The sequence below is a fragment of the Herbaspirillum sp. NPDC087042 genome (assembly GCF_044745245.1).
Classification (GTDB): Bacteria; Pseudomonadota; Gammaproteobacteria; order Burkholderiales; family Burkholderiaceae_D; genus Herbaspirillum.
Genome location: NZ_JBIUZW010000007.1, coordinates 56,197 through 262,995 on the forward strand (window position 1 = coordinate 56,197; position 206,799 = coordinate 262,995).

A 206,799-nucleotide genomic window follows, 5' to 3' on the forward strand; every position below is an offset into this window, starting at 1 on the left:
CACGGCATCGATGCCGAGATCGCCGATGGCGAATTCATCGTCATGGTCGGTCCGTCCGGCTGCGGCAAGTCCACCCTGCTGCGCATGGTGGCCGGCCTGGAAGAGATCAGCAGCGGCCAGATCGTCATCGGTGAGCGCGTGGTCAACGACCTCGAACCCAAGGAGCGCGACATCGCCATGGTGTTCCAGAACTATGCGCTGTATCCGCACATGACGGTGTACCAGAACATGGCCTATGGCCTGAAGATCCAGGGCCTGTCCAAGGCCGAGATCGACGAGCGCGTGCAGCGCGCCGCCGTCATCCTGGAACTGGGCGCATTGCTGGAGCGCACCCCGCGCCAGCTCTCCGGTGGCCAGCGCCAGCGTGTGGCCATGGGCCGCGCCATCGTGCGCAAGCCCGCCGTGTTCCTCTTCGATGAACCGCTCTCCAACCTGGACGCCAAGCTGCGCGTGCAGATGCGCCTGGAGATCCAGAAGCTGCACGCCAGCCTGCGGACCACCAGCCTCTACGTCACGCACGACCAGGTCGAGGCGATGACGCTGGGCCAGCGCATGATCGTCATGAATCGTGGCGTGGCCGAGCAGATCGGCACGCCGGCGGAAGTCTATGCCCGCCCGGCCACCACCTTCGTGGCCAGCTTCATCGGTTCGCCGCCGATGAACCTGCTGCAAGGCAAGCTCTCTGCCGATGGTGCCAGCTTCGAGGCCAGCAAGGGTGACCAGGCCGAAGCCGTGCGCCTGCCCCAGGCGGTGGCCGGTGCGGCAGGCCAGGAACGCATCCTGGGCGTGCGGCCGGAGCACCTGCTGCCCATCCTGGATGGTTCGGCGGCCCAGCTGGCGCTGGAGGTGGAGCTGGTGGAAGCGCTGGGCGCGGAACTGCTGGTGCATGCCCGCTGCGGTGGCCAGTCGCTGGTGCTGCGTTGCCCGGCCAATGTGCCGGTCACGACCGGCCAGCGTATCGGCGCCTCCTTCGGCGCGGCTGACGTGCACTGGTTCGATGTGCAGAGTACGCGTCGTATTGCTTGAGCGCGCGACTGTTAGTCGGTATCCCGTAAAAAATTAGGCCTCGCATTGCGAGGCCTAATTTATTTTGCATGGTGCAATCGGTTTTGCTCAGCCTGATACGGTCTCGACATCGGTCAACATCTCCACCCCATTGAGCTTGCACGCCATCACCGCCTTGTGCACGGCATCAATGGCGGCCTGGCGGGTGAAGCTCTTGCGCCAGGCGATCACCACGCGGCGCGACGGGGCCGGGGCGACGAAGGGGACGTAGCGCACCATGCCGTCACGGGTGTCGGCGTCGGGGATGGAGGCACGTGGCAGGACGGTCACGCCGATGCCGGAGGAGACCATATGACGGATCGTCTCCAGCGAGGAACCCTCGAAGGTGCGGGCAATGCCGTCGCCATTGGTGGAAAAGCGCGACATCTCCGGACAGACTTCCAGCACCTGGTCGCGGAAGCAGTGGCCATTGCCCAGCAGGAGCATGGTTTCGCTCTTCAACTCGCGTGCATCGATTTCCTTGCGGTCGGCCCACTTGTGATGGCGCGGCAGGGCCACCATGAATTGCTCGTCGTAGAGCGGCAGGACATTCAAGCCGTGTTCAGGGAAGGGCAGGGCCATGATGGCGGCATCGAGCTCGCCCTGGCGCAGCAGCTCGATGAGCCGGGTGGTGAAATTCTCCTGCAGGATCAGCGGCATCTGCGGCACCCGCTCTATCATGGTCTTGACCAGCGAGGGCAGCAGGTAGGGGCCGATGGTATAGATGATGCCCAGGCGCAAGGGGCCCGAGAGCGGGTCCTTGTTCTGGTTGGCGATCTCCTTGATGGCCGCGGTCTGTTCCAGCACACGCTCGGCCTGGGCCACGATCTGCGCGCCCAGCGGGGTGACCGACACCTCGGTGCCGCCACGCTCGAAGATGACCACGCCCAGCTCGTCTTCCAGCTTCTTGATGGCCACCGACAGCGTGGGCTGTGCGACGAAACAGGCTTCTGCTGCATGGCCGAAGTGTTTTTCCCGCGCGACGGCCACTATGTATTTGAGTTCTGTAAGTGTCATGCTGTGTATGCCCAATCCATTTCCGGGACTATAGCCTATTTTTGCCAGGCCGGTTCTGCCCCCGGTTCAAGGCGCCACGGAGCCATTTGGCGCAGGATGGAACAGGCATCGTCGTGCGGCGCCGGCGACGTTATCGTCCTGTCACGTCTTGGTCACAATGGGCAGGTATGTTGTCACGCACTTTTCCGGCGAAGAGCTGTGCCGCGTTCGCCGCTTTATCTTGTAGACGAGGAAATGATGGATAAGGAAGAACTGATCAAGCGTGTCCACCGCGAACTGGCCGACAGCTACGACGAAGAGATGGAACTGGAGCTGGAAGACCGTACCGTGGACCCGGTCACCGGCGAGATCGCCAGCGCCCACAGCGACGAGGAGAAGGAATATCGCCGCCTGTATTTCCGCGAGCTGTTCCGTCTCCAGGGCGAACTGGTCAAGCTGCAGGACTGGGTGGTGAAGACCGGCCACAAGGTGGTGATCGTATTCGAAGGCCGCGATGCGGCCGGCAAGGGGGGCGTCATCAAGCGCATCACCCAGCGTCTCAATCCGCGTGTGGCACGGGTCGCCGCGCTGCCGGCACCCAACGACCGCGAACGCACGCAATGGTATTTCCAGCGCTACGTGTCGCACCTGCCGGCGGCCGGCGAGATGGTGCTGTTCGACCGCAGCTGGTACAACCGTGCCGGCGTGGAGCGCGTCATGGGCTTCTGCAGCGACGAGCAGTACGAGGAATTCTTCCGCTCCGTGCCCGAGTTCGAACGCATGTTGACGCGTGCCGGCATCCAGGTCATCAAGTACTGGTTCTCCATCACCGATGAAGAGCAGCACCTGCGCTTCCTCTCGCGCATCCACGATCCGCTCAAGCAATGGAAGCTCAGTCCCATGGACCTGGAGTCGCGCCGTCGCTGGGAGGAATACACCAAGGCCAAGGAAGTGATGCTGGAACGCACCCACATTCCCGAAGCGCCGTGGTGGGTAGTGCAGGCGGTGGACAAGAAGAAGGCCCGCCTGAACTGCATCCAGCACCTGCTGCAGCAGATGCCCTATGCCGAAGTGCCGCATCCGCCGGTGATCCTGCCCGAGCGCGAACGCCACGAAGACTACGAGCGCCATCCGGTGCCGGATACGATGATCGTGCCCGAGTTCTATTGATCGTCCTGCGGGACGTTGGTGAGCCCAGATGGAAAAATGACCGGAGTGTAACTCCGGCCATTGTCGTTGCAGCACCTGCTATGGATGGCAGGTTCAGTCGAAGTACTTGGTGATGACTTCGCCGAAGGCCTGTTCAGCCGACAGACCGTTGAGCATGAGCTTGCTGATCTCGTCGGAGTGCTGGTTGATCTCTTCGGGCAGCATGTGGCGATTGGCCTTGAAGTAGGCATACTTCTCGCTGTCGACGGCCTCGCGGGCGCGTGCGGCTGCGGTGGTCGGGCGGGCGCTGCCGCTGGTGCTGCGGGCCGATGCCGCACGCGCCGCACGCGGGGTGCTGCGGGTGCCGCTGCCGCCGGTGGCGACGATGCGCTTGATCTGGTCGAGCGTGAAGATCGGTGTCACGTTGCCGGGACCGAATTCGGTTTCCTCGGCGCGGTGCAGGTGATGGTTGCCGTCGAAGGCCATCTTCTTGTCGAAGCTGTTGATGACTTCGTAGTGCGGCTTCTGCACCGAACCGAACATGCTGAAATGGACGCGGTCGCCGTAGGACGTCATCTGGGTGATTACGCCGTTGAGGTATTCGGCCTTGATTGCCTCGACGTTGCCATGCCAGCGTTTGGTTTTGCTTGAACTCAAAATAAATCTTCCAATGATGCAGGCGCGGTCTCTGGTCGATGAACTCTCTCATCGATGCGGCAGTGGGCCGCCAGGCGCGCGCGAATTAAAAACGGGGAATAGAGGCAATATTATCCTCCTCTGTACGTCTTCCTGCATGCCTTGTGCGGAAATTTTCTGCGTCTGGATGAGCTGACTCCCGGGTTTTGGCCTGTTTTGACAAGGAGTTACAGCATTTTTCCGAGAAATTGCTTGAAAAGCCGGCAGGGCGCCGCCATATGATTTCCTTGTGGCAATATTGCGAATCTCCCGCCCCGATCTCCCTCCAAGAGGCTGTTCATGCGCCGTAGTTACTTTGCTGTCGTCGTTTTCCTGGGCCTGCTGGCGGCCCTGCATGCCTGGATAGGCTGGCAACTGCTGCCGGCACTGTCCACCCACGCCGGGGCCATCGCAGCCGGCGCCCTGGTGCTGCTGCTGTCAGTGCTGCTGATGCCGGTGGCCCTGATGGCGCCCTATCTGAAGCGGCGCGGCCTGTCCGAAACCTGGTCGGACCGCCTGGCCTGGGCCGGCATGCTGGCCATGGGGGCGTTTTCCTCGGCCCTGCTGCTCACCCTGTTGCGCGCGCTGGCATTGGCAGCGCTGCCCTGGTTGTCGCTGTCGGCCATCCAGCAGCACGAGATGGTGGCCTCGACGGCCTGGCTGGTGCTGGCCCTGACGGTGGCCGCCACCGTGATCGGCCTGCTCAATGCCCGTCGCACGGCGGCAGTGGTCGATGTCAGCGTCCCCATCAGGGACCTGCCGCCACAGCTGGAAGGCTTTACCATCGTGCAGATCAGCGACATCCATGTCGGCCCCACGATCAAGGCGCCTTACCTGCAAGCCATCGTGGACAAGGTCAATGCCCTGCAACCGGACGTGGTGGCCATCACCGGTGACCTGGTCGATGGCAGCGTGCGCCAGCTGGCCGCGCACACCGCGCCGCTGGCGCAATTGCGCGCGCGTCATGGCGCCTACTTCGTCACCGGCAACCATGAGTACTACTCCAACGCCCACGAATGGATAGACGAGGTGCGCCGCCTGGGCCTGACGGTCCTGATGAACGAGCACGTGGTGCTGCACCACGAGGGCGCCGGCCTGGTCCTGGCCGGGGTCACCGACTACACCGCCCACCAGTTCGACCCCTCTCATCGCAGCGACCCGCACGCGGCCATCGCCAACGCCCCCGAGGAGGGCCCGCGCATTCTGCTGGCACACCAGCCGCGCACGGCCGCGATCGCCGCCGAGGCCGGCTTCGACCTGCAATTGTCGGGGCATACCCATGGCGGCCAGTTCTTCCCCTGGAATTTCTTCGTGCCACTGCAACAGCCCTACGTGGCAGGCCTGAAGCGCCTGCAAAGCCTGTGGGTCTATGTCAGTCGCGGCACCGGTTACTGGGGGCCGCCCAAGCGCCTGCTGGCACCTTCCGAAATCACCCGCCTGCGCCTGACGGCGCGCTAGTCCTGCTGCCCGTCGGCTAGCTCATGCCGGGCCAGTCGCCGCATCGCCTGCGGTGGCTGGCCGAACAGGCGCATGCAGGCGCGCCGCATGCGCTCGGCGTCACCAAAGCCGGTGGCGCGGGCGATGCTCTCCAGGCTGTCGCCTGATTCCTCGATACGCAATCGTGCCGCCTCGGCACGCATCTGCTCAATCGCCCGGGCCGGGGTCTGGCCGGTCTCGGTCGCGAAGGCGCGGTCGAACTGGCGACGGCTCAGGCAAGCCACCTCGGCCAGCGCATCCACCGTCAGCTCCTGGTGCAGGTGATCGCGCGCGTAACTGAGCGCGCGCCGGATGCGCTCGGAGCCACCATCCATTTCCTGCAGGGCCGAGAACTGCGACTGTCCGCCCGGCCGGCGGTGATACACCACCAGTTCGCGCGCCACCGCGCGGGCCAGCTCGACACCGTGGTCGTCTTCCACCAGCGCCAGTGCCAGGTCGATGCCGGCCGAGATTCCCGCCGAGGTCCACACCGACCCATCGCGCGAATAGATGCGGTCGCTATCCACCCTGACCTTGGGATGCATCTTCTGCAGCTTGGCCGCCATGCGCCAGTGGGTGGTGGCCCGTTTGCCATCGAGCACGCCAGCGGCGGCCAGCACGAAGGCCCCGGTACACACACCAGCGATGCGGCGCGAACGGTCGGCGGCGCGCACGATGTAGCGCCGCAACGCGTCCGACACCAGGCCCTCGCGCGGCGCACCGCCGCCGGCGACCACCAGCGTATCGAAGCTGGTGCCGCCGATGGCTTCGGTCTGGATCATGGCGCCGGCCGAACTGCGGATCATCCCGCCCGGTTCCGACAGCAGGCTGAGCCGGTACAGCGCCTTGCCGGAGACCCGGTTGGCGGCATCGAAGGCCGACAGCGGGCCGGTGAAATCGAGCATGCTGCAATCGGCGAAGATCAGGAAGGCGGTATCGCGAGGGGGCATGGCGGGCTCACCAGGATGGCTTGAATTGCCGGAATTATGGCATTCAAGCCATTGTCCTGCACGGCACACTGCACAAGTTCATCATCCCTGGAGCCTGTCATGGAACAACCCGCCGCCGTCGCCGCCATCACCGCCGCTGCCCCCGCCACTTCCCATCCCGGCCAGCGCCACCGCTGGAAAGTGCTTGCCGCCGGCGTGGCGGCCAATGCGGCCTTTTCGGCGGTGTTCTCGGGCATCCCGGTGACCTCGGTGGTCTTGCGCAGCGACTACCAGCTCAGCAACGGCCAGCTCGGCCTGGCGCTGGGTTTGCTGAGCCTGGGCGTGGCGCTGGGCGAGTTGCCCTGGGGCGTGCTGACGGACCGCCTGGGCGACCGCAAGGTCTTGCTGGCCGGTTTGCTGGGCACTAGCGCCGCCCTCTGGTTGCTGATGCTGCGCGCCTTGCCCGGCCACGGCGCGGCCACCTATGTGTGGCTCTGTGCCGGGCTGATGCTGGCGGGATTGCTGGGTGGCAGCGTCAACGGCGCCAGCGGACGCGCCGTGATGGGCTGGTTCGGCGAGGGCGAGCGCGGCCTGGCCATGAGCATTCGCCAGACCGCCGTGCCGCTGGGCGGCGGCGTGGGGGCCTTGCTCCTGCCCACGCTGGCTGCACGCGCCGGCTTCGGTGCGGTGTATGGGGCGCTGATGGCCGGTTGCCTGGCCAGCGTCGGCCTGATCCTGCTCTGGTTGCGCGAGCCACCACCAGCGCCTGCATCGGCTACTCCCACCAGTGCGGCCGCACCGGCCCTGCGCCGCCTACTGGTGTGGCGGCTGGCGCTGGGCATCGGCCTGCTGTGCGCGCCGCAGGTGGCGTTGATCAGCTTCGGCGGCATCTTCCTGCATGAGGTGGGACAAGCCAGCCTCATCCTGATCAGCGCGCTGCTGACCCTGGTGCAGATCGGCGGTGCGGTGGCACGTATCTCCAGCGGTCGCTGGACCGACCGGCGTGGCCAGCGTCGCGGCTACCTGCGCCTGTGCGCCTGGCTCAGCGCCTTGCTGTTTGCCTTGCTGGGTGTGCTCTCCGTGTTCTTCCAGCAGGGCGCGGGCATCGGCCTACCCTGGTTGGCGCTGGCGCTGGTGGTGGCCGGGGTGGTGGTGTCGGCCTGGCATGGTGTGGCCTATACCGAACTGGCCGTGGTGGCCGGATCGGCCCAGGTCGGTACCGCATTGGGCCTGGGCAATAGTTGTGTGTTCCTGGTCTTCTTCCTGACCGCACAGGCGATTCCACCCCTGCTGCAATGGCAGGGCTGGCCAGCGGTCTGGCTGGCTACGGCGCTGGTGGCGCTGGCCGTGGTGCCGCTGTTCCCGGCGGCAGGGGAGGGGAAGCGAGGGCGCTGATACCCAGCCTGATCCTGACGAAATTCCCGAAAACGACCGGTCTTAGACGACCGGTCTAATTTTTCGCTAGAATGGCCGCCATGCGAGAAAACTATGGCGAAAACAAACGGAACATCCTGATGGCCGGTCGCGCAATCATTGCGCAGAAAGGCTTCTCCGCCGTCGGCTTGTCCGAGATCCTGGCGGCGGCCGATATCCCCAAGGGTTCCTTCTATCACTACTTCGGTTCCAAGGAGCAGTACGGTCGCGAGCTCATCGAGCACTACGTGGCCGGCTACCTGGAACTGCTGGAGCGCGTGCTGGGCGATGTGTCCTATGGCGCCAGCGCCCGCGAGCGCCTGCTCAGCTACTGGGGCTACTGGCTGGACAGCCAATGCTGCCAGGAACTGGAGCAGCGCTGCCTGGTGGTCAAGCTCTCGGCCGAGGTGGCCGATCTCTCCGAAGACATGCGCCTTGCCCTGCACCAAGGCACGCAAGCCTTCATCGACCGTATCGCCGCCTGCATCGAGCAGGGCCGTGACGAAGCCTCGCTGCATACCGTGCTCGATCCGCAGGCCACCGCCACCATGCTCTACCAGCAGTGGCTGGGGGCCAGCCTGCTGTCCCGTCTCAGTCGCGACCGCGTCCCGATGGAAGCGGCCATGCTGGTCACGCGGCGCGTGCTGGTCGCACCGCAGTAGTGTCGTTTGCGCTCGCCTCCCTACGAACATCCTGAAAGGAATCCCCATGAGCACCCTTGCCAAGACCAACCGCCGCATCGTCCTTGCCTCCCGTCCCACGGCGGCGCCGACCGCCGAGAATTTCCGCCTGGAGGAAGTCGCCATCCCCGAGTTGCAGGACGGGCAGATGCTCCTGCGCGGTGAATGGCTATCCCTGGATCCCTATATGCGCGGTCGCATGAGCGATGCGCCGTCCTATGCACCACCGGTGGAGATCGATGGCGTCATGACCGCCGGCGTGGTTTCGCGCGTGGTGGCGTCGCGCCATCCCGAATTCAAGGAAGGCGACCGCGTGGTGGCCTACACCGGCTGGCAGGAATACGCGATTTCCGATGGCAGCGGCGCCCACAAGCTGCCGGCCGATTTTGCCCATCCCTCGCATGCGCTGGGCGTGCTGGGCATGCCCGGCTACACCGCCTATGCCGGCCTGATCGACATCGGCCAGCCACGCCCCGGCGAAACCGTGGTGGTGGCCGCCGCCACCGGTGCGGTCGGCTCGCTGGTGGGGCAGATCGCCAAGCTGCGCGGCTGCCACGTGGTCGGCATTGCCGGCGGTGCGCAGAAATGTGAATCGGCCGTCAAGGAACTGGGCTTCGATGCCTGCATCGACCACCGCGCTGCTGATTTCGCCGAGCAACTGCAGGCGGCCTGCCCGCGTGGCATCGACGTGTACTTCGAGAACGTCGGCGGGGCCGTGCTCGATGCCGTCATTCCGCTGCTCAACATCCACGCCCGCGTACCGGTGTGCGGCCTGATCGCCCACTACAACGGCGCCGGCCTGGCCACCGCCAGCGCGGCCATCCTGCGTCGCGTGCTGACCCAGCGCATCCGTGTGCAGGGCTTCATCATCTTCGACTACTACGTCAATCGTCCCGACCTGCATGCCGCCTTCGTGCAAGAGGTCGGTACCTGGCTCAAGGAAGGCAAGTTGCACTACCGCGAAGACGTGGTGCAGGGCCTGGAGAATGCCCCGCAAGCCTTCATGGGCCTGCTGCAAGGCAAGAACTTCGGCAAGCTGGTGGTCAAGCTGGACTAGGAGCACATGGCGATATTTTTCCGATTCCACATTCCGTTCGGCCTGAGTAGCGGCGCAGCCGCGTATCGAAGGTGCGCCGTCAGCAGGTCTTCGATACGGCCCTGACGGGCCTACTCAGTCCGAACGGTGGTTTGATCGCTTGCGCCGCCCTCATCAAGTCAACGTCATCATTTCCGGGGCAACTACCCGGCAACCCGGTGCGGCAGCGATCCTGCCGCGTCCACAAGGATCCATCCATGATTCCGTTTTCCGTCCTCGATCTGTCTCCCATCAACCAGGGCAGCACGGCTGCCCGGGCCTTCAACAACAGCAAGGAACTGGCGCAACTGGCCGAGCGCCTGGGCTACCAGCGCTACTGGCTGGCCGAGCACCACAACATGCCCGGCATCGCCAGTGCCGCCACCGCGCTGGTGATCTCGCATGTGGCCGCGCATACCAGCACGATACGCGTAGGTTCCGGCGGCATCATGCTGCCCAATCATTCGCCGCTGGTCATCGCCGAACAGTTCGGCACGCTGGAGTCGCTCTATCCCGGTCGCATCGATCTTGGCCTGGGCCGCGCGCCCGGTTCCGACCAGCGTACCGCGCGCGCCCTGCGACGCCACATGGGCGGTGACACCGCCGAGAATTTCCCGCAGGATGTGCTGGAGCTGCAGGCCTACTTCGATGAACCCTCCGACTACCAGGCCCTGCGTGCCGTGCCCGGCGCTGGCCTGAAGGTGCCGATCTGGCTCCTGGGCTCCAGCATGTTCAGCGCCCAGCTGGCGGCCGAACTGGGCCTGCCGTTTTCGTTCGCCTCGCACTTCGCACCGGGCTTCATGAAGTCGGCGGTACAGATCTATCGCGAGCGTTTCAAACCATCGGCGAACCTGCAGAAGCCCCATGTGATGCTGGCCCTGAACGTGTTCGCCGCCGATACCCAGCGCGAGGCCGAGCGCCTGTTCACCTCGTTGCAGCAGCAGTTCCTCAACCTGATCCGCGGCACGCCCGGTCAGCTGCGTCCCCCGGTGGACGACATCGGCGCCCTGTGGCAGCCGGGCGAGCAGGCGCATGTGGAGCGTTCGCTGTCCTGCGCCGTGGTGGGTGACCGCGAGACGGTGCAGGAAGGCCTGCAAGCCTTCATCGACGAACATGCGCCGGACGAGCTGATCATCACCGCGCAGATCTTCGACCATGCGGCGCGGCTGCACTCCTTCGAGATCGCGGCCGAGGCGCGCGAGGCCTTGCAGGAGCGCGTCGCCATCTAGCCCGTCATGGCATGACAGGCCCGCAAAAAAAGCGGCAGGGACCCGGTCCTTGCCGCTTTTTTTCTGCCACGCCAACGCGGTGACTATTCCGACTATTCCATCCCCAGCATGCGCGCCAGGCTGTTGCCGCTGTTTGCGCTGACCAGGTGGATATGTTCCTCCAGCGACACCAGGTGAGCGTCCATGGCCGCCACGGCGCCGTTGACATCACCCCGCTCGATCAGGTCCACGATGTGGGTGTGCTCGTCATGCTCGCAAGCCGCATAGCCGGCCGGCTCATGTAGCGCCACGATCAGCGAGCAGCGTGATACCAGCTCGGCCAGGTAGCGCTGCAGTGTCCGATTGCGCGACAACTCGGCCACCCGCATGTGGAAGGACGAGGCCAGCCTGGCCCAGTGCGTCTGCGCATAGCTGTGCATGACGGCATGTTCTTCCTTGAGTTGCCGGCGCAGCCTGGCCAGGTCGGCGCGGGTGGCGTTCTGCACGGCCAGCCGCATGATGGCCCCTTCCAGCGCGCGACGTGCCTCGAAGATCTCGCGCGTCTCTTGCGGCGTGGGCATGGCCACCACCGCACCGCGATTGGGACGCAGCTCGACGATGTGCTCGTGCGCCAGCTTCTGCAAGGCCTTCTGCACCACCGTGCGGCCCACGCCGAACAGTTCGCACAGCGCTGCTTCGGGCAGCTTGGTGCCGGGGGTGAGGCGCTGGCTCATCACGCTGTCGAACACCGTCTGGTAGATGCGGGCGATGATGTCGTCGCCGCTGTCGCCATCGATCTGCAGGGGCGGCAGTTCGGTCAGCGCGTCATGACGCACGCGTGGCCGGCCTGCGCCGCTGCGACGAGGCTGGGCTGATGGCGCGGCAGCAACGGCAGGCGTGGACTTGGCGCTACGCGGAGTGGACTTTGCGGGTTTGCGGGCAGGGGTGTCGCTCATTGTCTTGTCGATGGATGGATCGCGGCGGGTTCAGCGTGCGCCGGCCTGCAGCGCGCGCCAGATCCGGGTCGCCAGGCCGATCAGGGCCAGGTCGCTGCCGGCCGGGCCCAGCAATGATACGCCGATCGGCAGCCCGGCGGGAGTCGTAAAGGGCAGACTCACCTGCGGCAAGCCGGCCAGTCCGGCCACGCAGGTGAGCCGGAACGTGCGTGCGCGTATCTGGTCGATCTCGCCGGCCGATGCCGTGCGCAGCGGCGCCACGCTGGAGGCCGAGGGCATCACTGCCACGCCGTCCGGTCCCAGCAGCGAGCGCACGCGATGGCGTACCAGGTCCTGTTCCCGGCGTGCGGCCTGGGCGGTCTCGGCGCTGGTGTCGCGGGCCATGTCCCAGCGCGCCTGCACCGCCGCACCGAAGCGCGGTTGCGTCGTGCTGATCCAGTCGCCATGGGTCTGCCAGGCATCGTAGGCGGAGGCGCTGATATAGGCCCGGCGCCAGTTTTCCAGTGCGCCTTCCTCGCCCCCCAGGCGCATGTGCTCGCCCGGCATGAGCATGCGCAGCGCATCGTAGACCTGGTGGATGGCCGGGTGGAAGTCCGGGTCGGCCAGTTCCAGGGCGTCGAAGGGCAGCAGCGCGCGACGCAGCTGCACACCACCGGTCTGCGGCAGCAGCACCTGTCCCACGCGTTCGAAGACGGCAGCGTCATGGGCCAGCCAGGTGACGGTATCGAAATCGGGGCACAACGGCGCCATGGCGCTGCAAGGCAGGAGGCCGAAGGTGGTGCGCAGGCCCCAGACGCCGCAATAGCTGGCTGGCACCCGGGTCGAGCCACCGGTGTCGGTGCCCAGCGCGAAGTCGCATAGCCGCGCGGCCACGGCCGCTGCCGAGCCGCTGGAGGATCCGCCCGGCACGCGTCCCGGTGCGGCGCTGTTGACCGGGGTGCCGTAGTGATGGTTGTCGCCGTGGATGCTGTAGGCCAGTTCATCGGTGAGCGTCTTGCCCACCAGGGTGGCACCGGCCTGCAGCAGTTGCGCCACCACCGCATGGTGACGCGTGGGTTGTGCATGGCTGCGCAGCCAGTCGGGATTGCCCGCGCCGGTGGGATGGCCGGCCACGTCGAAGAGGTCCTTGGCGGCGAAGCGCAGGCCGGCCAGCGCACCGGTAGTGGCGCCGGCGATGGTGAAGCGCCCGTGCGGCACGAAGGCGCCCACAGAATCGTCGATGACGGGGGATGTGGTAGATGCGGCAGATGCGAGAGTCAAGCAATTCTCCAGGGATAGGGATGGATGTCAAAAGGGCTGGCGCAGTGCTTCCAGCGTATCCACGTAGTCGCAGATGGCGCCGGGCGTGGTGAACCAGACCTGGCCACGGTCGCGCGCGGCGGCCAGGTGTTGCAGGGCATGGCGCAGGTGGCGCAGGCGATAGGGCTGGCCCACCAGGTAGGGATGCAGGGCCACGCCCATCACCAGCGGCTGTTGCTCTGCCTGCTCCAGCATCTCGTCGAAGTTGTCGACGATCATGCGGGCGAAGTCACGGCCATCCATCTGGCGCGCCACGATCATGGGGATGTCGTTGAGCTCCTGCGGATAGGGGATGGACCACAGCGTCTGGCCGCTGCGGGTGTGCAGGCGCACCGGCTGGTCGTCGTGCGCCCAGTTGAGGGTGTAGCGGTAGCCGCTCTCCTGCAGCAGGTCAGGGGTGACCAGGCTCTCCGAAATCCAGGGCGAGAGCCAGCCAGTGGGCGTGCTGCCGCTCCCGGCGGCGATGCGCTGGCGGCAGTGGCGCAGCAGGGCGGCTTCCTGCGCTTCGGGCAGCGTGCCTTGCTGGTGGGCGTTGGTGTGGCCATGGCCGATCAGCTCGTCACCGCGCGCGGCGAAGGCCGCCACCAGGTCGGGGCAATGATCGTAGAGCGCGGTATTGATCAACACGCCGCTCGGTAAGCCCAGTTGCTCGAACAGGTCCAGGCAGCGCCAGGCGCCGACCCGGTTGCCGTATTCGCGCCAGGCATGGTTGAGCACGTCGGGCTCGGGACACGCCGGCCCCAGCCGCGCGCCCAGTCCCTGGCCGAAGGCGAAGTGCTCGATGTTGAAGCCTAAGTACACCGCCAGCCTGGCGCCGTTGGGCCAGCGGTATTGCGGGCGGCGGTGGATGGCCGAGTAGCCGAAACGCCCGTGCGTGGGCAGGGGGGCGTAGCCGGGTTGGGCGTCATCGCGGCCCAGGGTGGCATCGGGTGGCAGGATCGTCGCTTGCATGCCGTCCCCTTAAAGTTCGGCCAGGCCGGCACGCGCCAGCAGGCGCTCGGCACTGTCGTTCCACACATCCATCTGCACGATCAGGCCGTGGCGGATCACATAGCGGTCCACATAGCGATTGCCCTCGAAGGCCAGGCCATCGGGCCAGACACCATGGAGCGTCCCACGGTTGTAGACGATGGCTTGCTCAACGCTGGCACCGGCCACTACCTCGGTGCCTTCGAAACGCTTCTTGACCCAGCCATAGCGTTCGGCATTGAAGGCCGCGCACTGTGCCGAATCGATCATCTCGCGCCCGCCGGTGAAGCGGATCTTCAGCTCCGGCGAGACGAAGCGCCTGGCCGCCACCGGATCGGGAATCATCAGCACGCGCAGGTATTCGTCCACCAGCGCGGCGGGATCGTAGGGCAGGTCGGTGGCCTGCGCGGTGATTGATGATGGTGCAGCGTGCATCATTTTCTCCATGTCCTGCACAATGATTGTGCGTTATTGATGTCAAGTTGGATAAGTAATCGCTGGCAATAATGATTAATAAATGCTGCGTATATAAGAGCAATATTGTCGGCAAAAATTAAACGGAATTGCTGCGCTTGGCATAGCCCTTGCATAAGTCATGCCGGGCAAAGCATGCCAACCACCTGGAAGGCATTTCACGGGCAGCAGCCGGCGAAATGCGTTCCGCCAACCTGGAGGGAAGTCAAATGATCCGTTTCACTCGCCGTACCCTGATCGCCGTCGCCGCAGCGACCGTTGCCGCCACACTGTCGCCGTTGGCCCTGGCCGCCGATACCATCAAGATCGGCCTGGTCACGGCGCTCTCGGGCCAGTCGGCCCAGGCCGGCGAAGCCCTGACCCGTGGCATGAGCATCGCCATCGACGAGATCAACGCCAAGGGCGGCCTCTTGGGCGGTCGCAAGCTGGAACTGGTGCGTCGCGATGACGAAGGCAATCCGGCCAAGGGCGTGGTGGCTGCGCGCGAACTGATCTTCAAGGAAAAGGTGGCGGTGCTCTTCGGCGGCCTCGATACGCCGGTGTCGATGGCCATCGTGCCCATCGTCAACCAGGAGAAGGTGCCGTTCGTCGGCCCCTGGGCTGCCGGCACCGGTGTGACCAGGAATGGCGCCAATCCCAATTTCGCCTTCCGTGTCTCGGCCGTGGATGAACTGGTGGACAAGGCCATGCTGAACTACGCCCAGAAGACCTTCAAGAGCAGCAAGGCCGGCCTGATCCTGGTCAACAATCCCTGGGGCGAATCCAATGAGAAGGGCATCACCGCGGCACTGGCCGAGAAGGGCCAGAAACCGGTGGGCGTGGAAAAATTCGAGGCCAGCGATGTCGACCTGGTGCCGCAACTGAGCCGCCTCAAGGCCGCTGGCGCCGACACCCTCTACCTGGTGGGCAATGTCGGTCCCTCGGCGCAGGTGGTCAAGTCGCTCGACCGCATGGGCTGGAAGGTACCGGTGGTCTCGCACTGGGGCCCGGCCGGTGGCCGCTTCACCGAGCTGGCCGGACCGAATGCGAAGAACGTCCACTTCGTCCAGACCTTCAGCTTCTTCGGCAAGCTCTCGCCGGTGGGCGAGAAGGTGGTGGCTGAACTCAAGGCCAAGTATCCCGCCATCAAGGGACCGGACGACATCACGCCGGCCGTCGGTGTGGCCAATGCCTACGACGGCATGCAGCTGGCCGCGCTGGCCATCGCCAAGGCTGGTTCCACCCAGGGCGATGCCATCCGCGAGGGCTTCTACAAGATCGATCGCTACGACGGCCTGATCAAGAGCTACGTCAAGCCCTTCAGTCCGAGCGTGCATGACGCCTTGCAGGCCGACGACTACGTCTGGGCGCAGTTCATCGACAACCGCATCCTGCCGGTCGGCCTGACCCAGTAAGACCTCATCCACACAAGAAGTGCGCCGCCCGCCGTGGCGGCGCCAGGAGAACACGATGCTGCTGTTGTCGGCACTGATCAGCGGATTCGGACTGGGTAGCATGTACGGTCTGATGGCGCTGGGTTTCACCATGACGTATGCCGTCTCCGGCACCGTCAATTTCGCGCAGGGCAGCTCCATGATGCTGGGCGCAGTCCTGTGTTTCACCTTCGCCCAGACACTGGGCTGGCCGATGTGGCTGGCGGTGCTGCTGGCGCTGGCCGCCTGCGCGCTCTATGGGGTGCTGGTGGAGGTGCTGGCGGTGCGTCCGTTTGCGCGCCAGGGTTCCAATGCCTGGCTGATGTCCACCGTGGCGCTGGGCATCGTGCTGGACAACCTGGTCCTGCACACCTTCGGCAAGGAGCCGCGCAGCCTGCCGTCGCCGCTGGCGCTGTCGTCGATCGAACTGGGCGGCGTGGGGCTGGGCGTGTATCCGCTGCACCTGCTGATCCCGGCCATCGGCCTGGTCCTGGCGGCGCTGCTGCATACGGTGCTGCGGCACACCCGCTGGGGCAAGGCGCTGCTGGCGGTGGTGCAGAACCGTGATGCGGCGCGACTGATGGGCATCCCGATCACGCGTGCCATTGCCGCCGCCTACGCCATCTCGACCGTGCTGGCGGGTGTGGCCGGCGTGCTCATTGCGCCGCTCTTCAACGTCAACGCCGACATGGGCACGCTGTTTGGCCTGAAGGCCTTCGCCGTGGCCATCCTCGGTGGCATCACCAGCGCCTGGGGCGTGATGATCGCCGGCCTGCTGTTCGGCATGGCCGAGGCGCTGGTCACGGCCACGCTGGGTTCCGGCTATACCCAGATGATCAGCTTCGGGCTGGTGATCGTGGTGCTGGCTCTCCGTCCCAATGGCCTGTTTGGCCGCGCACAGGTGAACAAGGTATGAACCGTCTTCCGCATTCCATTACCCGCACGCTGCACGCTGGCACCGCTCCGGTGGCGGCAGCGCGCAGTCCCCTCAGGCTGGGCCTGGGGACGCCCGCTGCGCTGGGCATGTGCGCACTGGGCCTGATCGCCGTGGCTACCCTGGCCCTGTCGGTGAACAGCTACTACGTCTTCGTGCTGGCCGGCATTGCGCTGATGGCCATCGTCGGCATCGGCCTCAATGTGTTGATCGGCCTGACCGGGCAGGTCTCCTTCGGTCACGTCGGCTTCTATGCCGTGGGCGCCTATACGGTGGCCATCCTCACCACCCGGGCCGGCTTGTCGTTCTGGCTGGCCTGGCCGCTGGCAGCGGTGGTGGCGGGCGCCCTGGGGGTGCTGCTGGCCTTGCCGGCCCTGCGCGTGAAGGGGCCTTACCTGGCCATGATCACCATTGCCTTCAGCTTCATCATCCAGCACGCCATCATCGAATGGCGCGACGTCACCGGCGGCCAGAACGGCATCATGGGCCTGGTGGCGCCCTCGGTGGCCGGTTTGCAGGGCGAGCGTGCCATCGCCATCCTGGCCCTGGCGAGCATGGCCGTGGTGCTGGCCGGCTATTGCTGGCTGGCGCGTGGCAGCTGGGGCGCGGCCATGCGTGCGGTGCGCGACAGCGAGACCGCCGCCGAGTCGATCGGCATCAATCCGCTGGTGGTCAAGACCGTTGCCTTCGCCGTCTCGGCCGCGCTGGCGGGGCTGGCCGGCGGCCTGTTCGCGCCGCTGTCGGGTCTGGTGACGCCGGACACCTTCAGCTTCATGCAATCCATCCTCTTTGTCCTGGTGGTGGTGCTGGGCGGCTCCGGTTCCATCCTGGGGCCGCTGATTGGCGCCGTGATCGTGGGCGCCTTGCCCGAACTGTTGGCCAGCCTGGAAGACTATCGCCTGCTCTTCTTCGGTGCCTTGCTCCTGCTGGTGCTGTGGATTGCGCCCGATGGCGTGACCGGCTTGCTCTCACGAGGGCTGGCGCGTTGGCGCAAGCCGGTGACGGACTTGCCGTCGGGCGTCTCGGAGGACGCCCAAGCGCGCGAAGACGCCTTGCCGCAGCGCGCCCGTCGCAGCCTGTCGGTCGAGGGACTGACGATGGTCTTCGGCGGCGTGCGGGCGGTCAGCGAGCTCGGCTTTGCCGTGCCGGGGGCGGCCGTCACCAGCCTGATCGGCCCCAATGGCGCGGGCAAGACCACGGCGCTGAACATGCTCTCGGGCTTCTATCGCCCCAGCGCCGGTCGTTTCGCCCTGGGCGGGACGGAACTGGCGGGATTGCCGGCCTTTCGCATCGCCCGTCATGGCGTGGCCCGTACCTACCAGACCTCGCAACTGTTCGGCAGCCTGACGGTGGCCGACAACGTGGCGCTGGCCTGTAGCCGGGGCCGCCTGGGAGCGCTGCTGTCGGCGCGCGGTTTCGTCGCGCCCGCCGTGCGCGAGCGCAGCCGTCGTCTGCTGGACTATTGCGGTTATCGCGGCGCGAGCGACATTGCGGCGGCCGACCTGGCCCACGTTGATCGCCGCCTGGTAGAGATCGCGCGGGCGCTGGCCGCCGATCCCGATGTGCTGCTGCTGGATGAACCGGCCGCCGGTCTCTCCCGCGAGGACAAGACCCGGCTGGCGCAACTGTTGACGCGCATCGCCGCCAGCGGCATCAGCGTGGTGGTGGTCGAGCATGACATGGAACTGGTGATGCAGATCTCCAGCCGCATCGTCGTGCTCGATGCCGGTCAGCGACTGGCGATCGGTACGCCCCAGGAAGTGCAGAACGATCCGGCGGTGCGCAAGGCCTATCTGGGTGAAGGGGCAGAGCAGGCGCCGGTGGCCACCCGCACACCGGTGGCGGGCGCGGCCGAATTGCTGGGCGTGGGCGAGCTGGTCACCGGCTACGGTGCCGAACCGGTCCTGCATGGCATCAACCTGCAGGTCAGGCAGGGCGAGATGATTGCGCTGCTGGGGGCCAACGGCGCCGGCAAGTCCACGCTCATGCGTGCCCTCGCCGGGCTGCACCGGCCGGTGCAGGGCGGCATCCATGTCGATGGCGTGAACCTCATGCACCTGCGCGCCGAGCAGATCGTGCGCCAGGGTGTGGTGCTGGTGCCGGAAGGACGACAGGTCTTCCCGGAACTGTCGGTGCTGGACAATATCCGCCTGGGCGCGTTTCTTTATCCACAGGACGTGGAGACGCGCGTGCAAGAGATGCTGGGACGCTTCCCGCGCCTGCGCGAGCGATTGCATCATCGCGCCGGCCTGCTCTCGGGTGGCGAGCAGCAGATGCTGGCCATCGCGCGCGCGCTGATGACGCGACCGCGTGTGCTGTTGCTGGACGAACCCTCGCTGGGCCTGGCGCCAAAGGTGATCGCCGAGCTCTTCGCCGCGCTGGACCAGTTGCGCCGCGAGAACATGACCATCGTGCTGGTGGACCAGATGGCCGCGCTGGCGCTGTCGCTGGCCGACCGTGCCTATGTGATCGAAGGCGGGCGCGTGGTCGCGCAGGGCAGTGCCGCCGAGATCGCCGCCAATGACGCATTGGCCCGGGCCTACCTGGGCGCACACTGAGGAGCCGCACATGGAACCGACCACGCCCTTCGACATCAACCTGCCTGACGTACTGGCCGAAGTTCGCCATGCCTTCGAGCGTTACGAAGTCGCACTGACCACGAATCAGGTGGAGGTGCTGGACGAACTCTTCCTCGACGGACCGCACACGCTGCGTTATGGCGCCACCGAAAACCTGATGGGTTTTGATGCGATCCGCGCCTTCCGTCAGGGACGCTCTCCCAAGAACCTGGAGCGCCGCCTGCACCACACCGTCATCACCAGCTATGGCCGGGACTATGCCGTGGCCAATACCGAGTTCACACGGGAGGGCGAGCCACGCATCGGGCGCCAGAGCCATACCTGGCTGCGCCTGCCGCAAGGCTGGCGCATCGTGGCAGCGCACGTATCGTGGATGGATGATGGTTTTTGATGGTCGCCTGAAAGCGGCTCCATCCGCAGGTATCATCCCAGCACCCATCACAAGACAAAAATCATCAGGAGTCATTCATGTTGTATAGCAAGACCTGCCTGGGCGGAATGGTCAGCGCCCCCCATCACCTGGCCGCGCAAGCCGGCGCCCAGATCCTGCGCGAAGGCGGCAACGCGGTGGAAGCCATGGTGGCTGCCGCCGCCACCATCGCGGTGGTGTACCCGCACATGAACGGCATCGGCGGCGATGGCTTCTGGCTCATCAGCGAGCCGGGCCGCGAACCGGTGGCCATTCGCGCCTGTGGTCCGTCGGCAGCGCTGGCGACACGCGACTTCTATGCCGCGCATGGCCATGGCGCCATCCCCACCCGGGGACCGCATGCGGCATTGACGGTGGCCGGTGCCGTTGGCGGCTGGGCGGCGGCGCTCAGGCACGCACAAGGCTTCGGTCGCGCGTTGCCGCTGCCGGTGTTGCTGGCCGATGCCATCACCCACGCCAGGCGCGGCGTGCCGATCACGCGCTCGCAGCATGAATTGACCCGTGACAAGTGGGACGAACTGAAAGACCAGCCCGGCTTCGCCGCCACCTATGCGGCCCAGGGCATCCCCGCGCAGGGCGCGGTGCTCAAGCAGGCCGCGCTGGCGGCCAGCCTGACGCGCCTGGCCGAGGCCGGGCTGGACGACTTCTATCGCGGCGACCTGGCCGCAACCCTGGCCGCAGGTCTGGAAGCGGCGGGCAGCCCCTTGCGGCGCAGCGACCTGGAAGCCTTCCATGCCCAGCAGGTGCAGCCGCTGATGGTGCAGTTGCGCTCGGGCCGCGTCTACAACCTGCCGCCGCCGACCCAGGGCGTCTCGGCGCTGATGATCCTGGGCCTGTTCGATCGTCTGGGCGTGAGCCAGGGCGAGGGCTTCGATCACATCCACGGCCTGGTGGAAGCCACCAAGCGCGCCTTCATCCTGCGCAACCGCCACGTCACCGATCCGGCCCACATGCGCGTGGAGGCCGCCGACTGGCTGCTGGCCGAGGCGCTGCAGCAGGAGGCTGCCCACATCGACATGCAGCGGGCCGCCCCCTGGCCGCATCCGGCCAAGCCGGGCGACACCATCTGGATGGGCGCGGCCGATGCCCAGGGGCGGGTGGTCAGCTACATCCAGAGCATCTTCTGGGAGTTCGGCAGTGGCGTGGTGCTGCCCGATACCGGCATCGTCTGGCAGAACCGTGGCGCCAGCTTCACCCTCGACGATGGCGCCAACCAGTTGCAACCGGGCAAGCTGCCCTTCCATACCCTCAATCCCTCGCTGGCCCGCCTGGACGACGGCCGTACCCTGGCCTACGGCACCATGGGCGGCGAAGGCCAGCCGCAGACGCAGGCAGCGGTCTTCACCCGCCATGTGCTGTTCGGCCAGAACCTGCAGGCCGCCGTGAGCGCGCCGCGCTGGCTGCTGGGACGGACCTGGGGCGATGTCTCCACCAACCTCAAGCTGGAAGGCCGGATCCCCGAGGCCACCGTCGAGGCCCTGCGCCGTGCCGGCCACGATGTGCAGGTGGTGGACGACTACACCGACATGATGGGTCACGCCGGGGCGGTGTGCGTGCATCCGGATGGTGTCATCGAAGGCGCGACCGATCCGCGTGCCGATGGAGTCTGCGCGACGGTGTAGGCAGGGCGCTGGTCAGGCAGGGACAAAAGAACGGCGGGGGATCCAGAATCACTCGCCGTTCTTTTTTCTCGCAATACGGGAATTATGTTCGGACTCTCTATCAGGACTCTGAACAGATGTGCAACATCGTCGACAATTGTGCGAAGAATTCGTGATTTTCTTTTGCTATGGCAAAAAATATCTCGTGGTTTTTCGGGAAAGTCGATGAAAAACCATAGGTGTTCTGGCAAGATGCCGAGTTACCTACACGGTTCACAGGGGAGCCGTCATGCATCCAGCCGTATTGCTGCACTTTGTCTGAATTGATTAAGAAAAAAAGCCCATCGCCGCCGAATCTGTTGTCCCTGATTACGCTGGGGGTGGTTATTACCGTGCTCATCACGACCGTGTCGGTGCTGATCCTGGTGGATCAGTTCACCCGCGGTTACGCACGTGCCGAGGTCGAGACCCGTCTCAAGCAGCTGGCCTGGCAGATGCAGGATGCGCTGGAGCGCGGCATGGCCGAGCGCGAGATCGACATGCGCCTGCTGGTGGCCCGTCCCTCGGTGCGCGCCGCCAAGGACCTGGACCGGGTGCGCCGCGTACTCAATGAACTGCAGACCAACGTCCCCCATTACGCGTGGATCGGCATGGCGCGTCCCGACGGGACCGTGCTGGTCGCCACCAATGGCTTGCTGGAAGGACAGAGCGTCGCCGAGCGACCCTGGTTCAAGGGCGGGCAGAAGGACGCTTACTCGGCCGACTATCACCCGGCCATCCTGCTGGAAAAGAAGCTGCCGGTGCAGGCCGAGCCCTGGCGCTTCGTCGACATCGCCGCACCGGTGCTGGACATGGAAGGGCGCTATATCGGTGTGATGGGCATGCACCTGTCCTGGGGCTGGGCGCGCGAGATTGCTGCCAAGCTGCTCGATCCGACCGGCAACCGCTACGACGTGGAAGTGCTGATCGTGCGTTCCGATGGCGTCGTGCTGCTGGGCCCCAAGGGTCTGGAAGAGACGGTCATCAATACCGAGAGCTTCCGCGCCTCGCAGAGCGCCGGCACCGGCGGCTCGACGGTGGAGACCTGGCCGGATGGACGGCGCTACATGGCCGGCTATTCGCGCACCGGGCAGGATTCGGGCATGAAGCTCAAGTGGAGCGTCATCGTGCGCCAGCCCGAGACGGTGGCGCTGGAAGCCTTCCGCGACCTGGAGCGCCGCGTCATCCTGGTGGGTGCGCTGACCGGGGCGGTGCTGGTGATCCTGGCCTTCGTCCTGACGCGACGCCTGGTGGCCCCCATCAATGCGCTCTCGGCGGCCCTGGAGCAGCGTGCCTCCGGCCTGCATGAAGTGACGATCCCGCTGGTCAACAGCTATCGCGAAATCCAGCTCCTCTCCGCCACCCTGGTCAGCATGGTCGAGCGCGAGGAGAGTTACCTGCGTGAATTGCGTTCGCTCAACGAAAGCCTGGAGCATCGCGTCGCCGAGCGCACCAGCCGCCTGCACGAGACCGCCACGGCGCTGCAGCAGTCCCTGGACAAGCAGCAGGCCAACCAGATCCAGCTGGAAGAAAGCGCGGCCGAATTGCGCGCCATCCTGGAAAACGCCCAGGATGCCTTCATCGCCGCCGACGAACACGGCCATGTGGTGGAGTGGAACCGCCAGGCCGAGCTGCTGCTGGGCTGGCCGCGCGGCGAGGCCATGGGACGCGACATGGCCGGCCTGATCATCCCGCCCGACATGCGTGCTGCGCACCATCGTGGCATGGAACAGTTCCTCAAGGATGGCACCAGCGTGGTCATCAACAACCGTATCGAGTTGCAGGCCCTGCACCGCGACGGCCACGAACTGCCCGTCGAGATCACCGTCGGCCACGTCAAGCGCCAGAGCGGCCACCTGTTCATCGCCTTCCTGCACGACATCACCGAGCGCCTGGCCTTCCGCGACCAGATGCGCGAGCTGGCCCTGACCGATGTGCTGACCAGCCTGCCCAACCGTCGTGCCTTCAGCGACCGCCTGCCCGAAGGCATGATGCGCGCGCGCCGCGCCCACCAGTTGCTGGCGTTGTTCTTCATGGACATCGATGGCTTCAAGGCCATCAATGACCGCTATGGGCATGAAGCCGGTGACGAATTGCTGGTCGAGTTCGCGCGGCGCCTGCAAGCTTCGGTTCGCGATGTCGATACCGTGGCGCGCCTGGCCGGCGACGAATTCGTGGTGATCCTGGAAAACCTGCACTACCAGTCCGATGCCCTGATGGTGGCCGAGAAGATCCTCCATACCATCCGCGAACCCTTCCAGTTGACGCACTCTACCGTCAACGTCTCCAGCAGTATCGGCGTGGCCGTCTACCTGCCCGACCAGGATGGCGAGATCGGGCCGGAAGAACTGCTCTCCATGGCCGACAAGGCCATGTACGCCGCCAAGCGCCTGGGCAAGAACCGCATCGAGCTGGGCAAGGTCACCGACGCCTGAGACGATTCGTCTCGCGGTGGCGCAGCCGGTGCATCGTTTACGTCCCGCGTTTACGTCTTGTTTACACCCCCTCCCCATAGTTTTATCCAGATTTAACGCCGCGCCCTCTATCGTTTGACCGTCTCCGCATCCGTCCCCGGAGCGGAACGAACAACGTCAACAATGGAGTGGGAAATGTGGCAAACGGACTTTCTCTATATGGGCATGCTGCTCTTGTGCGGCATCGCCATGTGGGCCTTCATCGCCCTGTGCAGCCGCCTGGAGCGGCAGGAAGGCGAAAAGAAATGAACCTCATGTATCTGCTGGGCCTGGTCGTCTCGATCGCCCTGTTGCTGTACCTCGTGTACGCGCTGATCAAGCCGGAGGATTTCTGACATGGACGGCAACAACACTTTCCAGCTCGGCCTGTTCCTGGTCGTGCTGCTGGTGCTCTCGCTCCCGCTGGGCTGGTACATGGCCCGCGTGATGGAGGGCAAGTCGCGCGTGAACCGTTTCTTTGGCGGTATCGAGCGCATCTTCTATCGCCTCTGCGGCATCAGCGGCGAGGCCGAGATGGACTGGAAGCAGTACGCCATCGCGGCACTGCTGTTCAACTTCATCGGCCTGGTCTGTACCTACCTGATCCAGCGCGCCCAGCAATGGCTGCCGCTCAATCCGCAGGGCCTGCCCAACGTCAGCGCCGACTCCTCGTTCAACACTGCCATCAGCTTCGTGGCCAATACCAACTGGCAAGGCTATGTCGGTGAATCGACCATGAGCTACCTGAGCCAGATGGCGGCGCTGGCGGTGCAGAACTTCTTCTCGGCGGCCACCGGCATTGCCATCGCCTTCGCGCTCATCCGCGGCTTCGCTCGCCACAGCAGCAAGGGCATCGGCAACTTCTGGGTCGACATGACGCGCAGCTCGCTCTATGTGCTGCTGCCGCTGTCGGTGATCTTTGCGCTGGTACTGGTGCAGCAGGGCAGCATCCAGAACTTCCGTCCCTACCAGGACGTGAAGACGCTGGAGGTGACCAACTACACCATTCCCAAGCTCGATGCCGCCGGCCAGCCCCTGAAGGATGCCAAGGGCGAACCCATCACCGAAGCCCAGAGCACCGATCGCCAGACCCTGCCGATGGGTCCGGTGGCCTCGCAGGAAGCCATCAAGATGCTGGGTACCAATGGTGGTGGTTTCTTCAACGCCAATTCGGCCCACCCCTATGAGAACCCGACGCCGCTGACCAACTTCCTGCAGATGCTGGCCATCCTGATCATCCCGGCGGCGCTGTGCACCAGCTTCGGCATGCTGGTCGGTGACCGTCGCCAGGGCTGGGCGATCCTGGCCTCGATGACCATCCTCTTCGTGGTGATGGCGGCGACGCTGCTGTACTTCGAGTCGCAACCCAATCCCATGCTGGCCTCGCTGCATGCGTCCGGTCCCGGCATGATGGAAGGCAAGGAAACCCGCTTCGGCATCACCGCCTCGGCACTCTTTGCCACCGTCACCACGGCGGCCTCATGCGGTGCGGTCAATGCCATGCATGACTCGCTCTCGCCCATGGGCGGCCTGGTGCCGATGCTGCAGATGCAGCTGGGCGAGGTGGTCTATGGCGGTGTCGGCGCGGGCCTGTACGGCATGCTGATCTTCGCGGTGCTGGCGGTGTTCATCGCCGGTCTCATGATCGGTCGCACTCCTGAATACCTGGGCAAGAAGATCGGCGTGTTCGACATGAAGATGATGTCCATCGCCATCCTGATGACACCGGCCCTGGTGCTGATCTTCACCGCCATCTCGGTGATGGTCGAGAGCGGCCTGGCCGGCATCGCCAACCCGGGTGCGCATGGCTTCTCGGAAATCCTGTACGCCTTCAGCTCGGCCGCCAACAACAACGGCAGCGCCTTCGCCGGCCTGTCGGCCAATACGCCCTACTACAACATCACCACCGGCATTGCCATGTGGCTGGGTCGCTTCGGCATCATCGTGCCGGTGCTGGCCATGGCCGGTTCGCTGGCGGGCAAGAAGCGCCTGGCCGCTACCTCCGGCACCCTGCCCACGCATGGCCCGCTGTTCGTGGCGCTGCTGATCGGCGCGGTGATTTTGGTGGGTGCCTTGACCTACGTCCCCGCCCTGGCCCTGGGCCCGGTGGTGGAACACCTGCAGATGATGGCGATGTAATTGAATGATGGATTCCATCGCCGCCCGCTGTGGCGCGGCGATGGAGCAACCCGCAATGGAAACCGACATGACTACCCCTTCCAGCAATATCCCGTCAGCTCCCCGCAATGCGGCGGACGACCTGACTCCCCCGGCCGCCCAGACCGCGCGCTGGATGTTCGATCCCAAGATCGTCAAGCCGGCCCTGGCCGACTCCTTCCGCAAGCTCTCGCCGCGCGTGCAGTGGCGCAATCCGGTGATGTTCGTGGTCTATCTCGGCAGTATCCTGACCACGCTGCTGTTCATCCAGGCACTGGTGGGCAAGGGCGAGGCGCCGGCCGGCTTCATCTTCGCGGTGGCCGCGTGGCTGTGGTTCACGGTGCTCTTCGCCAACTTCGCCGAAGCGCTGGCCGAGGGCCGCAGCAAGGCCCAGGCCGCCGCCCTGCGCGGCGTCAAGAAGAGCGTGATGGCCAAGAAGCTGCGTCGCGCCGATCACGTGCGCGGTGATGGCATGAACATCACCGCCAGCCAGTGCGACATGGTCGAGGGCGGCACCTTGCGCAAGGGCGACCTGGTCCTGATCGAAGCCGGCGATACGGTGCCTGCCGACGGTGACGTCATCGAAGGCGTCGCCACCGTGGACGAGAGCGCCATCACCGGCGAATCGGCCCCGGTGATCCGCGAATCGGGTGGTGACTTCTCGGCCGTCACTGGCGGCACCCGCGTGCTGTCGGACTGGATCGTGGTGCGCGTTTCGGTGAACCCCGGCGAAGCCTTCCTGGACCGCATGATCGCCATGGTCGAGGGCGCACGTCGCCAGAAGACCCCCAACGAACTGGCCCTGACGCTGCTGCTGGTGGCCTTGACGCTGGTGTTCCTGCTGGTCACGGTGACGCTGCTGCCGTTCTCGCTGTTCTCGGTCACCGCCGCCGGTGCCGGTGCGCCGGTATCGGTGACGGCCCTGATCGCCCTGCTGGTGTGCCTGATCCCGACCACCATCGGCGGCCTGCTCTCGGCCATCGGCGTGGCCGGCATGAGCCGCATGATGCAGGCCAACGTGATCGCCACCTCCGGCCGTGCGGTCGAGGCCGCCGGTGACGTCGACGTGCTGCTGCTGGACAAGACCGGCACCATCACCCTGGGCAATCGCCAGGCCTCGTCCTTCCTGCCGGCGCCCGGCGTGTCCGAGCGCGAACTGGCCGACGTCGCCCAACTGGCTTCGCTGGCTGATGAAACCCCGGAAGGCCGCAGCATCGTGGTGCTGGCCAAGAACCGCTTCAACCTGCGTGAGCGCGAGATGGCCGGCCTGGGTGCGGAATTCATCCCGTTCTCGGCCCAGACCCGTGTTTCGGGGATCGACCTGGCCAATCGCCGCATCCGCAAGGGCTCGGCCGATGCCATCCGCAAGCTGGTGCGCTCGGCCGACCAGCGCCTGCCGTCCCAGGTGGAGAACGATATCGACGCCATCGCCCGCCGTGGCGGTACGCCCCTGGTGGTCATCGAGTGGCATGCCGAGGCCGCCGTCATCAACAATGGCGCGCCCCTGCGCATCCTGGGCACGGTGGAGTTGAAGGACATCGTCAAGGGCGGCATCAAGGAGCGTTTCGGCGAGCTGCGTCGCATGGGCATCAAGACCATCATGATCACCGGCGACAACCGCCTGACGGCCGCCGCGATCGCCGCCGAAGCCGGTGTCGATGACTTCCTCGCCGAAGCTACGCCCGAGCAGAAGCTGGCCCTGATCCGCCAGCACCAGGCCGAGGGCAAGCTGGTGGCGATGACCGGTGACGGTACCAACGACGCTCCCGCGCTGGCCCAGGCCGATGTGGCCGTGGCCATGAACAGCGGCACCCAGGCCGCCAAGGAAGCCGGCAACATGGTCGACCTGGATTCCAATCCGACCAAGCTGATCGAGATCGTCGAGATCGGCAAGCAGATGCTGATGACGCGCGGCAGCCTCACCACCTTCAGTATCGCCAATGACGTGGCCAAGTACTTTGCCATCATCCCGGCCATGTTCGCGGCCAGCTATCCGCAGCTGGGTGCGCTGGATGTGATGCACCTGGCCAGCCCCAGCTCGGCCATCATGTCGGCGGTGATCTTCAATGCGCTGGTGATCGTGGCACTGATTCCGCTGGCCCTGCGCGGCGTGCGCTATCGCGCACTGGGTGCGGCCGTGCTGCTGCGTCGCAACCTGCTGATCTATGGCCTGGGCGGCCTGCTGGTGCCCTTCGTGGGCATCAAGCTGATCGACATGCTGCTGGCCGCCTTTGGCCTGGTCTGAACTTCTTACGCAAGGATTGCATCATGAAAACCTCGACTTCCAACCCGCTGCGCCCCGCGCTGATGCTGTTCATCCTGCTGGGGGTATTGCTGGGTGGCGTGTATCCGCTGGCCGTGACCGGCCTGGCCCAGAGCTTCTTCCCCAAGCAGGCCAATGGCAGCCTGATCGAACGCAAGGGCGAGCTGGTCGGCTCCGAACTGATCGGCCAGAACTTCACCAGCCCGGCGTATTTCTGGGGCCGTCCGTCGGCCGCCGGCACCTTCCCCAATAACGGCATGGCCTCCGGTGGCAGCAACCTGGGCCCGACCAATCCGGCCCTGAAGAAGGCCGCCGAGGATCGCGCCAAGTCCTTGCAGGACGCCGATCCCGCCAACAAGGGCGCCATTCCCATCGATCTGCTGACGGCCTCGGCCAGTGGTCTGGATCCGCACATCAGCCCCGCCGCCGCCGACTATCAGGCCGCCCGCGTGGCCCGCGAGCGTGGCGTGAGCGTGGACCAGGTCAGGGCCCTGATCCGGGGCAACAGCGAAACCCCGCAGTGGGGCCTGTTCGGCGAGCCGCGCGTCAATGTGCTCAAGCTGAACCTGGCGCTGGATGTGGCCGCGCCTCAGGTCAAGCAGGCCCAGAGCCAGTAGATCTCCGCCTCTCCAGGCCTGGCCGGTGGCACGCTGATCCCGTGCCGCCGGCTTTTTGCCACTACAATGCCTCATCACTGATACCCGTCCCATGAATACCCGCCCCGATCCCGACGACCTGCTGGAACGCGTGATGCGCGATGAAGAGCGCCAGGCGCGTGGCCGCCTGAAGATCTTCTTCGGTTTCTCGGCCGGCGTGGGCAAGACCTTTGCCATGCTGGAGGCGGCCCAGGCGCTGGCTGCGCAGGGCATTGACGTGGTTGCCGGCGTGGTCGAGACCCACGGCCGCGCCGAGACCGAGGCGCAACTGGCCGGCATCGCCCGCCTGCCCATGCGCATGGTGGCCTACCGCAACCGCCAGTTACCCGAGTTCGACCTGGATGCGGCGCTGGAGCGCAAGCCGGGCGTGATCCTGGTGGATGAACTGGCGCATTCCAACGTACCCGGTTCGCGCCACGCCAAGCGCTGGCAGGATATCGACGAGCTGCTGCGCGCCGGCATCGATGTCTATACTACTTTGAACGTGCAGCACATCGAGAGCCTCAACGACGTGGTCGGCCAGATCACCGGCATCCGCGTCTTCGAGACCGTGCCCGACCATGTCTTCGACGAAGCCGATGACGTCAAGCTGGTCGATATCCCGCCCGACGAACTGCTGACCCGCCTGAAGGAAGGCAAGGTCTACCTGCCGCAACAGGCCGAAAAGGCCGGGCGCAACTTCTTCCGCAAGGGCAACCTGATCGCCTTGCGCGAGATCGCCCTGCGCCGCACCGCTGACCGGGTCGATGCCGACATGCGGCAATACCGCGCCGACCGTTCCATCGCCCAGTTGTGGCAGGCGCGCGAGCGCATCGTGGTGGCCGTGGGCAGCGGCGCCGGCGAGGAACGGCTGATCCGCGAAGCGGCACGGCTGGCCGCCAAGCTGCAGGCAGAATGGCTGGCGGTCCACGTGGACCTGCCGCGCGACCGCCAGGCCATGTCCGCGCGCGAGCGTGTGGTGGGCTACCTGAAACTGGCGCAATCGCTGGGTGCGGAAACGGCCAGCATCAGCGGCGAGGACCTGTCTGCCGCGCTGCTGCAATTCGCCCGCAGCCGCAATGCCGGCAAGCTGGTGATTGGCCAGCAGGTGGGCGGCTTGCGACGCCTGTGGCGCTGGCCGCGCGGTACGCTGGCCCAGCGCATCGCCGGTTCCGGCGAAGAGATCGACCTCTACACGGTGGCGCGCAGCCGCTCGGCACGCATCAACGAGGACCGTGCCGCCGATAGCGCCGCCAGCGCTGCCGAAGCCTTGCTCACGCGCCGCCGTCGTACGCGCGGCACGCTGTGGGCGGTGGCCAGCTGTGCCGTTACCACGGGCCTGGCCTTCGTGCTGGATGGCAAGCTGCATCCGGCCAATGTCATCATGCTCTACCTGGTGGGCGTGATGCTGGTGGCCATGCGCTACGGGCGGTCGGCATCGGCGCTGGTGTCGGTGCTGTCGGTGCTGTCCTTCGATTTCTTCTTCGTCGACCCGCGCTTCTCCATCACGGTATCGGACGTACAGTATCTGCTGACCCTGGCGGTGATGCTGGCGGTGTCGCTGTTCATCAGTTCTCTGACCTCGCGCCTGCGCCGCCAGGCCAGCGTGGCCATGCAGCGCGAGGCGCGTGCGGCCAACCTGTACATGCTGGGCAAGGAATTGTCGGCCCTCTTGACGCTGGACCAGATCCTGGAAATCGGCCGCCGTCACCTGGCCGCCGTGTTCGGTGCGCGCATCGCCTTCTTCCTGCCCGACAGCGCCGACCAGTTGCGCCAGGCCGAGCCCGAGCAGGAGGGCAGCGGCGCCCACGTCCTGAGGAGCGTCGATGCCGGGGTGGCCCAGTGGGTCTACGACAACGGCCAGGCCGCCGGCAAGGGCACGGCCACGCTGCCCTCGGCGGCGGCGCTATACCTGCCGCTGACGGCCACCATGCGCACGCGCGGCGTGCTGGCCTTCGCCATCGAGGCGCCCAGCGAAGAGGAGCGGCAACTGGCCGCGGCCCAGCTGGCCCTGCCGGAGAACCGCCAGATGCTGGAGATCTTCTGCTCGCAGATCGCCATGGCCATCGAGCGATTGCACTACGCCGAGGTGGCCCAGGATGCGCTGGTGACGATGGAGTCCGAGCGCCTGCGCAACTCGCTGCTGTCGGCCATCTCGCATGACCTGCGCACGCCGCTGACCTCGCTGGTGGGCAGCGCCGATGTGCTGGCCGCCAATGCCCGGCTGGATGACGATGCCCGTGCCATGGCGCGCACCATCAGCGAACAGTCGCAGAAGATGGTCGGCCTGATGAACAACCTGCTGGACATGGCACGCCTGCAAGCCGGCGTGGTGACCCTGAACCGCCAGTGGAACGCCCTGGAAGAGTTGACCGGATCGGCACTGAGGTTGCTCTCCAAGGCACTGGAAGGGCGCCAGGTCGAGACCCGCATCGCGCCCGACCTGCCGCTGTTGCGGGTCGATGCGGTCCTGCTGGAGCGGGTGCTGGCCAACCTGGTGGAAAACGCCATCAAGTATTCGCCATCCGGCAGTGGCATCGCTATTTCCGCCCATGTCGAGGACAGCGATGGTTCGGCCCAGGTCAAGGTCTGCGTGAGCGACCATGGACGCGGCTTCCCGCCGGCTATGGCGCAGCATGCCTTCGAGAAATTCACGCGTGGCGACAATGAGTCCAGCACGCCGGGCGTGGGCCTGGGGCTGGCGATCTGCCGCGCCATCATCGAGGCGCACCAGGGCAGGATCTGGATTGCGCCGCAGGAAGCCGGGCAGGGCGCCACGGTCTGCTTCACGCTGCCGGTGGAAACACAACCGGCCCTGCCCGAGGAATAAGGAAACATCATGCAAGAACACGCCGGCAACATCGTCTTCATCGAAGACGACCCGCACATTCGCAAGCTGGTCAGGAGCGCGCTGGAACAGGAGGGCTTCATCGTCCACGAAGCCAAGACCGCCCGCGAGGGCGTCACCGAAGCCGGCACCCGCAAGCCGGACCTGATCATCCTCGACCTCGGCCTGCCGGACGGCGATGGCAAGCAGGTCATCACCGAGATCCGCAGCTGGAGCAGCGTGCCCATCGTGATCCTGTCGGCCCGCACGCAGGAGTCCGAGAAGGTCGAGGCGCTCGACGCCGGTGCCGACGACTACCTGGTCAAGCCCTTCGGTATGCCCGAGCTGCTGGCACGCATGCGCGCGCAGTTACGCCGCCATGCGCGGGCCGCCGGGGCCGGGCAATCCAGTGGTCGCTACCGGCTGGGCGAGGTGCTGGTGGACCTGCCGGCGCGCAGCGTCAGCCGCAATGGCCAGTCCGTGCACCTGACCCAGATCGAATACCGCTTGCTGGCGACCCTGCTGCGCGACGCCGGACGCGTCATCACGCACCGGCAATTGCTGGTGGCCGGCTGGGGGCCCTCGCATGCGGAGGATGGACACTACCTGCGCATCTACATGCAAAGGCTGCGCCAGAAGCTGGAGCGCGATGCGGCCCAGCCGGTGCATATCCTCACCGAGATCGGGGTGGGTTACCGGGTTGCCGAGGTCGTGGCGGAGAGTGTGGCTAGCAACGCTTCCTGAGATCGATCAGGGCCAGTCCAGCAGCGGCAGGCTCAGCGCCACCATGGCCACGCAGCCCAGGTTGAGCAGCAGGCGGTGGCGTTTCAGGATGAAGGAGAGCACACCGGCCCCGGCCAGGAACAGCACGAAATTCTGCAGGTACTGTGTGGCGGCGCTGGTCATTGATACGGCGTCGGCTGAGGCGTTGCCGGAGAGCTTCCAGGCGCAGGCCAATGCCGCCAGGACGGCGCAGTTGAAATAGGTATTGAGGGTGGGAAAGCCTTCCTCCAGGTGGTCGGAGATGCTCATGCTGGCGCAACGGTTGTCGCGATAGACTGCCTCCAGCCAGTGGCGTTCGCCGCGCCAGCGATGGAGGGTGGCGCCGTCTTCCTGCTGCTCCTGCGCATGGGGCGCGCCCAGCCGCTTGCTCAGCAATTCAGGCGTGCTGCCCATCCATTCGGCGGTCTGGGCGGCGCGGAAGCGCTGTTCCAGCTGGCGCGCCTTGCGGCGCCGGCCCAGTTGTCGCAGGGCCAGCTGGGCCAGGGCCAGGGAATTGAAGAGATAGATCCATTGCAGGATGGTGGCGTAGTCGGCTTGCATGCGCGGTTCGTGAGGCGATGGGGATGGGCGCATCTTGCCGTCCGCTGCCGCGCTTGTCCAGCATCGCTTGCATGCTCACTGTCGGGAAATGAACCTAAAGATCCCCCCAGATATCGATCTGCCGTCGTATCTCGCCATTGCTGGCGTCGCAGATGAAGAGCACCTCACGCAAGTCCTTGCGCACCACATAGCGGAAATACTGGCGGTCGCTGCGGGCGACGAAATCCTCGCTCTCTATCCTGCCATTGAAGACCTGGGCCACCTGGCGCCGGCAATCGGCGCGATGTTGCAGCGCCTGCCGGGACGGGCCGTAGTCATCCACGGAACGGTACGGCACCACTGCTTGCGTCAGTGGCGCCAGGCTGGCGCAGATCAGGAAGAGCAGCGCCGCCACCAGTACGGTGCGGTAGCGGCGCCGTTGCGCCGTGCGCAGGAACAGATGGCGAGGAGAGAGCGGATGCAGGCGCTCCTGCCCACGTTTCCAGTGAAGTCGGCTACGCATGATGATTGCCCCTCCTTGATGGCCATGTTCCCTGGGCGGGAGCGTCAGAAAGTCTTGTTCAGCGACAGCACCACCTGGCTACGCCCGATGTTCTTGCCGCGGATGGTATAGCCGGCGTCGGACGTATTGCTGCCGGTGTAGGCCAGCCCGAGCACATAGCCGGAGAAGTCGCGGGTGAGGCCCAGCTTCCAGTCGGTATAGGACAGTAGCGACGCGTTCGGACCGGTGTAGTGCTGGCGGCCGAGGTGGGCGATACCGGTGATGCCGGCGAAGAGTTCGTGGGTCAGGCTCAGGTCGGCATAGGTGCTGCCGCTGGTGCCGGCATTGCCGAAGGTATTGCCGGTGCTGTACGAATACTTGAAGGCGATCCACTTGGCATCCAGACCCAGGTAGACCTCGGTGGTGTCGGGCTTGGTCATGCCATCCGGATAGCTGCCCGGATAGGCGTAGTGCAGTACGCCGATATCGCCGTTGAGCCAGTCATTGAAGGTTGGCTTCCAGCCGCCGTAGATGTCCGCTTCCAGGCTGGCCGAGGCAGCCGGGTTGGTGTCGGAGATCCAGCTGATGTTGGAGAGCCAGACACCGGCATAGAGGCCGTTGTCATGGTTGAGATCGAAGCCGCCTTGCAGGGCCGGCTTCTCGTTGGTCTGGGTGGTGCCGCGGAAGACGTACTGGCTGACGATGCCGAGGTTGCCGGTCAGATGCAGGGCGGAGGCGTCGGTGGTGGTGGTGGCAGAGGCCGGGGCTGCTTCCTCGGCCTGGGCCGGGGCCACCACGGCGATGGCCAGCAGGGCGCCGGCGGCGGCCAGCGTGGCCATGCCGGCCAGTTGTGCGTGGCGCAGGCGGCGACGGCCCAGCGGGCCCTGTTGCAGTTCGTCTTGCTGTTCTTGTTGGGTACGGCGGTTCATGCTGGATGCTCCACGGGTTGAGGAGCATCCAGCTTAGGGAAACGGGCGTTTAATCCTGGTAAAACTTTGGGGGAGCGCCGTCAATGGCGCGTAAAAATCCTATGACCAGTCGGGCGGGCGTTTTTCCAGGAAGGCATCGATGCCCTCCATCGCCTCGTCCTCCATGATGTTGCAGGCCATCACCTGTGCCGCCAGGTCGTAGGCCTCGGGCAAGGCCATCTGCAGCTGGCGGTAGAGCATGGCCTTGCCGTGGCGGATCGAGACAGTGGGCTTGCTGCAGATCTCGCGGGCCATGGCCATGACGGCCTCATCCAGTGCCTCGGCCGGGACCACTTGGTTGAGCAGGCCCCAGTCGGCGGCGGTCTGTGCGTCGATGAACTTGCCGGTGACCAGCATTTCGAAGGCGCGCTTGATGGGGATATTGCGCGTGAGCGCCACCGCCGGCGTGGCGCAGAAGAGACCGACATTGATGCCCGAAACCGCAAAGCGCGCATCGGCCGAGGCGATCGCCAGGTCGCAGCTGCCCACCAACTGGCATCCGGCCGCCGTGGCCAGGCCCTGGACCCGGGCAATCACCGGCACCGGCAGCGCCCGCAAGGATTGCATCAGCCTGCTGCAGCGCTGGAACAGCGACTGGTAATACGGTTGCTCGGGGGTGGCACGCATTTCCCTGAGATCGTGGCCGGCACAGAAGGCGCGACCATTGGCCGCCAGGATCACGCAGCGCAGCGTGTCGTCGCGGCCGAGCTCGTCCAGCTGCGCCTGCAAGGCCGCCAGCATGGCTTCGGAGAGGGCATTGAATTGCAGTGGCCGGTTCAGGGTCAGGGTGGTGATGCCCTGCTGGTCGTGTCTTAGCAGGATGTCGCTGTCTGGGGGCATGGCAGGTCTCCGTCCATTCTTGTTATCTGCCAGCGATGGTAGCGCAAGCGGGACAGCCATGCCTGGCGGCCGTTCGTCCTGAGTAGCGGCAACGCCGCGTATCGAAGGCGCACCGACGCAACGCCTTCGATACGGCCCGTTCCGGGCCTACTCAGGTCGAACGGTCAGCGCATGGGCCGTTCGCCTGCCTTGCATGTGGCGCTCAGCCTTGCCGGTAGGGATGGATCTTCTGCCAGTGCTCGGCAATGTCGATGCGGCGGCAGATCCACACCTTGTCATGCGACTGCACGTAGTCGAGGAAGCGCTGCAGGGCGCGGAAGCGGCCCGGGCGGCCCAGCAGGCGGCAGTGCATGCCGATGGAGAGCATCTTGGGGGCTTCCTCGCCTTCTTCGTAGAGTACGTCGAAGCTATCCTTCAGATACTGGTAGAAATGCTCGCTGGTGTTGAAGCCCTGCGGCGTGGCAAAGCGCATGTCGTTGGTGTCCAGCGTGTAGGGCACCACCAGGTGCGGCGCCTTCTTGCCGTCGCTGGTCTGGACGTCGGTCCAGAAGGGCAGGTCGTCGCCGTAGTAGTCGGAGTCATAGGCAAAGCCACCGTGCTCCACCACCAGCTGGCGCGTGTTGGGGGAGTCGCGTCCGGTGTACCAGCCCAGCGGGGCGCTGCCGGTCAGTTCGCGGAAGATCTGTACGGCTTGCTGCATGTGGGCGCGCTCGGTCTCGATATCCATGCTCTGGTAGTGGATCCAGCGCAGGCCGTGGCAGGCGATCTCGTGGCCCAGTTCGATGAAGGCCTGGGTCACGTCCGGCGAGCGCTGCAAGGCCATGGCCACGCCGAAGACGGTCAGCGGCAGGCCACGCTTCTCGAACTCGCGCAGGATGCGCCAGACGCCCGCGCGCGAGCCATATTCGTAGATCGATTCCATCGACATGTGGCGCGCCGGATAGGCCGCCGCACCGACGATTTCGGAGAGGAACTGTTCCGAGGCGGGATCGCCGTGCAGCACGCAGTTCTCACCGCCTTCTTCATAGTTCAGCACGAATTGCAGGGCTACGCGGGCCTGGCCGGGCCAGCGTGCGTGGGGCGGATTGCGGCCGTAGCCGGCCAGGTCGCGAGGGTAGGGTTGTTGCAGGGACATAGCGGGGTCGAGGTTGCTCACAAGGTTGAAACGCAGGGCGCCATGGTGCAGCGCCCTGCCAGGAATCAGAAATCAGGAATCAGGAATCGCTCATCAGGAACAAGGTATCAGGACCGCGCGAAGTCACGCAGCAATCCATGGTAGGCCTTGGGCAGCGGCGGCGCCAGCTCTCCGCGCTTGGCCGTGGCCAGGCCCAGTGCCACCAGCGATTCGGCCAGCTTGACCGCGGCGGTCACGCCATCGATCACGGGCGCGCCGATATCGCGCCCGATGGCCGCGCACAGGTCGGCCATGCCGGCGCAGCCCAGCACGATGGCTTCGGCACCGTCCTCGGCCAGCGCGCGCCGGCATTCGTCGGTGATGCGCGCGCGGGCGTCGGAGGCCGGATTCTCCAGGTCGAGCACGGCGATCTCGCAGGCCCGCACATTGCGGCAGAAGCGCTGCATGCCGTAGCGCTCGGCCAGGTGCCAGGCCATGCCGCTGGTACGTGCCAGCGTGGTGACCACCGAGAACGAGGGCGCAATCAGGCTGGCCATGTGCATGGCGGCTTCGGCAATCCCGATCACCGGTCCGCGCGCCAGTTCGCGGGCGGCCGACAGGCCCGGGTCGCCAAAGCAGGCGATCACATAGGCATCTACCCCCTCACGCTCGCCACGGTCGATTTCCTGCAGCAGGCCGGGGACGGCCAGGGCTTCGTCGTAGTGGCTCTCGATGGAGGCCGGTCCCATCTGCGGGCTCACACCCGTGATCTCGGTGCCGGGGGCCGCAACAGCGCGCGCGCAGGCGGTCATGGCCTCGGTCATCGAGACGGTGGTGTTGGGATTGATCAGCTTGATGCGCATTGCTCGTTCCTTGTTTCCTTGATTGCCTGAATGCCTGATTGCCGGGTCCGTCGTGCTCAGCCCTTGCGTGCAAACATCAGGTAGAACAGCGCACCCAGCGCCGCCCCGATGAACCACGAGAAGTCTGCTGCGCCGCGCAGTTGCGGCAGCATCACGCAGGCCACGCAGACGGCGGCGGCCAGCACCAGTGCCTTGACCGCATCGCGGTTGACGCCGTTGGTGTACCAGTAGCGGCCGTCGGGGCGCATGGTGTAGAGGTCTTCCACCTTGACCTGGCCGCGCTTGATCAGGTAGTAGTCGGCCAGCAGGATGCCATACAGGGGACCGATGAAGCCGCCCAGCACGTCCAGGGTGTAGTGGATCACTTCCGGGTTGCCGAACAGGTTCCAGGGCGTGATGAAGATCGAGGCGGTGGCCGCGATCATGCCGCCGGCGCGCCAGCTGATGCGGCTGGGCGAGAGGTTGGAGAAGTCGAACGCCGCCGAGACGAAGTTGGCCACGATGTTGATGCCGATGGTGGCCGTCAGGAAGGTCAGTGCGCCGATCACCGCGGCGGTGGTGTTGTCGATGCGCGAGACGGTTTCCACCGGGTCGGTGATCAGTTCGCCGAAGACGGCAATGGTGGCCGAGGTGGTCACCACGGTGACGATGGAGAAGGCCAGGAAGTTGACCGGCAAGCCCCAGAAATTGCCGCGCTTCACATCGGCGAAGGTGTGGCAGTAGCGCGAGAAGTCACCGAAGTTGAGCATCGGCCCCGAGAAGTAGGACACCACCAGCGAGATGGCCGTGATCATCACCGACACCGCCGCCCAGCCGCTGTACTTGATCTCGCCCAGGTTCAGGCCGACGTTCTGCCAGCCGGCCTTGAAGATCATCCAGCCGGCCAGGATGAACATGACCACGTAGACGGCGGGACCGGCGAAGTCGATGAACTTCTTGATGGTCTCCATGCCGTTCCAGAACACCAGCGCCTGCAAGACCCACAGCAGCAGGAAGCCGGCCCAGCCCAGCGCCGAGAGCCCGGCGAAGGCGTGCACGTGGACATCGGCATAGGGTTTGAGCTCGGGGAAGAACTTGATGATCACCACCACGAAGGCGGCCGAGGCCAGGTAGGTCTGGATGCCGTACCAAGCCACGGCGATGAGGCCTCGGATCATGGCCGGCACGTTGGCGCCGAGCACGCCGAAGGACAACCGGCTCATCACCGGATAAGGCACGCCATGCGCCTGGCTGGGGCGCGCCACCAGGTTGCACATCAGGTAGACGATGCTGATGCCCACCAGCAACGAGATCAGGACCTGCCAGCTGGTCAGGCCCAGCGCGAACAGGCTGCCGGCGAACACGTAGCCGCCCACGCTGTGGACGTCGGACATCCAGAAGGCAAAGATGTTGTAGGAACCCCAGGTCTGCTGCTTCAGGGGGGCGAGGTCTTCATTGGTCAGGCGCGCGTCGTCGGCGCCGGTGGAATAGCTGCTGGCTGCGGGGGAAGCGTCGATGGTCATGGCCGGTCTCCGTCCTGTGAGGGGTTGGGTGGAACAAAACACGCCCGGCCACAGCCGGGCAGTTCAGCGGACTTCCTGCATGCTCTGCGGCATGTGAGTGGTCGTGCGGATCTTGCGGGAGCCGCGCGACGTGGCCCTGTTTCCAACTTCTGGTACCAATACCTGTTTCCAGTTACCTGGCTTGCATGTCGTGCAAAAGCCAGTGTGCGCGCCGGGCTGCGGGTTACAGTCCCTTGCCGAGCACCGCGCGCAGATCGAATTGATCATCCGCATCCGGCCGTACCCGGTCCTCGCACAAATGCAAGTGATGTGCCATATGCTCCTGGGCGGCTTCGATGTCGCCTTTTTCCAGGGCTTCCAGCACGGTCTCGTGTTCATCGAAGGAGCAGGCGTTGTGGCCCGGCGCCTCCGTTTTTGCGATCATCAGCGTGGTGCGCGAGACCAGCTTGCGCAACGTTTCCACCAGCAGCGCATTGCCCGTCAGCTCGGCCAGCGCCAGGTGGAACTGGGCTGAGAGCCTGATCCAGCGCGGCCGGTCGCCGTTGAGATAGCAGTCGCGCTCTTCTTCCACCATGCGCCGCAGGCCGGCGATCTGGCGCGTGCCGGCCTCCCGGCCCACCTTCTCCAGCACCGCGTGTTCGAGGATGTTGCGCAGCTCGAACATGTCGCGCACCTCGGCATGCGAGGGGCTGGCGATGAAGGCGCCACGATTGGCTTCCAGGTCTACCATGCCCTCCGAGGCCAGGCGCGCCAGTACCTTGCGCACCGTGTGGCGGGCCGTGTCGTAGATCTGGCACAGGGTCTGCTCGGTCAGCTTGGTGCGCGGCGGCAGCCGGTGCTCCATGATGGCGTCGTAGATATCCTGGTACATCCTTTCCTCGACCGCCCCGGTGCTCTCGCGCTCACGCGTGGCGGAGGGGCGTGCGGTTTTGCTGGCTTTGTTCATGATGCTCATGCTCTGGCTATGGATTCCTGTCTGGATGGTCATTGCCGGTCGACAACAAGGCGCATGGATCGTCAACAATCTGAAAATGAATTTGCAACAAAACGGGGCTTATTCTGCACCAAAAAGAATGCCGTGTGTCCCTCTTTGGGTCAGGGATTGCCCCGATTTCGTTGCTGCGACGCAGCGCCGATCAGCCATACGGGCCGGATAGGCCAGCCAGGCGGGTGCTGCATAGCGTAATCTGTCTTCATGAATTGTCGCCAATCCTGTTACCAATCTTTGGCAATAGCGTGTGTGAATGGCCTTTCCTCTCCGCGCGGAATTGCGGACAGGATGGTTGCCAATCGCCTTCGGCGGGTATGCAAGAAACGTGCTTGATCGTGGCGGGCATAAAAAAACGCCCGGCATAGGCCGGGCGTCGGGGGGCTGGCGATGAGGCTGTTGCGGGCGGATCAGTGCGCGGTGGCGTACTGTTCCAGCTCCTGGTGCAGGGTGGCCTTGTCTTCGTCGGACAGGAAACAGGCATCGATGCCATTGCGCGCCAGTTGCAGCACCTGCTCGCGTGACAGGTTCAGGGAGCGTGCCACGGCGTGGTAGTTGGCGTTCATGTAGCCGCCGAAGTAGGCCGGGTCATCGGAATTGACCGTCACGGCCAGGCCGGCGTCGAGCAGGCGCGCCAGGTTGTGCTCGGCCATGTCCTTGACCACGCACAGCTTCAGGTTGGACAGCGGGCACACGGTCAGCGGCGTGCGCTGCTGCGCCAGGCGCTGCATCAGGGCCGGATCTTCCTCGCTGCGCACGCCGTGGTCGATGCGTTCCACATGCAGCACGTCGAGCGCGCCGATGACATAGGCAGCCGGACCTTCCTCGCCGGCATGGGCGACCAGGCGGAAGTCCAGTTCGCGGCAGCGCGCATAGACACGTTCGAACTTCTCGGGCGGGTTGCCGCGCTCGGAGGAGTCCAGGCCGATGCCCAGCCACAGGTCGCTGTACTGCTCGCGCAGCGGCAAGGCCGCCTCCAGGGTGGCGAAGGCGTCTTCCTCGGAGAGGTGGCGCAGGAAGGACATGATCATGACGCTGCCGAAACCATCGCGGCGGCGCGCATCGCGCAGGGCATTGGCGATGCCGGCGAACACGGTGGCCATGGGGATGCCGCGCTCGGTATGGGTCTGCGGATCGAAGAAGATCTCGGTGTGACGCACGTTGTCGGCCTGGGCGCGGGCGATGTAGGCGGCGGTCATGTCGTAGAAGTCCTGCTCGGTACGCAGCACGTTGGCGCCGGCGTAGTACAGGTCGAGGAAGGATTGCAGGTCGCTGAAGTTGTAGGCGGCGCGCAGTTCTTCCACCGAGGCGTAGGGCAACTGGACCTGGTTGCGCTGGGCCAGCGCGAACATCAGTTCGGGCTCCAGCGTCCCTTCAATGTGCAGGTGCAGTTCGGTTTTCGGCATGCCGGCGATGAAACCGTCCAGGGCGGCGCCGCAAGCGGATGGGGAAATGACTGCTGAGTTCATGGAAACGACCCTTCAAAAATGGCAAAAACAGGGAAAAACGGCGGCAGGATGGCGCATCGTGCCAGCATAGCCGCCTCCCGGACCCCGCATTATCACGCAAATCCCATACCCGGCTCCAGCATTGCAGGGCCGGTGCTGAACCTTGGCTGGTTTGTCCTGTCCTCATTAGGGCCTGTGGCCGGCCTGTCCCAAAGGGTGGGAGGAGGGTAAAGATTCGCTGAAATTTCGCCGACCGCTGTCAAGCCATGTTTAAATGCAAAGCTTCTTGGGGGAAATGCATGCGTAAGATGATCAGGGGTTCATTGCAGTGCTTGTTGTCCGTGTCGATGGTGGCGGGCATGACGGCTTGTTCGGTCATGCCCTGGAGCGAGAAGGAGGACCCGACCGTGGTTCCCTACAAGACCATCATGAGCGGGTCGTACCAGGGTTTCCTCAAGAACTGGGATGACCAGCGCCAGCCGGTCTTCTGTGCGCTCATCCGCAGCCGCGACGAATGGGAGCAGTGGATGATGGCGGCCCCGACCCAGGGTGACAAGCGCCCCACCGGTCCGTCGGCCGATCATTTCGAACGCAAGCAATACCTGGTGGTGGCGCGCACGATGTCCGCCCCCGATGCCGCCGAGCGTCCGCATGTCTTCACCCCGCTGTCGGTCCGCCTGCGCGATGGCACGCTGCGACTGAACTACCTCTACCGCGCCCCGGCCTCGGGTGCCTCCTACAGGATCAAGGATTACCTGATGGTGGCCATTCCCAGGGAGCGCTTCACCACCGGGCCGGTGGTGTTCTATGAGAATGATCGCAAGGTGTGCCAGCTGGATCGTTAGTCAGGGCGGCTCGTCTGCTTGGTCATCGCAGATAGGCGTTGCCTGCACAGACGAATGAAAAAAAGGCCGGAGGCGTGTCCACGCTTTCCGGCCTTTTTGTATGACGTGCGAGTTCAAGCCCCCTGCGTCATCCCGATGAACTGCTGCAATTCCGGTGTCTTGGGATTGCCGAACAGTTCTTCCGGCGGGCCGATCTCGTGGACCTTGCCCTGGTGCATGAACACCAGGCGGTTGCAGACCTCGCGGGCGAAGCGCATTTCGTGGGTCACCATCAGCAGCGTCATGCCTTCCTTGGCCAGGCCGCGCATGACGGCCAGCACTTCATTGACCAGTTCCGGATCGAGCGCCGAGGTGATCTCGTCGCACAGCAATGCCTGCGGGTTCATCGACAGCGCGCGGGCAATCGCCACGCGCTGTTGCTGGCCGCCCGAGAGCTGGTCGGGAAAGGCGTCGAACTTGTGACCCAGGCCGACCTTCTCCAGGTTGGCCTTGGCCGTGACCATGGCTTCGGCTTCAGTCACGCCCTTGACGATCATGGGCGCGATCATCACGTTGCGGCCCACCGAGAGGTGCGGGAACAGGTTGAACTGCTGGAAGATCATGCCGACCTTCAGGCGCAGGTTGCGCAGTTCCAGTTCGGTCGCGCCCAGCTTGGCGCCGGCCACGCTGATGTTGCCTTCGTCGATGGTCTCCAGGCCGTTGATGCAGCGCAGGAGGGTGGACTTGCCCGAGCCGCTCTTGCCGATGATGGCGATCACTTCGCCAGGTTCGACGTCCAGGCTGATGCCCTTGAGGACTTCGTTGTCGCCGAAGCGTTTCTTGACGTTATCAATGGCGATGAGCGGCATTGTATTTCCTTTCTAGAGACTGGCTGTACTTGGACAGCGGCCAGCAAAGCACGAAGTAGAAGGCGCCCACGATGGCAAACACCGTGAAGGGGCGGAAGGTGGCGTTGGTGATGACGGTGCCGGCCTTGGACAGTTCGATGAAGCCGATGATGGAGGTCACGGCGGTGGACTTGATGATCTGCACGCCGAAGCCCACGGTCGGTGCAATGGCGATACGGAAAGCCTGCGGCAGCACGATGTAGCGCATCTGCTGGAAGTAACCCATGGCCAGCACCGAGGAGGCTTCCCATTGACCCTTGGGCACGGCCTCGACGCAGCCGCGCCAGATCTCGGCGAGATACGAGGCGCTCCAGCACATCAGCGCCATGCCCGCCGCCAGCCAGGCCGGCACTTCGATGCCGAACAGGGCGATGCCGAAGAAGACCAGGAACAGCTGCATCAGCAGCGGCGTGCCCTGGAACAGCTCGATGTAGAGCCGTGCGATCTGGCGCAGCCAGCCCTGGCGCGAGGTGCGCATGAACAGGATGACCAGGCCCAGCGTGCCGCCGAGCACGAAGGTGACCAGCGACAGGACGATGGTCCAGCGCCAGGCCAGCATCAGGTTGCGGACGATGTCCCAGGTGGTGAAAGAGATCATGCGGTCCTCCGGGCGGTGATGAAGTATTGGCCGATCAGGCGCAGCACCTGGCGCAGCAGGACGGCCAGCACCAGATAGATGAGCGTGGCCACGATATAGGCTTCGAAGGCGCGGAAGTTGCGTCCCTGGATGAAGTTGGCCGCGAACGACAGTTCTTCCACGGCGATCTGCGAGCACACCGCCGACCCCAGCATGACGATGACCACCTGCGAGGACAGCGCTGGCCAGATCTTCTGCAGCGCCGGGCGCAGGATGATGTGGCGGAAGATCTGCATGCGCGACATCGACAGCGATTGCGCTGCCTCGATCTGGCCGCGCGGGATGGCCTGCACGCCGGCGCGGATGATCTCGGTGCTGTAGGCGCCCAGGTTGATCACCATGGCCAGGATGGCAGCCGTGATTTCGCTGATGTGGATCTCCAGCGATGGCAGCCCGAAGAAGATGAAGAACAGCTGCACCAGGAAGGGCGTATTGCGGATGATCTCCACATAGCCGCTGACGATGGGCTTGAGCCAGCCTGGCCCCTGCGAGCGCGCCCAGGCGCCGAAGATGCCCACGGCCACGCCGAGCACGCCGCCGATGGCGATGAGCTCGACGGTCGTCAGCACGCCTTTGACGATGACGTCGCTGTAGTCGAAGGTGGAGAGGAAATCGAATTGATAAGCCATGATGTCGTGTGTGCCCTGCCTTGTACTCCCGGGTTGTCCGCCTGCCCCTGCTGTTGCCGTTGCGATGGTGCGATGTTGCGTTGCTGCGGTCTTGCCTGCTCCGCCTCCCCGGCACCGGGCGGAATCGCGCCGGGGATGCGTTCAAACGTCTTGCCTCGATACGGTGACCGCACCCCGTCTTTTACGGGGATGCGGTGTTATAGCAAATTACAGGCCAGCTGGCAGCGGCAAGCCCAGCCATTTTTGCGAAATGCCGTTCAGGCTGCCATCTTTCTTGGACTCGGCCAGGATCGCGTCGACCTTGTCCTGCAGCTTCTTCTCACCCTTGTTCAGGCCGATGAAGCAGGGCGAATCCTTGATCAGGAACTTGGTTTCCGGCTTCTTGGGCGGGTTCTTGGCGATGATGGCAGCGGCCACCACGTTGCCGGTGGCCACCAGTTGCACCTGGCCCGAGAGGAAGGAGCTGATGGTGCTGTTGTTGTCTTCGTAGCGCTTCACGGTGGCGCTGGCCGGCACGATCTTGGTCAGTTCCAGGTCTTCCACCGAGCCACGGGTCACCGCAATGGTCTTGCCGGCGAGGTCGGCCGCGCCCTTGACGCTCAGGTCAGCCGGGCCGAACACGCCATTGAAGAAGGGCGCATAGGCGGCGGTGAAATCGATGACTTTCTCACGCTCCGGGTTCTTGCCCATGCTGGAGATGACCAGGTCCACCTTCTTGGTGGTCAGGTAGGGAATGCGGTTGGCGCTGGAGACCGGGATCAGCTCCACCTTCACGCCCAGCTTCTTGGCGATCAGGGTGGCCACGTCGATATCCAGGCCTTGCGGCTTGAGGTCGGCATCGACCGAACCAAACGGCGGGAAATCGGCCGGCACCGCCACGCGCAGCGTGCCGTGCTTCTGGATATCGTCCAGGGCGTCGGCGCGGGCAGCCGAAGCGGAGATCATCATGGCGCCGGCCATCAGGCCGAGCAGGAGTTTTGTCAGTTTCATAGCGGTTTCCCTAGGGTTGACGACGTTGATGAGTGGCCCCGTGCTTGCGCCTACAGCGGCCTTTTTCCTGGCTGGCGGACACTGCCGGCATCGTCCACGGCGGTAGGCCGTGATACCGATGCCAGTGCCTGCCGCAGCGGTTCCAACGGATCGCTGCTGCGCACCTGGTTGAGTCCTGACTCCACGTGTTGCAAGTGGGTGTGCATCAGTTGCTCAGCCTGTTCCAGATCGCCGCGTTCCAGCGCCTCGACGATCAGTACATGTTCCGAACACGAATCCTCCGCCTGCTCCGACGACTGGTGCAGCATGGCCGTCAGCGTGGTGCGGGCGGTCAGGTCGCGCAGCGTCTCCGAGAGCAGCGAATTGCCCAGGCATTCGCACAGGCAGACGTGGAAATCCCCCAGCAGGTAGCTGCGGGCACCCACATCGGCACCGGCGATGGCCGCTTCTTCGCGGGCGATGTGCGCGCGCAGCTGGCTGATCGCGCTGGCAGTAACGGGACGTACCCGCGCCTGGCGCAGCAGCCCCAGCTCGATCACCCGGCGTGCCTCGAAGGCTTCGCGGGCCTCGTCGGCGGTGGGCTCGATGACGAACCAGCCACGCCGCGCACTGACCGTGACGATGCCGCGCGCCATCAGCCGCGTCAGCGCCTCGCGCACCTGGGTGCGCGAGACATTGAAGAGATCGGCCAGCTGCTGTTCACCCAGACGCGTTCCCGGGGCCAATTGCTTGGCCAGGATTGCCTCGGTGATGCGCATCGCAATCTGCGACGACGACTTGACGGAAGGATTGGTGCTCATGACCCCTCATCAGCAAGTTGTGTGCCACGCTGATATACAAGATTGGCATACAACATCCGGCGACGATTATTGGCGGCGAGATCCCGCTGTGGCAAGGGTTTTCAAGCGAATGGGAGAGGGCGCAGGCTGATGGCGGCCCGGATGCTGCGCTGCGCTGATACCGGTCGCACCATTGCGGTGGGCATCGTCATGCCTTTCCGGTGCGCCACTGTAGCGCTGTGTCCGCACTTATTTTGTGCAATGCGATGTCGCCGGGCGGTCGATAATGGCGGAACATTAATTCAGCTTATCCAGGTTCAAGATGACTGATTTAATTGTTTAAATTACAATTTTGTGTAAAAGAAACACAAATTCTCATTGAATGAAATTAAAATTTGATACAAATTTTTGACATTCTTCAAGAATAAACGGGGAGCTTGCGTGGGCCGAGGTGGCGCAGAACAACCAGATCAACAAGTCCGGCAAGGGGGGCGCGCCTGGCGTGCAGTCCGTGGCGCGACGGCGGTCATGCTGGCCGCCGTCGCGCTCTTGCTGACTGGCGCGGCGCCGGCCCAGACCGCGTCCGATCCTGCCTTGGCGGGCGCGGCACCGGCACCGGTGTCGGCGGCGTTCTACTACGGCCCCAATCCGCCGCTGGCCGACCTGCAGGCCTTCGACGTGGCGGTGGTGGAGCCGGAGTACGTCAGCAATCCCGCCTCCCGCACCCGCGCAGCGGCCGATGGCGCGCACCAGCTGTTCGCCTATGTCTCGCTGGGCGAGGTGCAGCCCTCGCGTCCCTATTACAAGCAATTGCCTCCCGGCGTGCTCAAGGGCAGCAATGCCGCCTGGGGCAGCCGGGTGATCGACCAGGCTGCACCGGGCTGGCGCGACTTCTTCCTGGACCAGATCGTGGCGCCCCTGTGGGCCCAGGGCTGGCGCGGTTTCTTCCTCGATACGCTGGATTCCTACCAGCTCTTTGCCAAGACCGACGCCGAGCGCGCCGCCCAGACCCAGGCCATGGTCGCCACCCTGCGCGAATTCAAGCGCCGCTATCCGGATGCCAGGCTGATCCTCAATCGCGGCTTCGAGCTCTTGCCCGAGATTGCCCCGCTGACCTATGCGGTGGCCGCCGAATCGCTCTATCGCGGCTATGACGCCGGGCGTCGCAGCTATGGCGCGGTGTCCGACAATGACCGGGCCTGGCTGCAGGGCCAGATGCAGACGGTGCGCCAGCGCTACCAGTTGCCGGTGATCGCCATCGACTACGTCGACCCGGCGCAGCGCGGTGCGCGTGCACTGGCGCGCGAGACGGCGCAGAAGATCGTCGCCGACGGTTTCATCCCCTGGGTGGCCGATGGCGCGCTGATGTCCATTGGCGTGTCCAGCGTCGAACTGGTGCCGCGCAATGTGCTGGTGCTGCTGGACCTGGCCCCGGGCGAGGACTTGCATACCAGCGAAGCGCAGCGCTTCCTGGGCATCCAGTTGAATCACCTCGGCTTGCGCTACGAGTTCCGCGATGTCGGCCGCGAAGGCCTGCCCACCGAACCGCTGGCCGGGCGCTATGCCGGCGTGGTGACCTGGTTCCGCTCCGGCGCCATCCATCAGCAATTGGGGCCGTGGCTGGACAAGCGCATCAAGGAAGGTGTGCCGGTCGCGATCTTCAATGCCTTCGGTTTCCAGATGACCAAGCTCACCGCCGACATGCTGGGCCTGACCAGCTTCGCGGCGCCGACGCCGGACCAGTTGAACGTGGTCCAGGCCGATCCCGTATTGATGGGCTTCGAGACCAAGCCGCGGGTCGACCGCGGCCAGCTGGAGAATGTGCGCCTGGCCGACCCGGCGGCGCCGTCGTTGCTGCGCATGAAGGACAACCGCAACAACCTCTATGACGCCGCCGCCGTTACCCCCTGGGGCGGCTTCGCGCTGGCGCCTTTTGCCACCACCACGGCACCGGTGCTGGATCCGCCGCGCTGGGTGCTGCAACCCATGCTCTTCCTCAAGCAGGCGCTGCGCCTGCCAGACATTCCGGTTCCCGATGTCACCACCGAAGGGGGCCGCCGCATCCAGACCAGCCACCTGGATGGCGATGGCTTCCCCTCCAAGGCTGAATATCCGGGCTCGCCCTTTGCGGTCGAAATCCTGCAACGCGAGATCTGGGACCGCTACCGCTTCCCGGTAACGGTCTCGGTGGTCGAGGGCGAGTTGAGCCCACAGGGTGTCTATCCGCAGTTGTCGGCGCAGACCACGGCGCTGGCGCGCAAGATGTTCATGCTGCCCTACATCGAGCCGGCCAGCCATTCCTTCTCGCACCCCTTCAGCTGGGCCGATGCGATGAACGACACCCACCATGCCGACATCACCCAGATGGATGGCGATGCCTCGCATACCCTGGAGGTGCCCAACTACAAGTTCAACCTGCAGCGCGAGATCAAGGGCTCGATGGACTACATCAACCAGACCCTGCTGCCACCGGGCAAGAAGGCCGAGGTGTTCCTGTGGACCGGCAATTGCGTGCCGCCGCCCGCGGCCATTGCCCAGACCTATCTGGACGGTTACCTCAACATGAATGGCGGTGACACCATGATCACCCGCAGCCGCAATACCTGGACCGACATCGCCGCGCAAGGCATCCGCAAGCAGGGCTGGTACCAGGTGTTCGCGCCCAACCAGGACGAGAACGTCTATACCGGTAACTGGACCGGTCCCTTCTACGGTTTCGAGCGCGCCATCGAAAGCTATGAACTGACCGGCGAGCCGGTGCGCTTCAAGGCCGTCGACATCTACTACCACTTCTATGCCGGCACCAAGCCGGCCTCGGTGGCGGCCCTGCACAAGATTCACCGCTGGGCGCAGGCGCAGCCCTTTACGCGGCTGTACGTGTCGCAGTACATCCGCAAGGTCATCGATTTCGAGAACACCAGTATCGCCCGCACCAGCGATGGCGCCCTGGTCTACCGCACCGGCGCCAACCTGCGCACCTTGCGCATCCCCGAGGGCGCGCCCGACTATGATCTGTCGGTCCCCGGCGTGGCCGGCATCGCACCGGGGCCGGAGGGACGCTACCTGATCACCTCGGCGGCGCAAGTGCGCCTGGCGCCGCGCGCCGCCGAGTCCCGGCCATTGCCGATGCTGCTGGAGGCGGGCGGGCAGGTGAGCGAATTCCGTCGCAGCGTGACCGGCGACAAGGCCGAGCTGCGTTTCACGCTCAGCGCCAATGGCGCATCGACCTTCAGCATCAGCGGTGCGCGCGCCTGTAGCGCCAGCGCCGATGGGGTGGCACTGACCCGAGGCAAAACGCCCAGCATCAGCAGCCAGGCATGGTTCAAGGATTTCTCCGGAAAGTCAGCAGTCCATCAATATGACATCGGCTCCACAAACGCCCAACTCGCGACAACACGGCACCTGGTACTCGTTCAATGCACCTTATGAACGACTGAGGCTGTTCTCGCCCTGGACGATCGCCGGTTTCGCACTGGCGGTCGGGACCGTGTTCGCCCTGGTCTACCCCAAGGTCTCGCTGCAGCAGCGTCTGGAGGTGGCCAATGCCAGCGGTCGCCCTGACCAGTTGACGGTCGAATACCTGAAGGTCTTCCTCAAGGCCCAGCCGGGCAATGCCGCCCTGCGCGCCGAGCTGGTCAGGCAACTGATCGACCTGGGCCAGCTGGCCGAGGGACGCCAGCAACTGGCCCTGCTGCAGATGGGCAATGACCCGGCCGCGCAACTGTCGGCGGCCTGGCTGCAATATCGCATCGGCCAGCAGGAAGCCTTCGCGCGGCCCGAGGGCTCGCCCGAGCGCGCCCGCATGGTGGTGCGCCTGCGCGAGCAGCTGCAGGTGCTGATGACCTATCCGCTCACCTCGCAGCAATGGCTGATGCTGTCGCAGGATGCGCTGGCGCTGGGTGATGTGGAGGCCGCACGCGCGGCATTCACGCGCCTGCTGGCCGACCGCAGCACGGCCGAGATGCCCTATGCGGACGTGGTGCGGCTGGGCCAGCAAAGCCTGGGCATGGGTGACTACCGCAGCAGCGCCGCCTTCTATCTGCTGGCGATGCAGCATGCCGGCTCGCTGGAGTCGCGTCGCGAGAATTTCATCACCGCCTTGCGCACGCTGCAGGCCGGTGGCCTCTACCGCGAAGCGCTGGAAGCGGCCGACGCCAACCTGGGGCCGCTGGCCAATGACAAGCAGACCCTGCTGTTCCTGACCCGGCTGGCGCAGGCGGCCAATCGTCCCGATGCTGCCGAGCGCTACGTGCGGCAATTGCTGCAATTGTCCATGGGACGCGCCATCGCGCCGCTGGCGGCGGCCGGGCAGGGCGGTGCTGGCCCGGTACAGTTCCGACAGATGCGTGACTTCACCCGCTCGCTGCGGCTCACGCAGGCCTTGCTGCATGCACCGCACCAGCTGCAACTGCGCCTGCACGAGGCCATGCGCGAGGGCCGCATCCTGCGCGTGGCCGACGCCGGCCCCGATCTCTCCCAGCCGAGCGCAGCCGACCAGGCCGCCAGCGGCGCGCTGGCGCGCCTGCCTTTCGATGACGAGATCTATACGTTGGCCTACAACGTCTTCCTGGGCAATCGCAATCTGGTCGATGCGCGCCTGCTGGCACAATCGGCGGTGCGACAGAAACCCGACAGCGCCGCCTGGCGCAAGCGCCTGGCCGAAGTGTCGGAGTGGAGCGGGGTCCCCGAACAGGCTACGCCGCAGTGGCTGGCCTATGCCCGCCTCTCCAATGACGAGGCGGCCTGGGACAATGTCTTGCGCATCGCCAGCGGGACCTTCGAACAGGACATCCTGGTAGAGGCCTTGCAGCACAAGATGCAGGTCGAGCCGGGCGATCCCAAATGGGTCAACCAGCTGGTGGCCCAGTACGAGAACATCGGCCAGCCTGAGCGCGCCGCCGCCTTGTTGCAGGCGCGCCTGAACCGGGGCCGGGGGCCGGCGCTGGCCGGCAGCGAGCGCAATGCCGAGATGGATGCGCTGGTCAAACTCTACCTGCGCATGGGCCGCGATGCCGATGCCCTGGCCCTGCTGGAGCAGCAACGCAAGGAGTTCGGACCCTCGGCCAGCAATGCCATGCTGGCCTCCAACCAGCTCTATCTGCAGGGGCGCCTGGAAGAAGCCATGGGCGTGCTGCGCGATGCCGCGCCCACGGTGGCGGTTGGCAATGCCGATTTCTGGCGTACCTATGCCGAGGTGGCGCGCTCTCTCGATCACAGCGGCGAGGCCCGTCTGGGCTACGACAAGTTGCTGGCCGGCGACCAGGCGCTGGAAGGCGACATGAGCAACATGATGGGCGTGATCCAGGAGCGCGAGCCGCGCGCCGCTGCCGAACTGGCCGAGTTCGGCTTCCGTCGCACCGGCGTGGCCAATTTCGCGGTGCAGGCGCTGACCTATCGCCAGCGCATCAACGACCTCGACGGCGCCCAGGCCTTCCTCGACAGCATTACCGCGCAGCAGAATGCGGTGCTGGAAAAGAGTGTCCCCTACCTGACCGTGCGCGCCTCGGTGAAGCAGTTGCGGCGCGATCTTCCGGGCGCGCGTGCCGACATGCTCAAGGCCCTGGCCATCAATCCGCGTGCGGCCGAAGTGCGCGCCGAGATGATCTGGATCCTCATCGCCACCCGCGATGCCGCCACGCTCGATCGCGCCCTCGGCCTGTGGGCCGCCGACGCCGAGACCACGCCACAACTGTGGGGGCCGTTCGCCGCCGCCCACATGGCGCTGAACCGGCAGAACCTGGCCTTGCACTGGTTCCGCAAGTCGGGCTTCCCGCAGAACGACTATCTCTGGCTGATGAGTTATGCCGAGGCCCTGGATGCCACCGGCCAGCCCGACCTGGCCTGGCGCATCCGCCGCCGCGCCTGGGTCGAGTTGCGCGATCCGCAGCAGTTGCGCAATATCCCGCCCAACCAGTTGCGTGAATGGCGCGACCGCCTGGCGGCACTGGCGCCGCTGTTCCTGCCGGCCGATGCCGGCGCGCGCGTCATGCGCGCCCTGCTCGACAGCGACGTGACCAGTCTGGTCCCCCCCGAGAGGGCGGTGTTGCCGGCCGATGGCCCGGCCCTGCTCGCGGACATGCAGGCCGCCGCCGCCAGCGATGGCCGGCAGCACGACCAGGAAGACGCCCTGTCAGCCCGGCTGGCGCAGGGGCCGGAGGCGCTGTTCGCCCGCACTGGCGAGGGCCAGCGTCCGCGCGACGATGCGCGCCTGTCGGCCAGCGTGCGCGAACTGGCGCTGGCCTATGCGATGAACCAGGGCCAGTCCGACCTGGCCCGCGCCTGGCTGGCCACCCGCTTCGCCAGCCAGCTGGACAAGCCGCTCTGGGGCGACCTGGCCATGGCCCTGGCGGTCGACGACCGCCAGGGTTTGAATACGCTGCTGGACAACCTGGCCGACTGGCTGCCCATGTATGACCGGGTGGAAGCGGCACGTGTGGCCGGCCGCATCCCGCTGGCGCAGACCCTGGCCTTCGACCAGTTCGAACGCCTGCCGGCCGACGATGAATTGCATGCGCGCCTGACCAGCCTGGTGACCGACGACCCCGCCAAGTTCTGGGCCGGCTACACCATGAGCCGGGCGTTTCCGCTGGTGACCAAGCTGTATCTGGTGCGCACCGGCTTTTCGCTCACACCGGGCACGCGCCTGGACTTCGGCTATACCGAGCGGCACCAGAGCGTGGATGACCTGACCCAGCTGGGCGCGGTGCCGGGTGTGGACCGCTTGTTCGAATGGACGCTGCGCCGACGCATCGAGAATGGCTTCGTCAGCCTGGGCGTGCAGCATCGCGATGCCATGACCGCCTTCAACGGCCTGCGGCTGGAGTTCTCCCAGCAACTGACCCCCAAGATGACCTTGAGCGGCAATGGCGGCCTGAACCAGAGCGCCACCGAATCGGCGCTCATGCAGGTGGGCGGGCGGCGCAATGGTGGCGAGCTCAACCTGAACCTGTTGCTCAGCCGCACCGAATACCTGCGCCTGGGCGGCGGCCTGCAGCAATACCAGAGCCAGGCCGGTACCTCGCTGGGCCGCGGGCGCACGCTCACTGCCGAAGTGGGTAGCCACCTGCGCGTGGAATATCCCAACCTGACCCTGCGCGCCTTCGTCAACGATGCCAAGTTCAGCGACTACGGCGCCAGCGACGACCAGATCGCGCGCCTGGTGCCGGTGGGGACGGATCCGACGGGATTCCGCTACATGCCGCTGGATACCCGTGTCTGGGGCGTGGCGCTGGGGACCGGCACGGTGGTGGAGAACACCTATAGTCGAGCCTGGCGTCCCTTTGCCGAGTTCGGCATGACCCGCACCTCCGATATCGGCTGGGGGCGCAACCTGCGCGCCGGCCTGTTGGGCAGTGTGGTGGGGCAGGACCAGCTCTCCATCGCCGTCGAGAGCACCAGTGCCACACCCAACACGCCGCAGCGCGGATTTGAAATGAACGTGCTCTACAAATGGTTCTACTGACAATTTGTTGCTTCAGCGGATTGATCTGTTTTATCGATAAGCAAGCCCGTATTGATCTATCAAGAAATTATTGCCCACATTGCACTCAACGGTGACCAAGATGAAAACACTAGCCTTTTCCCGCCTGCTGCGCCTGGGCGCCGCAACCGCCCTGACCCTGGGCCTGGTGGCATGTTCCACCACCGACATCGGCAATGCACCGGCCTTGCCGGCCAATGCGCGCTGGGGCTTGCTGCCCTTCGCCAATCACACCGAGACGCCGCAGGCCGGCCTGCGCGCCGAAGCCATCTCGGAGACCATTCTGCGTGCCAATGGCATCACCGATCTGCGCCGCTACCCGGCCTCGCTGAACAATGAAACCCTGTTCGAGCCGATGGACCGCAAGCAGCTTGACGCCGCCCTGGACTGGGCGCGTGGCGAGAACATCGGCTACGCCCTGTCGGGGACGGTCGATGAATGGCGCTACAAGGTCGGTGTGGATGGCGAGCCGGCCGTGGGCCTGACGCTGCAACTGATCGAAGTCTCCAGCGGCAAGGTGGTGTGGGCGGCGGCCGGCGGCAAGAGTGGCTGGAGCCGCGAAGCCCTCTCGGCCGTGGCCCAGAAGCTCACCCGCACCCTGCTCTCGCCGCTGACCTCGGCGGTGCCGGCCGCGACCGCTGCCGTGGGTGACGGCAACCCGGCCGACAGCGCCGCCAAGCCATAAATGCCGCCCGCAAGGATGAAACCGTGAGCCAGTTCGAACGCAAGCCAGGTCCCGCCACCCCCGACCGGGACAAGCCCCGGCGCGCGGCCGGCACGCCCCGTCCGCTGAAAGCCGTGACCCAGCGCCGCCAGAAATTCTGGTCGCGCCTCTTCACGCGCTTCGATACCGATAGCGGCTCGCCCCGCAAGGCGGCCTTGCGCATCCTTGAAACCGTGCTGCTGGTGGTGCTGGCGCTGGTGTTCTCGCATTGGGTGGCCCCCGACGATCCACTGGGCGTCGCTGCGCAGTTTCCCTGGCTATGGCTGGTGCCGGCGATCCTGGCCATGCGCTACGGCAGCACGCTGGGCGTGGTTGCGGTGGCTACCATGCTGGGCGGCTGGTATGTGCTCACGCATGGGCGGCAGGGCGATGAGGCAGCGGCCATGGTGTCGGCAGCGCAAGCGTTTCCGCAATCGTATTTCCTGGGCGGCCTCATCCTGACCCTGCTGTGCGGCCAGTTTGCCGAGGTCTGGAATGCGCGCAGCCGTCGCCTGCGCGCCATCAATGCCTATCTCGACGAACGCCTGACCATGCTCACCAAGAGCCACTTCCTGCTGCGCCTGTCGCACGAGCGGCTGGAGCAGGACTTGCTGTCCAAGCCGCTGACCCTGCGCGAATCACTGGACCGCATGCGCTCCCTGACGCTCACGCAGATCCTGCTGGACCCGCAGCAGATGCCGGCGCCGGAGGCTTTCCTGCAGATCCTGGCGCAAAGCTGCCAGGTGACGGCAGCCTCGGTCTATACCTGCGATGGCAGCGGTCGTGTCAACCCGCAGGCCGTGGGCAGCATCGGCAAGGTCAGCGAACTGGCGGCCGACGATCCGCTGGTGAAATACTGCCTGGCCCAGCGCAAGCTGGGACATGTGCAGACCGAAAGCCTGAACCAGAACCTGCGCAACCAGAGCCGCTACCTGGTCTGCGCACCCCTGCACAATTTCGACGGTCAGTTGTTCGGCCTGCTGGCGGTGGAACAGCTGCCCTTCGTGGCACTCAATGAAGACACGCTGCAGCTCATGTCGGTGCTCATCGACTACTATGCCGACGGCATCGAGATGGGCGACACCGCCCGCGCCATTCTGCAGCAGCTGCCGACCTGCCCGCCCGAGCTGGCGGTGGACCTGGTGCGCCTGCACCGGCTCAAGCGCGCGACCGATATCGATTCCTCGCTGGTGGCGTTGGTGTTCGGCGACGATGAACTCTCGCGCGACATGTACAACCAGATCCGCCGCCTGAAGCGTGCCGCCGACGTGGTCTGGGCCTACAAGTCGGGCGACCGCAATGTCCTGATGACGCTGCTGCCGCTGGCCGGTGCCGCCGCCGTGGATGGCTACCTGATGCGGGTGGAAGTAGCGTCGCAGGCGCAGTTCGGCAGCCAGTCGCTGGCCAGCTATGCCGCCACCCATACCGCCGCCATCGGCAGCGACGAGCCCACCCGTCTGCTGCCCAACCTGGTAGAACGCTGTGCTGTATAAGTTCTCCTTTGCGGGCCTCGGCTTCGAGGTCGCCTCGATCGCCCTGCTGCTGCACGGTGGCAACGACCTGGCCGTGCTGGGCGGCTACCTGTTGCTGCACATGGCGTCCTCGGCCCTGTTCGCGCTGGCCATCGCCTCGGTGGCGCCAGAGCGCTATCGCCAGCCGCGCACCTGGTTGCTGGTGTACCTGTTCTTCTTCAATTTCTTCATCCCCGTGGGGGGCGCGCTGTGCGCGGTGGTGGCCCTGCTGGTGGCGGTATTCTGGCCCAAGGACCACGCCGAGGATCACTTCGACACCTCGCAGGCACCGGCCTTCGTCACCGCGCGCCGGCGCGAGGGCAGCGGCTTCTCGGGCAACCGTGTGCGTGCCCAGCTGGGCAGCGTGGCCACGCCCCTGGACAAGCGCCTCAACGCCCTGGTGGCGATCCAGAGCACGCCCACGCGCGCCAGCGGCGCCTCGCTGCGCAACCTGCTGGCCGATCCCGCCGATGATGTGCGCCTGCTGGCCTACGGCATCCTCGATGGCAAGGAAAAGAAGATCACCCAGCGCATCGTCGATGCCCGCAACCAGTTGAAGACCACTACTGATGCGCCGACCCTGCTGGTGCTGCACCAGCAGGTGGCCGAGCTCTACCAGGAACTGATCTATCAGAACCTGGTACAGGGCGACCTGTTGCAATACTCCTGCACGCAGATGCGCGAACACGCCCATGCGGCACTGGCCATCGACGAGGCCCAGCCGACCCTGTGGTTCATGCTGGTCAGGCTGGAATTGATGAGCGGCGATATCGCCGCCGCCCGGCTGGCCCAGCAGCGCGCCCAGGATCATGGCTTCTCGCGGGTGCGGCTGCTGCCTTACCTGGCCGAGCTGAGCTACCTGGAGCACGACTACGAACAGGTGCGCAAGCTCTTCATCGAGATGGCCTTTGACGCCAGCGTTTCATCGAACCCGCAATTGCACCGCTTCTGGCGCCACGGTCGACGTACCATCGCCAACCGCCCGGAAGCCTCTCCCGGAGGCCGACCATGAGCCAGCAGACCGATCCCTACCAGCGCCGCGCCACCGACTGCGACGTGATGCTCTTGCTGGAGGGCACCTTCCCCTATGTCAGCGGTGGTGTCTCCAGCTGGGTCAACCAGATCATCCGCGGCTTCCCCGAGCTGCGCTTCGGCCTGTGCTTCATCGGCAGCCGTCGCCAGGACTATGGCCAGCCCAAGTACGCCTTGCCCGACAACGTGGTGCACATCGAGACCCACTACATCCACGAGCACCTGGCGGCCTCCGAAGTGGTGCGCTCGCGCGGCGATGCCCGCGCCTTCGCCCGCATGGATGAACTGCACGACAAGTTCCGCAGCTATGGCCGCAGCGACGCCGCCTCGCATGCCGAGCTGACCGCGCTGCTGGGCGAGCTGATCCCCATGATGGCCGATGGTGGCAAGCTCGACGAGAACGCCTTCCTCTTCAGCAAGCAGGCCTGGGACCATCTTGCCGAGCAATACCGCACTTTCTGTACCGACCCTTCCTTCGTCGACTACTTCTGGACGGTGCGCATCATGCACCTGCCGATCTGGACGCTGGCCCGGGTGGCCCGCAACCTGATACCGGCGCGCTGCTATCACACCATCTCCACCGGTTATGCCGGTTTCCTGGGCAGCCTGATGAAGATGCAGACCGGGCGACCGCTGATCCTCTCCGAGCACGGCATCTATACCAAGGAGCGCAAGATCGACCTGTTCCAGAGCGAGTGGATCCGCGACAACCGCAACGTGTTCGAGAAGGATGCCTCGCAGATCCCGTACTTCCGTGACCTGTGGATACGCTTCTTCGAAGCGCTGGGGCGACTGTGCTACCAGGCCTCCAACCAGATCGTGGCGCTCTATGAAACCAACCGCCTGCGCCAGATCAGCGATGGCGCGCCGGCCGAACGCACCCGCAACGTCCCCAACGGCATCGACCTGCCGCGCCTGTCGCGGCTGCGCGCGCAGCGCAGCGAGGCGATCCCGCCGGTACTCTGCCTGCTGGGCCGGGTGGTGCCGATCAAGGACGTCAAGACCTTCATCCGCGCCATGCGCACGGTGGTGAACCAGTATCCCGAGGCCGAAGCCTGGATCGCCGGCCCCGAGGATGAGGACCAGGCCTATGCCGAGGAATGCCATGCCATCGCCGATGGTCTGGGCCTCTCCGAGAAGGTCAAGTTCCTGGGCTTCCAGAAGATCGACGAAATCCTGCCCAAGGTCGGCCTGGTGGTGCTCTCCAGCATCAGCGAGGCACTGCCGCTGGTGCTGCTGGAAGGCTTTGCCGCCGGCGTGCCGGGGGTGGCCACCGATGTCGGCTCGTGTCGCCAGTTGATCCATGGCCTCTCCGAGGAAGACCAGGCCCTGGGTGCGGCCGGCGAGGTGGTCGGCATTGCCCAGCCGCAGGCGCTGGCCGATGCGGCCCTGAAGCTGCTGACCGACCCGGCACGCTGGCACGCGGCCCAGGCCGCGGGCATTGCCCGTGTGGAGCGCTACTACACCCAGGACATGATGTTCGGCGCCTATCGCGAGTTGTACCAGCAAGCGCTGGCCCAGAGCGAGGCACCGGCCGCCGGTGCGGCGTTGCGTTGCCCGGTGCGGCACTAAGCACCAAGTATTCACGAGGACCAAGATGGCCGGTATCGGTTTTGAACTGCGCAAGATATTGAAGCGCGACAGCCTGCTCTCGCTGATGCAGGCGTATTCCTATGCGGCCCTGATCAGCTCGGGGCCGTGGATCATGTCCATCGTCGGCATCCTGGTCATCGGCGTGCTCAGCTATGCCGTGGTCACGCCGCAGGCGGTGATCGTGCAGTTCCAGGTCAGCATCACCTATGTGATCTCGCTGTCGCTGATCTTCACCGGGGTGTTCCAGCTGGCGCTCACGCGCTTTGCCGCCGACCGGCTGTTCGAGAAGGACAACAACGCCATCCTGCCCAACTTCCATGCGGTCTCGCTGGTGGTGACGGTGGTCGGTGGCGTGCTGGGGTTGCTGGCGGCGGCCTTCCTGTTCCCGCAGCAGAGCGCGCTGTACCGGCTGCTGTTGCTGGCGGCCTTCATCATCATGTGCAACATCTGGATCGCCACCATCTTCCTCTCGGGGATGAAGCAGTACCAGGCCATCTTCTGGATCTACGCGCTGGGCTATACCATCACGGTGGCGGCGGCGCTGCTGTTGCGTCCGCTCGGCCTGGAAGGCTTGATGGGCGGTTTCGTGATCGGCCAGGCGGTGTTGTTGATGGCGATGATGGCGCTGATCCTGCGCAACTTCCCCTCGGATCGCTTCATCTCCTTCGAGTTCTTCGACAAGAAGAAGCTCTATCCCTCGCTGATGGCCATCGGCCTGCTCTACAACACCGCGATCTGGATCGACAAGGCCATGTTCTGGGTCACGCCCGAGACCAGCCAGGCCATCATCGGCCCGCTGCGCGCCTCGGTGATCTATGACCTGCCGGTGTTCCTGGCCTACCTGGCGATCATCCCGGGCATGGCGATCTTCCTGCTGCGCATGGAGACCGATTTCGTCGAGGACTATGATGCCTTCTACGACGCCGTGCGGGGTGGCGCCTCGCTGGAGACCATCGAGAAGCACCGCAACGGTATGGTGGAGACGGTGCGCCTGGGCCTGTTCGAGATCATCAAGATCCAGTCCATCGCCACCCTGCTGGTGATGGTGACCGGCGAAGCCCTGCTGAAATGGCTGGGCATCTCCACCCTGTACCTGCCGCTGCTGTACATCGACGTCATCGCCGCCAGCCTGCAGGTGGTGCTGCTGGGTGTGCTCAACGTCTTCTTCTACCTCGACAAGCGCCGCATCGTGCTGGGACTGTGCAGCAGCTTCGTGGCGCTCAATATCGCCTTGACCTGGCTGTCGATCTCGCTGGGGCCGACCTTCTACGGATTCGGCTTTGCGCTGGCGGTGCTGGTGGTGGTGCTGGCCGGCTGCGTGCAGCTCTCGCGCACGCTGGAGCTGCTGGAGTACGAGACCTTCATGCTGCAGTGAGGGCCGGCCAGACGGCTCCCTACTGCGGCAACTCCTGCGCCTTCCATTTTTTCCACAGGCGGCGCGTGCTTTCCTGCCCCTCGCGGGTCTGCCCGGCCAGGAAGCCGCGGGCATAGGCGATGCTGGGCGCGAGCCGGGTGCGGCCCTGTTGCAGCTGCAGCAGTTGCAACAGCAGGCCATCGGCCACGGCCAGGTCGTTCAGGATGCCCAGGTGATCCTGCAGGCGCGCCAGCGCCTTGAGGTAGGGACGGCTGCTCTTTTCGCCATACAGCGCCTGGAAGAACTCGATGTCATAGCGCATCTTCTTGGCGGCGATGCGGGTGCGATGGCGCGCGCGTTCGTCTTCTTCCAGGTGCGCGCCGCGCTTGGCCAGGCGCTTCTCGTCCCGGCGCAGCATCTGGCGAGCAAAACGGGCCAGCGGCTGGGCCAGCTCGTCCAGCGCCTCCTGGTCGAGACCGACACGCCAGCCGGCATCCAGCAGCCAGCGGCTGAATTGCAGGATCAGCGCGGTATAGCGCGGCGAGGCCACCGCCGTCACCGCCTCGGCATGCATGCTGGCAGCCTTGATGCGCGCGGCCGTGCGCACCGCATCCAGGTCGATGGCACTGATGGCCGCCGGTGGCAGGGTATCCAGGGTTTGCGTGGCCAGCACGTCCCAGTCGCGCGCGGCGCCAATGCATCCGGCGATCCAGTCGAATTCACCGGCCAGTGCGGGCGGCAGGGCAATCACGTCGTCGAACAGCGTCAAGGCCGAACGCAGACGGCGCAGGCCGACGCGCATCTGGTGCAGGCGCTCTATATCGGCGCTGTCCTGGTCGGCGATGTCGTTGGACTGGATCTGCTCCAGGCAATTGCCGGCCACCGCCATGAAGGCCTGGTCCAGCGGCATCTTGCGCGTGAGCAGCAGCGGCCGGGCGCGGCTGGCGCTGGAAGGGGCGGGCGCATCGCCGCGGCGGGCCTGGTGGAACAGCGTATAGCCGCGCTGCGCCTTGCTCTGGATGCCGATGCGCAGCGGCAGGTCCTGCAGCAGTTGCAGGGCGAAGTCGAACAGCGAATGGGCCTCGCCACTCTTGAGTTCGAGCTCGATCTCGCAGACCGATACCTTGAGTGCGCCATGTTCAACCGTGCCCTGGTCCAGCACGCACTCCACCTCGGCACCGTCGTCCAGGGTGAGGTCCCAGACCATGCGCTGGATGCGGGTGCTGAAGATGGGCAGCAGTTGCGCGGCGGTGTCGTCCGACAGCGCCTTCCTGGCCCAGCCTTCGGCATGACCCACCAGCTCGCGCAGCACAGCCAGGTCCGGTGCCTCGCCCTCGACCTGGGACTCCCATTCGTTGCGCTGATGCAGACCACCGGAGACGCCACCACCGGCCTTGAGGGTCTGGATGAATTCGCTGCCGGTGCGGCGCACGCGCAGGCCGGCATCACTGCGCCGAAGCAGCAGCTCGGGCGTATCGAAATAGGTGCCGGTCTGGTCCTTGAGGCGCGGCGCTGCCTGCGCATGGCGCTGGATCAGCGGATGGGCGATGAAGGCCTTGGTATGGGCGGGGGAGAGCAGCAGTTTCAGTTCGGTTTCCATGAGGCGGGCCGGTTCGGTTGGAAGTAGGGAGCGGCGCTGGCAGCCTCGGGGGCCATCAGCGAGGCGGGCGAGGTAGGCGGGGGGGCGTGGCGTTGCGCGATATAGCGTGCCGGCGACTTGCCCAGGGTTTTCTTGAACATGGTGATGAAGGCGCTCACCGAGTCGTAGCCCAGGTCCTGGGAGACGCGTTGCACCGAGCTGCCCGAGGCCAGGCCCTGCAGCGCCACCATCAGATGGATCTGGCGCCGCCAGCGGCCAAAGCTCATGCCGGTCTCGGCTTGCACGAAGCGTGCAAAGCTGCGTTCGCTCATGGCCTGGCGACGCCCCCATTGGGCGACCGTACTGCGGTCGGCCGGATGTTCGGCCAGCTGGCGCGCCACCTCGCGCAGGCGCGAATTCTGCGGCATCGGCAGGTGCAGCGGCAGGGCGTGGCGTTGGCTGTGTTCCAGTTCTTCCACCAGCACCGCCGCCAGGCGCGCGGTACGTTCGTGGGGCGCGTAGTCCGGTGGCAGGTCGGCCAGGTGGCAGATCATCTGGATCAGCAGGGCATTGAGCGCCAGGGTGCAGCAGGTGGCGGGCATGCGTGCCGCCTCGGCGGCGATGAAGAGGAAGCAGACCTGCCCATCAAGCGTGACCCGGTTGCTGTGCGGCACGCCCGGCGGGATCCACACCGCCGATTGTGGCGGCACGATCCACATGCCCTGCGCCGTCTCGCAGGTGACCGCGCCATGCAGGGCCACCACCAGTTGCCCCTTGCGGTGCGTGTGGAAGGGCATCTCGCGCTCCTGCTCGCGGGTATGCACGCGCAGGGCCGTCACGGCGGCCGTGAGGCGGTCCGGGTCGTGCTCGACGAGGCTGGCGTAGAGGGTGGGCATGGTGTAAGCGGCAGGCGAGGGCGATGTTTGGCTGTTTTTAGCAATATCCTGGCATTGTAGCCAAATACGTGCAGCAGGCGTTTGGCTAAGCTGGGCGTTTCTCCATTGCAGGCCATTTCCCATGAGTTCCTCCGACGCCATCGCTTTCCGACCCGTGCGCCATGCCGGCTGGCTGATCGCCGGCATCCTGCTGATCGCCGCCAACCTGCGCGCCCCCATCACCGCCGTGGGGCCGGTGCTGGGCCTGCTGCAAGAGCATTTCTCCCTCAGCAGCAGCGCCGCCGGCCTGATGCTGACCCTGCCGCTGGCCTGCTTCGCCCTGGTCTCGCCGCTGGCCGCCCGCCTGGCCCGTCATGGCGGGCTGGAGCGTGCCCTGCTGCTGGCCCTGTTGCTCATCGCCGCCGGCATTGTGCTGCGCTCCACCGGGTCGGTGGCGGCCTTGCTGGTGGGGACCTGCGTGATCGGTTGCGGCATCGCTGGAGGCAATGTACTGCTGCCCAGCCTGTTGAAACGTGATTTCCCTCAAGACCTGACACGACTGACCGCGATCTACGCCCTCACCATGGGCGGGGCCTCGGCGCTGGGCTCGGTCTGCGCGGTGCCGCTGGCGGGTGCCCTGGGCTGGTCGTGGGCGCTGGCGGCCTTCATCGTGCTGCCGCTGGTGGCGCTGCTGGCCTGGCTGCCGCAGCTGGCGCGCCATACCCTGCCCAATGCCGCACCGGCGGCGGCCGGCACGCTGTGGCGCTCGCCGCTGGCCTGGCAGGTGACGCTGTTCCTTGGCAGCAATTCGCTGGTGTATTACGTGGTCACGGCCTGGTTGCCCGCCATCCTGGCCGCGAACGGCTACAGCGTGGCCGACGCCGGCAACCTGCATGGCCTGATGCAACTGGCCTCGGCCCTGCCGGGACTGCTGCTGATCCCGCTGGCCGGTCGCATCCGCGATCACCGCCCGGTAGCGCTCGCCATGTCGGCCTGCACGGTGCTGAGCCTGGTCGGTCTGGTCGCTTGGCCGCAGGCGGCCATCGTCTGGGTGCCGCTGTTCGGCTTCGGTACGGGCGCGGTGCTGATCCTGGGGCTGGCCTTCGTCGGCACCCGCGTGAGCACGCCCCAGCAGGCCGCCTCGCTGTCGGCGATGGCGCAAAGCGTGGGGTATCTGCTGGCGGCAGCCGGACCGATCGTGATGGGACGCCTGCACGATGCCAGCGGCAGCTGGATGGCCGTGCTGGTGCTGTGCGCGCTGGGCGCCGTGCTCATGGGCGTGCTGGGCTGGCTGGCGGGCAAGCCGGGCAGGGTGGTCCAGGGATAGCTTATGCTTGGTTGTTTGTATGGATTTTGTCTTCTGGACGAACCATACATTGGCTGGTTAGAATCCGGGGGAAGGTAGTAGGGGAGACAACGATACAGCGATGCTGCTTCCAGACTGACAGCGCCGGCGCGACATGCCTGGCGCGCAGGATGGACCAAGGTTTTGACTGTGGTGGTATCCGATAGCGCTCAGGCAACCTGGGCGTTATCGGCTTTTTTGTTTCTCCCGGAAAATGGAGTACTCATCATGACGGACTGGTTTCCCATCGTCTTCTTCACGCTCAAGATGATCGTGATCGGCACAGGCATGTTCTTCGCCATCAAGTGGCATTACGACCAAGGGAAGAAGGGCAAGGTAGTGGAGCGGGGTGTGCTGCTGCGCACGACCGCCAAGGTGCTTGCGGGCTTCCTGCTCGCGCTGCTCGTCGTGGGCGGCGTCACCTTCTTCGTTTGCAGGATGATGGGGCTGGAGTTGAGCTTCTAGAAGGCATCTCACGGCTAGCGATGAGATGAGCATCAATGATTCCGGGCCAAGCTGCTCGCCTTGCGTGGCGAAGGCAGCGTCCTGGTCGTAATGCCGTTCGGTCAAAAAAGAATCGCCGCTCCAGATTATTCTGGAGCGGCGATTTTGTCTAAGTTCTTTTCAATCCATTTGAAACCGTTCGGACTGAGTAGGCCCTTGAGGGCCGTATCGAAGGCGCTCCTGAGCCTGTCGAAGGAGCGCTCCGTCGGCTGCGCCTTCGATACGCGGCTATGCCGCTACTCAGGACGAACGGTCAGCGGTGGCGCAAGCAAAGTCGAAGCAGGCTTCGGTGCTGGCTACAAGCTTAACTGAACGGTATTGGCATCCCGGTCGAGCATTTCCCGTATCCGGATCAGCCTTTGCCGGCCCGCACCCGTCCCACTTTCACGCCCTCCAGCGTGCCACCCTTGTAGGGCACCCGTCCCGACGGCACCACCACTGCGGCCTTCTGCACATGCCCCTCCTGGTCATCGAAGAACATGTGCGCGCCAAAGGCCTGCAGCACTTCGGCCTTGTTGAGACCACCGAGGAAGAAGGCTTCGTCCACGTTGACGTTCCAGGTGCGCAGCGTATGGATCACGCGCTGGTGTGCCGGGCTGTTGCGGGCGGTGACGATGGCGATGCGCACCGGGCACTCCTTGGGCGGAAACTGTTTCTGGATTTCCGACAACGCCAGCAGCAGCTTGGCAAACGGGCCTTCCTTCATGGCTTTCTTGCGATTGCGCTGCTCGTGGCGGGCGAAGGCTTCCAATCCCTTTTCGGCAAAGATGCGCTCGGACTCCGCCGAGAACAGCACGGCATCGCCATCGAAGGCGATGCGGATCTGGTTGTCCGGCGCGCTGTAGTCCAGCGGCGCCTCGTAGAGCTGCGCGGCGGCCACGCCGGCATCGATGGCTTCCTGCACGTCACCGGTATCGCGCGAGAGGAACAGGTCGATCTTGAAGGGTTGCAGGTAGGGCGCGGTCGCGGCCCCGCCGGTGAAGGCGGCGCGGCTGATGTCGAGCTTGTGGGCGGCGATCGCATTGAAGGCGCGCAAGCCGGTGTCGGGGGTGTTGCGCGAGATCACCACCACTTCCACCAGGCGTCGCCCGGGAATGAGTTCGTTCAGCTGCAACAGGGCCTTGACCAGCGGGAAGGCCGTGCCGGGTTGCAGCGCGTCGTTTTCGTGATTGCGCTGGTAGTCGGCATAGGCGTCTACGCCTTGCTCGGTGTAGATGGTGTTTTCCGTCTCCAGGTCGAACAGGGCGCGGGACGAGATTCCGATGACTAGCTTGTCTGAGAGATCGTAGGGCATGCGGCGATTCCGAAGCAGGGAGGTGGCAATGGGGAACAGGCAATAGCCCGATTGTAGAGCCGCACGCGCCGCTGCGCGACCTTCCCGGTGTCGTGGCCAGTTATTCGTAATATTGATGTCTGGAGCGAACTCCCGCATATATCACGATAAGTGTTTCTAATTTCTTCTATTTTCATCCAAACAAGGCTGTTACTCCGCGTAAAGAGAAAAAATCGGATTGCCGGCGCTGGAATAAATTTGTATGATGACCGGATAACCTGACTATAACGACCGCGAGACAGCATGTTTCAGAAGATCCCCGCACAGGCCCTCAGTGACACTGTGGCCAGGCAATTACTGGACAACATCGATGCCGGCGCATTCCCCCGGGGCAGCAAGCTCCCCACGGAGGTGGTGCTGGCGCAGCAGTTCGGTGTCAGTCGCACGGTGGTACGCGAGGCCATTGCGCGCCTGAAGCATGAGGGCGTGGTCGAGCCGCGTCAGGGCAGTGGTGTGTTCGTGACCGAGCAGGCGGGCATCAAGCCTCTGCGTATCGATTACACCGAGGTCAGTTCGCCCGAGGCGGTCTTGCAGATCGTCGAGCTGCGTCGCGCCATCGAGGCCGAGGTGGCGGCGCAGGCGGCCAAGCGCCGCAGCGACGAGGACCTCAAGGCCATCGAGGCGGCGCTGGCGCAGATCGGCGTGGATGTGGCCAGCGGCGGTGATGGCGTGGAGGCTGATGTGGCTTTCCACCGCGCACTGGCGCAGGCCACGCGTAACCCTTACTTCATCAAGACGCTGGAGTTCCTCTCCCAGTATCTGGAAGCGGCCACGGCGGTGACGCGGGGTAATGAAGCGCGTTACGAGGATTTCTCGCGCCAGGTGCGCGAAGAGCATGAAGCCATCGTCGCGGCCATCCGTGCCGGCGACGAAATGGCCGCGCGCAATGCCGCGCAGACGCACATGTTCAATGCGGCACGGCGCCTGAGCCAGGGGCAGTCCTGAGGACGGACCGGCCTTGTGCCTGAAAAGCGGTCAATGATTTAAAAGTTTAAAAGATTTATCTGATTTTGAAATTCGAACGCCGGCACGAGCCGGCGTTGCATCATCAACCCGGCGCAATGTCCTGCCTTCATCCATCGGCAGCGGCGCCATCAACGCGGAGGCAATTATGTCCAGGAATGTAGGTGTGATCGGTTTGGGTGCCATGGGTTATGGCGTGGCCAGCTCGCTGTTGCGTGCCGGCTTCAACGTGCATGCCTGCGATGTGCGCCAGGAAGTGCTGGACAAGTTCGCCGCCGCCGGTGGCGTGGCCTGCGCCAACCCGGCCGAGCTGGCCGGCAAGGTCGATGTGGTCATCACCCTGGTGGTGAACGCGGCCCAGACCGAGACCGTGCTCTTCGGTGAGCAGGGTGCTGTCGCACAGATGAAGCCGGGCAGCGTGGTCATCTCCAGCGCCACCGTGGCGCCGGACTTCGCCATCGCACTGGGTCAGCGCCTGGCAGAGCAGGGCCTGCTGCTGCTGGACGCACCGGTCTCCGGTGGCGCCGCGCGTGCCGCCTCGGGCGAGATGACCATGATGACCTCCGGCCCCGCCGAGGTCTATGCCAAGATCGAAGACGTGCTGGCCGGCATGGCCGGCAAGGTCTACCGCCTGGGCGATGCCCACGGCATCGGTTCCAAGGTCAAGATCATCAACCAGCTGCTGGCCGGCGTGCACATCGCCGCCTCGGCCGAAGCCATGGCCCTGGGCCTGCGCGAAGGTGTCAACCCCGATGCGCTCTACGAGGTCATCACCCACAGCGCCGGTAACTCCTGGATGTTCGAGAACCGCGTGCCGCACATCCTCAACGGCGACTACACCCCGCTGTCGGCCGTGGACATCTTCGTCAAGGACCTGGGCCTGGTGCTCGATACCGCCCGCCGCAGCAAGTTCCCGCTGCCGCTGTCGGCCGCTGCCCACCAGATGTTCATGATGGCCTCCACCGCCGGTCATGGCGGCGAGGATGATTCGGCCGTCATCAAGATCTTCCCCGGCATCGACCTGCCGCCGGCCAAGGCCAAGTAATCCGTAGCGACCGTACGACCGTATCCAAGAGGAGTCCGACATGTCCCAATCCCGTCCCTTGCTCGGCTGCATCGCCGATGACTTTACCGGTGCTACCGACCTGGCCAACATGCTGGTCCGTGGTGGCATGCGCACCGTGCAGACCATCGGCGTGCCCGCCGAGATGCCGGCCGTGGCCGCCGATGCCCTGGTGATCGCGCTGAAGTCGCGCACCGTCCCCGCAGCCGAGGCCATCGAGCAATCGCTGGCCGCGCTGCGCTGGCTGCAACAGCAGGGTTGCACGCAGTTCTTCTTCAAGTACTGCTCGACCTTCGATTCCACCGACGAAGGCAACATCGGTCCCGTCACCGATGCGCTGTTGAAGGAGCTGGGTGAGGACTTCACCATCGCCTGCCCGGCCTTCCCGGAAAACGGTCGCACCATCTATCGCGGCTACCTGTTCGTGGCCGATGCCCTGTTGAACGAATCGGGCATGGAAAACCATCCGCTGACCCCGATGACCGATGCCAACCTGGTGCGCGTGCTGCAACGCCAGACCGAGTCCAAGGTCGGCCTGGTGCGCTACGACACCGTGGCCCGTGGCGCCGCCGCGACCCAGGAGCGTTTTACCGCCCTGCGCGCCGACGGCGTGAAGATGGCCATTGCCGATGCCGTCTCCGACAAGGACCTCTTCACCCTGGGCGAAGCCTGCGCTGAACTGAAGCTGATCACCGGTGGTTCCGGCGTGGCCCTGGGCCTGCCCGAGAACTTCCGTCGTGCCGGCCTGCTGCATGCCGCCGGCGAAGCCGCGCAACTGCCCAAGGTCGATGGCCTCTCCGTGGTGCTGGCCGGTTCCGCCTCCAAGGCGACCAACGCACAGGTGGCCGAGTGGAAGGCCAAGCGTCCCGCCTTCCGTATCGACCCGCTGGCCCTGGCCCGTGGCGAAGACGTGGTCGGCCAGGCGCTGGCCTTTGCCGATGAACGCATCAAGAGCGAGCCGGTACTGATCTACGCCACTGCCACCCCCGACGAAGTCAAGGCGGTGCAGAAGGAACTGGGCGTGGCCAAGGCCGGCCACCTGGTCGAGCAGGCACTGGCCTCGATTGCCGCGGCCTTGAAGCAACGTGGCGTGCGCCAGTTCGTGGTCGCCGGTGGCGAGACCTCCGGCGCGGTGGTGCAGGCGCTGGACGTGCGCGCACTGCGCATCGGCCCGCAGATCGACCCGGGCGTGCCGGCCACCGCCACCCTGGACGAGCAACCGGTTGCCCTGGCGCTGAAGTCGGGCAATTTCGGCAGCGTCGACTTCTTCGAGAAGGCACTGCGTTACCTGGACGGGAAGACCGCATGAGCCAGAACACCAAGGAAAACAAGCTGCGCGAAGAGATCTGCCGTATCGGCGCTTCGCTCTACCAGCGCGGCTACACGGTCGGCTCGGCCGGCAACATCAGCGCGCGTCTGGATGACGGCTGGCTGATCACGCCCACCGACGCCTGCCTGGGCTTCCTCGACCCGGCCGCCATCTCCAAGGTCAATGCGGCCGGCGAATGGGTCTCGGGCGACAAGCCCTCCAAGACGCTGGTGCTGCATCGCGCCGTCTACGACAACAATCCCGAGATGCACGCCGTCGTGCATACCCACTCCACGCACCTGGTCAGCCTGACCATCAACGGTGTGTGGCAGGAGCAGGATGTGCTGCCGCCGATCACGCCGTACTACGTGATGAAGGTCGGCCATATCCCCCTGATCCGCTACGCCCGTCCGGGCGCACCGGAAGTGGCCGAGCAGGTGGCGAAGATCGCCACCCAGGTGCGCGGCGTGCTGCTGGAACGCCTGGGTCCGGTGGTTTGGGAAAGCTCGGTCTCCAAGGCTGCCTTTGCCCTGGAAGAGCTGGAAGAAACCGCCAAGCTGTGGCACCTGGCCGGTGGCCGCGCCAGCGGTCTGGAAGAGCCGGCGCTGCAGGAGTTGCGCGACACCTTCAAGGCACGCTGGTAAGGCCGGAGCTCCGCTCCCACCCCATTGCAACAACGCATGCATGGCGGTCATACGCTGACCGCCATGTCCCTCTTGCGCCCCTGGAAAACCAGGAGCGCGGGGGAACCGCAAGCCGGCGCAAGACCGGTCAATCAATGTCGACGGCAGACGGGTCGCCAAAGCCCTCTGGCCAGTCCGGTTGAATCCACAAATTGCCCGTCCACCGACGGGCGCCAAGCAACCAGTGGCCGTTTTACAAGCGGCCGCGACACTCTTAGGGAGATGTAACATCATGACCACCGCGAGCACTACCGGCGTCGTCCCCGACGCCAAAGAGCAGGCCAAGGACGGCCTGTACAAGAAAGTCTTCTGGCGCATCATGCCGTTCCTGATGCTGTGCTACGTGATCGCCTACCTCGATCGCGTCAACGTCGGCTTTGCCAAGCTGCAGATGTCGCAAGACCTGGGCTTCTCGGAGACCGTGTTCGGCCTGGGTGCCGGCCTGTTCTTCATCGGCTACTTCCTCTTCGAAGTACCCAGCAACATCCTGATGCACAAGGTGGGCGCGCGCATCTGGATCGCCCGCATCATGATTACCTGGGGCCTGCTGTCGGCGGTGTTCATGTTCGTGCAGAACGCCACCCAGTTCTACATCCTGCGCTTCCTGCTGGGCCTGGCCGAGGCTGGCTTCTATCCCGGCATCATCCTGTACCTGACCTACTGGTTCCCCTCGCACCGTCGTGCCAAGGTGATCGCGGTGTTCATGTCGGGCATTCCGGTGGCCGGCATCCTGGGCAACCCGCTGTCGGGCTGGATCATGGATGCCTTCCACAACAATGGCGGCCTGGAAGGCTGGCAGTGGATGTTCCTGATCGAAGCGATCCCGGCCGTGCTGATCGGCCTGGCCACGCTGATGTACCTGGACAACGACGTCAAGAGCGCCAAGTGGCTGTCTGACGACGAGAAGGCGCTGCTGCAAGCCGACATCGACGGCGATGCCAAGGGCAAGGAAAGCAAGCACGGTTTCGGCGCCATCATCAAGGATGGTCGCGTGTGGCTGATGTGCCTGATCTACTTCTCCTTCGTGATGGGCCAGTACGGCCTGACGCTGTGGATGCCGACCCTGGTCAAGGCAACCGGCGTGCAGGGCAATCTGCAGATCGGCCTGCTGTCGGCCATCCCCTTCGGCTGCGCGATCATCGCCATGAATCTGATCGGCCGCAGCGCCGACCGCCTGCGCGAGCGTCGCTGGCACCTGGTGGTGCCGGCCATGATGGGTTGCGTCGGCTTCATCGGTGCGGCGCTGTTTGCCGACAACACCGTGATCTCGATCGCCTCGCTGTCGCTGGCCGCTGCTGGCGTGCTGACCTGCGCACCGCTGTTCTGGTCGCTGCCGACGGCTTTCCTGTCGGGTGCGGCTGCGGCGGTCGGTATTGCGGCGATCAACTCGGTGGGTAACCTGGCTGGTTTCGTGAGCCCCTACCTGATCGGTTATTTCAAGGACCTGACCCACAGCAACTCGACCGGCATGTACATGCTGGCGATCATGCTGGTGGTGGGTTCGATTGCTACCCTGGTGACCAAGCCGGGCGTGGTGAACAAGTAAGGCTAGTCCCCGGTCGACGCCCGCCTGCACGTGGTGGCGGGCGTTGACGTTTTCTGCACCGCCGGTGGTGGCGCTGGACGCGCTACACTGGCACCCTCGTTATCAAGGAGAACCCGATGCTGCGTTTTGCCGCCAACCTGAGCATGATGTATGTGGAACACGATTTCCTGGACCGTTTCGCCGCCGCCGCCAAGGATGGCTTTTCCGGCGTCGAGTTCCTGTTCCCGTATGACTATCAGCCGCAAGAGATCAAGTCGCGCCTGGAGGCCAATGGCCTGACCCAGGCGTTGTTCAATGCGCCTCCGGGGGACTGGGCGGCGGGTGAGCGGGGTATCGCTTCCTTGCCGGGGCGTGAGGATGAGTTCAAGCGCAGTATCGATACGGCGTTGCAGTATGCGTCGGTGATCGGTAACCAGACGCTGCATGTGATGGCGGGTCTGATCAAGCCGGAGCAGGATCGTGCGCGTCATCGTGCGGTCTATCTGGATAACCTGTCTTATGCTGCGCATCAGGCTGAGTCTGCTGGCTTGACGGTGGTGATCGAGCCTATCAATACGCGCAATATCCCTGGCTTCTTCCTCAATCGCCAGGATGAGGCTCAGGCGATCTGTGCTGAGGTGGGGGCGCCTAATCTGAAGGTGCAGTTCGATTGCTATCACTGCCAGATCGTTGAGGGTGATGTCGCTGTCAAGTTGAAGCGCGATATGCCTGGTATCGGTCATATCCAGATTGCTGGTGTGCCGGAGCGGCATGAGCCGGATGTCGGTGAACTCAACTATCCCTATCTGCTCAAGTTGATCGATTCGCTGGGGTATCAGGGGTGGATTGGCTGTGAATACAATCCTGCTGGTGCTACTTCTGCTGGTCTGGGGTGGCTTAAGGCGCTGGCTGCTCAAGGGTTGACTACGCTCAAGAACTAAGTTTTTTTGTACTCTGTTGTTGGATGCCGTCCTGTTTTTATTGGGCGGCATTTTTTTTGGGGGGGTAGTCTGCACGGAATGCTTGTGTACGCTCTAGCTTAATTCTGATCTTTCTCCGGTCGGGACGGAGCGCCGGGGGCGGCCCGGCAGCCGCTCACTTTTCTTGTCTCGCCAAGAAAAGTAAGCAAAAGAAGGCGACCGCTGCTGCCTCCGCCCTCCTTCGGAGGGTCCCCGCGTTGGCACGTACCAAGACGGGGAAAATAGATTCGCTTCGCTCAAACTATTTTCCTGATCCGTCTCGGTACGCGCCAACGCGGCGGGTCAGAAGCGGAAAAGCAACCGGCTCGCCTTCGGCTTTGCCTAGGGCTCGCCTGCGGCATCGGTTTTTCTTCGATCTACCGGTGAAGACGGTTTTTATTCTTTTAAATCATTTCCGTCCGTTCGGACTGAGTAGTCGCGCAGCGACGTATCGAAGGCGAAGAACGCCAAGGCAAAGCCGCAGGCGAGTCGGAGGCTGTGCGATGCCGAAGGCGAGCCGTCCGGGGTCCCCCTTGGGGGCCAGCCGGCGGAGTGGGGTGACAAGTGGATCAGAAAAATAGTTTGAGCGAAGCGAATCTATTTTTCCCACTTGTTACCCCGCTCCGTCGGGAACCCTCCGAAGGAGGGCTGGCTCTTAGGGGGCCGTTTTCTTTGCTTACTTTCTTTGGCGGGCCAAAGAAAGTGAGCGGCTGCCGGGCCGCCCCCGGCGCTCCGTTGCGACCGGAGAAAGATCAGAATTAAGCTAGAGCGCAAACAAGCATTCCGTGCAGACTACCCAAGAGCACCAACAAGCAACAAGAAAAGTATTACTCCCTCAACATACCAAAAGCCAACCGCACCAGTTCATCCTCAAACTGCCTGGTCCCCAGCAAAGGCGATTCCTCCAGGGAAGCACTACGAATCACCCCCATCACCGCCCGAGTCAACACAAACATGGCCGCAGCAGAGGGCGCACGAAAGCCCGGTGCGTCGACCTGAGCCAATGCCACGGCCACATGTTCAGCCCCTTCGCGCATGGCCTGCATGATGTTCTCGTGATGGTCCATACGCCAAGCCAGCCGGATCATGGAGCGCTTGAACAGCCCACCCGCTCCGAAGGCTTCGATGAGGAAGCGGATGCGTTCACGGATGATGAGTTCGGGCGCGACGCCGGCAGCGACGGCCTTCTGCATGGAGGCCTGCATCTCATCCATGACCCGCCGCCGCCCGCGATGGATCATCGCCAGCAGGATGGCTTCCTTGGTGGGGAAATACTGGTACAGCGTCCCGATGGAAAACCCGGCCCGTTCGGCAATCCGGTTGGTAGTCAGCTGGGTCTCTCCATGTTCATCGACTAACTGAGCAGTGGCATCGAAAATGGTCTCGATGGTGCGTTGCGCGCGATCCTGCACCGGCTGCTTGCGCATGGCCTGCGCGGCTTGCGGCGGTTTTTTCCTGTGCGAAAGTGCCATGGCGAAAAACTGAGTCCGAAACGAGTTGAGGGCGATGCATCGAAACTGAATAATGCTCATATTTAGCCGATACATCAATGCCTGTCGAATTCACCATGACCACCCAGCCGCTCACCGATCTGCCCGTCCGCAAACTCAGCATCGACCTCGCCAGCGGATTCGCTCGCCATTGGCACGGTGGCGATGCCTATCGCAGCATGTACTTCAATGCGCTGTCGATGAGCTTCCCGGTCGGCGAGCAGTTCTTCATCGACTCGGTGCGTGCCGGTGTGGCGGTGCTGGAGGACAAGCCGCAACACGCTGCCTTGCGCGCGCTGTGCGTGCAGTTCATCGGGCAGGAGTCCACGCACCGCCACCTGCATGGGCTATACAACCGTCATCTGGAAGGGCAGGGCTTGCGCAATCGCTGGCAGCACTGGGCGCAGCGGCGGGTCGAGCGCTGCCGGCGTATCGGCCTGTCGCCGCTGAACCAGCTGGCCGTGACGGCCGCCTATGAGCATTTCACCGCCGTGCTGGCCGATGCCACGCTGCGCTATCAGTGGATGGACGGTGCCGAGGAAAAACTGCAGCGGATGTGGAACTGGCACGCCGCCGAGGAGATGGAGCACAAGACCATCGCCTTCGATCTCTACCGCGTCCTGGGGGGCGGCAGCCTGCGACGCATCGCGTGGTATGCCTATGTGTTTGCGATCTTCGCCACCGAGAGCACCCGGCAGACCCTGGACAACCTGCGTCGCGATCGCAGTCTGTGGCGGTTGGCGACCTGGGGTTCGGCCTGGCGTTTCTGGTGCGGCGGGAAGGGCATGCTGCGGCGTTGCAGCGGACCGCTGCTGGCTTACCTCAAGCCGGGATTCCATCCCGATGATGACGACAACCGCGCCCTCAGCGCGCAGTGGCTGGCGCGCTACAGCGCCTACTGGACGCGTCTCAAGTAAGCCGCCAGGGCATCACCGCCCAGGGTGAGCTCACACCATGCCCAGCATGGCTTCCAGGTCTTCGTCCTCGCCTTGCGGGGTCGACATGTCGAGCACGGCTTCGATGTGATGCAGGTGTTCCAGCATGGTGGCGACGGCGTCTTCGGTGCGGCCTTCGGCGATGGCGTCGATGATCTCGCCATGCTCGTCGTGGGTGCAGGCCGGTACCGTCGGTGAGTCGTAGAGCACGATGATGAGGCAGGTGAGCGAGGCCAGTTCGCGCATCATCTTGCTCATGACCGGGTTGTCCACCATGTCGGCGATGCGGATATGGAATTCGCCGGAGAGGCGGATGATGGCGCGCCGGTCATTGCTGGCGCGTGCGCGCGCTTCTTCTTCCACATGGGCGCGCAGCTGGGCGATGTGCTCGGGCCGGGTGTTCTCGCACAGATGGCGCAGCAGCGCCGGTTCCACCAGGCGCCGGGCGGCGAAGATGTTGCGCGCTTCTTCCGGTGTCGGGCTAGCCACGAAGGCGCCGCGATTGGGGATGGTGGCGATCAGGCCTTCATGCGCCAGTCGCGCCAGTACCTCGCGCACCCGGGTGCGATTGACGCCAAAGATCCCCGCCAGCTTTTCTTCCACCAGCTTGGTGCCGGGGGTGAGCCGGTGTTCCATGATCGCGCCCAGGATACGTTCGTAGATCGCATCGCCCGCCATGGGGCGGGTGCTGAAAACCTGGCCCGGCAGCGGACTGCTGTCCGGATTGTCTTGCCGGGTCGCTTTCGTCGCTTTCGTCGCGTTCTTGCGGGGGCTTGCTGCGGTGCTGGTGCTCATGTCGTCTCGGCGCTCGCGCGGGTGCGGGTGGTCTCTGTGGGCGTCATGATAACGGAAAATTGTGGAAAATGATTGTCACAAAAGTCTAAATCACTCAACACAAAATTGGTGCATCCTGTCTGCACTTGGCTGGGGCGGATTCCCGCTGCCCCCCAGCAGCAGGAGCGTGTTTGGTGCGGGCTGCTTGGTTTTTCTCCGTGGCAACAAGCTGCTGGCTGAAGCAGAAGCCAGTGCCGGCAAGGCTTGCAGGAGGCTTTTTCATCACCCGGGACAGGGCGTTGCGGTGCTGGCACAGCACTTGCATAAATGGTGGCAATAGATTTTTGAATTGTCACAATTTAACGGTCCGCCATTCACCCCTGGGAGAAAACGATGCAAAAGCCGATGCAAAAGCAAATCCGCAAGTCCCCGTCCGGCCTGTACTTCAAGGCCGCCGCGCTGGCCGCGTTGTTGGCCTGTGGCAGTCTGGCTGCCGGTTCGGCCGCGGCGCAGGCCAAGCCCAAGATCAAGCTGGCCTATGCCAAGTGCGCCCACTGCATGGCCATGTCGATGGTGCCGGCGCTGGCGCAGAACGTGGAAATCGAGGGCATCAATTTCACCGCCGGCAGCGATGCGTTGACGGCGCTGGTGTCCAAGAGCGTCGATATCGCCCAGGTGACTTACCTGGCCTATGTCAGCGGCCTGGACAAGGGCTTCGACCTGGTGGCGGTGTCGGGCCAAGTCAATGGCGGTTCCGAGATGCTGGTGGGCAAGGACAGCAAGCTGGCCTCGGACGACTGGGCCGGCTTGAAGAAGCTGATTGCCGACTACAAGGCCCAGGGCAAGCCCTTCCGCATCGCCGCCTCGCGCGGCAACGCACAGGACCTGCACATGCGCGGCGAACTGGCCGGCCATGGCATCGATCCTTCCAAGGACGTGCAGTTCGTCAATATCCCCAATCCTTCCGATCACGCAGCGGCGCTCTCGCGCGGCGAGGTGGAGCTGATCTGCTCGGTCGAGCCCTTTGCTTCGCAGATCCGCATGACCGGCGTGGGCAAGCATTTCGCCTATCCGTATGACCAGGCGGCGGGGCGTCTGACCAACCTGATCGTGACGCGCTCGGATGTGATCAAGGAGCATCCGGCCGAGGTCAAGGAGACCGTGGCCGCCGTGGTCCGGCTGGTGGATGGCTTGCAGAAGGACAAGCAGGGCTGGATCAACAGCATCGTCAAGGGCACCGGCCTGGACCCGAAGATCGCCACCGAGGCCCTCAGCAATGCCTATCCCGACTATCGCATGTACCGCACCCAGACCAAGGCGATCGCCGTGATGATGAAGGACCTCAGGTACGTCTCCAGCGATGTCTCGTCCCTGGCCGAGAAGAACATGGACTACAGCTTCCTGATGAGTGTCACCGGCAAGCCCAAGACCGAACTCGGTTATTGATCTGCGCATCCGCACATCCGTACCCCCCACGAGGAAGGAATCACCATGAGTGGATTGAAGCACTCCCTGTCGGAAGCGAAGTGGCGCTTTGCCGTGCCGCTGTTGCTGGTCTTGTCCTGGGAGGCGTTCTCCCGTTCGGGGATGATCCCGGCCTCGCTGCTGCCGGCGCCGTCGCGGGTCTTCGCGACCTGGATGGACTGGATCTTCGGCATCAACGAGTCGGCCCAGGACAGCAGCGGCAAATGGATCTATGACGCCATGGCCAGTTGCCTGCGCGTCACCGCCGGTTACCTGATCGCCGCGGTCTCGGGCATCGCCCTGGGCGTGGCCATCGGCTGGTGGCGCTGGGTCGAGCGTGCCATCGAGCCCACCGTGCAGATGCTGCGACCGGTGCCGCCGGTGTCGTGGATCCCGCTGGCCATCATCTGGTTCGGCATCGCCAACAAGCCGGCCATCTTCCTGGTGTTCCTGGGGGCGTTCTTCCCCATCCTGATGAACACCGTGCATGGCGTGAAGACGGCCGACCGCAACCTCCTGCGGGCGGCTGCCATGGCCGGGGCGCGCCAGGGCCAGCTGCTGCGTTTCGTGATCCTGCCGGCGGCCATGCCCAGCATCTTCGCGGGCTTGCGCATCGGCATCGGCAGCGCCTGGATGCTCACCGTCACGGCCGAGATGGTGGCGGTCAAGAGCGGTCTCGGCTATGCGCTGTGGGATTCGTATTACTTCCTGCGCTACGACCTGGTGATCGCCGCCATGATCAGCATCGGCTTGCTGGGCTTCCTGGCTGACTGGATCCTGAAGCAGATCATGAACTCCATGCTGCGCTGGCAGCATGTCTCGACCGTGCAGGGCAAGGGCTGAGCCGGCTCCTGTCCTGGCTGCACGCACCGACCAAGGAAAACACATCATGGCATTCATCGAATTGAACGACATCGTCAAGGTCTTCAAGGACCGCAAGCGTGGCACCGACATGCTGGCCATCGACCACGTCAGCCTGAAGCTGGAGAAGAAGGAATTCCTCTGCCTGCTGGGCCCCTCCGGCTGTGGCAAGTCCACGCTGCTGAACATGATCGCCGGCTTCGAATTTCCCACCACCGGCGAGGTCAAGGTGGCCGGGCGCACCATCACCGGGCCGGGTGCCGACCGCGGCATGGTGTTCCAGCAGGCCAACCTGATGCCCTGGTTGCCGGTGTGGGACAACGTCGCCTTCTCCCTCAAGCTGCAGGGCAAGAGTGCGGCCGAGCGGTGCGCGGCGGCCCAGCCCTTCATCGAGACGGTCAAGCTCAAGGGCTTCGAGAACCACTATCCCAGCGAGCTCTCCGGTGGCATGGCGCAACGGGTGGGGATCGCCCGCGCCTTGCTGCAGAACCCCTCGGTGATCCTGATGGACGAACCCTTCGCCGCCCTCGACGCCCAGACCAAGATGGAGATGCAGGAGGAACTGGTAGCCCTGTGGCAGCGCTACGAGGGCACCATCGTCTTCGTCACCCATAGCGTGGACGAGGCGTTGATCCTGGCTACCAAGGTGGCGGTGATGACCCACCGTCCGGGTCGCATGCGCGAGCTGATCGACATCGACCTGCCGCGTCCGCGCGATACCACCACCCAGGAATTCAACCACGCCAAACGCCACATTCTGGGCCTGATCCGCGAGGAAGCGGCGCTGGCCCATGCCGACGCCGCCCTGCTGGCGGCCTGAAAGGAAACACCATGACCCAACGCACCCTGCTCGGCATGCTCACGCCGTCCTCCAACACCACGCTGGAACCGGTGACCACCGCCATGCTGGCCGATATCCCCGAGGCCAGCGCCCATTTCGGACGCTTTCGCGTCACCGAGATCGCCTTGTCCAACCAGGCGCTGGCGCAGTTCGATGACAGCGAGATCCTGCGCGCAGCCGAACTGCTGGCGCATGCCAAGGTCGGCAGCATCGGCTGGAACGGGACTTCTTCCGGCTGGCTGGGATTCGAGGCCGATGAGCGACTGTGCGCCCGCATCACCGAGGCCACCGGCATCCCGGCCTGCACCTCGGTGTTGGCCTTGAACGAGATCTTCGAGCGCACCGGGGTGAAACGCTTCGGCCTGGTGACGCCTTATCTCGACGACGTGCAGGCCGCCATCATCAGCAACTATGCCGGCGCTGGCTACGAGTGCGTGGCTGAACGCCATCTGCGCAAGCAGGACAATTTTTCCTTCTCCGAAGTGGGGGCCGAGGAGTTGCGCGCCATGGTGCGCGAGGTGGCCCGCGACAAGCCGCAGGCCATCACCATCTTCTGCACCAACCTGCGCGGCGCGCCGCTGGTGGAAGAGCTGGAGCGCGAAGTCGGCATCCCCATCTACGACACCATTTCCACGGTGGTGTGGAAGTCGCTCAAGCAGGCCGGCGCCGATCCCTCGCGCATCCGCCACTGGGGCAGCCTGTTCCGCGACGTGGCGTGATGCCACCCCATATTGGTCACATCGAAAGGAAGACGGATGGATAGCTTTGACCTGGTGATCCGCAACGGTACGGTGGCGACTGCCTCCGACCTGATGCAATGTGACGTCGGCATCAAGGACGGCAAGGTCGCCATGCTGGGCCGCGACCTCCCGCGCGGCCGCGAAGAGATCGATGCCAGTGGCAAGCTGGTGCTGCCCGGTGGCGTCGATGCGCATTGCCACCTGGACCAGCCGATGGAGGAGGGCCTGAAGATGGCCGACGATTTCAGGAGCGGCACGCTCTCGGCCGCCTGCGGCGGCACCACCACGGTGATCCCGTTCGCGGCGCAGGCCAAGGGCGGCTCGCTGCGGGCGGCGGTGGAGGACTATCATCGTCGCGCCGAGGGGCGTGCCGTGATCGACTATGCCTTCCACATGATCGTCAGCGATCCCAGCGAGAAGGTCCTCAAGGAAGAACTGCCGCAGCTGGTGCGGGAGGGCTATACCTCCTTCAAGATCTACATGACCTATGACGATCTCAAGCTCAACGACCGTCAGATCCTCGACCTGCTGGCCCTGGCGCGGCGCGAGGGGGCGTTGGTGATGGTGCATGCGGAAAACGCCGACTGCATCGGCTGGCTGACCGAGCAGCTGGAGGAGGCCGGCTTGACCGCGCCCAAATACCACGCCCATTCGCGCTCGATGCTGGTGGAGCGCGAGGCCACGCATCGCGCCATTGCGCTCTCGGAACTGGTGGATGTGCCCATCCTGATCGTGCATGTCTCTGGCAAGGAAGCCATCGAGCAGATCCGCTGGGCGCATGGTCACGGCCTGCGCATCCACGCCGAGACCTGTCCGCAATACCTGGTGCTGACCGCCGATCACCTGGACGATGGCTACCATGGTGCCAAGTGCGTCTGCAGTCCGCCGCCGCGCGACAAGGCCAACCAGCAATACGTCTGGGATGGCCTGGCCAGCGGCCTGTTCACGGTGTTCTCGTCAGATCATGCACCGTTCCGCTATGAGGATCCGCAGGGCAAGAAACCGGGGGGCAAGGAAGTGCCTTTCCGTTATATCCCCAACGGCACGCCGGGGCTGGAGACGCGCATGCCCATCCTGTTCTCGGAAGGCGTGGTCAAGGGCCGCATCGATCTGAACCGCTTCGTCGCCCTGACCGCGACCGATCCGGCCAAGATGTATGGCCTTTATCCGCGCAAGGGCACCATTGCCATCGGCAGCGATGCCGATATCGCCATCTGGGATCCGCACCGTCAGGTCACTGTCAGCAATGCCATGTTGCATCACGACGTCGATTACACCCCTTACGAGGGCATGCAGCTGACCGGCTGGCCGGTCATGACGATCTCGCGCGGCGAGGTGGTGTGGAACGATGGCAAGGTCACCGATGCCTTCGGCCGGGGCCAGTTCCTGCCCTGTGGCTTGCCGGATCCGGCGCGGCCAAAACAACAGATTCCGTGATGACAACAAAATATAAACAATTTATCGACTATTTATAGGTTACCCTTCAGCAGGACAGTTTGTCGGCCGTAATACAGATGGGGGGAGGGGACATCATGCATTGCTGGACAGCAAATCGCGCTTGCGTGGTCGTGTCATCCCGCCATTTTCCCAATGATGACCACCTCCACCGCCCATGATGAACAATCTCTCGCTGAAGAAAAAACTCTGGCTTCCCCTGGTGTTTTCCTGGATGGCCTTGCTGTTCCTCTCGGTCTGGCATGCCTACCAGACCCGTGACCTGCAGATTGCCGAGCGCCAGCGCGGCCTGGAGGACGTCACCGAGATGGCCTATACCACCGTGGCCGGCTACGCCAAGCTGGAGTCCGAGGGCAAGCTCTCGCACGAGGATGCGCAGAAGGGCGCCATCGCCCGGGTGCGCGACCAGCGCTATACCGGCGACGGCTATGCCACGCTGGTGGGCGCGGATTCGACCATCGTGATGCATCCCATCAACAGCAAGCTCGATGGGCGCAACATGATCGATTTCAAGGATGCCAAGGGCAATCCGCTCTACAAGATGATCGCCGCCGCCGGAGCCTCAGCCCCTGGCCAGGGTTACCTGGAATACTGGTGGCCGCGTCCGGGCAGCGACAAGCCCAGTCCCAAGATGGGCTTCGTCAAGCGCTTCAAGCCCTGGAACTGGGACCTGATCTGTAGCGTGTATTCGGACGACATCGAGGCCGATTTCCGTCGCGCCCTGATCCAGGCCGTGGTGGTGCTGGTGGCCCTGGGCCTGTTGCTGTCGGTGATTGCCGCGCTGGTGTCGCGCAATATCTTCCGCTCCATCGGTGGCGAACCCACCGAGGCTGCCGAGATGGCCCGCAAGATCGCCGCTGGCGACCTGACCGGCAACATCCGCACCGCCGGTGGCGACAACCAGAGCCTGGTGGCGGCGGTGGCCTATACCCGCGACCGCCTGGTCGATACCGTGCACGGCATCCAGAATGCGACCGAGTCGATCAAGACCTCGGTCGATGAAATCGCCAACGGCAACATGGATCTCTCCAACCGCACCGAGCAGCAGGCCGGTTCGCTTGAAGAAACCGCCTCGGCCATGGAGGAGTTGACCTCCACCGTCAAGCAGAACGCCGCCAACGCCCAGCACGCCAACCAGCTCGCCTCCAGTGCCGCCAAGGTAGCCATCCAGGGTGGCGAAGTGGTGGGGCAGGTGGTCGATACGATGGCGTCCATCAATGCCTCTTCGCGCAAGATCGTCGATATCATCAGCGTCATCGATGGCATCGCCTTCCAGACCAATATCCTGGCCCTGAACGCCGCTGTGGAAGCGGCGCGGGCCGGTGAGCAGGGCCGCGGCTTTGCCGTGGTGGCCTCGGAAGTGCGTTCGCTGGCGCAGCGCTCGGCGGCTGCCGCCAAGGAGATCAAGCAACTCATCGATGACTCCGTGGGTAAGGTCGATGCCGGTACCCAGCTGGTGCAGCAGGCCGGCCAGACCATGCAGGAAGTGGTCTCCAGCATCCAGGGCGTGTCCACCGTGGTCAACGAGATCGCCACCGCCAGCCACGAGCAAAGCTCGGGCATCGAGCAGGTCGGCGAGGCCATCGTCCAGATGGATGAGACCACCCAGCAGAATGCCGCCCTGGTGGAGCAGGCCGCCGCCGCTGCCCAGTCGCTGCAGGAACAGGCCGACAAGCTGGTGCGCCTGGTGGGAGTGTTCACGCTGGATCGTACGAGCCGCGCTGTTGCACCACACTAGAGCTTGATGCTGTTTGCACCGGGAAGTGGCGCATGCTGCGCCAAAATGGTTTGATCGAATAAATAATTTGAATAATCAGGTTTTGCAGCAGGAAATGCTGCAAACCATGTTTCCCGGTGTCAAATACGGCAGCACTATTTGCCGTCTCTTCTCTACCATGAAGGCCGTTTGGATGCGCTGCAACATGCATCGGACGGCCTTTTTTCATGGCCGCTTCCGCATCGCTGGCGCTCCGTTGTCTTCCCTGGAGTCAAGATGTCCACCGCCACCGCCGCACCACGTTCCGTTTCCCTTCAGCACCAGCCGATGAGCCGCCTGTTCCTGGTGTGCGTGGTGCTGGCCATCTGCATCTGGGGCGGCAACTGGCCGGTGATGAAGTTCGGCAGCCAGTTCATCCCGCCGCTGTGGTTCGCGGCCAGTCGCTTCCTGTCGGCGGCGATCCTGAGTTTCATCATCGCCGCCGTGCTGGGCAAGCTGCGCCTGCCGACCCGCCAGGAATGGCCGGTGGTGGCTGGCGTGGGGGTCTTGCAGATGGGGCTGTTCACGGCGCTGGTGACGGGCGCCCTGCATTTCGTCATGCCAGGGCGCGCCTCGCTGATTGCCTATGCCACCTCGATCTGGGTGGTGCCGGGCGCGGCGCTGGTGCTGAAGCACAAGCTGAGCAGCCAGCAATCGGCGGCGACCGTGTGCAGCTATGCGGGGATTGCCGTGATCGTGCTGCCGGCGCTGCTGCATGCCGACCTGCACAGCATGATCGGCTACCTGATGCTGGGCGCGGCCTCGCTGTCGTGGGCCATGAACATCCTGCAGATCAAGCTCACGCCGGGCGTGAAGCTGGACTTCGACCTCTTGCCCTGGCAGACGCTGGTGGCGGCCGTGCCGCTGTGCGCGCTGGCCTTGGCCGTCGATGGCGCGCCGGTGTTCCTGCACAATCCGCATGCCTGGGGTGTGATCGCCTATACCGGCCCGCTGGCCACGGCCCTGACTTTCCTGATCGTATTGCAGATGACCCAGCGTCTCTCGCCCGTGACCGTGTCAGTGTGCATGCTGGGCGTGCCGGTGGTGGGCCTGACACTGTCGTCGCTGGTCTTCGGTGAACAGCTCTCGCCGGATCTCTTGCTGGGCATGGGCCTGCTGTGCCTGGGCCTGGTGTTGCCGGCACTGCCGTCGCTGGGCATGCGCCGCCTGGCGACCAAGGGCTGATTGCGCCGGCCCTAGCGGTCGGTCAGGTAGCGCGCGATGCGTTCGCCCAGCAGTTCACGCAAGGCCCGCACCGTCGGTGACAGGCTCATGCGGTGGGTGCAGACCAGATTGAGCGGCGAGGCCTCGCCTTCGTAATCGGGCAGCAGCGCTTCCAGCCGGCCATTGCGCAGGTCGGCCAGCACATCCAGGCGCGACTTGTAGGCGATGCCGCGCCCATCCACCGCCCAGCGGTGCACCATCTCGCCATCGTCGCAGACGCGGTCGCCGCTGACCTGTACCTGCAGCGGTGCGCCATCCTGGAAGAATCCCCATTGCGAATGCAGCATGTCCGAGAGCAGGTAGCGCAGGCAATTGTGCTGGCGCAGGTCGGCCGGCGTGCGTGGCCGACCGTGGCGCGCCAGGTAGTCGGGCGAGGCACACAGCACGCGACGATTGTCGGGCGCCAGCGGCAGCGCCACCAGGCTGGAATCCTCGGGCGGGCTGTAGCGGATCGCCACTTCCACCGGCTGGCGGAACATGTCGGCCACGCGATCGCTGATGCGCACCTGCAGGCTCACCGCCGGATGCTGGGCCTGGAACTCGTCCAGCCACTGGCACATCAGGTTGCGGCCGAAATCAGAGGGTACCGATAGCGACAGGTTGCCGCCGACCACGCGGCGGCCATGGGCCACGGCGTCGCGTCCGGCATTGACTTCGGCCAGGACGTTGCGGGCGTATTGCAGGTAGCGCTCGCCATCGGGCGTGAGGCGCAGGCTGCGGGTGGAGCGGGCCAGCAGGCGCGCGCCCAGTTCGCCTTCCAGGCGCTTCATGGCGGCACTGGCCACGGCCGGGGTCACATCATGCTGGCGGGCGGCAGCCGAGAGGCTGCCGTTGTCGGCGGCGCAGACGAAGATGGCAAGGTCTTCCAGTCGGATCATGGTGGTCGGGAATTCGGGTAGGGGCCTTATTTTACTTTCAAAAATATTTTGAAAATGTTTCTGTCGCCTTCTGCTTTTTTGAAGCCGGAGGATGGCCGATGATGCCCTCCAGAGAGATGGTCCATCTCCCGCAATCCGATCCATTTTTTGAAGGAAATTCCATGAGCCTCCTCCAGTTCGCCCGCAAGCGCCATTCCACCAAGGCCTTCGATCCCAGCCGCAAGATCCCCGCCAACGTCATCGCCGAACTGCGCGAATTGCTGCGCCTGGCACCGTCCTCGGTCAATTCCCAGCCCTGGCATTTCGTGTTGGCCAGTACCGATGCCGGCCGGGCGCGCGTGGGCAAGGCGGCCGAAGCCGGCTATCCCTACAACCTGCCCAAGATCCTCAACGCCTCGCATGTGCTGGTGCTGTGCGCCCGTACCGGGATCAGCGAGCCGCATCTGGAGGCCCTGCTGGAGAAGGAAGAAGCCGATGGCCGCTTCGCCAATCCCGAGGCGCGCGCCGGTCAGCGCGGCTCGCGCCTGATGTACAGCAACCTGCATCGCTATGAATTGAAGGACGCCCAGCACTGGATGGAGAAGCAGGTCTACCTGGCCCTGGGCACGCTGCTGCTGGGCGCGGCCGCGCTGGAAGTGGATGCGGTGCCGATGGAAGGTTTCAATGCCAAGGTGCTGGATGAGGAACTGGGTTTGCGCGAGCAGGGCTTCACCAGCGTAGTGCTGGTCGGCCTGGGCTACCACGGTGCCGACGACTTCAATGCCAGGCTGCCCAAGTCACGCCTGGCGGCCGAGGCGCTCTTCACCGAGCTCTGAGGCGCCGGGTCCCGATGATCTGACTCCCGTTCGGCCTGAGTAGGCCCCTGGGGCCGTATCGAAGGTACGCTCCCTCCGTGCGCCTTCGATACGCGGCTGTGCCGCTACTCAGGACGAACGGCCGGCAGTGTTGCGATGATCGTGGACACAGCTCAAACAGGCGAGCTCAGATTTGCATGTCCAGATTTGCGTGTTTCAGATTTGCGCATTTCAGATTTGCGCATTTCAGATTTGATTGATCAGCGCATTGGCCGCCTGCTGCAAGGCCGGCAGGATGCGCCCCAGCGCCTGCTCCCGCGATTCGCTGGCCATCGGAATGCTCAGGCTCAATGCGCCGATCACCTTGGCGTGCCGGTTCTTGAGCGGCACCGCGATGCCGCGCACGCCGGTCTGCAATTGCTGTTCCACCAGCGCGTAGCCGAGTTGCCGGGCGCGCGCGATCTCTTCATAGAGCTGGCCGGGATCGGTGATGGTGTGCGGGGTGAAGGGCGTCATGGGGCAACTGGCCAGCCATTCCCGCACCTGCGGCTCGGGCAGGGCGCCCAGCATCACGATGCCCGGTGAGGCCAGTTGCGCCGGTACCCGCGCGCCCAGCACGAAGCCGGTAGTCATCACCCGGGTGGCGCCGTTGCGGGCGATGAAGACCAGGTCCCAGCCATCGAGCACGCTGGCATAGACGGCCTCGCCGGTCTGTCCGGTGATCTGTTGCAGGAAGGGCTGCAGGATGCGCGGCAGCGGCGCCGAATCGAAATAGGACCAGCCCACCTTGAGCACGCGCGGCGTCAGCGTGAAGGTCTTGCCCTCGCTGTGCAGGTAGCCCAGGTGTTCCAGCGTCAGCAGGTAACGCCGCGCGGCAGTGCGCGACAGGCCGGTGCGGGCGGCCACCTGGGCCGAGGTCATGCGCTGGTTGTCGTAGTCGAAGGCTTCCAGGATCAGCAGGCCCTTCTCCAGTCCGGCGATCCAGTCGCGCCGCGACAGGCCGCCTTCGTTATTCTCTCCGACCTCGCCGGCCTCCTCGGACGCGGGCAGATTTTCTTCCTGGCTCATCGCCCTCTCCTCATACCCACATCATCAAGGTATTGGCCGTGGTCTGCAGCGCCGGCACGCCCCGCGAGATGGCTTCCTCGCGCGGGCAGGTGGCGATGTTGGAGGTCACGCTCAGGGCGCCGATGACGCGGCCGTTGCGGTTCTTCACCGGGATGGCGATGCCGCGCATGCCCATCTCGAACTGGTTCTCGGTGATGCCATAGCCCTGCTTGCGCATGGTGAGGATTTCCTGGAACAGCGCCGCCTTGTCGGTGACCGCCATGTGGGTGTGCGGGATCAGCGTGACCCGGTCCAGATAGGCCTGTATCTCGGCATCCTCGCGGGTGCCCAGCAGCACGCGGCCGGCGGTGGTGGTGTAGGCCGGCAGGCGGGTGCCGGGCTCGAAGCCGGCATTGACCAGTTGCGCCGCGGTGACCCGCGTCACATAGACGATCTCATCCCCGTCGAGCAGGGAGAAATTGGTCGATTCCTGCAACTGCTGGGTCAGCCGCTGCAGGAAGGGGACCACCGCGCGCGGCACCCGTGCCGACTCCAGGTAGGACTGGCCGAGGTTCAGCAGGCGCGGCATGAGCCAGAACTTCTTGCCGTCGGAGGCCGCCATGCCGGTATGCACCAGCGTGAGCAGGTAGCGTCGCGCGGCGCTGCGGGTCAGGCCCACGCGCTCGGCTACTTCGCTGGCGGTCAGCTGCGGCGAATCGCTGTTGAAGGCGGTGATGACGTCGAATCCCTTCATCAGGCCTTCGATCAGATCACGCTTCTGGATGTCAATTTCTACGGGACTTTGGTCGATCATCGTAAAAAAAACCGATAAATGAGTGATTGGCGAACAATTTGCGCGATTATCGCACGTTTAGTGACGATTTGGTCTTTTTGAGGGATGGGGGCTTGGCTATACTCGCCTCCGAGACAAATCATCGGGATCATGATGAACACCATAGAAAACAATCCTGTCCCCACCAATCCGCTGGGCATCGATGGCATCGAGTTCATCGAATACGCCACCACCGAGCCGCTGGCGCTGGGTGCCGTGCTGGAGCGCATGGGTTTTGAGCAGGTCGGCCGCCATCGTTCGCGCGAGGTGGTGCTGTATACCCAGGGCGAGATGAACGTGATCGTCAATGCCGACGTCGCGGCCCGGGCCGGATTCGACAATGACGTCCAGTCCACCAACCTGAGCGCCATCGCCCTGCGCGTGCGCGACGCCAACGAAGCCTATCGTCGCGTCACCGAGCTGGGCGCCTGGGGCATCCCGACCCGTGCCGGGGCGATGGAGCTGAACATCCCTGGCGTGCATGGCTGCGGTGACTCCATCATCTATTTCGTCGATCGCTATCGCGACTTTTCCATCTACGACGTCGATTTCAAACCGTCCAGCCAGGAGCGCCGCAAGACCACGGCCCTGGCCGGCATGCACTTCTTCGGACTGGTGCAGGCGGTGCGTCCGGATCGCCTGCGCGAGTGGATCGATTTCTACTCGACCCTGATGGGCTTCACCGTGCTGCCGGAAGGCCAGTTCTTCGGCATCCTGCCCAAGGGCAGCCTGCTGGTCAGTCCCTGCCGCCAGTTCTATATCCAGTTGGTGGAGCCGCCCGAAGGCACCGAGGACATCCATTGGGAAGAGGAATTGCTGCGCCTGGGCCTGGGCGCGCCCGATGTGTTGCAGGCGGTACGGCAGTTGCAGGAGCGCGGCGTGGTCTTTGTCGACCGTGCTCCTACCCAGGTCAGCGAGCGCGGTGCGCTCACCCAGCTCTACAAGGGCGGCGTCAGTTTCGAACTGGTGCGCAGCCAGAAAGACAGGAAGTGAAGTCATGAAGGAAATCACAGGAACCACGCGCATCTTCCCGGTCATCGGCTGGCCGGTGGAGCAGGTCAAGGCGCCGACGCTGTTCAACGCCTATTTCAAGCATCACGACCTGGATGCCCGCGTCATCCCGTTTAAGATCGAACCGGAGCGCTACTGCGAAGCGGTGCGCATGTTCATGAAGACCGAGAACGTGGGCGGCATCTTCGTCTCCATCCCGCACAAGCGCATGACGCTGGACGCGGTCGACCAGGCTACCCTGCGCGCCCGCGTGGCCGGTGCCTGCAATGCGGTCTATCGCGATGCCGAGGGCGTCATCCGGGGCGACCTGATCGATGGCGAGGGCTTCATCCGCGCCCTGGCGCGCACGGTCGGCGACACGCCGCTGGTATGGAACCGCACCCGCGCCCTGGTGGTGGGCACCGGTGGCGTGGGCTGCGCCATCGTGGCCTCGCTGGCGGCACAGGGCGTGGCCGAGATCTGTGTCTACGACACCCACCGTGCTGGCGCCGAGGAATTGCTGGCACGCGTGCAGGAGGCCTTCCCGGCGACCCGGGTGCGTTTTGCCCAGCCCGATGCCACTGGCTTCGACCTGCTGGTGAACTGCACGCCGCTGGGCATGCATGTGGGCGACCCCATGCCCTTCGCGCTGGAAGGCATCAGCCCGCAGGCCATCGTCGCCGACTGCGGCATGAAGATCGAGATGAGCCAGTTGCTGGTGCAGGCGCAGGCCAAGGGCTGCCGCATCCAGAAGGGCAAGGAGATGCTCATCGAGCAGGCGCCGCTGTATCTCGAACTGTTCGGCTGGCCGGGCGTGTCGGCTGATGATTTCCGTCACCTGGAGGCCCTGTGAACCTCGACAATTTCGGCATGGACACCATCACCCTGCCGGGTGGGCTGGAGTCCAAGTTGCAGGCTTCGATCGGCGCGGGTTTCTCGCAGATCATGCTGTGGTCCAAGGACCTGGTCGGCTATCCCGGTGGGCTGGACGCCGCCGTGGCGCTGGTGCGTGCCAGCGGCCTGCGCGTGACCGGCATCCAGGTCATGCGCGACTATGAAGGCTTGCAGGGGACCCTGCACGAGTACAAGGTCGACGTCGCCAAGAACCTGCTGCAGATCTGCAAGGCCGTGGGCGCACCGCTCTTGCTGGTGTGTTCCTCGACCTCGCAGCACGCCAGCGGCGACACCGCCCACATCGCCCGCGACCTGGCCAAGCTGGCCAACCTGGCGGTGCCGCTGGGCATCCGCGTGGGCTTCGAGGCGCTCTCCTGGGGCCGTCACATCAACCAGTACATGCAGGCCTGGGAAGTGGTGGAGCTGGCCGATCACGCCAATCTGGGCGTGGTGATCGATTCCTTCCACATCCTCGCCAACCGGGGCGCGCTGGAAGACCTGGATGCCATCCCCGGTCGGCGCATCGCCATGGTGCAGCTGTCGGACTTCATGTGGCGCGAGATCCGCAGCCCCGAGGAAAGGCTGGAGACGGCGCGTCACCTGCGCGTCTTCCCTGGCGAGGGCGAGCATTCGCTGGAGCTCTCGGACATGGTGCGGCGCCTGCATCGCGGTGGCTACCGGGGCGATTACAGCTTCGAGGTGTTCAACGACGACTACCTGCAGATGGCGCCGGCCGTGGTGGCCGAGCGCGCGCGGCGTTCCGCCAAGTGGGTGACCGACCAGGTGCTCAGGCGCGGCCTGCGGGTGCGCGAACCGATGTTTGCCTGACTATGCGGCCGATCACCCACCCACTACAGAACAAGGGTGATGGCTATTGAGGTGAGCCCTCAAATTGCATCAATCAACAACAAGAAAAGCCAGGCAGCACTGGCCACACCAATACAACACTGCGACAACAGAGGAGACGACATGACAGCCTGGCCCCCACCGACCTGAGCCTTGCCCACCGGCCCCACGCCGGACGCCTTTCCCATCTCCGACCCTCGTGCCGCGCCTGCGCCGGCAGGGGAGGCCCTGCGCCCAGTGCCCAGTGCCAGGGATGAGGTGCAGCACTCACCACAACGACAACAGAGAACAGCGAGACATGAAAACCAGATCCCTACGGACACCCGTCGCCCTTGGCCTGCTGCTGGCAGCCTCGGGTTCTGCCCTGGCGCAAAGCGCGGCCAGCAACGTGACCCTCTATGGCACCATCGATCAATACCTGGGCTACATGCGCAGCAGCACCGGGAAGAGCCTGTGGGGCGTCAACGATGGCGCCATCCTGCGCAGCCGTCTCGGCCTGAAGGGCTACGAAGACCTGGGCGGCGGCTATGCGGCCACCTTCACGCTGGAAAACGGCTTTGCCGGTGACACCGGCGGCCTGGCCGACAGCACCCGCCTGTTCGATCGCCAGTCCTGGGTCGGTATCAAGACCCCGGAGGCAGGCGAGTTCCGCATGGGCCGCCAGAACAGCGTGCCTTTCTTCATCGGCGGCGCCATCGACTACACCGAGCGCACCACCTACGGCTCCATCATCAATACCTTCGGCGTGCCGTCGCGCTTCGATAACGACCTGTCGTGGAAATCGCCGCGCTGGGCCGGCTTCCAGTTCGACGTCCACTACGCCATGCCCGAGACGGCCGGCGAAGGCCTGGGCCGTCGCGGCGTCTACCAGTTCGGCCTGGACTACACCAATGGCGCCTATCGCGCCGGCTATGCCGGCCTGATGGCCAAGCCCAATGCCGGTGGCTTGTACGACAATACGGTGCAGTACCACAACGTCTACTTCGATTACGACTATGGTCCGGGCAAGGTCTATCTGGCCTATGTGCGCAGCAACAACAGCACCGCCAATGCCAATGGCAACAACGCGGCCACCATCCTCAACAACGTCAGCAATCCCAACAACTACTTTGCCGGCAACGACCCCAACATCCAGCGTTTCTACAACGTCTACCAGGTCTCGGCCGACTATCGCCTCACGCCGCAGTTGCGCATTGGCGCGCTCTATGGCGTGATGGTCGATACCAGCCACAAGGATGGCGGCGCCCAGGGCGGCAACGTCGGCGCCTACTACGACCTGTCCAAGCGCACCACGCTGTATGGTTTTGCCAACTACATGAAGAACCAGGCCAATGCCGGCTGGCGCTTCAGCGGTTCGGCCGGACCCGGCAGCAACCTGGCCGGGGCGGATATCAATGGCAAGAGCCTGGTCGGCTTGCAGATGGGCATCCTGCATCGATTCTGATGCAGCCTGACCCGCAATCGTCCACTATGGCATCTTCAGACGGAGACACTATGCAACCCAGACATACATCGGCGACCCCGGCGCAGGACGCCGGCGACCACACCCAGCAGAGCAAGAAGGCCGCCGCCAGCGGCTGGATCGGCTCGGCGCTGGAATACTATGACTTCTTCATCTATGCGACGGCGGCTTCGCTGATCTTCCCGCAGCTGTTCTTCCCCAAGGGCGATCCGACCACCGCCATCATCGCCTCGCTGGCCACCTATGGCGTGGGGTATGTGGCGCGCCCCATCGGCGCCTTCGTGCTGGGCCACCTGGGGGATACCCATGGCCGCAAGAACGTGCTGCTGTGGTGCATGTTCATGATGGGCTTCTCTACCATCGGGGTCGGGCTCCTGCCCACCTATGACCAGGTCGGCCTGTGGGCGCCGGCATTGCTGGTGATCATGCGCCTGTTGCAGGGCTTTGCAGTGGCCGGCGAGATCTCGGGGGCCAGTTCCATGATCCTGGAACACGCGCCGTTCGGTCGACGCGGCTTCTTCTCCAGCTTCACGCTGCAGGGCGTGCAGGCCGGGCAGATCCTGGCGGCGGCGGTGTTCCTGCCGCTGGCGCACTACATGCCGGCCGAGCAGTTCAATGTCTGGGGCTGGCGCATTCCCTTCCTGCTCAGCTTCGTGGTCATCATCGCCGGCTGGGTGATCCGCCGTACCGTCGAGGAAACCCCGGTCTTCAAGGCCGCCGACAAGAACGATACGCAGCGCCGTTCGCCGGTGGTCGATGCCTTCCGTGACTGCACGCCCAACATGCTGCGCGTGGTCTGCATGGCGCTCATGAACGTGATCCCGGTGGTGGCCACCATCTTCGGCGCGGCCTATGCGGTGCAGCCGGCCTATGGCATCGGCTTCGCCAAGGACGTCTACCTGTGGATCCCGGTGGTGGGCAATATCGTGGCCGTGCTGATCATCCCCTACGTGGGCAAGCTGTCGGACCGCATCGGCCGTCGTCCGCCCATCATCGTGGGCTCGCTGCTGGCCGGGCTGTTCGCCTTTGCCTACCTGTATGCCATCAGCATCCACCATGTGCCGCTGGCCTTCGTGATGTCGCTGCTGATGTGGGGCGTGGTGTACCAGGGCTATAACGCGGTGTTCCCCAGCTTCTATCCGGAGCTGTTCCCCACCCGCAGCCGCGTGTCGGCCATGGCCATCGCCCAGAACGTCGGTACCGCCATCACGGCCATGCTGCCGGCGCTCTTTACCGCCGTGGCACCGCCGGGTGCCGACCACATCTGGCTGACGGTGGGCAGCATTGCCTTCGCCATCACGGTGGTGGCGGCACTGGCCGCCCTGAGCGCCCGCGAGACGTATCGTATCCCGCTGGAAAAGCTGGGCGAGCCCGATGCCCAGCCGGTCCCCAAGGGTGACTACGAGCGCATGCGCGCCCAGGCCGAGCTGCGGGGCGGGTTTGCCAAGTCCTGATCGCTGTTGCCTGTTACAGGAGAACGCCGCTGCCTACCCGGAGCGGCGTTTTTTTCTTGGGCGGCCGCTCGGGCCCAGGCAGGGAAATCCCTCTCTCCTTGCCGGATTGGCCGTGAAATCGCGCCTCGATAATGGCAGCTCACCGGAGACCGTGATAATCCGGGCAAGACGATGCGTATCGATAGGGAGGGATGATGAACTGGTTCAAGAATCTGAAGATCGCCAGGAAGCTGTTGCTGGCTTTCCTGGCCGTGCTGGTGTTGATGGCCATCCAGGGGGTGTTCTCGATCAGCCAGCTGGCCAAGGTCAAGAACGCGTCCTCGGAAATCTCGCGGGACTGGATGCCGGCGCAGAAGAAGCTGGCCGATATCAAGCTGCTGTTCGTGCGTCTGCGCGGTACCGAGTCGCAACTGGCGATCTATGACGGCGACGTCGCCGCCATGACCGGCCTGATCACGCGCAGCCAGGCCATCCTCACCGGCCTGGACAAGACCATGAAGGACTACGAGGCCAGCCTCGATACCGCCCAGGAGCGCGACACCTATCCCCAGGTGAAGCAGCAGATCGGCGAGTTCCTGGTCGAGCACAAGAAGATCGTGGCGGCCTTCCTGGCCAAGGACAATCCGCAGGGGCGCGACCTGTTCCTGGGTTACTCCAACAAGCTCTATCCCGATATCCTGGCCAACCTGGAAAAGCTCATCAAGGTCAACCAGGATGGCGGTGACGCCGCCACTGCCGGTGCCGATGACACCTTCAGCAAGGGGCGGATCTGGGTGGTCGGCATCCTGGTGGCAGCCCTGGTGATCGGGCTGAGCCTGGCCCTGTATGTGGCACGCATCATCGCCACCCCCTTGCAGGAGGCGGTGGGCATTGCGCGCCGCGTGGCCCAGGGTGACCTGACCGCCGATATCCGCGCGCAAGGCCGCGACGAGACCGGGCAGCTGATGGCCGCGCTGCAGACCATGAACCAGGGCCTGCTGCAGGTGGTGGGCAGCGTGCGCACCGGTACCGACAGCATCGCCACGGCATCCACCGAAATCGCCACCGGCAACCTGGACCTGTCGCATCGCACCGAACAGCAGGCGTCCTCGCTGGAAGAGACGGCCTCGGCCCTGGAAGAGCTGACCTCGACGGTGAAGCAGAATTCCGACAACGCCCGCCAGGCCAACCAGCTGGCGCGTACCGCGTCGGAGGTGGCCGTGCGTGGTGGTGGCGTGGTGGGCGAGGTGGTGCAGACCATGGAGGCGATCAACCAGGCCTCCAATCGCATTGTCGAGATCATCGGGGTCATCGATGGCATTGCCTTCCAGACCAATATCCTGGCCCTGAACGCGGCCGTGGAAGCCGCCCGTGCCGGCGAGCAGGGCCGTGGCTTTGCGGTGGTGGCCTCGGAAGTGCGCAGCCTGGCGCAACGCTCGGCTTCGGCCGCCAAGGAAATCAAGCAGTTGATCGATGATTCCGTCAGCAAGGTCGGCGCCGGCACCAGCCTGGTCCGGCAGGCGGGGACGACGATGTCCGAGGTGGTCGACAGCGTCAAGCGCGTCACCGACGTGGTCAGCGAGATCTCGGCCGCCACCAGCGAGCAGAGCGTGGGGATCGACGAGATCAACCGCGCCGTGACCCAGATGGATGAGGTCACGCAGCAGAACGCCGCCCTGGTGGAACAGGCCGCCGCCGCCGCCCAGGCCATGCAGGAGCAGGCCGCCAGCCTGGCGCAGACGGTCAGCGTATTCAAGCTGCGCTAGAGGAACTACCGGGATCTTTCTTCAGGAGACGATGCAACTTTCCTTATGGTTGGCAACCTTAGTCTTTGAGTGGGCGCACGTAGCATGCAGCGCCAGTTCGTTCGCACAATAAGACCAACGTTACCATTCCATGAGCGACCCCTTGCCGTCTCCTGCGTCCGCCGATATCGCTCCCGGACGAACCCATCGCATCTCCCTGCTGGCGACGGGCATTGCCGGGTTTGACGAGATCCTCGGGGGCGGCTTGCCGGCGGGTAGCCTGTACCTGATCCAGGGCCCGGCAGGCAGTGGCAAGACCACGCCGGCTTCCCAGGTGGCTTTCATGCAGGCCCGCGCTGGCCGACAGGTGATGCTGCTGGTCGTCGATGACGAGGTGGACATCACCGATACCTATGCCATGTTGCTGGAATTGCATGGCTATCGGGTGAGCACGGCCAGTCATGGCGCCGAGGCCCTGGTCAAGATGCAACAGGACTGGCCCGACCTGCTCATCTCGGATTGCATGATGCCGGTGATGAATGGCCTGGAACTGTGCGCCGCCGTGCGTGCCTTGCCGGGTGGGGCCAACTTGCCGGTGATCCTGTGCAGCGGCGCGCCCGAGCGCCACGATCTGTCGCAATCCAGTCACAACCTGTTCCTGCGCAAGCCGGTGTTCTTCGAACGCCTGCTGGAAGAAATCCAGCGCCTCCTTCCTTCCCACGCCTGAGTTTCCCGCCTGTGGCCCTGCACCCGCGCACGGTGCCGATGCCCATGCGATGCGGTCGAGCTTGCCGCCTCACAATATTGTCTTTTTCATCAGGAATTTCCTGATACCGCGATTCTTCGCCACCCCTCACCATCACTCACAACAGATCACCGCTCCGATAGGGGGGCGGGGGTTAGCTGGAGGGGGATACCGTGGGAACGAAGGAGAAGGACAAGACTGTGCTGGTGGTGGAGGACCATGCCGACTCGCGCGAGATGCTTTGCGAGATTCTGGTGCACAGCGGTCTATCGGTAATGGCGGCGGCCGACGGGGTAGAGGCCATCGCATTGATGCAGTCGCACCTGCCGTCGCTGGTGTTGACCGACCTGTCCATGCCGCGCATGGATGGCATGGCGCTGGCGCGCTACATCAAATCCGATGAACGCTATGACCATATTCCGGTGGCCCTGATCAGCGCCAATCTTCCTGCATCCAATGCCCGTATTCCGGAGATATCGGCCTTCCTGCTCAAGCCCTGTTCGGTCGACCATTTACTGACGACAGTAACCAGGCTGTTGCGCTGAAAGCCAATCGCCGTGGAGTTTTTGGGAGGAAGATGTCTGCGAGTTTTTATGATTTTATTTGCAGATATTTTCTGTATAACGTTGTGATTATGGAAAGCATATCCCTGCCTGACGGTGGGCCCGGATACACGTACGACAGTACGCGGGGGGATGCTCCGGCAGTCATAAAAACATTTCGTCCGGAACACTAGAGTGATGAAAGTACTAATCGTTGAAAGCGATATCGACTGGCGTAATACGCTCAGCGCGCATGTGGGGGAATTGGGTTATGAAGTCTCGGTCTGTTCCTCGTTGGGACAGGCGCGCGACATCCTCAAGAGCCGCCAGCCGGATATCCTGATGACCGACGTCGGTTTGCCTGATGGAAGTCTGTTGCCCGAGCTTGCCTCGCTGCGCCAGCACTTCCCGTCCATGGGCATCGTGATCCTGACCTCGGCCACGCGCCTGGAAGACAAGGTGCGCTGCATGAGCGATGGGGCCGACTACTATCTGGTCAAGCCGCTCAAGCTGGAAGAGGTCTCGGCGACGCTCACCGCGTTGGCACGGCGCATGAAGACCGCACCGCACCAGAGCTCGCCCGAATCGGAAAAGTGGACCTTCAACCGCAAGTCGGGACGGCTGGCCAGCCAGGGTGTGGTGGCCCAGCAATTCACCGACAAGGAAAGCACGGCCCTGGCCGCACTGTTGCAGAGTCCGAACTATCCGGTCTCGCATACGCAACTGTTCGATCTGCTGCGCTCGGGCGGCGAGGAATATGATGCCCATCGCATCGACGCGCTGATCTACCGCGTGCGGCAGAAATTGCGCTCCCTGCAGGAAGCCCCCATGCAAATTCGCAACATCTATGGCGAAGGTTTCCTGATGCTGCGCCGCAGTTCGGCCGTCGATATCGTCCTCGAAGCCTGAGGGCCAGCGGCTCGCAAAAGCCGGTAGCGACGATCCGGGGTGGGCCTGACTGAAGGCTGACAGGATTTCTGCTGCTGTCATGGAATGATCTGGCGAAGCTCGCATTGCAATCGATGTTGCAATGCGGGCTTCGTTGCCATTGGCGGCCAGAAAAACCTCTGCGGCGGCCCATGCTGCGGACTTCCCATGCCGCAGCAAATTATGCTGCGCCGCGAAAGTTTTGCCGCTTTCGGTTATCATTAAGGCAGTTTCGACGCTAAATCGTATATCCCTGCCTTACGTTTTCCGCTGAATCTGTCCTGCGCAGACATGCCGTCTGCGACCACCCGACCGAAAAGATGAAGCAGGCCTTGCGGCCCGCTGCGCCATGGTCTTGCCTCTTGTGCAAGTGCTGGCGCGGGGGCCGATGCCGGCTTTGCCGTTAGTGAACCAACATGACCACCTCCGCTGATTTTACCGGGGCTTTGAACGAGTCCCAGCACCGACCACTCACTTCGTCCGACTACAAGACCCTGGCCCTGTCGGCCCTGGGCGGCACGCTGGAGTTCTACGACTTCGTCATCTACGTGTTCTTCGCCGCCGTGGTGGGCAAGCTATTCTTCCCGGCCGACATGCCCGAATGGCTGCGCATGCTGCAGACCTTCGGCATCTTCGCCGCCGGCTACCTGGCGCGTCCGGTGGGTGGCATCATCATCGCCCACTATGGCGACGTGATCGGCCGCAAGCGCATGTTCACGCTGTCGATTTTCCTGATGGCCGTGCCGACCCTGGTGATCGGTCTCTTGCCGACCTATGCCAGCATCGGCGTGGCCGCGCCCATCCTGCTGTTGTTGATGCGCACCCTGCAGGGTGCGGCCATCGGTGGCGAGATGCCGGGTGCCTGGGTGTTCGTGGCCGAGCACGTGCCGGCCAACCGCTACAGCTTCGGCGTCGGTTCGCTCACGGCTGGCATCACCGGCGGCATCCTGCTGGGTTCGCTCATGGGCATCTTCATCAACAGCGTCTTCGATCCGGCCGAGGTGGCGGGTTACGCCTGGCGCATTCCCTTCATCCTGGGCGGCGTGTTCGGCCTGGTGTCGGTGTACCTGCGCCGCTACCTGGAAGAGACGCCGGTGTTCCGCGAGCTGGCTGCGCGCCGCAAGCAATCCAATGAATTGCCCCTGAAGACGGTCCTGCGCGAACACCGCGCCGCCAGCGTGCTGACCGCCGGCATGACCTGGTGCCTGTCGGGCGCGGTGGTGGTGGTGATCCTGATGACGCCGTCCTACCTGCAGACCGTGCATCACCTGCCGGCCAAGCTGGTCATGCAGGCCAACTGCGCCGGCACCCTGATGCTGACCATCGGCTGCCTGGCCATCGGCTGGCTGTGCGATCGCATCGGCACCCGTGCCAGCATGATCATCGGCTGGGGCGGCCTGGGCCTGTCCAGCTTCTGGTTCTACGGCCATCTGCCCGGTTCGCCCGAGTCGCTGGTGTGGGGCTATGCGCTGGTGGGCCTGTTCGTGGGCAGCATCTCGCTCACGCCCATCGTCTCCACCCGCGCCTTCCCGCCGCCGGTGCGTTTCACCGGCCTGTCCTTCGCCTACAACATGGCCTATGCCATCTTCGGCGGCCTCACCCCGGTGCTGATCTCGCTGTGGATCAAGGCTGACCCGCAAGGCCCGGCGCACTATGTGATCGGCCTGTCCATCCTGGGCGTGCTGATGGCCTTCGTGCCGATGAGCAGCAAGGGCTACCAGGCCAGCAAGGCCTGATCCAGGCTACTCCAGACACAGGGCCCGGTGACCGCAAGGTACCGGGCCCTGTGTCTTTCCGGGAGGGCTCGCGTACAATGCCGGCGACCGGCCCTGTGCCACGGACTTTTTCGCCGCCCTCACGACGTCGTCCATGCCATTCTCCCTGCCATCTTCCTGTCGCTTCGTGCTTCCCCTGGTGTTGTTGGCGACCTTGCTGCTGGCCGCCTGCTCGCGCAGGCCGGCGCCGCCCCGGGTATTGGCGCAGGACGTCTATGTCTGGCAGCGCCAGTGGACGCCGGCCCTGCGCGCCGCGCTGTCCACCTCCAACCCCCAGGTGACCCGCTGGCATGTGCTGGCCGCCGAGCTGGGGGCGTCCGGACGCTGGATCGATATCGGCCCCGATGCCGCGTCACTCGCCGCCACCGGCAAGCCGCTCCTGATGACGGTACGCATCAACGGCCAACTGGCGCGCTTTGACGGCGCCGCCATCGAAGCACACCTGCTGGCCCTGCTCGATGCCTGGCGTGCGCAAGGCCTGTCACCGGCGGCGCTGGAAATCGACTATGACTGCGCCACCGCGCGCCTGCCGGAATACACCGCCTTCCTGCTCCGCCTCAAGACACGCATCGCGCCGCTGGCCCTGGCGGTGACGGCCTTGCCGACCTGGCTGGACAGCCCCCGCCTGGACGCCTTGCTGGCCAGCGCAGATGAATCGGTGCTGCAGGTGCATGCCGTGCTCGACCCGCGCCAGGGCCTGTTCGACCCCGTGCGCGCGCGTGAGTGGATGGTGCGCTATGCGGGGCGCACCGCGCACCCCTGGCATGTGGCCTTGCCCGCCTATGGATCGCGGGTGGTGTGGGACGACCAGGGCCGCATCGCCGCCGTCGAAAGCGAGCGCGCCTTGCTCGCCGGGGGCAGCGGCCGCGAACTGATGGCACAGCCGCAGGTGCTGGCGCGTTTCGTCTCGGCGCTGACAAGCTCCCCCGAACCCGGCCTGGCTGGCATCACCTGGTTCCGCCTGCCCACCGGCGACGACCGCCGCGCCTGGAGCCTGGCGACCTGGATGGCGGTGCTGGAGCGGCGGCCGCCGAAACCCGAACTGGCGGCGCGCATGGTGGCCAGTGCCACCGGGCCGCTGCATGAGATCCGCCTCGACAACACCGGTGACGCCGACGCACCACTGCCGCTGCGCATCAGCATCAATGCGCGCGGCGACGCCGGGAACGCCTGCGCCGCCGATGGCATCAATGGCTATGCGCTGGAACACGACCGCCGCGGAAGCTACCTGCGCCTGACCCAGGCAGGCTTGCTGCGCGCCGGTGCCAGCCGGGAAATCGGCTGGTTGCGCTGCGCCGATGGCATCCTGCCCCACGACACCGTTTTACAGATCGGATCCTGATGAACCCTTTTGGCAAGACCACCCGCATCGCCTGGAGCCTGGGCGGCTTCATTGTCATCGGCGCAGCCACGGTAGTGGCTTGCGGCCCGGATTTCCCCCTGCAATTGCTGGATGACCGCGTCGGTACCCTGCACAACACCCCGGCCAATTCCTTTGCCTGGGAAGCCGCCCACCTGGTGAGCGTGAGCGATACCCTGCGCGCCGACGAAGGCAGCGGCTACGATGCCGCAGCCGGCCGCGAGAACGATCCGCGTGCGCTGCCCATGCGCGAGAAGGGCCGGCTGGATGAGGCCGGCGTCGCGGTCCTCAAGGCCATGCGCGCGCAGTCCGACGGCGACGCCGCCTATGCCACCGGGGCGGCCTTGCCAGCGGCCATCCGCCTCTATACCGCGGCCGCTCAGGATTACCGCGCCGCCTTCGGCGAGCAGGGCGAGGCGACTTCGCCGGCACTGCTGGCACGGGCGCAGAAACGTTTCGAGGCGGTGCTGGCGTTGCCGGCGCCGCAGGGCGTTGACCGCTCGGTGTGGGCGGCCTACATGCTGGGACGCCTCTCTGCCGTGCAGGGCGATCGCAAGAAGGCCGATGCCGCCTTCCGGCAGGCCCGCCAGCTGGCGCAGACAGGCGCTGCCGATCCGCTGGGTCTGGCCGTGGACAGCTACGGCGAGCAGGCGCGCCTGTATCTCACGGGGGAGGGGGGAAGCTGCAGCTGGTCCGATTTCAACGAGGGTCGCGACTGCGCCGACAGCATCCCGCCGGCGGACCTCAAACAGGCCATCCACCTCTACGCCGAACAGGCCGCACGCGGCTCGGCCGGCGCGCTGTCGTCGCTGCAGGCCATCGCCGGATGGAGCCTGTCGCGCGATGACACCAGTGCCGCCCTCATCGACGATGCGGTGGCGCAGAAGCTGCTGGTGGCCTACGCACTGGCACGGGTGGGCGACGTGGCGGACGGACCGCAATCTGGCGGCAGCGACTACGATCCCTACGCCTCCACCAGCGGTTCGTCCGGCTATGGGGATGCCGCACGTGGGCATGGCCTCAAGCCCAATGCAGTGCTGGTCAATCTGGTGACGGCCCTGCAGCGGCGCGGACTGGAACACATCGACGGCATCGATCGCGTGGCCGCGCTGGCCTATCGCACCGGGCGCTACGACCTGGCCGAGATACTGGCGGCCCGTCAGGAGTCGGCGCTGGCCTGCTGGGTGCGCGCCAAGCTGGCGCTGCGCCGTGGCGACAACGAGGCGGCGGTACAGGCCTATGCCCGCGCCATCCAGGCTTTCCCGCGCAACGACGCCAGCCTGGAACCGGGCAATGCGGACCTGCTGCAGGGCGAACAGGGCGTGCTCACGCTCTCGCGCGGACAATACGTGGAAGCGCTGGCGCAGTTCCATCGTGCGGCCAGCCAGAGCGCATCGAGAAGCGCCGGTGAGGGCTACTATGTCGGCGCCTTCGGCGACTACTACAACGACCTGGCCTACGTGGCCGAACGGGTGCTGACGGCGGACGAGCTGAAGACCTATGTCGATGCGCATGCACCGGCTTCGCCGATGCCTGGCGAGGCGGCGGTCTCCAAGGCGATGCAGGAGCCGAAGTACGCCCATTATTCGCGCCCGCTGGTGGCGCAGACACTGGCCCCTGCAACGCTGGAGGACAAGCTGCGTGTGTTGCTGGCGCGTCGCCTGGTACGTGATGGGCGGGTGGAGGAGGCGCTGGCCTACTTCCCCGATGAGCGCGACGAGCGTTTCGTGGAGAGTGTCTACGACGACAACGGCCAGCCCGCACCGGTCACCTGGCGTGTGCGCGCCAAGGCGCGCGAATACGGTCAGGCGCTGGAACGTGGCCAGCATGCCTGGCGTGCCGACAGCCGCGCCCGGGGCTGGTATGAGGCCGCCCTGATCGCCCGTCGTCAGGGCATGGAAATCATGGGCTACGAGCAGGGCCCGGACTTCGCTACCTATGGCGGCGGCTATCCGGGTGGCGCCGGTCGCGCCGGCTTCTGGGGCGGGGAGGAAAACCGGCCGCGTCCGGAGACGCCGCAGGCGCGTGCCCAGGCCGACCTGCCAGGCCCGCTGGTGAGCGCAGGCGAGCGCCAGCGCTATGCCGCCAGCGAAGCGCGACCCTACAAGCGTTTCCACTATCGCGACATCGCCGCCGACTACGCGATGAAGGCCGCCGATGCCTTGCCGCCACGTTCGCAAGCCTTTGCCGCCGTGCTGTGCCAGGGTGTCAATTTCGTCTACTACGACCAGGAGCGCGCCAGCCAGCTCTATCGCCGTTACATCAAGGAAGGGGCGGCCGTGCCTTTCTCGGAAGACTTCGGCCAGAACTGCGTGGAGCCTGATTTTGCGGCGGCGGCACGCTTCCCGTATGTGCAGGCGTGGCGTCAGGGCCGCCACTGGGTGGCGCAGCATCGCGCCGCCAGTGCAGGCTTGCTGCTGGCGGTGGTACTGGCGGCGGGGTTTGGCGTTGCGCGCTGGCGTCGTCGCAAGCCCGTGTGAGCTTGCGCGGCGATGAATGAGAAAAGGCGGACCGAGGTCCGCCTTTTTTTGTCATGGAGGTATCGAGAGACTAGTTGACCAGCTCCCGCTTCAACTCCGAGATCAGGGCCGGATTGAGCGAGTCGCCGAATACGAAGGCTGGCCATTGGCCGCGCACCAGTGCCATCTCGCGCTCATCGCTGCACAGCAGGATCACCGGTACCCGGCTGAATCCTTCATGGGCTTTCAGGTAGTGCGCCAGTCGCAGGCCGCTCATGTCGTCCATGGACAATTGCGCCACGACCAGATCGGGGCGGCCATGGGTCATGGTGGCAATGGCGTCGTTGCCACTGCCTACGGTCTGGATGTCGATGTCGTTGATGACTAGCCATTCGGTCAGGGCGCGGCTGACATCGGAACGGGAAGCGGCAATCAGGGCGGTCTTGGTCATGGTATCTGCTCGGACGATGGTGAATCGGCAAGCAAATGATGCCTCTGCACCCAGCACGAGGGTATCGGGGTTTTCCTGATGAGATACGACAGCTGTGCAGCGACCGCCCGGGTCTCAATGCACGAAGCCGCCCTTGATGAAGCGCACCGGCTCTTCGTCCATGGCTGCGATCAACTGGTCCAGGCCGCTGCCGCCCACCTGTGCCACCTGCGCCACCGGGCTGCCCGAGGCCAGCGGCGAGCGGCACAGCATGTCCTGTTGCGACCATTGTCCGCTGCTGTTGCGCGCGCGCAGCCAGCCATCGCGATCGGCCAGCAGCTCGGTGCCGGCCAGCCGCTCTTCGGGGACGCCAGTGAGAATGGCGATGGCACGCAGGGCGGTGGCTTCATGACTGGCGCAGGCGATGGCGCCGACCGCGCCGCTGGCCTGGCCGCCCAGCAGCACCGATTGCAGGCGCGGGTCTTCGCTCGGCAAGGGGGCGGTCCCGCCGATGACCAGGCGGATGCGTTGTCCCTGCCACTGGTCCAGTCGCGTGACGGTCGACGCCCGGCAATCCAGGGCCATGTCGGGCAAGGCCACCGGACGCGGCCAGCTGCCGGTATCGGTGACGCCTACGCCGGCGGCATTGGCCTTGAGATAGTCGAGGAGCGCCCAGCGATCGGCCGGGCTGGTGCTGGCCTCGAAGGCAGGCATGCCACCCTTACCGTGGCGCAGGCTCCAGTAGAGGTCGCCATCGAAGCGTCGCCACAGCAGGCCGCTGGAAAGATTGGGCGGCGCCACCTCCAGTGACAGGCCCAGCGGCGTGTTGCCACGGCCATCGGCGCCATGGCAGGCGATGCATTGCTGGCGATAGAGCTGCTCGCCGCGCACGATGCCGGCCGCCGAGAAGCGCTCGGGAGAGGTGTGGAAGCTGGTGGGCGTGGCCGCCGTGGTGAGCAGTGCCTGGTCCGGCCAGGGGGCCAACAGCACCAGGGCCACGGCCAGCCCCAGCAGCAGCCAGCGGCGGCGCCGCCAGGCGACGGCCAGTGCCAGCAGCAGCAAGGCCGCCACCAGGCAGCCCAGTGCGCTGACCAGGGCGCGCACGACATTGTGGTCGATCAGCAGCACCTCGCCGGACAGGCGCAGCGCAAACGGCCAGGCCGGCTGGCCGTCGATGTCCCGGGCCAGGTGCAGCCAGGACAACAGTCGCAGCAAGCCCAGCTGCGCCCCCTGCATGGCCTGCAGCATCAGGTTGATGCAGGCCTCCCAATCGAACTGCGGGATGGACATCACCAGCTGCCATCCAGCCCCAGGTGACGCAGCGCCTCGTGCCGCAATTGCGCCAGCAGCGGATCGCCACGGTGACGCGGATAAGGCAGGTCGACCCTGATCTCGGCGCGGATGGCCGCCGGCCGCTGACCGAACACGATCACCCGCTGCGCCAGGAAGAGCGCTTCTTCGACATCGTGGGTCACCAGCAGGGCCGAGAACTGGCGTCGCTGCCACAGGGCCACCAGCTCGCTTTGCATGGACAGGCGGGTGAGCGAGTCCAGCTTGCCCAGCGGCTCGTCCAGCACCAGCAGTTGCGGATCGTTGACCAGTGCACGCGCCAGCGCCACGCGCTGGGCCATGCCGCCGGAGAGCTGGTGCGGGAAGGCGTCGGCGAATTCATCCAGTCCCACCAGGGCCAGCGCATCGTCGACGCGATGACGCTGCTGCTTCAACAGGCCGCGCGCCTGCAGCCCCAGGGCGACGTTGTCCCAGACGGTGCGCCAGGGATAGAGCGTCGGATCCTGGAACACCACGATGCGCGAGGGATCGGGGCGGGTAATGGCTTGGCCGTCCTGGGTGATATGACCAGCGGTGGCCGGCTCCAGCCCGGCCACCAGGCGCAGCAGGGTGGACTTGCCGCAACCGCTGGGGCCGAGCAGGGCGACGAATTCACCCGGTGCCACGGTGAGCGAGATATCGTCCAGCACCTGCAGTACGCCCTGGCCACCCTTGCGCTCGAACCAGTGGCTGACCTGCCGGATGTCGATGTGGGCGCCGTTGGCGTTGCCCGTGGCGGCATCGGTGGTGATGTCCGGGGAGTGGGTAGCGCTTACCATTTGACGGTTCCCTTCTGCCACGACAGTGCGTGGTCACGTACCTTGAACAAGAGCGTGATCAATCCCGAGCACAGGATGGCCATGACGATCAGCGCCGCATACATGTTGCTGTAGGCGGCCCAGCCCTGCGACCATTGCAGGTACCAGCCCAGGCCGGCCTTGACGCCCATCATCTCGGCCGTGACCAGCACCGTGAAGGCCGCGCCCAGGGCCATGAACAGGCCCACGAACACCTGCGGCAGCGCCGCCGGGATGGCCACCCGCAACACCAGGAAACGCTCGGAAGCGCCCAGCGTGCGCGCCACGTCGTAGTAACTCTTGTTGACCGCGGCCACGCCCGACCAGGTCAGCACCGCCACCGGGAAGAAGCTGGCCAGCGCGATCAGGAACACCGCTGCGGCATAGCTGGACGGCGCGAAGAAGAAGGCCAGCGGCAGCAGGGCCGAGGCCGGCACCGGTCCCAGGAAACGCAGAATCGGATGGATCCAGTAACCGGCGATGCGCGACCAGCCTATCCATACGCCGACTACGAAACCGACCGCCGCGCCGCTGGCAAATCCATGCGCCAGCAGTCGCAGCGAATGCGCCGTGGACAAGCCCAGGCGCGACCAGTCCTCGCCATAGACTTCGATGAGGCTTTGCGGTGGCGCGAAGAAGGGCGAGGGCAGTACGCCGAGCTTGGCGGTGAGGACTTCCCACAGCGCCAGCAGCAGCGGCAGCGCCACCAGCCACTGTCCGGCCGGACGCAGCAGGCGCACGACGCGTCCGGTGAAGGTGCCGCCCACGGCCAGCAGCGCCAGCAATGCCGCCACGCCCAGCCCGAAGTAGCCGAACTCGTCGGTATAGGCCCAGTCGGAGAAGCCCACCTCCTTGTTCGGCCACCTGAGCACCAGCACGCCCAGTGCCAGCCAGGTGGTCGCGGCAAGCAGGCCGCCAAGCCACAGCGTGGCGGGTTTGCCGGTACGCTGCGCGGCCGGTAGTGGGGGAGATACCGCCTGCCGCGGCAGGCTCTCGATGGTAGTGGTCATGTCATGCTCCCTTCAGGTAGAGGCGCAAAGGTGGGAATGCGGCCCTGCTCAGGCCAGCACGTCTACCGTGACGTGGTTGGCGAAGCGCACCGGGTCGGTACTCTTCTTGAGCACGCCGGCGGTGTGGAAGTCGCGGGCAAAGTATTCGACCTCGTCGCGCAGCACGCTGCCGGTGGGGTGGTTGTGATAGGTGAGGTTGGTCAGCAGGGCGCGTAGGTCTTCGACCGGGATCTTGGGCGAGTACTTGGCATAGAGCTTGGCGGCCTCGTTGGGATTCTCGGCCACGAATTCGGAGGCCTGGATGATGGAGCGCACCACGGCCGCTGCTGCTGGCTTGTTGTTGCGTACGAACTCGCCACGCGCACCGGTGATGCAGCAGATCTTGTCCTTGTATTCGCCGGTGGCATTGTTGCCGATCTCGGCGAAGACGCCCTGGTTGCGCTTCTCGATCAGGTAGAGGTTGGGGTCGCCGTCGGCGATGGCTTGCACCTCGCCCTTCTTGACGGCCACGTCCAGCAGGTCGGCCGGGTAGACGCGCCATTGCACGTCCTTCTCGATATCCACGCCGCGCTTGGCCAGGTGGATGCCAAAGAAATTCTTGGCCGGGCTGTTGATGTCGGAGACGCCGATGACCTTGCCCTTGAGCTGTTTCCAGTCGGAGACGCCGGCTTCCTTCACGCCCAGCATGCGCAGGCAGCCGCCATGGGCCGAGCCGACCACCTTGACGTCGAAGCCCGATTCCAGCGGCTTGAGCCAGCGGTGGATCAGGCCCACGCCGACATCGGCCTTGCCGGTCGCCAGTGCCTCCAGCAACTGGTCGGTGGAGCCGCCCCAGTTGAGCAGCTCGACCTGCAGGCCGTTCTTTTCGAAGAAGCCCTTTTCCTGCGCCACCACCACCGGGGAGAGGCAGAACGCCACCGCGCTCCAGGCGAAGGTGACCTTCTGCGGGCTGCCGGCCGACCAGGCGTTGCCCGCCGTCAGGGCGCCTCCAATACCGGCAACGGCGGCGGCACCGCCGGCGCGCAGGATGTCGCGGCGCGACCAGGAGGAAGATGCTGTGTGCAACGAGCCGGGCTCGGGCAGGAGGAGGTCTTTTTTCATATCGTCATGGCTCCAGGGTGGATGGGAGGGCGGCGCCGCGCGGGGATGAATGCCATCGTGGTGACCGCAAGATCGGCACTATGCGCCCGTCACGCGGGCGATCCAACGAACAAGTTCGCAGTAGGATATGCGGCGCAAAAATTCTATCGATATGCGGATTGCTTCCTTGTCGCCGTGCCGGTGAGGGCGGGAAACTTGCGGACCACACCAGCCTCCGGTGCTGCCGCCGGATGGACCACACAAGGAAGACGCCATGACCACCCTGAACCATTACCTCAGTGAAAAACGCAGCGCCGTCCTGGCGCGTGAAGCCCGCATCGACGCCGGCGAGGCCGGCCCCAATGCACTGGCCGCACGCGTCTCGGCCGAGGGCCGCAGCGGCGTGCGCCGCATCCGCATCCGCGACCACCAGGTCATCAGCGACAGCCCGCCGGATTTCGCCGGCTACAACCTCGGCCCCAGTTCGCCCGAATTGCAGCTGGGGGTGCTGGGCTCGTGTGTGACGCATATCTTCCTGATCCAGGCGGCGCATCGCCAGGTCCCCATCGACTCGCTGGAGGTGGAAGTGAGCGGTCGCATCGATCCACGCGGCGGCCGGCCCGGCCATGAAGACACCCCCTTCTGGCCGCACGACATCGGCTACGTCGTCCATCTCGATTCACCTGCCTCGGACGAACAGGTAAAAGCCTTGTTCGAGGCCGTGGAAGCGACTTGCCCCATCCTCAACCTGCTGAAGAACCCGCAGCAGATCCGTGCCGAATTGCGTCATCGTCAGACTGATACGGCCGCGCACAGCCAGGGTGCAGAAAACCACATCGCCTGAGCACAGCAGGCCGCGCCGGATTTTGCTTTATAGTCTTGGTCTGAGCCGGCGCAGACCGGTCATCCCCTACAGACGAGACAGCCATGCCCCATCCGCACCCATCCGGCAAGCAACTCTGGCGCTTGCGCGATTTCATCACCGGCTTTGCCGCGCTGCTGGAGCAGCGGCCTGACGAACCGGCCATCCTGGCTGACGGCGGCGCCTTGCTGCGCCAGCTGGTGGCGCACGACGACTGGCTGCCCGACGAGTATGCGCAGCCTCATCCCGAGCGTTACCAGCAATTCCTCCTGCATGCTGATTCGGCGCAGCGCTTCTCGGTGGTCAGCTTCGTCTGGGGACCGGGGCAGCGCACGCCCATCCATGACCATACGGTGTGGGGCCTGATCGGCGTGCTGCGCGGCGCCGAGCAGGCCCAATCCTTTGCCTGGCAGCAGGAGCGCCTGCAGCCCGTGGGCCAGCTCGATCTGCTGCAGGCGGGGCAGGTCGAGGCGGTCTCGCCCAACAGCCATACCCTGCATGACGTACACCAGGTCAGCAATGTCTTTGCCGACCGTGTCTCGATCAGCATCCACGTCTATGGCGCCAATATCGGCGCGGTGCGGCGCTCGGTCTACCATCCCGACGGCCGGCGCGTGCCGTTCATTTCCGGTTATTCCAATTCCACCTTGCCCAATCTCTGGGACCTTTCCCTGGAGCAGAAGTCCTCATGAGCCTCGAACAGAATCCTTCCACTGTCTCCTCCATTCCTACCGTCACCTACGCCGAAGTGCGCGCCGCGCTGCTGGCGCGCCAGGAGATCGCCCTGCTGGATGTGCGCGAGGAAGCGCCACACGCCCTGGCCCATCCGCTGTTCGCCGCCAATTTTCCGTATTCGCACCTGGAGCTGAACGCCTACAACCGCCTGCCGCGCCGCGACGTGCGCATCGTCACGCTCGATGATGGCGAGGGCCTGGCGGTGCGCGCCGCCCTGCGCCTGCGCGCACTGGGTTATACCCATGTGGGCGTGCTGGCCGGTGGCGTGCGTGGCTGGCGCGAGGCCGGGGGCGAACTGTTCCAGGACGTCAATGTACCCAGCAAGTCCTTCGGCGAACTGGTCGAGGCCAGGCGGCATACGCCCTCTCTGTCGGCTCAGGAGGTCCAGGCGTTGCTGGAGAGCGATGCCGATGTGGTGGTGGTCGATGCGCGTCGTTTCGATGAATACCAGAACATGAACATCCCCGGCTCCATCAGCGTGCCCGGCGCCGAGCTGGTGCTGCGCCTGCCGGCCATTGCCCCCGATCCGCGCACGCAGGTGATCGTCAACTGCGCCGGCCGCACGCGCAGCATCATCGGCACGCAATCGCTGGTCAACGCCGGCATCGCCAATCCGGTGCATGCACTGCGCAACGGCACCATCGGCTGGACGCTGGCCGGGCAGACGCTGGAACACGGCCAGCAGCGCCGCTTCCCCGAGCAGATCGATGCCGGTCAGCAGCAGCAGGCGCGTCGCCAGGCGCGCGACGTGGCTGACCGCGCCGGCGTCAAACGCATCGCCCTGGCGCACCTGGCCGGGCTGGAACAGCCGGATCGTACGCTCTACCGCTTCGATGTGCGCACCCCCGAGCAATACCGGGCCGGGCACCTGCCGGGCTTCCTCAGCGCCCCGGGCGGCCAGCTGGTGCAGGAGACCGAGATGAATGCCCCGGTGCGCGGGGCGCGCATCGTGCTGGTCGATGACGAGGGCGTGCGGGCCGACATGACGGCCTCCTGGCTGGCGCAGATGGCCTGGGAGGTCTATGTGGTCGATGGCGCCACGACGGCTGACTTCAGCGTCAGCGGCGAGAGCCCGCGCGCGACCCCGGTGGCGGCCGTCACGCCGCAGCAACGCATCAGCCCCCAGCAGCTCAAGACCTGGATCGATGCCGACAACGGCACCGTGGTGATCGACGTGGCCCTGAGCGCCCGCTATGTGGCTGGCCACATCCCCGGCGCCTGGTTCGTGCTGCGTTCGGATATCGCCACCGTGGCGCGCCGCTTCCCGGCGGCATCGCGTTTCGTGCTCAGTTGCGGCAGCGCGCTGCTGGCGCAGTTTGCCGTGCCCGACCTGCAGGCGCTGGTGACCCAGCCGGTGTACCTGCTCGATGGCGGTAATGCCGCATGGCAACAGGTCGGCCTGCCGCTGGAGAGCGGCGAACAGCATCTGCTGTCGCCGCGCATTGACCGCTATCGCCGTCCCTACGAGGGGACCGACAACGCCGCCGAGGCCATGCAGGCCTACCTGGACTGGGAATTCGGCCTGGTGGAGCAGCTGGGGCGGGATGGTACGCATGGCTTTTTCGTGATCTGAAACGCAGGGGACAGGGCCGCCGCCGTCGCTTCTGAGCGACGGTCACATTCTTGTCACAGGAATGAAATATGATCCGCGATTAATCAAAAATCACGACGCGGGCATGCACGGTGGAGAGTCATTTCAGTCTGACCCCGGCAATGGGGAGCACCATGTTCCAACCGACAGCGGGGGCGCTGGCGGTAACGGTACCGGTTGTCCAGTTCGACCAGAACAATGCGGCGGTGCTGGAGATCTTCGGCCAGCACAAGGAGCTGGTGAGCCTGCCGGTGGTGGAGCGGCAGCGCCCGATCGGGCTGATCAGCCGGCATATCTTCATGTCGCAGATGTCCAAGCCCTATCATCGCGAACTCTATGAACGCAAGACCTGCATCGCGTTCATGGACAAGGATCCCCTGATCGTCGAAGCCCACACCCCCATCGAGACCCTGGGCGCGCTGGCCGTGGCCTCGGGCGACAAGACGCTGGCCGATGGCTTCCTGATCGTCGAGCATGGCCAGTTGCTGGGCCTGGGCTCTGGCCTGGCCCTCATGCGCGGCCTGGTGGACCAGCAGGTCGAGAAGAACCGCCAGGTCATGCAGAGCATCGACTACGCCAGCGTGATCCAGCGCGCCATGCTGAGCAACTCGCGCGCGGCCATGACGCAGGCGCTGCCCGATGCCTGCCTGGTCTGGGAACCACGCGACGTGGTCGGTGGCGACTTCTATCATTTCGAACAGCATCCGGGCGGCTGGTTTGCCGCCGTGGCCGATTGCACCGGTCATGGCGTGCCGGGCGCCTTCCTGACCCTGATCGCCTCGTCCTCGCTGAAGCAGGCGCTGGAGCTGCACGGTCCGCACGACCCGGCGCGCCTGATGCAGGACGTCAACCGCAGCATGAAGCGGGTGCTGGGCCAGCATGGCACCTCCGACAAGCCCTCCGAATCGGATGACGGCATGGATGCCTGCTTCTTCTGGTTCGACACCGCCACCCGCACCCTCACCAGTGCCAGCGCCAAGCTGCCGCTGTTCGTGGTGGACAAGGATGCCACCGAGGTCTTGACGGTAGAGGGCAAGCGCGTCGGCCTGGGGTATGTGGATACACCCGAGGACATGCAATGGGACAACCACAGCATGCGCCTGGCGCCGGGCGCCATCGTCTTTGTCTGCACCGATGGCGTGATCGACCAGATCGGCGGACCCAAGCATATCGCCTTCGGCAAGCAGCGCCTGCGCCGCACGCTGCAGGAGCACGCGCAGCTGCCCATGCCGGAACTGGGCCGCACGGTGATGAACATCCACCATCACTACCAGGGCACGCAGCGGCGGCGCGATGACATCAGTTTCTTCGGCGTCCGCCTGGGCGCCCCCAACAGTCACAACGGAACACAGGCATGAACGGTATCCAGCAGGAATGGGCAGAGCTCCACAGTTATGTCGCGCGACGCGATATCGTTTTCTATTACGTCGGCTATTTTTCGCAGACCATCATCGCCGCCATGGCCGAGGCCGTGAAGCTGCGCGCCGAGCATACCGGCGCGGTGGCCCAGACGCGGCGCAAGCTGTTCTCGTCCTTCATCGAGATGGCGCAGAACATCGTCCACTATTCGGCCGACCTGCATGAGAAGGAAGGCCGTATCACCGAGCCGCCGATGCGCCACGGCGCGGTCTTCATCACCCAGACCGAGGGGCATTACTACCTGCATTGCGCCAATCCGGTGGATGCCGAGATGGCCGGCAAGCTGCGTACCAAGCTGGAACACCTGCGTTCGCTGACCAATGAAGAGATCAAGTCCGCCTACAAGGAAATGCTGCGCGCCGAGACACCGGCCGACAGCAAGGGGGCTGGCCTGGGTTTCCTGACGGTGGCGCGCGATGCCAGTGCGCCGCTGGATTTCGAATTTTCTTCTCCCGAGGCGGACGGCGCACAGACCTTCTACCTGAGGGCCACCATCTGAGGCAGCCTTCACCACAGGCTTGCCGGTATCCGGACACCACAACATGGACAATTTATTCATCGCCGCCAGCGCCAGCTCTCCCGAAGTCGACTTTCGCTTCGACGAGCGCCGGCTTTCGCTGAAGGGCGAATCCTATCCCGAGAACGCGGCGCAATTCTGGGGCGAGATCATCGCCACGCTGCGCCGCTTCCTGGCCGAGGACGATGCGGGGACGGCCATCACCGTCAACGTCGCGCTGGCTTACTTCAACAGCTCCAGCACCAAGATGTTGTTCTCGCTCTTCGATACCTTGAACGAGAAGGCCGAGTCGGGCACCGAAGTGGTGCTCAACTGGTACCACGACGAAGAGGATGACACCATCTTCGAATTCGGCCAGGAACTGCAGGAAGACTTTTCCGCACTGGTCTTCCACGATCACGCGGTACAAAGCTGATGGACGAGGTCGATCTCTTCGAGGCCGAGGCGCAGGCGCTGCAGCGGGCCAACGACGTGCTGGCCAGCGCGCAGCCTGACCCGGCCAGCTACCGCTGTGCACTGGAAGAACTGGTGCAGCACTATGGCCAGCTGATGCGCCAGAGCCGCCGCCTGATCTCGCGCAGCGATCGCACCGAGCGCGAGCTGAACCTGTTGAATGCGCGTCTGACGCAACTCAGCGACGAGCTCGACTACAAGGCCCGGCACGACAATCTCACCGGGGCGCTCAATCGTGGTGCCGTCTTCGAACGTGCCCACCAGGTGCTGGAAAAGTCGCCGATGTCGCTGATCGTGCTGGACATCGACTTCTTCAAGCGCATCAACGATGAATTCGGCCATCCGGCAGGGGACGCCGTGATCCGCGAACTGGTCAGCCGCCTGCGTACCGCTCTGGGCGGGATGGGCGTGATCGGTCGGGTCGGCGGTGAGGAATTCACCATTCTCCTGCCAGGCTGGGAGCTGGAACAGGCCGTGGTGCTGGCGGGCAGGATACGCCAGGCCATCGCGGGCGAGCGCTTCCAGTGCCTGCCGGCGCGGCCGGTGACGTCCAGCTTCGGCGTGGCCTGGGCCGCCGCCGGTGGCGACTTCGAAGAAACCTATGCCCGCGCCGACCAGGCGCTGTACCAGGCCAAGCGGGGCGGACGTAATCGGGTCGAGTCCGAGGCCACCGTCACCGGCTGACGGCGACCCGGCACTCCCCCCTCAATAGCGCGTCATCGCCGCCACCAGCGCGGCCAGCGACGCGGCTTGCATCTTGCGCATGACCTGCTGGCGATGCGCCTTCACGGTACGTTCCGAGGTGCCCAGTTCGGCGGCAATCTGCTTGTTCAGGCGACCCTTGACCAGGCCCTCCAGTACCTCGCGTTCGCGCCGGGTCAGGGTTTTCAGGCGCGCATGATGTTGCTGGCGCTGCTGCTGCTGCGGGCCGGATTCGTCGAAGGGCATCAGTGCGCCGCGGAAGGCAGCGATCAGCTGCGCCCTCACCATGGCCTGTTGCGATCCACCGATCCCGGTGGCGGCCATCATGCCGGCGCTGCCGCCGAGCATCTCCGTACCCTCCGTACCGTCTTCGTTGATGACGATGAGCGGCATCCCCGTCTGTCTTTCACCCAGCAGCGAGCGCAGCTGCGGGGCATTCATGCTTTGCATGTGCAGCTCCAGCACCAGTCCGCGTGGTGCGGCCTCGGTATCGGTCTGCAGGAACTGGTCGGCCGAGGCATGGTGGGCGACCTGGAAGCCGGCTGCCTCCAGGAATCTGACCAGGGGGGCGGCGTGGCTGTCGTCACCACCGACGAGATGGGCGAGATGTGCAGTCGTCATGTTTTTCTTCCTTGGCAGACGCGGGGGATCGAAGAGGGGCTAAGGGACTTCGCCGGCACGGCCTGCAAGAAGAGGCGTGCGGGAAGAAAAAACACAGTGTCACTGCGTGTTTGTCATTCGTCGATGGATTGGAAATTTAAGTCTACGAACTTAGAAACTCTTCTAGTTTTGGTTCAAAAAATTTCTAGAAACGAGCGGCTGCGCATTGCGGGCCAGGCATGCAGTCAGCCTGGCCATGGGCAAGCCGGTTTGGGGAATTACGGGTGAGTGCTTGTTGTCGTTGATGCAGGCGAGGTGGCAACCCGACTGGGTGTGGCAGGAACGCCCCCGGAGAGGCTCCGGCGGCGCTGTCAGCATGATGATGCCGCCACAGCCCGATAGACGGGCTCTGGGGACGATTGCGTGGGGAAGGGACAGGCGAGCGGCCTCGCAAAGCGGGCCGCCCGAGATGGCGTGCTAGCGCTGGAGCATCCATTCATGCGCGGGATCATTCCTGAAATGCCAGCTGCGGGTCGGTCCTGCCATCACATTGAGGTAATAGCTCTGGTAACCATGCGGTACCACGACCGGGTGATAACCGCGCGGTACCATCACCACGTCGTGATTTTCCACTGCCATCGATTCATCCAGCGAGCGGTCATCCACGTAGACCCGCTGGAAGGCGAAACCCTGTTCCGGATCGAGCCGGTGGTAGTAGGTCTCTTCCAGGAAGCTTTCCTGCGGCAGGTTGTCGGTGTCATGCTTGTGCGGCGGATAGCTGGAAGAATGCCCGCCGGGCGTCCGTACCTCGACCACCAGCAGGTGATCGGCTGCGGCGCTCTGGGGCAGGATATCGCTGACGTAACGGGTATTGCTTCCCTGGCCGCGCACGGATTGCGCCACATGCGCTGGCGCGATCAGGCGGGGCGGCAATTCGCCATGGCCGGGCGCGCTGCACAGCGCCACTTCGCTCGCGCTATCGGCCGTGATCGACAGGCTCTGGTGATACGGGATATAGACCGAGAAGGCCGGTTTGTCGTCGAACACGCCAAGTCGCCCGCCGATCTCGCGCCACTGGTATGCCCCGACCTGCACGCTGACCACGCCCCCCAGGATCACCAGGCAGTATTCGCGTTCACCGGTCTGCAGTGCCATGGTCTCGCCGCGCGCCAGGCGATGGGCGCTGAAGCCGACATAGCGCCAGCCGGCTGATTGCGGCGTGACCTGGACGATGTCGCGGCCGGTGCGGCTGGATTTGACGAGCAGGCTCATGCGGCCTCCTGCAGCGTATCGTTCTCGATGGCCGCCACCAGATCACGCAGATGGCGATAGCCCATGTCGGCGTAGCGATAGCTGGGGGCGACGGCCGGGTCTTGTTCGGCTTCCACCACCAGCCAGCCGGCATAACCCTGCTGGTACAGCAGTTGCAACAACGCGCCGAAATCGATGGCGCCGTCGCCGGGGACCGTAAAGGCGCCATTGATGACCGCTTGCAGGAAGCTCCAGTCGCGGTTGCGCGCGAGCCTGACCACGGCCGGGCGCACATCCTTGCAATGCACGTGGCAGACACGCGCCAGATGGCGCTGCAATACCGCCAGCGGATCACCGCCGGCAAAGGCGATATGGCCGCTATCGAACAGCAGGCCCACTTCGGGACCGGTGAGGGCCATCAGCTTGTCCACATCGTCCGGGGTTTCCACATAGGCACCCATGTGGTGGTGATAGGCCAGCCGCACGCCGCGCGCCAGCAGATGGCGGGCGAACTGGTTCAGGCGTTCGGCGTATCCCTCCCAGGCGGCTTCGCTGGTAAAGCGCGGGCGCTGATACAGCGGTGCCGCCGCGCCCTGGATGGAACCGGCCACCTCGCCATAGACCATGACCCGGGCGCCGTTGGCCGCCAGCAGCTGGAGGTGCGCCTCCACGGCGGCGATTTCCTCTGCCACGCTGCGCGTGGCCAGCTGGCCGCTGTACCAGCCGGAGACGCATTCCAGCTGGTATTTGCCCAGCACGGCGCGCAAGGCATCGGGCTGGCGCGGGAACTTGTTGCCCAGTTCGAAGCCGCGATAGCCGATCTGCGCGCCCTCGGACAAGGCCTGTTCCAGCGGCGTTTCACCGCCCAGCGAGGGCAGGTCGTCGTTCATCCAGGAAATGGGATTGATGCCGATCTTGACGTTAAAGGGTTTGCCCACGATGTCCTCTTCTGTGGCTGATGTGCGTGAATGTTCGGGTCTTCATAGCGATTGCGCCTGACGCGCCTGCTCATACTGGCTGCGTGCCTGCCGCACTTGCGGACGCGACGATACTTCAGGTACCGCCACCTCCCACCAGCAGCCGCCTTCTGCGGTGGTGCGCGCCGCATCGGTATCGATGCAGATCAGGTAGCTGCGATCGGCGGCGCGGGCGCGTTGCAGGGCGGCTTCGAGGTCGCCGATGGTCTTGACGTTTTCTCCCAGCGCCCCCAGCGCGCGGGCATGCGCGGCGAAGTCGATGGCGGGCGCGCCCGGGCCGGCCTGCAGGCAATCCTCCAGCATGTTGTTGAAGGGCGCGCCGCCACAGGCCTGTTGCAGCCGGTTGATGCAGCCATAGCCGCGATTGTCCAGGACCACGATGATGAGTTTCTTGTCCAGCATCACGGAGGTGGCGATCTCCGAATTCATCATCAGGTAACTGCCGTCACCGACGATGACGATCACCTCGCGCTCCGGCTGCGCCATCTTCACGCCCAGGCCACCGGCCAGCTCATAGCCCATGCAGGAAAAACCGTATTCGACGTGGTAAGCCCCGGGCCGTCCCGCGCGCCAGAGCTTGTGCAGTTCGGCCGGCAAGGTACCGGCGGCACAGACCACGATGTCCTGGCGGGGGGAGTCGGCCAGGGAGCGCTGCACCGCGCCGATGACTTCGCCGTCATAGGGCAGCTGGCTGCCGGTATCGGTGCGGCTGGTGATCTCCGTCACGCGCTCGCGCCAGGCCTGCGCCAGATCCTGCGCCCGCGCCGTCCAGGCTGCCTGGCTGCGCCAGTCTTCCAGCCTGTCCGACAAGGCCTCCAGTCCCAGCCGCGCATCGCACTGCAGGGCGGTGCCGTGAGACTTGAGCGCGTCCATTGCATTGACATTGAGATTGAGCAGGCGCGCCTGGGCGAACAGGGTATGCGAACCGGTGGTGAAATCCTGCAATCGCGTCCCCACTGCGATGACCACATCGGCCTGCTGCGCCATGGCATTGGCGGCCGGCGAGCCGGTCACGCCGATGGCGCCCAGCTGCAAGGCATGCGACCAGGGCAGGGCGCTCTTGCCGGCCTGGGTTTCGGCCACGGGAATGCCATGCCGCTCGGCAAAGTGGCGCAGCGCCTCGCAGGCGTCGCCGTAGAGTACGCCGCCACCGGCGATGAGCAGGGGCTGGCGCGCTTGCCGCAGCAGGGCCACGGCTTGCGCCAGTTCCGTCTCGGCGGGCGGTTGCACGCGCGGCACGATGGTCGGGGGCGAGAAGAAGTCCAGGGGATAGTCGTAGGCCATGGTCTGTACATCCTGCGGCAAGGCCAGCGTCACCGGGCCGCACTGGGCGGCATCGGTGAGCACCTGCACGGCACGGGGCAGGGCACTGAGCAATTGCTCGGGGTAGCAGATGCGGTCGAAAAAGCGCGACAGGGGCCGGAAGGCATCGTTGACCGAGATCCCGGGATCGCGGGCGTCTTCCAGTTGTTGCAGCACCGGATCGGGACGGCGCGAGACGAACACGTCGCCCGGTAGCAGCAGGACCGGCAGCCGGTTGACATGCGCCAGCGCAGCCGCGGTGAGCAGGTTGGTAGCGCCAGGTCCGATCGAGGTGGTCACCGCCATCATGCGCTGGCGCATGTGTGCCTTGGCATAGGCAATGGCGCTGTGGGCCATGGCTTGTTCGTTGTGGGCGCGATAGGTCGGCAGGCTGTCGCGGAACTGGTGCAAGGCTTCGCCCATGCCGGCCACGTTGCCATGGCCGAAGATGGAGAAGACGCCGCCGAACAGCGGCACCTCGCCCTGCGCAGTGCGGATGCGCAGCGCATCCAGGTAGCGTACCAGCGCCTGGGCCATGGTCAGGCGCACCGTGGCGCGCGCGGGTGCCGAAGAGCTCATGTTGCTGCTCATGCAGCCTCCCTGTTGTTGATGGGCTGGACCCGGCTGTCGCGCCAGAGTCCGATCAGTTCTTCGAAGGTCTGTCGCACCTGGGCGATCAGGGTGGCATCGTCGATCTTTCCTTGCAGCCACTGCCGGCTCGATTCGTGGAAGATGGTACGGCCGACCATGAAGCCACGACAGGTCTTGCTATGGCGCGATGCGGCGAAGCCGGCGGCCAGTTCCGTCACCGGCGCGGCCAGTCCCAGCAGCACCACGCCGCGACAATGGGGATCGCGCTCGGCGATGAGGGCGTCGATGCCTTCCCATTGACGCGCCGACATCGATTCCAGCTTCCACCATTCGGGATAGATATCCAGGTTGTAGAGCCGCTTGAGGGCGCGCAAGACCGTATCCTCTTCCTGCGGCAGCGATTTGGGCGGGATGATCTCCAGCAGCAATTCGTGACCGCTGTGCTGCACGGCGTCGTACAGTGCGCGCAGTTGCGCTTCCTGCTCCAGTCTTTTCTCGACCGCCTCATCCGGGTGGAACTGCACCAGGCACTTGACCACCTGCTCCTTGGGCCAGCTCTGCAGATGGGTGCCGATGGAGCGGCCGAAGTCGAATTCCAGGGGATTGGACAAGGGCAGTTCCACCGCCCGTCCCACCCACCAGCCGCGTCCGGTGGCGGCGTTGAGCGCATCCTGGCCGTAGCGGTCGTCGATCAGTACGCCGGTCCTGCCTTGCAGGCCGAGCTTGCTTTCGGTCTGCGCCACCGCTTCCACCAGCAATCGTTTCAGTTGCGGCAGGCGCTCCTGGGTGACGCCGGCTTCGGTCGCCAGGTCGAAGAACTGGTTGCGATGATCGAAGGCAAACACATTGACTTCGTCCCAGTGACGCCGCCGGCTGACCACCCGATGCAGCCGCTGCAGGTGCGCATCGCGATCGGGGCGCTGCAGGCGCTGGGCATGCTGGAGGAAGTAATCCAGTTCCATCGGCCCCGGCATGGCCGGTGCGCAGGCATGGCGCGACACCACCAGTGCGCCGCAGGCATTGGCATAGCGGCAGCACTGCTCGTCGTCTTCCTCGTTGAGCCAGCCCTTGAGGAAACCCGAAATGAAGGCATCGCCCGCACCCAGCACATTGAGTACCTCGACCTGCACCCCGCGATAGTGGAAGCCCTCTTCCAGGCTGGCCGGAATGGCCCCGTGCAGCACCACGCATCCCAGCGGGCCGCGCTTGACCACCAGCGTGGCCGCGCAGAGGGCGCGTACCGAACGCAGTGCCTCCATGATGCTGGTACTGCCACCGGCGATCATGAATTCTTCCTCGGTGCCGACCACCAGGTCGAACTGCGGCAGGATCCCTTGCAGATGGCGCGTCACGCCATCGCTGGCGATGAAACGGGTTTCGCCATCGCCCTTGCCGGTGAGGCCCCACAGCACCGGGCGGTAATCGATGTCGAGCACGGTACGCACCTGGTGGCGGCGGGCATACTCCAGCGCCAGGCTGCTGCTGCGATGTACCTGGGGTGTGGAAAAGTGGGTGCCGGTGATCAGTAGCGCCTTGCTGCTGGCGATGAAGGCTTCATCGATATCTTCCGGCGCCAGCGCCATGTCGGCACAATTGTCGCGGTAGAAGATCAGTGGGAAGCTGTCCTTGTCCTTCAGGCCCAGCATCACCAGTGCGGTCAGGCGCTGGGGATCGACCGTGACATGGCTGACATCGCAGCCCTCGGCGGCCAGCTCGGCCTTGAGGAACTGGCCATTCTGTTCGTCGCCCACGCGCGCCAGCATGGCCGATCTGAGTCCGAGCCGGGCGCAGCCGAAGGCGATGTTGGCCGAGGAGCCGCCCAGGTACTTGGCGAAGCTGCTGACGTCCGAGAGCGGCGCGCCGACCTGCTGGGCATAGAGATCCACGGCCAGGCGGCCAATGCAGATCAGGTCCAGCCGACGGTCGGGAGCGAAGCGTCCCTGAGGGGGAGTGTGAATAGTTTGCATGCGGGGTCCTTGTTAAACCTGTATTCCTTCCAGTTGGCTCATCAGCGTCTGCATTTCGGCGCCGCCGGCCATCATATCCAGCACCTCCTCCTTGGAAATCCTGTCCTTGGTGAAGCTGCCCAGCGACTTGCCCCGGTTGAGCAGGGTGAAGGTGTCGCCGATGGGATAGGCGTGATGCACGTTGTGGGTGATGAAGATCACCGAGATGCCGCGTTCGCGCGCACGGTGGATCAGCTTGAGCACATTGAAGGATTGCTTGACCCCCAGCGCCGCCGTGGGCTCATCGAGGATCAGCACGCGCGCGCCGAAGTGGATGGCGCGCGCAATGGCCAGGCATTGTTTTTCGCCCCCCGACATGGTGCCGATGGGGTGGTGCGGATCGCGCACCATGATGCCCATCTCGGCCAGCTTTTCCTTGGCGGTGCGGGCGGCGTATTCCATGTCCATGATGGACAGGCCGAAGAGCTTGCGGACCGGTTCGCGCCCCATGAAGAAGTTGCGCACCACCGACAGCAGCGGCACCAGCGCCAGGTCCTGGTAGACCGTCGCCACGCCCACATCCAGGGCCTCCTTGGGCGACTGGAAGCGCACCGGCTTGCCGTCCACCAGGTACTGCCCGGCCGAGGGCTGGTGCACGCCCGCCAGCAGCTTGATGAGCGTGGACTTGCCGGCGCCATTGTCGCCCAGCAGGCAATGGACCTCGCCACGGCGCAGGCGCAGGCTGACATTCTGCAATGCGATCACCGGTCCGAAGTACTTGCTGACCTGGTCCAGTTCGAGGATGGCCTCGTCCTTGTGTGGCTGCGTAGTCATCTGGCCTCCGTGATGCGACGGCGTACGAAGTTGTTGAACAGCACCGCGACCAGCAGCATCACGCCGAGGAAGACGCGGAACCAGTCCGAGCTGAGATTGGTATAGGTGATGCCGATCTGCACCACGCCAAAGATGAGCGCACCGAAACAGGCGCCGATCACCGAGCCGTAGCCGCCGGTGAGCAGGGCGCCACCGATGACGGCGGCGATGATGGCTTCGAATTCCTTTTGCATGCCGCGATCGGCGGCGGCCGAACCGAAATCGGCCACCTGCAGCACGGCAAACAGGCAGGCGCAGAAGGCCGTGAAGACGAACAGGCCGATCTTGACCTGGCGCACCGGCACGCCCATGTTCTTGGCCGCCACCGCATCGCCGCCGACGGCGAAGATCCAGTTGCCCAGCCGTGTGCGCGCCAGTACGAAGCTGGCCACCAGTGCCACCAGCGCCCACCACAGGATGACCTTGGGAATGCCCGCCACCAGCGGGGCGCCGCCATTGACGGTGGCGATCCAGCCATGCCGGGCCAGCCAGGAGAACAGGCTCGTGCCGACATTGCCGGTGAAGAGCAGTTGCCCCAGCCAGTCGTGTTCGGCGCGTTCTCCCACGCCGCTGACGATGGTGCGGTTGGCAAACAGGATCGACAGCGCCAGCGTCAGTCCACGCAGGATGAACAGGAAGGCCAGCGTGACGATGAAGGAGGGCAGGCGGGTCTTCATGACCAGATAGCCGTTGAGCCAGCCCAGCAGCATCGAGCCGGCGAAGGCGAACAGCACCGCCAGCCAGAACGGCCAGCCGAAATAGACCGTCGGGATGGCGACCATCATGCCGGCGAAGCCGATCATGGAGCCGATGGAGAGGTCGAATTCGCCACCGATCATCAGCAGGCAGGCCCCCACGGCGATGATGCCCAGATAGGCCGCCACCTGCATCCAGTTGATGACGCCATCCAGGTTGAACATGCCGGAGTCGCCGGCGCTCAGGGCAAAGACGATGAACACCAGGATAGCCCCGGCCAGCGAGGCAAATTCGGGACGACCCAGCAGCCGCGAGACGAGGCTTTCACGGCGCATGCGCTCATCACCATCAGCGTGCGGGCCGTGCAGGCGTCGCCGGGCGAGCAGTTCAGTTGTATTCATTGCAGTTCCATTCGAGGGAAGGTTGCGTCCGCCCGCAGTCTCCGGCCTGCGCGGGCGGGTAGGACTTGGCCGGGCGTGTGCCCGGCCAATAGGCCATCAGCGATACTGGCCGGCGTACTTGAGCACCTTGTCCAGGTTGTCCCGGGTGATGTAGCCCGGGCCGGAGCTGATGTGGCGCGGTCCGTAGATGGGTGCCAGGCCATACTCGGCCAGGCGCGCCTGGAACTTCGGATTGGCCTTGAGCTTGTCCTGCAGCACGGCCATGTCGGTGGTCTTCAGCTGACGCGACAGCGCCAGGATGGCCACCGGGATATAGCCTTGCAGATACGGTTGCTGGTCGATGGCGAATTGCACCGAGCCATCCTTGATGCCATTGGCGATCTCTTCGGACAGGTCGAAGGTGGCGAACCAGATCTTGGACTTGAGCCCCATCTTCTGCAGCGCGCGCAGGCTGGGCACCGCCGAATCCGGACCCAGCGCCAGCACCGCCTGGGTGCCGGGATTGTTGCGCAGGTAGGCGCTGACCTTGCTTTCCACCGCATTGGGATCGATGCCGGTATCCAGCGTGGCCTTCTTGTAGTCCGCCCCGATGGCCTCGGCAAAGCCGCGGCAGCGTTCGAAGGAAGAGGGGTTGGTGGCGTAGTGGTTCACGCACAGGAAGGACTTGATGCCAGCCGCCTTGGCCTTTTGTCCGGCGCCATAGCCGGCGTCGTATTCGGGCTGGCCCACATGCATCAGTGCACCCAGTTGTTCGCTCTGCTGCTGGGTGCCGGAGTTGATGGTGATGACCGGGATGTTCTTGGCCACGACCGTCTCGACGGGTTTCTTGAGCACGCTGAAATCGGCGATGCTCACGACCACGCCGTTATAGTTGCGCGCCGCCGCCTGTTCCACCAGGCGTGCCATGTCGGCCAGGTCGCCGTTGGAGGGGTTGCGATAATCCACGCTGACGTCGAAATCCTCGCCGGCCTGCTTGATGGCGTTCTTGATGGTGTTCCACCAGGAGTCGGAATCGGGGGCGTGACTGATCAGGACAAACTTGTCGTTGGCGGCCAGGCCAGGGGAGGGGGCGGTAGTCAACAGCAGGGCCGTTGCCGAGAGGACGGCAAACAGCCCTTTGCATCCGAATCTTTGCATGATGAATGTCTCCGGTTATTTTTTTACTGTGGGCCGCTTTCTGGTGAGTGCCGGTTTCTTCCGAATGCGTGCAGGAAGTCACTGTGCGGTGAAGCGGTAACTAACAATAGAACAAGCAAAGTCGATGCGCAATAATTTTTTTCAGTTAAATTAAAAATAGAAATTATTTTTCAAATACGTTATCTGGATGCCTATATAATCGAGCCATCGTCCCGCATCGGACTATCAATTCCCTCATGAAAGAAACGCGGTGGATACTCCAACTGTCGACGAACTGATGCTGCAGATTGCGGCGCAATACCACTCCCTGTCCCGGCAATTGAAATTGATTGCCGCCTATGTGGATCAGCACAAGACCAGCCTGATGCTGGAGCGCATCAGCGATATCGCCGAGCAATGCCAGGTGCAGCCTTCGGCCATCGTGCGTTTCGCCAAGCATTTCGGTTTTTCCGGCTTCAGCGAGATGCAGGCGGTGTTTCGCGAGGCCTATACAGCGCAGGCGATCCCGTCGAAGAACTACCAGCGGCGCATCCGCAACCTGATCCAGAGCAAGCCCACACGCGTGACCAGTGCGGCGCTGGCGCACGAGTTCATCCAGGCCAGTCGCGCCGGGCTGGATGAAATGCTGGGTGGTTTCGACGAGGAGCAGTTCGAGGCCGCGGTGAAGCTCTTGCTCAAGGCCGAGAATATCTATGTCATCGGCGTGCGTCGCTCCTTCCCCATCGCCAGTCACCTGGCCTATGCCCTGCAGCACACCAACAAGCGCGTGCACCTGATTTCAGGCAATGGCGGCATGTTCCGCGAAGAGGTGCGCAGCATCGACAAGCAGGACGTGCTCATCGCCATCAGCTTCACCCCGTATGGCCAGGAGACCCAGGCTTGCGTGCGCCTGGCCCATCACCGCCAGGCGCGCACGCTGGTCATCACCGACAGCCAGCTCAGTCCGCTGGCACGTCACGCCTCGGTGCTGCTCAAGGTCAAGGAAAGCAGTGCCTTCTCGTTCCGCTCGCTGACCAATGCGATGTGCCTGTCGCAGGCGTTGTTCATTGCCTTGGCCTATCGGATGGAACTGGATGTGGCAGAAGCGGAACCTATCGATGGCTACGATGACGCCAGCGACTGATCGGCAGCGCTGGCGTCATCTGCGGCAACAGCTATAGCAAGACCGGCTGCTGCTCCAGCAAGGAGCGGCGCATGGCCACGCCGATGCGGGTGGCTTCGGTGGCATCTTCCAGGGTGAGTGCCAGTGGCAGGTCGAGGCGGACGGCGTCGACGAAGTGCCGGGCCTCCGTCACGAAGGCATCGGCAAAGCGCTCGATGAAGCTGGGGGTGCTCTCGCTGCGCACGCCATGCGCATCGGCGATGGTGACGCGGTTGAGACGGGGATTGGCGCCGATGCTGAGTCGCCCGCGCGTACCGGTGACATCGGTCATGGTCTCGTGGCCGTGGGCCATGGTGCGCGAGGCATAGAAGCTGGCCAGGCGACCCTCTTCGAATTCGCAGATAGCCAGTCCATTGTCGACGTCCTGGTACGGTGCCAGGTCATGGTGGATGGCACGCACTCCGCTGGAGATCACCCGCACCGCCCGCACTTCTCCCAATAGCCAGCGGGCCAGATCGATGTCGTGTACCGAGCAATCGAGGAACAGGCCGCCGCTGGTCGGGGCAAAGCGCACGAAGAAGCCATCCGGGTCATAGGCATCGCAGGTCTGCGAATAGACCATGAAGGGCGAGCCGATCAGGCCCTCGTCGATCTTGCGCCGCGCATCCTGGTAGCTGGCATCGAAGCGCCGCACGAAACCTGTCATCACCTTCAGCTGCGGATGGCGTGCCGCCTCGGCCTGTACGCGCAGGCAATCTTCCAGATCCAGTGACAGCGGCTTTTCGCAGAAGACATGCTTGCCGGCGCGCAGCGCCGCGATGATCTGCCCGGCATGTAGCGCGGTGGGCGTGACCAGGAACACGGCTTGCAGGCCCGGATGGGCCAATAGCGCCTCATAGTCCTGGTATTGATGCGCATCGGGGTAGCTCTGGCGCGCCCAGTCGAGTTCAGCGGCGATCGGGCTGCAGACTGCGCATAGCGCCGCACCCGGTACCAGCGTGGCGAGATTGTCGGCATGTCGCCGACCCATGCGGCCCAGGCCGACCACGCCGACCTGCAGCAAGGATGGCGCGCTCATGCCGAGAGGCTGACGATGCGTTTTTCACGCCACGAAGTGGCGGCCGCTTCGGCCAGCTGCAAAGCCTTGACGCCATCCTCGATGGTCGTGCGCACGGCCTGGCCGCTCTGCATGGCCTGGAAGAAATGGGCGATTTCACGCGCGTAGGCAGCGCGGTAGCGCTCCAGGAAAAAATGCTCGGGAAGATCGGCGCTGACCTGGCTGGCGGTGGCCGCCACGACCTCGGTAGGGCGATGATTGCCGGCCTGCAGCATGCCCTTGCTGCCCAGCACCTCGAAGCGCTGGTCATAACCGTAGGCGGCGCGCCGGCTGGTGTTGATCTGGCACAGCCGGCCGCTGCGGGTCGTGATGGTGACGGCGGTGCTGTCGATATCGCCGGCGCTGGCAATGGCAGGATCGGTCAGGCAACTGCCGGTGGCAAAGACGCTGACCGCTTCATCGGCCAGGATCCAGCGGAAGATGTCGAAGTCGTGGATCAGCATGTCCTTGAAGATGCCGCCCGAGCAGGCAAGGTAGGCGAGCGGCGGGGCGCCCGGATCGCGGCTGGTGACCAGCAGCATCTCGGGATCGCCGATCTCGCCGGCGGCCAGGCGCTGGCTGAGCGCCTCGAAGGTGGGATCGAAGCGGCGCTGGAAGCCGATCATGCAGGTCACCCCAGCCGCCCGCACCGCCTTCGCACAGGCTTGTGCGCGTTGCAGGTCGAGGTCGACCGGCTTTTCGCAAAAGATCGCCTTTCCGGCCGCAGCCGCGCGCAGGATCAGGTCGGCATGGGTGTCGGTGCTGGAGGCGATGACGACGGCGCCAATGCGGCCATCATCCAGTATCTGTTCGATGCCGGCGACCTGGGCGTCGTGCTGGCGCGCCAGCTCGGCGGCGCTGTCGGCATGGACGTCGCAGACATACCTGAGTCGCACGCCGGCTTGCGCGGCGATATTTGCTGCATGGATCTTGCCGATGCGTCCGGCACCGAAAATGGCCACTTCGATCATTGATGTCTCCAAGTAAAAATGGGGACGTTTCATGGCGCCCCTTTGTATTTGGAAACTATATTCTCTTTAAGTTTAAATTGGAATATTTATTTCGATTGCCGGCCAAATCACTGCGCAGCACCGGTCATGGAGCGGTCGCGCATTTTTATTCCGATGGAAATACCCGCCGCAAGTCCCCGGCCTCGAACCGGCACAGGTCGCCACAGGCTCAGGTCACCACATCCTGCCGGGCGGTCTCGGTTCCGGCACACACTTGCGCCCGGCCCCTGTTCTTGGCCAGGTAGAGGTTCTGGTCCGCCAGTTCGACCAGGCTGGCCGGGGAGGTGGCCGGGCCGGGATTGTCCACGGTGGCCACGCCGATGCTCAGGGTGACATGTGCGCAGACCTCGGACTTGGCATGCATCAGCTCCAGTCGCATCACCGACTGGCTGATGTCCTGGGCCATCTTCAAGGCTTGCTCCCGTCCGGCCATGGGCAGGATGCAGGCGAATTCCTCGCCGCCGTAGCGCGCCACGCAGTCGTAGCTGCGATTGAAATTGCTGCGGATGGCTTGCGCCACCTGCGCCAGGCAGCGGTCGCCGGCCTGGTGGCCGTAGTGGTCGTTGTATTTCTTGAAATAGTCGATGTCGATCATCAACAGGGAGATGGCCTGCCCCGAACGCTTGCACAATTCCCACTTCTCGGTCAGCTCGCTGTCGAACTTGCGACGGTTGAACAGGCCCGTGAGCGAGTCGGTCACGGCGATGTTGCGGTAGAAGTCCGACTGCAGCTTCAGCGTCAGGTGGGTCAGTACCCGCGCCTTGAGCACCGTGCCGTTGATGGGCTTGCTGATGAAATCGACACCGCCGACGTCGAAGCCCTTGACCTCATCCTCCTCGCTCTTCAGGCCAGTCAGGAAGATCACCGGTATGCCCAGCGTGGCCGTGTTCTGCTTGAGCCGTTCGCAGGTCTCGTAGCCGTTCAGTCCGGGCATGTTGACGTCCATCAGGATCAGGTCCGGCAGGATCCGTTCGCACAGGTCCAGCGCCTGCTGGCCGCTGCCGGCCATGTAGATGTCGTAGTCGCCCTTGAGCATGGCATTGGCCAGGCGGATGTTGATGGGCTGGTCGTCGCACAGCAGGATGCGCGGACGGCTGCCACGTAGCGTGGAAAGTTCTTCCAGGATGCGTTTCACGGTGCTTCTCCAAAATGGCGATCGAGCAGGGCCAGTGCGGCCGGGAAATCCAGTTTCTCGATCAGCTCGATCACTTGCAGGTAGTGCGGCTGTTGCATCAGGTCATGACGCCGGCCGATCACGTCGGCAAGGTCGATGGCCTCGAGGTTGCTTGACGATAACAGTGCCCGCAGGCGTTGCCTATCAGGAAAATCAGAAGTCGGCGCGGGTCTGCCGCTGGAGGCCGGGGGCGATATTTGCCCGGAATGCAAGGCTTGCACCTCCAGTTGTTGCAAGACCAGCACGCAATCGCGCTGGCTCTCGTCCACCTCCTGGCGACACAGGGCGATCAGGGCCTCGGCCTGTTCGGCGCTGCCAAAGCGAGAGCGCTGTTCGATGGCGCCGAAATAGGCCGCCAGGCCACGCGCACCGATGGTGGCGGCCATGCCCTTGATGGCATGGCTGGCCTGTGCCAGTTGTGGCAAGGCGTGTTGCGCCAGGGCCTCACGGTACTGCGCGTAGAGCCGTTCCAGCTCGGCTGCGGAGGCATTGAGCGTGGTGCGGTAGATGTCGCCGGCCTGGCTATAGCGACGCATGATGGTGGCATAGCTGTCCACGCTCTGGCGGTTGCCCGGGGCTTCGGTTGCCGGCGAGGCCGGTGGTGTGACGACGGCCCCCTGTGCAGCACGTTCCGGGTGCAGATGGGAGAGCAGCATGGGGATCAGCGTGCTCACGTCGATGGGCTTGGCGATATGGCCCGCCATGCCGGCGTCGATGCAGCGCCGCTTGTCCTGGGGAGAAGCATTGGCGGTCATGGCCAGGATGGGGATGCCGCGCAGTTCGTGGTGGCGTCGTATGCGGCGACTGGCTTCGATGCCATCGATGTCGGGCATCTGCAAGTCCATCAGGATCAGGTCGAACTGGCGCGCCGGATCGCAGGCCATGGCCACGCCGGTACTGCCATTCTCGGCGCAGCTGACTTCGGCCCCCGAGAGCGCCAGCAATTCGCTGGCGACCTGCCGGTTCACGGCATTGTCTTCGACCAGCAGGATGCGCACCGCCGCCAGCGGATGCGACTGCTCGGGGGGCGGGCCTTCCTTGGCGCTGGCCGGTGACGGGGCGTCGGGGCAGGCCAGTTGCACGGGCGTCTCGTCGTCCACGGGCAAGGCCAGGTCGAACCAGAAACGGCTGCCGCGCCCGGGTTCACTGCTGACCTGCAACTGTGCGCCCATCAGCCCGACCAGGTGCTTGCTGATGGCCAGGCCCAGCCCGGTGCCACCATAGCGGCGGGTGATCGATGCCTCGGCCTGGGTGAAGGCATCGAAGATGTCCGCCAGCCGTTCGGCAGCGATACCGATGCCGGTATCGATGACTTCCACGCGCAGTTGCAGTGTGCTGGCCTTGACCGGTGCCAGGTGCGAGAAGCGCACATCGATGCGGCCCTGATGGGTGAACTTGAGGGCATTGCCGACCAGGTTGACGAGGATCTGCTGCAACCGGTAGGCGTCGCCCACCACACGTTGCGGCAGTCGCGGATCGAGTTCGATGTTCAGGAGGACGCCAGCCTGGGGCGGTGTGCCGGCCAGTATCGCCGAGAGGTCGCGGGTGAAATGTGCCAGGCTGAAGGCTTGCAGGTCCAGTTGCAGCTGTTCCACGTCCATCTTGGAAAAGTCGAGCAGGTCATTGAGCAGGTTCAGCAGCGACTTGGCCGAGAACTCGGCCTTGTCGAGATAGTCGCACTGGCCGGGCAGGGGATGCGTGCGCTGTAGCAGCTGGATCATGCCCAGCACGCCATTCATCGGCGTGCGGATCTCGTGGCTCACGCTGGCCAGGAACAGGCTCTTGGCGGAATTGGCCTGCTCCGCCTTCAGGCGCGCATCGACCAGGTTGTTTTCGAATTCGATGCGCTGGGTGATGTCCAGGTTGATGCCGATCACCCGCACCGGCGTCCCCATGCCATTGCGCTCCACATGCGCGCGCGCCTGCACGTAGCGCAGGCTGCCATCGCGACGCACCACCCGGAAGATGGGTTCGTACTCACCGGTCCCGGCCAGCGCGGCCTGCAGCGAGCTTTCCACATAGCCGACATCATCGGGATGGACGCGGTGGCGCCAGTCTTCGTAGCTGGTCGTATAGCGGCCCTGCTTGTCATCGATGCCATAGATTTCGGCGATCTGGCGATTGAAATGCAGGACATCGCTTTCCTGGTCCCACACCCACACGCCCAGCTTGGCGACGTCGGCGGCCAGCACCAGCTGGTCGCGTGCAGCAGCCAGCTCGGCCTCCTGCTGGCGCTGCAGGCTCATGTCCACGGCAATGTAGAGATAGCCGACATGGCGCTGGCGATGATCCAGCATGGTGGTGCGCTGGCGCGACACGCGTAGCGTGGCGCCGTCCTTGCGGCGGTAGAGCAGGTCGCTGGTGGCGTCGTCCCCGGGCTGCGGCTGGCCCGCCACCGGCCAGCAGAATTGCTGCTCGCAGAGATGGCCGACGGTTTCCTCGGCGCTGTAGCCCAGCATGTTCTCGGCGCCGCTGTTGAACAGGGTGATGAGACCCTGCGGCGAAGTGGCGATGATGGCCACGCCGGTGGCCGAATGCAGCACATTGTTGAGCAGCAGGTTGGCATCCTGCACCTGGTCCAGCAGGAACTGGTTCTGTTGCAGGGCGCCGGACAGCTGGTCGCGGTTGTGGGTGATCTCGGTGACATCGTGGGCCACCACATAAAATCCCAGGACTTCGCCATCCTCGGCCACATCGGGGATGTAGGTCGTCAGCACATGCTTGATGCCGCTGCCGGGATGTTCGAAGCTGCGCTCGAAGGTCTGTTTCTGCCCCGTCAGTACCGCCTCGATATGTGGCAGGGACTTTTCATAGAGATCGCGATCCATCAGGTCACGCATGTGCATGCCGCGGATCTCGCTGGCCGGGCGATGAAATACGCGCTCGTAGGCCGCATTGGCGAAGCGGTTGATCAACTGCTTGTCCCAGTAGCCGACCAGCGAGGGCATCACGTCCAGCACGGTCTGCAACATGGTCTTGGCCTTGTGCAGGGCATGGGTGCGTTGCTGTACGGTCGATTCCAGCTCCTCGTTGATCCTGTGCAGCTCGCGCTCGATGTTCTTTTCGTGGGTGATGTCGCGCAGCATGAAGGCCTTGCCGATCGGCGCCCCCGCACGGTCCCGCAGGGGAAACAGCAACGCCGACGCATAGCGGGTCAGCTGGCCGTGCAGGCTGATGACATGGGCCGCGGGTGGGGCATGCAGTTTTTCCTCGGTGGTGCTGGCGCGTGCATCCAGTTCGCGCAGCGCTCCGTGGGCCGACAGCGGCGTGCCCAGTGCCTGTTCGCGGGAGCGCTGCAGGTAGTCGGCGGCCCCCTTGTTCCAGGAGCTGATCATGCCCTTGGCATCGGTGGTGATGATGGCGTCGGGCGAGCTGTCCACCACGGCCGCCAGCAGCGCCTGCGCTTGCTGCAGTTTCCTTTCGCGGCGCGCAAATGCCTGGTAGGCCAGCGCCACGGCCACGATCAGCAGTGACAGCGTCCCTACCGACAGCAGCACGGCACGGTCGCTGATGAACTGGTGGGTCTGCAGGTATTGGGGCGTGCTTCTGATGTGCAGGCGCCAGGCCCGTCCATACAGTGGCAAGGCGCTGTCCAGGCTGGCGTTGCCCTTGACGGAGGTGAAATTGTCGCTGCGGAAGAGCTCCGTGGAAGCGCCGTCATGGGTGACGTCCTCGATCTGGATCTGCAGCGCGCGCGGATTCCAGCGCTGGCTCAGCTCACGCAGGATGGCCTTGACCGACAGCGGCGAGTAGGCCCATCCGATGATCCTTTCCTGGCGTTGCTCTATCGTGGCCGGGGTGACCGAGCCGGCATAGATGGGCAGCAGGAACAGGTAGGAAGTCGCTCCCGCACTTTCTCCCTGCACCAGCTGGATGGGACTGGTCAGCTCGGCCCGGCCGGTGAGCATGGCGTTGTCGGCCGCGGAGCGGCGATCCTGGGAAGACGCGATGTCGATGCCCAGGGCCTTGCGGTTGGACTCCAGAGGCTCGATCTGTTCAATCACATACAGGTCGCTGGCCGGGGCATTGAATTGCTGGATGCTGGAGAACGGCATGTGTCCCTGTGCCAGCTTCCTTTCGTAGGCCGCGCGTTGTCGCGGCGCGACCCGGCGGATGAAACCAAAGCCATTGGCCCAGGGGAATTCCTGGGACGCATCGCGGCTGTCGGTATAGCGCAGGAAGCGTTCGCGGCTCAGTTCATCGGGGCCGATGGCCAGGATCGCGCCGCGGGTGCCGTGCAGTGCCAGTTCGTAGCGCAGCATCAGTGCGGTGATGTCGTCCCTGATCCAGCGGCTGTCCTGGGCCAGGCCGTCGCGCACTTCCTTGTCGTTGAGGTAGGCGATACCCAGCACGCCGGCCAGCAGCAGGCCGAATGCCAGCAGCAGGAACAGGCAGGTGTTTCGGGTGACTCTGGTCATGTGCACAGGTCTTTCTTTCGCTATGGTTTGCTTGGATTTGCGTGCCCCAGCGCGAACAGGCGCATTGCGCCATTGATTTCACCAGAACGCTGTCCAGCGGGCCATCAGGAAAATCCCGGGCGTGGCTGGCCAGGTCGGCCCGGGGCCATGTTCCATCCCTACCCGGGCTGTCCTGCAGGTACCGCCCGCATCATGCTTCGTGCCATGTCCGCCGCTGCCCGTGCCACCAGCAGGATCGCTGCCGGCATGCTCCTGCGCAGGGGATCTGCCTTCCCGCGTTGGGCGGAGATGCGGGCGTATTCCTTTTCGAGCTTGCAGTAGGCCTTGTCGGCAGCGTCGATGTCAGCGCGCGAAGCCCATGTGCATACCGCCATGTAGCCGCTGCAGACGCCACGTTCCCAGGTAGGCGTGACGTTGGTCCGGACCCAGTAGAAGTCGCCGTTCTTGCAGCGGTTCTTGACCAGGCCGCTCCAGGGCAGGCCACTCCTGAGCGTATTCCACATGTCGCCGAAGACCACTTCAGGCATGTCCGGGTGGCGCACGATGTTTTGCGGTGCGCCCAGCAACTCTTGCTCGGTGAAACCGCTGATGGCGACGAAGGCCGGGTTCACGTAGGTGATGCAGCCCTTGATGTCGGTCTGGCAGACGATCGACGCGTAGGCATCGATTTCACGTTCTTGTTGGGTGATGGGGAGATTCAGACGCATGGCCAGCTCCTGCTGCATTGATTGATGGAATCATTAAACCATGAAATCGTTAAAATCACTAAAAAATAATTAATAAATCGAATAAATAACAAATTTGTGGTGCGATTCCAACTGGATTGTTTTCGCGTCAAGTGGGCGTGGTGTGCTGAGGATGCTTTATTTGTCCTTGATTTGTAAGGGTAATTTATCCGTCTTCGGTGGTTTTTGAGATGATTCTCATGGGCTGCGAGGGGAAGTTTCCGTAAGTTTAAAATGATTAAATTGCGTTATTTGGTTATCTGGGGTCTAATGAAACTCATCCATAGAAGAATGGATTTCGCTGCGATCCCGTCGCAGGGCCATTGGAAGAGGGGGAAACTCCGAGGGAGAGGCGCTTTGAGTCACAAGAACAAGGTAGTGGCCCTGGTGATCGTGGCTACGGTGATGGCGGCTATCGGGCCGGTGCTCGTCATGATGATGCTGTCGCGCCAGGCGGTGCTGCGTGCCGAGCACGAGCGCCTGGCGTTCCATGCCGGGAGCGTGATCGATCGCGCCGAACACACCTTCGCCGAGAGCCGTACGGCGCTCAAGGTCTTGTCTCCCCTGATGCTGCGCCCCTGCTCGCCGGAACACATCGAGCAGATGCGACTGATCATCGTCAGTTCTCGCATCATCGACGAGATGGGCTATTACGAATACGGGCAGCTCCGATGCACTGCCTGGGGACTGGTCCGTCCCGGACAGGCTCCCAGGCAGGCCCGGGCGGAATTCCTTTCCAGCGATGGCGTGGAAGTGGCGCTGGACCAGTCGTCCTTCGTCGCCGATGGTCCGCGCATGATGTCCATGCAATACGGCGCGCACAATGTGCTGGTCCATCCGGATCGGTTCATCGACATCGTTCCTGGTGACGGCGTGCATCTGGTACTGGCGCGTACCCGGGGCCACAGGATTGCAGAGTCTGGTGCGGTGTTGCCGGTGGAGGCGATTGCGCGCGCCAGTGCCAGTGCGCAGGATGTGGACGGCTATCTGGTCGAGACCGTCAGTCGCAATGGCTGGACCGCCCTGGCCATGAGCGACAACACCCGCATCCTGCGGGAGATGGAGCAGCAGCAGCGCTGGTTCCTGCCGGCCGGTGCGCTGGTGGGCCTGGTCATGGTGCTGCTGGTGCTGAAGGTCTCGCAGGCGCGCCTGTCGCCGCTGGCCGAGTTGCAGCTGGCGGTGAAGAAGAAGGAATTCATCGTCCACTACCAACCCATCATGGAGATCGCCAGCGGCCGCTGTATCGGCGCCGAGGCACTGGTGCGCTGGAAGCGTCCCGACGGCAGCGTGGTCCGGCCCGACCTGTTCATTCCCCTGGCCGAGGAAAGCGGCCTGATCCTGCCGCTGACCGACCAGGTGGTCGCCAGGGTGGTCAAGGAGATGCGCGCCTTGCTGTGTGCCGACCGCAACCTGCACATTGCCATCAACGTGGCACCGCAGGACATCAAGACTGGCCGCATCCTGGAGGTGGTCTCGCGCCACCTGGCCGGGTCCGGCATCCGTACCGAGCAGATCTGGATGGAGGCCACCGAGCGGGGATGCATGGATATCACTTCGGCCCGCCTGACACTGGCCCGCGCGCGCGAGATGGGGCATTCGATGGCACTGGACGATTTCGGCACCGGCTACTCCAACCTGCAATACCTGCAGGGCTTGCCCATGGACGCCCTCAAGATCGACAAGTCCTTCGTCAGTACCATCGGCACCGGAGCGGCCACCAGCGCCGTGATCGACCATATCATCGCCATGGCCAAGAGCCTGGAGCTGTATATCGTGGCCGAGGGCGTGGAAACGCCGGAGCAGGCCGCCTATCTCAGCAGCCACGGCGTCGATTTCGCCCAGGGCTGGCTGTTTGCCAAGCCCATGCCGGTGGATGAATTCATCGATTTCTATCGCGTCGCACTGGACTGCCATGGCGATGGCCCGCAGTTCGCCGCCGGCTTCCACTGGTATGTGGAGGCGGCTTCGGCCGTGGGCCTGGACGACTGAGCGGGGCCGCCTGTCAGCCGTTCGCTACCTGGGCTGGCACGGCATGCTGGCGCAGCGCCAGTGCCAGCTCCTGGTCCAGTCCTGACATGTGCCGGATCAGCATGGCCGGGATCATGCCCATGACGATATCGACCAGGGGCGCGTTGCCGTCTTCCAGATAGGGGCGCAGCCGGTGCAGCAGCGCCAGCAATTCGGCATGATCCTTGCGGTGGGCCTTGATGTTGGCGTAGCCGACCAGGTCCATGATCTGTTCTTCCTGGCGAAAGCCATCCTCGATTTCCGCCACCAGTGCCGCATAGGCACTGCCGAAACCTCCCTGCGGGACCAATACCAGAGCGGCAATGCCATCGAACACGCGGCGGTGTTCCTCGTCCATGTCGGTGAGCAGGGACGGGATGCGGGTCGTGAGATCTGCGTCGGCCATGGGCGGCCTCCTTGGGCTGCGGTTCGCCCGCGACGTGGGACGAGCACGGAGCTGTCCATGCTGCCGGAATGAAGGCGGTTGTGGTGCCATCCGGGAGAACGCTCGATTTGATTCTAGGAGCTTGGCCTCGAATAAATTTGAGATAGCTCAAGCCTGGCCGATTTGGTCAGCGTTGCAATGACGAACGCCGCCCGGAAGGGGCGGCGTTCTGGCGGCCGACGGGAGGTCGGCCGGGCGGGCTTGTAAAAAGCGCCGTTCCTGGCTCTGCAGTAGGTGCCGTCAGGGGGGCAGCACCTTGCGCAGCATTGCTGCCAGTTCAGGCGGTGAAAACTTTGCGACATAACCATTGGCGCCCACCGAACGCACATGGTCTTCGTTGGCCGAGCCGGTGAGCGAGGAGTGGATCACTACCGGTAACTGCTTGTATTGCTCCGAGGCCTTGATCTTGCGGGTCAGGGTGAAGCCATCCATCTCCGGCATCTCCAGGTCGGTCAGGACCATGGCGACCTTGTCGGTGAGCGGCTTGCGCTCCTGTTCGGCTGCGCGCGCGAGTTCCTGCAGTTTCTTCCAGGCCTGCAGGCCGTCGGTAGCCATGATGTAGGGCAGGTTCAGGTCTTGGAGACACTTCTCGATCAGGGCACGCGCCATGCGCGAATCATCGGCTGCCAGCACCACGGAACCCGGCTTGAGCTTGAGTTCGCTGGTCCCCGGCGGCGGCGACTGGATTTGTTCCTTCACCGGCGAGACCAGGTTGAGGATGTGTTCCACGTCCAGCACCTGCACCAGCCGACCACCGTCGATGGCGGAGTCGAGGCGGGCGATGCTGGTCACCAGGCTGCCCGGTGAATGCGCTTCGGCGGGCAGCACCTGACTCCAGTCCAGGCGCACGATCTCTTCTACCGATTCCACCGCGAAGGCCTGGGTGTGACGGGCAAACTCGGTGATGAGCAAGATGTTGAGGCCATGCCCGGCCTTGCATCCGGTCACCGCCGACAGATCCACTACCGACATCACCTGGCCACGGATATTGACCATGCCCATCATCGGCGAGCGCATGCCGGCGGCGGCAGTGATCTCCATCATCGGGACGATCTCGCGGATCTTGAACACGTTGATGCCATAGAGCTCGCCCGGTTTGTCGGTGGAGCCATCGGGGGTGCCCAGGCGGAACAGCAGCAGTTCGAACTTGTTGCTGGAGGTCAGGTTGGTCCGTTCGTCGATTTCTTTTTGGAAAGAGTCCATCGCATCCTCTACAGGTCAGAATTGTTCCCAGTCACCTTCGGCAGTACTGCCGGGAGCTGGTTTGGTCGGTGCAGCGGCGGGGCGGGCGATGGCCTTGGTACGTCCCTGCGTTACTGCCGGACGTGCTGGGGTCACATCGCGCGGCACCGGTGCTGCCTGCGTGAACGTCGTGGTCGGGGCCGGAGCCGGCATATGGCTGGCATCCAGGCGGAATACACCTACTGTCTGGCTCAGCCGCGATGCCTGTTCCTGCAGGGACTTGGCGGCAGCGGCGGCCTGTTCGACCAGGGCGGCGTTCTGCTGTGTATTCTCGTCCATGTGCGTCACGGCGTGATTGATTTGCTCGATACCCTGCTGTTGTTCGTGGCTGGCCGCGGTGATCTCGGCGACGATGTCGGAGACGCGCTTGACGCTGGCCACCACCTCGCTCATGGTCTGGCCGGCTTCGTTGACCAGCTTGCTGCCGATGTCGACCTTGTTCACCGAGTCATCGATGAGCGACTTGATCTCGTGGGCTGCCGATGCGCTGCGCTGGGCCAGGCTGCGTACTTCGGAGGCGACCACGGCGAAGCCGCGTCCCTGTTCGCCGGCACGGGCGGCTTCCACGGCGGCGTTCAAGGCCAGGATATTGGTCTGGAAGGCAATGCTGTCGATCACGCCGATGATGTCCACGATCTTGCGCGAGGAGTCATTGATGGCGCCCATCGTATCGACCACCTTGCCCACCACGCTGCCGCCGTTCTGGGCAATTTCAGAGGCCGTGACGGCCAGCTGGTTTGCCTGGCGGGCATTGTCGGCGTTCTGGCGCACGGTGGAAGTCAGTTCTTCCATGGCCGAGGCGGTTTCTTCCAGCGCGCCGGCTTGCTGTTCAGTGCGGGTGGACAGGTCCATGTTGCCGCTGGCGATCTCGGCCGAGGCGGTGGAGATGGTGTCGGTCCCCTGGCGCACTTCCCGCACGATGTTGAGCAGGTTGCCATTCATTTGCTTGAGGGCATCCAGCAATTGTCCGGTTTCGTCACGGGCGGCGCTGGGGATGTCGGCGCTGAGGTCGCCTTCGGCCACCCGGCGGGCGATGGCCACGGCATTGCCCAGGGGCCGCGCCACCAGGCGTGCCAGCCACCACGACAGGCCCATGGACAGGATCACGGAAGCAATGATCAGAGCGATGATGGTGTAGTGGGCCTGGTCATAGACGCGATCGGCATCGTTTTCGGAGACGTGCGCGCCCTTGCTGTTGACCTCGGACAATTCGCCGAGCTGTTCTTGCAGCTTGCGGTAGATCGGTGTGGAGGCGCTGTCCAGCAAGGCGTGGGCGTCATCCTTCTGGCCGGCGATGAACAGGGCCTTGTAGCGTTCGTGGAGCGACTTGTATTCGTTGATGCTGCGCAGAACTTCAGGAAAGAGTTCCTTCTCGCGCGGCTCCGACACCAGGGTGCCGTAGTGTTCGGTTTCCTTGCTCAGGATGGCGATCTGCTGGTCAGCACGGTCGCGGGCGGCGGCTTGTTCCTTCGGATCGGCAGTCAGCATCTGCTGCAGGTCGAAGCTGCGCGAGCGCGCCAGCGACAGGCTCATCCTGGAGAGGGTGCTGATGCTGGGCAGCCAGTTGCGTGCGATATCGGTGGCACTCTTGTTCACGCTGGCCAGCTGCACGGCCGAGAGGCCGCCCAGTGTGACCAGGAACACCAGAACAACGAGGAAGGCCGCGTTGAGTTTCTGGGCAATCTTGAGATTGTAGAACCATGTCATTTTTCAGACTCCTGATAGATGGCGCGATGTCTTCGATGCGCTCAGGAGTCATCATAGGGGGATGAAGCAAATAAATCAAATAAAACAATTTAAGCAGTTGTTTTATTTTCTTAGGGATTTTCCCTATTCACGCTTTTTTCAACCATTTTTCGACGGTACTCATCAGGCCGACCTGGGTGAAGGGTTTGCTGAGGTAATCGTCCATGCCGGCATCCAGGCAGCGCTGGCGATCGCCTTCGATGGCGCTGGCGGTCAGGGCGATGATGGGGATGCGCGGCAGGCCCTGCGCCTGCTCGTGGGTGCGGATTTCGGCAGTGGCCTGGTAGCCGTCCATGATGGGCATCATGCAGTCCATCAGGATCAGGTCGTAGCCGCCACTGCGGGCTGCCTGCACCGCCTGGGCGCCGTTTTCCACTTCCTGCAGGATGCAGCCCTTGCGGGCCAGCAGGATGCGCAGAAGCTGGCGGTTGATTTCGGTATCCTCGGCCACCAGGATGCGGGCGCCGGCCAGCGAGACGGCGGGCGCCTCCGGCGTCGCCACCGGTGTGGATGCCGCCGCGCCGGTAGCGGCCGGGGGGGCCGGCTGCTCCGGTGGCACCGTATCGGGCGCCTCCCGGCAAGGAACATCGAAGCTGAACTTGGTCGACTGCCCGGGGACGCTGCGGCAGGCGATGTGGCCGCCCATCAGTTCCACCAGGTTCTTGCTGATGGCCAGGCCCAGTCCGGTACCGCCGAAACGGCGGGCGATGGAGCTGTCGGCCTGGGTGAAGGGCTGGAACAGCTGATCCAGCGCCTCGGCCGAGATACCGATGCCGCTGTCGCTGATGGCGAAATACAGGCGCCAATGGTGGTCGTCGCTCTCGTCCTCGCGCACCGACATGCTCAGTCGCACATGACCGGCCTGGGTGAACTTGATGGCATTGCTCAGCAGGTTGCCCAGCACCTGCTTCAGGCGGGACGGGTCACCCAGCACCACCAGCGCCTCGTCGCAGTCGATGCGCACGTCGAATTCGACGTCCTTGTGCTGTATCGAGGGGCGGTAGAGTTCGCTGATTTCCCTGACCAGCCGGGCGGGATGGAAGGGCATCGTTTCCAGGTCCAGCTTGCCGGACTCGATCTTGGAGATATCCAGGATGTCGTTGATGATGCGTACCAGCCCCTCGGTGGCGCCATGAATGCTGTTGGCGTAGTGCTGCTGGCGGGTGGAGAGTCCCGACTCGATCAGCAGTTCGGACAGGCCCATGATGCCGTTCATGGGCGTGCGGATCTCATGGCTGACCATGGCCAGGAAGCGCGACTTGGCCTCGTTGGCCTGGTCGGCCGCGTCCTTGAGCTGCATGGCCAGCAGGGCATCCTGCTCGCGCCGCTGGACCTGGCGCAGGGTCAGGGCAAAGCCGCCGATGAGGCCCAGCAGGCTGATGCCGGCCACCGTCATGAGCGGGTACATCGATTCCAGCCAGTCCGAGAAATAGACCTCGTCGGTGACTGCCACCTCCAGGTAGAGCGGCGCACCGCGCACCGGTTGATGGATGCCCAGCCAGTGCGACTGCATGAAGAAATAGGGGGCATTCTCTTCCTTGCCGGCCGGACGCGGTGGGTGCAGTTCAGGCAAGGGCGGGATGTTGTGACGCTCTTTGTTGGGGTCCGACCACACCAGGACCGTGTCATCCTTGCGCGCCAGGAGGATGGAGAAGGGTTTTTCGTGATTGATGCTGCTGAAGAACTTGTCGAAGGAGGCCTGGCGCAGACCCACCACGACGATGGCCAGCAGGTTGCCATGCCTGTCGTTGATGCGGCGGGTCAGGAAGAAGGTCGGCTGGCCATTGGAGCGGGCGTTGATGGTCTTGCCCAGGAAATCCTCGGTCGACGGAGAATGGCGGTGGAAATGGTAGTAATCCCGATCGGACATGTCGATCTCGGGAATGGGGAAGGCACGCGAGATCACGATGACCTTGCCATCGGCGCCGCTGACGCCAACGCCGGCGACAAAGGGCAGGCCGCGTATCTGCTCGCGCAGGAGTTGCGAGAACTGCTCGGTGGCGATGCGCTGTCGCAGTTGCTCCTGGTCCTCTGCCCCTGTTTTTTCGATGTCGGCCTGCATGCTGTCCAGTACCAGATGGGCCGAGGACATCGTCTGGGCCGTGCTTTCGGACAGGGTGGCCGAGAGTACCGAGAGGTCATTGTGCCAGTCGTTCAGGCCGGCCCGGTACAGCAAGGCGCCGGCCGCCAGCACGGTCACCACGAGCAGAGTCAGCAAGAGCGCGCCTATGGTAACGGCGGACTTGCGGATACGTTGCGGCTGCAGCGGGGCAGGGGACGTTGTCGGGCTCATGGATGGTAATGCGGGTCGTGCAACGGCAATACGCTCAGGCCCTTCCGGCGGACTGTGCGACCTGCCGGATCTCTTCCAGCGCCTGTGCGAAAAGCGTTTGCAGCTGCCCCAGGTCAGCGGGGGCGGGCGTCTGTCCCTGGCGGCCCGCCTGTTCGGCATGCAGCAGCAATTGCGTCAGTACCCGGGCATTGAAGAGGGCACTCATGCCCTTGAGCGTGTGGCTCTCGTGGCGCACGGCATCGGCATTGCCGGCCTGGACGGCACGCTCCAGCCGCGTGAAGATATCCGGAGCACTGTCGATGAAGGTGCGAGCCAGCGAGGCGACCGTGCGGGCATCGCCGCCCACGGCATCCAGCAACTGGCTGGGATCGATATGGCGATACGCGTTCTGGTCCTGGCCCGGTTGCACGGCTCCCCCTTGTTTGCTTGGATTCGCGGCCTTTTACTTCGGCTCTTGCAGCGGTAGCGTGAAGCTGAACGTCGAGCCTTGGTGTTGCTTGGACTGTAACACGAGTTTCCCCCCCATGAGCAATACCAGCCGCTGGGCAATGGTCAAACCAAGACCGGCGCCATCCTTGGCGCGTTGCGGGCTGTCATCGACCTGGGCGAATTTTTCAAAGACATGATCGAGTTTCTCTTCGGCAATGCCGATGCCGGTGTCCTGGATGCGGATAGTCAACTCTTTGCTGCCCTCGCGTTCGACCTCGACCATGATGCGGCCCTGATCGGTATAGCGCACCGCATTGCCGATGAGGTTCTCCAACACGCGCTGGACCTTGCGCTCGTCGCACACCACGATCTGCGGTACGTCGTCGCTGATGCGGCAATCCAGTTGCAGGCCCTTGCCATGCGCGGCCGGGTAGTGGCGGGCAATGGACTGGCCGACCAGTTCGCGGATGTTTTCCGGCTCCAGGTGGACGGTCACGCGGCCGTCTTCCAGTTCGGTCACTTCCAGGATGGCATTGACCAGGTTCAGCAGGCGGTTGCCGCTGTCATGGATGGCCGTGGCATAGGGGGCCAGGGGCGATTCGCCCAGCTCTTCGCGCAGCGCGTCGGAATAACCCAGCACGCCATTCAAGGGGGTGCGGAATTCATGCGACATGTTGGAGAGGAAGCGCGACTTGGCCAGGTTGGCCTCCATGGCGGCACGCCGGCTCTTGACCAGCGAGCTGGCCAGCCAGAGCAGGGCGCCGTTGAAGACCAGCACCCCCAGGGTAATCAGGCTGGCCAGGATACAGGTACGGGTGCGCTCGCGATAATAGGGCGCCAGGCGTTCTTCCACGTCCATGCCCACGGTGGCATACAAGGGGTAGTGGGGCAGGTGCTGGAAGGCGTAGATCCGCACGCGACCATCGATGGCGCTGGTGGCCTCGACGATCCCTTGTTCCTCGCGCATGGCATGGGCATGGACCACGCCCTTGCTGACCGATTCGCCCATGGCATCGATGTCGCCGGTGCGGCGTACACGCGCCACGCCATCCTCGCCGACCAGCGTGATGACGCCATGGTGGCCGACATCGATCTGGTGGTAGAGACGGGTGAAGTATTGCGGATCCATCGACACCACCACCACGCCGCCGAAGGAGCCGTCGGGGCGGTTGATGCGGCGGGTCATCTGCAGCGACCATTTCTTGGAGACCCGTCCCAGGACGGGCTTGCTGACGAAGAGCTGGTCCTGGCCATCCTTCATCTGCACCTGGACATGTTCACGGTCCGACAGGTTGACCGGCGCGAAAGGCTGGCTGGAGAGCACCACATCGCCACGGCTGTCGACGATGGTAAAGAGGTTGTAGACATTGCGTGCCACCAGGCCATTCTCGATTTCGGTGGCCAGGTTGAGCGAGTTGCCAAGCTGCCCGTAGCGATAGCGCAGATAGAGGGCGGCCTGGTCGGCCGCTTCGATGGTGCGATAGGCATGTTCCAGGAACAGCCGCGACAGCGACTGGGCATCGCGCCTGGCATCGGCCAGGGTGTTCTCACGACTGGTCTGCAGCTCCTTGTAGACGCCTAGCCACAAGCCGCAGATCAGCAGCAGGGAAAACAGGCTCAGGGCAACGCGCAGGTCGATGCGCGTGAACCGGAGTGGCAAGGGTTGGTTTTTCCGGTCTTCCATGAAACACTCGGGCCTTTCCCAGTCTGTTATCGGCTCTCTCGCTCCCTGCGGGCGCAACACGCCCGCATGTAGCCGCGTAATTCGTCAAAGTTGACCGGTTTGGGGAAGAACACCACGCCGGCCGGAATCCCGCCTCGCTGCGCCATCTCGTCCTTGTCCAGGCTGCTGACGATGGCAATGCTCACATCCTGCAGCTGGGGATCGTTGAGGATGGTCTTGACGACCTCATAGCCATCCATGCCTTCCATCACGATATCGGCCAGCACCACATCGGGTTTGCTGCGCGCGATCTCCAGCAGCGCCTTGTAGCCATTGTCGCAATAGACCAGATCCAGCGGCAGTCCCCAGGATTCCAGGGCCGCCGCATAGAGCTCGCGCTGCAGGCGGTTGTCCTCGATCACCAGGACGGCGGTACGGCCATTGTTGGGCCGCGGCGCCGGACCGCTCCTGCCATGTTCACCCGCTTCGCCCGACGAGCCCGGTGTGGCCTTGTAGGCATGCACGGCCGTCAGCGGAATGCGCCGGTGTCCACCCTTGGTCTTCCAGGCTTCGATGATGCCGGCTTCGACCAGTTGCTGGACGGACGATACCGAGATGCCCAGGATGTGTGCGGCTTCCTGGGTGGTGCAGACCTCGGAGCTGGTTGTCTTTGCGGTTTTCATAAATCCATTATCGGTATTTTACACAAATAAATCAAATTCATTAGATAGAATTTAAATTCAATATAATTGTTTTTTGTTCAAACACAACAGTCATGCCTGATGGAAATCTTCTGCACTTTTATTATGCAGAGATTTTCGTGACTTCGTCAGTTTTTGCGTATTTTGCCTGTTTTTTCATCGAAGCGAGAAAACGATGAAAACTCACGGCCGCGACCGTGCCGCCGGATGGCCACGCTGTCAGAGCTGGTCAAGGCGGGAGCGCAGGTCAGCCGCACGGGTTTGCAGGCGGGCCAGGTCTTGCGCATCCATTTTTCCCAGCTGCTGGTAGACCATGCCCAGGCGGGGATTGTTGCCGAAGGTCGGCTGATTGCGCAGGAAGAAGTCCCAGTACAAGGCGTTGTAGGGGCAGGCGCGTTCACCGGTTTTCTGCTTCGGATCGTAGGCGCAGCCCTGGCAATAGTCGCTCATGCGGCCGATGTAGGCGGCGCTGCTGACATAGGGCTTGGTGGCGATGATGCCGCCATCGGCCCACTGGCTCATGCCCAGGGTATTGGGCAGTTCCACCCATTCGAAGGCATCGATATAGATGCCCAGGTACCAGTGGTGCAGCTCGCGCGGATCGAGTCCGGCCAGCAGGGCGAAGTTGCCGATCACCATCAGGCGCTGGATGTGGTGGGCGTGGGCGCTCTGCAGTGACTGCGTGATGCATTGCTGCAGGCAGCGCATGCGGGTCTGGCCGGTCCAGAACCAGGCCGGCAGCGGCAGCGTGTGCCCAAGCACGTTGCGCTCGTCGTAGCCCGGCATTTGCGACCAGTAGATGCCACGCACATATTCGCGCCAGCCGATGATCTGGCGCACGAATCCTTCCACCGCCGCCAGCGGCGCATCACCGTCTTGCCAGGCCCGCTCGGCACGTCGTACCACTTCCAGCGGGTGCAGCATCTTGAGGTTGAGGGCGAAGGAGAGCAGAGAATGGAACAGGCGCCGGGCCTGGCTACTCATGGCGTCTTCGTAGTCGCCAAACCAGGGCAGGGCGGTGGCGATGAATTGCTCCAGGTGCTGCAGGGCCTCTTCCCGGTCCAGCGGCCAGCGCAGCTGTGCCGCATCGGGTTCGCCGAAGGTGCGTACACCACAGGCCTGCACCATCTCCCACAGTGCGCCGTGGTCATGCGGGGCGCGCCAGTCCTGTGGTTCGGCCGGCTGGCCGGGCCAGCGCTTGCGATTGTCGTGGTCGAAGTTCCATTGCCCGCCGGCCGGCTTGCCTTGTGCGTCCAGCAGGATGTCGAAGCGCTGGCGCATCTGCCGGTAGAAGTGTTCCATCAGCCATTGCTTGCGCTGGCCGAACAGGTCCGGCAGCGCATGGCGGCTGGTCAGGAAATGTTCGCTGTCGCATACGGCTGTCTGCAGTGGATGCGCAGCGGCCCACTGGCTGAGGACCGCATCGACGCGCCATTCGTCGGGCGCCTGCCATTGCACGCACTGCGCCTGGTAGTGCTGCACCAGCGCGCTGAGGTTGTCGGCCAGCGTCTGGCGATTGCTGGGATCGTCCAGCCTGATGTAGCGCACCCGGTGGCCGGCCGCACGCAGCCGGGCGGCAAACTGGCGCATGGCGGCGAAGATGGCCAGTACCTTTTGCGCGTGATGCAGGACATAGTCGGTTTCGCAGCGCACCTCCATGAGCACATAGACCACCTGAGCATCGCAGCTGTCGAACCAGGAGTGCAGCGGGTTCAACTGGTCGCCCAGGATCAGGCGCAGGATGCGGGCAGTGGGATGCATGGGCAGATCTGTTGTGTCAGCGCAGCTCATGTCGACGCCGGGTGCGTCCCAGCATCAGGAAGGCCAGCAGTTTCAATCCGCAAGGCAGGATGGCATAGACCATCGGCAGGGCGCTGGTGGGGCCCTCACCGGGTTGGTAGCCGAGCGCCGCCAGCAGGGACAGGGCGACCCCGGCCAGGGCCAGCGCCAGCTTGCCCAGCATGGTGAAGACACCGAAGGCGGTGCTGATCGCATCGCCTTGCGGCAGCACCCGCGCCAGCAGCACCGGGGGCAGCAGGAGATCCGCACCCAGTGCCGCCCCGGTGACCAGGCATACCGCCAGGAAGGCCAGGCGGTCACCGGGACCCAGCAATGCCGCGCCGATGAAGCCGGCCACGGCCAGCAACATGGCACCGCGCCAGCAGGTCGCAGGGCCAAACCGGCGCGCCAGCGTGCTCCACAGCGGCAGCATCGATGCTGCCGCCGCGAAATAGGCTGCCAGGAACCATCCGGCCAGGTGGCGAGCCTGGAGCTGATCATCGATGAAGAACAGCGCCAGCGTGGCCGGGATCGCCGCCGACAGGGCATTGAGCAGGTAGGGCGGCAGCAGCGCGCGGAAGGCAGGATTGGTCCACAGCCGCTGCAGCGACTGACGCCAGGAGGCAATGGTCGCGGTCGACGGCGCCGGTAGCGGCTGGCGCAGCAGGCATCGCAACGCCAACGCCAGCAGCATCGCAAAGAGCAGGCCATACCACCACAAGCGTGACGACACCCGTGCCGGTTCGCCCGCGAGGATGCCCACCGGCACCACGCTGGCCACGATGACGCCGGCCAGTCCGGCACCCTCGCGCCAGGCCACCGCGCGCATGCCGCCCTCGGGCAGCCTCGCCCCCCAGGATAGGTAGGCAATGCCGAGCAGGCTGTGGCCACCGTAGGCCAGTACCAGCATCACGACCAGCCAGGCCATGGCGGCACCGGGCTGCGATGGCGGATGCCACAGGCCCATGAAGGCCAGCGCCAGCACCACGGCAGCAGCGCTCATCCAGGCCTTCTGGCGTGATGGCGTGCGGTCCAGCAGGTGACCGAAGAGGGGATCCTGCAGCATGTCCAGCAGGCGCGCTGCGAACAGGACCCAGCCCAGCGGCGCCAATGCCACGCCGACCTGGCTGGCATAGTAGGAAGGGATCTGCACGAATAGCGGCAAGGCCGCCATCGCCAGCGGCGCGCCCAGCATGCCATAGGCGGCATCCGGCCAGCGCCTGCGGGCCGGCCGGGGCGTCACGCTCAAGGCGCCTCCCCGAGCAGGCTGCGGCGCAGGCTGTCGTCGCGGCTGGGCTGGCCCAGCCAGATGTTGAAGAAGGCCCGCGCCAGCTCGGTATCGTCGATCTCGGCCAGCATGCGCTCGCGGTCATAGAGGCGCATGCCGCGCTGGGGCAGGTAGACGCCCACCAGCTCGTCGCCATCGGCCACATCGACAAAGGCGCGCAGCAGTTCGGACTTCCAGCGCGCCAGGGTGGGGGCGGGGATGAGGGTGGGGCTCATGCGCTGCATTTCCTCGATGGAGGTGGCGGCGAGCTTCTCACGCGTGACCCTGACCTGGTACTGCAGCTGCAGGGCGAAGGGCTGCCCGGTGTCCAGTGGCCGGCGCGGCGCCCACAGGGTGGCCTGGTAGATGCGAAAGCCCAGCCAGCGCATGGTGCCACTGCCAATCTCCTGGGCCTGGGGCAAGGCGTCGCGCCAGACCTCGGCGGCGCGCGTCGGCAGGCTGGCGGCCAGCGCCAGGCACAGCAGTACGAGATGGGGTCTGGCCCATCGGGCCGGACGCAGACGTGGGGATGGATTGCGCATGGCACATTGCTCCTGTCGCAGAGGCAGATACGATGGATGCTACCGATTGGTAATTGTAATTTACCGATCGGTATTTGTGCGCATCATGCCAGCCGTCTCAACGTGTCCACTTGCGTTCGTAGTCCATTTCCTCGAAGTGCCGCACCAGGAAATCGATGAACACCCTGACCCGCGCCGGCAAGTGCTTGCGGCCCTGGTAGGCGATGTTGATGGTCAGGCGCGGCAGGTCCCAGTCATCCAGCACCGGTACCAGGCGGCCGGCCACGACATCGTCGTAGATGATGTAGTTGGGCTGGATCAGGATGCCCAGGCCTTCCAGGGCGGCGGCGCGGATGATCTGGCCATCGTTGGATTGCATCAGGCTGTGGATGTCCAGCGCCTGTTGATGGCCATCGGGGCCGGTGAAGTGCAGGCGCCTGGGATCGTTGGCGTGGCTGTAGACCAGCAGGTCGTGGTCGGCCAGGTCCTCCAGCCGGGTCGGCACGCCGCGTGCGGCCAGGTAGCCGGGCGCGGCTGCCAGGATGCGTCGGGTCGCCGCCAGGCGGCGCACGGCGATGTTGGAGTCGGGTTCGAACTCGCGGGTGCGGATGGCGATGTCGATACCGCTGTCGAGCAGGTCCACGTAGCGGTTGGCCGCCACCAGGTCCAGCGTGATGTCGGGATAGAGCTTGTGGAAGCGCGGCAGGATGGGGCTGATATGCTTCATGCAGAAAGAGAGCGAGGAGGTCACCCGCAACATGCCGCCAGGCGCGACGCTGTTGGCGTTGACGATTTCCTCGGCTTCCTTCATCTGCGTGAGCGCCGCCTTGCAGTGGCGGTAGAACTCCTCGCCCATCTGGCTTAAGCCCAGGCGGCGCGTACTGCGCTCGACCAGGCGCGCGCCCAGGCGTTCTTCCAGCGCCGCCAGGCAACGGCTGGCAGCGGCATTGGACATGCCCAGCGCCTCGGCCGCGCGCGAGAGGCTGCCCAGCTCGGCGACCTGGACGAAGAGTTCGAATTGGTTCCAGCGATCCACCTGGGACGATCCTCCTGTAGCTAGCTTGTCGGGGATGGAAAACAGTTTTCCGCTTTCCGCATATATCTCTGCAACTATCGGAACTATATTACCGCTCAATGCAAAAATCAGAACGACCACCCGGCATCGCGAGGAGACCATGCTCAACCTGAACGAAGACACCATCACCCAGGCCGTCCTGGCACGCCATGCCGGCATGGCCGACGAACGCCTGCGGCAGATCATGACCAGCCTGGTGCAGCACCTGCACGCCTTCGCCCGCGAGGTCAAGCTGACCGAGGAGGAGTGGTTCGCCGGCATCCGCTTCCTGACCGAGACCGGCCAGATGTGTTCGGACAAGCGCCAGGAATTCATCCTGCTCTCCGACACCCTGGGCCTGTCCACCCTGGTCATGGCGCAGCAGAACCACAAGCCGGTCGGCTGTACCGAGGCCACCGTATTCGGTCCCTTCCATGTGGAGGGCTCACCGCAGCTGCCGCTGGGGGCCGATATCGCCAATGGCGCCCGGGGCGAGCCCTGCTTCGTGCGCGGGACCGTGCGCGGGCTGGATGGCCAGCCGCTGGCGCAGGCCCGGCTGGAGGTCTGGCAGGCCGACGAAGACGGTTTCTACGACGTGCAATATGCCGACCTGGACCATCACCGGGCGCGCGCCACGCTGTTGGCCGATGAGGCCGGGCGCTTCCACTTCCGCAGTATCCTGGCCAACTCCTACCCGATCCCGCATGACGGCCCGGTGGGCAAGATGCTGGAGACGCTGGGACGGCATCCATGGCGGCCGGCGCACCTGCACTTCCGCATCCAGGCCGAGGGATATGAAACGCTGATCACCCATGTCTTCCGCCGTGGCGATCCCTACCTGGCCTCGGATGCCGTCTTCGGCGTGCGCTCCACACTCATCGCCGACTGGTTGCATCATGAGGCGGGGACGGCGCCGGATGGCACGCATTGTGCGCAGCCGTTCTACACCCTGGAGTACGATTTCATCCTCAACCCCAAGCAAGGCTAGGACACCCGCATGCAAGCCTTCACCTACACCAGCACCGCCGCCCGCGTCATCTTCGGTCCGGGCAGCCTGCAACAGCTGGAGCAAGAAACCCGCTTGCTGGGCGCGCAGCGCGCGCTGGTCCTGTGCACGCCGGGACAGCGCGCCAGCGCCGAGCGGGTGGCCGCGTTGCTGGGCCCGCTTTGTGCCGGCATCTTCGACCAGGCCGTCATGCATGTGCCCATCGAAACGGCCCGGCAAGCCCGCGAGGTGGCGCGCCAGCTGGGGGCCGATTGCGCCATCGCCATCGGTGGCGGCTCCACCCTGGGCCTGGGCAAGGCCATTGCGCTGGAGTCCGAACTCCCGATCCTGGCCATCCCCACCACCTATGCCGGCAGCGAGATGACGCCCATCTATGGCATCACCGAGGCCGGCCTGAAGAAGACCGGACGGGATGCACGCGTCCTGCCCCGCACCGTCATCTATGACCCGGAGTTGAGCGCAGGCCTGCCACTGGCGCTGTCGGTGACCAGCGGCATTAATGCCATGGCGCACGCCGCCGAGGGGCTGTATGCGGCCGATGCCAATCCCATCATGTCGATGCTGGCCGAGGAGGGCATACGTGCCCTGGCCGAGGGTTTGCCGCGCATCGTGGCACGCAGCGATGACCCCGATGCGCGCAGTCACTGCCTCTACGGCGCCTGGCTGTGCGGCACCGTGCTGGGCAATGTGGGCATGTCGCTGCATCACAAGCTGTGTCACACGCTGGGGGGCAGCTACAACCTGCCGCATGCCCAGACGCATACGGTGATCCTGCCGCATGCGCTGGCCTACAATGCCGCGGCCGCACCCCAGGCGATGCAGCGCATTGCCCGCGCGCTGGGCGTGGAGGATGCCGCCCAGGGCGTCTACGACCTGGCGGCGCGCCTGCAGGCGCCGCTGTCCCTGCAGGCCCTGGGCATGCCCAGGGAGGCGCTGGAACGCTGTGCCGACATCGCCCTGCAGAATGCCTATGCCAATCCGCGTCCGCTGGAGCGAGCGGCCCTGCTGGCCCTGCTGCAAGATGCCTGGGAAGGCCGCAGGCCGCAGCGTGCAGTCCCATGAACGAACAAGCCTGCGCGAGGCAGGCTTGTCGTGGTGTCGCGGCGTTCACGCCGCACTGCTGGAACCTTAGTCCAGTTCAGGTCGCAGGTCATCCTGGAACTGTGCCACCTGCGCGCCGCGCACCGAGCAACCGATGCGGCTGCCAGGGAAGGCCGCGTCGCGCGAGGGCTCGATGACCAGGGTGCGCTCGCCCAACAGATCGGCCCGGGCGCGATAGTAATCAAAGCGGGTGGTGCGATGCCAGCCACCACGTTCGAAGATTTCCATACGCACGTAGTTGCCGCTGAGTTCACGGCTCATCCGCTTGAAGTTGGGGACCACCGCGCCCAGTGCCTGCGCCAGCTGCTCCGGGCTGGCCGGGCTGTAGAAGCCCCAGCTCATCTTTTGCAGGCCGCCGTTGATTTCCAGGCTTTCATCGTAGTAACCGGAAACGGTCTGGCCATAGGCACGCGCGCCGGCAGCCGCCTTGACGCTGTTGCCGCCTTGCGCGCGGCGGTCGGCGACGGTGATGGCCGCGACCTGCCCCTTCACCGTCACCGGGAAGAGCGCTTGCAGGTCAGGCGAGAATCGCTTGACGGTGACGCTCAGGCTGGCGTCGCATGCCGACAGCGCCTTGAGCACGTTCTCCAGCGGTGCGCGCTGGTCCACGACGGCGGCGTCCTGGACGTTGCCGCGCGCAGCGTTGCGGGCTTCATTGCGCTGCGCGACCTGCTGCGTCTTCAGTTCCAGTTGTTGCTGCTTGAGCTGCAGCCTGGCCATGCGCTCTTCCGGTGTCTTGCAGGCGGTGATGAGCAGTAGCGCGCCGGCGGCGAGCATCCAGTGACGTGGTGTAGACATGTTTTCCCCTTGATGTGCTTGTGCTTGTTTTAGCCCTGCTGGGCAGGGCGATTCTGGCTTAGCTTGACGACAATTTCAACAGATCGGCCAGTTCCAGCTGTTGATGGTGATGCTGTTGCGGTGCGACCGGACTACAGATGCAGAGATGGTACGCATCGCTGTGATGGTGATGAAGATGATGTGTGGTCGTCTCGTCGAGTCCGGCATTGCTGCAGTACTTGTACAAGGCTTCCTTGCCACACCATAGTTGGTAGAAGGCCTGTTCGGGCCATGTCTGGGCGGCCAGCCAGCTTCTTTCTCCGGTGGTGAAGGCCAGCTCGGCCAGGGCGGCGAGATCGCGCTGCGGTGCAGGCACTTCGATATCGACCCCGACCTGGCACAGCTTGCCCAGGGCGCAGGCAATCCAGCCCCGGCTATGCGAAATGCTGGCGGCCGGCAGCTGCACGCCGTCGGCAAGTCGTCCGCCGATGGCAACCAACGGCGATGCGCCGGGACGTTCCGTGACGGCAATGGCGTCCAGCGAGCAGCCGGTGGCGTGCATGAGCGCGTATCGCATCAACAGTCGGCCCAGCAGGAACTCGCGGGCGCGCTGCGGCTTGAGGAAGCGTTGCAGGCGTGCGCGCTCATGGGCCGACAGTACCGTGGAGAACCCGTCCGGCATGGTACTGCCGGCGACGAACGCGCGGCCATCCACGATCCAGGCAAGGGTCGATGGCACGCCGGCTGCCCTTACTGGTCGGCGATCTTGACGATGTCGCCCTTGAGCGCGACGCCGGCCATGGTGGCACCGGCATGGCACTCGAAGTCGGTGGTGCTGGCCAGCTCGTTCTTCTTGTAGTAGCTCACGATGTTGAGCACGGCATTGCCGCCCAGCTCCCTGGCCTTCTTGTGCAATTGCACCAGTGCCGACAGGTACACCCACTTGCAGGCTTCTTCATCGCTCTTGCCGACGGCATTGGTCTTCTGGTTGGCGATATCGGTGGAAATCTTTTCCAGCACGGCCGGATGCGATTGGCCGGCGAAATAGAACTTGACCGAGCCATCCAGGATGCCTTCCTTGTCCTTCATGCCCTTGGCCGAATCCAGCGGCAGCAGGAGTTTGGTGTCGCGTGCCTGGGCCGGCAGCATGGATGCGGACAACAGGGCAGCCAGCGAGAGTGCGAGGGAAATCTTCTTCATTGTTTTCCTTTTCCTTGTTGTGGAGAAGTAGGGCGTGGGCTCGGATCGGGACGATCGGCCTTCAGTTCCAGCGTTTGAAAATGAGCGAGGTGTTGATGCCGCCGAAGGCGAAGTTGTTGGACATGACGTATTCGCAATCGATGGCCCTGCCGGCGCCGGTGAGGTAATCCAGTTCGCCGCACTCGGGATCGGCTTGCTTGAGGTTGATGGTGGGCGAGAACCAGCCGTGGCGCATCATCTCGATGGAGAGCCAGGCTTCCAGCGCGCCGCAGGCACCCAGGGTATGGCCCATGTAGCTCTTGAGCGAGCTGATGGGGGTACGGGTGCCGAACACGCGGGCCGTGGCCTGGGTTTCGGCGATGTCGCCCTGGCGCGTGCCGGTGCCGTGGGCATTGATGTAGCCGATGGCGTCGGCTGGCAAGCCGGCATCCTGCAGTGCCATCTCGATGGCGACCTGCATGGTGGCGGCATTGGGATTGGTGACATGGGAGCCGTCGCTGTTGGTGCCGAAGCCGACCACCTCGGCATGGATGCGGGCGCCGCGCGCCAGGGCGTGGTCCAGGTCTTCCAGGATCAGGCTGCCGGCGCCTTCGCCCAGCACCAGTCCGTCGCGGTCCCGGTCGAACGGGCTGGGGGTGTCCAGTGGCGTGTCGTTGCGCACGCTGGTGGCGTAGAGCGTGTCGAAGACGGCCGCTTCGGTGGCACACAATTCCTCGGAACCGCCGGCCACCATGGCGACCTGGCGTGCGCTGCGGATGGCCTCGAAGGCATAGCCGATGCCCTGGCTGCCGGAGGTGCAGGCGCTGGAGGTGGTGATGATGCGCCCGGTGATGCCGAAGAACACACCCATGTTGACCGGCGCCGTGTGGGCCATCATCTTCAGGTAGGTATTGGCATTGATGTCGCGCGTGTTCTTTTCGGTGAACATCATGGCAAAGTCGGCAATCGCATTGGGCGTGCCGGCCGAGGAGCCATAGGCGATGCCCAGCTGGCCACTCTTGAGCAGGGGATCGTCCAGCAGCCCGGCATCGGCCAGCGCCCATTCGCTGGCGCGGGTGGCCATCAGGGCCACGCGGCCCATGCTGCGGGTGCTCTTGCGGTTGTAGCGTTCGGACAGCGAGAACTCGGCCGCCGGCGCGCCCAGCCGGGTGTGCAGGCCGACATAGTCATCCCAGTCGGGCATACGCTGCACCGCATTGCGCAAGGACTTCAGGTGGGCCAGGGCGCTCTCCCAGTCGCAACCGATCGGGCTGATGCCGGCCATGCCGGTGACCACGACCCGGCGCGGTGTCGTGTGTCGGCTCATGCCAGGCCTCCGTTGACCGAGATGACCTGGCGCGTGATATAGGCAGCGTCATCGGCCATCAGGAAGGCCACGGCAGCGGCCACTTCCTCAGGCTTGCCGGTGCGGCGTGCGGGGATCAGCTTGAGGATCTCTTCCAGCGGAGCGTCCTCGGTCATGTCGGTATCGATCAGGCCGGGGGCCACGCAGTTCACGGTGATGTCGCGCTTGGCCAGTTCCAGTGCCAGCGCCTTGGTCGCGCCGATGACACCGGCCTTGGCGGCGCTGTAGTTGACCTGGCCGCGATTGCCGATCAGGCCAGAGACCGAGGCCAGCGTCACGATGCGGCCCGGTGCGCGTCGGCGCACCATGGGCATGACCAGCGGATTGAGCACATTGTAGAAACCATCCAGGTTGGTGCGCAGCACGCTGTCCCAGTCTTCGCCCGGCATCGCGGGGAAGGCGTTGTCGCGGGTGATGCCGGCATTGCAGACCACGCCGTAGTAGCAGCCATGTGCTTGCACATCGTCCAGCAACACCTGTGCTGCGAGGTCGCGCTGGGCGATGTCGAATTGCAGGATGCGGACCTGGCGTCCCAGCGCCCCGATCTCGCCGGCCACCGCCTCGGCAGCGTCGCGCCGCTGGTGGCAGTGCAGTACGATGTCGTAGCCATCGCGCGCCAGGCGCAGTGCGATGGCGCGTCCTATGCCCCGGCTGGAGCCGGTGACGAAGATGGTCTTTTCCCCCGATGTTGTCATGCCATGCCTTCTTGTAGATAGTGTGATACGTCGTGCGGCTGGAATACCGACACGCTGGCTTGCGCCAATTCTTGTTGTGTTTGCAGGTCGGTGATGGCGCAGTCAAAGGAACCCAGTCCGTTCTCGGCCTGCAGCAGCAGCTTCACCGACACCCCCAGGCGCATGCCGGTGGCGAACTCCGGGAGCGCACAGGCATAGCGGCGCGATCCCAGCAGGAAGCCGATCTTCACTTCCTCTCCACGTTCGCGCGCATGATAGCCCGCCCATGCGGCGATGGCCTGGGCCATGTATTCGATACCCACCCAGGCGCCCACGCCGGTGCCGGAGTGGAACAGGCTGTCCGGTCGTATCTCGACCTCGGCCAGCAATTCTTCCGCAGAGACCTCCAGCACGCGATCGAGCAGGATCATCGGTGCTGCATGCGGCAGCAGGGTGTCGATGGCAGCGATGGCCGGTGTCCGGGTCTGCATTCAGGCTCCCGTGCGCGAGAACACCAGCGCCACGTTGCTGCCGCCAAAGGCAAAGGAATTCGATAGCACATGACGCGGCGCATGGCCCAGCGCCTGCCCCGGGGCAACCGTGTTCAACACCGGCAAGGCCGGATCGGCGGCGCCGTCCCACAGGTGGGGCGGCAGCAGGCCCGTGGCATTGTCATCCTGCATGGCCAGCCAGCACAGCCCGGCCTCGATGGCACTGGCGGCACCCAGGGTATGGCCGGTGAAGGGCTTGGTGGAGCTGACCGGGACCTGATGGCCGAACAGGGTGGCGATCACCTTGGCTTCCATCGCATCGTTCTGCTGGGTGGCCGTGCCGTGCAGGTTGATGTAGTCGATCTGCGCGGGGTCCAGCCCGGCGCGCTGCAGCGCCTTGAGGATGGCCCGTTGCGCGCCCTGGCCCTCGGGATCGGGGGCCGAGACATGGTGGGCATCGGACGACTCCCCCCAGCCGCTCAAGGCGACGCGTGCCGGTTCCCGGCTCATCAGGAACAGCGCGGCACCCTCGCCGATATTGATGCCGTTGCGATGCAGCGACAGCGGATTGCAGCGCTGCGCGCTGACCGATTCGAGCGCGGAGAAGCCGGCGATGGTGAAGTCGCACAAGCTGTCCACACCACCACAGATGACGGCGTCGCATACCCCCATGTTGAGCAGTCGTGCCGCGCTGGCCATGGCCTTGCCGCTGGAGGCGCAGGCCGTGGAGTGGACGTGGGCCGGGCCGCTGATGCCCAGTGTCAGGCGCAGGGCGGTGGCGGGCGAACCCAGCTCCTGCTGTCCATAGTGATAGCCCTCGGGGAAAGCCCCCAGGACGCCGTGTTGCCGGAATGCCTGCTCACCCTCGGCGATGCCGGAGGTACTGGTGCCCAGCACGACGGCCACCCGGTGTGCGCCATAGCGGGCGATGGCGGCATCGGCCTGCTCGCGGATCTGCGCCAGCGCCGCCAGCATCAGGCGGTTGTTGCGGCTGCGTTCGCGCAGCGGCAAATGGCTGTCGTCAGGCAGGGAACACGCTGCCGGGACCGCGCCCAGCGACAGGGCATGGCCCTGGGCATCGGTGCGCGTGGTGTCGGCGAGCACGCCGCTGTGGCCGGCAAACAGGCGCGCGCGGATGGCGTCGTGCGTGTTGCCGAGCGGGCAGATCATGGCGAGGGCGTTGAGGTAGAGGCTCATGCGATGCAGCGGTGTCAGTCGGAGGTCACGACCGATTGTATGGTCAGTTTGTAGCGGTAGCGCAGGTTCTCCAGGATCACCTTGCCACCCCACGCCTTGTGGTCGGGATAGTCGATCACGGCAATGGTTTCATCGCGTAACAGAAGAGTACGTTGTCCATTGCTTTCACGCAACTCCCATCCCTCGGGAAGCGCCTGGCGGATGGCGTCGGCCGGCCAGAGCGTCAGCTGCACATCCTGCAAGACGTCTTCGCCCTGCACCTGGCTGGGCAGCATCGGGTGCCGCCATACCTGCAATTGCCGGCCGTCATAGTGCAGCGACATGACGCGCTGGCCGAAGGCCAGGCCGACCAGGTCCAGGTGGTCGGCATCGATTTCCAGCGCCGTATCGAGTTGGTCGGTACGCCCGGCACGCTCCACCGTCAGGTGTTGCTGCAGGCTGATGCTCTGGCCCAGCGCGGCCGGCGACAGGTGCAATTGCAGGCGCGCCGATGGGCGCATATCGGGTGGCGTGGCAGTGGCGCAGGCGGCCAGCAAAAGCGGCAGCAGCGTGGCGCCGAACCAGGTGCGATAGCTCATGCGGGATCCTTGTCGGCCGCGGCGTGGTGTGCGCCGGGATGCGTGAAGACGGGGGCCAGCAGCCATACCAGCAACATGCCGCACAGCATGGTCAGGCCAAAGGCATGCAGGGGCGGACTGCCACTGAGGGCCAGCAGGCCGAAGGACAGCAGCGCGCTGGTGGCCGACAGGCCCACGGTCAGCCAGGCATGCGGGCGACCGTGCGCGGGCGACTCCAGCAGGAAGATACCGTAGTCCACGCCCAGGCCCAGTACCAGCAGCGCGGCCAGCACATGGAACAGTTGCAGCGGCTGGCCCAGCCAGCCGAACAGGCCCAGCGTGAGCAGGCTGGCCACCAGCGGCGGCGCCAGCGCGCGCCAGGCGCGGCGGCGGTAGCGCAGCGAGAGCAGCGCGAAGATCGCCACATAGGCGCCCAGCAGCGCCCAGCCCATGTATTGGCGGTAATAGCGCAGCACCGAGGAAATCTCGCCGACCTTGTCTACCCACTGCACACCGGGGATATCCCGGGCCAGCGCCGCGAACCTGTCCAGCTGGCGATAGTCATGCAGGCCGCGCAGGGCGACGATGCTGGCATGGTCCGCGCCGATCTGGCCCAGCCAGAGGTGGCGGGAAGACGCGCCCGCAGCAGAGGCGAGGAATGCCTCCGGCGTCAGCGCCCGGGTCTGGTCCAGCATGCGTTGTCCCAGGGCCTGCGCCCACTGCGGACTCTCGTCGATGGCGCGCGCGGTCAGGGCGACGGCGCTGGCCGGCGCGGTGCCAGCCTGTAGCAGCGCCTGGCGCAGCAGGGCCAGGTTGTCTTGCTGGCGGCGCTGCGACGGCACCCAGTTCGACACGGCCTGGGTACCACTGATGAGATGTTCCTGCACCAGGGGCTGCAGCCTGGCGGCCAATGCTTCTTCTTTTTGCAGGACCGCTTCGGCGGATTCGCCGCGCACCAGGTAGAACTGGACGGGGGCGGCCATGTCGAGCAGGCTGCTGATCCGGATCTGGTCTTCCAGCAAGGCCGGCGGGCTCTTTTGCAGGGCGCGCAGGTCATCGCTGACCTGCAGGCGGGTCAGGCCGGTGATGGCCAGTCCGAGCACCGCCACGGCAGCCGGCAGCACCAGGTGCCAGGCATGGCCGCCCAGCAGGTCCGGCCAGTGCGCGATGCCGGCGCCGAAACGCCGGGCCATGCCGGTGGTGCGCAGTGTGTCGGCGCGTACCAGCTGCGGGAACCAGCACGCCACGGTGATCCATGCAAACACCAGTCCCAGCACCGAAAAGACCGCCATCTGCTGCAGCCCCGGGAAAGGCGTGGCGGCCATGCCCAGGTAGCCTGCCGCGGCGGCCAGCAGCATCAGCAGCAGCGAGGGCAGGAGCCGGCGCAGCAGGCGTGGGGAGTCCAGCGTGGCAGGGGCAGCCAGGCGCGCGCAGAGGAAGTAGATGCCGTAGTCCTGGGCGATTCCGATCAGGCTGGCGCCGAACACCAGGGTCAGCAGGTGGATCTGCCCGAACAGCAGCGTGCTCACCGACAAGGCCCCCAGGCAACCGACGGCAATCGAGCTGGCGATATAGAGAATGGGTTTGAGCGAGCGGAAACTGAGCCACATCAACAGCAGGATGCCTGCCAGCGAGCCGGCGCCGATGGCGGCGCTCTCACTGCTGGCCTGTTCGCTGGCAGCGGCCGCATGCAGTACCACGCCGCCGGTCAGCACCTGGCCGGCATGGCCCAGCGCGTCTTGTCGCGCCTGCGCCAGCAGGGGTACGACCTGGCGCTGCGTCTGCATCGAAAAGGCCGGGGATTTCAACTCCAGCAGCAGCAAGACATAGGACACGCCATCGCGCTCCACGAACAGGCGACCATCGCGCGGTCGCACCGGGGTCTCGCGGGCGCGTTCCTGTACCCAGCCGGAGAACAGGCCGAAGGGGTCGTCCTGCCACGAGCCCAGCTTGGGGCCGCCGAAGCTGCCATAGAGGCCGGCCAGTGCCTGCTGGCTCCATTGTTGCGGCGTGGCCGAGGCCAGCTGCGCGCGCTGGGCATCGGTGAGCAGCAGCGCCCGGCTGCCGCCGAAGACATCGAGCCATTGCGCCTGCATCTGCGTGGTGTCGCCTGCCATCGGTGCCAGCCAGGCCGCATGCGGCGCCAGGCTGGCCAGATAGGCGTCGGCGCCTTGACGGGCGCGTTCCCAGTCACGGTCGCCGACCAGCACCACCACTTTCTGCTGGGCGGAATCGACCATATGCGTGAATGCCCGTTGCAGCACGACGTCATTGCGCGCCGAGGGCAGCAGGGCCAGGATGTCGGTATCGGGGCTGGCGCGCTGCACCAGCCAGTGCCAGGCGTTGTGGCCGGCCAGCAGCAGGACCACCAGCAGCCAGGCAGCCGCCAGCCAGCCTTGCAGGGTAGGGCGGCGGCTAGTCAAACAGGGCTCCTTCTTCCGGCGTGAGCGCGGCATCGCCGGTCTTGATGGCGGAGAAGCTGATCTCGGTACGGTCGCCGCCGGCTTCCTTCATGAGTACCTTCTCCACATAGGCCGAGCCATTCAGGCCGATGTCACCGATCGCCTTGGCCAGCGCCGGCTGGCGCGCCTTGAGCGCGACTTGCCAATGACCATCGCGCAGCGTGCCATCCAGTTCGAACAGGCTGTCGAGCTGGCTCAGGTCGCCCGCCAGCAACGAAAACAGGACGTTGTTGATCATCTTGACCACCGGTTCCTGCTGGGCGTCGAGCTTCATGGCCACGCGACCATCCTGCATCTGTACGATGCTGTCGCGGGTGATGCGCAAGGTATTGGGGAAGGGCTGCAGTGTCTGCCACAGGATCCCGCGACCCTTGACGACGCAAAAACGGCCCTGCGATTGCAGCGGCTTCTTGATGCCGTTCAGTTGCTTGGTCTGGTCGAATCGACCGCACATCACGGCCGGCTTGGCCAGCGTCGCCTGGATCTGCGCCACCGGTGCCGCGCCATACGCGGCACTGGAGAGGGTGCAGGCCGCCAGCAGCAACGTGGCAATGAAAGGACGCTTGGAGATCATGGTGCAGGAGGAGTCAGTCCGAGCTTGTGCCACAGTACCGGGGGCGATACAAAGCACATCTCGTGGTTGGACATCTGCACCGCCACCTGGACGGTGGCGGCGCGCGTGAGCCGGGTACCGCTGGCGGCATCGCTGATCAGGTAGTCGATGCAGAGGCGGTTTTCCCATTCGACGATGGCCGCGGCCACCTTGATACGCTGCCCGAAGCGGGCCGGGGCGGCGTAGCGCAGGCGCAGGTCGATCACCGGCCAGCCATAGCCGGACTCCTTCATGGCCGGATAGTTGTAGCCGATCTTGTCGAGCAGGGCGCAGCGCGCGGTCTCCATGTATTCCACATAGCGTCCGTGCCAGACGATCTCCATCGGATCGAGGTCGTAGAACTGGATCTGCAATTCGACCTCGGCGCGCCAGGGCGAGTTGGCCAGCGTGAGCTTGCCCTCGGGCAGCAGCGGCTTATTCATAGAGCGTCCAGGTCTGGTGGCGGATGCCTTGCAGCAGCAGACGCAGGTCGGGCTCCAGCATGCGGTCTTCATCGACCACGGCGATCTGGCGCGTCAGCGCCTCCTGCATGGCGGCCAGGCGGCCACCCGGCAGGTCGGAGAGGGGCGTGTCGCCGGCCTGTTGCCTGCGCGAGCGCAGCCATACGCCCTGGCGCACCGTGATGAGCAGGGCGGCGGCGACCTGCTCGGTCAGCTCCAGCACCCGCAGGCAGTCGCGGGCGGCGATGGTCCCCATGCTGACCTTGTCCTGGTTGTGGCATTCGGTGGAACGCGAGAACACCGAGGCCGGCATGGTCAGCTTGAGGGCTTCGGCCGTCCAGGCAGAGGCGCTGATCTGCAGGGCCTTGAGGCCATGGTTGATGGCCGCACGCGGGCCGCTGGCGCCGGACAGGTTGGCCGGTAGGCCGTTGTTGTAGCGCTGGTCCACCATCAAGGCCATCTGGCGATCGAGCAGGTCGGCGATGTTGGCCACGGCGGTCTTCATGCTGTCCATGGCGAAGGCGATGTGGCCGCCATAGAAATGGCCGCCGTGCAGCACGCGTTCGCCATCGGGATCGATCAGCGGATTGTCGTTGGCGCTGTTGAGTTCGTTTTCGATGAACTGGCGCAGCGATGGCAGCGCGTCGTTGAGTACGCCGATGACATGCGGCGCGCAGCGCACCGAGTAGCGGTCCTGCAGGCGTTTTTCGTTGCGGTGCGGCTGGCCGGCGGGCAGGTCGCTGCGCAACCAGGCGGCAATCTGCTGCTGTCCGGGATGGGGCTTGGCCGAGAACAGGGTGGCGTCGAAGTGGTGGGCATTGCCGTCCAGGGTGAAACTGCTCATGGCGGTGATGCGCGTCGCCAGGCGGCACAGGTAGCGGGCGCGATCGAAGGCCAGGCAGGCCAGGGCGGTCATGACGGCCGTGCCATTCATGATGGCCAGGCCTTCCTTGGGACGCAGGCGCAAGGGCTGCAGGCCGGCCTCGGCCAGGGCCTGGGCGGCGGGCAGCGCCTGGCCATCGCGCCAGACCTCGCGCTCACCGCAGAGGGCGGCGGCCAGGTAGGACAGCGGTGTGAGATCGCCGCTGGCGCCGACCGAGCCTTCGCAGGGAATCAGCGGCAACAGGTCACGTTGCAGCAGGGCGGTGATCTGTTCCAGCAGTCCGACGCTCACCCCGGAGAAGCCCTGGCAGAGCGAGTTCAGGCGCGCGGCCAGGATGGCGCGCGTCTGCTCGGGCGTAAACAGGGCGCCCAGGCCGCAGCCGTGATAGGTGTAGAGGTGGTGCGGCAGCTCGGCCACCAGTTCGCTGGGGACCGTGACGGTGCAGGAGTCGCCATAGCCCGTGGTGACGCCATAGATGGTGCCATCCTCGCGCAGCAGGCGGTCGAGGAAGTCGGCGCCACGGCTGATGCGTGCGCGGAAGGCGGTCTCTTCATTGAGGCCGGCGCTGCGCTTGCGCTGGGCCAGCGCGACCACGTCCTCGATGCTCAGCGGCGCCGCGCCGAAGGTGATGGCAGTGGCTGGAATAGGGGAGTCAGTGTGGGGCATGTTGTTCGTCGATGGCGGAGTCCGCCCAGAAATCATAGAAATTGAACCATTGGAACGGCGCCTGCAGGCAGTGTTCCTCCAGGCGCGCGGCATAGTCGGTCGCCAGCTGGTCCAGGCAAGGTGTACGTTGTTTGCGCGGCAGCGCGATGCGTTCGCGGAACAGCTCGAAGCTCAGCCTCGCGCCATCGCCGGTGCGCTGCGAGAACATCAGGTACACCGGGCATTGCAGCAGCGCTGCCAATACATAGGGGCCGACCGGGAAGGGCGCGATGCGCCCCATGAAAGCCGCCCGCGCCACGCGCGGCTGTGGCGACACCGGCACGCGGTCGCCGGCGATGACCACGAACTCGCCCTGCGCGACCTTGTCGGCCAGCACCATGGCCATGGCCGGGGACATGTCGGTGACCTGCATCAGGTTGAGCTGGCTGCCAGGATCGAGCTGGGCCAGCAGGTTGTTGAAGGCCTGGGCATGGCGGGTATGGACCAGCACGGTCAGCTTGAGCGCCGGATGCTGTCGACCGATCACGCGACACAATTCGAGGTTGCCGAGATGGGTGCAGATGATCAGGCCGCCCTGTCCACGTGCGATGGCCTGGCTGATGTGCTCCTGGCCCGACAGGACGACCTGGCCGGTGGGGAACAGTCCCCCCCAGAGCAGCATCTTGTCCAGCAGGCTTTCGCCGAAGGCGGCGAAATGGCGCATGACCCCGGGCAGGCCGGTGACCAGCCGCAGCGATGGACGATGACTGGCGACCTGTTCCAGATAGTCGCGCGAGGCACGACGGGCGCGGGCATTGGCGGCGATATACCAGCACAGCACCGGATAGAGCATTAGACGGAACGGCAGCCTGCCAAAGAGACGATAGACGCCGAAGAGCAGGCGCATGCCGGCCACGAAACTGACCTCGTTGATCTGCGCCCAGTGGCGCGAGCGCCCAGCCGTGCTCATCGGCTTGCTCCTGCCAGGCGGGCCAGGCGGCGCGCCAGCAACAGCGGCGCGCGCAAGAGCATGCCGGCGAACAGGCGCGCATGCATGCGCGAGATCAGGACGTTGTCCAGCCAGACCCTGAAATGCGAGACGCCATCGGTCGGATAATGTACGCGCGTGGGCAGGTTGTGGACCTGCAGGCCGCGCCAGTAAAGCCGTACCAGGATCTCGGTATCGAAGTCCATGCGGCGACCGATGTGGGCGCTGCGCATGAGCTGCACGGTCGGTGCCAGCGGATAGAGGCGGAATCCGCACATGGAGTCGCTGATGTCCAGCGACAGGGTATTGATCCATACCCACACGTGGGTCAGGTAGCGCGCATAGAGGCGACCCTTGGGGACGCTCTCGTCATAGATGGGCCGGCCGTTGATGACTGCCAGCGGCGCCTCTTGCGAAGCGGCGACAAAGCGTGGGATGTCATCGCAGTCGTGCTGGCCGTCGGCGTCGATCTGCAGGGCATGGCTGTAGCCGCTCGCGGCGGCGTGACGCATCCCGGTCATCACGGCACAGCCCTTGCCCTGGTTGACGGCGTGTACCAGCATGGTGACGCGGTCGGTATGGGCGGCGGCGAGGTCCTGCAGCACGCGCGCGCAGGACGCGCTGCTGCCGTCATCGACCAGCACGCAGGGGAAACCCTGGCGCAGCACCGCCTCGACTACCGCACCGATGGCCTGTTCGTGGTCGTAGACCGGGATCACGACCACGGTCTTGTGCGGGGGCAGGTGGGTCGTCATGGTGGCCCCAGCAGGAAGCGTCCGCTGGCGTGCTGCCCGCCTTCGGAATGAAGGCGGAAGGCCAGCGTGGCCTTGTCGGCATCGTATTGCAGGTCCAGCGTTACCGTCATGCCGGGCGTGATGACGCGCTGGAACTTGAGTGCGCTCACGCCCAGGAAACGTGGCGGCAGCGCGAAATAGCGGCGCCCCAGGGCCAGCGCCCAGTCGGTCTGCACGACGCCGGGCAGGATAGGGGAGCCGGGGAAGTGACCGTTGAAGTAGAGCAGGTCCGGAGGTACCTGCAGGGCCAGTTGCACATGCTGCCCGGAGACCTGCAAGGGGCTCACGACCGGCATGGTCGGGGCCGGCGGCCGGGCCGGCGTGCCAGATGCTGCGGGGCTATCCAGCAGCGCAAGCAGGGCGCTCTGGGTGACCTTGCCTTGCGGGTTCACGGGCATCGTGTCCAGGTAGCGCCAGAGGCGCGGCAGGGCGATGCCTTCGATGGCGCCGGCCAGGAGGGCACGCAGGGCGCCATTGAGCGCCAGCTTGCCTTGACCGCGCAGCAGGTCCCAGCCCACCTGGCTTGGCACCACGAAGGCGGCAATGTACTGGCGTGCCCGCCTGCCCTCGTGGACGAGCACCCGGGCATCGGCCACCAGGGGGCTGGCGACCAGCAGTTCTTCGATGCGTGTGAGGGAGATGCGTTTTTCTTCCAGCTTGACGATGCGGTCGGCCCGTCCGCGCAGCACGAAGCCATCGGCCTCCAGTTCTGCCCGGTCGGCCATGGCAAACCATTGCTGGTCGGGCAAATGTGGCGAACGTACTTCGAGCTGGCCATCCTCGTCCACGCGCAGTGCGATGCCGGGCATGGCCTGCCAGTGCTCGCGGCGTTGCGCCGGATCGGCATCGGGCTGGCGCCAAGCGATGCCACCGGTCTCGGAGCTGCCATAGATTTCCAGCGGACGATGGCCGCACATCTGCGCCACCTGCTGTGCCGAAGGCGCCAGCAAGGGGCCACCGGAGGAGAAGATCGCTCGCAAGTGCCGGGTATCGGAGCGCGTGGCCTGTTCGGGCAAGCGTTTCAGGTGTGCCGGGCTGGACAGCAATACCCAGGGACGCTGCGGCACGATGCGCTGCAGATCCTCGGGGAAGAAGGCGCTCTGTGCATGCACGGCGCGTCCCGAGGAAATCGGCCAGAGCACCTTGAAGAGCAAGCCATAGATATGCTGGTGCGAGACGGTGGCGACGATGTCGGCCATCCCGATGCCGGCGCCGAAGAGCGCATCCAGGGTTGCCACCTCGTTGGCCATCTGCGCCAGCTTCTTGGGGATGGCCTGGGCCTGCCCGGTGCTGCCGGAGGTATAGACCACCAGGCCCGGAAAATCGCCAGACAAGGCGGGCCAGGTGTCGCCGTCGTCTTCTGCCGGCGAATGCGGATCGGCTTGCAGCGCATGCCATGCCGGGTCGAACTGTCCAAGGAAACCCTCGACCTCCGTCTGCAACTGATGGCAGGTCGCGGGCAGGGTATCGCTGGGCAGGTAGACCGTCTTGCCGGCCAGCCAGGCGCCGAACAGGGCCGAGGCAAAATGCAGCGTGTCCTGGTGGAACAGCGCGAATCTCTGACCAGGGATAGACAGGAGCCTGGATTTCCAGCGCAGGATATCGGCGCGGAAGTGTCGTAGCGTGACAGGTACGTCATCGCGCCAGCCGATCACATGGTCGGCCGGGAAATCCTGGAAGGGGAGTTGCAGCAGGTCCAGCGGCGCCGCGCCGCACGGCTCACGCATGATGCCGGCGCCGCACGTGGAGGCGGACCATGTATTCGGCGCCGAACAGCACACCCATCGCGATATAGGAGAGCACGCCGGTGTACAGCGACCAGACTGCCTGCGAGGCCCAGAGTGCCGTTGCCAGTGCGATGCTGCCGTTGAGGGCGAAGAAGACGCACCATACCTGGGTGACGCGGCGGGTATAGGCGATCGCATAGGCGGGCAGAGCCGGATCGGTCAGGCGGGCCATGCGTTCTATCATCGAGGGCGGTTTGACCAGGCTGTAGCCGAACAGCGCCAGCATGCCGGCGCTGATGGCGACCGGATAGAGCTTGAGCGGCAACAGCGCATTCCAGTACAGGGCAGGCATGGCCAGCGCCAGCGCGGCCAGGCCCATCCAGCGCAACTTGCGATCCATGTGCGTGGTCAGCAGGCGCGCAGCGGCGATGGCCACCAGCAGCAGCGCCAGCATGCGCGGCTCTACCCTGCCGTGGGCGAACCAGATCAGCAAGGGGTAGAGCAGGATCAGCAATGCGCCAATGACACTGGGCAGTGCGGGACGTTTCATGCGTTCAGGCGGTCGCGTCCGCGCCGGCATTGAGCAGCGTGGCCAGCACGTCGACCACGTCCTGCACCGTGCGGACGGTACGGAACACATCGGGCTGGATGCGCTTGCCGGTGCTCTGGTTGAGCTTGACCACGATGTCCACGGCATCGATGCTGTCGATGTCCAGGTCCGTGTAGAGGTTGGACTGCGGCGTGATCTTGTCCTTGTCCAGCTCGAACATCTCATGCAGCATATCGACGATCCAGGCGTAGATATCGTCCTTGTTCATGGCGGGGGGCAAAGTGTTCATGATGTGCTTCTCTTTTTTTATTGCAGTGTGATTCCGATAGGTCCGGGCCTTGCGTTTGAGGGGGGACTGCCGTGGCGCTATGAGCGGTGGCTGGCCACCAGTGCGGCCAGGGCCTGCACCGAGGCGAAATGCCGGCGGGTCTCTTCGGAGTTGGCCGAGAGCTTGATGCCATAGCGTTTCTGCAGGCTCACGCCCAGTTCGAGGGCGTCGATCGAGTCCAGCCCCAGGCCGTCGCCAAAGAGCGGCGCGGCACTGTCGATATCGGCCGGGGTGAGGTCTTCCAGCTCGAGCGCATCGATGATGAGTTCCTTGATTTCTTGTTCCAGCGCTTGCATCGCCTAGTGTTCTTTCATGAAGTACTGTTGCAGGTAAGTCGTCAGTTGTCGCGCCGCCAGCGTGGGATTGTCTGCACATTGCGGGACGTCGGCGCCGATACGGATGTCCGGGCCGATATGGAGGCGGTAATGCGCCACCGTGTCAGGGACATCCCACCATTTCCCGCCCTTGCCAAGCGTTGCCGGCGTGCAGGCGATGCGCACCGGCGTGATCGGGCATTCTCCCCTGACGGCGACGTTGGCGGCACCGCGCTTGAAGCTGATGCTGCCATCGCGCGGCGTGCGCGTGCCTTCGGGGAAGATGATCAGGTTGCCGCCGCTACGGATGGACGCGATGCAGTCCTCGATCAGATCCGGGCCCTGCTCGTTGCTGATGTAGCCGGCGGCGCGGATGGGGCCGCGCGTGAATGGATTGCGCCACAGCGCATTCTTGACGATACAGTCGGCATGACGCACGAAGGCCATCAGCAGCACCGTATCGATCAGGGTCGGGTGGTTGGCGAGGATCAGCAGGCCTTGCCGGTCCAGTCGTTCCAGCCCGGTGATGTCATAGCGGATCACGCCCAGCACGCGCATCAGTTCCACGAAGCCCCGGAACGCCAGGCGGATGATGCGGCGAGCCGTCAGCACGCGTCGCCGGGGATCGCGCACGACCAGGTCCAGAACCGGGAAGACCACCAGGCGCAGCACCAGGCCGCCCAGGCCGAATACGGCAAAGGACAGGCCCGTGGCGACCACGCGCCAGTATCGGTTGATGCGCTTGATGAGCTGTTCAGGCATGACGCATCCAGTGCCAGCGGCGGCCATCGGCGTGACGGACCATGGCATTGCATCGGCTGTCGAGGAAGAAGCGCAGCACGGCGGCAGCGCCTGCCGGCTGGTCGACGGCGACGGCAGGCGCCGACGGAGTTGTTTCATCATCCCATTGCAGGGAGAGGCAGGGCCGGGAGGTGTGCTCGTCGGCCGCCTGCATCAGCCACGACCAGCCGCAGGCATGCTCGCGGCAGTCGGAATAGGGCGCATAAAGTTCCGGCAGGGACGCATCGGCCACCACCAGCAATACGTAAGGGGCGCCATCGGCCAGCAGGCCGCAGGCTTCGATGACGGCGTGTTCGACCGTGCTCTGGCCGGCCGAGATGGCCATGCTGTTGCCACGCATGCCCCGGGCAATCGAAAACAGGCCGGCATTGGCATTGTGGACGGACAGGCTGAACGCGGCAGGCGAGAGCGGCGTGGCCGCGGCCAGGGATTGCAGGAGTTCGACCGAGCGTGCGCATTCACCGTGGCGGGACGCGAAGACGGTCGGGATGTCGTCGACAGCCACGTCAGGCGCGTGTTCGCCGGAGATCGCGGCGTAGGCGGTTTCCAGCGCCAGCTTCCCGACCGCGCTGGCGCGTCTGCGCAGCATGGGCGGCATGCTCTTGACGGCCGGTTCACCAGAACCGGTCGCCTCTGCATCGCCGTCGATCCATTGTTGCCAGGCCTGCGGGGACTCGATACCGGGAACCCACGCTGCATGTGAAACAACAGAAAAGCTGACATCCCCAAAAAACATATGGTCGAAAAACTTCCCGGCTTGCCTTGGTAGTGTTATTGACCGGACTCCCCCTTTATCCGGTGGATTTCGCCAGGTGCGAGGGTCCTCTCGGAGAAATTGACAATCTGCTCTTTTTTTAATGTGCAGATCAAGTCCGGTTATGAAATAGTTACATTTTGTAACCGGGGATAATGGTACGACAAAACCTCACGAAACAAACGCGATTTTTCAGGGGAAGTAGCGCCCCATAGGGCTATCGCTGCCGATTTGCCCACCGCTCGTTGTCTCGGTACTACGTTTCAATAGCGATTCTGCACGCCCTTTGAATGATGGAATCCTGACAATGGATTCTTGTTTCGCGAGAACGCGAGCTTATCAGAGGCCGATAATTGACGCAGGAAGCAAAAAAAGGGCGCCGCCGGTATGCGCCTGGCGGGTGACGTATAGTGTCCCCGTTCGATCCCCCAGATCGCGCACCAGACGTTTCAGACAGAAAGCGTTCAGACAACAAGGAGATAGCCATGCCAGGGACCCCCGCCACACCGCGTCATCCCCCCCGATTCGCCACGTCATTGTTCCTGCTCACGCTGCTGGCGGCCTGCAGCACCAGCCCGACCCGGGAGAACGATCCCCCAGTGGGCGCGGCACCGCTCGCCTGCGCCCAGTTGCAGGACATGCGCATCCCGGCCAGTGCCATCGGCCTGCCTACCGGTGGCGCCCGCGTGACGGCTACCGAGGCAGTCGCTGCCAATGGCGAGGGGGCCAAGGCGGTCGGTGCCTACTGCAAGGTGAGCGCCGAGATTGCGCCGGTCGACCCCAAGGCGCCATCGATCCGCTTCCAGCTTGACCTGCCCACGCAATGGAACAGGAAAGCCCTGATGTTTGGCGGTGGCGGCTACGACGGCACCATCCCGGACGTTGCCGCCAATGTGCCGGCCGGCCCGGCCACGCTGCCCGGTCCGCTGGGACGCGGCTACGCCACCTTCGCCAGCGATTCGGGGCACCAGGCCAATGCCACCACCTCGCGCGATGGTTCCTTCGGCGCCAATGACGAGGCCTTGCGCAATTTTTCCGGCGACGCGCTCAAGAAGACCCGCGATGCGGCGCTGGCCATCCTCACCGCCCACTATGCCGCCCGGCCACAGAAGACCTATTTTGCCGGCGGTTCCACCGGTGGCCGCGAAGGCCTGGTCGTGGCCAGCAACTGGCCGGCCGATTTCGATGGCGTGATTTCGCTCTATCCAGCCTGGAACGCGGTGGCGCTGGACCTGCAATTCGGTCGCATGACGCGCGCCATGGCGCAGCCCGGCGCCTATGCCAACCCGGCCAAGCGCAAGCAGCTCTATGACGCCGCCATGGCCGCTTGCGACAAGCTCGATGGCGTCGTCGATGGCGTCATCAGCAATGTCGACGCCTGCAATGCCAGCTTCGATCCCGCCACCGCCATGCTCAACGGCACGGCGCTGCGTTGCCCTGGCGGTGCCGATACCGGCGACAGCTGTCTTTCGGATGCGCAGATCGCCACCTTCAAGGTCTTCAGCTCGCCCCTGGTGTTGCCCTATGTACTGGCCAGCGGCGAGACCAACTATCCCGGCTTCAATACCTGGGGGACCAACTGGGGCACGGGAGGCAGCAATGCCATGCAGGCCGTCATCCTGACCCTGGGGCTGGGTACGGCACAACCCGCCAACCCCATGCCCGGTGTGAGCGCCCAGGCCAGCCCGCCGTATCACAGTACCTTCTGGGACCAGTGGGTGCGCTATTTCGTCACCCGCGATGCCAGCTTCAACCCGCTGGCGCTGGACCCGCAGCAACCGGGCGCCTACCAGGCGCGCATCCTGCAGCTCAATGCGTTGCAGGACACCAACCAGGTGGATCTCTCGGCCTTCCGCGACAGGGGCGGCAAGATCCTCATCGCCCACGGCACCGCCGATGCACTGGTGAGTACCCAGGCCACGCGCCAGTACCTGGGCCGCTTGCGTGCGGCGATGGGGCCCGCCAAGGTGGAGAGCTTCGTGCGCTACTACGAGATCCCCGGATACGGCCACGTCTTCGGCACGGCCTTCAATGCCGCCTGGGACTCGCTCACCACGCTGGAAAACTGGGTCGAACAGCAACAGGCACCGGTGGACCAGGTGGTGGTGGATACGGTCGCCGTACCCGGACGCAGCAGGCCCTTGTGCGTGTATCCCGCCTGGCCGAAATACAAGGGAAGTGGCGAGATCAATGACGCCGGAAATTTTGTCTGTGTGACCCGGTAAGGCTGGGGAAACAGCTTGAGTCCTGCGGTGGCCTGCCTCGGTCACCGCAGGATTTTCATGTTATGCCCGCGCCCGGACAGGGCTCGCGATGCGGATCCGGCAGCGCTGTGAAGTCGCCTGGATATTTAAATATTTCAAAAAAATGACATGTAAATCTTTTGCGTCGGAAAAATTTACATTACCCATTTTTCTAATATTACAGGCATATTACATAAAACCTAAGTTGCAGATTTTAAAAGGTTTTTTGCTGTTTTAAAGTGCGTGGCATATAAGTTGCTCTGGCGGGGTTTTTCCTTAACACCTTGCCGGAGACATTCCTTGAAAACTTTGAGTCATCGCAACCGTTCCTTCCAGAATTCGCCCCTGAATAAAGACGTGCCGAAGCACGTTCGCCTGCACGCCATTGCGGCCGCCGCCGTGCTGATGCTGGCCGCACCGACGGCTTTCGCGGACTCCTTCTTCGTCCCCGGCAACCTGGTGGTCAGCGTTGAAGGCAATGGTGTCGTTGGCGCCACTTCCGGCCCGTATGGCGACAACCAGGCGGCGCCGCTGTCCCTGTTCCAGTACAAGCTCAGTGGCACCTCCGCCGCCAGCTACGTCAACAGCCTGGTACTCCCGCAGAGCAATTCGGGCAGCAACTACGCCGTCTCCAGCGAGTACGGTTCGAGCTCGGAAGGTTCGCTGCAACTGTCCGGCAATGGCAAGTACCTGACCATCATGGGCTACGGCATCAACGCCGCAACCTTCAATGCCAATCCGGGCAAGTACAGCCCCGATTCGACCAACACCGCGCTGGCGCAGTCGGGCAGCGTGCAGGGACAGTCCTACACGGCAGTGCCGCGCGTGGTCGCCCTGATCGATTCGAATGGTTCGGTGAATTCGTCCACCGCCCTCTATGGCGTCTTCAGCGGTAACAATCCGCGCAGCGCCTATACCCCTGACGGCAAGAACATCTATGTATCGGGCCAGGGTACCAAGGGCGACAATACCAGCGGCGTCTTCGTGGCACAGGTGGGCAGCAACACCGCCACCTCGGTGACCGGCAACGATGCCGGCGCCGGCGCCTCCCAGGACACCCGCTTCGTGACTGGCTACAACGGCCAGCTCTACGTGTCGTCCGACAGCAAGAGCGGCGCCACCAATCGTTCCTACATCGGTACGCTGGGCAATGGCATGCCGACCGGCCAGGCCAACAACGGCAATGGTCCTGCGCAATTGGCGGGCTTCGGCAATTCGGGCGGTACCGGCAAGGTGAGCATCACGGCGGCCACGACCAATGGCATCAATGCCCCTGGCCAGCAGATCAACCTCAGCCCGGAGGCCTTCTTCTTCGCCAATGCCACCACGATGTATGTGGCCGACAGCGGAACGTCCAAGCAGACCTCGGCCACCAGCAGCCTCGGCGACGGCGGCCTGCAGAAGTGGAGCCTGGTCAATGGCGCATGGCAGCTTGACTACACGGTTTCGGCCGGTCTGAACCTGGTGAGCAACAAGGCATCGGCCGGCACCACCGGCCTGCTTTCCCTGACCGGCCAGACGGTGATGGTCGACGGCGTGGAGCAGGAACAGATCTTCGCCATCAACTACACCGTCGGCGATCTCGATCCGACCTACCTGTTCGGCCTGACCGATATCCTGGGCGCCACCACCCTCCAGTCCGGCGAAGCCTTCGTCAAGCTGGCGACCGCACCGGCGGATTCCAACTTCAAGGGCGTCTCGTTTGCGCCGACCTCCGATGTGCCGGAGCCGGGTTCGCTGGCGCTGTTCTTTGCCGCCTTCGCAAGCCTGGTGGCGGTGCGTCGCAAGCGTGCTTGAGCTGATACCGCTGTTGCAGTCAAAGACGCCCGGCATGCCGGGCGTCTTTTTTGCGGTCAACGATAGGTCTGCCGCCCGCCTCAATCCGAGTAAAGGCCGAGCAACCACTCCCTGAACGCCCGCAGCGATGGCAGGGTTTCGTTGCGCTCCGGATTGACCAGGTAGTAGCTGCGCTCGCTGAGCATCGGCTCACCCAGCGCCACCACATCGCCACGCTTGATCTCGTCCTCGACCAGTGCCTGCGGCACCAGGCCCACACCTATCCCCGCCATGACTGCCTGGATCAGGTGCGAGGTCAGCTCGAAGCTGGGCCCCATGCGCATGTGGCGATGGTCCAGCGCGTGTTCGGAAAACCACTTGGCCCAGGCTTGCGGATTGCTGGCGATGGTCAGCAGCGGCTGGCTCTTGGCCCATGCGGGATCGATCCGCTTTTTGCGGCCGAGCTGGGCGGCGCCGGCAATGGCCACCAGCCATTCGTTCTGCAGGTGATGCGAGATCACGCCCGGCGGCGGGCCCACATGGACCGTGATGGCCGCATCGATCTCGCCGGCATCGTAGTCGATCTGCCCGATGCGCGAGTGGATATGGACGTTCACACCGGGATGCTCGCCATAGAAAAGATGTAGGCGCGGCAACAGCCATTTGGAGCCAAAGGTCGGCAAGGTCGCCAGCCGCAAGGAGCCGGTGCCCGACTGGTAAGACATGGCCTGCAAGGTGGCGCTGCGTATCCTGCCCAGCGCGGCACTCATCTCCAGCGCATAGCGGCGACCGACATCGGTGAGCCTGACCGCACGTCCTTCGCGCCGAAACAGTGTCACGCCGAGCTGGTCTTCCAGCGTCTGGATCTGCCGGCTGATGGCACTCTGGCTCAGCGCCAGCTCTTCCGCTGCCCGGGTGTAACTCTCGTAACGGGCCGCAGCCTCAAAGACCAGCAGCAGCGACATGGAAGGGGTGAGGCGACGCGGATTCATGAGTTTTATGCATTAAATGACGGCGGAATTTACGTTTGTTTTGCCGCTGAGCCTAGCAGATACTGGGCATGCTAGCCAATTACTCATGTATTCAAGTAAGCAATCCAGGAGTAGGCGGCCTCCATTCCTCTCTTGCTGCCCATGTCGATCGCCATCCTCCATCGCCTGACGCCCTCGGTATCCGGTCTTTACCAGGACTTCCTGACCACATTGCGCGATGCCGGCTTTGCCGGCGAGATCTCGGCGCGGGACGCCGACCGTACTGTCCTGTCCACCGACAATTCCATCTACCAGCGCCTGCCCCAGGCCGTGGTCTGCCCGGCCCACGTCGAGGATGTCATGCTGCTGGGCCGCCTGCTCGGCGAGGCCCGCCATCGCGAGATCAAGGTGGCGCCGCGCGGTGGCGGCACGGGGACCAATGGCCAGTCCTTGACCGATGGCATCGTGGTCGACCTGTCGCGCCATATGAATGCCATCCTGGAAATCAATGTGCAGGAGCGCTGGGTGCGGGTCCAGGCGGGCGTGGTCAAGGACCAGTTGAATGCGGCACTGAAAGCGCACGGACTGTTCTTCGCCCCCGAGTTGTCCACCTCCAATCGCGCCACCGTGGGCGGGATGATCAACACCGATGCCAGCGGACAAGGCAGCTGCACCTATGGCAAGACGCGCGACCACGTCCTCGACCTGGAGATGGTGCTGCTGGGCGGCGAACGCTTCTCCAGCCATTGCCTGTCTGCCGGGGACGTTGGCCCATGGCTGCAGCGCCCCGGCCGCGCCGGCGACCTGTTCAGGACCGCCCATCGCATCAGCCGCGACCAGGCCGCCCTGATCCGGGACAAGTTCCCTCCGCTCAATCGCTGCCTGACCGGCTACGACCTGGCCCATCTGCAGCAGGACGATGGCGGCTTCAATCTCAACAGCGTCCTGTGCGGGTCCGAGGGATCGCTGGGCTTCGTGGTGGAAGCCCGGCTCAATGTGCTGCCTGTGCCGGCGCATAGCACGCTGGTCAACATCAGCTATGCCTCGTTCATGGATGCCCTGCATGATGCGCGCGCGCTGATCCAGAAGCGCCCGCTCTCCATCGAAACGGTGGATTCCAAGGTCTTGCAGCTGGCCATGAAGGATATCGTCTGGAACGATGTCGGCGACTATTTCCCACAGGAGTCGGCCGCGCCGGTGCAGGGCATCAACCTGGTCGAGTTCAGCGGCGACGATGCCGATGCGCTGGAGCGCGAGGTCGCCGCTTTTGTGCAGTACCTGCGCAGCGACCAGACGGTGATCCGGCTGGGCCATACCATCGCCAGTGGCAACGATGCGGTCAAGCGCGTCTATGCCATGCGCAAGCGGGCCGTCGGCTTGCTGGGCAATGTGCAGGGGGAGGCCCGTCCCCAGCCCTTCGTCGAGGATACGGCGGTGCCGCCCGAACGTCTGCCAGACTATATTGCCGAGTTCCGGGCGCTGCTGGATTCCTACGGCCTGCAATACGGCATGTTCGGCCATGTGGATGCGGGCGTGTTGCACGTGCGCCCCGCGCTGGACATGAAAGACCCCGCGCAGGCAGCGCTGGTGCGCCCGATCAGCGATGCCGTGGCAGCGCTGACGCGCAAGCATGGCGGCCTGCTCTGGGGCGAGCACGGCAAGGGCGTGCGAAGCGAATATGCACCGGCCTTCTTCGGCGAACTCTATCCGGCGCTGCAGGAGATCAAGCAATCCTGCGATCCCTACAACCAGCTCAATCCGGGCAAGATCGCCACCTCGCCCGCGACCGGGCAGCCGCTGCTGAAGATCGATGGCGTGCCCACGCGCGGCCAGCACGACCGGCAGATCGACGAGCGCGTCTGGCAGAGCTACGGTGCCGCCATGCACTGCAACGGCAACGGCGCCTGCTACAACTACGATACGGACGATGCGATGTGCCCGTCCTGGAAGGCCACGCGCGATCGTGTGCATTCGCCCAAGGGCCGCTCATCGCTCATGCGTGAATGGCTGCGCCAGCAAGATGTGGCCGGCGGCGATGTCCTGCTAGCGGCGAAGGCTGTGGATAATTCAGAGGAGAGTCTGCTTTCCGAAACACGGAAACTGCGCCGCAGTGAGCACGCAGAAGATTTCTCCCACGAGGTCTACGACGCCATGGCCGGCTGCCTGGCTTGCAAGTCTTGTGCCGGGCAGTGTCCGGTCAAGGTCAATGTGCCGGATTTCCGCTCGCGCTTCCTGCAGCTTTATCACCAGCGCTATCGGCGTCCCTTGCGCGACTACCTGGTCGGCATGCTGGAGCCGATGCTGCCGCTGGTGGCGCGTTTTCCACGGGCCTACAACCAGGTCGTCGGGCAGACATGGCTGCGCAGCCTGATGGCGCGCTGGATCGGCCTGGTCGATAGCCCCGCCCTGGATGGCACCGATCTGGCCGCCGTGCTGGAGCAGTGGGACGTACAGCCAGCGACAGCGCAAAGCCTGTCATCGCTGAGCGGGCAGGAGCGTGAACGCAGCGTCGTGCTGGTGCAGGATGCCTTCACACGCTATTTCGAGACCTCCCTGGTGGCCGACTTTGTGGAGCTGGCGAGCCGGCTCGGGTATCGGGTCTGGCTGGCGCCTTACCTGCCCAATGGCAAGCCATTGCATGTGCATGGTTTCATGGCCAGGTTCGCGAAGGCCGCCATTACCAATGCCCAGTCATTGTCGGCGCTGGCGAAATCGGGTGTTGCCCTGGTTGGCATCGATCCCGCCATGACGCTGGTCTATCGCCAGGAATATCGCAAGGTGGACGCCATCGGCGATGTACCCAGGGTGGCCTTGCCGCAGGAGTGGCTGGAACGGGTGTTGGCCTCGCGGCCCCGGCCTGAGGCTGTGGCGGCGTCCTATCGTCTGATCGCGCATTGCACCGAGAAGACCAATGCGCCCGACAGCACGCGTCAATGGAAACAGGTATTTGCCGGCTTCGGCCTGGCGCTGAAGGTGGAGGAGGCGGGCTGTTGCGGCATGTCGGGGACCTATGGTCATGAAGCCCGCAACCTCGCCACGTCGAAGACCATCTATGCGCAGTCGTGGGAGCGCAAGCTGGAGGCGGGGGGCGATGAATTGCTGGCTACCGGGTATTCCTGTCGTAGCCAGGTCAGGCGATTGTCTGAGCGGGCGCTGCGGCATCCCTTGCAGGTGTTGTTGGAGTGGGTGAGGGGAGGGGGGGCAACGTGGCGACGGGCAATGATGAAAGGATGGATGAGATGAACCAGGCGAAGCGGGAAAACAGTTTCAAGAGCGCGCTGCAGGCCGGCCAGCTCCAGATCGGCCTGTGGCTGGCCCTGGCCAATGCCTACAGCGCGGAGCTTTGCGCTGGCAGCGGTTACGACTGGCTATTGATCGACGGCGAGCATGCGCCCAATGATTTGCGCAGCATCCTGTCGGCCCTGCAGGCCACGGCGCCCTACGGATCCCATCCGGTGGTGCGGATTCCGATCGGCGAAGCCAGCCTCATCAAACAGGTCCTGGAGGTCGGGGCGACGACCCTGCTGGTACCGATGGTGGAATCGGCCGGGCAAGCCGCAGAGCTGGTCAAGGCGATGCGCTATCCACCCGAGGGTGTGCGCGGCGTGGGCAGTGGTATCGCCCGGTCTTCGCGCTGGGGGCGTGATGGTGCCTATCTGCGCGAGGCCAATGAGCGGGTTTGTCTGCTGGTCCAGGTGGAGACGATCAGTGCGCTGGCGCAACTCGATGCCATCTGCGATGTGGAAGGCGTTGACGGTGTCTTCGTCGGGCCAGCCGACCTGGCCGCATCGATGGGGTATCTGGGCCAGCCGGCGCATCCGCACGTCGTGCAGGCGGTGGAGGCCGCCATTGCGCGCATCGTGCAGAAGCGACGCGCGGCTGGCATCCTGTGTACCGATCCCCAGCTGGCCCGGCGCTATATCGCGGCGGGCGCCAGCTTTGTTGCGGTAGGAGTGGATACCTCGTTGCTGGTGCTGGCATCGGACCAGTTGCTCAGGACATTCAGGCAAAGCGATTCCGGGGTCAGCGCCGCCGCGTATTGAGGCCGTCGTGCGTTGTTCAAGCGGGGGGAGTCATGCGAAATATCGATATCGTCTCGCTGCGTATCTTTGTGGCAGCGTGCGACCACAAGAACATCGCCCGTGCGGCGGATCAGGAACATCTGACGGCCTCGGCCGTGAGCAAGCGCATCTCCCAGCTGGAGCATGGGTGTGGCTTGCAACTGCTGCAGCGCAGTCGCCATGGCGTCTCGCCCACTACCGCAGGTTCCGCGCTGGCCGAGCACGCGCGCGAGATCATTTCACAGGTCGAACGCCTCAATGGCGAGATGGCCAGCATCAACAAGAGCATGAAGCACAGCCAGGTGCGTGTGCTGGCGTCGCCTTCTGCCTTGTCAGAATCCCTGCCGGACGATATCGCCGCCTTCCTTTCCCAGGCGTCCCATCGGCAGACCCGGATCCACCTGGAAGAGGCAAACGGCCACAGGATCGTGAACGCCGTCATGGAAGGCAGTGCCGAGATCGGGATCTGCTGGACCGGTGCCAGCGGCCATGGTCTGGAAACCCGCCCGTATCGTCACGATGAACTGGTGCTGGTCACGCACCCGGATCATCCGCTGGCACAGCGGGAGCGTGTTGCATTCGAGGAGACGCTGGTCTACGAGCATGTCGGCCTGCTGCCCTCCGGCGCTGTCCAGATCATGCTGCAGCGACTGGCCGCCCGGCAGGGAAAAACCGTGTCCTACCGCATGACCGTATCCAGCTTCGACGCCGCCCTGAAGATCGTGGCGGCCGGACTTGCCATCGGCATCGTGCCACGGCAGGTATGCCTGTCGGCCCGTTCCGGGGGAGGGCTGCGCATGGTGTCGCTGTCCGATGCGTGGCGTGATCGTGCCTTGTCGCTGTGCTTTCGCTATCACGACGCACTGTCGGCACCCGCCCGCGCGTTGGTCGATTACCTGGCCGGGTGCGAACAGGCACCCGGCGCAGCGCTCAATGATCAGAACCGGTGACGGATCGCCAGGCGGAAATAAGCCTGCTGGTTATCGCTGGAGGGGGCAATCGGACCGTTGATGGCCGCCACCGCCGCCTTACCGGTGGAATCGGTGCCACTGGCACGCTGGACGGCGCCGACCAGATAGATATCGGTACGCTTGGACAAGCTGTAGTCGACCCCCGCCATGAACTGGCGATAGGTCGCCCCTGGTAAACCGCCGGCACCGGCATTGCGCGTGAGGTTGACCCCCGCACCGGTCAGCCAGGCCGGGGAGATGCGATAGGTGTAGTTGCCCTCCAGGCTGTTGAAGACGGCTGTCCCGTGGTAAGCCAGCGGATTGGGGCCGGAGCTGGTGTCGCCCAGTCCGAGGAAGCGGACATTGCTGTAGGACAGTCCCAGTGTGCTGGCCCCCAGGGTGTATTGCAGGGAGCTGGCCAGGACTTGGTAGCTGCTGGCCGAGGCATAGCCGGAATAGACCGGGCCGTTGATGTTGTTGGTCGCAGACGAGGTCGCCGAATCCGAGAAGAACGAGGTATTGGGGTTATGCACGTTCAGGTAGGCGATGCCGCCGCTCAATGCCCCGGCAGTGTAGCTGGCGCCCAGCGAGTAGATCTGGTTGGTACCGCTGCTGCCTGCGGTTTCGCCGAAGCCGTAGAGCCCGGTCACCATCACGCCGGAAAAGTTGCCGCTGTACTTGAGTGCGTTGTTGACGCGATGGGCATTGTTCAGGTTATCGATGTCACCGGGGCGGGCGAAGACGTAGCCGCCCAGCTTGGCAAAGAGCTGATAGACCGCCAGGGTATCGACGACCGAATCGTACTGCCGGCCGAGCGTGAGCGTGCCAAGCTGGCTGTCGCCCAGGCCGACGAATGACTGCCGGCCAAACAGTCGTCCACCTTGGCCCAGACCGCCGGTGCCCACGTCAAAGCCGTTCTCCAGCACGAACAGGGCTTGCTTGCCACCGCCCAGGTCTTCCCTGCCTTGCAAGCCGATGCGGCTGCCGCTGGCCACGCCGCTGGTGAGACTGAGCAATCGGGGACCATTGGCGTTGGTGGTCCAGTTGACACCTTCGTCGAGAATGCCGTAAATAGTGACGCTGCTTTGTGCACAAGCCAGCGCGGGAAGAAATGCGATCGACAGCAATGCAGTACTGGTTTTTTTCATCGAGGGTCTCCTTGGTCTTGGTTCTCGGTTTTATAATCCGCCCGGCATCCAGGCCGGCACGGATGAGCGATGTGTTTACCGGGCCTGAGTCTTATCGAAGACGCATCTCCGCACAAACGCTATTTGGGAAAGTCAGGCATTCCGGATTGGAAAGCTTGATGTGGAAAGGAGCCCGCCTTGTGGCAGATTGATCCAACGTCATTGCGCTTATTTGTTGCCGTGTGCGAAGAGGGCAGCATAGGCCGCGCCGGTGATCGCGAGGGGATGGCGCCATCGGCCATCAGCAAGCGCATCGCCGATATCGAGGCATCCATCGGCACCCCCCTGCTCATGCGCACGCCGCGCGGGGTGACGATGACACCAGCCGGTGAGGTCCTGCTCAAGCAGGGGCGCCTGCTCATGCGTAGCGTGGAGCGGCTGCATTCCGAACTGCAGGCGTTCTCGGGTGGGGTACTAGGCTATGTGAAACTGCTGGCCAATGTGTCTTCCATCGTCGAGTTCCTGCCTGAGGAATTATCGGCCTTCCTGCGCAACAACCCGCAGATCCGCATTGAACTCGAAGAGCGTGTCAGTACCGATATCGTGCGCGGGGTAGCCGATGGCGCCGGTGATATCGGCATCTGTCGTGATTTTGTCGATACCAGTGGCCTGGAGGTATTTCCCTACAAGAGCGATCACCTGGCCGTCGTGGTCAACCAGGGGCATCCCCTGGCCGGTCGTGACCGGGTAGCCCTGATGGATACGCTGTCCTATGACTACATCGGCCTGATCATGAATGGCTCGATAGATCGCCTGGTCAATCGTATTGCGGCTGACCATGGCGGCACCGTGCATTACCGGATGCATGTCTCCAGCTTCGATGCGGCCTATCGTCTCATCAAGGAAGGCCTGGCCATCGCCGTCCTGCCGCAGGAGGCGGTGGAGCGTTATCTGGACATGTACAAGCTGCGCGCCATCCCGCTGGACGAGGCATGGGCGCGTCGCAGTTTTGTGCTGTGCGTCAAGCAGATGCACACTCTTTCTCCCATTGCAAAACGCCTGCTCGACCACCTGTTGCTGCAACAGCAGGCGAGCTGATCTGCCTCTGCACCCAGGCAGTCATCGTCAACGGCGATGACTGCCATCGCGCCTGCCTCGTTGCCCGCGATAGTGCGTCCCCTCATCATTGCGCCATGAAAAAGCTTGCATGATCGGCCCTTCGGGCGGGTCTGCGAACGACAAACATGGACGGCGACATGCCGTATCCGGCCCGCCAGGAAAGTCGCATGGCGAGCCGGCCAAGAGGGAGGCACATGCTGCAGCAGGAAATCCACCAGGCCCTGGCGCGTGAACTGCACGCCGCCGAGAAATCGGGCGTACAGATCGAACACTTTTCCCGGCGCTACCCCGAGCTGGTGATCGATGACAGTTATGCGATCCAGCGTGAATGGCTGACACTGAAGCTGGCCGAGGGCCGCAAGTGCATCGGCCACAAGATCGGCCTGACGTCGCGCGCCATGCAACTGGCATCCCAGATCACCGAGCCGGACTTCGGCATGCTGCTTGACGACATGCTGCTGCCCGACGGCGGGACGCTGCAGTCCGATCGCTTCATCGTGCCGCGCGTGGAGGTCGAGTTCGCCTTCATCCTCAAGCAGCCGCTCTCGGCCATCGAACGCGACATCACCGTCTTCGACGTCCTCAATGCCAGCGACTACGTGGTCCCGGCGCTGGAAATCATCGATGCCCGCATCGAGCAAGTGGATCGCCACACCAACACACCGCGCAAGGTCCTCGACACGATCGCCGACAACGCTGCCAACGCCGCCATCATCCTGGGCGGTCGCCCCGTCAGGCCGAACGAGGTCGATCTGCGCTGGGCCGGCGCGCTGCTCTATCGCAATGGCGTCATCGAGGAATCCGGCCTGGGCGCGGCGGTACTGAATCACCCGGCCAACGGCGTGGTGTGGCTGGCGCGCAAGCTGGCCGGCTTCGGCGAATCGCTGGCCGTCGGTGAGATCGTGCTGGCCGGCTCCTTTACACGTCCCGTGCCTTGCGCCAGAGGCGATGTCTTCCACGCCGACTATGGCCCGCTGGGTGCCATCAGTTTCAACGTCGCCTGAGTTGCCCAGGCCAACACCGATCTTTCTTTCGTGATGGAACCATGACTAGCCATTTGATCAACGTCGCCGGTATCGACGTCTCGCCGCATCACTACATCGGCGGCAGCCGTGTCGCCTCGCCGGAGAGCTTCGAACTGCATTCGCCCATCGACCAGCGCCTGCTCGGGCGTATCTCCGAAGGCTTGCCGGAACACGTGGATGCTGCCGTCAGCGCAGCGGCCAAGGCCTTCCCGGCGTGGGCTGCACTGGGTCCGGCACAGCGCAAGATCTTCCTGGACCGCTTCGCGGCCGAGATCGGCAAGCGCAGCGAGGCTTTCTGCCTGCTGGAGTCCAACGACGCCGGCGTGCTGCTCTCGCGCATGAAGCATGGCGTGGTACCGCGCGCCATGCTCAACATCTCCTGGTTTGCCGACCATGCATTGGGCTTGCAGGACAAGGTCATCGAGACCGAACAGGCAAGCCACTTGGTGCGTCACGATCCGGCTGGTGTGGTGGCCATCATCACCCCGTGGAATTCACCATTGATGCTGGCCACCTGGAAGGTCGGTCCGGCGCTGGCTGCCGGCAATACCGTGGTGGTCAAGCCGCCCGAGTGGGCGCCGCTGACCAGCTCGCTGCTGGCCGATGCCGCTGATGCAGCCGGCTTGCCGCCGGGCGTCTTCAACGTCGTCCAGGGACGCGGCGCCACCACCGGCGCCGGCCTGGTGTCGGACAAGCGCCTGGCCCGCATCTCCTTTACCGGATCGGTACCCACCGCCAAGTGGATCGCCCAGGCCGCCGGCCAGAACCTGGTGCCGTGCAGCCTGGAGCTGGGCGGCAAGTCGCCCTTCATCGTGCTGGAGGATGCCGATCTGGATAACGCCGCCGCCACCGGCGCCCTCATGTATCGCAATGCCGGCCAGGTGTGCCTGGCGGGTACCCGCTTCCTGGTCCACGAAAGGGTGGCCGATGCCTTCGTCGAACGCATGCGCGGCTACGTCGAGAACCTCAATGTGGGCGATCCGCGCGAGGAGGCCACCGAGGTCGGCCCGATCATTCACCCGCGCCAGTTCACCCGGGTCAAGGACTTCGTGCTGCGGGCCATCGCCGATGGCGCCAGGGTCTTGTGGGGCGGCTCCTGGCATCCCTATGGGCCGCAGTACTTCGAGCCGACCATGCTGACCGATGTGCGCCAGGACTCCGAGATCGTGCAGAACGAGGTGTTCGGTCCGGTGCTGACCCTGCAGACCTTCCGCAACGATGAAGAGGCGCTGGAGCTGGCCAACGGCACCGACTATGGCCTGGGTGGCGTCTGCTATGGCGAGGTCGGGCACGCCACCGCGCTGGCAGAGCGCGTGCGCACCGGCTTCATCTGGGTCAACTCCTTTGGCATCCGCGACCTGGCTGCACCGTTTGGCGGCATCAAGCGTTCCGGCATCGGCCGCGAGGGCGGGGAGTGGAGCTTCGAATTCTTTTGCGACGTGAAGGACGTGGTCGTTCCCAAGAAGCCCTTCCGCGCAAGTTTCAGTCAACGATAGGAGAGCAGAAATGGGAAAGATTGTCGGCGCAGCATTGGTGTCCCACCATCCGGGGCTGTTCCAGTCGGACGAGTTCCGCGTCAAGATGGGCAATGGCGAAGACTCCGACCTGGTGCCGGGCTATGAACGCGTGCGCAGGAAGATCGAGGAAGTCGAGGCCGACACCATCATCATCTTCGACTCGCACTGGTTCACCACGGGTTTCCATCTCATCGATGGCGGCGCGCACTTCAAGGGCAGCTATATCTCCGACGAGATGCCCTGGTACCTCTATGGTCAGCAATACGACTATGCCGGCTCGCCGGCACTGGCCGGGCTGATCGAGGCCGTGGCCCAGGAGAACAATGTCTTCAGCAAGGCCATCTACGACAAGGACCTGCCGCGCCACTACGCCACCATCAATGTGGTCAACAAGCTGGTGAAGGGCGAGAAGGTGGTCTCCGTCAGTACCTGCCAGAACTGCCAGCCGCATCACTACATCGAGTCCGGCCGGGTCATCGGCGAGGCCATTGCCCGCAGCGATGCCCGCGTGGTGCTGCTGGGATCGGGGGCGTTGAGCCACAAGTTCAACGAGATCGACTGGGTGCAGAAGAACCCGCGCATCTATCACGAAGAGAACGTCTCCCGCACGGAAAACATCGCCCTGGACAAGGAAGCCATCGCCCTCTTCGAAGAAGGACGTCATGACCTGATCCTGTCGCAATGGGATGCCAAGTTCCGTCCGCTGCCCTGGGAAGGCTTCGGTGGCCATTACCTGCAGCTGGTGGGTGCACTGGGTGCCGAGCAGTGCCGGGCCAAGGGGACGACCTTGTCGGCCTACGAGAACGCGCGCGGCACGGGCAACGTGCATATCTGGTTCGACATCCAGTAAGAACCTTCGACGAGACTGCAGAAAGACGGGTAACGACCATGCAATTTGAATTTCCTATCGAGGGCTTGCCCTCCGTGATGCGCGGTCCGCGCATCGAGCGCCGGCGTGTCCTGGTGGGCGGCAGCGCCTTCTGGGGCCGCATCGTGGAAGGCGGCGAGCATGCCGGCCGGCTGCAACTGGACGATGGCCGCCTGCTGGAGGCTGAGGGGCAGCACTACCTGCCACCGGTCGATCCGAGCAAGATCATCGCCATCCACATCAGCTACAGCTCGCGCAGTGTCGAGACGCGCAACAAGCCGCGTCCGACCGAGACGCCGACCTATTTCACCAAGCCTACCACCTCGCTCAACGGCCACGGTGGCCAGATCCTCAAGCCGGCCGATTGCCAGTACCTGAACTACGAGGGCGAGTACGCGGTGGTGATCTCGCGCACCTGCCGTAATGTCACCCCTGACGAGGCCTGGGACTACATCGAGGGATTCTGCCCGGCACTGGACATGGGCCTGCAGGACTTCCGCGATACCGACCAGGGCAGCATGCTGCGCGTCAAGGGGGCCGACACGCTGTTGCCGATCGGTCCGGGCATCGTGCGCGGCGTCAACCTGTTCGAGCAGACCCTGCGCACCCTGGTCAATGGCCACGTCGTACAGGAAGCGCACATCGGCGAGGAGACGGTATGGGGACCGCACTACGTCATCGCCGACCTGGCGCGCCATATCACGCTGCTGCCGGGCGACGTGATCCTGATGGGCACGCCCTGTCACTCCCGCAGCATCGATGCGGGCGATACCGTGTCCTGCGAGATTACCGGCATCGGCAAGGTCAGCGGCACGGTCGTGGGAATCGCCCAGCCGCGTGCAGCGGCCTTGGGCGTGGGCCACATGCCCACCGATACGCCGGAAGTGCGTCGCGTTGCACTGGGGTTCGACGAGCGTGTGCCGGAGCGCTTCAAGGACAACCTGCAGAAGGCGCGCAAGGAGAAGCACCATGTTTAAGACCTGCATCGTCGGTGCCGGCGCCATCGGTGGCTTCATCGGCACGCGCCTGGCCATGACGGGCCAGACGACGGTCAGCGCGATTGCCATTGGCGAGACGCTGGCGTCGTTGCGCAGCCACGGCTGGCAACTGGAAACGGCTGGCCAGACCATCACGGCGCCCGTCGAGGCCACCGATGACGCTGCTAGCCTGGGCCACCAGGATCTGCTCGTCATTGCCCTGAAGGGGAATGTGCTGCCGCTGGTGGCGCCCAGCCTGGCGCCGCTGATCGGTCCGGATACCGTGGTGATGCCGGCCATGAATGGCGTGCCATGGTGGTTCAATGCCGGTCTGGAAGGCCGGGCCGGCGAGCCGCTGACGGCAGTCGATCCGGGTGGCGTCATCGCCGCGGCCATCCCGGCGGCGCAGGTGCTGGGGTGCGTGGTGCATGCCAGTTGCACCTCGCCCAGAGCGGGCGTGGCGCGCCATGTGATGGGCAATGGCCTCATCGTCGGCGAAGCCTTCGGCGGCGAATCCGCGCGTGCTGCAAAGGTGGTCGGGCTGCTCAAGGCCGCCGGGTTCGACGCCAGCCTGTCGCGCGATATCCGTTACGACGTCTGGTACAAGCTGTGGGGCAACCTGACCATGAATCCGGTCTCGGCCATCACCGGCGCCACCGTCGATCGCATGCTGGCCGATCCGCTGGTGCGCGGCTTCTGCTCGGCGGCCATGCAGGAAGCTGCCCGCATCGGCGAACGCCTGGGCTGCGCGATTAGCCAGGATCCCGAGGAGCGCCACGCCATCACGGCCAAGCTGGGGGCTTTCAAGACTTCGATGTTGCAGGATGCCGAGGGCCATCGTCCACTGGAGATCGACAGCATCGTCGCCGCCGTCCACGAACTGGGCCAGCGCGTCGAGGTGTCCACGCCTAGTATCGCTGCCTTGCTGGGCCTGAGCCGCCTGTTCGGACGCATGCGCGGCTTGTATCCGGAAGACGGGGCGCATTGATGGGCGCGTCCATGTTCAAGAACCATATCGCCGGCCAATGGGTCGATGGCGCCCATGCGGCCGAGAACATCAATCCCTCCGATACGCGTGATGTGATCGGCCTGTATGCGCGTGCCGATGCCAGCCAGGTGCGCCAGGCCATCGAGGCAGCGCATGCCGCGCTGCCCAAAGCCGCGGCCATGCCGGTGCAGCAGCGCGCCGACGCCCTGGAGCAGATCGCGCAGGAAATCCATGCGCGCCGCCTGGAGCTGGCCGACCTGCTGGCACGGGAAGAGGGCAAGACCCTGGGAGAGGCACTGGGCGAGGTGTTGCGCGCGGCACAGTTGTTTCGCTTCTATGCCGGTGAGGTCGTGCGGCAGGCGGGCGAATTGCTGCCCTCGCTGCGACCGGGCATCGCCATCGAAGTCACGCGTGAGCCGGTCGGCGTGGTGGGCGTGATCACGCCGTGGAATTTCCCGATCGCCATTCCCGCCTGGAAGATCGCCCCGGCCCTGGCCTATGGCAATACGGTGGTCTTCAAGCCCGCCGACCTGACACCGGCCTGCGCCTGGGCGCTGGCCGAGATCATCAGCCGCGCCGGCTTTGCCGAGGGCGTCTTCAACCTGGTCATGGGGCGTGGCAGGGAAGTGGGCGATGTACTGGTGAGCGATGCACGGGTAGCCGCCATCACCTTCACCGGCTCCGATACCGTCGGCCGGGGCGTGGCGCGGGCCTGCGTGGAGCGCGCCGGTCCCATGGCCAAGTTCCAGCTGGAGATGGGGGGCAAGAATCCGCTGGTCATCCTGGAGGATGCCGACCTGGAGGTGGCCGTCGAGTGCGCCATCAACGGTGCCTTCTACGCCACCGGCCAGCGCTGCACGGCCTCTTCGCGCATCGTGGTCTGCGACGCCATCCATGACCGCTTCATCGATGCCATGGTGGCACGGATGCAGCAGCTGACCGTGGGCGACGCCCGCGATCCTGCCACCCGCATCGGTCCGGTGGTGGACGAGCGCCAGCTCGCCCGCGACCTGGAATTCATTGCCATTGCGCAGGCCGAAGGAGCGCAGCTGGCCTATGGCGGGCAGCATCGCCGCAGCGTCAATGGCCAGCCGGGGCATTTCCTGGTGCCGGCGCTGTTCACGGGGACCAGCAATGACATGCGTATCAACCGGGAAGAGGTATTCGGTCCGGTGGCCGCAGTGATTCGCGTCAGCGATGCCGAGCACGCCCTGGCGGTCGCCAACGATACCGAGTTCGGCCTGTCGGCGGGTGTGGTGACGACATCGCTGAAGGCTGCCACGCATTTCAAGCGCCATCTGCAGGCCGGCATGGTGATGGTCAATGCCCCCACGGCCGGGGTCGATCCGCACGTTCCCTTTGGCGGACGCAAGGGGTCGAGCTACGGTCCGCGCGAGCAGGGACGTCATGCCGCCGAGTTCTATACCACCCTCAAGACCAGCTATCTGCAGGCGTGATGCCCTGCGCTGTCCAGCAAGGAAACCATGATCTCCAAGTTACCCAGTCATATCGTCATCCGTGAGGTGGGCCTGCGCGACGGCTTGCAAAGCCTGCAGACCATCATGCCCACCGATGCCAAGTGCGCGTGGATACGCGATGCCCACGCCGCCGGCCTGCGCGAGATCGAAGTGGGCTCCTTCGTCCCCCCCAGGCTGCTGCCCCAGATGGCCGATACGGTCGAGGTGGTGGCCTATGCCAAAACGCTCCCCGGCTTGCAGGTGACGGCCCTGGTGCCCAACGTCAAGGGCGCCTTGCGCGCCTTCGAGGCCGGCGTCGATCACATCGTCCTGCCCATTTCGGCCAGCCTCAAGCACAGCCTGGCCAATGTGCGGCGCACCCCGCTGGAGATGATGGACGAGTTGCGCGCCATCCTCGACGAACGCCGCAACGCCGGTGCGACTACACGCGTGGAAGCCGGCATCGGTACCGCCTTCGGCTGCGGATTGCAGGGCGAGGTGGCGCCCGATGAGGTCATCGGCCTGATGGAAACCGCACTGGAAGCCGGTGCCGACTGCGTCAGCCTGGCCGATACCATCGGCTACGCCGACCCGGCACGCGTGCGCAGCCTGTTCGAACGTGCCATCGGCCTGGCCGGTGCGCGCTTCTGGTGTGGCCACTTCCACGATACGCGCGGTCTGGCGCTGGCCAATGTGCTGGCCGCGCTCGAATGCGGCGTGGCGCGCTTTGATGCATCGCTGGCCGGCATCGGTGGCTGTCCCTTTGCGCCCGGCGCCAGCGGCAACGTGGCCACCGAAGACCTGGCCTACATGCTGGCCAGCATGGGCCTGCCTACCGGGATCGATATCGAGGCGCTGTTGCGCTTGCGTGGCGTGGTCGCCAGCCAGTTGCCCGGTGAGAGTCTGCATGGCGTGATCGCCCGCGCCGGACTACCCAGGATCGCGCCTTTTCAGGCAGCGAGCCATTAACCAAGGAAGCTGAATCATGAACCCATCTACGCTGCCGCTGGCCGGCATCCGCGTCATCGAGTTTTCGCACATGGTCATGGGACCGACCTGCGGGATGATCCTGGCCGACCTCGGTGCCGAGGTCATCAAGATCGAACCCGCCGGTGGCGACAAGACGCGCAAGCTGCCCGGTCTGGGCGCCGGTTTCTTCCGCACTTTCAACCGCAACAAGAAGAGCGTGGTACTCGACATCGGTACGCCCGAAGGCCGCGCCTCGGCACTGGCGCTGGTCGACAGCGCCGATGTGCTGATCGAGAATTTCCGTCCCGGCTACATGGAAGCGGCGGGGCTGGGCTATGCCGCCCTGGCCGAGCGTAATCCCGGCCTGATCTACGTATCGCACAAGGGCTTCCTGCCCGGCCCTTACGACCATCGCACCGCGCTGGACGAGGTGGTGCAGATGATGGGCGGACTGGCCTACATGACCGGGCCGCCAGGGCAGCCGCTGCGCGCGGGTTCCTCGGTCAACGACATCATGGGCGGCATGTTCGGTGTCATCGGTGTGCTGGCGGCCTTGCAGGAGCGTCATCGTACCGGCATCGGTCAGGAGATCCAGAGCGCGCTGTTCGAGAACTGCGTGTTCCTCTCGGCCCAGCACATGCAGCAATACGCCATGAGCGGCGAGCCACCGCCGCCATTCCCGGCACGTGTATCGGCCTGGAGCGTGTACGACGTCTTCCCGCTGGCGGGCGACCAGCAGCTCTTCATTGCCGCCGTCAGCGACAAGCAATGGCTGAGCCTGTGCGACGTGCTGGGGGCCTCCGAACTGGCCGCCGACGAATCGCTGCGCACCAATCAGCAGCGCGTGGCGCAGCGTCCGCGCCTGTTGCAGGCGCTGCGCGTCATCCTGGCCAACTTCGATATCGATACGCTGTCGGGCCTGCTGGAAAAGGCCGGGCTGCCCTATGCCCCCATCAACCGTCCCGACCAGTTGTTCGATGACCCGCATCTGCTGGGCAGCGGTGGCCTGGTGCCGATGCAGACCGATAGCGGCGAACAGACCCAGGTGCCGCTGCTGCCGCTGTTGATGGGCGGTCGCCGGCTGGGCGTGCAACGCCCCTTGCCGCGTGTCGGGGAGCATAGCGAAGAGGTGCTGTCCTCACTCATATCGCACTGACAGCAAGCCGCAACGGCCCTGGCGGGCCGTGACGAGAACAAGAAGAAACCAATAGCGCGCCGCTGGCGGCGCGCACAAGAACCGCCTCACCACATCGGAGACTTTTTCATGCAAAACGCCATTCCAAAACAGAGTGCGACCCAGACGGCCGCCGTCGATGAAGATACCTGGCCGCTGTATTCGCGCATCGCCTGGCGCCTCATTCCCATCATCTTCGTGGTCCAGATCTTCGGTTACCTGGATCGTGCCAATGTCGGCTTCGCCAAGCTGCAGATGCAGCACGACCTGTCGCTGAGCAATGCCGCCTATGGCCTGGGGGCTGGCATTTTCTTCGTGGGCTATTTCCTCTTCGAAATTCCCAGCAACCTGCTGTTGCAGCGCATGGGGGCCAAGCTGCTGTTTGCCCGCATCCTGCTGGTGTGGGGGCTGGCCACGGTGCTCATGGCCTTCGTCAAGGACGAGACCCAGTTCTACATCCTGCGCTTCGTCATCGGCGTGGCCGAGGCCGGTTTTGCGCCGGGTACCCAGTTGTACCTGTCGCAGTGGTTCCCGGCGAAATACCGTGGCCGCATCAATAGCGCCTTCCTGATCTCGCTGCCGGTCGGGCTGGCCCTGGGTGGTCCCATCGCCGGCCTGGTCATGGGCAATCTGCACAATGTCGCCGGCCATGCGGGCTGGCAATGGCTCTTCATCATCGAAGGGGCGATCAGCGTGGCCCTGGTGCCGTGGCTGCTGATGTCGCTGCCCAACAAGCTGGCCGATGCCAGCTGGCTGGCGACTGACGAGAAGCGCATCGTCGCCGATGACGTCGCGCAACTGGCGCGCCAGGCCGACACGCACGACTGGCGGGCGACCTTCTCACCGATCATCGTGCTGTTGACGCTGGTGTATTTCCTGACGCTGGCCGGCAACTACGGGGTGGGCTTCTGGCTGCCGCAGATCATCCGCAATTCGGGTATCGAGAGTACGGTCAGTATCGGCTTCCTGTCCTCGATTCCCTACCTCTTCACGATCATTGCCATGCCCTATATCGGCAAGATGTCGGACCGGGCGCGTGACCGTTCGCACTATCTGGTGCTGTGCGCCTTGCTGTCCTGCGTCGGCCTGGTCATCACGGCACTCTGGCTCAAGCAGACCGCCATCGGCCTGTTCGGCATGACGCTGGTGGCAACGGGCGTGCTCAGTTCGATTCCGGTGTTCTGGGCGCTGGTGGCGCGCCGCCTGTCGGGTTCGGCGGCCATCGTCGGCTTTGCGTTCATCAACTCGATCGGCAACCTGGCCGGCTTCGCCAGTCCCTATGGCATCGGCCTCATCACCGACAAGACAGGTACCCAGGTGGCTGGCCTGTACGCGCTGGCGGCGATGTCCTTCTTCGCGGCCTGCCTGTTGCTGTTCTTCGTGCGCGAACGCAAACAATGACAGGAGAGAACGACATGATTGCCATCACTGGTGCAACCGGACAACTGGGCCGGGAAGTGCTGACCCACCTGGCGCGCCTGAAACCGGCGCAGACCCGCATCATCGCCTGCACTCGCCATCCTGCCAGCGCGCAGTTTTCGCCGGGACTGGTGGATGTGGTGCGGCGCGCCGACTTTGCCGATGCCGCCTCGCTGGCGGCGGCGTTTGCCGGCATCGACACTCTGCTGATGATCTCGGTCGAGGGCGAGGACAACGAGCGCATCCGCCTGCACCAGCAGGCCGTGGAAGCGGCACGCTCGGCCGGCGTCGGGCGCATTGTCTATACCAGCTTCTTCGATGTGGATCCGGTCTCGCCCAGCGAGGTGGCGCGCGTGCATCGCACTACCGAGCAGTGCATCGCCGCCTCAGGCGTGGCCTGGACGATGCTGCGCAACGGACCCTATATCGACAACATCGCCCTGCGCATTGCCGAGGCCTCGCAGGGGGATGGCATCTTCCGCATGGCTTCCGGCCAGGCACGCCTGCCTTTCATCGCCCGCAGCGACCTGGCCGAGGCGGCGGCCCATGCACTGGTCGATGCCGCGCCCGGCAATCGTTTCTATCGGCTCAGTGGTGTGGAATTGCTGGACTATGCACAATTGACTGCGCTGATCGGGCAGGTGATCGGCCAGCCCTTGTCCTACCAGGCTATCGAGGATGCGGAGTTTGCCGTGCAGCTGGAGCAGGAAGGATTGTCGCAGTCGCTGGTGCAGCGGCGCCTGGCGTATTCGCGTGCCATGCGCGGCGGCTTCATGACCGCGCTGACCGACGACTTCCAGCGCCTGGTGGGACGGTCACCGCAGGCCATGGCAGACGTGCTGCGGCAGATGCGTCTGCTGTCCTGAGCTTGCCCGTCGAGGTCTTGAGGGGGAGGGGAGGCAAAGCGGCCGCATCAGTGCGGCCGCTTGGTTTTTGTGCGGGAGGATTACTTGACTTCGACCAGGGTGCCGCGACGACGCGAGGACTTGCCATCCGGCAGGAAGATGTTGGTGTAGGCCACGCCATTGCGGAAGTCATCGACGTGCACCACATACTGGCCCGGACGGCGCGACCAGTAGATCATGTAGACGTCATTGCCGATGGGCGTGACATTGATGTCGACGGTGGCGCTGTTCTTGCCATCCGGGGAGGTGAAGACCATCTGGCGCGCGGACTTGAAGTCCAGGCGGAATTGCTGGTCGCCGAAGTCGACGTTGTAGGACTTGCCCGTGGGCGAGAACTCGGCATCGGCGGCCTGGGGGACGGCATGTGGATCGGTGGCCTGGGCATGCACAGTAAGCGAGGCGAGGCTCAGGGCGCTGGCGGCAATCAGCAGAATTTTCTTCATCAAGATCATGGGGGTATCTAAAGGCTATCGAAAGGAATATAAGAGAAAGCAAATTGGATTTATACGCGGCCGGCGCGGTTGGCGAAAGAAGGCACCTTCAGGAAACCAGGTATCGTCGGGGATACCACCCTCATCATGAGCACACCACTTTACGAGTACGACATCTATGACAGCCGCTGCCCCACGCGGGATCTGCTGGCGCGCCTGGCCGACAAATGGGTGCTGCTGGTGCTGGACAGGCTGGACAACGGGCCGACCAGGTTCAATACCTTGCGGCGGGACATCATGGGCATCACCCAGAAGATGCTGACGCAGACCCTGAGGAAGCTGGAGCGCGATGGCCTGGTGGAGCGTACGGTATTCGAGGGCAAGCCGGTGACGGTGGAGTACAAGCTTACACCGCTAGCCACCACCCTGATCGAGACGGTGACCGTGCTGGCGCATTGGGCGGAGTCGAATATGGATGCGGTGGCGGCGGCGCAGGAGGCGTTTGATCGGGGGGGGAGGGGGGCTTAGTGGGGGTGGAGCCTGGGTGTCACAAAAAACGAAATGGCCCCATCGGGGCCAATCTTCTTGTTTGGTTGATGTGGCGGGAATCTCCCGGGATTGCGCTTGCAAGCGCAATCCGCTCGCCGGGCGCGACGCATGCGTCGCGAAACCCCCGGCTCGCCCCGCGTCCGTACCGGACGCGGGATCGATTTCGAGGCGTCAAAAAACAAAAGGAAATGGCCCCGAGTGGGGCCATTTCCTTTTGTTTGGTGGAAGCGGCGGGAATCGAACCCGCGTCCGCAAGCACTCTACAGACAGTTCTACATACTTAGTGCTGTCATTTGATTTAACCCGGCCGACGCGGACGCACACGCTGCGGATAGGCTAGTCACCTTTGATTTAACCTCGGTCCAAGTGACCCGTTCCAAGGCGATTCTCTGTAAATGACTCCACCGCTGTTGCCAGCCCACCCCAGAGACGAGATGGTGTGGAGCTAACCGCGATTAAGCGGCCAGTGCGTACGAGTTATCGTTAGCAGTTATTTACGTTCTGACTGTATTTACGAGGTGATCAGTCCTCGGTATGCCCTGCTCTGCTTCGCAACCCACGTCGAAACCAAGTCGCCCCCAGAAAAGAGTGGTCCAGTATAACACCAAAGCGGCTATGCGTTGCGTTTGCTCGCCAGCCCCCCGGTCTGTACGCCCTCAAGGCGTCTGCATGTCCATCACTGCGTCGCGCTTGTCCAGCAAGTGCTGGCGCAGGACGGCGGCCAGGGCCTTGCCGTCGCGTGCTTCCAGCGCCTTGACCATCTCGTCGTGGTCGTGCGCGGCGCTGTCCCATTTCTCGGGCTTGAAGTTGGACTTGAAGCGCAGGGCTTGCAGGCGCCGGTTCATGCTCAGGTAGGTCTCGTGCAGTACCGAGTTGCGCGCGGCCAGGTTGATCCGGTCGTGGATCTCCTGGTTGCGGCTGTAGTAGCCGGGCAGGTCGCCTTGTGCCTTGCAGGCCAGCATGGCGTAGTGCAGCGCCTTGATCTCGGCGACCTCGACCGCCGTGACGCGCTGGCAGGCCAGCTCGCCAGCCAGGGCTTCCAGCCCGCTCATGAACTCGAAAGTCTCGCGGATCTCGGTCTCGCTCATCTTGTACACCGAGGCGCCGCGATTGGGCGAGATCTCGATCAGGCCTTCCACCGCCAGTACCTTCAGCGCCTCCCGTAGCGGGGTGCGCGAAATCCCCATGGTTTCGCAGAGTTCGCGTTCGTTCAGTTTGGTCCCGGGGGGCAATACCGCTTCAACAATCAGGTTGCGCAGGTGCTCGACCACCGTGTCATGCAGTCGCTGGCGCTCCAGCCGGGGTACCGCCGGGGTCGGCATGGCTGGGGTGGTATGGTGTTCAGTTGCTGAATTTTGCATTCAAAATCCTTTTTGGACATCTTTCGCCATCATTTTACCACTTCGCGCAGCATGGATAAGCAAGTCCTTTGCTCTCTGAGGATGCAAGTTTTTAACGCGATATTTAATGATATTTGCCGTATTTAGCGGGTTTATTACGTATTCCATACGGGCAGTACCGGCTGTGGAAAACAAATAGTCCTTTACGCAGCCTGCCTCCGACTGATAAATTAATTTTGCATTCAAAATACAAAACCTTAATTCAGCCTTTCATGGAGGAGTCAATGCTTACACTGGATTTTCACCCTGCCGGTCGTCATTTCCTGCAAATCCCGGGCCCCAGCCCGGTTCCCGACCGCATCCTGCGGGCGATGAGTTATCCCACCATCGACCATCGCGGCCCTGAATTCGGGGCTCTGGGCTTGCAGGTGCTGGCCGGGATCAAGAAGATTTTCAAGACCGAGCAGCCGGTCATCATCTATCCCGCCTCCGGCACCGGTGCCTGGGAGGCGGCGCTGACCAATACCCTGAGCCCGGGGGATACGGTCCTGATGTACGAGACCGGTCACTTCGCCACCCTGTGGAAAAAGATGGCCGAGGCGCTGGGCTTGAAGCCCGAGTTCCTTGGCCTGCCCGGTATCGAGGGCTGGCGTCGTGGCGTGCAGGCCGATCTGATCGAGGCGCGCTTGCGCCGGGACACTGGCCACCAGATCAAGGCGGTCTGTGTTGTCCACAACGAGACCTCCACCGGGGTGACCTCCAATATCGCCGCCGTGCGCCGCGCCATCGATGCGGCCGGCCATCCGGCGCTACTGCTGGTCGATACCATTTCCGGCCTGGCCTCGGCGGACTACCGGCATGACGAGTGGGGCGTGGATGTCACCGTCTCGGGTTCGCAGAAGGGCCTGATGCTGCCGCCGGGCATCAGCTTCAATGCCGTCTCGAAGAAGGCGGTCGAGGCCAGCAAGAGTGCGCGCCTGCCCAAGGCCTTCTGGGGCTGGACCGAGATCATCGAGATGAACGCCACCGGCTACTGGCCCTACACGCCCAATACCAACCTGCTCTATGGCTTGCATGAAGCGCTGGAGATGATCCTGGGCGAAGGCCTGGAGAACACCTTCGCGCGTCACGAGCGCCTGGCGCAGGCCTGCCGCACGGCCGTCAAGGCCTGGGGCCTGGAGATCCAGTGCGCCGATCCGGCCGTCTATTCGCCGGTGCTGACCGGGGTCATGACGCCGGAGAGCTTCGATGCCGATGCCATCCGCAAGACCATCTACGAGAACTTCGACATGTCGCTGGGGACCGGCCTGGGCAAGATGAAAGGGAAGATGTTCCGCATCGGCCACCTGGGCGAGGCCAACGACCTGAGCCTGATGGCGACCCTGAGCGGTTGCGAGATGGGCTTGCAACTGGCCGGCGTGAAGCTGGCTGGCAGCGGTGTGCAGGCCGCCATGGAGGTGCTGGTCAGCCAGAAGAAGAAACCCAGCCTGAAGGTGGCGTAAGCGCCATCGGCGGCCAAGCAGATGCAGTGACAACGGAGGAAATCGGCGCCGGCCCGGGGCATGCCCCCGGGCCGGCAACCACACCATGATTCAGGCCGGCCATCGTCCCGGAGAGGACAGCCGCCAGGCTCCCTGGCGGACCGGCTCATACAGGAGACAACAATGAAGTTTCTGCGCATGCGGGCGACCACGGTCGTTCTGTTGATGCTATGCCTGATGTATTTCATCACCTATCTGGATCGCGTCAACGTCAGTACCGCGGCCTCCGGCTTCGGCAAGGAATTCAATCTCAACAAGACCGAGATCGGCCTGGTCTTTTCGGCGTTTGCCTATCCCTACCTGGTGTTCCAGATCATCGGCGGCTGGGTGAGCGACAAGTTCGGTGCGCGCCGCACGCTGATCTGGTGTGGCGTCCTGTGGGCGGTGGCGACCATCCTGACCGGCTTTGCGGGTGGCCTGGTGTCGCTGCTGCTGGCCCGGCTGCTGCTGGGGCTGGGGGAGGGCGCTACCTTCCCGGCGGCGACCACGGCCATGTCGCGCTGGGTCTCCAAGGACAGTCGCGGGTTTGCCCAGGGCATCACCCATGCCTTCTCGCGGGTGGGCAATGCAGTCGCGCCGGCTGCCGTGGTGTACATCATGGCCGCGCATGGCTGGCGCGAATCCTTCTACATCTTCGGGGCAATGAGCCTGGTCTGGGTGGTGTTGTGGGCGCTGGTGTTTACGGAAGATCCGGCACGCCATCCGCGGATTACGCCGACCGAACTGGAGGCCTTGCCGCCGGCCAGGAAGAAGAATGCCAGCGTCCCCTGGGGCCCGCTGTTTCGTCGGATGCTGCCGGTGACCGTGGTGTACTTCTGCTACGGCTGGACGCTCTGGCTGTTCCTGTCCTGGATCCCGCAGTATTTTTTGCACAGCTATGACCTCGATATCAAGAAGTCGGCCCTGTTTGCCTCCAGCGTGTTCTTTGCCGGGGTGCTGGGCGACACGCTCGGTGGCATCGTCAGCGACCGCATCCTGAAGAACTCCGGCAATCTCAAGAAGGCGCGCAGCTACATGGTGTCGGTGTGCATGCTGTTGACGCTGCTCTCGCTGCTGCCCCTGATGTTCACCCACGACCTCACGGTATCGGTGATCTGCCTGGGCGCCGGATTCTTCTTCGCGGAAATGACCATCGGTCCGATGTGGGCCATCCCGATGGATATCGCACCGGAATTCTCGGGCACCGCCAGCGGCATGATGAATAGCGGTTCGGCGCTGGCCGCGATCATCTCGCCGGTGCTCTCGGGCTATCTGATCGACCGTACCGGGAACTGGGAGTTGCCCTTCATGGGCAGCATGATCCTGATGGGTCTGGGGGTGTTCCTGGCCTTCCGCATGCAGCCCGACAGCAAGTTCCAGCAGGCCCGCACGCCGGCCGAGGATGCCGCGGTCAAGGCGCGCGCCTGAGCTTCACTATCCGAAGAACCCTCCACCGAACCACGAGAACCCGATCATGACGACCCTGTTGACCGCCCCCGAAGAACTGGGGGCACTGCTTGGCCAGGCCCATGCCAGGAAGAACCTGCAAGCGATTGTGCCGCTGGCCCTGGAGCCGGCCAGCCAGGAAGAAGCCTACCTGGCCCAGCGCGCTTTCCTGGCGCACAGCCGCGCCCGCATCGGCGGCTGGAAGGTGGGCGCCAAATCGCCCGACGGCCCCATCCAGGGGGCGCCGCTGCCCCTGGCCGGACTGCATCCCACCACCACCCTGTTGCGCCGGGAGCAGTTCGGCATCCTCGGCGTGGAGCTGGAGATCATGTTCCGCTTCGGGCGTGATTTCCTGCCCGGGGAGGCGCTACCTTCCGAGCGGGAGGTCTTGAAGAGCATCGCCGGCGTGGCGACCTCCATCGAGATCGTCTCCAGCCGCCTGGCCGGCTGGCCCGAGGTGCCCAAGCTGAACCAGCTGGCCGACCTGCAGAACCACGGCGCGCTGATCACCAGCGACTTCGTGGATTACGACGAAGGCTTCGACTTCCGTCGTCCGCATACCCACCTGACCTTCAAGGGCGATGACATCTTCAAGGGGCCGGGCGTGAATCCGGCGGGCGATCCGCGTCGCCTGCTGCATTGGGTGGTGCGGCATTGTCACGAGCAGGGCATCGCCTTGCCGCGTGGCACGGTGATCACTACCGGTTCCTACACCGGCATGTACTTCCCCCAGGAGAAGGGCATGTTCATCGGCCAGATCGCGGACTTGCCGCCCATCGAACTCGAGATCATCTGACGATCCCCGGATCCAACCTCAAGCACAGGAAGCTCCATGCAGATCAAGCCCATCCATCTGCTGCCACCGGGGACGCGCCAGCTCCCCGGCGCCACGCCCTTCGAAAACCAGCTGCGCCGCGAACTGCGCGGCGAGGTCCTGTTCGGTCGCGCCGACCGGGGCCGCTATGCCACCGATGCCTCGATCTACCAGATCATGCCGCTGGGTGTGGTGGTGCCGCGCGACCAGGATGACCTGGCGCTGGCACTGGCCATTGCGCGCCATCATGACATGCCGGTGCTGGCGCGCGGCGCCGGGACCAGCCAGTGCGGCCAGACCGTGGGCGAGGCATTGGTCATCGATAACAGCAAGTATCTCAACCAGGTCATCGAGTTCGACGCGCAGGCGCGCAGCATCGTGGTCGAGCCGGGCATGGTGCTGGATCACCTCAATGCCTGGCTCAAGCCGCATGGCCTGTGGTTCCCGGTGGATGTGTCGACCGCGGCCCAATGCACCATCGGCGGCATGACCGGTAACAACTCCTGCGGCTCGCGCTCCATCGAGTACGGCAACATGGTGCACAACGTGCTGGGCATCGATGCCGTGCTGGCCGATGGCAGCAGCGGCTATTTCACGCGATTGCCGGAGATGTCCGGGCAGGGCCGCATCGGCGAGATCGTCGAGGGTGTACGACGCATCGCCAGCCGCGAACGCGCCGAGATCGTCGAGCGTGTTCCCAAGGTGTTGCGGCGTGTGGCTGGCTACAACATCGATCTCTTCGATTGCCAGAACCCGCGCGCCTATACCGATGACGGCGTGGCCAACCTGGCGCACCTGCTGGTCGGCTCCGAGGGGACGCTGGCCTACAGCCGCCGCATCCGCCTGGCGCTGCAGCCGCTGCCGGCCCACAAGACGCTGGGCGTGGTCAATTTCCCCAGCTTCTACGATGCCATGGACATGACCCAGCACATCGTCAAGCTGGGACCGACGGCGGTGGAACTGGTCGATAGCACCATGATCGGGCTGTCCATGGGCAATCCAGCCTTCCGTCCGGTGATCGCCAAGGCGCTGGTGGGACAGCCTGCGGCGATCCTGCTGGTGGAGTTCTCCGGTGAGAGTCGTGATGAGCAGATCTCCAGGCTCAGGCAACTGGTCGAGCTGATGGCCGACCTGGGCTTGCCCGGTTCGGTGGTGGAGATGCCCGGGGCGGCCGAGCAGAAGGCGCTCTGGGATGTGCGCAAGGCCGGCCTGAACATCATGATGAGCATGAAGGGCGATGGCAAGCCGGTCTCCTTCATCGAGGATTGCGCGGTGCCACTGGAGCACCTGGCCGAGTACACCAGCCAGTTGACCGAGGTTTTCCACAAGTACGGTACCGAAGGCACCTGGTATGCGCACGCCAGCGTGGGTACGCTGCATGTGCGGCCCATCCTGGACATGCGCCGGGGCGGCGCGGCCGACATGCGCGAGATCGCCGATGCCGCCGCCGCGCTGGTGCGCAAGTACAAGGGCGCCTATTCGGGCGAGCACGGCGATGGCCTGTGCCGGGGCGAATGGGTGGCCTGGCAGTATGGTCCCAGGATCAATGCGGCCTTCGGTGAGATCAAGCAATTGTTCGATCCCGATAATCGCTTCAATCCGGACAAGATCGTGCGTCCCCCGAAGATGGATGACGAGCGTAACTTCCGCTTTCCCGCCACCTATCGCGAGCAGCCCTACACGCCGCGGCTGGACTGGAGTGCCTGGAACGTGGTGCGCGATCCGCTGACCGGCGAGGAAGGGCCGCCCGGCAGCGGTGGCGACCAGACCGGCGGCCTGGCCAAGCTGGTCGAGATGTGCAACAACAACGGTCATTGCCGCAAGTTCGACGCCGGCACCATGTGCCCCAGCTATCGCATCACCCGGGATGAGAAGCACGTCACCCGGGGGCGCGCCAATACGCTGCGCCTGGCGATCTCGGGCCAGCTGGGCAGTGCCGGGCTGGCCAGTCCCGAGGTGAAGGAGGTGCTGGACCTGTGCGTGTCCTGCAAGGGCTGCAAGCGCGATTGCCCCACCGGGGTGGACATGGCCAAGGTCAAGATCGAGGCGCGCGCGGCCTGGACCGCACAACACGGCGTGGGCCTGCGCGAGCGCCTCATCGCCGGCTTGCCGGCCTATGCGCCGCTGGCCGGTCGTGTGGGTGGCCTGCTGGCACTGGCCGAACGCATTCCCTTGTTGTCGGGATGGGCCAAGGGCCGGCTGGGGCTGGCGCCGCAGCGCTCGCTGCCACGCCTGCTTCCCTCCTTCCTGGCGGGTGTGCGCCGGCATGAGGGCAGGGCCGACAACGACCAGGACACAAGGGAAGTGCTGCTCTTCGTCGATACCTTCAACAACCACATGGAGCCGGACAATGCGCGCGCCGCCCAGCGGGTGCTGGAGGCGGCTGGTTACCGGGTGCATTTCAATACGCGTGCGGGAGAGCGTCCGCTGTGCTGTGGCCGCACCTACCTGGCCGCCGGCATGGTGGAAGAGGCCAAGGCCGAGGCGCGACGCACTCTCGATACGCTGCTGCCCTTCGTGGCGCGCGGTGTGCCCATCGTCGGCCTGGAGCCTTCCTGCCTGCTGTCGCTGCGTGATGAGTTCCTGGACTACGGCTATGGCGAGGAGGCCAGGCAACTGGCTGCCGCGTCCTTCCTGTTCGAAGAGTTCCTGCATGCCGAGCAGCAGGCCGGGCGGTTCAAGCTCGATCTGAAACCGCTGCCGTCGGGCAAGCTGCTGGTCCATGGGCATTGCCACCAGAAGGCCTTCGATGCCTTCAAGCCGGTGCCGGCGGTGCTGAAGTGGATCCCGGGAGCCGAGGTCGAGGTGGTGGAGTCTTCATGCTGCGGCATGGCAGGCAGTTTCGGCTACGAGGCCGAGCACTTCGAGGCCTCGATGGCGATGGCCGAACTGTCGCTCTTGCCAGCGGTGCGCAAGGCCGGCGAGGATGCCGTGGTGGTGGCCGACGGCACCAGCTGCCGGCACCAGATCCACGACGGCGCCCAGCGCACGGCCATGCATGTGGCCCGTGTGCTGGCGGCGGCACTCGACGGCACCGCAGTGCGCTAGCCGGTCTCCGCTTACTGGATGGTCAGGTCCACCCGCGCCTTGGGCTCCTTGGCATCGATACCGGTGCCGTCGAGCTTGGGCGCGATCAGGAAGATGCGGGCCGGTTCGATGATGCTTTGTTCCTGCAGGTAGTTGCGCACCTGGTCGGCCCGGCGCTGGGCCAGGTTACGCAGGTCGTCCTGGGTCACCTGGGTGTGTTCGATGATGAGCTTCTCCATGTCGGCCGCCGGGATGGACTTGGTCAGGCCGATGGCGTTGCGCGGCTTGTCGAACTTGCTGTCCTTGTAGACCCGCTCCAGGTACTTGGCGCGTTCGGCATCGTTCAGGCGGATGGGGCCGGAGGGTTGGCCTTCCCTGGCGATCAGGTCGGCGCGCTTGAGGGCGCGCATCTGGCGCTCCAGGGCTTCCTGGCGCAGGCCCTGGTCATCCACCTGGGGATCGACGCGGCCGGTGATGTCGAGCTTGATGCCCGGGCGCTCGTGCAGCACATAGCCCAGCGCATCGAGTTTCTTGCGCACCGCGTCGTCGACCTCGGCCGAGCCGGGCGCGAATTCGATGTAGCGCAATTCGCCGATATTTTCGTCACTGCGGAACATCGAGCCGATCAGCGCAAAGGGCGAGGTCACCGCTTTCACGATCAGGTTCACAAAAACCCGCACGATGATGCCGCCCACCGAGAACTGCGGGTCTGACAGCGAGCCGGAAATCGGCAGGTTCAGGTTGATGTTGCCGTTCCTGTCCTTGAGCAGCGAGACCGCCAGCATCACCGGCAGGTTGGTGGCGCTGGGGCTGTCGACGCGTTCGCCGAAGGTCAGCTGTTCGATGCGCAGGTCGTTCTGGGCCACCAGCTTGTCGTTCTCGATCTTGTATTGCACGTCCATGGACAGCTTGCCCTTGGTGATCGGGTAGCCGGCGTACTTGGCCGAATACGGCGTCAGGCGCGGCAGCTGCACGCCGTTGGCGCTGGCCTTCAGGTCCAGGTACATGGGCTTGAAGAGGGGATTGAGGGCACCCGAGATCTGCAGCGGGGCATCGTTGTCGATCTTGCCGCTGATGTTGATCGGGGCCGGCTGCGGCTTCTCCGAGGAGATCTCGCCGATCGAGCCGGACAGGCCGGTCATGTTGGCCGTGTAGTTGGGTTTGACGAAATTGTCGGTGTAGTTGATGTTGCCGCCATTGATGACCACCTTGCCCACGCGCACGATGGGCGCATTGGCCGGCGCGACTGGCGCCGTGACCGGGGCGGTGGAGGTGGTCTTGCGGGAGTCGCCGGTGTTGCCCTTGTCCTCTTTCTTGGTGTCATCCGTGATCGAGCCTTGCGCGCCAGCGTCGGCCACCAGGATGTCTTGCAGGTTCAGGCGCCCCTTGTCGGAGAGGATGGCGCGGGCGTAGAAGTTGTTCAGCGCCACCTTTTCCAGCGACACCTGGGGACGGCCGCCGATCCTGGCCTGGATGCCGGAGATGTCCAGCGTACGCCAGCGCAGGAAATCGGTGGCCGTCACCTTGTCCTGCATGCGCAGGTTGTTGAGGGCGGCATTGCCCTTGTAATCGAGTGCGAACTTCTGCTGCCCCAGCGGTGGTGTCACGGCCAGCTTGCCCTTGGCGCTAAGCAGGCCGCTGCTGATGGTGACATTGAGCACATTGGCGAAGTAGCCCTGGAAGGGGGCGATCGGCAGGTCCCTGGCGTCCAGTTCGAGATCGACGTTCTTCAGATGGGGGGCGACCTGGCCGCTGACATCGAACTTGCCGGTCTTGTCGAAGCGGACTTGCAGGTTCAGGCGTATGGCCTGCTCCAGCGTGTCGGTGACGTTCTGGGCGCGCAGCGAGATCGCTTGCACGCTGATGGGGGCGGCAGCTTTGGCGTCCTTGGGCGTGAGCTGGAGATTGGCCAGTTCCACGGTGCTGTCGTCGATCTTGAGATGACCATCGCTGAACTGCAGCGTGGCGTTGCCGGAGAGCTTGCCGGCCACGTTGTCGACGGGGGCGCTGTGGAGGTAGTTGCGGTAGCCGGCCAGGTCGATGCCGGCCAGCGTCAGCTTGCCGCTCGCGGCAGGCTTGAGGGGCGCGATCTCGCCGTCGAAGCCGAGCTTGCCGTGGCTGTTCTCCAGCATCGACAGCTTCAGCTGGGCGGGCTTGGCATCGGCTGCCGTGGAGAGTTGCGCGGCGCTGATCTCGATCTGCGACAGCTGCACGGTTTGCGCCGGTACGGCATTGGCTTCGTCACGCCAGTTGATCTCGCCGCCGTGCACATTCAATTGCTGCAGCACGATGGTGGCCGGTGTCTGTGCTTGTACAGGGGCTGCTGCTGCCGTAGCGGCGGGAGCCGGGGAGGTGGTCTTTGCCTTGGCGCCGGTAGCAGCCTTGTTGCCAGACAGGGCGCGCAGCCAGTTGATCTCGCCGCGCGCATTCATGGCGGCCCAGACCTGTGGCTGATCCAGCGTGACCTGGCTGATCTCGCCGCTGGCGGCCAGCACATCGAATTGCTGCAGCTGCACCTTGAGCTGCTTGAGCTTGAGCAGGGGCGCCTGGCTCTTGTCCTGCACGGAGAGCTCATCGAGCGTGATATCGCCGCTCAAGGCCACCTTGGGTTTGTCGTCCTTGCGCACGAAACCCAGGTCCAGCCTGGTCGATAGCGTGGCACTGCGCAGCGCCACCGGCAACTCGACCGGCACGAAGGGCAGGTAGCTGACCAGATCCAGCTTGTCGATATCGATGGCGAAGGCCGATTCCTGCGATGCCGCGAAGGGTTTGCTGCGGCCCTTCAGGTGCAGCGGCGTGCCATTGATGACGGCCGACAGTTGCGGCTGTACGAAGCTGTCGATATTGCCGGGCAGGTTGGAGATGAAGGGTAGGCCAAGCTGCAGCGCGGCGATCTCGATGGTCTTGCCGGTGACCTTGTCCTCGAAACGCAGGTCGCCATCCTGCAATTGCACATTGGCCAGCGAGAAGCGCGACTCACCCTCGCTCTTGGGCAGGGCGGCGATGCGTTCCAGGATGTCGGAGAAGTTGTAGTGGCCGATGCCCTGTGCATCGATGCGCACCACGTGCAGTTGCGGCGTGGTCAGCTTGATCTCGTCGACCACCGGCGCCAGGCGCAGCAGTGACATCGAGGAGGCGTTGACCAGCAGCGACTTGGCGCCGAAGAAGGGGGTCTTGCCATCGGCCTCGAAGAGCGTGATATCGGAGGCCGTGAGTGCCAGTCGGAAGGGATTGAAGGCCAGCGCACCGATCTCAAGGCGGCGGCCGATCTTTTCCTGGGTCTGCTCGATGGCGATCTTCCTGACCAGGTAGGGCAGGGCCTGCCAGCTGATGGCGGCCAGCGCCAGCAGGGTCGCCACGGTCCATGCCAGCCATGTCAGGGGGCGGCGCAGGCGCTGCCATCCCGGTTGCTTGATCAGAGCGCTGAGGGCTGTCTTGGTCATGAGGATTTCCCTTGTCGAGGCCGTCCTGCGCCGGCGTCGGTGCAGGACGCGGGCGGGCGGCGCATATTGTGCTTGTTCTGGTGTCGCGTCGGCCCGTGCGCACACGAGCCGGCATGCCTTCACATTCTAATGCGAGGGCATGCTGCTGTACTAGGAGGAGAAAGTGGCGCCCAAGTTTCAGCGCCGTGGAGGATGATGGCGCTCAGGCCAGCAGGTCGAGGATGTGCAGCGGGTGGTGCAGCAGGGCGTCGGCATCCCAGCCGGCCGGCTCGGTATGGCCGCAATAGCCCCAGGCAGCGGCGACGGTGGGCATGCCGGCGGCGCGGCCGGCCTGGATGTCGCGCAGGTCGTCGCCGACATACCAGCAGTCGGGCGCGGCCAGTTGCAGGCGCTGCGCGGCTTCCAGCAGGGGCGCGGGATGCGGCTTGGGATGCGGTGTGGTGTCACCCGAGACGATGCAGCCGGCATGGCCCAGGCCGATCTGCGGCGCCAGGACGTCGGTGAAGCGGGCCGCCTTGTTGGTGACGATGCCCCAGGCGATGCCGCGCGATTGCAGCTGCGCCAGCAACTCGGGAACACCCTCGAAGAGCCGGCTGTGGGCGGTCATGTTGGCCTGGTAGCGATCCAGGAAGCGCACGCGCAGCGCCTCGTATTGCTCGTCACCGGGATGGATGCCCAGTGCCGCGCCGATCAGCCCGCGCGCACCGGCCGAGGCGACCGGACGCAGGATCTCGTAGGGCGCGTCATCCAGCCCGCGCTCCTGGCGCAGGAAATTGGCGGCGGCAGCCAGGTCGGGGGCGGTGTCGGCGAGCGTGCCGTCGAGGTCGAACAGGATCGCGCGCGGTGGGCGTAGTGGCATGGTGGTCGTGTCTGGAGTGGAGGACGTCGCAGCCAGGCGGGCTGCGACGGTGGAGAGGCTGCGGGGCTGCGGTAATCAGGCCAGCTTGCTACAGGCGACCAGGTAGTTGACGCTGGTATCGTCGTTGAGCGAGTAGATCTGGGTCAGCGGGTTGTAGCCCATACCCTTGAAGCCATCGATCTGCAGGTCGGCCTCGCGCGTGTAGCGGGCCAGCTCGGCCGGGGTGATGAACTTGGCGTAGTCGTGCGTGCCCTTGGGCAGCAGGCGCAGCACGTACTCGGCGCCGATGATGGCCATCAGGTAGGACTTGGCGTTGCGGTTCAGGGTCGAGAAGAACAGCTTGCCACCCGGCTTGGCCAGGGTGGCCGCAGCGCGCACGATGGCGGCCGGGTCGGGGACGTGCTCCAGCATTTCCATGCAGGTGACCACGTCATACTGGCCGGCTTCGCGGGCGGCCATGTCTTCGGCGGCGATCTTTTCGTAGCGCACCTGCACGCCCGACTCCATGCTGTGCAGGTCGGCCACCTTCAGGGCCTTGTCGGATAGGTCGATGCCGGTGACGTTGGCGCCCTTGACGGCCATCGATTCAGCCAGGATGCCACCACCGCAACCGATGTCGATGACCTTCTTGCCGGCCAGCGGGGCTCGGGCATTGATCCACTCCAGGCGCAGCGGATTGATTTCATGCAGGGGACGGAATTCGGAACCCGGATCCCACCAGCGGTGGGCCAGTTCACTGAATTTCTGGATCTCTTGGGGATCGGCGTTGATGGTCGCGTTGGTCGTATTCATGGCGCTAATGATAGCTGAAACCGACCGGCACCGTTGGCGGGGGTACATCAAGACAGGCATAAAAAAACCCCGCCGGAGCGGGGTTCATTGAGCCTTGTAGCGTCAATCGATTACTTGCGGGTACCCACAACTTCGATTTCCACACGACGGTTCTTGGCGCGGCCAGCTGCAGTCTTGTTGTCTGCGACCGGTTGCGACTTGCCCTTGCCTTCGGTGTAGACGCGGTTGGCTTCAACGCCCTTGGAGACCAGGTAGGCCTTCACGGATTCAGCGCGGCGAACCGACAGCTTCTGGTTGTAAGCAACCGAACCGATCGAGTCGGTGTGGCCAACGGCGATGATGACTTCCAGGTTGATAGCCTTCAGGTTGCCAACCAGTTCGTCCAGCTTGGCCTTGCCAGCCGGCTTCAGGGTTGCCTTGTCGAAATCGAAGAACGCGTCAGCAGCGTAGGTCACCTTTTCCGAGGTCGGAGCAGCAGCCGGAGCAGCAGCAGGAGCCGGTGCAGCAGCAGCGACCGGAGCCGGTGCCGGCGGTTCTTCGCAAGGACCATTGGTGAAAGCGGTGTTCCAGCACAGACCGAAACCGCTGCGGGTCACGACGTCACGACCATCTTGCAGGTACAGGCTACCCGGACGAACCTTGATGTCCTTGGTTTCCTGAGCGGTGGCAGACAGAGCGATGGCTGCGGACGCAGCAGCGAAGACGAGTTTTGCTAATTTGTTCATGTTTCTCCTCTCGGGTGAGATATCCGCAGATAAACTGCGCTACAAGATTACGACATCAAAAAATGAATAATATCATGTGTTCAGGTCGTCACCGGCCCTTGTTCCATGGGGCTGGTAATGAACTTAGCCGCCATTCTGCCACACGGATTGTCCTTCAGCGATGCTTGCCAATTGGTCCAGACAACGTTTTTGGGACTGTGTTGTTTCTTCGCAACGTGATTTTTCAGGGCCATTTTTGTTCCGTTGGGGCCTGAAATTCTTCGATTTTTTGAAGAAAATCCTTATTTTTCAACCAGTTCTCTCCTTTTTCATCCTGGCAAGTAGTTGCCATTTTCTCTGCGGCATCATGGACACGATGGCATCGGAAATCGCCTGATGGCAATGAAAAGAAAAATGTTTTCTGGAAAACTTTCGCATATTTGCTTTCATGCATTGGCATGCGGCGCCCGCTACATGTCGCCACGGCAATACCGTTAGTCACTCCTAATATATATAGCGAGTCTGCTCGCCGAATTCGCCGCTCTCACAGGCTGGGAGCGGCCCTGCCCGGACCTGTCCGGGCGCTTCACCTGCCGCCGCAGGCCGGCGAGGGGGCGATTGGGGCTCCCGGCATGCTAGAATGGCGTGTTCTGATCATGTCCAAGGGCTAGGCCCGCTCGGTGTGATTTTTTTGTCCGAGAAACATCTTTCGACTCTCCAATGGATCAATTCGCTAAAGAAACCATCCCCATTTCCCTCGAAGAAGAGATGCGCAAGAGTTACCTCGATTACGCCATGAGCGTGATCGTGGGTCGGGCCTTGCCGGATGTGCGCGATGGCTTGAAGCCCGTGCACCGCCGCGTGCTGTATGCGATGCACGAGATGAATAATGTCTGGAACCGTCCGTTCGTGAAGTGCGCGCGCGTGGTCGGCGAAGTCATGGGTAAGTACCACCCGCACGGCGACGCCTCCATCTATGACACCCTGGTGCGCATGGCCCAGGACTTCTCGCTGCGCTACACCCTGGTCGATGGCCAGGGCAACTTCGGTTCCATCGACGGCGACGGCGCCGCGGCGATGCGTTATACCGAGTGCCGCCTGGACAAGATTTCCAATGAGTTGCTGGCCGATATCGAGAAGGAAACCGTCGATTTCGTGCCCAACTACGACGGCAAGGAAAAGGAACCCTCGGTCCTGCCGACTCGTATACCCAACATGCTGGTCAACGTCTCCTCCGGGATCGCCGTGGGCATTGCCAACAAC

General features: G+C 64.6%; 177 protein-coding genes and 1 other RNA gene (1 of these 178 only partly in view). 89 read left to right on the forward strand and 89 right to left on the reverse strand.

From position 1 onward, the window contains the following. Positions 1-1,026: the 3' portion of a sn-glycerol-3-phosphate import ATP-binding protein UgpC gene (locus ACIPHN_RS11395; protein ID WP_400436171.1), read on the forward strand. 69 nt of this gene lie to the left of the window's left edge; only the last 1,026 of its 1,095 coding nucleotides appear in the window; the start codon falls outside the window, past its left edge; its stop codon occupies positions 1,024-1,026. A gap of 87 nt (positions 1,027-1,113) precedes the next feature. On the opposite strand, the gene ACIPHN_RS11400 is transcribed toward ACIPHN_RS11395, so the two are convergent. After that, on the reverse strand, positions 1,114-2,061 hold the full coding sequence (locus ACIPHN_RS11400; RefSeq protein WP_400436173.1) for a LysR substrate-binding domain-containing protein: 948 nt from the start codon (positions 2,059-2,061) through the stop codon (positions 1,114-1,116). A gap of 237 nt (positions 2,062-2,298) precedes the next feature. Here ACIPHN_RS11400 and ppk2 point away from each other — a divergent pair, with 237 nt between their 5' ends. Continuing rightward, positions 2,299-3,210, forward strand: a complete 912-nt coding sequence (gene ppk2, locus ACIPHN_RS11405; RefSeq protein ID WP_400436175.1) for a polyphosphate kinase 2 — start codon at positions 2,299-2,301, stop codon at positions 3,208-3,210. A gap of 93 nt (positions 3,211-3,303) precedes the next feature. On the opposite strand, the gene ACIPHN_RS11410 is transcribed toward ppk2, so the two are convergent. After that, positions 3,304-3,846, reverse strand: coding sequence for a hypothetical protein (locus ACIPHN_RS11410; protein WP_400436177.1), 543 nt, complete (start codon positions 3,844-3,846; stop codon positions 3,304-3,306). Between the two features lie 318 nt (positions 3,847-4,164). Here ACIPHN_RS11410 and ACIPHN_RS11415 point away from each other — a divergent pair, with 318 nt between their 5' ends. Beyond that, positions 4,165-5,322: a metallophosphoesterase gene (locus tag ACIPHN_RS11415; protein ID WP_400436178.1), complete on the forward strand. Its 1,158-nt coding sequence runs from the start codon at positions 4,165-4,167 to the stop codon at positions 5,320-5,322. On the opposite strand, the gene ACIPHN_RS11420 is transcribed toward ACIPHN_RS11415, so the two are convergent. Continuing rightward, entirely contained in the window at positions 5,319-6,290 is a 972-nt protein-coding gene (locus ACIPHN_RS11420) for a GlxA family transcriptional regulator (RefSeq protein ID WP_400436179.1), read from the reverse strand. The genes ACIPHN_RS11415 and ACIPHN_RS11420 overlap by 4 nt on opposite strands. A gap of 99 nt (positions 6,291-6,389) precedes the next feature. Here ACIPHN_RS11420 and ACIPHN_RS11425 point away from each other — a divergent pair, with 99 nt between their 5' ends. From ACIPHN_RS11425 to ACIPHN_RS11440, 4 genes are all read left to right on the forward strand, one after another. Further along, the gene (locus tag ACIPHN_RS11425; protein WP_400436181.1) at positions 6,390-7,664 is read left to right on the forward strand and encodes an MFS transporter; all 1,275 of its coding nucleotides are present in this window, start codon (positions 6,390-6,392) and stop codon (positions 7,662-7,664) included. An 80-nt stretch (positions 7,665-7,744) separates the two neighbouring features. After that, positions 7,745-8,344 (forward strand): TetR/AcrR family transcriptional regulator, encoded by a 600-nt coding sequence (locus ACIPHN_RS11430; protein ID WP_400436183.1) that lies wholly within the window; start codon positions 7,745-7,747, stop codon positions 8,342-8,344. Positions 8,345-8,390: 46 nt separating this feature from the next. Then, positions 8,391-9,419: an NADP-dependent oxidoreductase gene (locus ACIPHN_RS11435; RefSeq protein ID WP_400436185.1), complete on the forward strand. Its 1,029-nt coding sequence runs from the start codon at positions 8,391-8,393 to the stop codon at positions 9,417-9,419. A 236-nt stretch (positions 9,420-9,655) separates the two neighbouring features. Beyond that, positions 9,656-10,666, forward strand: coding sequence for an LLM class flavin-dependent oxidoreductase (locus tag ACIPHN_RS11440; RefSeq protein ID WP_400436186.1), 1,011 nt, complete (start codon positions 9,656-9,658; stop codon positions 10,664-10,666). Between the two features lie 92 nt (positions 10,667-10,758). Here the strand turns inward: ACIPHN_RS11440 and ACIPHN_RS11445 are convergent, their stop codons facing one another. The 4 genes from ACIPHN_RS11445 to ACIPHN_RS11460 are packed head-to-tail and all read right to left on the reverse strand — an operon-like array spanning position 10,759 to position 14,304. Further along, positions 10,759-11,601 carry a GntR family transcriptional regulator gene (locus ACIPHN_RS11445; RefSeq protein ID WP_400436188.1) on the reverse strand — a complete coding sequence of 281 codons (843 nt, stop codon included), beginning with the start codon at positions 11,599-11,601 and terminating at the stop codon, positions 10,759-10,761. Between the two features lie 30 nt (positions 11,602-11,631). After that, on the reverse strand, positions 11,632-12,861 hold the full coding sequence (locus tag ACIPHN_RS11450) for an amidase (RefSeq protein ID WP_400436190.1): 1,230 nt from the start codon (positions 12,859-12,861) through the stop codon (positions 11,632-11,634). Positions 12,862-12,888: 27 nt separating this feature from the next. After that, positions 12,889-13,851 (reverse strand): polysaccharide deacetylase family protein, encoded by a 963-nt coding sequence (locus tag ACIPHN_RS11455; protein WP_400436192.1) that lies wholly within the window; start codon positions 13,849-13,851, stop codon positions 12,889-12,891. Between the two features lie 9 nt (positions 13,852-13,860). Beyond that, a complete protein-coding gene (locus ACIPHN_RS11460; protein ID WP_400436194.1) occupies positions 13,861-14,304 on the reverse strand; it encodes a nuclear transport factor 2 family protein in 444 nt (147 codons plus the stop codon). Positions 14,305-14,552: 248 nt separating this feature from the next. Here ACIPHN_RS11460 and ACIPHN_RS11465 point away from each other — a divergent pair, with 248 nt between their 5' ends. The 12 genes from ACIPHN_RS11465 to ACIPHN_RS11520 all read left to right on the forward strand — a co-directional run bounded on the left by ACIPHN_RS11465 (position 14,553) and on the right by ACIPHN_RS11520 (position 32,417). Continuing rightward, positions 14,553-15,737: an ABC transporter substrate-binding protein gene (locus tag ACIPHN_RS11465; protein WP_400436196.1), complete on the forward strand. Its 1,185-nt coding sequence runs from the start codon at positions 14,553-14,555 to the stop codon at positions 15,735-15,737. A gap of 55 nt (positions 15,738-15,792) precedes the next feature. Further along, positions 15,793-16,671 carry a branched-chain amino acid ABC transporter permease gene (locus ACIPHN_RS11470; protein ID WP_400436197.1) on the forward strand — a complete coding sequence of 293 codons (879 nt, stop codon included), beginning with the start codon at positions 15,793-15,795 and terminating at the stop codon, positions 16,669-16,671. Beyond that, positions 16,668-19,247 carry an ATP-binding cassette domain-containing protein gene (locus tag ACIPHN_RS11475; RefSeq protein WP_400436198.1) on the forward strand — a complete coding sequence of 860 codons (2,580 nt, stop codon included), beginning with the start codon at positions 16,668-16,670 and terminating at the stop codon, positions 19,245-19,247. The genes ACIPHN_RS11470 and ACIPHN_RS11475 overlap by 4 nt, the downstream gene beginning before the upstream one ends. A gap of 10 nt (positions 19,248-19,257) precedes the next feature. Next, positions 19,258-19,659: an oxalurate catabolism protein HpxZ gene (hpxZ, locus tag ACIPHN_RS11480; RefSeq protein WP_400436200.1), complete on the forward strand. Its 402-nt coding sequence runs from the start codon at positions 19,258-19,260 to the stop codon at positions 19,657-19,659. Between the two features lie 77 nt (positions 19,660-19,736). Beyond that, positions 19,737-21,320 carry a gamma-glutamyltransferase family protein gene (locus ACIPHN_RS11485; RefSeq protein ID WP_400436201.1) on the forward strand — a complete coding sequence of 528 codons (1,584 nt, stop codon included), beginning with the start codon at positions 19,737-19,739 and terminating at the stop codon, positions 21,318-21,320. Positions 21,321-21,658: 338 nt separating this feature from the next. After that, a complete protein-coding gene (locus ACIPHN_RS11490) occupies positions 21,659-23,773 on the forward strand; it encodes a diguanylate cyclase domain-containing protein (protein WP_400436202.1) in 2,115 nt (704 codons plus the stop codon). Between the two features lie 284 nt (positions 23,774-24,057). Beyond that, positions 24,058-24,147, forward strand: a complete 90-nt coding sequence (gene kdpF, locus ACIPHN_RS11495) for a K(+)-transporting ATPase subunit F (RefSeq protein ID WP_017452361.1) — start codon at positions 24,058-24,060, stop codon at positions 24,145-24,147. Position 24,148: 1 nt separating this feature from the next. Next, positions 24,149-25,930, forward strand: coding sequence for a potassium-transporting ATPase subunit KdpA (kdpA, locus tag ACIPHN_RS11500; protein ID WP_400436204.1), 1,782 nt, complete (start codon positions 24,149-24,151; stop codon positions 25,928-25,930). 67 nt (positions 25,931-25,997) lie between these two features. Further along, complete coding sequence (kdpB, locus tag ACIPHN_RS11505; protein WP_400436206.1) at positions 25,998-28,193, forward strand: potassium-transporting ATPase subunit KdpB; 2,196 nt, start codon at positions 25,998-26,000, stop codon at positions 28,191-28,193. 23 nt (positions 28,194-28,216) lie between these two features. After that, positions 28,217-28,828: a potassium-transporting ATPase subunit KdpC gene (gene kdpC / locus ACIPHN_RS11510; RefSeq protein WP_400436208.1), complete on the forward strand. Its 612-nt coding sequence runs from the start codon at positions 28,217-28,219 to the stop codon at positions 28,826-28,828. 91 nt (positions 28,829-28,919) lie between these two features. Further along, positions 28,920-31,676, forward strand: a complete 2,757-nt coding sequence (locus ACIPHN_RS11515) for a DUF4118 domain-containing protein (RefSeq protein ID WP_400436210.1) — start codon at positions 28,920-28,922, stop codon at positions 31,674-31,676. A gap of 9 nt (positions 31,677-31,685) precedes the next feature. Continuing rightward, positions 31,686-32,417 carry a response regulator gene (locus ACIPHN_RS11520; protein WP_400436211.1) on the forward strand — a complete coding sequence of 244 codons (732 nt, stop codon included), beginning with the start codon at positions 31,686-31,688 and terminating at the stop codon, positions 32,415-32,417. 6 nt (positions 32,418-32,423) lie between these two features. Here ACIPHN_RS11520 and ACIPHN_RS11525 read toward each other — a convergent pair whose 3' ends face one another. From ACIPHN_RS11525 to ACIPHN_RS11565, 9 genes are all read right to left on the reverse strand, one after another. After that, complete coding sequence (locus tag ACIPHN_RS11525) at positions 32,424-32,996, reverse strand: hypothetical protein (protein WP_400436213.1); 573 nt, start codon at positions 32,994-32,996, stop codon at positions 32,424-32,426. A 94-nt stretch (positions 32,997-33,090) separates the two neighbouring features. After that, the gene (locus ACIPHN_RS11530) at positions 33,091-33,498 is read right to left on the reverse strand and encodes a hypothetical protein (protein WP_400436215.1); all 408 of its coding nucleotides are present in this window, start codon (positions 33,496-33,498) and stop codon (positions 33,091-33,093) included. Positions 33,499-33,542: 44 nt separating this feature from the next. Then, positions 33,543-34,406: a TorF family putative porin gene (locus ACIPHN_RS11535; RefSeq protein ID WP_400436217.1), complete on the reverse strand. Its 864-nt coding sequence runs from the start codon at positions 34,404-34,406 to the stop codon at positions 33,543-33,545. Between the two features lie 99 nt (positions 34,407-34,505). Beyond that, positions 34,506-35,285 carry an enoyl-CoA hydratase gene (locus ACIPHN_RS11540; protein ID WP_400436219.1) on the reverse strand — a complete coding sequence of 260 codons (780 nt, stop codon included), beginning with the start codon at positions 35,283-35,285 and terminating at the stop codon, positions 34,506-34,508. A 202-nt stretch (positions 35,286-35,487) separates the two neighbouring features. Beyond that, a complete protein-coding gene (puuE, locus tag ACIPHN_RS11545) occupies positions 35,488-36,420 on the reverse strand; it encodes an allantoinase PuuE (protein WP_400436221.1) in 933 nt (310 codons plus the stop codon). A gap of 107 nt (positions 36,421-36,527) precedes the next feature. Then, positions 36,528-37,262 carry an aspartate/glutamate racemase family protein gene (locus ACIPHN_RS11550; RefSeq protein ID WP_400436222.1) on the reverse strand — a complete coding sequence of 245 codons (735 nt, stop codon included), beginning with the start codon at positions 37,260-37,262 and terminating at the stop codon, positions 36,528-36,530. A gap of 56 nt (positions 37,263-37,318) precedes the next feature. Continuing rightward, the gene (locus ACIPHN_RS11555) at positions 37,319-38,764 is read right to left on the reverse strand and encodes an NCS1 family nucleobase:cation symporter-1 (RefSeq protein ID WP_400436224.1); all 1,446 of its coding nucleotides are present in this window, start codon (positions 38,762-38,764) and stop codon (positions 37,319-37,321) included. Positions 38,765-38,987: 223 nt separating this feature from the next. Further along, complete coding sequence (locus tag ACIPHN_RS11560) at positions 38,988-39,710, reverse strand: GntR family transcriptional regulator (RefSeq protein ID WP_400436226.1); 723 nt, start codon at positions 39,708-39,710, stop codon at positions 38,988-38,990. A gap of 452 nt (positions 39,711-40,162) precedes the next feature. Next, positions 40,163-41,221 (reverse strand): adenosine deaminase, encoded by a 1,059-nt coding sequence (locus tag ACIPHN_RS11565; protein ID WP_400436227.1) that lies wholly within the window; start codon positions 41,219-41,221, stop codon positions 40,163-40,165. Positions 41,222-41,499: 278 nt separating this feature from the next. Here ACIPHN_RS11565 and ACIPHN_RS11570 point away from each other — a divergent pair, with 278 nt between their 5' ends. After that, a complete protein-coding gene (locus ACIPHN_RS11570) occupies positions 41,500-42,045 on the forward strand; it encodes a hypothetical protein (RefSeq protein ID WP_400436229.1) in 546 nt (181 codons plus the stop codon). A 113-nt stretch (positions 42,046-42,158) separates the two neighbouring features. On the opposite strand, the gene ACIPHN_RS11575 is transcribed toward ACIPHN_RS11570, so the two are convergent. The 5 genes from ACIPHN_RS11575 to ACIPHN_RS11595 form a co-directional block, all read right to left on the reverse strand. Next, the gene (locus tag ACIPHN_RS11575) at positions 42,159-42,893 is read right to left on the reverse strand and encodes an amino acid ABC transporter ATP-binding protein (protein ID WP_400436231.1); all 735 of its coding nucleotides are present in this window, start codon (positions 42,891-42,893) and stop codon (positions 42,159-42,161) included. Continuing rightward, positions 42,874-43,530 carry an amino acid ABC transporter permease gene (locus ACIPHN_RS11580; protein WP_400436232.1) on the reverse strand — a complete coding sequence of 219 codons (657 nt, stop codon included), beginning with the start codon at positions 43,528-43,530 and terminating at the stop codon, positions 42,874-42,876. The genes ACIPHN_RS11575 and ACIPHN_RS11580 overlap by 20 nt, the downstream gene beginning before the upstream one ends. Continuing rightward, a complete protein-coding gene (locus ACIPHN_RS11585; protein ID WP_400436233.1) occupies positions 43,527-44,198 on the reverse strand; it encodes an amino acid ABC transporter permease in 672 nt (223 codons plus the stop codon). Before ACIPHN_RS11585 ends, ACIPHN_RS11580 begins: the two co-directional genes overlap by 4 nt. Positions 44,199-44,405: 207 nt before the next feature. Continuing rightward, complete coding sequence (locus ACIPHN_RS11590; protein ID WP_400436234.1) at positions 44,406-45,188, reverse strand: transporter substrate-binding domain-containing protein; 783 nt, start codon at positions 45,186-45,188, stop codon at positions 44,406-44,408. A 50-nt stretch (positions 45,189-45,238) separates the two neighbouring features. Continuing rightward, positions 45,239-45,988, reverse strand: coding sequence for a GntR family transcriptional regulator (locus tag ACIPHN_RS11595; protein WP_400436235.1), 750 nt, complete (start codon positions 45,986-45,988; stop codon positions 45,239-45,241). A gap of 507 nt (positions 45,989-46,495) precedes the next feature. Between ACIPHN_RS11595 and ACIPHN_RS11600 the strand changes: the two genes are divergently transcribed. From ACIPHN_RS11600 to pelG, 7 genes are all read left to right on the forward strand, one after another. Further along, positions 46,496-49,396 carry a bifunctional glycoside hydrolase 114/ polysaccharide deacetylase family protein gene (locus ACIPHN_RS11600; protein ID WP_400436237.1) on the forward strand — a complete coding sequence of 967 codons (2,901 nt, stop codon included), beginning with the start codon at positions 46,496-46,498 and terminating at the stop codon, positions 49,394-49,396. Next, positions 49,326-53,429 carry a tetratricopeptide repeat protein gene (locus ACIPHN_RS11605; protein WP_400436239.1) on the forward strand — a complete coding sequence of 1,368 codons (4,104 nt, stop codon included), beginning with the start codon at positions 49,326-49,328 and terminating at the stop codon, positions 53,427-53,429. Before ACIPHN_RS11600 ends, ACIPHN_RS11605 begins: the two co-directional genes overlap by 71 nt. 100 nt (positions 53,430-53,529) lie before the next feature. Next, positions 53,530-54,132, forward strand: coding sequence for a penicillin-binding protein activator LpoB (locus ACIPHN_RS11610; RefSeq protein ID WP_400436241.1), 603 nt, complete (start codon positions 53,530-53,532; stop codon positions 54,130-54,132). A 23-nt stretch (positions 54,133-54,155) separates the two neighbouring features. After that, positions 54,156-55,643, forward strand: a complete 1,488-nt coding sequence (locus ACIPHN_RS11615; RefSeq protein WP_400436243.1) for a PelD GGDEF domain-containing protein — start codon at positions 54,156-54,158, stop codon at positions 55,641-55,643. Beyond that, positions 55,633-56,673, forward strand: coding sequence for a hypothetical protein (locus ACIPHN_RS11620; RefSeq protein ID WP_400436245.1), 1,041 nt, complete (start codon positions 55,633-55,635; stop codon positions 56,671-56,673). The genes ACIPHN_RS11615 and ACIPHN_RS11620 overlap by 11 nt, the downstream gene beginning before the upstream one ends. Further along, entirely contained in the window at positions 56,670-58,265 is a 1,596-nt protein-coding gene (gene pelF, locus ACIPHN_RS11625; protein ID WP_400436247.1) for a GT4 family glycosyltransferase PelF, read from the forward strand. Before ACIPHN_RS11620 ends, pelF begins: the two co-directional genes overlap by 4 nt. 25 nt (positions 58,266-58,290) lie before the next feature. Next, on the forward strand, positions 58,291-59,661 hold the full coding sequence (pelG, locus tag ACIPHN_RS11630) for an exopolysaccharide Pel transporter PelG (RefSeq protein ID WP_400436248.1): 1,371 nt from the start codon (positions 58,291-58,293) through the stop codon (positions 59,659-59,661). Between the two features lie 19 nt (positions 59,662-59,680). Here the strand turns inward: pelG and ACIPHN_RS11635 are convergent, their stop codons facing one another. Continuing rightward, the gene (locus tag ACIPHN_RS11635; protein ID WP_400436250.1) at positions 59,681-61,240 is read right to left on the reverse strand and encodes a CHAD domain-containing protein; all 1,560 of its coding nucleotides are present in this window, start codon (positions 61,238-61,240) and stop codon (positions 59,681-59,683) included. Then, entirely contained in the window at positions 61,225-62,115 is an 891-nt protein-coding gene (locus ACIPHN_RS11640; RefSeq protein WP_400436252.1) for an AraC family transcriptional regulator, read from the reverse strand. Before ACIPHN_RS11640 ends, ACIPHN_RS11635 begins: the two co-directional genes overlap by 16 nt. A 121-nt stretch (positions 62,116-62,236) precedes the next feature. Here ACIPHN_RS11640 and ACIPHN_RS11645 point away from each other — a divergent pair, with 121 nt between their 5' ends. Both ACIPHN_RS11645 and ACIPHN_RS11650 read left to right on the forward strand, forming a co-directional pair. After that, positions 62,237-63,421 (forward strand): MFS transporter, encoded by a 1,185-nt coding sequence (locus ACIPHN_RS11645; RefSeq protein WP_400436254.1) that lies wholly within the window; start codon positions 62,237-62,239, stop codon positions 63,419-63,421. Between the two features lie 246 nt (positions 63,422-63,667). Next, positions 63,668-63,904: a hypothetical protein gene (locus ACIPHN_RS11650; protein WP_400436255.1), complete on the forward strand. Its 237-nt coding sequence runs from the start codon at positions 63,668-63,670 to the stop codon at positions 63,902-63,904. Positions 63,905-64,295: 391 nt separating this feature from the next. Here the strand turns inward: ACIPHN_RS11650 and ACIPHN_RS11655 are convergent, their stop codons facing one another. Beyond that, a complete protein-coding gene (locus ACIPHN_RS11655) occupies positions 64,296-65,237 on the reverse strand; it encodes a 5'-nucleotidase (protein WP_400436256.1) in 942 nt (313 codons plus the stop codon). A 282-nt stretch (positions 65,238-65,519) separates the two neighbouring features. Between ACIPHN_RS11655 and ACIPHN_RS11660 the strand changes: the two genes are divergently transcribed. From ACIPHN_RS11660 to otnI, 6 genes are all read left to right on the forward strand, one after another. Further along, on the forward strand, positions 65,520-66,221 hold the full coding sequence (locus tag ACIPHN_RS11660; RefSeq protein WP_400436257.1) for a FadR/GntR family transcriptional regulator: 702 nt from the start codon (positions 65,520-65,522) through the stop codon (positions 66,219-66,221). 166 nt (positions 66,222-66,387) lie between these two features. Beyond that, positions 66,388-67,284, forward strand: a complete 897-nt coding sequence (gene ltnD / locus ACIPHN_RS11665) for an L-threonate dehydrogenase (protein ID WP_400436258.1) — start codon at positions 66,388-66,390, stop codon at positions 67,282-67,284. A gap of 40 nt (positions 67,285-67,324) precedes the next feature. Beyond that, on the forward strand, positions 67,325-68,611 hold the full coding sequence (gene otnK / locus ACIPHN_RS11670; protein ID WP_400436259.1) for a 3-oxo-tetronate kinase: 1,287 nt from the start codon (positions 67,325-67,327) through the stop codon (positions 68,609-68,611). Further along, entirely contained in the window at positions 68,608-69,255 is a 648-nt protein-coding gene (locus tag ACIPHN_RS11675) for an aldolase (protein WP_400436260.1), read from the forward strand. The genes otnK and ACIPHN_RS11675 overlap by 4 nt, the downstream gene beginning before the upstream one ends. Positions 69,256-69,526: 271 nt before the next feature. Continuing rightward, positions 69,527-70,840, forward strand: coding sequence for an MFS transporter (locus tag ACIPHN_RS11680; protein WP_400436261.1), 1,314 nt, complete (start codon positions 69,527-69,529; stop codon positions 70,838-70,840). 116 nt (positions 70,841-70,956) lie between these two features. Next, on the forward strand, positions 70,957-71,760 hold the full coding sequence (gene otnI, locus ACIPHN_RS11685) for a 2-oxo-tetronate isomerase (protein WP_400436262.1): 804 nt from the start codon (positions 70,957-70,959) through the stop codon (positions 71,758-71,760). An 845-nt stretch (positions 71,761-72,605) separates the two neighbouring features. On the opposite strand, the gene ACIPHN_RS11690 is transcribed toward otnI, so the two are convergent. Continuing rightward, on the reverse strand, positions 72,606-73,310 hold the full coding sequence (locus ACIPHN_RS11690; protein ID WP_400436264.1) for a TetR/AcrR family transcriptional regulator: 705 nt from the start codon (positions 73,308-73,310) through the stop codon (positions 72,606-72,608). 17 nt (positions 73,311-73,327) lie between these two features. Between ACIPHN_RS11690 and ACIPHN_RS11695 the strand changes: the two genes are divergently transcribed. Continuing rightward, a complete protein-coding gene (locus ACIPHN_RS11695; RefSeq protein ID WP_400436265.1) occupies positions 73,328-74,185 on the forward strand; it encodes a metal-dependent hydrolase in 858 nt (285 codons plus the stop codon). A gap of 30 nt (positions 74,186-74,215) precedes the next feature. Here the strand turns inward: ACIPHN_RS11695 and ACIPHN_RS11700 are convergent, their stop codons facing one another. Then, positions 74,216-74,998 carry a GntR family transcriptional regulator gene (locus ACIPHN_RS11700; protein ID WP_400436267.1) on the reverse strand — a complete coding sequence of 261 codons (783 nt, stop codon included), beginning with the start codon at positions 74,996-74,998 and terminating at the stop codon, positions 74,216-74,218. 384 nt (positions 74,999-75,382) lie between these two features. Between ACIPHN_RS11700 and ACIPHN_RS11705 the strand changes: the two genes are divergently transcribed. From ACIPHN_RS11705 to ACIPHN_RS11730, 6 genes are all read left to right on the forward strand, one after another. Next, positions 75,383-76,423, forward strand: a complete 1,041-nt coding sequence (locus ACIPHN_RS11705) for an ABC transporter substrate-binding protein (protein WP_400436268.1) — start codon at positions 75,383-75,385, stop codon at positions 76,421-76,423. A 45-nt stretch (positions 76,424-76,468) separates the two neighbouring features. After that, a complete protein-coding gene (locus ACIPHN_RS11710) occupies positions 76,469-77,284 on the forward strand; it encodes an ABC transporter permease (RefSeq protein ID WP_400436270.1) in 816 nt (271 codons plus the stop codon). A 46-nt stretch (positions 77,285-77,330) separates the two neighbouring features. After that, complete coding sequence (locus ACIPHN_RS11715; protein ID WP_400436272.1) at positions 77,331-78,122, forward strand: ABC transporter ATP-binding protein; 792 nt, start codon at positions 77,331-77,333, stop codon at positions 78,120-78,122. Positions 78,123-78,133: 11 nt separating this feature from the next. After that, complete coding sequence (locus ACIPHN_RS11720; protein WP_400436274.1) at positions 78,134-78,862, forward strand: aspartate/glutamate racemase family protein; 729 nt, start codon at positions 78,134-78,136, stop codon at positions 78,860-78,862. Positions 78,863-78,898: 36 nt separating this feature from the next. Next, positions 78,899-80,320, forward strand: coding sequence for a dihydropyrimidinase (gene hydA / locus ACIPHN_RS11725; RefSeq protein ID WP_400436275.1), 1,422 nt, complete (start codon positions 78,899-78,901; stop codon positions 80,318-80,320). 178 nt (positions 80,321-80,498) lie between these two features. Continuing rightward, the gene (locus ACIPHN_RS11730; RefSeq protein WP_400436467.1) at positions 80,499-82,076 is read left to right on the forward strand and encodes a methyl-accepting chemotaxis protein; all 1,578 of its coding nucleotides are present in this window, start codon (positions 80,499-80,501) and stop codon (positions 82,074-82,076) included. Here the strand turns inward: ACIPHN_RS11730 and ACIPHN_RS11735 are convergent. Continuing rightward, positions 82,036-82,284 (reverse strand): hypothetical protein, encoded by a 249-nt coding sequence (locus ACIPHN_RS11735; RefSeq protein WP_400436276.1) that lies wholly within the window; start codon positions 82,282-82,284, stop codon positions 82,036-82,038. The two genes, ACIPHN_RS11730 and ACIPHN_RS11735, sit on opposite strands and share 41 nt — an antisense overlap. Positions 82,285-82,331: 47 nt before the next feature. Between ACIPHN_RS11735 and ACIPHN_RS11740 the strand changes: the two genes are divergently transcribed. Further along, on the forward strand, positions 82,332-83,279 hold the full coding sequence (locus tag ACIPHN_RS11740) for a DMT family transporter (RefSeq protein ID WP_400436278.1): 948 nt from the start codon (positions 82,332-82,334) through the stop codon (positions 83,277-83,279). An 11-nt stretch (positions 83,280-83,290) separates the two neighbouring features. Here ACIPHN_RS11740 and ACIPHN_RS11745 read toward each other — a convergent pair whose 3' ends face one another. Further along, a complete protein-coding gene (locus tag ACIPHN_RS11745; RefSeq protein WP_400436280.1) occupies positions 83,291-84,196 on the reverse strand; it encodes a LysR family transcriptional regulator in 906 nt (301 codons plus the stop codon). 161 nt (positions 84,197-84,357) lie between these two features. On the opposite strand from ACIPHN_RS11745, the gene nfsB reads away from it, so the two are divergent. Next, positions 84,358-85,011 carry an oxygen-insensitive NAD(P)H nitroreductase gene (gene nfsB, locus ACIPHN_RS11750; RefSeq protein ID WP_400436282.1) on the forward strand — a complete coding sequence of 218 codons (654 nt, stop codon included), beginning with the start codon at positions 84,358-84,360 and terminating at the stop codon, positions 85,009-85,011. Positions 85,012-85,236: 225 nt separating this feature from the next. On the opposite strand, the gene ACIPHN_RS11755 is transcribed toward nfsB, so the two are convergent. Next, a complete protein-coding gene (locus ACIPHN_RS11755) occupies positions 85,237-86,058 on the reverse strand; it encodes an IclR family transcriptional regulator C-terminal domain-containing protein (RefSeq protein ID WP_400436284.1) in 822 nt (273 codons plus the stop codon). 10 nt (positions 86,059-86,068) lie between these two features. Continuing rightward, entirely contained in the window at positions 86,069-86,791 is a 723-nt protein-coding gene (locus ACIPHN_RS11760) for an IclR family transcriptional regulator C-terminal domain-containing protein (RefSeq protein ID WP_400436286.1), read from the reverse strand. 189 nt (positions 86,792-86,980) lie between these two features. Between ACIPHN_RS11760 and ACIPHN_RS11765 the strand changes: the two genes are divergently transcribed. The 12 genes from ACIPHN_RS11765 (at position 86,981) to ACIPHN_RS11820 (ending at position 102,068) form a co-directional block, all read left to right on the forward strand. Further along, positions 86,981-87,862: a 4-hydroxyphenylpyruvate dioxygenase gene (locus tag ACIPHN_RS11765; RefSeq protein WP_400436287.1), complete on the forward strand. Its 882-nt coding sequence runs from the start codon at positions 86,981-86,983 to the stop codon at positions 87,860-87,862. Between the two features lie 4 nt (positions 87,863-87,866). Beyond that, positions 87,867-88,712 carry a shikimate dehydrogenase family protein gene (locus tag ACIPHN_RS11770; protein ID WP_400436288.1) on the forward strand — a complete coding sequence of 282 codons (846 nt, stop codon included), beginning with the start codon at positions 87,867-87,869 and terminating at the stop codon, positions 88,710-88,712. Next, positions 88,709-89,581: a sugar phosphate isomerase/epimerase family protein gene (locus ACIPHN_RS11775; protein ID WP_400436290.1), complete on the forward strand. Its 873-nt coding sequence runs from the start codon at positions 88,709-88,711 to the stop codon at positions 89,579-89,581. The genes ACIPHN_RS11770 and ACIPHN_RS11775 overlap by 4 nt, the downstream gene beginning before the upstream one ends. 316 nt (positions 89,582-89,897) lie before the next feature. Next, positions 89,898-91,043, forward strand: coding sequence for a porin (locus ACIPHN_RS11780; protein ID WP_400436292.1), 1,146 nt, complete (start codon positions 89,898-89,900; stop codon positions 91,041-91,043). Positions 91,044-91,093: 50 nt separating this feature from the next. Next, positions 91,094-92,515, forward strand: a complete 1,422-nt coding sequence (locus ACIPHN_RS11785) for an MFS transporter (RefSeq protein WP_400436294.1) — start codon at positions 91,094-91,096, stop codon at positions 92,513-92,515. Between the two features lie 194 nt (positions 92,516-92,709). Next, a complete protein-coding gene (locus tag ACIPHN_RS11790; RefSeq protein ID WP_400436295.1) occupies positions 92,710-94,260 on the forward strand; it encodes a methyl-accepting chemotaxis protein in 1,551 nt (516 codons plus the stop codon). 130 nt (positions 94,261-94,390) lie between these two features. After that, positions 94,391-94,966, forward strand: a complete 576-nt coding sequence (locus ACIPHN_RS11795; protein ID WP_400436297.1) for a response regulator — start codon at positions 94,391-94,393, stop codon at positions 94,964-94,966. Between the two features lie 191 nt (positions 94,967-95,157). Then, positions 95,158-95,529 carry a response regulator gene (locus ACIPHN_RS11800; RefSeq protein WP_400436299.1) on the forward strand — a complete coding sequence of 124 codons (372 nt, stop codon included), beginning with the start codon at positions 95,158-95,160 and terminating at the stop codon, positions 95,527-95,529. A gap of 195 nt (positions 95,530-95,724) precedes the next feature. Beyond that, positions 95,725-96,435, forward strand: a complete 711-nt coding sequence (locus ACIPHN_RS11805) for a response regulator transcription factor (RefSeq protein ID WP_400436300.1) — start codon at positions 95,725-95,727, stop codon at positions 96,433-96,435. Positions 96,436-96,869: 434 nt separating this feature from the next. Continuing rightward, positions 96,870-98,189, forward strand: a complete 1,320-nt coding sequence (locus ACIPHN_RS11810; protein WP_400436302.1) for an MFS transporter — start codon at positions 96,870-96,872, stop codon at positions 98,187-98,189. A 133-nt stretch (positions 98,190-98,322) separates the two neighbouring features. Next, positions 98,323-99,570 (forward strand): DUF3142 domain-containing protein, encoded by a 1,248-nt coding sequence (locus ACIPHN_RS11815; RefSeq protein ID WP_400436303.1) that lies wholly within the window; start codon positions 98,323-98,325, stop codon positions 99,568-99,570. After that, complete coding sequence (locus ACIPHN_RS11820; RefSeq protein WP_400436304.1) at positions 99,570-102,068, forward strand: hypothetical protein; 2,499 nt, start codon at positions 99,570-99,572, stop codon at positions 102,066-102,068. The genes ACIPHN_RS11815 and ACIPHN_RS11820 overlap by 1 nt, the downstream gene beginning before the upstream one ends. Before the next feature lie 70 nt (positions 102,069-102,138). Here ACIPHN_RS11820 and ACIPHN_RS11825 read toward each other — a convergent pair whose 3' ends face one another. The 5 genes from ACIPHN_RS11825 to ACIPHN_RS11845 all read right to left on the reverse strand — a co-directional run bounded on the left by ACIPHN_RS11825 (position 102,139) and on the right by ACIPHN_RS11845 (position 106,714). Then, the gene (locus tag ACIPHN_RS11825) at positions 102,139-102,498 is read right to left on the reverse strand and encodes a PleD family two-component system response regulator (RefSeq protein ID WP_400436306.1); all 360 of its coding nucleotides are present in this window, start codon (positions 102,496-102,498) and stop codon (positions 102,139-102,141) included. A 114-nt stretch (positions 102,499-102,612) separates the two neighbouring features. After that, the gene (locus ACIPHN_RS11830) at positions 102,613-103,767 is read right to left on the reverse strand and encodes a c-type cytochrome (RefSeq protein ID WP_400436308.1); all 1,155 of its coding nucleotides are present in this window, start codon (positions 103,765-103,767) and stop codon (positions 102,613-102,615) included. Continuing rightward, positions 103,767-104,585, reverse strand: coding sequence for an ABC transporter ATP-binding protein (locus ACIPHN_RS11835; RefSeq protein ID WP_400436309.1), 819 nt, complete (start codon positions 104,583-104,585; stop codon positions 103,767-103,769). Before ACIPHN_RS11835 ends, ACIPHN_RS11830 begins: the two co-directional genes overlap by 1 nt. Then, entirely contained in the window at positions 104,579-105,613 is a 1,035-nt protein-coding gene (locus tag ACIPHN_RS11840) for an ABC transporter permease (protein ID WP_400436311.1), read from the reverse strand. Before ACIPHN_RS11840 ends, ACIPHN_RS11835 begins: the two co-directional genes overlap by 7 nt. 48 nt (positions 105,614-105,661) lie before the next feature. Continuing rightward, positions 105,662-106,714: an ABC transporter substrate-binding protein gene (locus ACIPHN_RS11845; protein WP_400436312.1), complete on the reverse strand. Its 1,053-nt coding sequence runs from the start codon at positions 106,712-106,714 to the stop codon at positions 105,662-105,664. Between the two features lie 253 nt (positions 106,715-106,967). Between ACIPHN_RS11845 and ACIPHN_RS11850 the strand changes: the two genes are divergently transcribed. From ACIPHN_RS11850 to ACIPHN_RS11880, 7 genes are all read left to right on the forward strand, one after another. Beyond that, positions 106,968-107,537: an OsmC family protein gene (locus tag ACIPHN_RS11850; RefSeq protein WP_400436314.1), complete on the forward strand. Its 570-nt coding sequence runs from the start codon at positions 106,968-106,970 to the stop codon at positions 107,535-107,537. Between the two features lie 83 nt (positions 107,538-107,620). Then, the gene (locus ACIPHN_RS11855) at positions 107,621-108,247 is read left to right on the forward strand and encodes a cysteine dioxygenase (RefSeq protein WP_400436316.1); all 627 of its coding nucleotides are present in this window, start codon (positions 107,621-107,623) and stop codon (positions 108,245-108,247) included. Next, on the forward strand, positions 108,244-109,863 hold the full coding sequence (locus ACIPHN_RS11860; protein WP_400436318.1) for a rhodanese homology domain-containing protein: 1,620 nt from the start codon (positions 108,244-108,246) through the stop codon (positions 109,861-109,863). Before ACIPHN_RS11855 ends, ACIPHN_RS11860 begins: the two co-directional genes overlap by 4 nt. Positions 109,864-110,015: 152 nt before the next feature. After that, positions 110,016-111,239 carry a SpoIIE family protein phosphatase gene (locus tag ACIPHN_RS11865; protein WP_400436320.1) on the forward strand — a complete coding sequence of 408 codons (1,224 nt, stop codon included), beginning with the start codon at positions 110,016-110,018 and terminating at the stop codon, positions 111,237-111,239. Continuing rightward, positions 111,236-111,799, forward strand: coding sequence for a SiaB family protein kinase (locus tag ACIPHN_RS11870; RefSeq protein WP_400436322.1), 564 nt, complete (start codon positions 111,236-111,238; stop codon positions 111,797-111,799). Before ACIPHN_RS11865 ends, ACIPHN_RS11870 begins: the two co-directional genes overlap by 4 nt. Positions 111,800-111,842: 43 nt before the next feature. After that, on the forward strand, positions 111,843-112,232 hold the full coding sequence (locus ACIPHN_RS11875; protein WP_400436324.1) for a DUF1987 domain-containing protein: 390 nt from the start codon (positions 111,843-111,845) through the stop codon (positions 112,230-112,232). After that, positions 112,232-112,954 carry a GGDEF domain-containing protein gene (locus ACIPHN_RS11880; RefSeq protein ID WP_400436326.1) on the forward strand — a complete coding sequence of 241 codons (723 nt, stop codon included), beginning with the start codon at positions 112,232-112,234 and terminating at the stop codon, positions 112,952-112,954. Before ACIPHN_RS11875 ends, ACIPHN_RS11880 begins: the two co-directional genes overlap by 1 nt. Positions 112,955-112,975: 21 nt before the next feature. On the opposite strand, the gene ACIPHN_RS11885 is transcribed toward ACIPHN_RS11880, so the two are convergent. The 8 genes from ACIPHN_RS11885 to ACIPHN_RS11920 form a co-directional block, all read right to left on the reverse strand. Next, entirely contained in the window at positions 112,976-113,593 is a 618-nt protein-coding gene (locus tag ACIPHN_RS11885; RefSeq protein ID WP_400436328.1) for a response regulator transcription factor, read from the reverse strand. Positions 113,594-114,049: 456 nt separating this feature from the next. Further along, positions 114,050-114,844 carry a 5-deoxy-glucuronate isomerase gene (gene iolB / locus ACIPHN_RS11890; RefSeq protein WP_400436330.1) on the reverse strand — a complete coding sequence of 265 codons (795 nt, stop codon included), beginning with the start codon at positions 114,842-114,844 and terminating at the stop codon, positions 114,050-114,052. After that, positions 114,841-115,761 carry a myo-inosose-2 dehydratase gene (gene iolE / locus ACIPHN_RS11895; protein WP_400436332.1) on the reverse strand — a complete coding sequence of 307 codons (921 nt, stop codon included), beginning with the start codon at positions 115,759-115,761 and terminating at the stop codon, positions 114,841-114,843. The genes iolB and iolE overlap by 4 nt, the downstream gene beginning before the upstream one ends. 42 nt (positions 115,762-115,803) lie before the next feature. After that, positions 115,804-117,693, reverse strand: a complete 1,890-nt coding sequence (gene iolD / locus ACIPHN_RS11900; RefSeq protein ID WP_400436334.1) for a 3D-(3,5/4)-trihydroxycyclohexane-1,2-dione acylhydrolase (decyclizing) — start codon at positions 117,691-117,693, stop codon at positions 115,804-115,806. Further along, positions 117,690-119,660: a 5-dehydro-2-deoxygluconokinase gene (gene iolC, locus ACIPHN_RS11905; protein WP_400436336.1), complete on the reverse strand. Its 1,971-nt coding sequence runs from the start codon at positions 119,658-119,660 to the stop codon at positions 117,690-117,692. The genes iolD and iolC overlap by 4 nt, the downstream gene beginning before the upstream one ends. Before the next feature lie 12 nt (positions 119,661-119,672). Continuing rightward, positions 119,673-120,473 (reverse strand): ATP-binding cassette domain-containing protein, encoded by an 801-nt coding sequence (locus ACIPHN_RS11910; protein WP_400436338.1) that lies wholly within the window; start codon positions 120,471-120,473, stop codon positions 119,673-119,675. Beyond that, on the reverse strand, positions 120,470-121,609 hold the full coding sequence (locus ACIPHN_RS11915; protein WP_400436339.1) for an ABC transporter permease: 1,140 nt from the start codon (positions 121,607-121,609) through the stop codon (positions 120,470-120,472). The genes ACIPHN_RS11910 and ACIPHN_RS11915 overlap by 4 nt, the downstream gene beginning before the upstream one ends. Before the next feature lie 96 nt (positions 121,610-121,705). Then, a complete protein-coding gene (locus ACIPHN_RS11920; RefSeq protein ID WP_400436341.1) occupies positions 121,706-122,746 on the reverse strand; it encodes a sugar ABC transporter substrate-binding protein in 1,041 nt (346 codons plus the stop codon). Between the two features lie 277 nt (positions 122,747-123,023). Between ACIPHN_RS11920 and ACIPHN_RS11925 the strand changes: the two genes are divergently transcribed. Continuing rightward, positions 123,024-123,869: a MurR/RpiR family transcriptional regulator gene (locus ACIPHN_RS11925; RefSeq protein WP_400436468.1), complete on the forward strand. Its 846-nt coding sequence runs from the start codon at positions 123,024-123,026 to the stop codon at positions 123,867-123,869. A 31-nt stretch (positions 123,870-123,900) separates the two neighbouring features. Here the strand turns inward: ACIPHN_RS11925 and ACIPHN_RS11930 are convergent, their stop codons facing one another. The 5 genes from ACIPHN_RS11930 to ACIPHN_RS11950 form a co-directional block, all read right to left on the reverse strand. After that, the gene (locus ACIPHN_RS11930) at positions 123,901-124,926 is read right to left on the reverse strand and encodes a Gfo/Idh/MocA family oxidoreductase (protein WP_400436343.1); all 1,026 of its coding nucleotides are present in this window, start codon (positions 124,924-124,926) and stop codon (positions 123,901-123,903) included. Next, positions 124,923-125,915 carry an inositol 2-dehydrogenase gene (iolG, locus tag ACIPHN_RS11935; protein WP_400436345.1) on the reverse strand — a complete coding sequence of 331 codons (993 nt, stop codon included), beginning with the start codon at positions 125,913-125,915 and terminating at the stop codon, positions 124,923-124,925. The genes ACIPHN_RS11930 and iolG overlap by 4 nt, the downstream gene beginning before the upstream one ends. 208 nt (positions 125,916-126,123) lie before the next feature. Beyond that, on the reverse strand, positions 126,124-127,089 hold the full coding sequence (locus ACIPHN_RS11940; protein ID WP_400436347.1) for a diguanylate cyclase: 966 nt from the start codon (positions 127,087-127,089) through the stop codon (positions 126,124-126,126). Next, a complete protein-coding gene (locus tag ACIPHN_RS11945; RefSeq protein ID WP_400436348.1) occupies positions 127,086-131,546 on the reverse strand; it encodes a CHASE domain-containing protein in 4,461 nt (1,486 codons plus the stop codon). Before ACIPHN_RS11945 ends, ACIPHN_RS11940 begins: the two co-directional genes overlap by 4 nt. Positions 131,547-131,704: 158 nt before the next feature. After that, a complete protein-coding gene (locus ACIPHN_RS11950) occupies positions 131,705-132,253 on the reverse strand; it encodes a PAS domain-containing protein (protein ID WP_400436349.1) in 549 nt (182 codons plus the stop codon). Positions 132,254-132,628: 375 nt separating this feature from the next. Between ACIPHN_RS11950 and ACIPHN_RS11955 the strand changes: the two genes are divergently transcribed. Then, on the forward strand, positions 132,629-134,260 hold the full coding sequence (locus ACIPHN_RS11955; RefSeq protein WP_400436351.1) for an EAL domain-containing protein: 1,632 nt from the start codon (positions 132,629-132,631) through the stop codon (positions 134,258-134,260). A gap of 13 nt (positions 134,261-134,273) precedes the next feature. On the opposite strand, the gene ACIPHN_RS11960 is transcribed toward ACIPHN_RS11955, so the two are convergent. From ACIPHN_RS11960 to ACIPHN_RS12010, 11 genes are all read right to left on the reverse strand, one after another. Beyond that, entirely contained in the window at positions 134,274-134,684 is a 411-nt protein-coding gene (locus ACIPHN_RS11960) for a bacteriohemerythrin (RefSeq protein ID WP_400436353.1), read from the reverse strand. 279 nt (positions 134,685-134,963) lie between these two features. Then, positions 134,964-135,926 carry a chemotaxis protein gene (locus tag ACIPHN_RS11965; RefSeq protein WP_400436355.1) on the reverse strand — a complete coding sequence of 321 codons (963 nt, stop codon included), beginning with the start codon at positions 135,924-135,926 and terminating at the stop codon, positions 134,964-134,966. A 15-nt stretch (positions 135,927-135,941) separates the two neighbouring features. After that, positions 135,942-137,672, reverse strand: coding sequence for a methyl-accepting chemotaxis protein (locus ACIPHN_RS11970; RefSeq protein ID WP_400436357.1), 1,731 nt, complete (start codon positions 137,670-137,672; stop codon positions 135,942-135,944). Positions 137,673-137,799: 127 nt separating this feature from the next. Next, positions 137,800-139,929, reverse strand: coding sequence for an ATP-binding protein (locus ACIPHN_RS11975; protein WP_400436359.1), 2,130 nt, complete (start codon positions 139,927-139,929; stop codon positions 137,800-137,802). 109 nt (positions 139,930-140,038) lie between these two features. Beyond that, positions 140,039-140,413: an Hpt domain-containing protein gene (locus tag ACIPHN_RS11980; protein WP_400436361.1), complete on the reverse strand. Its 375-nt coding sequence runs from the start codon at positions 140,411-140,413 to the stop codon at positions 140,039-140,041. 33 nt (positions 140,414-140,446) lie between these two features. Continuing rightward, on the reverse strand, positions 140,447-142,117 hold the full coding sequence (locus ACIPHN_RS11985) for an ATP-binding protein (protein WP_400436363.1): 1,671 nt from the start codon (positions 142,115-142,117) through the stop codon (positions 140,447-140,449). 26 nt (positions 142,118-142,143) lie between these two features. Continuing rightward, positions 142,144-142,779 (reverse strand): response regulator, encoded by a 636-nt coding sequence (locus tag ACIPHN_RS11990; RefSeq protein WP_400436365.1) that lies wholly within the window; start codon positions 142,777-142,779, stop codon positions 142,144-142,146. A 237-nt stretch (positions 142,780-143,016) separates the two neighbouring features. Further along, complete coding sequence (locus ACIPHN_RS11995) at positions 143,017-144,558, reverse strand: cryptochrome/photolyase family protein (RefSeq protein WP_400436367.1); 1,542 nt, start codon at positions 144,556-144,558, stop codon at positions 143,017-143,019. Between the two features lie 16 nt (positions 144,559-144,574). Then, positions 144,575-145,825, reverse strand: coding sequence for an MFS transporter (locus ACIPHN_RS12000; protein WP_400436369.1), 1,251 nt, complete (start codon positions 145,823-145,825; stop codon positions 144,575-144,577). Next, positions 145,822-146,385 carry a chalcone isomerase family protein gene (locus tag ACIPHN_RS12005; RefSeq protein ID WP_400436371.1) on the reverse strand — a complete coding sequence of 188 codons (564 nt, stop codon included), beginning with the start codon at positions 146,383-146,385 and terminating at the stop codon, positions 145,822-145,824. Before ACIPHN_RS12005 ends, ACIPHN_RS12000 begins: the two co-directional genes overlap by 4 nt. 97 nt (positions 146,386-146,482) lie before the next feature. Next, positions 146,483-147,400 (reverse strand): LysR family transcriptional regulator, encoded by a 918-nt coding sequence (locus ACIPHN_RS12010; RefSeq protein WP_400436372.1) that lies wholly within the window; start codon positions 147,398-147,400, stop codon positions 146,483-146,485. Positions 147,401-147,539: 139 nt separating this feature from the next. Here ACIPHN_RS12010 and ACIPHN_RS12015 point away from each other — a divergent pair, with 139 nt between their 5' ends. Together ACIPHN_RS12015 and ACIPHN_RS12020 are read left to right on the forward strand one after the other, a co-directional pair. Next, positions 147,540-148,406 carry an intradiol ring-cleavage dioxygenase gene (locus ACIPHN_RS12015; protein ID WP_400436374.1) on the forward strand — a complete coding sequence of 289 codons (867 nt, stop codon included), beginning with the start codon at positions 147,540-147,542 and terminating at the stop codon, positions 148,404-148,406. 9 nt (positions 148,407-148,415) lie between these two features. Continuing rightward, positions 148,416-149,486: a maleylacetate reductase gene (locus ACIPHN_RS12020; protein ID WP_400436376.1), complete on the forward strand. Its 1,071-nt coding sequence runs from the start codon at positions 148,416-148,418 to the stop codon at positions 149,484-149,486. 66 nt (positions 149,487-149,552) lie between these two features. Here the strand turns inward: ACIPHN_RS12020 and ACIPHN_RS12025 are convergent, their stop codons facing one another. From ACIPHN_RS12025 to ACIPHN_RS12120, 20 genes are all read right to left on the reverse strand, one after another. Then, positions 149,553-150,323, reverse strand: coding sequence for a hypothetical protein (locus ACIPHN_RS12025; RefSeq protein WP_400436377.1), 771 nt, complete (start codon positions 150,321-150,323; stop codon positions 149,553-149,555). Between the two features lie 58 nt (positions 150,324-150,381). Then, positions 150,382-151,041 (reverse strand): 4'-phosphopantetheinyl transferase family protein, encoded by a 660-nt coding sequence (locus ACIPHN_RS12030; RefSeq protein ID WP_400436379.1) that lies wholly within the window; start codon positions 151,039-151,041, stop codon positions 150,382-150,384. A gap of 11 nt (positions 151,042-151,052) precedes the next feature. Then, entirely contained in the window at positions 151,053-151,502 is a 450-nt protein-coding gene (locus ACIPHN_RS12035; protein WP_400436381.1) for an excinuclease ATPase subunit, read from the reverse strand. A gap of 61 nt (positions 151,503-151,563) precedes the next feature. Beyond that, positions 151,564-152,808: a beta-ketoacyl-ACP synthase gene (locus ACIPHN_RS12040; protein WP_400436383.1), complete on the reverse strand. Its 1,245-nt coding sequence runs from the start codon at positions 152,806-152,808 to the stop codon at positions 151,564-151,566. Further along, a complete protein-coding gene (gene fabG, locus ACIPHN_RS12045; RefSeq protein WP_400436384.1) occupies positions 152,805-153,542 on the reverse strand; it encodes a 3-oxoacyl-ACP reductase FabG in 738 nt (245 codons plus the stop codon). The genes ACIPHN_RS12040 and fabG overlap by 4 nt, the downstream gene beginning before the upstream one ends. Then, positions 153,539-154,012 carry a 3-hydroxylacyl-ACP dehydratase gene (locus ACIPHN_RS12050; protein WP_400436386.1) on the reverse strand — a complete coding sequence of 158 codons (474 nt, stop codon included), beginning with the start codon at positions 154,010-154,012 and terminating at the stop codon, positions 153,539-153,541. Before ACIPHN_RS12050 ends, fabG begins: the two co-directional genes overlap by 4 nt. Beyond that, positions 154,013-155,209 (reverse strand): beta-ketoacyl-[acyl-carrier-protein] synthase family protein, encoded by a 1,197-nt coding sequence (locus ACIPHN_RS12055; protein WP_400436388.1) that lies wholly within the window; start codon positions 155,207-155,209, stop codon positions 154,013-154,015. It lies immediately after the preceding gene. A gap of 14 nt (positions 155,210-155,223) precedes the next feature. Continuing rightward, a complete protein-coding gene (locus tag ACIPHN_RS12060; RefSeq protein WP_400436389.1) occupies positions 155,224-155,787 on the reverse strand; it encodes a DUF3261 domain-containing protein in 564 nt (187 codons plus the stop codon). Continuing rightward, positions 155,784-158,189, reverse strand: a complete 2,406-nt coding sequence (locus ACIPHN_RS12065; RefSeq protein WP_400436391.1) for an MMPL family transporter — start codon at positions 158,187-158,189, stop codon at positions 155,784-155,786. Before ACIPHN_RS12065 ends, ACIPHN_RS12060 begins: the two co-directional genes overlap by 4 nt. Further along, positions 158,182-158,802, reverse strand: a complete 621-nt coding sequence (locus ACIPHN_RS12070; RefSeq protein ID WP_400436393.1) for an outer membrane lipoprotein carrier protein LolA — start codon at positions 158,800-158,802, stop codon at positions 158,182-158,184. The genes ACIPHN_RS12065 and ACIPHN_RS12070 overlap by 8 nt, the downstream gene beginning before the upstream one ends. Continuing rightward, entirely contained in the window at positions 158,799-159,263 is a 465-nt protein-coding gene (locus tag ACIPHN_RS12075; RefSeq protein ID WP_400436394.1) for an acyl-CoA thioesterase, read from the reverse strand. The genes ACIPHN_RS12070 and ACIPHN_RS12075 overlap by 4 nt, the downstream gene beginning before the upstream one ends. Next, positions 159,256-160,830 carry a histidine ammonia-lyase gene (hutH, locus tag ACIPHN_RS12080; RefSeq protein WP_400436395.1) on the reverse strand — a complete coding sequence of 525 codons (1,575 nt, stop codon included), beginning with the start codon at positions 160,828-160,830 and terminating at the stop codon, positions 159,256-159,258. The genes ACIPHN_RS12075 and hutH overlap by 8 nt, the downstream gene beginning before the upstream one ends. Next, positions 160,817-161,779, reverse strand: a complete 963-nt coding sequence (locus ACIPHN_RS12085) for an acyltransferase (protein WP_400436396.1) — start codon at positions 161,777-161,779, stop codon at positions 160,817-160,819. The genes hutH and ACIPHN_RS12085 overlap by 14 nt, the downstream gene beginning before the upstream one ends. Further along, positions 161,776-162,552: a glycosyltransferase family 2 protein gene (locus ACIPHN_RS12090; RefSeq protein ID WP_400436398.1), complete on the reverse strand. Its 777-nt coding sequence runs from the start codon at positions 162,550-162,552 to the stop codon at positions 161,776-161,778. The genes ACIPHN_RS12085 and ACIPHN_RS12090 overlap by 4 nt, the downstream gene beginning before the upstream one ends. Next, positions 162,549-164,318, reverse strand: coding sequence for an AMP-binding protein (locus ACIPHN_RS12095; RefSeq protein WP_400436399.1), 1,770 nt, complete (start codon positions 164,316-164,318; stop codon positions 162,549-162,551). Before ACIPHN_RS12095 ends, ACIPHN_RS12090 begins: the two co-directional genes overlap by 4 nt. Beyond that, positions 164,311-164,868, reverse strand: coding sequence for a hypothetical protein (locus ACIPHN_RS12100; protein WP_400436400.1), 558 nt, complete (start codon positions 164,866-164,868; stop codon positions 164,311-164,313). The genes ACIPHN_RS12095 and ACIPHN_RS12100 overlap by 8 nt, the downstream gene beginning before the upstream one ends. 4 nt (positions 164,869-164,872) lie before the next feature. Further along, on the reverse strand, positions 164,873-165,157 hold the full coding sequence (locus tag ACIPHN_RS12105; protein WP_400436401.1) for an acyl carrier protein: 285 nt from the start codon (positions 165,155-165,157) through the stop codon (positions 164,873-164,875). Positions 165,158-165,234: 77 nt separating this feature from the next. After that, a complete protein-coding gene (locus ACIPHN_RS12110; protein WP_400436402.1) occupies positions 165,235-165,492 on the reverse strand; it encodes a phosphopantetheine-binding protein in 258 nt (85 codons plus the stop codon). A 3-nt stretch (positions 165,493-165,495) separates the two neighbouring features. Further along, positions 165,496-166,272, reverse strand: a complete 777-nt coding sequence (locus ACIPHN_RS12115; protein ID WP_400436405.1) for a lysophospholipid acyltransferase family protein — start codon at positions 166,270-166,272, stop codon at positions 165,496-165,498. Beyond that, the gene (locus ACIPHN_RS12120; RefSeq protein ID WP_400436406.1) at positions 166,265-167,047 is read right to left on the reverse strand and encodes a beta-ketoacyl synthase chain length factor; all 783 of its coding nucleotides are present in this window, start codon (positions 167,045-167,047) and stop codon (positions 166,265-166,267) included. Before ACIPHN_RS12120 ends, ACIPHN_RS12115 begins: the two co-directional genes overlap by 8 nt. A gap of 503 nt (positions 167,048-167,550) precedes the next feature. Between ACIPHN_RS12120 and ACIPHN_RS12125 the strand changes: the two genes are divergently transcribed. Both ACIPHN_RS12125 and ACIPHN_RS12130 read left to right on the forward strand, forming a co-directional pair. After that, positions 167,551-169,290: a tannase/feruloyl esterase family alpha/beta hydrolase gene (locus ACIPHN_RS12125; protein WP_400436408.1), complete on the forward strand. Its 1,740-nt coding sequence runs from the start codon at positions 167,551-167,553 to the stop codon at positions 169,288-169,290. A gap of 375 nt (positions 169,291-169,665) precedes the next feature. Then, positions 169,666-171,105 (forward strand): PEP-CTERM sorting domain-containing protein, encoded by a 1,440-nt coding sequence (locus tag ACIPHN_RS12130; protein ID WP_400436409.1) that lies wholly within the window; start codon positions 169,666-169,668, stop codon positions 171,103-171,105. A gap of 80 nt (positions 171,106-171,185) precedes the next feature. Here ACIPHN_RS12130 and ACIPHN_RS12135 read toward each other — a convergent pair whose 3' ends face one another. Then, entirely contained in the window at positions 171,186-172,076 is an 891-nt protein-coding gene (locus ACIPHN_RS12135; RefSeq protein WP_400436411.1) for a LysR substrate-binding domain-containing protein, read from the reverse strand. 141 nt (positions 172,077-172,217) lie between these two features. On the opposite strand from ACIPHN_RS12135, the gene ACIPHN_RS12140 reads away from it, so the two are divergent. Genes ACIPHN_RS12140 through ACIPHN_RS12150 form a run of 3 tightly spaced genes read left to right on the forward strand, consistent with a single transcriptional unit; the run spans position 172,218 to position 177,066 of the window. Beyond that, positions 172,218-175,298 (forward strand): FAD-binding and (Fe-S)-binding domain-containing protein, encoded by a 3,081-nt coding sequence (locus tag ACIPHN_RS12140; RefSeq protein ID WP_400436413.1) that lies wholly within the window; start codon positions 172,218-172,220, stop codon positions 175,296-175,298. After that, the gene (gene hpaI, locus ACIPHN_RS12145; protein WP_400436415.1) at positions 175,295-176,098 is read left to right on the forward strand and encodes a 4-hydroxy-2-oxoheptanedioate aldolase; all 804 of its coding nucleotides are present in this window, start codon (positions 175,295-175,297) and stop codon (positions 176,096-176,098) included. Before ACIPHN_RS12140 ends, hpaI begins: the two co-directional genes overlap by 4 nt. A gap of 32 nt (positions 176,099-176,130) precedes the next feature. Then, a complete protein-coding gene (locus ACIPHN_RS12150; protein ID WP_400436417.1) occupies positions 176,131-177,066 on the forward strand; it encodes a LysR family transcriptional regulator in 936 nt (311 codons plus the stop codon). Here the strand turns inward: ACIPHN_RS12150 and ACIPHN_RS12155 are convergent. Continuing rightward, positions 177,054-178,214: a porin gene (locus ACIPHN_RS12155; RefSeq protein ID WP_400436419.1), complete on the reverse strand. Its 1,161-nt coding sequence runs from the start codon at positions 178,212-178,214 to the stop codon at positions 177,054-177,056. The genes ACIPHN_RS12150 and ACIPHN_RS12155 overlap by 13 nt on opposite strands. Before the next feature lie 201 nt (positions 178,215-178,415). Here ACIPHN_RS12155 and ACIPHN_RS12160 point away from each other — a divergent pair, with 201 nt between their 5' ends. The 11 genes from ACIPHN_RS12160 (at position 178,416) to ACIPHN_RS12210 (ending at position 190,572) form a co-directional block, all read left to right on the forward strand. Continuing rightward, on the forward strand, positions 178,416-179,291 hold the full coding sequence (locus tag ACIPHN_RS12160) for a LysR family transcriptional regulator (RefSeq protein WP_400436470.1): 876 nt from the start codon (positions 178,416-178,418) through the stop codon (positions 179,289-179,291). A gap of 215 nt (positions 179,292-179,506) precedes the next feature. Beyond that, entirely contained in the window at positions 179,507-180,316 is an 810-nt protein-coding gene (gene hpaH / locus ACIPHN_RS12165) for a 2-oxo-hept-4-ene-1,7-dioate hydratase (RefSeq protein ID WP_400436421.1), read from the forward strand. Between the two features lie 41 nt (positions 180,317-180,357). After that, entirely contained in the window at positions 180,358-181,833 is a 1,476-nt protein-coding gene (locus ACIPHN_RS12170) for an aldehyde dehydrogenase family protein (RefSeq protein ID WP_400436423.1), read from the forward strand. A 10-nt stretch (positions 181,834-181,843) separates the two neighbouring features. Continuing rightward, positions 181,844-182,704, forward strand: a complete 861-nt coding sequence (locus tag ACIPHN_RS12175) for an extradiol ring-cleavage dioxygenase (RefSeq protein WP_400436425.1) — start codon at positions 181,844-181,846, stop codon at positions 182,702-182,704. A 38-nt stretch (positions 182,705-182,742) separates the two neighbouring features. Then, positions 182,743-183,699, forward strand: coding sequence for a fumarylacetoacetate hydrolase family protein (locus ACIPHN_RS12180; RefSeq protein WP_400436427.1), 957 nt, complete (start codon positions 182,743-182,745; stop codon positions 183,697-183,699). Then, entirely contained in the window at positions 183,692-184,687 is a 996-nt protein-coding gene (locus tag ACIPHN_RS12185; protein WP_400436429.1) for a 2-dehydropantoate 2-reductase, read from the forward strand. The genes ACIPHN_RS12180 and ACIPHN_RS12185 overlap by 8 nt, the downstream gene beginning before the upstream one ends. Positions 184,688-184,698: 11 nt before the next feature. Next, positions 184,699-186,144 carry an aldehyde dehydrogenase family protein gene (locus ACIPHN_RS12190; RefSeq protein WP_400436431.1) on the forward strand — a complete coding sequence of 482 codons (1,446 nt, stop codon included), beginning with the start codon at positions 184,699-184,701 and terminating at the stop codon, positions 186,142-186,144. Between the two features lie 27 nt (positions 186,145-186,171). Next, entirely contained in the window at positions 186,172-187,113 is a 942-nt protein-coding gene (locus tag ACIPHN_RS12195; RefSeq protein WP_400436433.1) for a hydroxymethylglutaryl-CoA lyase, read from the forward strand. Positions 187,114-187,129: 16 nt separating this feature from the next. After that, on the forward strand, positions 187,130-188,269 hold the full coding sequence (locus ACIPHN_RS12200; RefSeq protein WP_400436435.1) for a CaiB/BaiF CoA transferase family protein: 1,140 nt from the start codon (positions 187,130-187,132) through the stop codon (positions 188,267-188,269). Positions 188,270-188,377: 108 nt separating this feature from the next. Continuing rightward, a complete protein-coding gene (locus ACIPHN_RS12205; RefSeq protein WP_400436437.1) occupies positions 188,378-189,688 on the forward strand; it encodes an MFS transporter in 1,311 nt (436 codons plus the stop codon). A 14-nt stretch (positions 189,689-189,702) separates the two neighbouring features. After that, positions 189,703-190,572, forward strand: coding sequence for an NAD(P)H-binding protein (locus tag ACIPHN_RS12210; protein WP_400436439.1), 870 nt, complete (start codon positions 189,703-189,705; stop codon positions 190,570-190,572). 80 nt (positions 190,573-190,652) lie between these two features. On the opposite strand, the gene ACIPHN_RS12215 is transcribed toward ACIPHN_RS12210, so the two are convergent. Beyond that, on the reverse strand, positions 190,653-191,054 hold the full coding sequence (locus tag ACIPHN_RS12215) for a MoaF-related domain-containing protein (RefSeq protein ID WP_400436441.1): 402 nt from the start codon (positions 191,052-191,054) through the stop codon (positions 190,653-190,655). Between the two features lie 135 nt (positions 191,055-191,189). Here ACIPHN_RS12215 and ACIPHN_RS12220 point away from each other — a divergent pair, with 135 nt between their 5' ends. Continuing rightward, the gene (locus ACIPHN_RS12220; protein ID WP_400436443.1) at positions 191,190-191,570 is read left to right on the forward strand and encodes a winged helix-turn-helix transcriptional regulator; all 381 of its coding nucleotides are present in this window, start codon (positions 191,190-191,192) and stop codon (positions 191,568-191,570) included. A gap of 240 nt (positions 191,571-191,810) precedes the next feature. Here ACIPHN_RS12220 and ssrA read toward each other — a convergent pair. Together ssrA and ACIPHN_RS12230 are read right to left on the reverse strand one after the other, a co-directional pair. Continuing rightward, positions 191,811-192,171: a transfer-messenger RNA gene (ssrA, locus tag ACIPHN_RS12225) on the reverse strand. Between the two features lie 76 nt (positions 192,172-192,247). Continuing rightward, positions 192,248-192,952, reverse strand: coding sequence for a GntR family transcriptional regulator (locus tag ACIPHN_RS12230; RefSeq protein WP_400436444.1), 705 nt, complete (start codon positions 192,950-192,952; stop codon positions 192,248-192,250). Positions 192,953-193,215: 263 nt separating this feature from the next. Between ACIPHN_RS12230 and ACIPHN_RS12235 the strand changes: the two genes are divergently transcribed. The 4 genes from ACIPHN_RS12235 to ACIPHN_RS12250 all read left to right on the forward strand — a co-directional run bounded on the left by ACIPHN_RS12235 (position 193,216) and on the right by ACIPHN_RS12250 (position 199,759). Then, positions 193,216-194,433 carry a pyridoxal-phosphate-dependent aminotransferase family protein gene (locus tag ACIPHN_RS12235; protein WP_400436446.1) on the forward strand — a complete coding sequence of 406 codons (1,218 nt, stop codon included), beginning with the start codon at positions 193,216-193,218 and terminating at the stop codon, positions 194,431-194,433. A gap of 162 nt (positions 194,434-194,595) precedes the next feature. Beyond that, the gene (locus ACIPHN_RS12240) at positions 194,596-195,879 is read left to right on the forward strand and encodes an MFS transporter (RefSeq protein ID WP_400436448.1); all 1,284 of its coding nucleotides are present in this window, start codon (positions 194,596-194,598) and stop codon (positions 195,877-195,879) included. Positions 195,880-195,925: 46 nt separating this feature from the next. Next, a complete protein-coding gene (locus ACIPHN_RS12245; RefSeq protein WP_400436450.1) occupies positions 195,926-196,693 on the forward strand; it encodes a fumarylacetoacetate hydrolase family protein in 768 nt (255 codons plus the stop codon). Between the two features lie 36 nt (positions 196,694-196,729). After that, positions 196,730-199,759, forward strand: coding sequence for an FAD-binding and (Fe-S)-binding domain-containing protein (locus ACIPHN_RS12250; protein ID WP_400436452.1), 3,030 nt, complete (start codon positions 196,730-196,732; stop codon positions 199,757-199,759). An 11-nt stretch (positions 199,760-199,770) separates the two neighbouring features. Here ACIPHN_RS12250 and ACIPHN_RS12255 read toward each other — a convergent pair whose 3' ends face one another. From ACIPHN_RS12255 to ACIPHN_RS12275, 5 genes are all read right to left on the reverse strand, one after another. Then, positions 199,771-203,181, reverse strand: coding sequence for a DUF748 domain-containing protein (locus tag ACIPHN_RS12255; RefSeq protein WP_400436453.1), 3,411 nt, complete (start codon positions 203,179-203,181; stop codon positions 199,771-199,773). Between the two features lie 202 nt (positions 203,182-203,383). After that, the gene (locus ACIPHN_RS12260; RefSeq protein WP_400436454.1) at positions 203,384-204,040 is read right to left on the reverse strand and encodes an HAD family hydrolase; all 657 of its coding nucleotides are present in this window, start codon (positions 204,038-204,040) and stop codon (positions 203,384-203,386) included. A gap of 75 nt (positions 204,041-204,115) precedes the next feature. Beyond that, complete coding sequence (ubiG, locus tag ACIPHN_RS12265; protein WP_400436456.1) at positions 204,116-204,832, reverse strand: bifunctional 2-polyprenyl-6-hydroxyphenol methylase/3-demethylubiquinol 3-O-methyltransferase UbiG; 717 nt, start codon at positions 204,830-204,832, stop codon at positions 204,116-204,118. 110 nt (positions 204,833-204,942) lie between these two features. Further along, positions 204,943-205,557, reverse strand: a complete 615-nt coding sequence (ompA, locus tag ACIPHN_RS12270; RefSeq protein ID WP_400436458.1) for an outer membrane protein OmpA — start codon at positions 205,555-205,557, stop codon at positions 204,943-204,945. A 223-nt stretch (positions 205,558-205,780) separates the two neighbouring features. Continuing rightward, positions 205,781-205,996: a hypothetical protein gene (locus ACIPHN_RS12275; RefSeq protein ID WP_400436460.1), complete on the reverse strand. Its 216-nt coding sequence runs from the start codon at positions 205,994-205,996 to the stop codon at positions 205,781-205,783. A gap of 260 nt (positions 205,997-206,256) precedes the next feature. Between ACIPHN_RS12275 and ACIPHN_RS12280 the strand changes: the two genes are divergently transcribed. After that, positions 206,257-206,799, forward strand: a 543-nt coding sequence (locus tag ACIPHN_RS12280; protein WP_400436462.1) for a DNA gyrase subunit A, incomplete at its 3' end; no start/stop codon positions are given.

Coding starts and splice junctions, on each gene's coding strand:
- kdpB (WP_400436206.1), top strand. CDS start 25,998: ATGACTACCCCTTCCAGCAATATCCCGTCAGCTCCCCGCAATGCGGCG.
- ACIPHN_RS11435 (WP_400436185.1), top strand. CDS start 8,391: ATGAGCACCCTTGCCAAGACCAACCGCCGCATCGTCCTTGCCTCCCGT.
- hpxZ (WP_400436200.1), top strand. CDS start 19,258: ATGGAACCGACCACGCCCTTCGACATCAACCTGCCTGACGTACTGGCC.
- ACIPHN_RS12140 (WP_400436413.1), top strand. CDS start 172,218: ATGTCGATCGCCATCCTCCATCGCCTGACGCCCTCGGTATCCGGTCTT.
- ACIPHN_RS11695 (WP_400436265.1), top strand. CDS start 73,328: ATGCCTGTCGAATTCACCATGACCACCCAGCCGCTCACCGATCTGCCC.
- ACIPHN_RS11830 (WP_400436308.1), bottom strand. CDS start 103,767: ATGTCCATCCCGCAGTTCGATTGGGAGGCCTGCATCAACCTGATGCTG.
- ACIPHN_RS11930 (WP_400436343.1), bottom strand. CDS start 124,926: ATGAGCGCGCCATCCTTGCTGCAGGTCGGCGTGGTCGGCCTGGGCCGC.
- hutH (WP_400436395.1), bottom strand. CDS start 160,830: ATGCCCCACACTGACTCCCCTATTCCAGCCACTGCCATCACCTTCGGC.
- ACIPHN_RS11720 (WP_400436274.1), top strand. CDS start 78,134: ATGACCCAACGCACCCTGCTCGGCATGCTCACGCCGTCCTCCAACACC.
- ACIPHN_RS11660 (WP_400436257.1), top strand. CDS start 65,520: ATGTTTCAGAAGATCCCCGCACAGGCCCTCAGTGACACTGTGGCCAGG.
- ACIPHN_RS11730 (WP_400436467.1), top strand. CDS start 80,499: ATGAACAATCTCTCGCTGAAGAAAAAACTCTGGCTTCCCCTGGTGTTT.
- ACIPHN_RS11795 (WP_400436297.1), top strand. CDS start 94,391: ATGAGCGACCCCTTGCCGTCTCCTGCGTCCGCCGATATCGCTCCCGGA.
- ACIPHN_RS12275 (WP_400436460.1), bottom strand. CDS start 205,996: ATGCCAATGCATGAAAGCAAATATGCGAAAGTTTTCCAGAAAACATTT.
- ACIPHN_RS11755 (WP_400436284.1), bottom strand. CDS start 86,058: ATGAGCCAGGAAGAAAATCTGCCCGCGTCCGAGGAGGCCGGCGAGGTC.
- pelG (WP_400436248.1), top strand. CDS start 58,291: ATGGCCGGTATCGGTTTTGAACTGCGCAAGATATTGAAGCGCGACAGC.
- ACIPHN_RS12125 (WP_400436408.1), top strand. CDS start 167,551: ATGCCAGGGACCCCCGCCACACCGCGTCATCCCCCCCGATTCGCCACG.
- ACIPHN_RS12220 (WP_400436443.1), top strand. CDS start 191,190: ATGAGCACACCACTTTACGAGTACGACATCTATGACAGCCGCTGCCCC.
- ACIPHN_RS11950 (WP_400436349.1), bottom strand. CDS start 132,253: ATGCGTCTGAATCTCCCCATCACCCAACAAGAACGTGAAATCGATGCC.
- ACIPHN_RS12035 (WP_400436381.1), bottom strand. CDS start 151,502: ATGAAGAAGATTTCCCTCGCACTCTCGCTGGCTGCCCTGTTGTCCGCA.
- ACIPHN_RS11470 (WP_400436197.1), top strand. CDS start 15,793: ATGCTGCTGTTGTCGGCACTGATCAGCGGATTCGGACTGGGTAGCATG.
- ACIPHN_RS11590 (WP_400436234.1), bottom strand. CDS start 45,188: ATGAAACTGACAAAACTCCTGCTCGGCCTGATGGCCGGCGCCATGATG.
- ACIPHN_RS11710 (WP_400436270.1), top strand. CDS start 76,469: ATGAGTGGATTGAAGCACTCCCTGTCGGAAGCGAAGTGGCGCTTTGCC.
- ACIPHN_RS11550 (WP_400436222.1), bottom strand. CDS start 37,262: ATGCGCATCAAGCTGATCAATCCCAACACCACCGTCTCGATGACCGAG.
- ACIPHN_RS11965 (WP_400436355.1), bottom strand. CDS start 135,926: ATGGACTCTTTCCAAAAAGAAATCGACGAACGGACCAACCTGACCTCC.
- ACIPHN_RS11555 (WP_400436224.1), bottom strand. CDS start 38,764: ATGACCATCGACGCTTCCCCCGCAGCCAGCAGCTATTCCACCGGCGCC.
- ACIPHN_RS12015 (WP_400436374.1), top strand. CDS start 147,540: ATGCTCAACCTGAACGAAGACACCATCACCCAGGCCGTCCTGGCACGC.
- ACIPHN_RS11415 (WP_400436178.1), top strand. CDS start 4,165: ATGCGCCGTAGTTACTTTGCTGTCGTCGTTTTCCTGGGCCTGCTGGCG.
- ACIPHN_RS12040 (WP_400436383.1), bottom strand. CDS start 152,808: ATGAGCCGACACACGACACCGCGCCGGGTCGTGGTCACCGGCATGGCC.
- ACIPHN_RS12200 (WP_400436435.1), top strand. CDS start 187,130: ATGAACCCATCTACGCTGCCGCTGGCCGGCATCCGCGTCATCGAGTTT.
- hpaI (WP_400436415.1), top strand. CDS start 175,295: ATGAACCAGGCGAAGCGGGAAAACAGTTTCAAGAGCGCGCTGCAGGCC.
- ACIPHN_RS11760 (WP_400436286.1), bottom strand. CDS start 86,791: ATGAAGGGATTCGACGTCATCACCGCCTTCAACAGCGATTCGCCGCAG.
- ACIPHN_RS11520 (WP_400436211.1), top strand. CDS start 31,686: ATGCAAGAACACGCCGGCAACATCGTCTTCATCGAAGACGACCCGCAC.
- ACIPHN_RS11860 (WP_400436318.1), top strand. CDS start 108,244: ATGAGCCTCGAACAGAATCCTTCCACTGTCTCCTCCATTCCTACCGTC.
- ACIPHN_RS11475 (WP_400436198.1), top strand. CDS start 16,668: ATGAACCGTCTTCCGCATTCCATTACCCGCACGCTGCACGCTGGCACC.
- ACIPHN_RS11790 (WP_400436295.1), top strand. CDS start 92,710: ATGAACTGGTTCAAGAATCTGAAGATCGCCAGGAAGCTGTTGCTGGCT.
- ACIPHN_RS11430 (WP_400436183.1), top strand. CDS start 7,745: ATGCGAGAAAACTATGGCGAAAACAAACGGAACATCCTGATGGCCGGT.
- ACIPHN_RS11485 (WP_400436201.1), top strand. CDS start 19,737: ATGTTGTATAGCAAGACCTGCCTGGGCGGAATGGTCAGCGCCCCCCAT.
- ACIPHN_RS11455 (WP_400436192.1), bottom strand. CDS start 13,851: ATGCAAGCGACGATCCTGCCACCCGATGCCACCCTGGGCCGCGATGAC.
- ACIPHN_RS12195 (WP_400436433.1), top strand. CDS start 186,172: ATGATCTCCAAGTTACCCAGTCATATCGTCATCCGTGAGGTGGGCCTG.
- ACIPHN_RS12090 (WP_400436398.1), bottom strand. CDS start 162,552: ATGACGACCCACCTGCCCCCGCACAAGACCGTGGTCGTGATCCCGGTC.
- ACIPHN_RS11600 (WP_400436237.1), top strand. CDS start 46,496: ATGCTGGCCGCCGTCGCGCTCTTGCTGACTGGCGCGGCGCCGGCCCAG.
- ACIPHN_RS12060 (WP_400436389.1), bottom strand. CDS start 155,787: ATGAGCTATCGCACCTGGTTCGGCGCCACGCTGCTGCCGCTTTTGCTG.
- iolD (WP_400436334.1), bottom strand. CDS start 117,693: ATGAGCAGCAACATGAGCTCTTCGGCACCCGCGCGCGCCACGGTGCGC.
- ACIPHN_RS12155 (WP_400436419.1), bottom strand. CDS start 178,214: ATGAAAAAAACCAGTACTGCATTGCTGTCGATCGCATTTCTTCCCGCG.
- ltnD (WP_400436258.1), top strand. CDS start 66,388: ATGTCCAGGAATGTAGGTGTGATCGGTTTGGGTGCCATGGGTTATGGC.
- ACIPHN_RS11825 (WP_400436306.1), bottom strand. CDS start 102,498: ATGACCAAGACCGCCCTGATTGCCGCTTCCCGTTCCGATGTCAGCCGC.
- ACIPHN_RS11445 (WP_400436188.1), bottom strand. CDS start 11,601: ATGAGCGACACCCCTGCCCGCAAACCCGCAAAGTCCACTCCGCGTAGC.
- ACIPHN_RS11540 (WP_400436219.1), bottom strand. CDS start 35,285: ATGCCCCCAGACAGCGACATCCTGCTAAGACACGACCAGCAGGGCATC.
- ACIPHN_RS11850 (WP_400436314.1), top strand. CDS start 106,968: ATGACCACCCTGAACCATTACCTCAGTGAAAAACGCAGCGCCGTCCTG.
- iolC (WP_400436336.1), bottom strand. CDS start 119,660: ATGCAAACTATTCACACTCCCCCTCAGGGACGCTTCGCTCCCGACCGT.
- ACIPHN_RS11840 (WP_400436311.1), bottom strand. CDS start 105,613: ATGACCACTACCATCGAGAGCCTGCCGCGGCAGGCGGTATCTCCCCCA.
- ACIPHN_RS11715 (WP_400436272.1), top strand. CDS start 77,331: ATGGCATTCATCGAATTGAACGACATCGTCAAGGTCTTCAAGGACCGC.
- ACIPHN_RS11525 (WP_400436213.1), bottom strand. CDS start 32,996: ATGCAAGCCGACTACGCCACCATCCTGCAATGGATCTATCTCTTCAAT.
- ACIPHN_RS11570 (WP_400436229.1), top strand. CDS start 41,500: ATGCGTAAGATGATCAGGGGTTCATTGCAGTGCTTGTTGTCCGTGTCG.
- ACIPHN_RS12190 (WP_400436431.1), top strand. CDS start 184,699: ATGTTCAAGAACCATATCGCCGGCCAATGGGTCGATGGCGCCCATGCG.
- ACIPHN_RS12085 (WP_400436396.1), bottom strand. CDS start 161,779: ATGAGCACGGCTGGGCGCTCGCGCCACTGGGCGCAGATCAACGAGGTC.
- ACIPHN_RS11970 (WP_400436357.1), bottom strand. CDS start 137,672: ATGACATGGTTCTACAATCTCAAGATTGCCCAGAAACTCAACGCGGCC.
- ACIPHN_RS12235 (WP_400436446.1), top strand. CDS start 193,216: ATGCTTACACTGGATTTTCACCCTGCCGGTCGTCATTTCCTGCAAATC.
- kdpA (WP_400436204.1), top strand. CDS start 24,149: ATGGACGGCAACAACACTTTCCAGCTCGGCCTGTTCCTGGTCGTGCTG.
- ACIPHN_RS12250 (WP_400436452.1), top strand. CDS start 196,730: ATGCAGATCAAGCCCATCCATCTGCTGCCACCGGGGACGCGCCAGCTC.
- ACIPHN_RS12175 (WP_400436425.1), top strand. CDS start 181,844: ATGGGAAAGATTGTCGGCGCAGCATTGGTGTCCCACCATCCGGGGCTG.
- ACIPHN_RS11560 (WP_400436226.1), bottom strand. CDS start 39,710: ATGAACAAAGCCAGCAAAACCGCACGCCCCTCCGCCACGCGTGAGCGC.
- fabG (WP_400436384.1), bottom strand. CDS start 153,542: ATGACAACATCGGGGGAAAAGACCATCTTCGTCACCGGCTCCAGCCGG.
- ACIPHN_RS11740 (WP_400436278.1), top strand. CDS start 82,332: ATGTCCACCGCCACCGCCGCACCACGTTCCGTTTCCCTTCAGCACCAG.
- ACIPHN_RS11705 (WP_400436268.1), top strand. CDS start 75,383: ATGCAAAAGCAAATCCGCAAGTCCCCGTCCGGCCTGTACTTCAAGGCC.
- ACIPHN_RS12005 (WP_400436371.1), bottom strand. CDS start 146,385: ATGCGCAATCCATCCCCACGTCTGCGTCCGGCCCGATGGGCCAGACCC.
- ACIPHN_RS12070 (WP_400436393.1), bottom strand. CDS start 158,802: ATGATCTCCAAGCGTCCTTTCATTGCCACGTTGCTGCTGGCGGCCTGC.
- ACIPHN_RS11810 (WP_400436302.1), top strand. CDS start 96,870: ATGACCACCTCCGCTGATTTTACCGGGGCTTTGAACGAGTCCCAGCAC.
- pelF (WP_400436247.1), top strand. CDS start 56,670: ATGAGCCAGCAGACCGATCCCTACCAGCGCCGCGCCACCGACTGCGAC.
- ACIPHN_RS11805 (WP_400436300.1), top strand. CDS start 95,725: ATGAAAGTACTAATCGTTGAAAGCGATATCGACTGGCGTAATACGCTC.
- kdpF (WP_017452361.1), top strand. CDS start 24,058: ATGAACCTCATGTATCTGCTGGGCCTGGTCGTCTCGATCGCCCTGTTG.
- ACIPHN_RS12180 (WP_400436427.1), top strand. CDS start 182,743: ATGCAATTTGAATTTCCTATCGAGGGCTTGCCCTCCGTGATGCGCGGT.
- iolG (WP_400436345.1), bottom strand. CDS start 125,915: ATGATCGAAGTGGCCATTTTCGGTGCCGGACGCATCGGCAAGATCCAT.
- ACIPHN_RS11400 (WP_400436173.1), bottom strand. CDS start 2,061: ATGACACTTACAGAACTCAAATACATAGTGGCCGTCGCGCGGGAAAAA.
- ACIPHN_RS11990 (WP_400436365.1), bottom strand. CDS start 142,779: ATGAAAACCGCAAAGACAACCAGCTCCGAGGTCTGCACCACCCAGGAA.
- ACIPHN_RS11605 (WP_400436239.1), top strand. CDS start 49,326: ATGACATCGGCTCCACAAACGCCCAACTCGCGACAACACGGCACCTGG.
- ACIPHN_RS11865 (WP_400436320.1), top strand. CDS start 110,016: ATGTTCCAACCGACAGCGGGGGCGCTGGCGGTAACGGTACCGGTTGTC.
- ppk2 (WP_400436175.1), top strand. CDS start 2,299: ATGGATAAGGAAGAACTGATCAAGCGTGTCCACCGCGAACTGGCCGAC.
- ACIPHN_RS12095 (WP_400436399.1), bottom strand. CDS start 164,318: ATGCGTGAGCCGTGCGGCGCGGCGCCGCTGGACCTGCTGCAACTCCCC.
- ACIPHN_RS11735 (WP_400436276.1), bottom strand. CDS start 82,284: ATGAAAAAAGGCCGTCCGATGCATGTTGCAGCGCATCCAAACGGCCTT.
- ACIPHN_RS12055 (WP_400436388.1), bottom strand. CDS start 155,209: ATGAGCCTCTACCTCAACGCCCTCGCCATGATCTGCCCGCTCGGCAAC.
- ACIPHN_RS12260 (WP_400436454.1), bottom strand. CDS start 204,040: ATGCCACTACGCCCACCGCGCGCGATCCTGTTCGACCTCGACGGCACG.
- ACIPHN_RS11875 (WP_400436324.1), top strand. CDS start 111,843: ATGGACAATTTATTCATCGCCGCCAGCGCCAGCTCTCCCGAAGTCGAC.
- ACIPHN_RS11880 (WP_400436326.1), top strand. CDS start 112,232: ATGGACGAGGTCGATCTCTTCGAGGCCGAGGCGCAGGCGCTGCAGCGG.
- ACIPHN_RS12115 (WP_400436405.1), bottom strand. CDS start 166,272: ATGCCTGAACAGCTCATCAAGCGCATCAACCGATACTGGCGCGTGGTC.
- ACIPHN_RS12170 (WP_400436423.1), top strand. CDS start 180,358: ATGACTAGCCATTTGATCAACGTCGCCGGTATCGACGTCTCGCCGCAT.
- ompA (WP_400436458.1), bottom strand. CDS start 205,557: ATGAACAAATTAGCAAAACTCGTCTTCGCTGCTGCGTCCGCAGCCATC.
- ACIPHN_RS11920 (WP_400436341.1), bottom strand. CDS start 122,746: ATGCAAAGATTCGGATGCAAAGGGCTGTTTGCCGTCCTCTCGGCAACG.
- ACIPHN_RS12255 (WP_400436453.1), bottom strand. CDS start 203,181: ATGACCAAGACAGCCCTCAGCGCTCTGATCAAGCAACCGGGATGGCAG.
- ubiG (WP_400436456.1), bottom strand. CDS start 204,832: ATGAATACGACCAACGCGACCATCAACGCCGATCCCCAAGAGATCCAG.
- ACIPHN_RS11770 (WP_400436288.1), top strand. CDS start 87,867: ATGAAGGAAATCACAGGAACCACGCGCATCTTCCCGGTCATCGGCTGG.
- ACIPHN_RS11885 (WP_400436328.1), bottom strand. CDS start 113,593: ATGACGACTGCACATCTCGCCCATCTCGTCGGTGGTGACGACAGCCAC.
- ACIPHN_RS11650 (WP_400436255.1), top strand. CDS start 63,668: ATGACGGACTGGTTTCCCATCGTCTTCTTCACGCTCAAGATGATCGTG.
- kdpC (WP_400436208.1), top strand. CDS start 28,217: ATGAAAACCTCGACTTCCAACCCGCTGCGCCCCGCGCTGATGCTGTTC.
- ACIPHN_RS12185 (WP_400436429.1), top strand. CDS start 183,692: ATGTTTAAGACCTGCATCGTCGGTGCCGGCGCCATCGGTGGCTTCATC.
- ACIPHN_RS11425 (WP_400436181.1), top strand. CDS start 6,390: ATGGAACAACCCGCCGCCGTCGCCGCCATCACCGCCGCTGCCCCCGCC.
- ACIPHN_RS12240 (WP_400436448.1), top strand. CDS start 194,596: ATGAAGTTTCTGCGCATGCGGGCGACCACGGTCGTTCTGTTGATGCTA.
- ACIPHN_RS12215 (WP_400436441.1), bottom strand. CDS start 191,054: ATGAAGAAAATTCTGCTGATTGCCGCCAGCGCCCTGAGCCTCGCCTCG.
- ACIPHN_RS11585 (WP_400436233.1), bottom strand. CDS start 44,198: ATGGCTTATCAATTCGATTTCCTCTCCACCTTCGACTACAGCGACGTC.
- hpaH (WP_400436421.1), top strand. CDS start 179,507: ATGCTGCAGCAGGAAATCCACCAGGCCCTGGCGCGTGAACTGCACGCC.
- ACIPHN_RS11595 (WP_400436235.1), bottom strand. CDS start 45,988: ATGAGCACCAATCCTTCCGTCAAGTCGTCGTCGCAGATTGCGATGCGC.
- ACIPHN_RS11945 (WP_400436348.1), bottom strand. CDS start 131,546: ATGACCAGAGTCACCCGAAACACCTGCCTGTTCCTGCTGCTGGCATTC.
- otnI (WP_400436262.1), top strand. CDS start 70,957: ATGCTGCGTTTTGCCGCCAACCTGAGCATGATGTATGTGGAACACGAT.
- ACIPHN_RS11655 (WP_400436256.1), bottom strand. CDS start 65,237: ATGCCCTACGATCTCTCAGACAAGCTAGTCATCGGAATCTCGTCCCGC.
- ACIPHN_RS11515 (WP_400436210.1), top strand. CDS start 28,920: ATGAATACCCGCCCCGATCCCGACGACCTGCTGGAACGCGTGATGCGC.
- ACIPHN_RS11960 (WP_400436353.1), bottom strand. CDS start 134,684: ATGGCCGACGCAGATCTCACGACCCGCATCCCGTCCCTGCTCACCGAC.
- ACIPHN_RS12135 (WP_400436411.1), bottom strand. CDS start 172,076: ATGAATCCGCGTCGCCTCACCCCTTCCATGTCGCTGCTGCTGGTCTTT.
- ACIPHN_RS11995 (WP_400436367.1), bottom strand. CDS start 144,558: ATGCATCCCACTGCCCGCATCCTGCGCCTGATCCTGGGCGACCAGTTG.
- ACIPHN_RS11635 (WP_400436250.1), bottom strand. CDS start 61,240: ATGGAAACCGAACTGAAACTGCTGCTCTCCCCCGCCCATACCAAGGCC.
- ACIPHN_RS11465 (WP_400436196.1), top strand. CDS start 14,553: ATGATCCGTTTCACTCGCCGTACCCTGATCGCCGTCGCCGCAGCGACC.
- ACIPHN_RS11915 (WP_400436339.1), bottom strand. CDS start 121,609: ATGAATACAACTGAACTGCTCGCCCGGCGACGCCTGCACGGCCCGCAC.
- ACIPHN_RS12210 (WP_400436439.1), top strand. CDS start 189,703: ATGATTGCCATCACTGGTGCAACCGGACAACTGGGCCGGGAAGTGCTG.
- ACIPHN_RS11645 (WP_400436254.1), top strand. CDS start 62,237: ATGAGTTCCTCCGACGCCATCGCTTTCCGACCCGTGCGCCATGCCGGC.
- ACIPHN_RS12205 (WP_400436437.1), top strand. CDS start 188,378: ATGCAAAACGCCATTCCAAAACAGAGTGCGACCCAGACGGCCGCCGTC.
- ACIPHN_RS11745 (WP_400436280.1), bottom strand. CDS start 84,196: ATGATCCGACTGGAAGACCTTGCCATCTTCGTCTGCGCCGCCGACAAC.
- ACIPHN_RS11870 (WP_400436322.1), top strand. CDS start 111,236: ATGAACGGTATCCAGCAGGAATGGGCAGAGCTCCACAGTTATGTCGCG.
- ACIPHN_RS11780 (WP_400436292.1), top strand. CDS start 89,898: ATGAAAACCAGATCCCTACGGACACCCGTCGCCCTTGGCCTGCTGCTG.
- ACIPHN_RS11575 (WP_400436231.1), bottom strand. CDS start 42,893: ATGCCGCTCATCGCCATTGATAACGTCAAGAAACGCTTCGGCGACAAC.
- ACIPHN_RS12020 (WP_400436376.1), top strand. CDS start 148,416: ATGCAAGCCTTCACCTACACCAGCACCGCCGCCCGCGTCATCTTCGGT.
- hydA (WP_400436275.1), top strand. CDS start 78,899: ATGGATAGCTTTGACCTGGTGATCCGCAACGGTACGGTGGCGACTGCC.
- ACIPHN_RS11565 (WP_400436227.1), bottom strand. CDS start 41,221: ATGAACTCAGCAGTCATTTCCCCATCCGCTTGCGGCGCCGCCCTGGAC.
- ACIPHN_RS12150 (WP_400436417.1), top strand. CDS start 176,131: ATGCGAAATATCGATATCGTCTCGCTGCGTATCTTTGTGGCAGCGTGC.
- ACIPHN_RS11530 (WP_400436215.1), bottom strand. CDS start 33,498: ATGCGTAGCCGACTTCACTGGAAACGTGGGCAGGAGCGCCTGCATCCG.
- ACIPHN_RS12100 (WP_400436400.1), bottom strand. CDS start 164,868: ATGAAACGTCCCGCACTGCCCAGTGTCATTGGCGCATTGCTGATCCTG.
- iolB (WP_400436330.1), bottom strand. CDS start 114,844: ATGAGCCTGCTCGTCAAATCCAGCCGCACCGGCCGCGACATCGTCCAG.
- ACIPHN_RS12025 (WP_400436377.1), bottom strand. CDS start 150,323: ATGTCTACACCACGTCACTGGATGCTCGCCGCCGGCGCGCTACTGCTC.
- ACIPHN_RS12050 (WP_400436386.1), bottom strand. CDS start 154,012: ATGCAGACCCGGACACCGGCCATCGCTGCCATCGACACCCTGCTGCCG.
- ACIPHN_RS12075 (WP_400436394.1), bottom strand. CDS start 159,263: ATGAATAAGCCGCTGCTGCCCGAGGGCAAGCTCACGCTGGCCAACTCG.
- ACIPHN_RS11835 (WP_400436309.1), bottom strand. CDS start 104,585: ATGGTAAGCGCTACCCACTCCCCGGACATCACCACCGATGCCGCCACG.
- ACIPHN_RS11420 (WP_400436179.1), bottom strand. CDS start 6,290: ATGCCCCCTCGCGATACCGCCTTCCTGATCTTCGCCGATTGCAGCATG.
- ACIPHN_RS11820 (WP_400436304.1), top strand. CDS start 99,570: ATGAACCCTTTTGGCAAGACCACCCGCATCGCCTGGAGCCTGGGCGGC.
- ACIPHN_RS12105 (WP_400436401.1), bottom strand. CDS start 165,157: ATGAACACTTTGCCCCCCGCCATGAACAAGGACGATATCTACGCCTGG.
- ACIPHN_RS11785 (WP_400436294.1), top strand. CDS start 91,094: ATGCAACCCAGACATACATCGGCGACCCCGGCGCAGGACGCCGGCGAC.
- ACIPHN_RS12110 (WP_400436402.1), bottom strand. CDS start 165,492: ATGCAAGCGCTGGAACAAGAAATCAAGGAACTCATCATCGATGCGCTC.
- ACIPHN_RS11700 (WP_400436267.1), bottom strand. CDS start 74,998: ATGAGCACCAGCACCGCAGCAAGCCCCCGCAAGAACGCGACGAAAGCG.
- ACIPHN_RS11675 (WP_400436260.1), top strand. CDS start 68,608: ATGAGCCAGAACACCAAGGAAAACAAGCTGCGCGAAGAGATCTGCCGT.
- ACIPHN_RS12120 (WP_400436406.1), bottom strand. CDS start 167,047: ATGTTTTTTGGGGATGTCAGCTTTTCTGTTGTTTCACATGCAGCGTGG.
- ACIPHN_RS11690 (WP_400436264.1), bottom strand. CDS start 73,310: ATGAGCATTATTCAGTTTCGATGCATCGCCCTCAACTCGTTTCGGACT.
- ACIPHN_RS12230 (WP_400436444.1), bottom strand. CDS start 192,952: ATGCAAAATTCAGCAACTGAACACCATACCACCCCAGCCATGCCGACC.
- ACIPHN_RS11640 (WP_400436252.1), bottom strand. CDS start 62,115: ATGCCCACCCTCTACGCCAGCCTCGTCGAGCACGACCCGGACCGCCTC.
- ACIPHN_RS11910 (WP_400436338.1), bottom strand. CDS start 120,473: ATGACTACGCAGCCACACAAGGACGAGGCCATCCTCGAACTGGACCAG.
- ACIPHN_RS11680 (WP_400436261.1), top strand. CDS start 69,527: ATGACCACCGCGAGCACTACCGGCGTCGTCCCCGACGCCAAAGAGCAG.
- ACIPHN_RS11765 (WP_400436287.1), top strand. CDS start 86,981: ATGATGAACACCATAGAAAACAATCCTGTCCCCACCAATCCGCTGGGC.
- otnK (WP_400436259.1), top strand. CDS start 67,325: ATGTCCCAATCCCGTCCCTTGCTCGGCTGCATCGCCGATGACTTTACC.
- ACIPHN_RS11610 (WP_400436241.1), top strand. CDS start 53,530: ATGAAAACACTAGCCTTTTCCCGCCTGCTGCGCCTGGGCGCCGCAACC.
- ACIPHN_RS11845 (WP_400436312.1), bottom strand. CDS start 106,714: ATGAAAAAAGACCTCCTCCTGCCCGAGCCCGGCTCGTTGCACACAGCA.
- ACIPHN_RS11580 (WP_400436232.1), bottom strand. CDS start 43,530: ATGATCTCTTTCACCACCTGGGACATCGTCCGCAACCTGATGCTGGCC.
- ACIPHN_RS11925 (WP_400436468.1), top strand. CDS start 123,024: ATGCTGCAGATTGCGGCGCAATACCACTCCCTGTCCCGGCAATTGAAA.
- ACIPHN_RS11985 (WP_400436363.1), bottom strand. CDS start 142,117: ATGGAAGACCGGAAAAACCAACCCTTGCCACTCCGGTTCACGCGCATC.
- ACIPHN_RS12245 (WP_400436450.1), top strand. CDS start 195,926: ATGACGACCCTGTTGACCGCCCCCGAAGAACTGGGGGCACTGCTTGGC.
- ACIPHN_RS11815 (WP_400436303.1), top strand. CDS start 98,323: ATGCCATTCTCCCTGCCATCTTCCTGTCGCTTCGTGCTTCCCCTGGTG.
- ACIPHN_RS11460 (WP_400436194.1), bottom strand. CDS start 14,304: ATGCACGCTGCACCATCATCAATCACCGCGCAGGCCACCGACCTGCCC.
- puuE (WP_400436221.1), bottom strand. CDS start 36,420: ATGTCCCTGCAACAACCCTACCCTCGCGACCTGGCCGGCTACGGCCGC.
- ACIPHN_RS11440 (WP_400436186.1), top strand. CDS start 9,656: ATGATTCCGTTTTCCGTCCTCGATCTGTCTCCCATCAACCAGGGCAGC.
- ACIPHN_RS11855 (WP_400436316.1), top strand. CDS start 107,621: ATGCCCCATCCGCACCCATCCGGCAAGCAACTCTGGCGCTTGCGCGAT.
- nfsB (WP_400436282.1), top strand. CDS start 84,358: ATGAGCCTCCTCCAGTTCGCCCGCAAGCGCCATTCCACCAAGGCCTTC.
- ACIPHN_RS11535 (WP_400436217.1), bottom strand. CDS start 34,406: ATGAACCGCCGTACCCAACAAGAACAGCAAGACGAACTGCAACAGGGC.